Source organism: Actinotalea caeni, assembly GCF_009733795.1.
GTDB classification, from domain to species: Bacteria; Actinomycetota; Actinomycetes; order Actinomycetales; family Beutenbergiaceae; genus Pseudactinotalea; species Pseudactinotalea caeni.
This window is the reverse complement of sequence record NZ_WNXX01000003.1, coordinates 56678-283513: the sequence shown is the minus strand read 5'-3', so window position 1 is coordinate 283513 and position 226836 is coordinate 56678. Positions and strand designations below refer to the sequence as shown.

Annotated in this window: 199 protein-coding genes, 1 tRNA gene and 3 pseudogenes (1 of these 203 running past the window's edge); 147 read left to right on the top strand and 56 right to left on the bottom strand. The window is 71.6% G+C overall.

Annotated elements, in window-relative coordinates:
• The 3 genes from GPA02_RS04545 to GPA02_RS04535 form a co-directional block, all read right to left on the bottom strand.
• The coding region (locus GPA02_RS04545; protein ID WP_156198646.1) for a 2-oxoglutarate dehydrogenase E1 subunit family protein at nt 1–321 on the bottom strand (321 nt) is incomplete at its 3' end.
• 188 nt (nt 322–509) lie between these two features.
• Complete coding sequence (locus GPA02_RS04540) at nt 510–1763, bottom strand: HAMP domain-containing sensor histidine kinase (RefSeq protein WP_240133872.1); 1254 nt, start codon at nt 1761–1763, stop codon at nt 510–512.
• A 37-nt stretch (nt 1764–1800) separates the two neighbouring features.
• Nucleotides 1801–2514, bottom strand: a complete 714-nt coding sequence (locus tag GPA02_RS04535) for a response regulator transcription factor (protein ID WP_156198645.1) — start codon at nt 2512–2514, stop codon at nt 1801–1803.
• 167 nt (nt 2515–2681) lie between these two features.
• On the opposite strand from GPA02_RS04535, the gene GPA02_RS04530 reads away from it, so the two are divergent.
• The 3 genes from GPA02_RS04530 (at nt 2682) to GPA02_RS04520 (ending at nt 6418) form a co-directional block, all read left to right on the top strand.
• Nucleotides 2682–4001, top strand: coding sequence for a hemolysin family protein (locus tag GPA02_RS04530; RefSeq protein ID WP_204986495.1), 1320 nt, complete (start codon nt 2682–2684; stop codon nt 3999–4001).
• 31 nt (nt 4002–4032) lie between these two features.
• Complete coding sequence (locus tag GPA02_RS04525; protein ID WP_156198644.1) at nt 4033–5097, top strand: hemolysin family protein; 1065 nt, start codon at nt 4033–4035, stop codon at nt 5095–5097.
• Between the two features lie 268 nt (nt 5098–5365).
• A complete protein-coding gene (locus tag GPA02_RS04520) occupies nt 5366–6418 on the top strand; it encodes a M23 family metallopeptidase (RefSeq protein ID WP_156198643.1) in 1053 nt (350 codons plus the stop codon).
• An 87-nt stretch (nt 6419–6505) separates the two neighbouring features.
• Here the strand turns inward: GPA02_RS04520 and GPA02_RS04515 are convergent, their stop codons facing one another.
• Both GPA02_RS04515 and GPA02_RS04510 read right to left on the bottom strand, forming a co-directional pair.
• On the bottom strand, nt 6506–7426 hold the full coding sequence (locus tag GPA02_RS04515) for an aldose 1-epimerase family protein (protein ID WP_156198642.1): 921 nt from the start codon (nt 7424–7426) through the stop codon (nt 6506–6508).
• 907 nt (nt 7427–8333) lie between these two features.
• Nucleotides 8334–8406: transfer RNA gene (locus tag GPA02_RS04510), tRNA-Arg, on the bottom strand.
• 155 nt (nt 8407–8561) lie between these two features.
• Here GPA02_RS04510 and lysA point away from each other — a divergent pair.
• From lysA to prmC, 7 genes are all read left to right on the top strand, one after another.
• The gene (gene lysA / locus GPA02_RS04505; protein WP_156198641.1) at nt 8562–9890 is read left to right on the top strand and encodes a diaminopimelate decarboxylase; all 1329 of its coding nucleotides are present in this window, start codon (nt 8562–8564) and stop codon (nt 9888–9890) included.
• Between the two features lie 69 nt (nt 9891–9959).
• Nucleotides 9960–11255, top strand: a complete 1296-nt coding sequence (locus GPA02_RS04500) for a homoserine dehydrogenase (RefSeq protein ID WP_156198640.1) — start codon at nt 9960–9962, stop codon at nt 11253–11255.
• Nucleotides 11255–12313, top strand: coding sequence for a threonine synthase (gene thrC, locus GPA02_RS04495; protein ID WP_156198639.1), 1059 nt, complete (start codon nt 11255–11257; stop codon nt 12311–12313). Before GPA02_RS04500 ends, thrC begins: the two co-directional genes overlap by 1 nt.
• A gap of 22 nt (nt 12314–12335) precedes the next feature.
• Nucleotides 12336–13232 (top strand): homoserine kinase, encoded by an 897-nt coding sequence (gene thrB / locus GPA02_RS04490; RefSeq protein WP_156198675.1) that lies wholly within the window; start codon nt 12336–12338, stop codon nt 13230–13232.
• Nucleotides 13233–13412: 180 nt separating this feature from the next.
• Nucleotides 13413–15347, top strand: coding sequence for a transcription termination factor Rho (gene rho, locus GPA02_RS04485; RefSeq protein WP_156198638.1), 1935 nt, complete (start codon nt 13413–13415; stop codon nt 15345–15347).
• 3 nt (nt 15348–15350) lie between these two features.
• Nucleotides 15351–16436, top strand: a complete 1086-nt coding sequence (gene prfA / locus GPA02_RS04480; RefSeq protein ID WP_156198637.1) for a peptide chain release factor 1 — start codon at nt 15351–15353, stop codon at nt 16434–16436.
• A 71-nt stretch (nt 16437–16507) separates the two neighbouring features.
• A complete protein-coding gene (gene prmC, locus GPA02_RS04475) occupies nt 16508–17374 on the top strand; it encodes a peptide chain release factor N(5)-glutamine methyltransferase (RefSeq protein WP_156198674.1) in 867 nt (288 codons plus the stop codon).
• On the opposite strand, the gene GPA02_RS04470 is transcribed toward prmC, so the two are convergent.
• A complete protein-coding gene (locus tag GPA02_RS04470) occupies nt 17371–17757 on the bottom strand; it encodes a VanZ family protein (RefSeq protein WP_204986493.1) in 387 nt (128 codons plus the stop codon). The genes prmC and GPA02_RS04470 overlap by 4 nt on opposite strands.
• Before the next feature lie 480 nt (nt 17758–18237).
• Here GPA02_RS04470 and GPA02_RS19520 point away from each other — a divergent pair, with 480 nt between their 5' ends.
• The 14 genes from GPA02_RS19520 (at nt 18238) to GPA02_RS04400 (ending at nt 30512) form a co-directional block, all read left to right on the top strand.
• Nucleotides 18238–19383 (top strand): L-threonylcarbamoyladenylate synthase, encoded by a 1146-nt coding sequence (locus GPA02_RS19520; RefSeq protein WP_338027481.1) that lies wholly within the window; start codon nt 18238–18240, stop codon nt 19381–19383.
• On the top strand, nt 19380–20486 hold the full coding sequence (locus tag GPA02_RS04460; protein ID WP_156198636.1) for a glycosyltransferase family 4 protein: 1107 nt from the start codon (nt 19380–19382) through the stop codon (nt 20484–20486). The genes GPA02_RS19520 and GPA02_RS04460 overlap by 4 nt, the downstream gene beginning before the upstream one ends.
• A gap of 19 nt (nt 20487–20505) precedes the next feature.
• Nucleotides 20506–21090: a Cg1360 family ATP-synthase-associated protein gene (locus tag GPA02_RS04455; protein WP_156198635.1), complete on the top strand. Its 585-nt coding sequence runs from the start codon at nt 20506–20508 to the stop codon at nt 21088–21090.
• 309 nt (nt 21091–21399) lie between these two features.
• On the top strand, nt 21400–22083 hold the full coding sequence (atpB, locus tag GPA02_RS04450; protein ID WP_338027480.1) for a F0F1 ATP synthase subunit A: 684 nt from the start codon (nt 21400–21402) through the stop codon (nt 22081–22083).
• Nucleotides 22084–22157: 74 nt separating this feature from the next.
• Complete coding sequence (atpE, locus tag GPA02_RS04445) at nt 22158–22373, top strand: ATP synthase F0 subunit C (RefSeq protein WP_275689712.1); 216 nt, start codon at nt 22158–22160, stop codon at nt 22371–22373.
• A gap of 32 nt (nt 22374–22405) precedes the next feature.
• Nucleotides 22406–22987, top strand: coding sequence for a F0F1 ATP synthase subunit B (locus GPA02_RS04440; protein ID WP_156198633.1), 582 nt, complete (start codon nt 22406–22408; stop codon nt 22985–22987).
• Complete coding sequence (locus GPA02_RS04435; RefSeq protein ID WP_156198632.1) at nt 22987–23802, top strand: F0F1 ATP synthase subunit delta; 816 nt, start codon at nt 22987–22989, stop codon at nt 23800–23802. The genes GPA02_RS04440 and GPA02_RS04435 overlap by 1 nt, the downstream gene beginning before the upstream one ends.
• 44 nt (nt 23803–23846) lie before the next feature.
• On the top strand, nt 23847–25481 hold the full coding sequence (atpA, locus tag GPA02_RS04430; RefSeq protein ID WP_156198631.1) for a F0F1 ATP synthase subunit alpha: 1635 nt from the start codon (nt 23847–23849) through the stop codon (nt 25479–25481).
• A gap of 3 nt (nt 25482–25484) precedes the next feature.
• Nucleotides 25485–26378: a F0F1 ATP synthase subunit gamma gene (locus tag GPA02_RS04425; protein ID WP_156198630.1), complete on the top strand. Its 894-nt coding sequence runs from the start codon at nt 25485–25487 to the stop codon at nt 26376–26378.
• A gap of 30 nt (nt 26379–26408) precedes the next feature.
• Nucleotides 26409–27887 carry a F0F1 ATP synthase subunit beta gene (gene atpD / locus GPA02_RS04420; protein ID WP_156198629.1) on the top strand — a complete coding sequence of 493 codons (1479 nt, stop codon included), beginning with the start codon at nt 26409–26411 and terminating at the stop codon, nt 27885–27887.
• Between the two features lies 1 nt (nt 27888).
• Entirely contained in the window at nt 27889–28164 is a 276-nt protein-coding gene (locus tag GPA02_RS04415; RefSeq protein WP_156198628.1) for a F0F1 ATP synthase subunit epsilon, read from the top strand.
• A gap of 5 nt (nt 28165–28169) precedes the next feature.
• Nucleotides 28170–28583, top strand: coding sequence for a DUF2550 family protein (locus GPA02_RS04410; RefSeq protein ID WP_156198627.1), 414 nt, complete (start codon nt 28170–28172; stop codon nt 28581–28583).
• 31 nt (nt 28584–28614) lie between these two features.
• Nucleotides 28615–29313, top strand: a complete 699-nt coding sequence (gene nucS, locus GPA02_RS04405) for an endonuclease NucS (RefSeq protein ID WP_156198626.1) — start codon at nt 28615–28617, stop codon at nt 29311–29313.
• Complete coding sequence (locus GPA02_RS04400; RefSeq protein WP_156198625.1) at nt 29313–30512, top strand: N-acetylglucosamine-6-phosphate deacetylase; 1200 nt, start codon at nt 29313–29315, stop codon at nt 30510–30512. Before nucS ends, GPA02_RS04400 begins: the two co-directional genes overlap by 1 nt.
• On the opposite strand, the gene GPA02_RS04395 is transcribed toward GPA02_RS04400, so the two are convergent.
• A complete protein-coding gene (locus tag GPA02_RS04395) occupies nt 30503–33247 on the bottom strand; it encodes a glycoside hydrolase family 3 N-terminal domain-containing protein (RefSeq protein WP_240133871.1) in 2745 nt (914 codons plus the stop codon). The genes GPA02_RS04400 and GPA02_RS04395 overlap by 10 nt on opposite strands.
• A gap of 251 nt (nt 33248–33498) precedes the next feature.
• Between GPA02_RS04395 and GPA02_RS04390 the strand changes: the two genes are divergently transcribed.
• From GPA02_RS04390 to GPA02_RS04380, 3 genes are all read left to right on the top strand, one after another.
• Nucleotides 33499–35142: an extracellular solute-binding protein gene (locus tag GPA02_RS04390; RefSeq protein WP_156198623.1), complete on the top strand. Its 1644-nt coding sequence runs from the start codon at nt 33499–33501 to the stop codon at nt 35140–35142.
• On the top strand, nt 35139–36140 hold the full coding sequence (locus GPA02_RS04385; protein WP_420809350.1) for an ABC transporter permease: 1002 nt from the start codon (nt 35139–35141) through the stop codon (nt 36138–36140). The genes GPA02_RS04390 and GPA02_RS04385 overlap by 4 nt, the downstream gene beginning before the upstream one ends.
• A 103-nt stretch (nt 36141–36243) precedes the next feature.
• Entirely contained in the window at nt 36244–37212 is a 969-nt protein-coding gene (locus tag GPA02_RS04380) for a carbohydrate ABC transporter permease (protein WP_156198622.1), read from the top strand.
• On the opposite strand, the gene GPA02_RS04375 is transcribed toward GPA02_RS04380, so the two are convergent.
• Nucleotides 37202–38218 (bottom strand): LacI family DNA-binding transcriptional regulator, encoded by a 1017-nt coding sequence (locus GPA02_RS04375; RefSeq protein ID WP_156198621.1) that lies wholly within the window; start codon nt 38216–38218, stop codon nt 37202–37204. The two genes, GPA02_RS04380 and GPA02_RS04375, sit on opposite strands and share 11 nt — an antisense overlap.
• A gap of 137 nt (nt 38219–38355) precedes the next feature.
• On the opposite strand from GPA02_RS04375, the gene GPA02_RS04370 reads away from it, so the two are divergent.
• From GPA02_RS04370 to GPA02_RS04350, 5 genes are read left to right on the top strand one after another with little or no spacing between them, the layout of a single operon-like run.
• Nucleotides 38356–40380, top strand: coding sequence for a beta-galactosidase (locus GPA02_RS04370; RefSeq protein ID WP_204986492.1), 2025 nt, complete (start codon nt 38356–38358; stop codon nt 40378–40380).
• On the top strand, nt 40377–42662 hold the full coding sequence (yicI, locus tag GPA02_RS04365) for an alpha-xylosidase (protein ID WP_156198620.1): 2286 nt from the start codon (nt 40377–40379) through the stop codon (nt 42660–42662). The genes GPA02_RS04370 and yicI overlap by 4 nt, the downstream gene beginning before the upstream one ends.
• 52 nt (nt 42663–42714) lie before the next feature.
• On the top strand, nt 42715–44163 hold the full coding sequence (locus tag GPA02_RS04360; RefSeq protein ID WP_156198619.1) for a GH1 family beta-glucosidase: 1449 nt from the start codon (nt 42715–42717) through the stop codon (nt 44161–44163).
• Nucleotides 44160–44444 (top strand): hypothetical protein, encoded by a 285-nt coding sequence (locus GPA02_RS04355; RefSeq protein WP_156198618.1) that lies wholly within the window; start codon nt 44160–44162, stop codon nt 44442–44444. Before GPA02_RS04360 ends, GPA02_RS04355 begins: the two co-directional genes overlap by 4 nt.
• A gap of 42 nt (nt 44445–44486) precedes the next feature.
• Nucleotides 44487–45125: an ABC transporter permease gene (locus GPA02_RS04350; RefSeq protein ID WP_156198617.1), complete on the top strand. Its 639-nt coding sequence runs from the start codon at nt 44487–44489 to the stop codon at nt 45123–45125.
• A 57-nt stretch (nt 45126–45182) separates the two neighbouring features.
• Here GPA02_RS04350 and GPA02_RS04345 read toward each other — a convergent pair whose 3' ends face one another.
• Nucleotides 45183–46658, bottom strand: coding sequence for a glutamate-cysteine ligase family protein (locus GPA02_RS04345; protein WP_156198616.1), 1476 nt, complete (start codon nt 46656–46658; stop codon nt 45183–45185).
• 123 nt (nt 46659–46781) lie between these two features.
• Between GPA02_RS04345 and GPA02_RS04340 the strand changes: the two genes are divergently transcribed.
• Nucleotides 46782–47558, top strand: coding sequence for an alpha/beta fold hydrolase (locus GPA02_RS04340; RefSeq protein WP_156198615.1), 777 nt, complete (start codon nt 46782–46784; stop codon nt 47556–47558).
• A gap of 14 nt (nt 47559–47572) precedes the next feature.
• On the opposite strand, the gene GPA02_RS04335 is transcribed toward GPA02_RS04340, so the two are convergent.
• Nucleotides 47573–48112: a DNA-binding protein gene (locus GPA02_RS04335; protein WP_156198614.1), complete on the bottom strand. Its 540-nt coding sequence runs from the start codon at nt 48110–48112 to the stop codon at nt 47573–47575.
• An 82-nt stretch (nt 48113–48194) separates the two neighbouring features.
• Here GPA02_RS04335 and GPA02_RS04330 point away from each other — a divergent pair, with 82 nt between their 5' ends.
• Nucleotides 48195–50075: a vWA domain-containing protein gene (locus GPA02_RS04330; protein ID WP_156198613.1), complete on the top strand. Its 1881-nt coding sequence runs from the start codon at nt 48195–48197 to the stop codon at nt 50073–50075.
• Nucleotides 50076–50078: 3 nt separating this feature from the next.
• Here the strand turns inward: GPA02_RS04330 and GPA02_RS04325 are convergent, their stop codons facing one another.
• Genes GPA02_RS04325 through GPA02_RS04315 form a run of 3 tightly spaced genes read right to left on the bottom strand, consistent with a single transcriptional unit; the run spans nt 50079 to nt 53146 of the window.
• Nucleotides 50079–51236: a serine/threonine-protein kinase gene (locus GPA02_RS04325; RefSeq protein ID WP_204986491.1), complete on the bottom strand. Its 1158-nt coding sequence runs from the start codon at nt 51234–51236 to the stop codon at nt 50079–50081.
• 56 nt (nt 51237–51292) lie between these two features.
• Nucleotides 51293–51712 carry a hypothetical protein gene (locus GPA02_RS04320; protein ID WP_156198612.1) on the bottom strand — a complete coding sequence of 140 codons (420 nt, stop codon included), beginning with the start codon at nt 51710–51712 and terminating at the stop codon, nt 51293–51295.
• 33 nt (nt 51713–51745) lie between these two features.
• The gene (locus GPA02_RS04315) at nt 51746–53146 is read right to left on the bottom strand and encodes a coiled-coil domain-containing protein (RefSeq protein WP_156198611.1); all 1401 of its coding nucleotides are present in this window, start codon (nt 53144–53146) and stop codon (nt 51746–51748) included.
• 176 nt (nt 53147–53322) lie between these two features.
• On the opposite strand from GPA02_RS04315, the gene GPA02_RS04310 reads away from it, so the two are divergent.
• The 3 genes from GPA02_RS04310 to GPA02_RS04300 are packed head-to-tail and all read left to right on the top strand — an operon-like array spanning nt 53323 to nt 56792.
• Nucleotides 53323–54822: a hypothetical protein gene (locus tag GPA02_RS04310; protein ID WP_156198610.1), complete on the top strand. Its 1500-nt coding sequence runs from the start codon at nt 53323–53325 to the stop codon at nt 54820–54822.
• Nucleotides 54819–55850 (top strand): DUF8094 domain-containing protein, encoded by a 1032-nt coding sequence (locus tag GPA02_RS04305; protein WP_156198609.1) that lies wholly within the window; start codon nt 54819–54821, stop codon nt 55848–55850. Before GPA02_RS04310 ends, GPA02_RS04305 begins: the two co-directional genes overlap by 4 nt.
• Nucleotides 55851–55862: 12 nt before the next feature.
• Nucleotides 55863–56792: a tetratricopeptide repeat protein gene (locus GPA02_RS04300; protein WP_204986490.1), complete on the top strand. Its 930-nt coding sequence runs from the start codon at nt 55863–55865 to the stop codon at nt 56790–56792.
• A gap of 36 nt (nt 56793–56828) precedes the next feature.
• Here the strand turns inward: GPA02_RS04300 and glgB are convergent, their stop codons facing one another.
• Nucleotides 56829–59042 (bottom strand): 1,4-alpha-glucan branching protein GlgB, encoded by a 2214-nt coding sequence (gene glgB, locus GPA02_RS04295; RefSeq protein ID WP_156198608.1) that lies wholly within the window; start codon nt 59040–59042, stop codon nt 56829–56831.
• 97 nt (nt 59043–59139) lie between these two features.
• Nucleotides 59140–61161: an alpha-1,4-glucan--maltose-1-phosphate maltosyltransferase gene (locus tag GPA02_RS04290; RefSeq protein WP_156198607.1), complete on the bottom strand. Its 2022-nt coding sequence runs from the start codon at nt 61159–61161 to the stop codon at nt 59140–59142.
• 107 nt (nt 61162–61268) lie between these two features.
• Here GPA02_RS04290 and glgP point away from each other — a divergent pair, with 107 nt between their 5' ends.
• Nucleotides 61269–63866 (top strand): alpha-glucan family phosphorylase, encoded by a 2598-nt coding sequence (gene glgP / locus GPA02_RS04285; RefSeq protein ID WP_156198606.1) that lies wholly within the window; start codon nt 61269–61271, stop codon nt 63864–63866.
• Between the two features lie 23 nt (nt 63867–63889).
• Here the strand turns inward: glgP and GPA02_RS04280 are convergent, their stop codons facing one another.
• Entirely contained in the window at nt 63890–64873 is a 984-nt protein-coding gene (locus GPA02_RS04280) for a DMT family transporter (RefSeq protein ID WP_156198605.1), read from the bottom strand.
• A gap of 86 nt (nt 64874–64959) precedes the next feature.
• On the opposite strand from GPA02_RS04280, the gene GPA02_RS04275 reads away from it, so the two are divergent.
• Together GPA02_RS04275 and GPA02_RS04270 are read left to right on the top strand one after the other, a co-directional pair.
• Nucleotides 64960–65610 carry a TetR/AcrR family transcriptional regulator gene (locus tag GPA02_RS04275; RefSeq protein WP_156198604.1) on the top strand — a complete coding sequence of 217 codons (651 nt, stop codon included), beginning with the start codon at nt 64960–64962 and terminating at the stop codon, nt 65608–65610.
• Nucleotides 65611–65635: 25 nt separating this feature from the next.
• Nucleotides 65636–66253: a UdgX family uracil-DNA binding protein gene (locus GPA02_RS04270; protein WP_156198603.1), complete on the top strand. Its 618-nt coding sequence runs from the start codon at nt 65636–65638 to the stop codon at nt 66251–66253.
• Between the two features lie 6 nt (nt 66254–66259).
• Here the strand turns inward: GPA02_RS04270 and trpS are convergent, their stop codons facing one another.
• Together trpS and GPA02_RS04260 are read right to left on the bottom strand one after the other, a co-directional pair.
• Nucleotides 66260–67375 carry a tryptophan--tRNA ligase gene (gene trpS / locus GPA02_RS04265; RefSeq protein ID WP_193567833.1) on the bottom strand — a complete coding sequence of 372 codons (1116 nt, stop codon included), beginning with the start codon at nt 67373–67375 and terminating at the stop codon, nt 66260–66262.
• 9 nt (nt 67376–67384) lie between these two features.
• Nucleotides 67385–67897, bottom strand: coding sequence for a nitroreductase family deazaflavin-dependent oxidoreductase (locus GPA02_RS04260; RefSeq protein WP_156198602.1), 513 nt, complete (start codon nt 67895–67897; stop codon nt 67385–67387).
• A gap of 158 nt (nt 67898–68055) precedes the next feature.
• Between GPA02_RS04260 and GPA02_RS04255 the strand changes: the two genes are divergently transcribed.
• Nucleotides 68056–68469, top strand: coding sequence for a transferase (locus GPA02_RS04255; RefSeq protein ID WP_240133870.1), 414 nt, complete (start codon nt 68056–68058; stop codon nt 68467–68469).
• A gap of 17 nt (nt 68470–68486) precedes the next feature.
• Here GPA02_RS04255 and GPA02_RS04250 read toward each other — a convergent pair whose 3' ends face one another.
• The 3 genes from GPA02_RS04250 to glgX form a co-directional block, all read right to left on the bottom strand.
• Nucleotides 68487–70133, bottom strand: coding sequence for an FAD-binding dehydrogenase (locus tag GPA02_RS04250; RefSeq protein WP_156198601.1), 1647 nt, complete (start codon nt 70131–70133; stop codon nt 68487–68489).
• 184 nt (nt 70134–70317) lie between these two features.
• Nucleotides 70318–70494 (bottom strand): hypothetical protein, encoded by a 177-nt coding sequence (locus tag GPA02_RS18915; protein ID WP_170296829.1) that lies wholly within the window; start codon nt 70492–70494, stop codon nt 70318–70320.
• Nucleotides 70495–70582: 88 nt separating this feature from the next.
• Nucleotides 70583–72790: a glycogen debranching protein GlgX gene (glgX, locus tag GPA02_RS04245; RefSeq protein ID WP_156198600.1), complete on the bottom strand. Its 2208-nt coding sequence runs from the start codon at nt 72788–72790 to the stop codon at nt 70583–70585.
• 149 nt (nt 72791–72939) lie between these two features.
• On the opposite strand from glgX, the gene GPA02_RS04240 reads away from it, so the two are divergent.
• The 4 genes from GPA02_RS04240 to GPA02_RS04225 are packed head-to-tail and all read left to right on the top strand — an operon-like array spanning nt 72940 to nt 76341.
• Nucleotides 72940–73743, top strand: coding sequence for an electron transfer flavoprotein subunit beta/FixA family protein (locus GPA02_RS04240; RefSeq protein ID WP_156198599.1), 804 nt, complete (start codon nt 72940–72942; stop codon nt 73741–73743).
• Nucleotides 73740–74699 carry an electron transfer flavoprotein subunit alpha/FixB family protein gene (locus GPA02_RS04235; protein WP_156198598.1) on the top strand — a complete coding sequence of 320 codons (960 nt, stop codon included), beginning with the start codon at nt 73740–73742 and terminating at the stop codon, nt 74697–74699. The genes GPA02_RS04240 and GPA02_RS04235 overlap by 4 nt, the downstream gene beginning before the upstream one ends.
• Entirely contained in the window at nt 74696–75394 is a 699-nt protein-coding gene (locus GPA02_RS04230; protein WP_156198597.1) for an HAD hydrolase-like protein, read from the top strand. The genes GPA02_RS04235 and GPA02_RS04230 overlap by 4 nt, the downstream gene beginning before the upstream one ends.
• Nucleotides 75391–76341 carry a phosphotransferase family protein gene (locus GPA02_RS04225; RefSeq protein WP_156198596.1) on the top strand — a complete coding sequence of 317 codons (951 nt, stop codon included), beginning with the start codon at nt 75391–75393 and terminating at the stop codon, nt 76339–76341. Before GPA02_RS04230 ends, GPA02_RS04225 begins: the two co-directional genes overlap by 4 nt.
• Nucleotides 76342–76366: 25 nt before the next feature.
• On the opposite strand, the gene GPA02_RS04220 is transcribed toward GPA02_RS04225, so the two are convergent.
• Both GPA02_RS04220 and GPA02_RS04215 read right to left on the bottom strand, forming a co-directional pair.
• Nucleotides 76367–76771 (bottom strand): hypothetical protein, encoded by a 405-nt coding sequence (locus GPA02_RS04220; RefSeq protein ID WP_156198595.1) that lies wholly within the window; start codon nt 76769–76771, stop codon nt 76367–76369.
• 64 nt (nt 76772–76835) lie between these two features.
• Nucleotides 76836–78551 (bottom strand): outer membrane protein assembly factor BamB family protein, encoded by a 1716-nt coding sequence (locus GPA02_RS04215; RefSeq protein ID WP_156198594.1) that lies wholly within the window; start codon nt 78549–78551, stop codon nt 76836–76838.
• Between the two features lie 159 nt (nt 78552–78710).
• Here GPA02_RS04215 and GPA02_RS04210 point away from each other — a divergent pair, with 159 nt between their 5' ends.
• The 3 genes from GPA02_RS04210 to GPA02_RS04200 all read left to right on the top strand — a co-directional run bounded on the left by GPA02_RS04210 (nt 78711) and on the right by GPA02_RS04200 (nt 81938).
• Nucleotides 78711–79931, top strand: a complete 1221-nt coding sequence (locus GPA02_RS04210; RefSeq protein WP_170296828.1) for a cysteine desulfurase family protein — start codon at nt 78711–78713, stop codon at nt 79929–79931.
• A complete protein-coding gene (mnmA, locus tag GPA02_RS04205) occupies nt 79928–81070 on the top strand; it encodes a tRNA 2-thiouridine(34) synthase MnmA (RefSeq protein WP_156198593.1) in 1143 nt (380 codons plus the stop codon). Before GPA02_RS04210 ends, mnmA begins: the two co-directional genes overlap by 4 nt.
• Nucleotides 81071–81161: 91 nt before the next feature.
• The gene (locus GPA02_RS04200) at nt 81162–81938 is read left to right on the top strand and encodes a maleylpyruvate isomerase family mycothiol-dependent enzyme (RefSeq protein ID WP_156198592.1); all 777 of its coding nucleotides are present in this window, start codon (nt 81162–81164) and stop codon (nt 81936–81938) included.
• A gap of 51 nt (nt 81939–81989) precedes the next feature.
• On the opposite strand, the gene GPA02_RS04195 is transcribed toward GPA02_RS04200, so the two are convergent.
• Both GPA02_RS04195 and GPA02_RS04190 read right to left on the bottom strand, forming a co-directional pair.
• Nucleotides 81990–82442 (bottom strand): hypothetical protein, encoded by a 453-nt coding sequence (locus GPA02_RS04195; RefSeq protein ID WP_156198591.1) that lies wholly within the window; start codon nt 82440–82442, stop codon nt 81990–81992.
• Nucleotides 82439–83050 (bottom strand): hypothetical protein, encoded by a 612-nt coding sequence (locus GPA02_RS04190; RefSeq protein WP_156198590.1) that lies wholly within the window; start codon nt 83048–83050, stop codon nt 82439–82441. The genes GPA02_RS04195 and GPA02_RS04190 overlap by 4 nt, the downstream gene beginning before the upstream one ends.
• 92 nt (nt 83051–83142) lie before the next feature.
• Here GPA02_RS04190 and ligA point away from each other — a divergent pair, with 92 nt between their 5' ends.
• Complete coding sequence (gene ligA, locus GPA02_RS04185; RefSeq protein ID WP_156198589.1) at nt 83143–85392, top strand: NAD-dependent DNA ligase LigA; 2250 nt, start codon at nt 83143–83145, stop codon at nt 85390–85392.
• A gap of 493 nt (nt 85393–85885) precedes the next feature.
• On the opposite strand, the gene GPA02_RS04180 is transcribed toward ligA, so the two are convergent.
• On the bottom strand, nt 85886–87043 hold the full coding sequence (locus tag GPA02_RS04180; protein ID WP_156198588.1) for an acyl-CoA dehydrogenase family protein: 1158 nt from the start codon (nt 87041–87043) through the stop codon (nt 85886–85888).
• A gap of 62 nt (nt 87044–87105) precedes the next feature.
• Here GPA02_RS04180 and GPA02_RS04175 point away from each other — a divergent pair, with 62 nt between their 5' ends.
• The 4 genes from GPA02_RS04175 to GPA02_RS19225 are packed head-to-tail and all read left to right on the top strand — an operon-like array spanning nt 87106 to nt 89741.
• Nucleotides 87106–87516 carry a pilus assembly protein CpaE gene (locus GPA02_RS04175; RefSeq protein ID WP_156198587.1) on the top strand — a complete coding sequence of 137 codons (411 nt, stop codon included), beginning with the start codon at nt 87106–87108 and terminating at the stop codon, nt 87514–87516.
• Between the two features lie 43 nt (nt 87517–87559).
• Nucleotides 87560–88294 (top strand): LamB/YcsF family protein, encoded by a 735-nt coding sequence (locus GPA02_RS04170; RefSeq protein ID WP_156198586.1) that lies wholly within the window; start codon nt 87560–87562, stop codon nt 88292–88294.
• Nucleotides 88291–88896, top strand: a complete 606-nt coding sequence (gene pxpB, locus GPA02_RS19230) for a 5-oxoprolinase subunit PxpB (RefSeq protein ID WP_156198585.1) — start codon at nt 88291–88293, stop codon at nt 88894–88896. Before GPA02_RS04170 ends, pxpB begins: the two co-directional genes overlap by 4 nt.
• A complete protein-coding gene (locus tag GPA02_RS19225) occupies nt 88893–89741 on the top strand; it encodes a 5-oxoprolinase subunit C family protein (protein WP_156198584.1) in 849 nt (282 codons plus the stop codon). Before pxpB ends, GPA02_RS19225 begins: the two co-directional genes overlap by 4 nt.
• A 7-nt stretch (nt 89742–89748) precedes the next feature.
• Here GPA02_RS19225 and GPA02_RS04155 read toward each other — a convergent pair whose 3' ends face one another.
• The 3 genes and pseudogenes from GPA02_RS04155 to GPA02_RS19215 all read right to left on the bottom strand — a co-directional run.
• The gene (locus GPA02_RS04155; protein ID WP_156198583.1) at nt 89749–90330 is read right to left on the bottom strand and encodes a hypothetical protein; all 582 of its coding nucleotides are present in this window, start codon (nt 90328–90330) and stop codon (nt 89749–89751) included.
• Nucleotides 90331–90356: 26 nt separating this feature from the next.
• Complete coding sequence (locus GPA02_RS19220; protein ID WP_240133869.1) at nt 90357–91076, bottom strand: lipase family protein; 720 nt, start codon at nt 91074–91076, stop codon at nt 90357–90359.
• 530 nt (nt 91077–91606) lie between these two features.
• Nucleotides 91607–91906 (bottom strand): annotated as a pseudogene (locus GPA02_RS19215) (DUF308 domain-containing protein); the annotation flags it as partial.
• 376 nt (nt 91907–92282) lie between these two features.
• On the opposite strand from GPA02_RS19215, the gene gatC reads away from it, so the two are divergent.
• From gatC to GPA02_RS04130, 4 genes are all read left to right on the top strand, one after another.
• Nucleotides 92283–92582, top strand: coding sequence for an Asp-tRNA(Asn)/Glu-tRNA(Gln) amidotransferase subunit GatC (gatC, locus tag GPA02_RS04145; RefSeq protein WP_156198582.1), 300 nt, complete (start codon nt 92283–92285; stop codon nt 92580–92582).
• Nucleotides 92579–94093: an Asp-tRNA(Asn)/Glu-tRNA(Gln) amidotransferase subunit GatA gene (gatA, locus tag GPA02_RS04140; RefSeq protein ID WP_156198581.1), complete on the top strand. Its 1515-nt coding sequence runs from the start codon at nt 92579–92581 to the stop codon at nt 94091–94093. The genes gatC and gatA overlap by 4 nt, the downstream gene beginning before the upstream one ends.
• 52 nt (nt 94094–94145) lie before the next feature.
• Nucleotides 94146–95648 carry an Asp-tRNA(Asn)/Glu-tRNA(Gln) amidotransferase subunit GatB gene (gatB, locus tag GPA02_RS04135; protein WP_156198580.1) on the top strand — a complete coding sequence of 501 codons (1503 nt, stop codon included), beginning with the start codon at nt 94146–94148 and terminating at the stop codon, nt 95646–95648.
• An 82-nt stretch (nt 95649–95730) separates the two neighbouring features.
• Nucleotides 95731–95949 (top strand): hypothetical protein, encoded by a 219-nt coding sequence (locus GPA02_RS04130; protein WP_204986489.1) that lies wholly within the window; start codon nt 95731–95733, stop codon nt 95947–95949.
• A gap of 6 nt (nt 95950–95955) precedes the next feature.
• Here GPA02_RS04130 and GPA02_RS04125 read toward each other — a convergent pair whose 3' ends face one another.
• Together GPA02_RS04125 and GPA02_RS04120 are read right to left on the bottom strand one after the other, a co-directional pair.
• Nucleotides 95956–97449, bottom strand: a complete 1494-nt coding sequence (locus GPA02_RS04125) for an outer membrane protein assembly factor BamB family protein (protein ID WP_156198578.1) — start codon at nt 97447–97449, stop codon at nt 95956–95958.
• Complete coding sequence (locus GPA02_RS04120; protein WP_156198577.1) at nt 97446–97964, bottom strand: PaaI family thioesterase; 519 nt, start codon at nt 97962–97964, stop codon at nt 97446–97448. The genes GPA02_RS04125 and GPA02_RS04120 overlap by 4 nt, the downstream gene beginning before the upstream one ends.
• A gap of 147 nt (nt 97965–98111) precedes the next feature.
• Here GPA02_RS04120 and aceB point away from each other — a divergent pair, with 147 nt between their 5' ends.
• The 5 genes from aceB (at nt 98112) to GPA02_RS04095 (ending at nt 103401) form a co-directional block, all read left to right on the top strand.
• Nucleotides 98112–99698 (top strand): malate synthase A, encoded by a 1587-nt coding sequence (gene aceB / locus GPA02_RS04115; RefSeq protein WP_156198576.1) that lies wholly within the window; start codon nt 98112–98114, stop codon nt 99696–99698.
• A 256-nt stretch (nt 99699–99954) separates the two neighbouring features.
• Nucleotides 99955–100449: a 2-oxo-4-hydroxy-4-carboxy-5-ureidoimidazoline decarboxylase gene (gene uraD, locus GPA02_RS04110; RefSeq protein ID WP_156198575.1), complete on the top strand. Its 495-nt coding sequence runs from the start codon at nt 99955–99957 to the stop codon at nt 100447–100449.
• Entirely contained in the window at nt 100446–100784 is a 339-nt protein-coding gene (gene uraH / locus GPA02_RS04105; RefSeq protein WP_156198574.1) for a hydroxyisourate hydrolase, read from the top strand. The genes uraD and uraH overlap by 4 nt, the downstream gene beginning before the upstream one ends.
• 5 nt (nt 100785–100789) lie before the next feature.
• Nucleotides 100790–101734 carry a factor-independent urate hydroxylase gene (gene pucL, locus GPA02_RS04100; RefSeq protein ID WP_156198573.1) on the top strand — a complete coding sequence of 315 codons (945 nt, stop codon included), beginning with the start codon at nt 100790–100792 and terminating at the stop codon, nt 101732–101734.
• A 107-nt stretch (nt 101735–101841) separates the two neighbouring features.
• A complete protein-coding gene (locus GPA02_RS04095) occupies nt 101842–103401 on the top strand; it encodes a nucleobase:cation symporter-2 family protein (protein WP_156198572.1) in 1560 nt (519 codons plus the stop codon).
• Between the two features lie 8 nt (nt 103402–103409).
• On the opposite strand, the gene GPA02_RS04090 is transcribed toward GPA02_RS04095, so the two are convergent.
• Nucleotides 103410–104165: an IclR family transcriptional regulator gene (locus tag GPA02_RS04090; RefSeq protein WP_156198571.1), complete on the bottom strand. Its 756-nt coding sequence runs from the start codon at nt 104163–104165 to the stop codon at nt 103410–103412.
• 178 nt (nt 104166–104343) lie between these two features.
• On the opposite strand from GPA02_RS04090, the gene GPA02_RS04085 reads away from it, so the two are divergent.
• The 11 genes and pseudogenes from GPA02_RS04085 to GPA02_RS04035 all read left to right on the top strand — a co-directional run bounded on the left by GPA02_RS04085 (nt 104344) and on the right by GPA02_RS04035 (nt 116057).
• The gene (locus GPA02_RS04085; protein WP_156198570.1) at nt 104344–105795 is read left to right on the top strand and encodes an NAD-dependent malic enzyme; all 1452 of its coding nucleotides are present in this window, start codon (nt 104344–104346) and stop codon (nt 105793–105795) included.
• Nucleotides 105792–107030, top strand: a complete 1239-nt coding sequence (locus GPA02_RS04080) for a DUF6986 family protein (protein WP_156198569.1) — start codon at nt 105792–105794, stop codon at nt 107028–107030. The genes GPA02_RS04085 and GPA02_RS04080 overlap by 4 nt, the downstream gene beginning before the upstream one ends.
• A 402-nt stretch (nt 107031–107432) precedes the next feature.
• Complete coding sequence (locus GPA02_RS04075) at nt 107433–108242, top strand: hydroxypyruvate isomerase family protein (RefSeq protein WP_156198568.1); 810 nt, start codon at nt 107433–107435, stop codon at nt 108240–108242.
• A 24-nt stretch (nt 108243–108266) separates the two neighbouring features.
• Nucleotides 108267–109163 (top strand): annotated as a pseudogene (locus GPA02_RS04070) (2-hydroxy-3-oxopropionate reductase); the annotation flags it as partial.
• 110 nt (nt 109164–109273) lie between these two features.
• A complete protein-coding gene (gene gcl, locus GPA02_RS04065; RefSeq protein WP_156198566.1) occupies nt 109274–111049 on the top strand; it encodes a glyoxylate carboligase in 1776 nt (591 codons plus the stop codon).
• 26 nt (nt 111050–111075) lie between these two features.
• The gene (locus GPA02_RS04060; RefSeq protein WP_156198565.1) at nt 111076–112242 is read left to right on the top strand and encodes a glycerate kinase; all 1167 of its coding nucleotides are present in this window, start codon (nt 111076–111078) and stop codon (nt 112240–112242) included.
• A complete protein-coding gene (gene allB, locus GPA02_RS04055) occupies nt 112239–113579 on the top strand; it encodes an allantoinase AllB (RefSeq protein ID WP_156198564.1) in 1341 nt (446 codons plus the stop codon). Before GPA02_RS04060 ends, allB begins: the two co-directional genes overlap by 4 nt.
• Nucleotides 113576–114397, top strand: coding sequence for a bifunctional allantoicase/(S)-ureidoglycine aminohydrolase (locus GPA02_RS04050; RefSeq protein WP_156198563.1), 822 nt, complete (start codon nt 113576–113578; stop codon nt 114395–114397). Before allB ends, GPA02_RS04050 begins: the two co-directional genes overlap by 4 nt.
• A 126-nt stretch (nt 114398–114523) precedes the next feature.
• A complete protein-coding gene (locus tag GPA02_RS04045) occupies nt 114524–115054 on the top strand; it encodes a hypothetical protein (RefSeq protein ID WP_156198562.1) in 531 nt (176 codons plus the stop codon).
• A 26-nt stretch (nt 115055–115080) separates the two neighbouring features.
• Nucleotides 115081–115227, top strand: coding sequence for a hypothetical protein (locus tag GPA02_RS04040; RefSeq protein ID WP_156198561.1), 147 nt, complete (start codon nt 115081–115083; stop codon nt 115225–115227).
• Nucleotides 115224–116057, top strand: a complete 834-nt coding sequence (locus GPA02_RS04035; RefSeq protein ID WP_156198560.1) for a DUF4097 family beta strand repeat-containing protein — start codon at nt 115224–115226, stop codon at nt 116055–116057. The genes GPA02_RS04040 and GPA02_RS04035 overlap by 4 nt, the downstream gene beginning before the upstream one ends.
• Before the next feature lie 35 nt (nt 116058–116092).
• Here the strand turns inward: GPA02_RS04035 and GPA02_RS04030 are convergent, their stop codons facing one another.
• Nucleotides 116093–116701, bottom strand: coding sequence for an alpha/beta hydrolase family protein (locus GPA02_RS04030; RefSeq protein ID WP_156198559.1), 609 nt, complete (start codon nt 116699–116701; stop codon nt 116093–116095).
• A gap of 111 nt (nt 116702–116812) precedes the next feature.
• Nucleotides 116813–117346, bottom strand: a complete 534-nt coding sequence (locus GPA02_RS04025) for an aromatic ring-opening dioxygenase LigA (RefSeq protein WP_156198558.1) — start codon at nt 117344–117346, stop codon at nt 116813–116815.
• A gap of 167 nt (nt 117347–117513) precedes the next feature.
• On the opposite strand from GPA02_RS04025, the gene ilvD reads away from it, so the two are divergent.
• Complete coding sequence (gene ilvD, locus GPA02_RS04020) at nt 117514–119223, top strand: dihydroxy-acid dehydratase (protein WP_156198557.1); 1710 nt, start codon at nt 117514–117516, stop codon at nt 119221–119223.
• Nucleotides 119224–119248: 25 nt separating this feature from the next.
• Here the strand turns inward: ilvD and GPA02_RS04015 are convergent, their stop codons facing one another.
• From GPA02_RS04015 to GPA02_RS04000, 4 genes are all read right to left on the bottom strand, one after another.
• Entirely contained in the window at nt 119249–119755 is a 507-nt protein-coding gene (locus GPA02_RS04015; RefSeq protein WP_240133868.1) for a GNAT family N-acetyltransferase, read from the bottom strand.
• A gap of 32 nt (nt 119756–119787) precedes the next feature.
• Nucleotides 119788–120861: a glycoside hydrolase family 172 protein gene (locus GPA02_RS04010; RefSeq protein WP_156198556.1), complete on the bottom strand. Its 1074-nt coding sequence runs from the start codon at nt 120859–120861 to the stop codon at nt 119788–119790.
• Nucleotides 120862–120918: 57 nt separating this feature from the next.
• Nucleotides 120919–121134, bottom strand: coding sequence for a helix-turn-helix domain-containing protein (locus GPA02_RS19575; RefSeq protein WP_156198555.1), 216 nt, complete (start codon nt 121132–121134; stop codon nt 120919–120921).
• Nucleotides 121135–121220: 86 nt separating this feature from the next.
• Nucleotides 121221–122849, bottom strand: a complete 1629-nt coding sequence (locus tag GPA02_RS04000; RefSeq protein WP_162457698.1) for a collagen-binding domain-containing protein — start codon at nt 122847–122849, stop codon at nt 121221–121223.
• 225 nt (nt 122850–123074) lie between these two features.
• Here GPA02_RS04000 and GPA02_RS03995 point away from each other — a divergent pair, with 225 nt between their 5' ends.
• The 4 genes from GPA02_RS03995 to ilvC all read left to right on the top strand — a co-directional run bounded on the left by GPA02_RS03995 (nt 123075) and on the right by ilvC (nt 127423).
• Nucleotides 123075–123722 carry a 4a-hydroxytetrahydrobiopterin dehydratase gene (locus GPA02_RS03995; RefSeq protein ID WP_156198553.1) on the top strand — a complete coding sequence of 216 codons (648 nt, stop codon included), beginning with the start codon at nt 123075–123077 and terminating at the stop codon, nt 123720–123722.
• A gap of 253 nt (nt 123723–123975) precedes the next feature.
• Nucleotides 123976–125817, top strand: coding sequence for an acetolactate synthase large subunit (locus tag GPA02_RS03990; protein ID WP_156198552.1), 1842 nt, complete (start codon nt 123976–123978; stop codon nt 125815–125817).
• Nucleotides 125818–125819: 2 nt separating this feature from the next.
• Nucleotides 125820–126344, top strand: a complete 525-nt coding sequence (gene ilvN, locus GPA02_RS03985; protein WP_156198551.1) for an acetolactate synthase small subunit — start codon at nt 125820–125822, stop codon at nt 126342–126344.
• A gap of 50 nt (nt 126345–126394) precedes the next feature.
• Nucleotides 126395–127423, top strand: a complete 1029-nt coding sequence (gene ilvC, locus GPA02_RS03980; RefSeq protein ID WP_156198550.1) for a ketol-acid reductoisomerase — start codon at nt 126395–126397, stop codon at nt 127421–127423.
• A gap of 199 nt (nt 127424–127622) precedes the next feature.
• Here the strand turns inward: ilvC and GPA02_RS19090 are convergent, their stop codons facing one another.
• The gene (locus tag GPA02_RS19090) at nt 127623–128063 is read right to left on the bottom strand and encodes a DUF4870 domain-containing protein (RefSeq protein WP_156198549.1); all 441 of its coding nucleotides are present in this window, start codon (nt 128061–128063) and stop codon (nt 127623–127625) included.
• A 163-nt stretch (nt 128064–128226) separates the two neighbouring features.
• On the opposite strand from GPA02_RS19090, the gene GPA02_RS19085 reads away from it, so the two are divergent.
• From GPA02_RS19085 to GPA02_RS03920, 12 genes are all read left to right on the top strand, one after another.
• Complete coding sequence (locus tag GPA02_RS19085; protein WP_156198548.1) at nt 128227–128850, top strand: hypothetical protein; 624 nt, start codon at nt 128227–128229, stop codon at nt 128848–128850.
• Between the two features lie 42 nt (nt 128851–128892).
• The gene (locus GPA02_RS03965) at nt 128893–129375 is read left to right on the top strand and encodes a DUF1203 domain-containing protein (protein ID WP_156198547.1); all 483 of its coding nucleotides are present in this window, start codon (nt 128893–128895) and stop codon (nt 129373–129375) included.
• Between the two features lie 131 nt (nt 129376–129506).
• The gene (locus GPA02_RS18795; protein WP_162457697.1) at nt 129507–131762 is read left to right on the top strand and encodes a hypothetical protein; all 2256 of its coding nucleotides are present in this window, start codon (nt 129507–129509) and stop codon (nt 131760–131762) included.
• 20 nt (nt 131763–131782) lie between these two features.
• On the top strand, nt 131783–132454 hold the full coding sequence (locus tag GPA02_RS03960; RefSeq protein WP_162457696.1) for a GNAT family N-acetyltransferase: 672 nt from the start codon (nt 131783–131785) through the stop codon (nt 132452–132454).
• Nucleotides 132455–132549: 95 nt separating this feature from the next.
• Nucleotides 132550–133587 carry an FAD-dependent monooxygenase gene (locus GPA02_RS03955; RefSeq protein WP_156198545.1) on the top strand — a complete coding sequence of 346 codons (1038 nt, stop codon included), beginning with the start codon at nt 132550–132552 and terminating at the stop codon, nt 133585–133587.
• A 40-nt stretch (nt 133588–133627) separates the two neighbouring features.
• The gene (locus GPA02_RS03950) at nt 133628–134179 is read left to right on the top strand and encodes a TetR/AcrR family transcriptional regulator (protein WP_156198544.1); all 552 of its coding nucleotides are present in this window, start codon (nt 133628–133630) and stop codon (nt 134177–134179) included.
• Between the two features lie 191 nt (nt 134180–134370).
• Nucleotides 134371–135426, top strand: coding sequence for a 3-isopropylmalate dehydrogenase (locus GPA02_RS03945; protein ID WP_156198543.1), 1056 nt, complete (start codon nt 134371–134373; stop codon nt 135424–135426).
• 110 nt (nt 135427–135536) lie between these two features.
• Complete coding sequence (locus GPA02_RS03940) at nt 135537–136631, top strand: branched-chain amino acid aminotransferase (RefSeq protein WP_156198542.1); 1095 nt, start codon at nt 135537–135539, stop codon at nt 136629–136631.
• A gap of 135 nt (nt 136632–136766) precedes the next feature.
• Nucleotides 136767–137657: a cation diffusion facilitator family transporter gene (locus GPA02_RS03935; protein ID WP_240133880.1), complete on the top strand. Its 891-nt coding sequence runs from the start codon at nt 136767–136769 to the stop codon at nt 137655–137657.
• 178 nt (nt 137658–137835) lie between these two features.
• Nucleotides 137836–138045 (top strand): heavy-metal-associated domain-containing protein, encoded by a 210-nt coding sequence (locus GPA02_RS03930; RefSeq protein WP_156198540.1) that lies wholly within the window; start codon nt 137836–137838, stop codon nt 138043–138045.
• Between the two features lie 61 nt (nt 138046–138106).
• Nucleotides 138107–139066, top strand: coding sequence for a hypothetical protein (locus tag GPA02_RS03925; RefSeq protein WP_156198539.1), 960 nt, complete (start codon nt 138107–138109; stop codon nt 139064–139066).
• A 10-nt stretch (nt 139067–139076) separates the two neighbouring features.
• On the top strand, nt 139077–141365 hold the full coding sequence (locus GPA02_RS03920) for a heavy metal translocating P-type ATPase (RefSeq protein ID WP_156198538.1): 2289 nt from the start codon (nt 139077–139079) through the stop codon (nt 141363–141365).
• 18 nt (nt 141366–141383) lie between these two features.
• Here GPA02_RS03920 and GPA02_RS03915 read toward each other — a convergent pair whose 3' ends face one another.
• Nucleotides 141384–143057 carry a bifunctional 3'-5' exonuclease/DNA polymerase gene (locus tag GPA02_RS03915; protein WP_156198537.1) on the bottom strand — a complete coding sequence of 558 codons (1674 nt, stop codon included), beginning with the start codon at nt 143055–143057 and terminating at the stop codon, nt 141384–141386.
• Nucleotides 143058–143157: 100 nt separating this feature from the next.
• Here GPA02_RS03915 and GPA02_RS03910 point away from each other — a divergent pair, with 100 nt between their 5' ends.
• The 7 genes from GPA02_RS03910 (at nt 143158) to GPA02_RS03880 (ending at nt 151451) form a co-directional block, all read left to right on the top strand.
• A complete protein-coding gene (locus tag GPA02_RS03910) occupies nt 143158–144375 on the top strand; it encodes an ROK family transcriptional regulator (protein ID WP_156198536.1) in 1218 nt (405 codons plus the stop codon).
• A gap of 27 nt (nt 144376–144402) precedes the next feature.
• The gene (locus GPA02_RS03905; protein ID WP_156198535.1) at nt 144403–145308 is read left to right on the top strand and encodes a carbohydrate ABC transporter permease; all 906 of its coding nucleotides are present in this window, start codon (nt 144403–144405) and stop codon (nt 145306–145308) included.
• 12 nt (nt 145309–145320) lie between these two features.
• The gene (locus tag GPA02_RS03900) at nt 145321–146289 is read left to right on the top strand and encodes a carbohydrate ABC transporter permease (protein WP_156198534.1); all 969 of its coding nucleotides are present in this window, start codon (nt 145321–145323) and stop codon (nt 146287–146289) included.
• A 4-nt stretch (nt 146290–146293) separates the two neighbouring features.
• Nucleotides 146294–147691, top strand: a complete 1398-nt coding sequence (locus tag GPA02_RS03895) for an ABC transporter substrate-binding protein (RefSeq protein ID WP_240133867.1) — start codon at nt 146294–146296, stop codon at nt 147689–147691.
• Nucleotides 147688–148410 (top strand): M23 family metallopeptidase, encoded by a 723-nt coding sequence (locus tag GPA02_RS03890; protein WP_156198533.1) that lies wholly within the window; start codon nt 147688–147690, stop codon nt 148408–148410. The genes GPA02_RS03895 and GPA02_RS03890 overlap by 4 nt, the downstream gene beginning before the upstream one ends.
• A gap of 324 nt (nt 148411–148734) precedes the next feature.
• On the top strand, nt 148735–150351 hold the full coding sequence (gene cimA, locus GPA02_RS03885; protein WP_156198532.1) for a citramalate synthase: 1617 nt from the start codon (nt 148735–148737) through the stop codon (nt 150349–150351).
• A gap of 53 nt (nt 150352–150404) precedes the next feature.
• Nucleotides 150405–151451, top strand: coding sequence for a lipoate-protein ligase LplAB (locus tag GPA02_RS03880; RefSeq protein WP_156198531.1), 1047 nt, complete (start codon nt 150405–150407; stop codon nt 151449–151451).
• 13 nt (nt 151452–151464) lie between these two features.
• Here the strand turns inward: GPA02_RS03880 and trxA are convergent, their stop codons facing one another.
• The 3 genes from trxA to GPA02_RS19210 form a co-directional block, all read right to left on the bottom strand.
• Nucleotides 151465–151839, bottom strand: coding sequence for a thioredoxin (gene trxA, locus GPA02_RS03875; RefSeq protein WP_156198530.1), 375 nt, complete (start codon nt 151837–151839; stop codon nt 151465–151467).
• Between the two features lie 98 nt (nt 151840–151937).
• The gene (locus GPA02_RS19080) at nt 151938–152657 is read right to left on the bottom strand and encodes a YggS family pyridoxal phosphate-dependent enzyme (RefSeq protein WP_204986488.1); all 720 of its coding nucleotides are present in this window, start codon (nt 152655–152657) and stop codon (nt 151938–151940) included.
• A 44-nt stretch (nt 152658–152701) separates the two neighbouring features.
• Nucleotides 152702–153796, bottom strand: a complete 1095-nt coding sequence (locus tag GPA02_RS19210) for a DUF2510 domain-containing protein (protein ID WP_240133866.1) — start codon at nt 153794–153796, stop codon at nt 152702–152704.
• Nucleotides 153797–153932: 136 nt separating this feature from the next.
• Between GPA02_RS19210 and GPA02_RS03865 the strand changes: the two are divergent.
• The 13 genes and pseudogenes from GPA02_RS03865 to GPA02_RS03810 form a co-directional block, all read left to right on the top strand.
• Nucleotides 153933–154418, top strand: a pseudogene (locus GPA02_RS03865) (ABC transporter ATP-binding protein); the annotation flags it as partial.
• Nucleotides 154419–154579: 161 nt separating this feature from the next.
• Nucleotides 154580–156724, top strand: coding sequence for an AAA family ATPase (locus tag GPA02_RS03860; RefSeq protein WP_156198528.1), 2145 nt, complete (start codon nt 154580–154582; stop codon nt 156722–156724).
• Between the two features lie 7 nt (nt 156725–156731).
• On the top strand, nt 156732–158516 hold the full coding sequence (locus GPA02_RS03855; RefSeq protein WP_156198527.1) for an ABC-F family ATP-binding cassette domain-containing protein: 1785 nt from the start codon (nt 156732–156734) through the stop codon (nt 158514–158516).
• A gap of 267 nt (nt 158517–158783) precedes the next feature.
• Nucleotides 158784–158966: a hypothetical protein gene (locus GPA02_RS18790; RefSeq protein ID WP_162457695.1), complete on the top strand. Its 183-nt coding sequence runs from the start codon at nt 158784–158786 to the stop codon at nt 158964–158966.
• A gap of 390 nt (nt 158967–159356) precedes the next feature.
• The gene (locus GPA02_RS03850) at nt 159357–160946 is read left to right on the top strand and encodes a sensor histidine kinase (RefSeq protein ID WP_162457694.1); all 1590 of its coding nucleotides are present in this window, start codon (nt 159357–159359) and stop codon (nt 160944–160946) included.
• A 19-nt stretch (nt 160947–160965) separates the two neighbouring features.
• Nucleotides 160966–161664, top strand: a complete 699-nt coding sequence (locus tag GPA02_RS03845; RefSeq protein WP_338027458.1) for a response regulator — start codon at nt 160966–160968, stop codon at nt 161662–161664.
• Between the two features lie 58 nt (nt 161665–161722).
• Nucleotides 161723–163351 (top strand): serine hydrolase domain-containing protein, encoded by a 1629-nt coding sequence (locus GPA02_RS03840; protein ID WP_162457693.1) that lies wholly within the window; start codon nt 161723–161725, stop codon nt 163349–163351.
• Nucleotides 163352–163364: 13 nt separating this feature from the next.
• Entirely contained in the window at nt 163365–164000 is a 636-nt protein-coding gene (locus tag GPA02_RS03835; protein ID WP_156198524.1) for a hypothetical protein, read from the top strand.
• A gap of 423 nt (nt 164001–164423) precedes the next feature.
• Nucleotides 164424–165206 carry a hypothetical protein gene (locus tag GPA02_RS03830; RefSeq protein ID WP_152485628.1) on the top strand — a complete coding sequence of 261 codons (783 nt, stop codon included), beginning with the start codon at nt 164424–164426 and terminating at the stop codon, nt 165204–165206.
• Nucleotides 165193–166347: an XRE family transcriptional regulator gene (locus GPA02_RS03825; protein ID WP_240133878.1), complete on the top strand. Its 1155-nt coding sequence runs from the start codon at nt 165193–165195 to the stop codon at nt 166345–166347. Before GPA02_RS03830 ends, GPA02_RS03825 begins: the two co-directional genes overlap by 14 nt.
• A gap of 79 nt (nt 166348–166426) precedes the next feature.
• Nucleotides 166427–166936, top strand: coding sequence for a TIR domain-containing protein (locus tag GPA02_RS03820; RefSeq protein ID WP_156198523.1), 510 nt, complete (start codon nt 166427–166429; stop codon nt 166934–166936).
• Nucleotides 166937–167788: a macro domain-containing protein gene (locus tag GPA02_RS03815; protein WP_156198522.1), complete on the top strand. Its 852-nt coding sequence runs from the start codon at nt 166937–166939 to the stop codon at nt 167786–167788. It begins immediately after the preceding gene.
• Complete coding sequence (locus tag GPA02_RS03810; protein WP_338027456.1) at nt 167692–168231, top strand: HIT family protein; 540 nt, start codon at nt 167692–167694, stop codon at nt 168229–168231. Before GPA02_RS03815 ends, GPA02_RS03810 begins: the two co-directional genes overlap by 97 nt.
• A gap of 73 nt (nt 168232–168304) precedes the next feature.
• Here GPA02_RS03810 and GPA02_RS03805 read toward each other — a convergent pair whose 3' ends face one another.
• The 4 genes from GPA02_RS03805 to mobF all read right to left on the bottom strand — a co-directional run bounded on the left by GPA02_RS03805 (nt 168305) and on the right by mobF (nt 174417).
• Nucleotides 168305–168973: a hypothetical protein gene (locus GPA02_RS03805; RefSeq protein WP_156198520.1), complete on the bottom strand. Its 669-nt coding sequence runs from the start codon at nt 168971–168973 to the stop codon at nt 168305–168307.
• Nucleotides 168970–169914 (bottom strand): ATP-grasp domain-containing protein, encoded by a 945-nt coding sequence (locus tag GPA02_RS03800; protein ID WP_156198519.1) that lies wholly within the window; start codon nt 169912–169914, stop codon nt 168970–168972. The genes GPA02_RS03805 and GPA02_RS03800 overlap by 4 nt, the downstream gene beginning before the upstream one ends.
• Nucleotides 169915–170370: 456 nt before the next feature.
• Nucleotides 170371–170727: a sulfate permease gene (locus tag GPA02_RS03795; protein WP_156198518.1), complete on the bottom strand. Its 357-nt coding sequence runs from the start codon at nt 170725–170727 to the stop codon at nt 170371–170373.
• A gap of 150 nt (nt 170728–170877) precedes the next feature.
• Entirely contained in the window at nt 170878–174417 is a 3540-nt protein-coding gene (mobF, locus tag GPA02_RS03790) for a MobF family relaxase (RefSeq protein WP_156198659.1), read from the bottom strand.
• A gap of 292 nt (nt 174418–174709) precedes the next feature.
• Between mobF and GPA02_RS03785 the strand changes: the two genes are divergently transcribed.
• Nucleotides 174710–175816 carry a DNA cytosine methyltransferase gene (locus GPA02_RS03785; protein WP_156198517.1) on the top strand — a complete coding sequence of 369 codons (1107 nt, stop codon included), beginning with the start codon at nt 174710–174712 and terminating at the stop codon, nt 175814–175816.
• A gap of 264 nt (nt 175817–176080) precedes the next feature.
• The gene (locus tag GPA02_RS19515) at nt 176081–176626 is read left to right on the top strand and encodes a DUF6611 family protein (RefSeq protein WP_338027455.1); all 546 of its coding nucleotides are present in this window, start codon (nt 176081–176083) and stop codon (nt 176624–176626) included.
• A gap of 71 nt (nt 176627–176697) precedes the next feature.
• Here GPA02_RS19515 and GPA02_RS03775 read toward each other — a convergent pair whose 3' ends face one another.
• The 3 genes from GPA02_RS03775 to GPA02_RS03765 are packed head-to-tail and all read right to left on the bottom strand — an operon-like array spanning nt 176698 to nt 178372.
• A complete protein-coding gene (locus GPA02_RS03775) occupies nt 176698–177261 on the bottom strand; it encodes a hypothetical protein (protein ID WP_156198515.1) in 564 nt (187 codons plus the stop codon).
• Nucleotides 177261–177809 carry a hypothetical protein gene (locus tag GPA02_RS03770; protein ID WP_156198514.1) on the bottom strand — a complete coding sequence of 183 codons (549 nt, stop codon included), beginning with the start codon at nt 177807–177809 and terminating at the stop codon, nt 177261–177263. Before GPA02_RS03770 ends, GPA02_RS03775 begins: the two co-directional genes overlap by 1 nt.
• Nucleotides 177806–178372 carry a hypothetical protein gene (locus GPA02_RS03765; RefSeq protein ID WP_062764915.1) on the bottom strand — a complete coding sequence of 189 codons (567 nt, stop codon included), beginning with the start codon at nt 178370–178372 and terminating at the stop codon, nt 177806–177808. Before GPA02_RS03765 ends, GPA02_RS03770 begins: the two co-directional genes overlap by 4 nt.
• 219 nt (nt 178373–178591) lie before the next feature.
• Here GPA02_RS03765 and GPA02_RS03760 point away from each other — a divergent pair, with 219 nt between their 5' ends.
• From GPA02_RS03760 to GPA02_RS03680, 17 genes are all read left to right on the top strand, one after another.
• The gene (locus tag GPA02_RS03760) at nt 178592–178759 is read left to right on the top strand and encodes a hypothetical protein (RefSeq protein WP_156198513.1); all 168 of its coding nucleotides are present in this window, start codon (nt 178592–178594) and stop codon (nt 178757–178759) included.
• On the top strand, nt 178756–178845 hold the full coding sequence (locus GPA02_RS19570; protein WP_035731468.1) for a potassium-transporting ATPase subunit F: 90 nt from the start codon (nt 178756–178758) through the stop codon (nt 178843–178845). The genes GPA02_RS03760 and GPA02_RS19570 overlap by 4 nt, the downstream gene beginning before the upstream one ends.
• Nucleotides 178845–180515 (top strand): potassium-transporting ATPase subunit KdpA, encoded by a 1671-nt coding sequence (gene kdpA / locus GPA02_RS03750; RefSeq protein WP_156198512.1) that lies wholly within the window; start codon nt 178845–178847, stop codon nt 180513–180515. Before GPA02_RS19570 ends, kdpA begins: the two co-directional genes overlap by 1 nt.
• 3 nt (nt 180516–180518) lie before the next feature.
• Nucleotides 180519–182675 carry a potassium-transporting ATPase subunit KdpB gene (gene kdpB / locus GPA02_RS03745; protein ID WP_062764909.1) on the top strand — a complete coding sequence of 719 codons (2157 nt, stop codon included), beginning with the start codon at nt 180519–180521 and terminating at the stop codon, nt 182673–182675.
• A gap of 22 nt (nt 182676–182697) precedes the next feature.
• Nucleotides 182698–183312, top strand: coding sequence for a potassium-transporting ATPase subunit KdpC (gene kdpC, locus GPA02_RS03740; RefSeq protein ID WP_156198511.1), 615 nt, complete (start codon nt 182698–182700; stop codon nt 183310–183312).
• A gap of 2 nt (nt 183313–183314) precedes the next feature.
• Nucleotides 183315–185810 (top strand): ATP-binding protein, encoded by a 2496-nt coding sequence (locus tag GPA02_RS03735; RefSeq protein WP_156198510.1) that lies wholly within the window; start codon nt 183315–183317, stop codon nt 185808–185810.
• Nucleotides 185807–186499, top strand: coding sequence for a response regulator (locus tag GPA02_RS03730; protein WP_067243069.1), 693 nt, complete (start codon nt 185807–185809; stop codon nt 186497–186499). Before GPA02_RS03735 ends, GPA02_RS03730 begins: the two co-directional genes overlap by 4 nt.
• Nucleotides 186500–186518: 19 nt before the next feature.
• Nucleotides 186519–186914: a hypothetical protein gene (locus tag GPA02_RS03725; protein ID WP_156198509.1), complete on the top strand. Its 396-nt coding sequence runs from the start codon at nt 186519–186521 to the stop codon at nt 186912–186914.
• A 131-nt stretch (nt 186915–187045) separates the two neighbouring features.
• Nucleotides 187046–188020, top strand: a complete 975-nt coding sequence (locus GPA02_RS03720; RefSeq protein ID WP_240133865.1) for a helix-turn-helix transcriptional regulator — start codon at nt 187046–187048, stop codon at nt 188018–188020.
• Between the two features lie 227 nt (nt 188021–188247).
• Entirely contained in the window at nt 188248–189330 is a 1083-nt protein-coding gene (locus tag GPA02_RS03715; RefSeq protein ID WP_156198508.1) for an ArdC-like ssDNA-binding domain-containing protein, read from the top strand.
• Nucleotides 189330–190238 carry a bifunctional DNA primase/polymerase gene (locus GPA02_RS03710; protein ID WP_156198507.1) on the top strand — a complete coding sequence of 303 codons (909 nt, stop codon included), beginning with the start codon at nt 189330–189332 and terminating at the stop codon, nt 190236–190238. The genes GPA02_RS03715 and GPA02_RS03710 overlap by 1 nt, the downstream gene beginning before the upstream one ends.
• Nucleotides 190235–190927: a DUF2637 domain-containing protein gene (locus GPA02_RS03705; protein ID WP_156198506.1), complete on the top strand. Its 693-nt coding sequence runs from the start codon at nt 190235–190237 to the stop codon at nt 190925–190927. The genes GPA02_RS03710 and GPA02_RS03705 overlap by 4 nt, the downstream gene beginning before the upstream one ends.
• A 506-nt stretch (nt 190928–191433) precedes the next feature.
• Entirely contained in the window at nt 191434–192294 is an 861-nt protein-coding gene (locus tag GPA02_RS03700) for a hypothetical protein (RefSeq protein WP_156198657.1), read from the top strand.
• The gene (locus GPA02_RS03695; RefSeq protein WP_156198505.1) at nt 192291–193358 is read left to right on the top strand and encodes a ParB N-terminal domain-containing protein; all 1068 of its coding nucleotides are present in this window, start codon (nt 192291–192293) and stop codon (nt 193356–193358) included. The genes GPA02_RS03700 and GPA02_RS03695 overlap by 4 nt, the downstream gene beginning before the upstream one ends.
• A 79-nt stretch (nt 193359–193437) precedes the next feature.
• On the top strand, nt 193438–194133 hold the full coding sequence (locus tag GPA02_RS03690; RefSeq protein ID WP_156198504.1) for a hypothetical protein: 696 nt from the start codon (nt 193438–193440) through the stop codon (nt 194131–194133).
• Between the two features lie 6 nt (nt 194134–194139).
• The gene (locus GPA02_RS03685) at nt 194140–195318 is read left to right on the top strand and encodes a M23 family metallopeptidase (protein WP_156198503.1); all 1179 of its coding nucleotides are present in this window, start codon (nt 194140–194142) and stop codon (nt 195316–195318) included.
• Nucleotides 195315–195581, top strand: a complete 267-nt coding sequence (locus tag GPA02_RS03680; RefSeq protein ID WP_156198502.1) for a DUF6112 family protein — start codon at nt 195315–195317, stop codon at nt 195579–195581. Before GPA02_RS03685 ends, GPA02_RS03680 begins: the two co-directional genes overlap by 4 nt.
• Before the next feature lie 31 nt (nt 195582–195612).
• Here GPA02_RS03680 and GPA02_RS03675 read toward each other — a convergent pair whose 3' ends face one another.
• Nucleotides 195613–196722: a hypothetical protein gene (locus GPA02_RS03675; protein WP_156198501.1), complete on the bottom strand. Its 1110-nt coding sequence runs from the start codon at nt 196720–196722 to the stop codon at nt 195613–195615.
• An 85-nt stretch (nt 196723–196807) separates the two neighbouring features.
• On the opposite strand from GPA02_RS03675, the gene GPA02_RS03670 reads away from it, so the two are divergent.
• The 11 genes from GPA02_RS03670 (at nt 196808) to GPA02_RS03620 (ending at nt 210217) form a co-directional block, all read left to right on the top strand.
• Nucleotides 196808–197077: a DUF6112 family protein gene (locus GPA02_RS03670; protein WP_024355940.1), complete on the top strand. Its 270-nt coding sequence runs from the start codon at nt 196808–196810 to the stop codon at nt 197075–197077.
• A 29-nt stretch (nt 197078–197106) separates the two neighbouring features.
• Complete coding sequence (locus GPA02_RS03665) at nt 197107–198516, top strand: TrbL/VirB6 family protein (protein ID WP_156198500.1); 1410 nt, start codon at nt 197107–197109, stop codon at nt 198514–198516.
• Nucleotides 198517–198519: 3 nt separating this feature from the next.
• On the top strand, nt 198520–199983 hold the full coding sequence (locus tag GPA02_RS03660) for an SCO6880 family protein (protein ID WP_156198499.1): 1464 nt from the start codon (nt 198520–198522) through the stop codon (nt 199981–199983).
• A gap of 11 nt (nt 199984–199994) precedes the next feature.
• Nucleotides 199995–200765, top strand: a complete 771-nt coding sequence (locus tag GPA02_RS03655; RefSeq protein ID WP_156198498.1) for a hypothetical protein — start codon at nt 199995–199997, stop codon at nt 200763–200765.
• Entirely contained in the window at nt 200762–202240 is a 1479-nt protein-coding gene (locus GPA02_RS03650) for an ATP-binding protein (protein WP_156198497.1), read from the top strand. Before GPA02_RS03655 ends, GPA02_RS03650 begins: the two co-directional genes overlap by 4 nt.
• Before the next feature lie 181 nt (nt 202241–202421).
• The gene (dprA, locus tag GPA02_RS03645; protein ID WP_156198496.1) at nt 202422–203435 is read left to right on the top strand and encodes a DNA-processing protein DprA; all 1014 of its coding nucleotides are present in this window, start codon (nt 202422–202424) and stop codon (nt 203433–203435) included.
• An 82-nt stretch (nt 203436–203517) separates the two neighbouring features.
• Nucleotides 203518–206529: a hypothetical protein gene (locus tag GPA02_RS03640; RefSeq protein ID WP_156198495.1), complete on the top strand. Its 3012-nt coding sequence runs from the start codon at nt 203518–203520 to the stop codon at nt 206527–206529.
• 258 nt (nt 206530–206787) lie between these two features.
• A complete protein-coding gene (locus GPA02_RS03635; RefSeq protein WP_240133864.1) occupies nt 206788–207273 on the top strand; it encodes a hypothetical protein in 486 nt (161 codons plus the stop codon).
• Nucleotides 207270–209087, top strand: a complete 1818-nt coding sequence (locus GPA02_RS03630) for a type IV secretory system conjugative DNA transfer family protein (protein WP_156198494.1) — start codon at nt 207270–207272, stop codon at nt 209085–209087. The genes GPA02_RS03635 and GPA02_RS03630 overlap by 4 nt, the downstream gene beginning before the upstream one ends.
• Before the next feature lie 47 nt (nt 209088–209134).
• Entirely contained in the window at nt 209135–209599 is a 465-nt protein-coding gene (locus GPA02_RS03625; protein WP_156198493.1) for a single-stranded DNA-binding protein, read from the top strand.
• 9 nt (nt 209600–209608) lie between these two features.
• Nucleotides 209609–210217, top strand: coding sequence for a hypothetical protein (locus tag GPA02_RS03620; protein ID WP_204986486.1), 609 nt, complete (start codon nt 209609–209611; stop codon nt 210215–210217).
• A 114-nt stretch (nt 210218–210331) separates the two neighbouring features.
• On the opposite strand, the gene GPA02_RS03615 is transcribed toward GPA02_RS03620, so the two are convergent.
• Nucleotides 210332–211861 carry a recombinase family protein gene (locus tag GPA02_RS03615; RefSeq protein WP_156198492.1) on the bottom strand — a complete coding sequence of 510 codons (1530 nt, stop codon included), beginning with the start codon at nt 211859–211861 and terminating at the stop codon, nt 210332–210334.
• 35 nt (nt 211862–211896) lie between these two features.
• Here GPA02_RS03615 and GPA02_RS03610 point away from each other — a divergent pair, with 35 nt between their 5' ends.
• Together GPA02_RS03610 and GPA02_RS03605 are read left to right on the top strand one after the other, a co-directional pair.
• The gene (locus GPA02_RS03610; RefSeq protein ID WP_156198491.1) at nt 211897–212379 is read left to right on the top strand and encodes an ATP-binding cassette domain-containing protein; all 483 of its coding nucleotides are present in this window, start codon (nt 211897–211899) and stop codon (nt 212377–212379) included.
• Nucleotides 212376–213350 (top strand): hypothetical protein, encoded by a 975-nt coding sequence (locus tag GPA02_RS03605; protein ID WP_156198490.1) that lies wholly within the window; start codon nt 212376–212378, stop codon nt 213348–213350. Before GPA02_RS03610 ends, GPA02_RS03605 begins: the two co-directional genes overlap by 4 nt.
• Here the strand turns inward: GPA02_RS03605 and GPA02_RS03600 are convergent.
• The 3 genes from GPA02_RS03600 to GPA02_RS03590 form a co-directional block, all read right to left on the bottom strand.
• Nucleotides 213347–215875 carry a DEAD/DEAH box helicase gene (locus GPA02_RS03600; RefSeq protein ID WP_156198489.1) on the bottom strand — a complete coding sequence of 843 codons (2529 nt, stop codon included), beginning with the start codon at nt 215873–215875 and terminating at the stop codon, nt 213347–213349. The two genes, GPA02_RS03605 and GPA02_RS03600, sit on opposite strands and share 4 nt — an antisense overlap.
• A 150-nt stretch (nt 215876–216025) precedes the next feature.
• Nucleotides 216026–217804, bottom strand: coding sequence for an ABC-F family ATP-binding cassette domain-containing protein (locus GPA02_RS03595; protein WP_156198488.1), 1779 nt, complete (start codon nt 217802–217804; stop codon nt 216026–216028).
• A 40-nt stretch (nt 217805–217844) separates the two neighbouring features.
• Entirely contained in the window at nt 217845–219122 is a 1278-nt protein-coding gene (locus GPA02_RS03590; protein WP_156198487.1) for a glutamyl-tRNA reductase, read from the bottom strand.
• A gap of 143 nt (nt 219123–219265) precedes the next feature.
• Here GPA02_RS03590 and hemE point away from each other — a divergent pair, with 143 nt between their 5' ends.
• Nucleotides 219266–220306 (top strand): uroporphyrinogen decarboxylase, encoded by a 1041-nt coding sequence (gene hemE / locus GPA02_RS03585; RefSeq protein ID WP_156198486.1) that lies wholly within the window; start codon nt 219266–219268, stop codon nt 220304–220306.
• Between the two features lie 13 nt (nt 220307–220319).
• Nucleotides 220320–221657 carry a protoporphyrinogen/coproporphyrinogen oxidase gene (locus GPA02_RS03580; RefSeq protein ID WP_156198485.1) on the top strand — a complete coding sequence of 446 codons (1338 nt, stop codon included), beginning with the start codon at nt 220320–220322 and terminating at the stop codon, nt 221655–221657.
• Nucleotides 221658–222075: 418 nt separating this feature from the next.
• Here the strand turns inward: GPA02_RS03580 and GPA02_RS03575 are convergent, their stop codons facing one another.
• The gene (locus GPA02_RS03575; RefSeq protein WP_240133863.1) at nt 222076–224022 is read right to left on the bottom strand and encodes a DUF6807 family protein; all 1947 of its coding nucleotides are present in this window, start codon (nt 224020–224022) and stop codon (nt 222076–222078) included.
• Between the two features lie 157 nt (nt 224023–224179).
• Here GPA02_RS03575 and hemQ point away from each other — a divergent pair, with 157 nt between their 5' ends.
• The 3 genes in view from hemQ to hemC are tightly spaced (each overlapping or abutting the next) and all read left to right on the top strand, a layout consistent with a single transcriptional unit that may run on beyond the window.
• Nucleotides 224180–224860 (top strand): hydrogen peroxide-dependent heme synthase, encoded by a 681-nt coding sequence (hemQ, locus tag GPA02_RS03570; protein ID WP_156198484.1) that lies wholly within the window; start codon nt 224180–224182, stop codon nt 224858–224860.
• On the top strand, nt 224857–226098 hold the full coding sequence (locus GPA02_RS03565; protein ID WP_156198483.1) for a ferrochelatase: 1242 nt from the start codon (nt 224857–224859) through the stop codon (nt 226096–226098). The genes hemQ and GPA02_RS03565 overlap by 4 nt, the downstream gene beginning before the upstream one ends.
• Nucleotides 226095–226836: the 5' portion of a hydroxymethylbilane synthase gene (gene hemC, locus GPA02_RS03560; RefSeq protein WP_156198482.1), read on the top strand. 143 nt of this gene lie beyond the right edge of the window; only the first 742 of its 885 coding nucleotides appear in the window; the start codon lies at nt 226095–226097; its stop codon lies off the right edge, out of view. The genes GPA02_RS03565 and hemC overlap by 4 nt, the downstream gene beginning before the upstream one ends.

Below are 226836 nucleotides of genomic sequence, written 5' to 3'. Positions count from 1 at the left end.
CGCCCCGCTGCCGCCGCGCGGGCGGGACTCGGGCGCCGCCCGGCCGGCGGAGGTGCCGCCGTCGGGTGCGGACGTGGCGGGCTCGGCCCGCGGCGTCGGCGCCTCGTCGGCCGTCGGCTCCGACGCCGTCGCCGCGCCGTTCGAGGCGGGTGCCGCCGAGGGCGGGGTGTAGCTGGCGAAGAACTCCCGCCACGACTCACCGACCGACTCCGGGTCGCTCTTGAACGCCTCGTACTGAGACTCGATCAGCCATTCGTTGCCACCGAAGGTGGCCGCGCCGGAGTGCCCGGCTGCCCCTTCACCAGCGGTCGGTGCGGACACGCGACGTCGCCTCTTCCCTCAACCCTGCGGATGTGTGCTCCCAGGTTGTCACACACTGGCGCTCCAACCCGAACCGGCACCGTGTTTCACCCGTGTGGCACGCCGGATTCGGCGTCGCCGACGGCGTCGGGTCAAACCCCGGTCAACCGCGGGTCAGGCGTGCCTCGCCCGGGCGGGGTCGCGGCGGCTCAGACGCGGTCGGTGCCGGTGGTCGCGTCGCCGTCGGCAGGGCGGTCGTCGACCGCCCCGGCGGGCGGGCCGTCGAGGGGTCGGGCAGCCGGCTCGGCCGCCGGCGCGCCGGCCCGGTCCGTGTCCTGTCGCGCGGTGCCGACGCCGCGCGGGCCCGCGGCGGGCAGACGCACCCGGATCCGGGTCCCGACGCCGTGCGGCGGGTCGATGACGCCGATCGTGCCCTCGTGGAGCCCGACCGCCCAGCGTGCGATCGCCAGCCCGAGCCCGGTGCCCCCGGTGCTGGACCCGGTCTGCCCCGGGGTGTTGCCGCGTGCGAACCGGCCGAACACGTGGTCGCGCTCGGCCTCGGGGATGCCGCGGCCCTCGTCGATGACGTCGATGACGACGTAGCCGTGCGTCTCGTAGGCCTGCAGCGTCACCGTGCCGCCGTCGGGGGAGTGCCGCGACGCGTTGTCGAGCAGGTTCGACACGACCTGGCGCAGCCGCTCCTCGTCGCCCATGACGACCAGGTCCTCCGGCCGGGTCTCGACGCGCCACCGCAGGTCGTGGCGCGCGGACGCGCCGCGCGCCTCGGCGACGATGTTCTCGAGGAACGGCTCCACCGCCAGCGGTGCGACGTGCAGGTCGGCCGCGCCGGCCTCGACCCGCGACAGGTCGAGCAGGTAGGCGATCAGCCGGGACAGCCGCTCGATCTGCACGAGGGTGGCCTCGAGGGCCTCCGTGTCGGGCTCGATCACGCCGTCCGCCATGTTCTCGACCTGCGCACGGAGTGCCGCGACCGGGGTGCGCAGCTCGTGGCTGACGTTGGCGACCATCTCGCGCCGCTGCGCGTCCAGGTGGTCGAGGTCGGCCGCCATCGAGTTGAACGCGGCGGCCAGCTGGCCCACCTCGTCACGGCTGTTCGTGCGCACCCGGATCGAGTAGTCGCCGCGCGCCATCGCGCGGGCGGCCGCCGTCATCTCCCGCAGCGGCCTGGTCATGCCGCGCGCCAGCACCTGCGTGACGACCAGCGAGCACACGAGCGCCAGCGGGAAGGTGCGCAGCACCCCCAGCCCGAACAGCCGGTCGCCGATCCAGGTGACGAGCATGTACATCGTGGCGGTCGCCGCGATGATGACGATCAGCTTGCCCTTGAGCGAGCGCACCGGGTCGAGCGGGCGCAGGTCGAGCATCGTGTCGGGGAACGGGTTGCGCCAGGACGGCTCGTCACGCGCGTGCCGGATCCGCGACCGCTCGTTGCCGCTGCTCATCGCCGACCGCTCCGACGGCGCGGTCCCGGGGAGGTCATCAGGCGGGCTCGAGCGCGTACCCGACGCCGTGGACCGTCCGGATCAGCTCAGGGCCGAGCTTGCGCCGCAGCGCCTTGATGTGGGAGTCGACCGTGCGGGTCCCCGACGCGTCGGCCCAGTCCCACACGTCGGCGAGCAGCCGCTCGCGGGAGAGCACGGTGCGCGGCGAGGACGCCAGGCACACCAGGAGGTCGAACTCGGTCGGCGTCAGGTGCGCCTCGACGTCGTTGCGGAACACGCGGCGAGCGGCGCGGTCGATCGTGAGGTCGCCGAGCACGAGCGGGGGCTCGCCCTCGCCGGCCGGCGTCACCGTGCGGGCCCGCTCGACGCGGCGCAGCAGCACCTTGAGCCGCGCCACCAGCTCCCGCATCGAGAACGGCTTCGTCATGTAGTCGTCGGCGCCGACGCCGAGCCCGACGAGCAGGTCGGTCTCGTCGTCGCGCGCGGTGAGCATGAGCACCGGCGGCACCGGGCGGCCCTCGGCCGCGCCCTGGGCCTGGATGCGGCGGCACACCTCGAGGCCGTCGATGCCGGGAAGCATGACGTCGAGCACCACCAGGTCGGGGCGCAGCGTGGTCGCGGCCTCCACGCCCGCGGGGCCGTCACCGACGGTGTGCGCGGTCCAGCCCTCCGCCTCGAGGCGGCGCACGATCTGGGTGGCGATCTCGGGCTCGTCCTCGACGACGAGCACCACCGGTGCCGACGAGCTCATCGGCGTGCCTCGTCTCCGCCGCTGGGCGTGGCGTGGTCGGTCATGCGCACAACTGTGGCACAGCCCTGAGCAGGAACCCGGGAGGTTCCCGTGCCGCCGTCATCAACGCCCGTTAGAGTGTGCGCCACCATGGAGAGTGGCCATACCGAACCGGTCGGAGATCGTGCGTGATCACCGACTGGTTGTTCGTCCTGCTGGGTGTCGTGCTCACCGCCGGCACGTTCGTCTTCGTCGCCTCCGAGTTCTCGCTCGTGGCGCTCGACCCGGGCGCCGTCGACCGCCGCGTCGCGGCGGGTGACAAGCGCGCCGTCGGGGTCGCCAAGGCGCTGCGCGAGCTGTCGACGCAGCTCTCGGGTGCCCAGGTCGGCATCACGCTGACGACGATCCTGCTCGGCTACACGATGCAGTCCGCGATCGCGAACCTGCTGACCGCGGCGCTGTCCTCGGCCGTCGCCGAGACCGTCGCGACCGCGGTCGCCGTCGCCGCGAGCCTCGTGCTCGTCAACACCTTCTCGATGGTGTTCGGCGAGCTGATCCCCAAGAACTGGGCGATCTCCGAGCCGATGCGGGTCGCCGGGCTCATCACACCGCTGCAGCGCGGGTTCACCACCGCGCTGCGGCCGGTCATCAACGGGCTCAACGCCTCCGCGAACGGCGTGCTGCGCCGCTTCGGCGTCGAGCCGCGCGAGGAGCTCAGCGGTGCACGCTCCGGGCCCGAGCTCGCGGCGCTCGTGCGGCACTCCGCCGAGGCCGGGACGCTGGACACGAGCACCGCGACGCTGCTGACCCGCTCGATCGGGATCGGGTCGCTGACCGCCGTCGACGTCATGACGCCGCGGATGCGGCTCGCGACGCTCGCGCCGGGCGACTCCGCGGCGGACGTCGTCGCGCGGGCGCGCGCGACCGGGCACTCCCGGTTCCCGGTCATCGAGGACTCGCCGGACGAGGTCGTCGGTCTCGTGCACCTGCGCCGGGCGGTGGCGGTGCCCTTCGACCGCCGTGACAAGGTCCCGGTCGGCGCCCTCATGGACGACGCCCCGCGGGTGCCGGAGACCATCCGGCTGGCGCCGCTGCTGCTCGAGCTGCGCGAGTTCGGCCACCAGATGGCGATCGTCGTCGACGAGTACGGCGGCACCTCCGGCGCGGTGACGCTGGAGGACGTCGTCGAGGAGCTCGTGGGCGAGGTCGCCGACGAGCACGACCCCCGCCGTCGACCCGTGCGCCAGGGCGGTGCGGACACCTGGGTCGTCGCGGGCACGCTGCGCCCCGACGAGCTGTTCCACGAGACCGGTCTCCAGGTCCCCGACGAGGCCCCGTACGAGACGCTCGGCGGCCTGGTCATGACCGTGCTCGGCCGGCTGCCCGAGCCCGGGGACGAGGTGGACGTCCCGGGTGTGCGGCTGCGCGTCGAGCGCATGGACGGCCGGCGCGTGGAGTCGATCCGCGTGACCGCCCTGGAGCCCGACGACGGCGAGGACGAGTCATGACCGACGGCGGCAGACGCGACGGAGGCGTCTCATGAGCTCGGGAGCGGGGCTGCTCGTCGGGCTCGTGCTGCTCGCGGCGAACGCGTTCTTCGTCGGTGCGGAGTTCGCGATCATGTCGGCGCGGCGCTCGCAGATCGAGCCGCTGGCCGAGCAGGGCGTGCGCGGCGCCAAGACCGTGCTGTGGGCGATGGAGCACGTGTCGCTCATGCTCGCGTGCGCGCAGCTGGGGATCACGGTCTGCTCGACCGGGCTCGGTGTCGTCGCCGAGCCCGCGCTCGCGCACCTGGTCGAGGGCCCGCTGCTGGGGCTCGGCGCCCCGGCGGAGGCCGCGCACGCCGTCGGCTTCGCGCTCGCGCTCTCGCTCGTCGTCTACCTGCACGTGGTGCTGGGCGAGATGGTGCCGAAGAACCTCGCGGTGTCGACGCCGGAGCGCGCGGCTCTGTGGTTCGGGCCGCCGCTGGTGTGGATCAGCCGGGTCGCCTCGCCGGTCATCCGGCTGCTCAACTGGATCGCCAACATCGTGCTCCGCATGATCGGCGTCGAGCCCAAGGACGAGGTGGCGGCCGCGTTCACCGCCGAGGAGGTCGCCTCGATCGTCGAGCGCTCCCGCGCCGAGGGTGTCCTCGACGACGAGGTGGGACTGATCACGGGCGCGATCGAGTTCTCCGAGGCCTCCGCCGGTGACGTCATGGTCGGCCTCGAGGAGCTGACGACCGTGCCGATGGGGGCGACGCCCGAGGACGTCGAGCAGGCGGTCGCGCGGACCGGGTTCTCACGCTTCCCCGTGGTCGACGAGAACGGCCGGCCGGTGGGCTACCTGCACATCAAGGACGTGCTCTACGCCGCCACGCCCGAGCAGCGCGCCGCGCCGGTGCCGACGTGGCGGGTGCGCCCGATGTCGGTGGCGCAGCCCTCGGACGAGGTGGAGACCGTGCTCAGCAGCATGCAGGCCGACGGCGCGCACCTCGCGCTGGTGTCGGACACCCCGGGCGCCGACGGCCCCGTGGCCGGCGTCGTGTTCCTCGAGGACATCCTCGAGGAGCTGGTGGGCGAGGTCCGCGACCTCATGCAGCGCGACCAGATGCCGCGCCGGTGACCCGGGGTCGGGTGCGCGCGAGCGGGCTCCGTGGCCGACGCGCCGGCTGGGACCGGTCCCGGGACGCCGTCGGGCCGTGGCATCCTGCTCCTCGCGCCATCTCGCATGACGCGGTTCACACGTCCGGTGAAGAACCTGTGGCAATCGCTCTCCGGGCGCTTGGATCGCAGCCGGATATCCGTTACGTTTCCGTGACATCGAGTCCGCCATGGGGGACGGGCACGCACAACCGCATCCTGTTGTCCACCCTTCTGACGGAGCCTGATCGTTGACTGAGCAGATCGAGAACGCCGAGCCGGCGTTCCCGACCCGTCGTGCGCTGCGCGAGGCCGAGAGGCGCGCCGCCGCACGTGGGGCTCGGCGACCCCGCCCCGCGCAGAAGCGCACCGACGACACGCGCAGCGCCCGTGACGCCGCCCCGGCGAGCGTGCCGACTGCTGCCTCCCCGCGGCCGGTGACGCCGCCGAGCCTCCCGCCCGCGGAGGCCCGCCCGGCGGCCCGGCCCACCCCCTCGCGCCCCGCCGGTCGCACCGACGGCGCCCGCTCGCGCTCCTCGCGCCTGCTCGGCCGTGGCGCCCTGCTGGCGACGCTCGCGGCGGTGACCACCGGCATCCCGCTCAGCGGGGCCGCGCTCCCGGGCAGCAGCACCCCCTCGCCGTCGGCGTTCGTCGCGAGCAGCGCGCTGGACGTGCTGACCGCCGAGCCCAACACCGGCACCGACGCGTTCGACACCTCCTTCGCCGCGGACCCGCTCGCGACGGCGCGCACGCTGCTCACGACCGGCCGCACCGAGGGCCGCGACGTGCTCCAGTGCGGCAGCTCCGAGCTCGAGGCCAACGGCCAGGTCGCCGCCGGCGCGACGACCGAGCCGGTCCAGATCATGATGCCGCTGTCGGGCAACTACCGCATCACCTCGCGCTACGGCTACCGCTGGGGCGGCAAGCACGAGGGTCTGGACATGGCGGCCCCCGAGGGCACGCCGATCCACGCCGTCGCCGCCGGCGAGGTCACCTACACCGGGTTCGGCCTCGGCGGCCGCAGCGGCATGATCATCGTGCTCGAGCACGAGATCGACGGCGAGAAGTTCTGGACCTGGTACATCCACATGTACCCGAACGGTGTGTTCGTCGACGTCGGCCAGCGCGTGAGCGCGGGCGAGGTCATCGGCCAGGTCGGCTCCCACGGCAACTCCACCGGCCCGCACCTGCACCTCGAGGTGCACGTGAACGAGGACTTCACCACGGTCGACCCGGCGGTGTGGCTCGAGGAGCACGACGCCGCTCCGCTCACCGCCGAGAACCTGGCCTGCGCCGCCGGCTGAGGCCGCAGCACCGACCGCGACGGGGCCGTGGTGCCCTCGTGCCCTGGTACCCCGGGTTCGCGTGCGCCGCGCCGTGCAGCGAGCGGCTCAGAGCAGCCGCAGCCCCCACCGCACGGTGTGGGCGTCGCCCGGCTCGAGCGTGATCAGCCGCTCGCCGGTGCGGAAGGCATCGGCGATGCACGTCATCGGCTCGGCGGCCAGCCCGGTCCGCCGCGCGGCCTCGGCGGCCACGTGGTCGCCGGTGCACATCTGCCAGCAGCTCAGCGAGGAGTCCATCCACACCGCGGCCGTCCGCCCGTCGGTGCCGCGCAGCCGCAGCCACGACAGCCCGTCGGCGTCGCGCGTGGCGTCGACGAACGCGTCGTCGAGGTCGGTGCTGCCCAGCCGCCGCGGCTCGCGGAAGTCGAACCGCTCCGGCAGCGGCTCCACGCCGGTCGGCAGCAGCCGCTCGTCGGTCGGGACCCAGGACTCGGCGTCGAGCTGCAGCACGGCGTCGTCCAGGCTGCCCGGCCCGGGGGAGAGCCACGGGTGGAAGCCGACACCGTAGGGCGCCGCCACGTCACCGGTCGCGGTCGTGGTCAGCGTGACGTCGAGGCCGCCCGCGCCGTCGAGCGCGTAGGTGATCTCGACGTGCAGCGGGAACGGGTAGCCCGGCTGGGGGACCGTGTCGAGGGCGAGCGTGACGGCGGCGTCGTCGTGGCGGACGACGTCCCAGCGCTCCCAGCACACCAGGCCGTGCAGCGCGGTGCCGCGCGCGGGCTCGGTGATCGGGAGCTGGCGCTCGACGCCGTCCCACGTGTACCGGCCGTCGCGGACCCGGTTCGGCCACGGCACCAGCACCGCACCGTTCGAGGCGGGCGGCAGCTCGTGCTCACCGAACCCGACGACGACGTCGCGGCCGCCGACCGTGAACTCACGCAGGTTCGCACCGACCTCGGTGACGACCGCGCGGTCGTCACCGGCGACGAGGGTGAGCTGACGTCCCGTGAGCGGAGATGCTGTGGTCACGCGGCGAGGCTAGCGGGCGGCGGCGGCTGGGTGCCTCTCGCGCCCACCTGGTGGCCCCGTCGGCGGCTCGGTGCGCGGCGGGCCGGGTCGGACGAGCGCCGGCCGGCGATCGCGGGGTGGCAAGCGCCGGGTGCGGGCGGTGAGCGCCGGGTGCGGACGCGCCGTGCGCGCCGGTCGGGTCGAACGGCGAGTGCCCGGTGCGCCGACTCGTACTTGTGTGCCGAGCTCGTAGCGTGCACCGTACGAGTTCGGCACACAGGTACGAGTTCGCGGGACGGGCGTGGTGCGGAGTGCGGACGGCGAGCGCCGGGTGCGCCCGGCGGGTCGGGCGGCGAGTGCCCGGTGCGCCGACTCGTAGCTGGGTGCCGAGCTCGTAGCGCGCACCGTACGAGTTCGGCTCGCAGGTACGAGCTCGCAGGGACGGGCGTGGTGCTGGGTGCGGACGGCGAGTGCCGGGTGCGCCCGGCGGGTCGGGCGGCGAGTGCCCGGTGCGCCGACTCGTAGCTGGGTGCCGAGCTCGTAGCGCGCACCGTACGCGTTCGGCACGCAGGTACGAGTTCGCGGGGACGGGCGTGGTGCTGGGTGGGGGAGCGGGCGGCGCGGTGGGTGCGGGTGGCGTCCCCGGTTGCGGGCGTTCCTTGTGCGCAGAGGCGCTGTCGCGCCGCCCAGGCGGGCGCTCGTTCCTCGCGCCCGTGCTGGGCTCCGTGGATGTGGAGTGCTGCCCCGACTGGAGCCGCCGGATCCGCGTGCTCGTTCCTCGCACGCGGGCTCCGGCTCCCGTCATCCCGTCGGGCGGCACCTCACTACGTTCGGTGCCCCCGACTGGAGCCGCCGGATCCGCGTGCTCGTTCCTCGCACGCGGGCTCCGGCTCCCGTCATCCAGTCGGATGGCACCTCGCAAGCTCGGTGCCCCCGACTGGATTCGAACCAGCGACCTTCTGCTCCGGAGGCAGACGCTCTATCCACTGAGCTACAGGGGCGAGGTCGACGGACGGCGGGCGTCCGGACCGATCGGCGAGCCTACCAGCCCTCGGGCCCCAGATCGATCCGGCGTGAGCCCGTGGACGGCCTCGGGCACCGTGACGACGCCCACCTAGGATGGCGCACGCCGTCGCCCGTCCCGGAGGAGCCCAGCATGTCGTCACCCTGGTCGCGGACCTCGACGTGGGACGACGGCGGGCTGACCATCGGCGGTCGTCGCGCCCACGAGCTCGCCGACCGGTTCGGGACGCCCTCCTACGTCCTCGACGTCGCCGACCTCCGCTCCCGCTGCCGCGAGGTCCGCGAGGCCGCCGAGCGCGCCGGCGCCGAGCACGGCGTCCCCGTCGCGATCTACTACGCGAGCAAGGCCTTCAGCGCCACCGCGGTGCTGCGCTGGGCGCACGCCGAGGGCCTCCGTGTCGACACCGCCAGCCTCGGCGAGCTCGTCACCGCGCTCCGCGCCGGCGTGCCCGGCGAGGCGATCGGGCTGCACGGCAACAACAAGTCCGTCGAGGAGATCGACACCGCGCTCGCGCACGGCGTCGGCCGCCTCGTCATCGACTCCCTGCCCGAGATCGACCTCGTCGCCGAGCGCGCCCGTGCCGCCGGGGTCGTGGCCCCCGTCATGGTCCGCGTCACCACCGGTGTGCACGCCGGCGGCCACGAGCACATCGCGACCGCGCACGAGGACCAGAAGTTCGGCCTCTCGCTCGCCACCGGCGCCGCCCGCGAGGCGATCGACCGGATCCTCGCCACCCCGGAGCTGCACCTGCTCGGGCTGCACTCCCACATCGGCAGCCAGATCCTCGCCACCGACGGGTTCGTCACCGCCGCGCGGGCGCTGCTCCGCCTCCGCGCCCAGGTCGCGGCCGAGGGCGGTGTGCTGCTCGGCGAGCTCGACCTCGGCGGCGGCTTCGGCGTCGCCTACACGCCCGACGACGACGCCCCGCCCGTGCCCGACGTCGTCGCCGCCCTCGTCGGCGAGGTCGCCGCGGCCGCCCGCGAGCTCGGCACCCCCGTCCCCGCGCTGTCGTTCGAGCCCGGCCGTGCGCTCGTCGGACCCGCCGTCACCACCCTGTACCGGGTCGGGACCGTCAAGCCCGTCCGGCTCGACGACGGCGGCGAGCGCGTCTACGTCTCGGTCGACGGCGGCATGAGTGACAACATCCGCACGATCCTCTACGACGCCGTCTACACCGCCGCGATCGCCTCGCGCACCTCCGACGCACCGCCGCGGCTCTCGCGCGTGGTCGGCAAGCACTGCGAGAGCGGCGACATCGTCGTCCGCGACGTCATGCTGCCCGGCGACATCGGCGCCGGCGACCTGCTCGCGGTCCCGGTCACCGGCGCCTACGGGCGCAGCCTCGCGAGCAGCTACAACCAGCTGCCCCGCCCGGGCGTCGTCGCCGTCGGCGACGGCGAGCCCCGCGAGATCGTGCGACGCGAGACGATCGACGACCTCCTCGCCCTCGACCTCGGCTGACCGCGGGGCCCCGGCCGGAGGGTGGGACGGCGTCGGGCGCCCTCGCGAGGCCCCCTATCCTGGGTCCCGATGAGCGAGTCCGGGCCGCCCTCGCGGCTGCGTGTGGGGCTGCTCGGCTGCGGGACGGTCGGGACCGAGGTGGTCCGGCTGCTGCTCGCGCACGCCGAGGAGCTGAGTCAGCGTGCCGGTGTCCGGCTGGAGCTGAGCGGCATCGCCGTGCGCTCCCTGGAGACCGAGCGCGACCCCGTGGTGCCGCGTGAGCTGCTCACCACCGACGCCGAGGCGGTCGTCGCAGGCAGCGACGTCGTCGTCGAGCTGCTGGCCGGCGTGCAGCCCGCGCGCGACCTGCTCGCCCGGGCCGTCGCGGCCGGGACGACGGTCGTCAGCGGCAACAAGGCGGTGCTCGCGACCAGCGGCCCCGAGCTCTACGAGGCGGCCGAGGCCGCTGGTGCCGGCGTGTTCTTCGAGGCCGCCGTCGCCGGTGCGGTGCCGGTGGTGCGGGGCATCCGGGAGTCGCTCGCGGGCGACCGCATCACACGCGTGCTCGGCATCGTCAACGGCACCACCAACTTCATCCTCGACGAGATGACCCGCGAGGGCAGCGACTTCGCCGACGTGCTCACGCGCGCCCAGGAGCTCGGCTACGCCGAGGCCGACCCGACCGCGGACGTCGGCGGTCACGACGCCGCCGCCAAGGCCGCGATCCTCGCCTCGCTCGCGTTCCACAGCCGGGTCGCGCAGGCCGACGTGCCGGTCACCGGCATCACCGACATCACGCCCGACGACATCGAGGCCGCGGCCGCGATGGGCTACACGATCAAGCTGCTCGCGATCGCCGAGCGCGGCGACGGCGGCCTCGCGGTCCGCGTCCACCCCGCGCTCGTGGCCCACGACCACCCGCTGGCAGGCGTGCACGGCGCGTACAACGCGGTCGTCGTCGACGCCGAGGCCGCCGGCACCCTGATGTTCTACGGCGCCGGCGCCGGTGGCCGCCCGACGGCGAGCGCCGTCCTCGGCGACCTCGTCAGCGCCGCCCGGCTGCGCACCTCCGGCGCCCGCCCGCCCGTGGAGTCGCGCTACGCCGCGCTGCCGGTCGTCGACCCCGCGACCGTCAGCACCCGCTACCTCGTGCGGCTCGACGTCGCCGACCGCCCGGGGGTGCTCGCGGACATCGCCCGCGCGTTCGCCGCGCACGACGTCTCGGTCGAGAAGCTCCGCCAGGTCGTCACCCGCGAGGGTGCCGCCGGGCTGGTGCTCGTGACCCACCGACAGACCGAGGCCGCGCTCGCGGCCGCGGTCGCCGACATCGCCGAGCTCGACCCGGTGCTCCGGGTCACCTCGGTCCTGCGTGTGGAAGGAAGCTGATGGCCACCCCCTGGCGCGGCGTCGTCGCCGAGTACGCGGACAGGCTCCCGGTCTCCGACGGCGAGGAGGTCGTCACCCTCGGCGAGGGTGGCACGCCGCTGCTGTTCTCGCCCGCGCTGTCGGAGCGAACCGGCGCGCGCGTGCACGTCAAGGTCGAGGGCGCCAACCCCACCGGCTCCTTCAAGGACCGCGGCATGACGATGGCGATGACCAAGGTCCTCGCCGCCGGCACCGAGATGGTCGTGTGCGCCTCCACCGGGAACACCTCCGCCTCGGCCGCCGCCTACGCCGCCCGCGCGCGCCTCGGCTGCGCGGTCGTGCTGCCCGCCGGCAAGATCGCCGCCGGCAAGCTCGCGCAGGCGGTCGTGCACGGCGCGCGGCTCATCGCCGTCGACGGCAACTTCGACGACTGCCTGCGGATCGTGCGCGAGCTTGCCGACGCCTACCCGGTCGCGCTCGTCAACTCGGTCAACCCCTACCGGCTGCAGGGCCAGAAGACCGCCGCGTTCGAGGTCGTCGACGTGCTCGGCGACGCACCCGACATCCACGTGCTGCCGGTCGGCAACGCGGGCAACATCTCCGCCTACTGGATGGGGTACCGCGAGTACGCCGCCGACGGTCCGGCCACCCGGCTGCCCCGGATGTGGGGCGTGCAGGCCGAGGGTGCGGCGCCGTTCGTCAAGGGCGAGCCGATCGAGTTCCCCGAGACGATCGCGACCGCCATCCGCATCGGCAACCCTGCGTCGTGGGACCTCGCGGTCGCCGCGCGCGACGAGTCCGGCGGTCGCATCGACGCCGTCACCGACGCCGAGATCCTCGACGCCCAGGCGCTGCTCGCGCGCGAGCAGGGCGTGTTCGTCGAGCCCGCCTCCGCCGCCAGCGTCGCCGGGCTGCTCGCGCGCGCCGAGGCCGGCGAGGTGCCGGCGGGTGCCGTCGTCGTCTGCACCGTGACCGGCAACGGCCTCAAGGACACCGCCACCGCGCTGGGCAGCCGCGAGGTCGAGCCGGAGGTCGTCGGCACCGACGTCGCCGACACCGTCCGCGCGCTGGACCTCTAGGCGACGGCGGGGCAGCGGCATGGTGCGTCTGGTGGCCGACCACGCGGTCGTCAGGGTCCCCGCGACGAGCGCGAACCTCGGCCCGGGCTTCGACGCGTTCGGGCTCGCGCTCGCGCTGCACGACACGATCGTCGTCGACGCCGTCGCCGGCGGCACGAGCGTCCACGTCGAGGGCGAGGGTGCCGGCGAGGTGCCCGACGGCGAGGACCACCTCGTCGTCCGCGCGATCCGCGCCGGTCTGGACCACGTCGGCGCCTCCCAGGTGGGGCTGTCGCTGCGCTGCACGAACGCGATCCCGCACGGTCGCGGCCTCGGCTCCAGCGCCGCCGCGACGGTGGCGGGCCTCGTCGCGGCCCGCTCGCTCGTGAGCGAGCCCGAGGGGCTCGACGACGACACGGTGCTGCGGCTCGCCACCGAGTTCGAGGGCCACCCCGACAACGCCGCCGCGGCGCTGCTGGGCTCGGCGACGATCGCCTGGGGCGGCACCGAGGACCCGCGCGCCGTGCGCCTCGACGTCGTCGAGGGCCTCGTCGCGACCGCGCTCGTGCCGCAGGAGCGGCTCTCGACGACCCGCGCCCGGGCGACGCTGCCGCACCGGGTACCGCACGCCGAGGCGGCCGCGACGGCCGGGCGTGCCGGGCTGCTCGTGCTGGCGCTCTCACAGCGCCCGGACCTCCTGCTCGAGGCCACCGAGGACTGGCTGCACCAGCGCTACCGCGCCCCGGTCATGCCGGCGTCGGTCGCGCTGGTCGAGCGGCTGCGTGATCTCGGACACGCCGCCGTCGTCTCCGGCGCCGGGCCGACCGTGCTGGTGCTGCACACCGGCGAGGGCGGCGCCGCCGTCGCCGAGGCCGCCGGACCGGGCTGGACCGCCCACCAGCTCGCCGTCGACACCGACGGAGTCGTGCTCACCCGGTGACCCGGTCGCTCACCGCAGCCCCCGCCCGGCGTCCGCGCGCTGGTGCGGATCGGCGGGATCCCGGCTGGTAGGGTCGGACCTCGACAAGTCGTGCAGGCGTGCTCGCGCCGAGGCCGCTGTCGATTCTCGATCATCACCGACGCGTAGCCGCGTCAGCACCCAACTCCGCGAAGGACCGTCGTGACCGACACCACCGAGTCCGCGCCCGCGCAGGCGTCCCTGTCCGACCTGCGCATGCCCGAGCTGCAGCAGCTCGCGACCCGTCTGGGCATCAAGGGCATCTCGAAGATGCGCAAGCCCGAGCTGGTCGAGGCCATCCGGGAGCGACGGCGCGCCAACGGTCAGCGCCCGCGCGCCGCCGAGCCGACCGCGCAGACGCCGCCGCTCGCCCTCGGCGACGAGGAGCGTCCGGCGCGCGCCGAGCGCACGCGTTCCGCCGAGCCCGCGGGGGAGGGTCAGGGCGGTCAGGCGCGCGAGGGCCAGGCACGTGAGGGCCAGGCGCGTGAGGGCCAGGCGCGTGAGGGCCAGCGCGACGGCGACCGCCAGGGTGGCCGCAAGCAGCGCGGCGGCGACCAGCAGGGCCGCCAGCAGCGTGAGCAGGGCCAGCAGCGCGACGGCGGCCAGCGTGACCGGCAGCAGGGCCGCCAGCGTGAGCAGGCCCAGCAGCGTGAGCAGGCCCAGCAGCGCGACGAGGGTGCGGACGCCGACCAGAAGCTGGCCTCGCTCGACGAGATCATCCACTTCCCGGAGCCGACCGAGCGGCGCGAGGAGCCCGGCCGCAACGCCCGCCGCGCGACCCGCCCGCAGGGCAGCGGCAACGGCGGCAACGACCAGCGCGACGACAGCGACGACGACGGCGACGACGAGCGTCCCGGCCGCCGGCGTCGCGGGCGCGACCGCTACCGCGACCGCAAGCGCCGTCAGACCGGTCGCGAGGGTGCTGCCGGCACCGAGGACGAGGTCGAGATCCTCGAGGACGACGTGCTGGTGCCGGTCGCCGGCATCCTCGACGTGCTCGACAACTACGCGTTCGTCCGCACCAGCGGCTACCTGCCGGGCGCGAGCGACGTCTACGTCTCCCTCGGCCAGGTGAAGAAGGCCGGCCTGCGCCGCGGCGACGCCGTCACCGGCGCCGTCCGGCAGCCCCGCGAGGGCGAGAGCCAGCGCCAGAAGTTCAACGCGCTCGTGCGGCTCGACACGGTCAACGGCGCGCCGGTCGAGGAGGCGGTCAGCCGTCCCGAGTTCGGCGAGCTGACCCCGCTGCACCCGGAGGAGCGGCTGCGCCTGGAGACCGGTGCCCGCGAGACCACCGGACGTGTCGTCGACCTCGTCGCCCCGCTCGGCAAGGGCCAGCGTGCGCTCGTCGTCACCGAGCCGCGCGCGGGCGCCACCGCCACGCTGCAGCAGCTCGCGACCGCGATCACGACCAACCACCCCGAGGTGCACCTCATGGTCGTGCTGGTCGACGGCCGCCCCGAGGAGGTCACCGACTGGCAGCGCTCGGTCCAGGGCGAGGTCATCGCGTCCCCGTTCGACCGGCCCGCCGCCGACCACACCTCGGTCGCCGAGCTCGCCATCGAGCGCGCCAAGCGACTGGTCGAGCTCGGCCAGGACGTCGTCATCCTGCTCGACTCGCTGACCCGGCTGGCTCGTGCCTACAACGTGGCCGCGCCGCCGTCCGGCCGCCAGCTCGTCACCGGCGTCGACGCCGGCGCGCTCTACCCGCCGAAGCGCTTCTTCGGCGCCGCGCGCAACGTCGAGAACGGCGGCTCGCTGACGATCGTGGCGACGGCCTCGGTCGGCACCGGCTCCGCCGTCGACGAGGCGATCTTCGAGGAGCTCGGCGGCACCTGGAGCGCGGAGGTGCGGCTGGTCCGTGCGCTCGCCGACCGCCGCCTGTTCCCCGCGGTCGACCCCACGTCGTCGAGCACCGCCCACGAGGAGCTGCTGCTCACGCCCGACGAGCTCGCGGCGGTGCGCAAGCTCCGCAACGCCCTCACCGACCTGGAGCCGCGGCCCGCCCTTGAGCGGCTGCTCACCCGGGTGCGGCAGACCGGGTCGAACGCCGAGCTGCTGCTGTCGGTGAGCCGCACCGACGGCGACCCGCTGGCCTGACCCGTGAGCGAGCAGTTCGCGGCGGCGGAGCCGCTGCTCGCCGAGTTCGCCGAGATCGAGCGAGCACTCGGCGACCCGGCGGTGCACGCCGACCAGGCGCGCGCCCGGCAGCTGGGCCGCCGCTACGCCGAGCTGCGGGGCGTCGTCGCCGCCTACCGCACGTGGCGCAGCGCGGCGGACGACGCCGAGACCGCCCGCGAGCTCGCCGCCTCGGACGCCTCCTTCGCGGCCGAGCTGCCCGAGCTGGAGGCGGCCGTGGCCGCCGCCGCCGAGACGCTGCGCTCCCGGCTCGTGCCCCGCGACCCCGACGACGCGCGCGACGTCATCCTGCAGATCAAGGCGGGCGAGGGCGGCGAGGAGTCCGCGCTGTTCGCGGGCGACCTGCTGCGCATGTACCTGCGCTACGCCGAGCGGCAGGGCTGGGCGACCCAGGTGCTCGACGCCACCGAGTCCGACCTGGGCGGGTACAAGGACGTCTCGGTCGCGATCAAGTCCCGCGGCGCCGTCGAACCGGCCGAGGGCGTCTGGGCGCACCTGAAGTACGAGGGCGGCGTGCACCGCGTGCAGCGGGTACCGGTCACCGAGTCGCAGGGCCGCATCCACACCTCCGCCGCGGGCGTGCTCGTGCTGCCGGAGGCGGAGGACGAGGGCGAGATCGAGATCGACCCCAACGACCTGCGCATCGACGTCTTCCGCTCGTCGGGCCCGGGCGGGCAGAGCGTCAACACGACCGACTCCGCCGTCCGCATCACCCACGAGCCGACCGGCATCGTCGTGTCGATGCAGAACGAGAAGTCGCAGCTGCAGAACCGTGAGGCGGCGATGCGGGTGCTGCGCGCCCGGCTGCTCGCGGCCCGCAAGGAGGAGGCCGAGGCGGCCGCCGCCGAGCAGCGCCGCTCGCAGGTGCGCACGGTCGACCGCTCCGAGCGCATCCGCACCTACAACTTCCCCGAGAACCGCGTGGCCGACCACCGCACCGGCTACAAGGCCTACAACCTCGACGCCGTGCTCGACGGCGACCTCGGCCCGGTGATCGCCTCGGCGATCGCGATGGACGAGGCCGAGCGGCTCGGCGCCACCTCCGAGTGAGCGGCAGCGACGCGAGCGGCACGCGGGGCAGCGGCCCCGACGCGACGGCCGACGGCGAGCGGGCGACCCGGCTGCCGACCGCGCGCGAGCTGGTCGACGCCGCGACCGAGGTGCTCGCAGCGGCCGGGGTGTCCTCGCCCCGGCACGACGCGCTCGCGCTCGCCGCGCACGCCTTCGGCGTGCCACGGCTGGAGCTGGTCATGCCGCCGCCGGTCACGGCCGACGTCGTCGCGGCGATGGCCGAGGCGGTGCGACGCCGCCGCGCCCGCGAGCCGCTGCAGCACATCCTCGGCCGGACCACCTTCCGCTGGGTGACGCTGCGCGTCGTCCCCGGTGTGTTCGTGCCGCGGCCCGAGACCGAGGTGGTCGCCGGTGCGGCGATCGAGGAGGCGCAGCGGCTCGCCGCCGCGGGCGGCACCCCGCTCGTCGTCGACCTCTGCACGGGCAGCGGCGCCATCGCGGCCGCCGTGGCGCAGGAGACGCCGGCACGCGTGGTCGCCGTCGACGCCTCGCCCGAGGCGGTCGAGCTCACCCGCGAGAACACCGCCGGGCTCGGGGCGCACCCGGTCCGGGTCGAGGCCGGCGACGTGCGCGACCCGGCGCTGCTGGGCGACCTCGACGGCGCGGTCGACGTCGTCGTCTCCAACCCGCCCTACATCCCGCCCGACGCCGTCCCGCTCGAGGTCGAGGTGCGCGACCACGACCCCGACCTCGCGCTCTACGGCGGTGGTCCCGACGGGCTGAGCCTGCCGCGCGCCGTCGTCGAGGCCGCCGCGCGGCTGCTGCGACCCGGCGGCCTGCTCGTCATGGAGCACGCCGACGTCCAGGGCGCCGGTACCCGCGCGCTCGCCGAGGCCGAGGGCCGCTTCACCGACGTCGCCACCGAGCGCGACCTCACCGGGCGCGACCGGTACCTGCGGGCGCGCCGCGCGCGCTAGCGGCGTCGCAGCCGGCGCACGCCCCGCCAGACGAGCCACCCGAGCGCGACGCCGGCCAGGTCCGCGACGACGTCGAGCGGATCGGCCGACCGCTCGGGCAGCACCGCGCCCTGCAGCACCTCCGACACCACCGCGTGCACGACGAGCACGGCGCTCAGCGGCAGTGCCCGCACGCCCGCGACCAGGCCGGTGCCCATGACGAGCGCGAAGCTCACCAGGTGCGCGACCTTGTCCGTGCCCGGCGGCGTCGGCGGGCCCGGCTGTGCCGGCGCGTAGAGGCCGTACAGGTTGACGGCGACCGCGACGCCGAACGCGACCCACGCCAGCACGGTGACGGCCGCGCCGCGCGACTCGCGCGTGGGGGTCGTGGTCGCGGTGGGCACCCGAGGATCCTACGGGCGCCCGACGCGTCCCCGACCTCCGCGCACGCTGCGGTGCGCTCGCCGAGTTCGCACCTGTGCGCCGAGTTCGTACCGTGCACGGTGCGAACTCGGCGGGACAGTGCGAACTCGGGGCCGGTGGCGACCGGTGCGCGACGGCGGCGGCGAGGGGTGGGATGCGCGGCGAGACCCATCCGCCGTTCGTTCCTCGCGGCTCCCGCCAGGCCAGCCATCGCCGCCCGTCCCACCCCTCGCCCCGCTCGCGGGCGCGGTCGCTCGCTCGTGGGGGTGGGCCTCGCCGAGTTCGCACCGTGGTGCCGAGTTCGTACCGTGCACGGTGCGAACTCGGCGGACACGTGCGAACTCGACGGAGACGTGCGAGCTCGAGGGAGACGTGCGAGGTCGCGCCGTAGGAGTCCGGCGTGAGGGGGTGGGGCCGGTGCAGGCGACGAGCGGGGTGGCGCGCGTGGGAGGATCGCGGGCGTGACTGTGCTGCGTGACTGCACCGACGACGCCACCTGGTGGCCGCACGTCGACGAGGCGACACGGGCTTTGGCCGCGGGTGGGCTCGTCGTGCTGCCGACCGACACCGTCTACGGCATCGCCGCCGACGCGTTCAAGCGCGAGGCCGTGCAGGCCCTCCTCGACGCCAAGGGGCGCGGCCGCGACATGCCGCCGCCCGTCCTCATCGGCGACGTCCGCACGATGGACGGGCTCGCCGACGACATCCCCGACGACGCGCGCGAGCTCGCCACGAGGTTCTGGCCCGGGCCGCTCACGATCATCCTCAAGGCCCAGCCCTCGCTGCAGTGGGACCTCGGCGAGACCCGCGGCACGGTCGCGCTGCGGATGCCCGACCACGAGCTCGCGCTCGCCGTCCTCAAGCGCACCGGGCCGCTCGCCGTCTCCAGCGCCAACACCTCGGGCTCGCCTGCGGCCACGACGGCGCAGGAGGCCGCCGACATGCTCGGTTCCTCGGTGCGCGTCTACCTCGACGGCGGCCCCGCCCCCGGCGGCGTCGCCTCCACGATCGTCGACGCCACCGGACCCACCATGCGGATCGTCCGCGCCGGCGCGCTCAGCGCCGAGGAGCTCGGCCTGGCCGACGCCGACGAGCCCGAGGCCGAGGAGTCCGCGGTAGACCGGCTCGGTGCCGAGGAGGCGGGCGCCGACGGCACCGCCGGCGAGACGATCGCCGACGCGGGTACGACCGCCGCGACCGCCACCGACGACACGGCCACCGACGACGCAGCGGCGGACGCCGCGGCGGCCGCCCCGAAGGCACCCGCCCCGGCGCGCACGTCGCGCGCGAAGGCCGGTACCGCGGCCGCCACCACCAAGGAGGGCGGGGAGACCGACGCGGGGGAGCAGCCCTCGGCGAAGCCGGCTCGGGCGCCGCGCAAGCCGCGCACCACGGCCGCGGCGTCGGAGGGGTCCAGCGCCGGTGACGAGGCTGCCGCGCGGCCGGTCCGCGCGCGCAAGCCGCGCCCGCGGGCCGACGCCGTCGCCCAGGCCGCCGAGGCAGCGGAGGCCGAGGCGGCCGAGACGTCCCCGGCCCCGCGTCGTGCCCGCCGTCCCCGCACGGCCCCGGCGGCCGAGGAGACCCCCGTGGAGACGCCCGAGCCGTGAGGATCTACCTCCTGCTGATGGCGATCGCGGCAGCGGTCACCTACCTGGCGACCCCGCTCGCGCGCGTGCTCGCGCGCCGCACGCACGCGGTCACACCGGTCCGTGCGCGCGACGTGCACACGACGCCGGTGCCGCGGCTGGGCGGCGTCGCCATGCTCGCCGGGATGGCGGCGACCCTCGTCATCGCCTCCCGGATGCCGTTCCTCGAACCGGTGTTCAGCGGCGCCGACGAGTCGCTGCCGTGGTCGATCCTGGGCGCCGCGACCCTCGTGTGCGTGCTCGGCGTCGCCGACGACATCTGGGACCTCGACTGGCTGACGAAGATGGTCGGCCAGATCCTCGCCGCGGGGTTCATGGCCTGGCAGGGCGTGCAGCTCGTGCAGTTCCCGGTGTTCGGGCTGACGATCGGCTCGTCACGGCTCTCGCTCGTCGTCACGATCCTCGTCGTCGTCACGGCGATCAACGCCGTCAACTTCGTCGACGGTCTCGACGGGCTCGCCGCCGGGGTGATCGCGATCGGCGGCACGGCGTTCTTCGCCTACACCTACATCCTGACGACGCAGACGCAGACCGAGTACTCGAACATCGCGACCGTCGTCATGGCGTGCGTCGTCGGCGCGTGCCTGGGCTTCCTGCCGCACAACTTCCACCCGGCCCGGATCTTCATGGGCGACTCCGGCGCGATGTTCCTCGGCCTGACGATGGCCGCCGCGTCGATCCTCGTGACCGGCCAGATCAACCCCGGCACCGTCGAGGTGAGCATCGGGGTGCCCGCGATCCTGCTGATCCTGCTGCCCCTCGCGGTGCTGGTGCTGCCGCTGCTCGACATGGGGCTCGCCGTCGTGCGGCGCGTGCTCGCGGGCAAGTCGCCGTTCCACCCCGACCGGATGCACCTGCACCACCGGCTGCTCGACTTCGGCCACAGCCACCGCCGCGCGGTGCTCATCATGTACGTCTGGACGGCGGTGATCGCCTTCGGTGCCGTGTCGTTCGCCGTGCTCCCGGTCACCGCGGCCGTCGTCGTCTGCGCCGCGGGCGTCGCGGTCGCGGTGCTCGCGACGCTGTGGCTGCCCCGCAAGCGCATCGGCGCTCTCACCCGCTGAGCCTGGGACACTGGACCCCATGACCGGCCCCGTCATGTTCAACGACCCGCCCGTGCGCACCGAGGCGATGCTCACGCTGTTCCGCACGGTGCAGCGGCGGCTGCTGCTGCTCACCGCAGGCGCCGCCGTGCTCGGCGTGGTGGTCGGGCTGCTCGTCGCCGGCGGCCCCGGCGTCTGGGGTGCGCTGCTCGCCGCCGGCCTGGGGCTGGTGTTCACGTTCACCACGGTCGCCACGCTGCGGTTCCTCGCCGGCCGCGGCCCCGAGCTGCTGCAGATCGTGCTCGTGGGCGGATGGCTGGTCAAGATGGCGCTGGTCGTCGTCGTCATGCTGTGGCTGCGGGAGCAGACCTTCTACCACCGCGGGGTGTTCTTCGGGACCCTGGTGATCGTGCTGCTGGGCGCCGTCGCCATCGAGATGTACTCGGTCGCGACGGCCCGCATCCCCGCCGTCGAGGCCACCACGGGCGACGTGAGCAGGGTCACAACCCAGCCCGCCGAGGGCGCCGGGACCACCCCGGCCGACGGCGAACCGCGGCAGGACGCCGCCCGCGAGGCCTCCGACGGCGACAACGAGCCCCCGACAGGTCCCTCCTCGGCGGCCTGAGCGGTCCGACCTGGTGTCGGGATCCGGTAGGGTTCTAGCCAGATCCCGCCCGCCGGAGCACGGTTCGACGCGGCTACGATCGACGTAGCCCGCTGACGATCATCTCGGTGGTTGCACTCCGCGTGAGAGCGCGGGTGCGCCCGTGCCCACGACCCGCAGGAGTGCACGCTGTCCACGAGCCAGAGCACCGCCCCCGTCCTCGCTGAGGAGTCCAGCAGCGGGGCGCCTCACCTGCCGTCGATCGAGGACTTCTTCCCCTACCCCTACATCTGGGGCCAGGAGGGGGACTGGTGGGCCCTCGACCGGATCATGTTCGTCCGGCTGATCGTCACCGGCGCGCTGCTGCTGCTGCTGTGGCTCGCCGTCCGCAAGGCCAAGCTCGTCCCGGGCCGTGGCCAGAGCGCCGTCGAGATGGCGCTGGACTTCGTGCGCGTCCAGATCGTCGAGCAGACGCTCGGCAAGGAGCGCGCCAAGCCGTTCGTCGGCATGTTCACGGTCATCTTCTTCACGATCCTGGCGATGAACCTCGCCGGTGTCGTGCCGTTCCTCAACATCGCGGGCACCTCGCGGATGGGTCTGCCCGCGCTGCTGGCGATCTGGGTGTTCATCACCTACCTCGTGGTCGGCTCCCGCACGCACGGCGTCGGCCGCTACCTCAAGAACTCGCTCGTCCCGTCGGGCGTGCCGTGGCCGATGCTGATCCTGCTGATCCCGATCGAGGCGCTGCAGGTCTTCGTCATCCGCCCGGTGACGCTCGCGCTGCGGCTCGTGGCCAACATGATGGCCGGCCACATCATGCTCGTGCTGTGCTTCGTCGGCACCCACACGCTGTTCCTCTACGCGGACGCGGTGCTCAAGCCCCTCGGGGCGCTGACGTTCGCGGCCGGCATCGCGATCACGTTGTTCGAGGTGTTCGTCGCGGGCCTGCAGGCGTTCATCTTCACCCTGCTGTCCGCCGTGTACCTGAACTTCGCGCTCGACGACGGGCACTGAGCCCCGAGTCGGGTACCGACCCCCACGCCCCCGATGACGCTCAACCCGAGCGCCACCTAGGAAGAGAGAAAACTGTGGAGAACTCCATCGCTGGCAACATCGCCACCATCGGCTACGGCCTCGCCACGATCGGCCCCGGCGTCGGCATGGGCATCATGATCGGCCAGACCCAGCAGGCCATCGCGCGCCAGCCCGAGGTCGCCGGCCGTCTGTTCACCAACATGCTCATCGGTGCGGGCCTCATCGAGGTGCTCGCGCTGCTCGGCCTGGTCGCCGGCTTCCTGTTCTGAGCCACGGCAGGCAGCCCCCGGACGGAGTCCTCATGACGACTGCACACGAAACGCCCACAGGCATCGGCATCTTCATCCCGCCGGTCTACGACTGGTTCTGGTCGTTGCTGGTGACGGCGATCATCGCGGTCTTCTTCTTCAAGTACCTGCTGCCGAAGCTCAACGCGATCCTCGACGAGCGGGCCGCGAAGATCGAGGGCGGCATCGCGCTGGCCGAGAAGGTCCAGGCCGAGGCCGCCGAGGCCAAGGCGCAGACCAAGGCCGAGCTCGACGAGGCCCGGACGGTCGCTGCCGGCATCAAGGAGGAGGCGACCGCCGACGGCGCCGCCATCGTGGCCGAGGCGCGCGCCAAGGCGCAGGCCGAGGCCGCCCGCATCATCGAGACCGCGCACCGTCAGATCGAGGCCGAGCGGGCAGCGGCCGTCGTGTCGCTCCGCGAGGAGGTCGGTGGCCTCGCCACCGAGCTCGCGTCCCGGATCGTCGGTGAGTCCCTCGCCGACGAGGCGCGCCAGTCGCGGGTCATCGACCGGTTCCTCGAGGAGCTCGACGCCGGGCTCGACGGGACCCCGCAGCCCGCGGCCGCGACCGCCGACACCGAAGCGGACCAGGGCTGATGCGCGCGACCAGCCAGGCGAGCCTGCGCAACGCCAGCGAGGCCTGGGAGCAGGTCCTGCGGCAGGCAGGTGCGGACGCGGCGGGCTACGGCGGGCAGCTGTTCGCCGTCGTCGACGCGCTCGACCGTTCCGCCGGGCTGCGCCGCGCACTGACCGAGCCCACCCGCGACGGCGAGGCGAAGGCCGCGCTCGCGGCCGAGCTGCTCCGCGGCAAGGTCGCCGAGCCGGTGCTCGACCTCGTGTCGGGAATGGCCCGGTCCCGCTGGTCCGCCGACGGCGACCTCGCCGACTCCGTCGAGGAGCTCGCGATCGTCTCCTACCTCGCGGCGGCCGACGCCAAGGGCGAGCTGACGCGCGTGGAGGAGGAGGTCTTCCGGATCACCCGGCTCCTCGCCGAGAACCGCGACCTGCGGTTCGCCCTCGGCGACCGCGACGCGTCGCCCGAGCGTCGGGTCGAGCTGCTCACCTCGGTGCTGGGCGGCAAGGTGGGCGAGGAGACGCTCGCCCTCGTCACCCGGGCCGTGCGCTCGCTGCGCGCCCGCAGCCTCACCGCGGCGCTCAACCGGATCAGCGAGCTCGCCGCCGCCCGGCGCCGCCAGCTCGTCGCCGTGGTGACGGCCGCGACGCCGCTCACGCAGGCGCAGCAGGAGCGTCTCGCCGAGACGCTCGCCAAGGCCTACGGCCGTGACGTGCAGATGAACGTCGCGGTCGACCCCGCCGTGGTCGGCGGTTTCCGCATCCAGGTGGGCGACGAGGTCGTGGACGCGACCATCGCAGCCCGACTCGACCTCGCCCGCCGGCGCCTCGCAGGCTGACCCGGGCACCTCACCTCACTGCTGACGAAAGAAAGAGCACGACGATGACCGAGCTGACGATCAAGCCCGACGAGATCCGTACGGCGCTGGACAACTTCGTGAGCTCCTACGAGCCTGCGGCCAGCGCCCGCGAGGAGGTCGGCACCGTCACCCTCGCAGCCGACGGCATCGCCTACGTCGAGGGCCTCCCCGGCACGATGGCCAACGAGCTGCTGACCTTCGAGGACGGCACCCTCGGCCTCGCGCTGAACCTCGACGTCCGCCAGATCGGCGTCGTCGTGCTCGGCGAGTTCGCCGGCATCGAGGAGGGCCAGCAGGTGCGCCGCACCGGCGACGTCCTCTCGGTCCCGGTCGGCGAGGGCTACCTCGGCCGCGTGGTCGACCCGCTGGGCAACCCCGTCGACGGTCTCGGCGAGATCGAGACCGAGGGGCGCCGCGCGCTCGAGCTGCAGGCCGCCGGCGTCATGCAGCGCAAGAGCGTCCACGAGCCGCTCCAGACCGGCCTCAAGGCGATCGACGCGATGATCCCGATCGGCCGCGGCCAGCGCCAGCTGATCATCGGCGACCGCCAGACCGGCAAGACCGCGATCGCGCTCGACACGATCATCAACCAGAAGGCGAACTGGGAGAGCGGCGACCCGAGCAAGCAGGTCCGCTGCATCTACGTCGCCGTCGGCCAGAAGGGCTCGACGATTGCCTCGGTGCGCGGTGCTCTCGAGGAGGCCGGTGCGCTCGAGTACACGACGATCGTCGCCGCCCCGGCGTCCGACCCGGCCGGCTTCAAGTACATCGCGCCCTACACCGGCTCGGCCATCGGCCAGCACTGGATGTACCAGGGCAAGCACGTCCTCATCGTCTTCGACGACCTGAGCAAGCAGGCCGAGGCCTACCGCGCCGTGTCGCTGCTGCTGCGCCGCCCGCCGGGCCGCGAGGCCTACCCGGGCGACGTCTTCTACCTGCACTCCCGTCTGCTGGAGCGCTGCGCCAAGCTCTCCGACGACCTGGGCGCGGGCTCGATGACCGGTCTGCCGATCATCGAGACCAAGGCGAACGACGTGTCGGCGTACATCCCGACCAACGTCATCTCGATCACCGACGGCCAGATCTTCCTCCAGTCGGACCTGTTCAACGCGGGCCAGCGCCCCGCCGTCGACGTCGGCATCTCGGTGTCCCGCGTCGGTGGTGACGCGCAGGTCAAGGCGATGAAGTCGGTCTCCGGCACGCTGAAGATCGACCTCGCGCAGTACCGCTCGCTCGAGGCGTTCGCGATGTTCGCCTCCGACCTCGACCCGGCGTCGCGCCAGCAGCTGACCCGTGGTGCGCGGCTCATGGAGCTGCTCAAGCAGCCGCAGTACTCGCCGTACCCGGTCGAGGAGCAGGTCGTCTCGATCTGGGCGGGCACCAAGGGTTACTTCGACGACGTCGAGATCGCCGACGTGCGCCGCTTCGAGTCGGGTCTGATCGACCACCTGCGCCGCCACAGCGACGTGCTCACCACGATCCGCGAGACGGGCAAGCTGGACGACGAGACGCTCGCCGAGCTCGAGAAGGGTGTCGACGCGTTCCGCCAGACCTTCCGCGCCTCCGACGGCCAGAGCCTGGTCGGCGACGAGGTGCCCGAGGAGCCGGAGGACGTCGACATCGACCAGGAGCAGATCGTCCGGCAGAAGCGGGGCTGAGCCATGGCAGGCCAGCAGCGCGTCTACAACCAGCGGATCAAGTCCACCGAGACGCTGAAGAAGATGTTCCGCGCGATGGAGCTCATCGCCGCGTCCCGGATCAGCAAGGCGCGCGAGCGCGCCGGTCAGGCTGCTCCGTACGCGCGAGCGATCACGCGGGCGGTCTCCGCGGTTGCGACACACAGCAACGTCGAGCACCGGCTCACGACCGAGCGGTCCGACACCAACCGGGTCGCGATGCTGGTCGTGACGGCCGACCGTGGCATGGCGGGCGCCTACTCGGCGACGCTGCTGCGCGAGGCCGAGCGGCTGCGCGGCTCGCTGCGGGCCGAGGGCAAGGAGGTCGTCCTCTACGTCGCCGGCCGCCGCGGCGTGAGCTACTACACGTTCCGGAACGTCCCGATCGAGAAGAGCTGGACGGGCGACTCGGACAACCCCAAGGCGGAGGTCGCCGAGGAGATCGCGGACACCCTGCTGGAGGCGTTCAGCGCGCCGGCCGAGGAGGGTGGCGTCGCCGAGCTCCACGTCGTCTACACCCGCTTCCGCACGATGGTCTCCCAGGAGCCCCGCGTGGTGCGGATGCTCCCGCTGGAGGTCGTCGAGGGCGTCGCCGAGCCAGGCGAGGGGCTGCCCCCGCTGTACGAGTTCGAGCCCGGCGAGGGCGAGGTGCTCGACGCGCTGCTGCCCCGCTACATCCGGAGCCGGATCTTCAACGCGCTGCTGCAGGCGGCCGCCTCGGAGCTCGCTGCCAGGCAGCGTGCGATGCGGACCGCGGTGGACAACGCCGAGGACCTCATCCGGACCTACACACGACTGAAGAACACCGCCCGCCAGGCCGAGATCACCCAGGAGATCAGCGAGATCGTCTCCGGAGCCGACGCCCTGGCCGCCAGCTGAGCGCCTTTCGAACGAACGAGGACAGGACACATGACCGCCACTGCCACTGAGACCCCGACGGAGGCCGGCAAGGCCCCCGGCGTCGGCCGCATCGCCCGCGTCATCGGGCCGGTCGTCGACATCGAGTTCCCGCCCGAGGAGCTCCCCGAGATCTACAACGCGCTCAAGACGACGGTCCGGCTGTCGTCGGAGGGCAGCGACGAGACCGTCACCGAGATGACGCTCGAGGTCGAGCAGCACCTGGGCGACAACATCGTCCGTGCGATCGCCCTCAAGCCGACCGACGGCCTGGTCCGTGGCGCCGAGGTGCGCGACACCGGCGCGCCGATCACGGTGCCCGTCGGCGACATCACCAAGGGCAAGGTCTTCAACGTCATCGGCGAGCCGCTCAACCTCGCCGAGGGCGAGACCTTCGAGGTCAACGAGCGCTGGTCGATCCACCGCAAGGCCCCGGCGTTCGACCAGCTCGAGTCCAAGACCGAGATGTTCGAGACCGGCATCAAGGTCATCGACCTGCTCACCCCGTACGTGCAGGGCGGCAAGATCGGCCTGTTCGGCGGCGCCGGCGTCGGCAAGACCGTCCTCATCCAGGAGATGATTCAGCGCGTCGCGCAGGACCACGGCGGTGTGTCGGTGTTCGCCGGTGTCGGCGAGCGCACCCGTGAGGGCAACGACCTCATCGGCGAGATGGAGGAGGCCGGCGTCTTCGACAAGACCGCGCTGGTCTTCGGCCAGATGGACGAGCCGCCGGGCACGCGTCTGCGCGTGGCGCTGTCGGCGCTGACGATGGCGGAGTACTTCCGCGACGTCCAGAAGCAGGACGTGCTGCTGTTCATCGACAACATCTTCCGCTTCACGCAGGCGGGCTCCGAGGTGTCGACGCTGCTCGGCCGCATGCCGTCGGCGGTGGGCTACCAGCCCAACCTGGCCGACGAGATGGGTCAGCTGCAGGAGCGCATCACCTCCACGCGCGGTCACTCGATCACGTCGCTGCAGGCGATCTACGTCCCCGCGGACGACTACACCGACCCGGCGCCGGCGACGACGTTCGCCCACCTCGACGCGACGACCAACCTGTCGCGCGAGATCGCCTCGCGCGGTCTGTACCCCGCGGTGGACCCGCTGGCCTCGACCTCCCGCATCCTCGACCCGCGCTACGTCGGCGAGGACCACTACCGGGTGGCCAACCAGGTCAAGTCGATCCTGCAGAAGAACAAGGAGCTGCAGGACATCATCGCGATCCTCGGTGTCGACGAGCTGTCCGAGGAGGACAAGATCACCGTCAACCGGGCGCGTCGCATCGAGCAGTTCCTCTCGCAGAACACCTACATGGCCGAGAAGTTCACCGGCGTCGCCGGCTCGACCGTGCCGCTGGCCGACACGATCGAGGCGTTCGACAAGATCGCCAACGGCGAGTACGACCACGTCGCCGAGCGTGCGTTCTTCAACATCGGTGGCCTGGACGACCTCGAGCGGAACTGGGACCGGATCCAGAAGGAGCTGCGCTGACGTGGCGCTGAACGTCGAGGTCGTCTCGCCCGCCCGGGTGCTGTGGTCGGGTGAGGCCTCCATGGTGAGCGCCCCGGCGGCCGACGGCTCGATGGGTGTGCTGCCCGGGCACCAGCCCGTGCTGGCCGTGCTCCGCAACGGGGTCGTCCAGGTGACGCCGGTGCAGGGCGAGGCGGTCGAGATCGAGGTCGACGGCGGGTTCTTCTCCGTCGACTCCGACCAGGTCACGATCGTCCTCGACGCCTCGGCCGCCGCTCACGTGGACTCCATCGGCTGACCGCCATGCGGGTCGCGTTGGTCATCGTCGCGGTGATCGCGCTGCTCACGCTCGCGCTGGCAGCCCTGCTGGTGCTGCGCCTGCGGGCCCTGTCGGGCCGCGTCGGGTCCTTCCAGTGCGCCCTGCGCACGGGGTCCCGCTGGATCGCCGGTGTCGCGTCCTACACGGTGCACGAGCTCGTCTGGTACGAGTCGCTGTCGCTCTCGCGCCGGCCGCGGCACCGCTGGGGCCGTGACGACCTCGTCATCGTGGACCGCACGTTGCGGCCGCACGACGCACAGGGGCGCCCGGTCATCGAGGCACGCTGCCGCCACCGTGAGCACCCCGTCGAGATCGCCGCGGAGCCCGCGGCGTTCGAGGGGCTCGTGTCGTGGCTCGAGGCCTCGCCCCCCGGCGCCCGCAGCCACCGTGTGATCTGACACCCCGGACCACGAAGTAGCCTGACGTCTGATGCGTATCGTCGTCGCGGACTGCTCGGTCGACTACTCCGGCCGGCTCAGCGCCCACCTCCCGCTGGCCCGCCGGGTCCTCCTCGTCAAGGCGGACGGCTCGGTGCTCGTCCACTCCGACGGCGGCTCCTACAAACCGCTGAACTGGATGTCGCCGCCCTGCCGGATGACCGAGTCCGCGCCGGACCCGGAGCAGGCCGAGGCGGGCGTGACGGCGGTATGGACCGTGCAGCACACCAAGACCGACGACCGGCTGGTCGTGCAGCTGCACGCCGTGCACGCCGACACCAGCCACGACCTCGGCATCGACCCGGGCCTGGTGAAGGACGGCGTCGAGGCGCACCTGCAGAAGCTGCTCGCCGAGCAGGTGGACCTGCTGGGCGCCGGGCACACGCTGGTGCGCCGGGAGTACCCGACCGCGATCGGCCCCGTCGACATCCTCGCCCGACCTCCCGGCTCGCCCGGCCACGTCGCCGTCGAGATCAAGCGGCGCGGCGACATCGACGGCGTCGAGCAGCTCACCCGGTACCTGGAGCTGCTCAACCGGGACCCGCTGCTGGCCCCCGTCACCGGCGTCTTCGCGGCGCAGGAGATCAAGCCGCAGGCACGCGTGCTCGCCACCGACCGGGGCATCCGCTGCCTGGTCCTGGACTACGACGCCATGCGCGGCGTCGACGACCCCGAGTCGAGGTTGTTCTGATGAGAGATGTCGTACGCGGTGCCCTCGTCACGCCCGAGGGCGTGGTCGACGACGGCGCGGTCGTGGTCGACGACGGCGTGATCACCTGGGTCGGTGACGTCGCCGAGGCGGGCGCCGCCGGTGTCGCCGAGGCCGTGCAGGCCGTGCCGGCCGCGCCGGACCGCTACGTGCTGCCGGGTCTGGTCGACCTGCACGACCACGGCGGCGGTGGCGCGTCCTTCCCCGACGCGACCTCGGTGGAGGTCGTGCGCACCGGGGTGGCCGAGCACCGCGCGCACGGCACGCACCACCTGCTCGGCTCGCTCGTGACCGCGTCGCCGGAGACGCTGCGGGAGCGGGTCACGGTGCTGGCCGACGCGGCCGACGAGGGCCTGGTCGCCGGCATCCACCTCGAGGGACCGTTCCTGTCGACCACGCGGTGCGGCGCCCAGGACCCGGACCTCATCATCGACGGCGACGCCGACCTGACCCGCGAGCTGCTCGCCCTGGGTCGCGGGCACGTCGTCACCATGACCGTCGCGCCCGAGACGCCGAACCTGCTCGGCCCGGGCGGCGTGCTCGAGGCTCTCGTCGAGGGCGGCGCGCTGCCCTCCTGGGGCCACACGGACGCCGACGCCGTCACGATGCGCACGGCCGCCGAGGCGGCCGCGGCCGCGCTCGCGGCACGCGGTGAGGACGCACGCTCCCGACGGGCGACCGTCACGCACCTGTGCAACGGCATGCGGCCGATGCACCACCGCGACCCCGGTCCGATCCCGACCGCGCTCGCGATGGCGGCACGCGGCGAGCTCGTCGTCGAGCTGGTCGCCGACGGCACCCACCTGGCGCCGGAGCTCGTGCGCGAGGTGTTCGAGATGGTCGGGGCGGCGAACATCGCGCTGGTCACCGATGCGATGGCCGCCACGGGCATGGCCGACGGCGTGTACCAGCTCGGCACGCAGCGCGTCAGCGTGGCCGACGGCGTGGCGCGCCTCGCGGACGGTGGCTCGATCGCCGGTGGCACCGCGCACCTGCTCGACGTCGTCCGCACCACCGTCGCGCACGGGGTGCCGCTGGCGGACGCCGTGCTGTCGGCGTCGCTGGTGCCGGCCGAGGTGATCGGCCACCGGGGCGTGGGCCGCGCGTTCGGCGCGCTGCGTCCCGGCTACCAGGCCGACCTGCTGGTCACCGACCGCGAGCTGCGACCCGTTCAGGTCTGAGGCCGCGGCCGCACCTCGGCGAGGCGGACCGGGCCGCGCAGGACGGTTCGCAGCCGCCCGCGGCGCGGCGGCGCCGGCCCGAGGGGCGCCGCGTCCACGTCGACCCAGTCGTAGCGACCGATCCCCTCGGGCACGCGGGCGCGCGCGAACGGGTGCGTGACGCCGTCGTCGTCCTCGGTGCCGAGGACGACCTCCGCCGGCCCGGGGCCCGACCTGGCGACCCGCACCGCGAGCGGGCGGTCGAGGCCGTCGACGTCGTCGTGCAGCAGCGTGCCGGGCCCGGCCACCGCGGCGCCGTGCTCGGGCGTCTCGTCGGTCAGCGTCACGCCGTCGAGGTCGTCGAGCGCGGCGGCGCGCAGCGGGAGGCTGTGCGGCAGCGGGGGCGGCCCGTCGAGGTCGACGTCGGCGTGCACGGGCAGGTGCGCGGCGTCCGGGCCGGCGCCGACGCGGTAGCGCCCCGGGTCGACGACGAGCGCGCCGCGCGCGGTGTCCCACACGGCGAAGCGCTCGCGCGGCACCTCGATGCGCACGCTCCGCTCCTCGCCGGGCTCGAGCGGCACACGCGCGTAACCGCCGAGGCGGTGCGGGAACGGCCGTCGGTGCCCCACGGCGTCGGTGTAGACCTGCACGACCTCGGTCGCGTGCTGCGAGCCGTCGTTGGCGACGCTCACCTCGACGGTGACGCCTGCGTCGTCGACGGCGACGACCCGCAGGCCCCGGTAGCCGACCGCGGACCCCGTGAGACCGTGCCCGAACGCGAACAGCAGTGCGGCGGGGGAGTACCAGTACGTCGAGCGCCCGGCGACGATGTCGTAGTCGGTGAGGTCGCCGGCGTCGGTGCCGTCACGCCACCACGTCTGGGCGAGCCTGCCGCTCGGGGCGACGTCGCCGGCCACGACGTCGACGACGCCGTGCCCGACGGCCTGGGAGTGCGCGGTCCAGAGCATCGTGCGCGCCGGCAGGTCGGTGGCGTAGGGGTAGCTCGAGACCAGCGCGAGCACCGCGTCGGGTGCGACGAGGTGCACCGCCTCCCACAGCGACCCCTGGCTCGGCGGCAGCTCGAGGGAGGGGCGGTCCTCGGTCTCCCGGCCGAGCAGGTGGGGGTCGTTGCCGAGCGCGCACAGCACGAGGTCCGCTCCGTCGGCGGCCTCGACGACCGCGGCGCTGCCCGACCGGAGGGTGTGCACCGCCAGCGGCGTGGCGTCGGCCTCCTCCGCCGTCGCCACCAACCGACCGGAGGCGTCGAGCCGCAGCCAGCGGCCGGTCCCCACGTGCCGCACCGTCGTCGAGCCGTCGTCGAGCGCGCGGAACCGGAAGGTCTCCTGCACGACCCAGCCGTGCGGCCGGCCGGCGGTCGCACGGACGGCGCCCCGGCGGTCGGGCGCCCACAGCAGCCCGGTGCCGGCGTCGGCGACCGTGAGCAGGCCCCAGCCCCAGTCGGTCACGCGGAACCGGCCTGCGGTGGCCAGGTCGCCCGCGGGCCGCAGCGCGCCCGCGTCGTCGGGCGCGAGGTAGCGCCCGTCGGGGAGCCGGAGCGCCACCTCGTCCGCGCCGTCCTCCACGCGTACCTCGGCCCGCGGCCAGCGCTGCGCCGCCGCCGCGGCGATCGACGTGGGGTAGCGGGGCACACCCGCGTACCAGTCGGGCAGCACGCGCTCGGCGAGCGGTCCCACGACGGCCACGACCCCGGGGTCGGCGGGTCGCGCCGGGCCGTCGTCGCGCAGCAGCACGACGGCGCGGCGAGCAGCCTCGCGGGCGAGCTCGGCGTGCTCGCGCAGCAGGTCGGGGAGGGGGCGTGACGGCGTAGGGGCGCGGCCTGCCCGGTCGGTCAGGCGGAACCGGGTCAGCAACGCCCGTCGCACCGCGCGGTCGACGTCGGCCTCGGTGACCAGGCCCTGGGCGAGTGCGCTGCGCACCGCCGCCACCGTGGGAACCGGGTCGGTGTCGTTGTCGGTGAAGGAGTCGATCCCGGCGCGCAGCGCCGCGGCGTGCGCGTGGGCCGCGTCGGGGTAGCGGCCCTGGCTGGCGACGAGGTTGGTCGGCGCGCCCGCGTCGGAGACGACGAGGATCTCCTCCGCAGCCGCCGCCCGGACCGCGTCGAGGAGCTCGCCGCTGGTGTGGGCGGGGCGGTCGTTGACGAGGTTGTAGCCCGGCATCACGGCGCCGACCGCACCGGCGCGCAGCGGGCCGAGGAACGCGGGCAGCTCGTACTCGTGCAGCACGCGGTCGCGCACCTGCATCGAGCGGACGTCGCGGTCGTGCTCGACGTTGTAGGCCAGCAGGTGCTTGAGGGTCGGCACCGTCAGCCAGACCTCCGGATCGGCCCCGCGCAGCCCCCGCGCGTAGGCGGTCGCGAGATCGGCCGTGAGGTGCGGGTCCTCCGAGAACCCCTCCTCGTTGCGGCCCCACGACGGGTGCCGCAGCGGGTCGACGACGGGCGCCCAGACGTTGCGCGAGACGTTCGGGTCCTCGGCGTGCTTGGCGAGCAGCTCGTCGGCCACCGCGGCGCCGATGCGCTCCACGAGCTCGGGGTCCCACGTCGCCGCCATCCCGACCGGCTGCGGGAACACGGTCGCCTCGCCCAGCCAGGCGACGCCGTGGAGCGCCTCCGAGCCGGTGCGAAAGGCCGGCAGACCGAGCCGGTCGATCGCGGGCGCCCACTGGTGCAGCAGCGCCAGCTTCTCCTCGAGGGAGAGCCGGTGGAGCACCTGCTCGGCCCGGGCGGCCGGTGACATGACAACCTCCATCGGTCGGGGCGCGGCGTATGGTCGAACCGGTTCGATCACTCCGGCGCCAGTGTCGGCCAAGCCTAGAGCCTGCGCGCCGACTGCGTCGAGCCCCCGTACGCGCAGCGTCGCAGCGATCCGAGCGCAGCTGACGCCTGGCGGGCACGACGAACCCTTGTCCGGTTGCGGCGTCCGTGGCTATAGTCCCGTCGAACCGCTTCGACAACGTGCGGTCGCTGTCACAAAGGAGTTGCAGAGCGATGACACCTTCCCGGGCACCCGTCGGCGGTCACAGCCGACGCACCTTCCTCACCCTCGTCGGCGCAGGTGTCGTCGGCTCCGCCGCGCTCGCGGGCTGCCGCACCGGTGGCAGCGGCTCCGACGCGCCGTCGAGCTCGGCGGGCGTCGCGTCCGACGACGTGCTGCCGGCCTACCTGCCGCTGGACTACGTCGAGCCCGACTTCCCGAGCGTCAACGGCTCGACCGCGGGCTTCGCGACGATCCCGTCGGAGCTCGTGCAGGCCTATGAGACGCCGCCCGGCTCGGGCTCGACCTTCACGGCGATGACGCCGCTCTGGGGCGCGATCCCGCCCACGGTCGGCAACCAGTACTACGACGCCGTCAACGCCGCGATCGGCTCGACGATCGAGTTCCAGATCAGCGACGGCAACACCTACGGCGACAAGCTCGCGGCGGTGCTCGCCAGCGCCGACGACGTGCCGGACTGGGTGTGCATCCCGACCTGGAACATCCCGCCCCGGTTCGACCAGGCGGTCGAGTCGCTCTTCGAGGACCTCACGCCGTTCCTCGCGGGCGACGCCGTGCGCTCCTACCCGCACCTCGCCAACATCCCCACCGACGTCTGGCGGTTCTGCGTCTTCGACGGCAAGCTCAAGGCGCTGCCGTTCCCGGGCGAGATCATCACCGACGCGATCTTCTACCGCGACGACGTCTTCGAGGAGGAGGGCATCACCGAGCTCCCGACGACCGCCGAGGAGCTGCTCGAGCTGTGCGCGGAGCTGACGAACGGCCGGCGCTGGGCGGCCAACGACCTCTGGAACGCGGCGACCCTCATCCACGGCGTCGTCCCGAAGTGGCGCATCGAGGACGACGGCACGCTCACCCACCGGATCGAGACCGAGGAGTACCGCGCGGCGCTGGAGTGGAACGCGAGGCTGTTCGCGCAGGGCTCGGTGCACCCCGACGCGGTCGCCGACAACTCCGGCGACGCCAAGGCGCGGTTCGAGTCCGGGCAGGTGCTGATCTCCTCCGACGGCGTCGGCGGCTGGCACGAGGCGCTCGCGCGCCAGCTCGGCAGCAACCCCACCTACTCGCAGCGACCGTTCCCGCCGGTCGCCGCCGACGGCGGCACCCCGGTGCTGTGGAAGGGCAACCCCGCGAACATCCTGTCGTTCATCAAGGCGACCGACGACAAGGACAAGGTCGCCGAGATGCTCGCGGTCGCCGACTTCCTTGCCGCGCCCTTCGGCACCACCGAGTACGCGCTGATCAACTACGGCGTCGAGGGCGTGCACTACGAGACCGACGACCAGGGGCTGCCGGTCCCGACCGAGCTCGCCGCGACCGAGCTGCAGCCCACCTACGTCTTCCTCGCCGACCCGCCGGTCGTCAACGCCAAGGTGCAGTACCCCGGGTTCGTCGAGGCGTTCTGCACCTGGATGGCCGACGCCGCCCAGTACGTGCAGGACCCGGCCTTCTTCGGCATGCAGATCACCGAGCCCAACCGGTTCGGCTCGCTCAACCAGCCGATCGAGGACCTCGAGAAGGACATCTCGCGCGGGCGCCGGTCGATCGACGACCTCGACGCGGCGATCGAGACCTGGCGCAGCTCCGGCGGCGAGGAGCTGCGGCAGTTCTACCAGGACGTGCTGGACGCGCAGTGACGTCTTCGACCACGACGGTGGCGACCGCCCCCGAGGCGGTCGCCACCGCGCCGCGCCCGCAGCGCAGCACGCCGCCGCTGCGCCGCACGGTGCCGCTGCGCACCCGCTGGCAGCGCGACCGCTCGCTCGTGGTCATGACGCTGCCGGCGCTGCTGCTGCTCGGCGTCTTCGCCTACGTGCCGATGGCGGGCAACATCGTCGCCTGGCAGGACTACTCGCCCTACGTCGGGATCGCCGAGTCGCCGTTCGTCGCGTGGGACAACTTCGCGCGGGTGCTCGGCAGCCCGGCGTTCCTGCACGCCGTCCGCAACACGCTGGTGATCACCGGGTTCCAGCTGGTCTTCTACTTCCCGATCCCGATCGCGCTGGCGCTGCTGCTCAACAGCGTGCTCACGCCCGCGATCCGCACGACGATCCAGTCGATCGTCTACCTGCCGCACTTCTTCTCGTGGGTGCTGGTCGTGACGATCTTCCAGCAGATGTTCGGCGGCGCCGGTCTGGTCAACCAGATCCTCACCCGCAACGGCTGGGGCTCCTTCGACCTGATGACCAACCCCGACACCTTCCTGCTGCTCATCACGAGCCAGGCGATCTGGAAGGACGCGGGCTGGGGCATCATCATCTTCCTCGCCGCGCTCTCGACCGTCGACCCGGCGCTGTACGAGGCCTCGGTGGTCGACGGCGCCAACCGGTGGCGGCGGATGTGGCACATCACGCTGCCCGCGCTGCGGCCGGTCGTGGTGCTGCTGCTCATCCTGCGGCTGGGTGACGCGCTGACGGTCGGTTTCGAGCAGCTGATCCTCCAGCGCGGCGCCGTCGGTGCCCAGGTGTCGGAGGTGATCGACACCTTCGTCTACTACCAGGGCGTCATCAACGGCGACTGGGGCTTCGCGACCGCCGCAGGCCTCATGAAGGGCGTCATCAGCCTGCTGCTCGTGCTCGGCGCCAACAAGCTCGCGCACGCCTTCGGCGAGGCAGGGGTGTACCAGCGGGCATGACCACGACCCAGCCTCCGGCCGCACGGCCCCGAGCAGGCGCGCCCGCGCCGGCGGCCGCAACCACCCACCGTCCTGCCCGACCCCACCGCTGCGGAGTCCTGCGATGACGACCGTCTCGACACCGACCGGGCCCCAGACGCCTGCGCTCCCGGTGGCGCCGCGCCGTCGGCCGCGCAACCGGCACCGACCCGTCTGGCAGGAGCAGCCGAGCCTGCCCGGCGCCGTCGCCAAGGGCCTGGTGCTCACGCTCATCTGCCTGGCCGTGCTGTTCCCGCTCTACACCGTCGTGCTCACCAGCATCTCGACGCAGGCGACGATCACCGAGGCCGGCGGGCTGGTCACCGTGCCCGGCGAGATCACGCTCGCGGCCTACCGGCAGATCCTGGCGGGCGGCATCGTCACGCGCGCCACCATGGTGTCGATCGGCGTCACCACGGTCGGCACGCTGCTCTCGACGACCGTGTCGGTGCTGTGCGCCTACGGGCTGTCGCGGCCGTCGTCGCTGTGGCACCGGCCGATCCTGTTCGTCCTGGTCATCACGATGTTCTTCAGCGCCGGCATGATCCCGACCTACCTGCTGGTCTCGGGGCTGGGCCTGATCGACACCTACTGGGCGCTGATCCTGCCGGGCGCCGTGTCGGCGTTCAACGTGCTGATCCTGCGCAACTTCTTCATGGGGCTCGACCCCGCCATCACCGAGGCGGCGCGGATCGACGGCGCGGGCGACTGGCGCATCCTCGGCAGGATCGTGCTGCCGATGTCGAAGGCGGTGGTGGCCGTCGTCGCGCTGTTCTACGGCGTCGGCTACTGGAACGCGTTCTTCAACGCGATGCTCTACATCAACGACAACGCGAAGTGGCCGCTCCAGCTGGTGCTGCGCTCCTACGTGCTGCAGGGCGTCACGCTGCCCGGCTCGGGCGTGGGCCAGGTCGACGTCGCGACCGGCGCGGTGACAGGGCTGCCGGTGAAGATGGCGGTGATGGTGCTCGCCGTCGTGCCGATCCTCGTCGTCTACCCGTTCGTGCAGCGGCACTTCACCAAGGGCGTCATCTTCGGCGCGGTCAAGGGCTGACGTGGGGCGGGGGAGCGGTCGACCCCTGGTCGACCAGCACCGGGCCGAGCAGGCGGGTCTCCGCGGCGCCGCCCTGCTCCTCGAGCCGGTCCATCGCCATCTCGACGGCGACGGCGCCGATCGTGGTCGCGGGGAGGTCGATGAAGGAGACCGGGCGGGACTGGCTCTGCGCCACGGCCGCGGGGCAGATCGCGACCAGCGACACGTCCGTGGGGATGCCCGCGCCGTGCATCTGCAGCGCGTCGACGACCCACGGCAGCGCGGCCTCGTTGTGGACGACCAACGCGGTGGGCGGCTCGCTCGCGCCACGCAGCGCCTCGACGGCGGCCAGCGCGCCCGCGTGGGTCGGCGGCGTCAGCTCGACGAGCCCGGTCACGCCGGAGCGCTCGACCTGCTCGCGGAAGCCGTGCAGCAGCCGCTCGGCGAAGCTGGTGTGCCGCTCGAGCACCGCGGGCGGCGGACCCACGAGCCCGATCGAGGTGTGCCCGAGGTCGGCGAGGTGGCGCACCGCCAGCCGCGCAGCGGCGTCGAAGTCGAAGTCGACGCAGTGCAGGCCCTGCGGGTCGTCGGGGAGCCCGATGAGGATCGTGGGCTGCGCCAGCCGGGCGGCCCGGCCGACGCGCGGGTCGGCGGCCTCGACGTCCATGAGGATGAGCGCGTCGACCATGCGGCCGCCCGTGAGGCGCTCGAGCCCGGCGTCCTCGTCCTGGGTGACGAGCAGGACGTCGTGGTCGAACTCCCGTGCCCGGGTGACGATGCCGAGCACGAACTGCATCATCACGTTGACGTCGACGCCCTGCCGCAGCGGGATCATCAGCCCCAGCGTGCTGGTGCGCGCCGAGGCCAGCGCACGGGCGCCTGCGTGCGGCCGGTAGCCGAGCTCCGCGACCGCCCGTTCGACGCGCTCGCGCGTGCGCTCGGAGATCGAGCGCTTGCCGCTGAGTGCGTACGACACGGTCGACGGCGCCACACCCGCCCGTCGCGCGACGTCCTCGATCGTCACCATGGCCACCCCTCCTCGTCCGCGCCCACGGTAGCGCTGGTTTCGACGTCGTTCGACGCGATCTCCGGTGTCAGCGCGTCGCGCCCGCACCCGTCCAGCCGAAGCGCTTCGACGGAACGGCGGCGCGCGGGGCGGGCCTCGTGACGGGCGCGCGACGCGCGCTGCCGGCGCGCGGGCTGCGCTACGGCGGCGACTACAACCCCGAGCAGTGGGACCGCGCGACGTGGCGCGAGGACGTCGCCGCCATGCGAGCCGCGGGGGTGACGACCGTGACGGTCGGCGTGTTCTCGTGGGCGCTGCTGGAGCCCGAGCCGGACCGTGTCGAGACCGCCTGGCTGGACGAGGTGCTCGACCTGCTGCACGGCGCCGGCATCGAGGTCGACCTCGCGACGCCGACCGCGAGCCCGCCGCCGTGGCTCGCCCGGCTCGACCCCGAGACGCTCCCGGTCGACGCCTCGGGGCACCGGCTGCACCACGGCTCCCGGACCCACTTCTGCCCCAGCTCGCCCACCTACCGCGAGCGGGCGCTCGCGATCACGCGTGCCGTCGCACGGCGCTGGGCCGCCCACCCGGCGGTCGTCATGTGGCACGTCAACAACGAGCTGGGCACCACCTGCTGGTGCCCGCGCTGCGGCGAGGCGTTCCGGGGCTGGCTGCGGGCCCGGTACGGCTCGGTCGAGGCGCTCGACGCCGCGTGGGGGACCGCGGTGTGGTCCCAGCGGTACGCGCGCTGGGAGGAGGTCGCGCCACCGTTGCGGGCGCCGTACCTGCTGCACCCGGCCCACACGCTCGACTACCGCCGGTTCGCCTCCGACGCGCTGCTCGCGCTGTACCGGGCCGAGCGTGACGCGATCCGCGAGGTCGACGCCGTCCGGCCGGTGACGACGAATCTCATGGGCTTCTTCGGCGGCGCCGACTACCGCAGCTGGGCGGGCGATCTCGACGTGATCAGTGACGACAGCTACCCCGACCCGGCCGACCCCGGCTCACCGGTGCGCGCGGCGCTCACGCACGACCTGATGCGGTCGCTGGCCGACGGGCCGTGGCTGCTCATGGAGCAGGCGGTGGGCGCGGTGAGCTGGCGGCCCCACAACGTGCCGAAGACGACGGCGGTGATGCGCCAGGACGCGCTGCGGGCCGTCGCGCACGGCGCGGACGGCGTGCTGTCCTTCCAGTGGCGCGCCTCGCCGGCCGGGCCCGAGCGCTTCCACTCGGCGATGGTGCCGCACGCCGGCACCGGGACCCGGCTGCACCGCGCGGTCCAGCAGCTGGGTCGGGACCTGGCGGCGCTGGCCGACGTCGCGGGCACGCACGAGAGGGCCGAGGTCGCGCTGCTGCACGACTGGCCGAGCCGCTGGGCGGCCGAGGAGCCCGCCACCCCGAGCGAGCACCTCCGGGTGCTGCCGCAGCTCGAGGCCTGGTACCGGCCGTTCTGGGAGACCGGCGTCGGCGTCGACGTGCGGCACCCGGGCGACGACCTCGAGGGCTACCGGCTCGTGCTCGCGCCGCAGCTGTACCTGCTCACCGACGACGACGCCGCGCGCCTGCGCCGCTACGTCACCGACGGCGGCTGCCTCGCGCTCGGGCCGTTCTCGGCGGTCGCCGACGGGAACGCCCGCGTGCGCACCGGGCCGTTCCCGGCGCCGTTCACCGACCTGCTGGGTGCCGAGGGCGAGGAGTGGTGGCCGCTGCCCGGTGGCGGCGGGGACGACGACACCGTGGGGCTCGTGCCCGACCCGGCGAGCCCCGAGGACGTCGGCTCCGGGACCGCGCGCACGTGGGCCGAGGTGCTGCGCCCGACCCACGGCGTCGTCGTCGCGCGGTTCGACGGCGGCGACGTCGACGGCCTGCCCGCGCTCGTGCGCTCCCGCGACGACCGGCTGCACTACCTGGCGACGATCCCCGACGACGTGCTGCTGCGGCGCTGGTTGCTCGGTCTCGCGGAGCGTCGCGGCGTCGCCCCCCGCCTCCCGGTCGCGGCCGTACCCGCGGGCGTCGAGGTCGCCCGCCGCGGACCCGTCACGTTCGTGCTCAACCACCGACGCACCGCGGTCGAGGTGCCGGTGCGCACACCCTGCCTGGACCTGCTCGACGGCGTCGAGCACCAGGCCCGTGTCCCCGTGCCGCCCGGCGGCACCGTCGTGCTCAGAGAGGCGCTCACATGAAGTTCACCGACGGCTACTGGCTCACGCTCCCCGGGGTGGAGGTGCTGCGGCCGCGTCACGTCGAGACCGTCGAGGTGCACGACGACACCCTGGTGGCCTACGCGGCGACCGCGCCGCTCACGGAGCGGCGGCACTCTCTCAACCTGCCGCAGCTGACCGTGCGGGTGGACTCGCCGATGGACGGTGTCATCGGCGTGCAGGTCGAGCACTTCCGCGGCACGGTGGACCGCGGTCCCGCGTTCGAGGTCCGCACCAGCCCGGACCCCGTGGTCGTCAAGGGTGCGGAGGCGCCGGGTGAGCACGCGACGCTGACGGCCGGCCCGCTGACGGCGCGGCTGCGCACGGACGCGCCCTGGCAGCTGGACTTCCTCGCCTCCGACCGGGTGCTCACCAGCTCGGGCGAGCGCGGTCTCGCCGCGCTGCAGACGCCGGACGGGCCGTTCGTGCGCGAGCAGCTCGCGCTCGGCGTCGGGCACCACGTGTTCGGGCTCGGCGAGCGGTTCGGGCCGTTCGTCAAGAACGGCCAGTCGGTCGACATCTGGAACGCCGACGGCGGGACCGCGTCCGAGCAGGCGTACAAGAACGTGCCGTTCTACCTCACCGACGCCGGTTACGGGGTCTTCGTCGACCACCCGGAGCGGGTCTCGTTCGAGGTCGGCACCGAGGTCGTCTCGCGCACGCAGTTCTCGGTCGCCGGCCAGCGGCTGCGCTACTACGTCGTCTACGGGCCCACGCCCAAGGAGATCCTGCGGCGCTACACCGCGCTGACCGGGCGACCGGCCCGCGTGCCGACCTGGTCCTACGGGCTGTGGCTGTCGACGTCGTTCACCACCGACTACGACGAGGCGACCGTGCTGTCGTTCGTCGACGGCATGGCCGAGCGCGAGCTGCCGCTGTCGGTGTTCCACTTCGACTGCTTCTGGATGCGGCAGTTCCACTGGTGCGACTTCGTGTGGGACCCCGCCACCTTCCCCGACCCGGAGGGGACGCTCGCACGCCTGCACGAGCGCGGCCTCAAGGTCTCGGCGTGGATCAACCCCTACATCGCCCAGCGCTCGCACCTCTTCGAGGAGGGGGCGCGGCTCGGCTACCTGGTGCGGCGGCCGAACGGCGACGTGTGGCAGTGGGACATGTGGCAGGCCGGCATGGCGCTGGTCGACTTCACGAACCCCGACGCGTGGCGATGGTTCCAGGACAAGCTCGAGGTGCTGCTCGACCAGGGCGTCGACACCCTCAAGACCGACTTCGGCGAGCGCGTCCCCACCGACGTCGTGTGGCACGACGGCTCGGACCCCGAGCGGATGCACAACTACTACGCGCAGCTGTACAACCGCTGCGTCTTCGAGCTGCTCGAGCGGCGTCGCGGCCGCGGCGAGGCCGTGCTGTTCGCGCGCGCGGCGACCGCGGGTGGTCAGCAGTTCCCGGTGCACTGGGGCGGCGACTGCGAGTCGACGTTCGTGGCGATGGCCGAGTCGCTGCGGGGCGGGCTGTCGCTCGCGCTGTCCGGCTTCGGGTTCTGGTCGCACGACATCGGCGGCTTCGAGGGCACGCCCGACGCCGAGGTGTTCAAGCGCTGGCTCGCGTTCGGGCTGCTGTCCTCGCACAGCCGCCTGCACGGGTCGAACTCCTACCGGGTGCCGTGGGCGTTCGACGAGGAGGCGGTCTCGGTCACACGCACGTTCGCGCGTCTGAAGAACACCCTGATGCCCTACCTGGCGGCGGCCGGCCTGGAGGCGAGCCGCGACGGCGTCCCGGTGATGCGCCCGATGCTGCTGGAGTTCCCCGACGACCGCGGCGCCGCCACGGTCGACACCCAGTACATGCTGGGGCCGTCGCTGCTGGTGGCCCCGGTGTTCGACGCCGGCGGCGAGGTCGAGTACTACCTGCCTGCCGGGCGCTGGACGCGGCTGCTCACGGGGGAGGTCGTCGAGGGCGGCGGATGGCGCCGGGAGCGTCACGACGCGCACTCGCTGCCGCTGCTCGTGCGGCCGGGGAGCGTGATCGCGCGCGGCGCCCGCAGCGACCGGCCCGACTACGACTACGGCGAGGGTCTGGTCCTCGAGGTCTACGAGCCGCACGAGGGTCTGGTGCAGCAGGTCGACGTGCCGACGTCGGACGGTGCCGGTTCTGCGGGTACCGTCGACCTCCGGGTCACGGGTGGGATCCTGCGCGCACGCGCGCACGGTCTCGGCGGGCAGTGGTCGGTGCGTGTCGGTGGCAGGCTTGTCCACGCCGAGGCGGGTGAGGTCACGATCGCGCTGGACGAGCCGCCCGAGGCGTGATCATGGACGACAGGCGCGCGAGCGGGTGGCCGCGAGCGCAGGAGGAGACGAGATGACGAGGACCTTCCCGAGCGACTTCCTGTGGGGCTCGGCCACCGCGGCCTACCAGATCGAGGGGGCCGCGGCCGAGGGCGGCCGGACGCCGTCGATCTGGGACACCTACTCCCACACGCCGGGGCGCACGCTCAACGGCGACACCGGCGACGTGGCCGCCGACCACTACCACCGGTGGCGCACCGACCTGGAGATCATGTCCGAGCTCGGGCTGCAGGCCTACCGCTTCTCGATCTCGTGGTCGCGCGTGCAGCCGGGCGGCCGCGGCCCGCTCAACCCCGAGGGGGTGGCGTTCTACCGCACCCTCGTCGAGGCGCTCGTCGAGGCCGGCATCCGCCCGGTCGTGACCCTCTACCACTGGGACCTGCCGCAGGAGCTCGAGGACGAGGGCGGCTGGGCCAACCGCGACACCGCCTATGCGTTCGCCGAGTACGCGCGGCTGATGGCCCGCGAGCTCGGTGACGCGATCACCGTGTGGACCACGCTCAACGAGCCGTGGTGCTCGGCGTACCTCGGCTACGCCTCGGGCGTGCACGCCCCGGGCCGCACCGAGCCCGCGGCCGCGCTCGCCGCGGTGCACCACCTCAACCTCGCGCACGGCCTCGCGGCCGCTGCGATCCGCGAGGAGCTCGGCGACCGTGCCCAGCTGTCGATCACGCTCAACCTGCACGTGATCCGTCCCGACGACCCCGACAGCGAGGCAGACCAGGACGCGGTGCGCCGGATCGACGGGCTCGCCAACCGCGTGTTCCTCGGACCGCTGCTCGGCCAGGGCTACCCGCAGGACGTGATCGACGACGTCGCGCACGTCAGCGACTTCTCGTTCGTGCGCGACGGCGACACCGACCTGATCGCGCAGCGCCTCGACCTGCTCGGCGTCAACTACTACTCGACCACCCGGGTGCGGGCCTTCGACGGCGAGGGCGAGCCCCAGCAGGCCGACGGGCACGGCAACAGCAGCGCGACGCCGTGGGTCGGCACCGACGGCCAGGTCGAGTTCGTGCAGCAGCCGGGGCCGTACACCGCCATGGGGTGGAACATCGACCCGCATGGCATGCACGACCTGCTGATGCGGCTGCACCGGGAGCACCCCGGCGTCCCGATGATGATCACCGAGAACGGCGCGGCCTTCCACGACGTCGTCAGCCCCGACGGGCGGGTGCACGACATCGAGCGCGAGAGGTACCTGCACGACCACATCGACGCCGTCGGCCGCGCCCGCGAGGACGGCGCCGACGTGCGCGGGTACTTCGTGTGGTCGCTGCTGGACAACTTCGAGTGGGGCTACGGCTACGACCGGCGCTTCGGCATCGTGCGGGTGGACTACGAGACCCAGGAGCGCACGATCAAGGACTCCGGCCGGTGGTACGCACGGCTCATCGCGACCCGGACGCTGCCCCCGGTGGGCTCCGGCGCCGACGAGCCGGCGGTCGGCCCGGTCCCGTGAGCCGGCGCGGTCGCAAGCGGCCGTACGGCGAGGAGCACCAGCCGCTCGACGTCGACCGCCTCACGCGCGGGTTCGCCCGCACCGAGGTCGACCGGCAGGGGCGCAGCTGGACGGTCCGCGACGTCCGGGGCAGCGAGAAGACGTACCGCTGCCCCGGCTGCGGCGGCGACATCCCGCCAGGGGTGCCGCACGTGGTCGCCTGGACGGAGGAGCACCTGTTCGGGGCGGCCGCCGGGCTCGCGGAGCGGCGCCACTGGCACCGGCAGTGCTGGGGCCGCTGACGGCGCTCGCCCGCGTGCGGCGCGCCGGTCCTGCTGCTCGTCATGAACGGCCTGTCGCTGGACGCCCCCGACGAGGAGGTCCGGCCCGGTGTGACCGTGCTGGACGCCTACGCCGTGCCGGTCGTGCTCAGCCTCGTGGTGACGATGGTCGCGGTGATGAACTTCCCGGGCTACCTCGCCACCTACCGCAAGACCCGGGTGCTGCGCCGGCTGGCCGTCACGCCGGCCTCGCCCGCGATGGTGCTGGTCGCGCAGATGGTGGTCAGCTTCGCGCAGATGCTCCTCGGCATCGCGGTCGCGTGCGGCGTCGCGGTGACGATGTTCGACGCGCACCTGCCGCGCGACGTGCCCATGGCCGTGGCCGTGCTGCTCGGGCTGAGCCTCGCGATGTACGCGGTGGGCATGACGGTCGCCTCGGTCGCGCCCACGCCCAACGCCGCGGTGGCCCTGGGGCTCGTCGCCTTCTTCGGCATGGCGGCGCTCGGCGGCATGTTCGGTCCGACCGAGAACCTGCCCGAGCAGCTCGCCGAGATCGGCTCCTGGCTGCCGTTCGGCGCCGCGGCCGAGGCGTTCCGCGCCACCTGGTTCGGCGACCCGGTGGCCTGGCAGAGCTGGGCGAGCCTCGGCGTGACGACGGTGCTCGGCACCGCGGTGGCCGCGGCCCTCTTCCGCTGGGAGTAGACCGGCGGGCCCCTCGGCCGCGGGTGCGTCGCCGTGGCCGGGGAGCGCAGCCCTCGGCTAGGGCAGCTCCCAGGTGTGCACCGGCTCGTTGCTGTGCATGCCGTCGGCGTAGCGGCGGGTCATCTCCACGAGCGCGTCGGCCCGGGAGTACCCGCGGCGCTGCAGCCGCTCGACGACCTCGGTCTGCCACCAGGCGCCGTTGCGGCGCAGCTTGCAGCGCGCCTCGACGATGCCGAGGTAACGGTTCGCGACGTCGTCGCTGACACCGAACCGCTGCAGCCCGGTGCGCGCCAGCGGCAGCAGCTCGCGCAGGATCAGCTCGTCCCACGGCACCTCGCCGTAGCCCGGCCAGTAGAACGTGGCGTCGACGCCGTGCCGCGCGCCGGCGGCGAAGTTCGCCTCCGCGGCGGCGAACGACATACGGCTCCACAGCGGCCGCTCGTCGTCGGCGAGCATCGTCAGGCAGCCGTAGTAGAACGCCGCGTTGGCGACGATGTCGACGACCGTGGGGCCTGCGGGCAGCACCCGGTTCTCGACGCGGCAGTGGGGGATCCCGCCCACCGTGTCGTAGACCGGCCGGTTCCACCGCCACACGGTGCCGTTGTGCAGCCGCAGCTCCTGCAGCCTCGGCACCCCGCCGGCGGCGAGCACCGCCTCCGGGTCCTCGTCGGTGGTCTCCGGCAGCAGCGCGGGGAAGTACCGGACGTTCTCCTCGAACAGGTCGAAGATCGAGGTGATCCAGCGGTCGCCGAACCACACGGTCGGCCGCACGCCCTGGTTGCGCAGCTCGGGCGAGCGGGTGTCGGTCGCCTGCATGAACAGCTCGGTGCGGGTCTCCGCCCACAGCCGGGTGCCGAACAGGTACGGCGAGTTCGCGCCGAGCGCGAGCTGCGGGCCGGCCAGCAGCTGAGCGGCGTTCCAGTGGTCGGCGAAGTCGCGCGGCGCCACCTGCAGGTGCAGCTGCACCGACGTGCACGCCGACTCCGGTGCGATCGACCCGATCGTCATCCGCAGCGACTCCGGCCCCGAGATGTCGAGCTCGATGTCCTCCCGCCGTGCCCCCAGCACGGCGTCCTCCAGCGCCTCGTAACGAGGGTTCTCGCTCATCCAGTCACCCGAGAGGTGCTCGGGGTACAGCGTCGGCAGGATGCCGACCATGAGGATGTGGGCGCCCGCCTCCGACGCGAGGTCCTCGGCACGGTTCAGCGACTCGCGCAGCGCGCTCTCCAGCGCGGCGAGGGAGTCGCCCGCGAGCGTGGTCGGCGGCGCGTTGAGCTCGATGTTGTAGCGGCCGAGCTCGGTCTGGAAGGCCGGGTCGGCGATGCGCTCCAGCACCGCGGCGTTCGCCATCGCCGGCTGGAACGACCCCGAGACGAGGTTGAGCTCGATCTCCAGCCCGGTGACGCCGGCGGTGGCGTCGAAGTGGTCGTCGGCGAGCATGCGCTCGAACACGTCGAGGCAGCGTCGCACCTTCTCGCGGTACCGCGTGCGCTGCTCGCGCGTGAACGAGGTGCCAGCGATCTCGTCGCCCATCGCCACAGCAAAGCAGATCGACCCCGCCGCCGCGGGTGAAGCCGGGGGCGTGGTGGCGGTCGTGTCCCGTGCCTAGGCTGGTGCCGACCCTCGCAGGCCCCCGACCCGACCACGGAGGCGCCCATGAGCACGCTCGCCGTCCACGCCGAGCAGCCGGTCACGGGAGTCCCGCTCGTGCTGCTGCACGCGTTCCCGCTCGACTCGGGCATGTGGGACGAGGTGGCGCGCCGCCTCGACGGCGTGCCGGTCGTCCGGATCGACGCGCCCGGCTTCGGGAGCACCCCGCCCCGCAGCGAGGCCGGGCTCGAGGCGTTCGCGCTCGACGTCGTGGCCGCGATCCGCGAGCTCGGTGCCGAGCAGGCCGTCCTCGCCGGCCTGTCGATGGGCGGGTACGTCGCGATGGCGGTCGCGGAGGAGGCGCCCGGCGCGCTCGCGGGCCTCGCGCTGCTCAGCACGAAGGCGTCGGCCGACCCCGAGCCCGCGCGTGCGGCGCGGCTCGAGATGGTCGCCGCGGTCGAGCGCGGCGAGCCCGAGCCCGCCGCGGGCATGCTGGAGAAGCTGCTCGGCGCCACGACGCTGCGGGAGCGCCCCGACGTCGTCGACCGGGTCCGCCGGGCGCTGGCCGCGGCGCCGGGGGAGGGGCTGGTGTGGGCGCAGCGCTCGATGGCGCAGCGTCCGGACCGGCTCGCCGCCCTCGCGGCGCTGCCGGAGGAGCTGCCGGCGCTCGTCGCGCGTGGCGCCGAGGACGGCCTGATGTCGCCCGAGGACGCGGACGCGATGGCGGACGCGCTCGGCACCGACGTCGTCGAGGTGGCCCGTGCCGGGCACCTGCTGGCACTCGAGGACCCGGCGACCGTCGCCGCCGCGCTCGCCGACCTGCATCGCCGCGCCACCGCCTGAGGCGCGGCGCGCGCTCAGAACAGCTCGCGGTGCCGCCGCAGGTGCGCGGCGGCCTCCTCGGGGCTGCCGAGGCCGTAGGTGCGCACCAGCTCGGCCAGGCCGGGGACGTCGTCGTGCAGCAGGTCGGCCGCGCGCCGCAGGTCGGCGCCCGAGGCGACCGCGCGCAGCAGCTGCCGCACGGTCGTCGCCTCGACGACGTCCCGGTCGGTCCCGGCTGCGGGCGTCGCCGCGAGGTCGAGCCGCGAGGTGGACCAGGTCCGGCTGGAGTCGCGGACCGCCTCGATGCGGGCCGGCAGCTCGTCCTCGCCGACCCGGCCGGCCTCGACCTCCTCCAGCAGCGCCTGCAGCGCCTCCAGCCGGTGCAGCACGGCCGGGTTGCCGATCTTGACGCGGTGGGCAGAGCCCAGCTGGGAGAGCATGGGGGGAGACATGCCGATCGCGCGCGCCAGGCCGGCCTGGCTCAGGTGCAGCCCGGCGGTCAGGCGTGCGAAGACGTCGGCGAGCGGCTCGCCGTACAGCTCCACCTGCTCGGCGCGGTTGCGCTCGACGGTCATGCGCGCTCCCAGTTGACTTTGCGAATGCAAACGGTCTACGTTTGCTATCAGAAATCCTACCCGACCACCGAGGGGACCCCTCATGCGGCTGTGGCCCACCCGACTCGCGGCGCTCGTCGGCGTCGCCCTCGTGCTCGCGCCGGCTGCCGCGGCGACCGCGGACACGGCGGACCCGACCGACACGGCGCCGACCGACGCCGAGCTGCTGCTCGTGCTCGACGCGTCCTCCTCGATGGCGGAGCCGGACGCCGACGGCGCCCCCCGCATCGACGCGGCGCGTACGGCGCTGCACGCGATGATCGAGGAGCTGGCGCCCGAGCAGGCCGTCGGGCTGCGGGTGTTCGGCGGCGCGGTGCACGAGGACCGCCCGGACGCACAGACGTGCGTGGACAGCGAGCTGGTCGTGCCGGTCGGGACCGGCAACGCCGATGCGCTGTCGCAGGCCGTCGAGGCCTACGCACCGCTCGGTGACACCCCGATCGCGTACGCGCTGCAGCAAGCGGCCGGCGACCTCTCGGAGACGGGCGAGCGCACGATCGTGCTCGTCTCCGACGGCGTCGAGACGTGCGACCCCGACCCGTGCGAGGTCGCCCGCGAGCTGCGCGCCGGTGGGTTGGACCTCGTCATCCATACCGTCGGTCTCGGCGCCGACGACCGCACCCGCAGCCAGCTGCAGTGCATCGCCGCGGCAGGCGGCGGCGAGTACTTCGGGGCCTCCGACGCCGAGACGCTGACGACCGCGCTCGGGCGGCTGGCGACACGGGCGTTCCGTCCTTTCGTCTACAGCGGCACCCCCGTGGTGGGCACCCCGGCGCCCGAGGGCGCTCCCGAGCTCGCCGTCGGCGAGTACACCGACACGATCGCCGAGACCGAGGGCGAGCCGAAGCACTACACGGTGCTGCGGTCGGAGCCCGGGTCGCGGCTGCTCGTCGGCGTGACGATGAAGAACCCCAGCCCCAGCGGGGTGTCCGCGGTCGACGTGCGGCTCCGCACGACCGACGACAGGCTGTGCGGGTCGGCCACCATGCCGGTCACCAGCATCGGCGGTCAGAGCTCCTTCGGCAGCGCCGGCGTGGCGACACCGGTCGACGGGCCTGCGGCATGCACCGACGACGACGGCCTGGTGCTCTCGCTCGGGGCGGGCGCCGGCTCCCAGCAGATCCTCGGTGAGACGGTCCAGATCGTCGTCGAGGAGATCCCGCCGGTGGTCGACGCCGACAGCCTGCCCGGCCCGGCGGCGAGCCCCGAGTGGTCCGGCCTCACCGCGGGCACGCCTGCCGGAGAGGTCGTCGGTGGTGTGTCACCGTCCGCGGCGACCCCGGTCGAGGCGGGGACCACGGTCGCGTTCGACCTGGTGCCCGGCGAGATCGCGTTCTTCTCGGTGCCGGTCGACTACGGGCAGGGCCTGGAAGCGCTCGTCGACTTCGCGGGCGCGGACGGCCCGCTGGCCGAGGAGATGCGCCCGACGTCCAACGCCCTCGACGTCGCGATCATCGCGCCCCACCGCGCGCAGGTGCACGACGCGCTCGCCGACGCCGGGGGCGCCAGGCCCCGGGCGGTGCTGGGGAGCACCGAGCCGGCGCAGGCGGCCGCCGTCATGCGCGAGGTGCGCTGGGCCAACGACGGCGAGACCGACCCCGTGCTGGCCGGCGACCACGTGATCATGGTCTCGCTGACCTCGACGCGCGAGCGGCTGGTGCCGCTGCCGCTCACCCTGACGACGAACGTCGTCGGCGAGGTCAGCGGCGTGCCCGAGCACGCCGCCCCGGAGCAGGTCGAGGAGGCGCCGGAGGCCACCGACTCGCAGGCGTCCAGCGCGCCCGCGGAGCAGCCCTCGGCGGCCGACGGCCCGTCCGACGACGAACCGGCCGCGTCGTGGCTGGTGTGGCTGCTCGCCGCGGCCGGGGTGCTGGTCGCGGGCGTCGGCGTGGTGCTGCTGCGACGCGGCCGCAGCGTGGGCTGAGCCTCAGCGGGTCAGCAGCACCGCCGCCACGACGACCATGAGCGTGCCGAGCGTCACGAGCGCGAGGCCGAGCCGCGGCATCGGGCGCGCCGGTCGTCGGGGCGGTGCGGCAGGCGGGTCCACGGCGGCCGGCGCCCCGCCGGCGCCCCGGGTCGAACGCGGCTCCTCGCGCGTCGCAGGCCCGATCTCGGTCCGGGTGGCGTCCGTGCCGGGGTCCGCCTCGGGCGAGCCCGCGGCGGGCGCGTCCGGCACCTGGCCCGTCGCGTCGGGCGCGGTGCGGTGCGGTCCCGCGGGCTCGGGCCCTCCGGAGCCCCAGCCCCGCGGCAGCGGCGGCAGCTGGTCGAAGACCTCGACGCCGTGCGCGCCGAGGTCGTCGTCGGCACGCGCCACCAGACCGGTGCTCGCGAGCGCGGCGCGCGCGGCCGCGGCCGAGTCGGGCCGGTCCTTCGGGTCCGCCGCGGTGAGGTCGAGCAGCAGCCGCGCCAGGTCGACGGGCACCTCGGCGCGGACGAGCTCGGCGGCGACATCGGTCGCGTCGGACGGTCGCCGCGCCGTCAGCAGCTCGACGGCGGTCAGCCCGGCGCCGTAGAGGTCGGCCCGAGGGTCGGGGTCCCAACCGGCCGTCAGCGCCTCCGGCGCGGCGTAGCCGAGCGTGCCGACGGCGTGCGTCACGTGGGTCAGCCGCGGCTGGTCGACCGCGGCGGCGACGCCGAAGTCGGCGAGGCGCACGCGCGGCAGCCCGCCACCGGTCGCATCGAGGAGGAGGTTGGCGGGCTTGACGTCGCGGTGCACGAGCCCGGCGGCGTGGATGACCTCGAGCGCCGCGAGCAGCTGGTCGAGGAGGGTCGCGACCCAGACCGGCGGCAGCGCGCCGTGGTCGCCCACCAGCGTCGCCGCCGAGCCGCCGCTCACGATCGGCATCGTCAGCAGCACGCGGTCGTCCTCGCCCGCCCAGCCGAGCGGCGTCAGCACGTGCGGGTGCTCGATCCGGACGGCCTGCTCGCGGACGAACCGGAGCAGCGACCCCGCGTCGGACTGCCGCATCACCTTGGCGGCGACGTAGCGGCGGGTGCGGTGGTCCCAGGCGCGCCAGACGACACCGGCGCCGCCCTCGCCCAGCGGGTCGACGAGCTCGTACCGCCCGGCCAAGGTCTCACCCACGGCCCAACCCTATGCAGCGACGCAGCCGCGGACCTCGTGCACGGGTCGTGCCGGACTCAGCGCCAGCCCGGCAGCAGCCTGTCGAGCGCCGCGACGAGCTCGATCGAGTCGCCGTCCTTGCCGCCCGCGCCGATGACGAGCGGGGGAGGGGTGGGGCGCAGCGTGACGCCGCGCACACGGTCCAGCAGGCCGAGGGGAGCGGTGAGCACGTAGAACTCCCCGTCGGTGCCCAGCCCGACGGTCTTGTCGAGGCGCAGGTACCAGCCCTCGACATCGCTGGTCGCGCGGCCGCGGCCGCCGTAGCCCTGCACGACGAGCCGCTCAGCGGGCAGCCGCTCGCGCGCGACCTTGGTGAACTCGGCGAGGATCGCGCGCGCCTTGCGGTGCTCCACCTCCTGGCGCTCGCGCAGCCGTCGCTCCTGCTCGCGTGCAGCCTCGGTGCGGCGCGCCACCCAGTCGTCGGTCGGCTCCGTCACCGGACGTGCACCGCCGGCCCGTTCACCGGCGGGTCACTCCGTGGGCCGCGCCTGCAGCGCGGCGGCCTCGCCGGGGCGGTCGTCCTCGGCCGGCTCCGCGGCCTCGAGCCCCGCCGTGTCCTGCGCGTCGTCGGTCCCGACGGCGCGGTCGTCCGACGTCGTGCTCTCGGCGACGCCGTCCTCGGCGGCCGGGGCTGCCGAGGAGGGCTCGCGTCCGCCCTCGGCGGCGTCGGCCCGGGGCACCGGGACGGAGCCGCCCGCGAACATCGCGCTCACGTCGCGCGTGACCGAGCCGAGCATCGAGCGCAGCTCGTCGAGGTAGGCGGAGATCTCCTCGCGCTGCCGGTTGAGGTCGTCGAGCTGGCGCTGCGCGGTCGCGCGCTCCTCCTCGGCGCGCGCCGCGTGCTCGGCACGCTCGCGCTCGGCGCGGGCCCGGGCCTCGTCGACGAGCGCGGCCGCCTTGGCCCGCGCCTCCTCCAGCAGCCCGTCGGCCTCCCGCTCGGCGTCCTGCCGGACCTTCTCGGCCGCCCCGAGGGCGCTCGCGAGCCGGCTCTCGGCCTCCTGCGCGTGCTCGGTGGTGCTGGCGAGCACGGACTCGACCTCCGCCTTGGCGAGCGCGTGCCGCTCGGCGGCCTCGCGCTCGGCCTCCTCGCGCAGCCGGGCCAGCTCGAGCTCGGTGTCCTCGCGCAGCCGGGTCGCGGCCGCGCGGATCTCGTCGGACTCCACCGTCGCGTTGCGCACGAGCTCGGTCGCGCTCGCACGGGCGTCCTCGACGATGCGCTCGGCCTCCGCCTTGGCGTCGGCGAGAAGGGTGCGGGTCTCGCGCTCGGCCTCGACGCGGTGCGCGGTGATCTCGCGCTCGGTCGAGGCGCGCAGCCCGCCCAGCAGCCGCTCGAGCTCGGCGAGGCGCTCGGCGCGGGTCGCGGACTCGGCGCTGTGGATGCGGGCGGCCTCGCGCTCGGCGGAGCCGACGAGCTCCTCGGCGCGGCGGCGGGCGTCGGCGAGCACGCCGTCGGCGTCGCGCTTGGCGGCGGCGGCGACGTCGTCGGCCTGGGCGCGGGCGCGGCGCAGGATCTCGCCGGCGTCGCGCTCGGCGGACTCGGTGAGGGCGGCGGCGTCCTCGCGCGCCGACCCCATGATTGCGCCGGCCTGCGCGTTGGCCTGGGCGACGACGTCGGCCGACTGCTCCTCGGCCGAGCGCAGCAGCTGCTCGACGCGCACACCGAGCCCGGAGTAGCTGGGGGAGTCGATCTCGCGCAGCCGCTCCTGCGCCTCCGCGAGGTCCGCGGAGACCCGCTCGGACTCGGCCCGAGCGGCTGCCAGCTCCGTCTCGAGAGCCTCCTGACGCCGCTGCAGCTCGTGCAGCCGCTGGTCCACCTGGGCACGGTCGTACCCACGCATCACCACCGGGAAGGGTGAGCTCTCATCAGCCACGTCGTGCCCCTGTGCCTCTCGTCGGATCGATGCCAGAGCGACCTCAGAGTAGCCGGGGTCACAGGTGCGAGTGCCCCGAGGGGGTTCGCTCGGGCCGAAGATCACAGAACGGTCACGTACCCTGGTCCGCGGTCGGTGCGGCTCTGGCACCAGGAAGACAAGGACGAATCAGGCTCGTGGCGAGACGGATCTTCGCGATCGTCCTCGTCGTGCTCGGGCTGGGCACGATCGGGGCGGCGATCGCCTCCGGCACCATCTGGCGCCCCGACGACCGGGTGACGCTGGCGCTCGCCGCTGCCCCCGACGTCCCGGTCGTCATCACCGCGCCGGGCGTGCTCGACGCCGTCGACGACACCGTCGACGTGCGGGTCGTCGCCGCCGACCCGTCCTCGCCCGTCGTCATCGCGATGGGCCGGGAGTCCGACGTGCGCGCCTGGGTCGCGGACGCCCCGCACTGGGAGATCACCGGCCTCGCCGACTGGGAGACCCTCGCGCACACCGAGGCGACCGAGGGCGCGGCACCGGGCGATCCCACCGACGACCCCACCGACGCGACCGAGACCACCGACGGCGGCGCGGCGAGCGAGAGCCCCAGCGACGACGCCGAGGAGACCGAGACCCCGAGCGACGACGCCGAGACCGAGGCACCCGGCGACGACGCCGAGGCCGAGCCGCTGCCGGACCCGGCGGGCTCCGACCTGTGGGTCGAGGAGGTCACCGGGACCGGCGAGGCCACCTACACCTGGACCTCCGTGCCGGGCCGCTGGGTGATGCTGGTGGCGACCGACGGCACCCAGCCCGCGCCGCAGGTCGAGCTGACCTGGGACCGCGAGGTCGAGACGCCCTTCGTGCAGCCCGGCATCATCCTCGGCAGCGCCGTCACGCTGCTCGGGCTGGCGCTGCTCGTCGTGCAGCTGCTCGCCGACCTCGAGCGCCGCCGTGCGCGGCGCGCCGCGGCACGGACCGCCCCGGAGCCCGTCGTCACCACGACGGTCGAGGGCGACCGGCCGCTCACGCGGCGCGAGATCCGGCTCGCCGCCGAGGCCGCACGCCGTGGCCGCAAGGGCCGCAGCGGCGGCCCGGCGACCACGACCGACGAGATGACGGCGGTCGGCGCGGAGAGCCCGAGCACGGTCGAGGCGTCCGACGACGGCACGGCCGCACCCGAGACCCCGCCGACCGCGAGCACGCCCGCCGAGGCCGGCGGCGACGAGCTCGCCGCCTGGGTCCGCAGCGGCGCCGCCAGCCCGCTCATGCACGAGGGCGAGCGCACCACGCCCGCAGACCTGGAGCTCGGCGACGAGGAGCCGACGCCCGCCGCCGCGCCCGCCCCGGCCGACGCCGCCGGACCCGACGAGGGCGACGACGCCCCACGCCGCACCCGCGCGGGTGCCGACCGGCCGCAGGGGCGGGACCGCTGGTGGCGACGCCGTCGCGACGACGCCGCCGCGCCCGCGGAGACCGAGCAGGCCGAGCCGTCCGGCAGCGACCAGCCCGACGCCGGCGGCAGCGTGCCCGAGCAGGCGTCGCCCGGACCGGCGACCGGCTCGGGCGACACCGAGCAGATCCCGGTCGTGCGCCCCGACGACGAGCCGAACCCGCAGACCTCCGGCGCCTCGTGGCGCGAGACCTGGGGCTTCGGCGGCACCGACCACGAGCGGGAGGAGGAGCGATGAGCACCGGACAGCCTCTGCGCGCCCGCGTCGCCCGCCTCGGCGCCGTGCTGGCCGCCGCCGCCCTGCTGGTCGCCGGCTGCGCCGTCCCGTTGCCGACCGTCGAGGCCGACCCGCCGCCCGACGGCCCCCAGCCCGCGCTCGACGAGCCCCGCCTCGAGCGCGTGCTCGCCGCCGTCTCCGACGCTCTCGCGGCCGGCGACGAGACCGGTGACGTCACCGACTTCGGCACCCGGGTCCAGGGACCCGCGATGCACAGCCGGCGCGCCGAGTACCGCCTCGCGGCCAGGACCGCCGACACCGACGAGGCCGTCGAGCCGCAGGTGCTGACGACCGAGCCGCAGGTCGTCGCGATCAGCAACGAGGACGAGTGGCCCAAGCGCGTGCTCGTCATCACGACGATCGCCGAGGGCATGAACACCCCGCTGCTGCTCGGCATGGAGCAGGACGACCCGCGCGGCGACTACCACCTGTACGCGTGGGTGCGGCTGCTGCCCGAGACGACGACGCCGCCCATGGCGGCGCCCGTCGAGGGCAGCCCCGACGTCCCGCCGGACGCCGAGGGGCTGGTGCTGTCGCCCGCCGACACCCTGGACGCCTACGCGGACCTGCTCGAGAACGACGCCGACAGCGAGTTCGCCGACACCTTCGCCGAGGACCGGTTCCGCTCCCTCGTCGTCGAGGACCGGGAGGCGATCGCCGAGTCGGTCGAGGACGCCGGCGAGTACACCGAGGAGTACTCGATCCGCCAGTTCGAGCCGGTCGGCATGCAGACCGCCGACGGCGGAGCGGTCGTCATCGGCGCGCTCCGCGCCGACCACGTCTACGAGCGCACCATCGACGACTCCGAGCTGACGGTCGCCGGTCAGATCGCCGCGTTCGCGGGCAGCGAGAGCATCGACGTCGAGACCTCGCTGACCGCGAGGTACTACGTGACCGTGGCGTTCTACGTGCCGCCGGCCGACGCCGACGACACCACGATCCAGGTCCTCGGCGCCGAGCGTGTGCTCGAGAGCGTCGACACCGAGTAACCTCGGGTTGCGATGACTCAGCCACCCACCGGTATCAACCTCCGAGGCGCCGTCGACCTCTCGGCGCTCTCCCAGCCGCAGCCTCCCGCGGGCGCGAGCGAGGGCGCCGGCAGCGGCGGTCTCGTCGTCGAGGTGACCGCGCAGACCTTCCAGGACGCGGTCACGACCTCGATGACCGTCCCGGTCGTCGTCGACCTGTACTCGGCCCGCTCGGCCGCGAGCACCGAGCTGTCGCAGACGCTGCGGCAGGTCGCCACCGCCTACGGCGGCCGGTTCCAGCTCGCCCGTGTGGACGCCGACACCAACCCCCAGATCGCCCAGGCGGTCGGGGCGCAGGCGCTGCCGACGGTGTTCGCGCTCGTCAAGGGCCAGCCGATCCCGCTGTTCCAGGGCTCGTACCCGGCCGAGCAGGTGCAGGCCGTCATCGACCAGGTGCTGCGGGTCGCCGCCGAGAACGGCGTGACCGGCACGGTCAGCGCCGGCGAGCCCGACGCCGCCGAGGCCGAGGAGCCGCAGGAGCCGCCGATCCCGGAGCACCTGCGCCCCGCCTACGACGCGCTGGAGAACGGCTCGCTCGACGACGCCGCCGCGGCGCTCGACGTCGCGATCCGCCAGAACCCCGGCGACCCCGAGGCGAAGGCGATGCTCGCGCAGGTCGAGCTGCTCCGCCGCCTGGAGGGCATCGACCCGGCCGCCGCGCTGGCGGCCGCGCGCGACGCCGCCCCGGGCGACGTCGAGACCCAGCTGCGGGCCGCCGACGTCGAGGTGAGCGCCGGGCAGCCGGCCGCCGCCTACGCCCGGCTGCTGGCCGCCGTCCGCGCGACGACGGGCGACGACCGTGAGACCGTGCGGGCGCGTCTCGTCGAGCTGTTCCTGCTGGCCGAGCCCGACGACCCGGCGGTGCTCAAGGCGCGGCGCGACCTGGCGATCGCGCTGTACTGACCCGGCTCGGCAGCCGCGCCCGCCGGGCAGGTCCGCTCAGGCCTCGGCGTCGTCCGCGGGCACGAGCAGCACCGCGCCGAGCGGCGGCACCCGCAGCACCGCGGAGTGGCTGCGACCCGCCCACGGCACCGGCTCGGCGCGCACCCGGCCGAGGTTGCCGACGCCGGAGCCGCCGTAGTCGGCCGCATCGGTGTTGAGGGCCTCCAGCCAGTCGCCGCCGTGCGGCAGCGCCACCCGGTAGTCCTCGTGCGGCACGCCCGCGAAGTTGACGACGACCGCCACGGTCTCGCCGCCGCCCAGGCGCAGGTAGGAGATCGTGTTGTGGTCGCCGTCGCCGGCCTCGAGCCACTGGAAGCCCGCGTGGCTGAAGTCGTCGGCCCACAGCGCGGGGTGCTCGACGTAGAAGCGGTTGAGGTCGCGCACCAGTCGGCGGACCCCGGCGTGCTCCGGGCTGTCGCCCTGCTCCCACTCCAGCGAGCGCGACTCCGCCCACTCGGTCTCCTGGCCGAACTCGTCGCCCATGAAGATCAGGTTCTTGCCCGGGTGGGTCCACATGTAGGCGAAGAGCGCGCGCAGCCCCGCCAGCTGCTGCCAGCGGTCGCCGGGCATCTTCCGCAGCAGCGACCCCTTGCCGTGCACCACCTCGTCGTGCGACAGCGGCAGCACGTACTGCTCCGAGAACGCGTACACGAGCGAGAACGTCAGCTCGCCGTGGTGGTAGCGCCGGTTGATCGGCTCCTCCGCGAGGTAGCGAAGGGTGTCGTTCATCCAGCCCATGTTCCACTTCAGGCCGAACCCGAGGCCGCCCGCGTCGGTCGGCGCCGTGACGCCCGGCCACGCCGTCGACTCCTCGGCGATCATGACGATGCCGGGCGCGCTGCGGTAGGCGGTCGCGTTCGCCTCCTGCAGGAACTGGATCGCCTCGAGGTTCTCGCGGCCGCCGCGCACGTTCGGCCGCCACTGGCCGGGCTGGCGCGAGTAGTCGAGGTAGAGCATCGAGGCGACGGCGTCCACCCGCAGGCCGTCGACGTGGAACTCCGTCAGCCAGTACACGGCGTTCGCGACGAGGAAGTTGCGCACCTCGTTGCGGCCGAAGTTGAAGACGTAGGTGCCCCAGTCCAGCTGCTCGCCGCGCAGCGGGTCGGGGTCCTCGTACAGGGGTGTGCCGTCGAACCGGGCGAGCGCCCAGTCGTCCTTCGGGAAGTGCGCCGGCACCCAGTCGAGGATGACGCCGATGCCGGCACCGTGCAGCCGGTCGACGAGGTACCGGAAGTCGTCCGGGTCGCCGAACCGCGACGTCGGCGCGTAGTAGGAGCTGACCTGGTAGCCCCAAGAGCCGCCGAACGGGTGCTCGGAGACCGGCATCAGCTCGACGTGGGTGAACCCCATCCAGGTGACGTACTCCGTGAGCTGGTCGGCCAGCTCGCGGTAGCCGAGACCCTGCCGCCAGGAGCCGAGGTGCACCTCGTAGATGCTCATCGGGCCGGTGTGCGGGTCGCGCTGCGCCCGCTGCTGCATCCACTCGTCGTCGGACCAGGAGTACTCCGACTCCGTCACGACCGAGGCCGTCGCGGGCGGCACCTCGGCCGCGCGCGCGAGCGGGTCGGCCTTCGCCAGCGCGGTGCCGTCGGGCGTGATGATCTCGAACTTGTACCGGGTGCCCTTGCCGACGTGCGGCACGAACAGCTCCCAGACGCCGCTGTCGCCGAGCGAGCGCATCGACGTCGCGCGCCCGTCCCAGCCGTTGAAGTCGCCGATGACACGGACCGCCCGGGCGTTCGGGGCCCAGACCGCGAAGGAGGTGCCGACGACCTCCCCGAACCCGGTCGGGTAGCGGCGCACGTGCGCGCCGAGCGCGCCCCACAGCCGCTCGTGCCGCCCCTCGCGGACGAGGTGGAGGTCGACGTCGCCCAGCGTCGGCAGGTACCGGTAGCCGTCGTCGACCTCGTCGACCCGGTCGCCGTAGGCGACCCGCAGCCGGTACTCGGGCACCTCCGCGGCCGGGAAGGCCGCGGCCCAGACGCCGTCCTGCTCGTGCTGCGCGGGGTGCTCGCCCTCGGGCGTGAGCACGGTGACCGCGTCGGCGCCGTGCCGCACCACGCGCACGGTCACGACGCCGTCGTGCAGGTGCGGCCCGAGCACCTCGTGAGGCGCGAAGTGCAGACCCTGCGCCACCGAGGTGAGCAGCGCCGCCGGCACCGGGACGGGGGCGGCGGCGCGGGCAGGGTCAGAGCTGGGCGTCTCCGTCACGACTTCCTCCTCGCTCGACGGCGGTTCCAGCCTACGGTCGCGGCGCTGCTCGCGCGGGCCGACCCGAGGGGGGTCGGGGCGAGCCCGAGCCCGTGCGTCAGCGGCCCCCGACGACCACGACGTGCGCGCACGACCCGTGCGGGTCGAGCCGCACGAACGGGTGGGCGTCCCAGGCGAAGGTCTGGCCGGACAGCACGTCGTGGGCGACGAAGCCGGCGTCGTCGGCCAGGCCGAGCGCGGCCATGTCGAGCTGCAGGTGCCCCTGCCGGGTCGCGTAGGGGTCGGTGGTGACGCACACGATCACGGTGTCGCCGACGCCGTCGGGCGCGTGCTCGGGCGCCAGTCTCTTGGAGAAGCACAGGATCGCGTCGTCGGTGCAGCCGTGCACCGTGAGGTTGCGCAGCTGCTGCAGCGCCGGGTGCTCGCGCCGGATCTGGTTGAGCCGCGTGAGCAGGTCGGTGAGCCCGTTGCGGCGCGCGGCCTCCTCCCAGTCGCGCGGCTTGTACTCGTACTTCTCGTTGTCGATCTGCTCCTCGGCGCCCGGGCGCGCCACCGACTCGGCGAGCTCGTAGCCGGAGTAGATGCCCCACGTCGGCGACGCGGTCGCGGCGATGACGGCACGGATCGCGAACGCGGGGACGCCGCCCTGCTGCATGTAGGGCGTGAGGATGTCGTGCGTCGTCGGCCAGAAGCTGGGCCGCATGACGGCACCGAGGTCGCCGGAGACCTCCCGCAGGTACTCGGCGAGCTCCCCGGCGGTGTTGCGCCACGCGTAGTAGGTGTACGACTGGTGGAAGCCGATCGTCGCGAGCGTGCGCATCATCGCCGGCTTGGTGAACGCCTCCGACAGGAACACGATGTCGGGGTAGCGCTCGTCGAACTCGCGCAGCAGCCGCTCCCAGAACGGCAGCGGCTTGGTGTGCGGGTTGTCGACCCGGAACGCGGTCACACCGTGCTCGGCCCAGTGCACGAGCATGTCGCGGATCGCGACGTAGATGCCCTCGGGGTCGTTGTCGAAGTTGAGCGGGTAGATGTCCTGGTACTTCTTCGGCGGGTTCTCCGCATAGGCGATCGAGCCGTCGGCGCGTGTCGTGAACCACTCGGGGTGCTCGGTGACCCACGGGTGGTCGGGGGAGGCCTGCAGCGCGATGTCGAGCGCGACCTCGAGCCCGAGCTCGCGGGCGCGCGCGACGAAGGCGTCGAAGTCGGCGATCGTGCCGAGGTCCGGGTGGATCGCGTCGTGCCCGCCCTCGGGCGAGCCGATGCCGTACGGCGACCCGGGGTCGCCCGGCAGCGCGGTCAGCGTGTTGTTGCGGCCCTTGCGGTTCGTCGTGCCGATCGGGTGGATCGGGGTGAGGTAGACGACGTCGAACCCCATCTGAGCGATCGCGGGCAGCCGCCGCGCCGCGGTGCGCAGCGTGCCGGACCGCCAGCGACCGGTCTCCGGGTCCTGCACCGCACCCTCCGAGCGCGGGAACATCTCGTACCAGGAGCCGTAGAGCGCGCGCTGCCGATGGACCCGCAGCGGGTAGGTGGCGCTGCTGGAGACGTGGTCGCGCAGCGGCACGGCGTCGAGCACCTCGCGCACCTCGGGAGCGGTGCCGGCCGCCAGCCGGGCCTCCGCCGGGCGGCGGGCGTCGCGCAGCGCCGTCACGGCGTCGAGCAGGACGGAGCGCTGCTGCGTGGTGAGCGCGGGCTGGGCGGCCGCGCGCTCGAGGACGAGTGCGCCCTCGGTGAGCATGAGCTCGACGTCGACGCCGGCGTGCACCTTGATCGTGGCGTCGTGCTCCCAGGTGCCGTACGGGTCCGACCAGCCCTCGACGCGGAACCCCCACAGCCCCTCGGCGTCCGGGACGACGTGCGCGAGCATCAGGTCCAGCCCGGGCGCCACGTCGCGCATCCGCACGCTCGTGTGGTCGGTGCCGTCGGGCGCCACCAGCACCGCGGTCGCGGCGACGGCGTCGTGGCCCTCCCGGAACACGGTCGCACGGACCGGCACGACCTCACCGACCACCGCCTTCGTGGGCCAGCGCCCGCCCTCGACGATCGGTCCGACCTCGACGACGGGGATGCGTCCGATCGGGGCGTAGGGCGTGGGGAGAGGGGTGTCGGTCGTCACAGATCGAACCTACCGAGAACCATCGGCGCAGGCCGCGCGGTTGGGACCGTCCGGCGTCCCGGTGGCCCGTGACGGCCGCGACAGCTTCCCTGGTTACACTCCCCGCCGTGAGAGCCATCCGCCGATTCACCGTCCGGACCGTCCTGCCCGAGGCGCTCGGCGCTCTCGACGAGCTCGCGCTCAACCTGCGCTGGTCCTGGCACGCGCCCACGCGCGAGCTGTTCGCGTCGTTCGACCCGCGGCGCTGGGAGGCGGTGCACGGCGACCCGGTGCGGCTGCTCGGCACGCTGACCCCGGAGCGGCTCGCGGCGCTCGCGGCCGACGGCGACGTCGTCGCGCGGGTGCAGGGTCTGGCCGCCGACCTGAAGACCTACCTCAGCGAGCCCCGCTGGTACCAGCGCGAGGCGGAGCGGCGCGCGGCCGCCGGCGAGGCCGAGCTGCCGCGCTCGATCGCCTACTTCTCGGCGGAGTTCGGCATCACCGCGGCGCTGCCGCAGTACTCGGGCGGTCTCGGCATCCTCGCCGGCGACCACCTCAAGAGCGCCTCGGACCTCGGCGTCCCGATCGTCGGCGTCGGGCTGCTGTACGGCGCCGGCTACTTCCGGCAGTCGCTCACGCGCGACGGCTGGCAGTCCGAGACCTACCCGCTGCTCGACCCCGACAACCTGCCGCTGACGCTGCTGCGCGAGCCCGACGGCACCCCGGCCCGCGTGACGCTCGGTCTCCCCGGCGGCGCGCAGCTGCACGCCCAGGTGTGGCGGGCCGACGTCGGCCGGGTGCCGCTGCTGCTGCTCGACTCCAACGTGCCCGAGAACGACGACGCGATGCGTCGTGTCACCGACCGGCTCTACGGCGGCACGAGCGAGCACCGCCTGCAGCAGGAGCTGCTGCTGGGCATGGGCGGTGTCAAGGCGCTGCGTCTGCACGCCCGCCTCACCGACGGCGTGGCGCCCGAGGTGTACCACTGCAACGAGGGTCACGCCGGCTTCCTCGGCATCGAGCGGGTCCGCGAGCTGGTCGAGGCCGAGGGCCTCACGTTCGACGCCGCGGTCGAGGCGGTCCGCGCCGGCACGGTCTTCACGACCCACACCCCGGTGCCCGCGGGCATCGACCGGTTCGACGCCGGCCTCGTCGCGCAGTACTTCGGCGGCGCCGCCGAGCTGCCGGGCGTGCCGGTCGACCGCGTGCTCGCGCTCGGCGCCGAGGACTACGAGGGCGGCAGCGAGGGCATCTTCAACATGGCGGTCATGGGGCTGCGCATGGCGAAGCGCGCCAACGGCGTCGCCCAGCTGCACGGCAAGGTCTCGCGCGAGATGTTCAAGGCGCTGTGGCCGGGCTTCGACACCTCCGAGGTGCCGATCGGCTCGATCACCAACGGCGTGCACTCGCCGACCTGGGTCGACCCGCTGTTCGCCGAGGCGCAGGCCGAGCACTTCTCGCTGGAGGAGATCGCCGACGGCTCCGGCTGGCTCAAGACCGAGCACGGCATGCCCAACGACACGCTGTGGCGGCTGCGCTCGATCATGCGCTCGCGGCTGGTCGAGGACGCGCGCCGTCGCGTCCGGGCCTCCTGGCTGGCCCGCGGCGCCTCGCCCGCCGAGCTCGGCTGGGTCGACGACGTCCTCGACCCCGACGTGCTCACGATCGGGTTCGCGCGCCGCGTGCCCACCTACAAGCGGCTGACGCTGATGCTGCGCGACACCGACCGGCTCAAGAAGCTGCTGACGCACCCGGAGCGGCCGATCCAGATCGTCGTCGCCGGCAAGTCGCACCCGGCTGACGAGCAGGGCATCCGGCTGATCCAGCGCCTCGTCCAGTTCGCCGACGACCCCGAGGTCCGCACCCGGATCGTGTTCCTGCCCAACTACGACATCGAGATGGCGCAGACGCTCTACCCGGGCACCGACGTCTGGCTCAACAACCCGCTGCGGCCGCTCGAGGCGTGCGGCACGTCCGGCATGAAGGCCGCGCTCAACGGCTCGCTGAACCTGTCGATCCTCGACGGCTGGTGGGACGAGATGTTCGACGGCCAGAACGGCTGGGCGATCCCGACCGCCGACGGCGTCGACGACCCCGACCGCCGCGACGACCTCGAGGCCGCCGCGCTGTACGACCTCATCGAGAACACGGTCGCGCCGCGGTTCTACGACCGCGACCCCGAGACCGGGCTGCCGACGCACTGGCTGGAGAACGTCCGGCACACGCTGGCGACGCTCGGCCCCAAGGTGCAGGCGACCCGCATGGTCCGCGACTACGTCGAGCAGCTCTACGCCCCGACGGCGCTCTCGTTCCGCGAGATGGACGGCCCCGGCCACACCGGCGCCGTCGAGCTCGCGGACTGGAAGGCACGCGTGCGCGCCGCCTGGCCGTCGGTGCGCGTGGACCACGTGGAGTCCGAGGGCCTGCACGAGGCCGTCAAGGTGGGCGATCGCGTGACCGTGAAGGCGTTCGTGTCGCTGGGCGACCTCGCGCCGTCCGACGTCGAGGTGCAGGTCAACCACGGCCTCGTCGGCGACGACGACGAGATCGCGGACTTCTCGACGGCGCCGCTCGACCTCGTGGAGACCTACGAGGGCGGCCGCTACCAGTTCGCGCGCGAGCTCACGCTCGAGCGTGCGGGCGCGTTCGGCTACGCGGTGCGCGTCGTGCCCCGGCACCCGGCGCTGGCGGCGGTCACCGAGCTCGGTCTGGTCGCCACCGCCTGACGCCTCGCGCCGGGCGCGCGGGCTCACGCGAGCTGGACGAGCGCCGAGCCGGCCAGCAGGAGAGCGAGCCCGAGCACGCGTGACGGCGTGAGCGGGCGGCGCGGCATGCCGAACCAGCCGAAGCGGTCGACGGCGGCCGACGCGAGCTGCTGCCCCGACACCGTCAGCGCGACCGTGACGGCGGCGCCGATCACCGGCAGCAGCAGGAACGTGCCGGTGACGTAGGTCGCCGCGCAGATGCCGCCGAGCCAGCCCCACCAGGGCATGCTCGGCAGCGCCCGCAGCCGCGGTGCGGGCGTGCGGCGCAGCGCGAGCAGCGCCAGCAGCACGGCCGCGATCGCGAGCGTGGCGACCGTGAAGCTGATCGTGCCGACCGCGAGCGGCGCCCCGACCTGCTCGCGGAGCCGGGCGTTGACCGCGCCCTGCACCGGGAGTCCGGCGCCGGCCAGCAGGCCGAGCGTCACCCAGCCGGCACGGTGGCGCGGGGCGTCGAGCTCGGTGGCCGGCGCGATGGTCTCGCGCGCGCCGACCAGCACCGGTGCGCGTCGGTACAGGCCCGCGCGCTGGGAGCGGACCACCGTCGCGATCCCGGCGACCACGGTCGCCGCGCCGAGCACGCGTCCGGCGCTCAGCTGCTGCACCGGCACCGCCAGCCAGCCGGCGGTGTCGAGGACGAGCGACATCAGCACCTGACCGGCGACGAACAGGCCGACGGCGCTGAGCGCGCCGAGCCGTGGCAGCAGCAGGATGCCCGCCGTGATGTAGAGCGGGCTGGCGAGACCGCCGAGGAGGAGCCAGCCGGGCTGCACGTGCGGTACGGCCGAGACCGCTCCGATCGCGCCGGTCGCCGCGGCCACCGCCGCGAGTGACAGCGCTGCGACGGCGAGCTGCACCGTCGAGGCGCCGAAGGGGGTGCCGACGGTGGCGCTGAGTCGTTGGTTGACCGAGGCCTGCACGGCGAGCAGGCCGCCGACCAGCAGGGCCGAGAGCGCCAGCAGCAGAGTCATGGGGACACCTCCGGGAGCAAGAACTGGACACGTTGTCCAGATGATCAATCGGACATGGTGTCCGGTTATTCCCGTACCCTGGGGGGATGCGCGACAGGCATCGGCCACGAAGGTCCGGCGTCGTCCTTCTCGACACGCCGGCGCTGCGTCGGGACGGGACCGTGCACGAGCGCGCCGACGCGGCCCGGAACCGGCAGCGCGTGCTCGAGGCGGCGCGCAGGCTGTTCGCGGAGCGCGACCCCGCCACCGTGACGATGGGCGACATCGCCGAGGCCGCAGGGGTCGGGCGCGCGACGGTGTACCGGCGGTTCCCGACGACCGCCGCGGTCGCCGTCGCGCTGCTCGACGAGCACGAGAGGACGCTGCAGGAGGCGATGGTCGGCGGCCCGCCACCGCTCGGTCCGGGGGCCCCGCCGGCCGACCGGCTCGCGGCCTTCTACGAGGCGATGGTCACGCTCCTCGAGGAGCACCTGCCGCTCGCGCTCGGTGCCGAGACCGGCGCGAGCAGGTTCGCCACGGGCGCCTACGGCTCCTGGCGGCTGCACGTGCGCGGGCTGCTCGCCGCCGCGGGCGTGCCCGACCCCGACGCCGAGGTCGACCTCGTGCTCGCGCCGCTGGCTCCCGAGGTGTTCCGGCACCAGCGGCACGACCTGGGGCTGAGCGCCGAACGGATCGCGACCGCGCTGCGCCGTCAGGCGCATGCGCTGCTCGGCGAGGTGACGGCGTCGCCGGGCTGAGCGGCGGCAGGCGTACCGTCGGGGGATGACCGACGCCGGGCCCTGGGTGCCCGCGCGGCGCGTGCTGCCGGCGCTGGCGGAGGCGGCGACCGCCTGCCGCGGCTGCGAGCTGTGGCAGGACGCCACCCAGGTGGTCTTCGGCGCCGGCCCGGCCTCGGCTCGGCTGCTGCTCGTGGGCGAGCAGCCCGGCGACCACGAGGACGTCGAGGGCGAGCCGTTCGTGGGCCCGGCGGGCCGTGTGCTGGAACAGGCGCTCGCGGCCGCGGGCGTCACGCGCGAGCAGGCCTACCTGACCAACGCCGTCAAGCACTTCAGGTTCGACCAGCGCGGTCCGCGGCGGATCCACAAGAAGCCGGGCGTCGCGCACGTGACGGCGTGCCACCCGTGGCTGGTCGCCGAGCTGGAGGCGGTACGCCCCGCGGTCGTCGTCGCGCTCGGCGCGACCGCCGGGCGTGCGGTCCTCGGCCGACCCGTGCGCGTGACGGCGGAGCGCGGCCGCGTGCTCGACGGCCCCGAGGCGGTCGGCGCTGTCGTGCTCACCACGCACCCCTCGGCGCTGCTGCGGCTGCGGGGGCGCGGCGGCTACGACGAGGCGTTCGCGGCACTGGTCGCCGACCTGCGGACCGCGGCGGCCGCCGGCTGAGGCGCCTCAGGAGGCGGAGTAGACCATCCCCATCGCCTCGCGCACCTCGGCGAGCGTCGCGTCGGCGATCTCGTTGGCGCGGGCGTTGCCCTCGGCGAGCACGCTCGCGACGTAGCCCGGATCGGCCTCGAGCTCGCGCCGGCGCTGCCGGATCGGGCGCAGGTGCTCGTTGACCACCTCGGTGACGAGGCGCTTGAGGCCACCACCGCCGCCGTCGCCGATCTCGTCGGCGATCGCGACCGGGTCGCGGTCGGACAGCGTCGCGGCCATCCGCAGCAGGCTCGCGACCTCGGGGCGGTTGTCGAGGTCGTAGGTGATCGTGCGGTTGGAGTCGGTGACGGCGCGCTTGATCTGCTTCGCGGTCTCGTCCTCGGTCATCGCGAGGTCGATCGTGTTGCCCTTGGACTTGCTCATCTTGGTGCCGTCGACGCCGAGCACGTTGACCGACTCCGCGAGCAGCGCGTCGGGGGAGGGGAACACCTGGCGGCCGCCCGCGTAGCGGTCGTTGAAGCGGCGCGCGACGACGCGCGTCTGCTCGAGGTGCGGCAGCTGGTCCTTGCCGACCGGCACGAGGTTGGCCTTGCAGAACAGGATGTCCGCCGCCTGGTGCACCGGGTAGGTGAGCAGCAGCCCGCTCATCGGGCGACCGCCCGTGGCGTCGTGCTCGGCCTTGACCGTCGGATTGCGCCGCAGCTCGGAGTCGGTCACCAGGCTGAGGAACGGCAGCATCAGCTGGTTGAGCGCCGGGACCGCGGAGTGCGCGAACACCGTCGAGCGGGCCGGGTCGATGCCGACCGCGAGGTAGTCGGTGACGACGTCGCGCACGCGGTCGGCGATCGACCCGATCTCGTCGCGGTCGGTGATCACCTGGTAGTCCGCGACGAGGATCATCGTCTCGACGCCGAGGTCCTGCAGCCGCACCCGGTTGCGCAGCGTCGCGAGGTAGTGGCCCATGTGCAGCCGGCCGGTCGGCCGGTCACCGGTGAGCACGCGGAACTGCGAGGGGTCGACCTCGAGCTGCGCCTCGATCTGCGCGCTGCGCGTCTGCGCGGTCAGCAACGACCGGTCGGAGATCTCGTCGGGCTCGAAGTCGGGGGCGTCGTCGAACGGCTCGGTGGTCACCGGAAGAGGTTACTGAGGTCCGGCGGGTGCCTCGGCACCACCGCCGTCGGCCAGGTCGATCGCGACGACCGGAAGCAGGTCCTGCGCGGTCCCGAGGCCCTCGGACATCGCCGACGACAGCACGCTCCACGCGACCGGGTGCGCCTCGGCGTAGCGCGCGAGCACGGCCACCGCGGCCTCGTGCGGCAGCTCGTGCGCGGTCGCCGGCACGGACCCCAGCGCGCCGCTGCTCACCCGCACGCCGGGGTGGGCGCGCACGTTGCGGAGCCAGTCCGCGCGCTCGCCGGTGCCGGACACGACGACGAAGCGCCCTGGGGAGGGGCGCTCGACCACCTCCAGGACGACCCGGCGCACCAGCCCCGACCGGCGGCCACGGTGCTCCAGCATCAGCAGCCGGTCGCCCAACCAGCGGCCCAGACCGCGGCGGTACAGCGCGATCGGGGAGCGGACGAACCAGCGGGTGCGCAGCAGCGCGGCGACCGCTCGGGTGACCAGGGCGGGCACGGGGCGGCGAGCGGTCATGGCGTCGACGGTAGCCCTCCCGGGCGGGACGGTTCCACGCGCCGGGCACGGGGTACCGGACGGAGGCGGCACGCCCGCCGGAGGCCGCCGGATCGGGAATCCTTCGGGCATCTCCTTCGTTATGTCAAGCAGAGAACACCACCGACCGAGAGGGACATGTGAGGAAGCGCAAGTACGAGGAGCTTGAGCTCGACGACGGCACCGTCGTGCGCTACCGGCGTCACGACAACGGCGGCGGCATGGTCGCGATGCGCGCCCAGGCGGACCCGAGCGCACGCATCGAGGAGACCGCGTGGGTCGACCCCGACGCCACGGTGTGCGCCGATGCCCGGCTGGGCCCGGGGTGCTGGGTGGAGCCCGGTGCCCGCGTCGAGAAGGGGGCCTACCTCGCCACCGCCGTCCACGTCGGCCCCGACGCGGTCGTGGGCCCGTACGCGCGGATCGGCAGCCGCACCCGCCTGGGGGCGGGCGCGCACGTGCTCGCCCGCGTCACCGTCGGCACCGACCTCGAGATCCCGGCCGGTGCACGGGTGACGTCCGCGGGCGTGGAGCAGGAGGCCCGGGCCGCCTGAGGCCGGTGGGCCGCCGCTCAGATCGCGCGGCCCACCACCCGGCCGGTGAGCAGGCAGCCGCCGAGGAACGTGCCCTCGAGCGAGCGGCTGCCGTGGATGCCGCCGCCGCCGAACCCGGCGGCCTCGCCGACCGCCCAGAGCCCCGGCAGCACCTCGCCGTCGGGGCACAGCACCCGGCCGGTGACGTCGGTGTGCAGGCCGCCGAGCGTCTTGCGGGTGAGTGCGCGCAGCCGCACGGCGAGCAACGGCCCGTCCTCGGGCCGCGTGAGCGGCGCCGGCTCGGCCACCCGCATCCGCCTGTCGACGACGTAGCTGCGCGCCCGTCGGATCTCCTCGATCTGCGGGTCGCCCCCCGCGGTGACCGCGGCGTCGCGCGCCGCGACCACCTCCGCGAGCGCGCTCGCGGAGATCTGCGAGGTCCCGGTGAGGGCGTTCATGCCCGCCGCGAGCCCGGCGACGTCGTCGGCCCACACGAAGTCGGGCGAGGTCTTCGCGAACTCGACGACCGGGGTGGCGCCGCTCGTCACCCGCTTGAGCAGCTGCCGCACGCTCTTGCCGGTGAGGTCGGGGTTCATGTCGGAGCCGGAGAACGCGAACTCCTTGACCATGACCGCCTTGTTGAGCACGAACCACGAGTGCTCGTGGCCGTGCTCGGTCAGGTGCATGAGCGCACCGAGGGCGTCGAAGCCGGGGAACAGCGGCGCGGGCAGCCGGTGGCCGTCGGCGTCGAGCCACAGCGCGCTCGGACCGGGCAGGATCCGCACCCCGTGGCGGCTCCATACCGGCGGCTGCATCGGCAGCCCCTCCGGGTAGTGCCACATCCGGTCGGTGTGCACGATCGCGGCGCCCGCGGCGGCGGCGCGGTCGAGCACCACGCCGTCGGTCGAGTCGGGCACGCCAGAGAGCAGGTCCTGCGGCAGCCGGCCCGCGGCGCGCGGCCACAGCGAGCGCACCAGCTCGTGGTTGGCGCCGATGCCACCGGTCGCGACGACGACCGCCTCCGCCGTCACCTGCTCCTCGCCGACGACCTCGCGCGAGCTGGGGCGTCCACGCCCGGGCGCGTCGTCGGCGAGCACGTCCGCCCGCACGCCGACGACGGCACCGCCGACGGTGAGGAGGTCGGTGACGCGGCGCCGGAACCGGACGTCGAGGGTGCCGGCCGCGCGGGCATCGCGCGCCGCGCGCACGAACGGCTCCAGGATCGCCGGACCGGTGCCCCACGTGACGTGGAAGCGCGGCACGGTGTTGCCGCGACCGTGCGTGGCGTGCCCGCCCCGCTCCGCCCACTGCACGAGCGGGAACCACCGCACGCCCTTGGCGCGCAGCCAGGGCCGCAGCTCGCCCGCGGCGAGCTCGACGTAGGCCTGCGCCCACGCGTAGCCGTTGCGGTCCGGGCCTTCACCGCGATCGGCGCCCTCGGCGAAGTCGGCGGAGGCGAGCCAGTCGGCGAGCGCGAGGTCGGGGGAGTCGCGCACGCCCAGACGCCGTTGCTCGGGGGAGTCGACGAGCAGCAGCCCGCCGAAGGACCACCAGGCCTGCCCGCCCAGCGCGCCGGCCGGCTCGGCGTCGAGCAGCGTCACGCGCCTGCCCCGCGCCACCAGCTCGGTGGCGGTGACCAGCCCGGAGAGACCGGCTCCCACGACGACGACGTCGGTGTCTGTCATGACCCGCACCCTAGCGAGACCCCCCGCAGCAGGTTTCAACCCACTTCTGCCCCTCGACAGGTTTCAACCCACTCCTGCCGCGCGAGCCGCTCTCGACCTGCTCGGGATGGCAGGCGCCGGTCGAGACCCTGGGGGCAGAAGTGGGTTGACTCCGGGAGAGGGGGCAGAAGTGGGTCGACAGCGGCTAGGCGTCCTCGCCGATCTCGCCCTCGGTGGCGGCGCGGCGGTCGGCCTCGGCGCTGTCGACGGCGTCGTCGTCGAGGTCGGTGTCGAGCGGGCGCTCGTCCTCGCCGAGCAGCGTCGTGTCGTCGCCCTCGTCGTCGGGCAGCGGGACCACGGGCGGGGTGGGGGTGCTGGTCATGACGCTCTCCTTCGAGTCGGTGGTCCGTCCACGCTACGTCGCAGCCGTCGCGCGCGCCCTGCCGACCCGGGGGGTCGGTGGATCTCGCTCAGGCGCCGAGGTAGAGCCGCACGCTGAGCCCGGGCACCGTCGTGACGGTGCCGCCGTGCACCGTGACCGGCTCGTGCCCCGTGGGGCGCTCCCACACCGAGTCCCACACGAGCTCGAACCCCCGGCCGACATCGGGCACGGTCACCTGCACGTCGTTCGCCGCTCCGTTGACCACCAGCAGCATGTCGCGGCCGTGCTCCTCGGGGCTGACCCGGTACTTCTGCAGCACGCGCCGGTGCGGGTCGTGCCACAGGTCGATCGTCAGGGCCTCGCCGTGCTCGTCGAACCACACGAGCGTGGGCCGGCCCGAGCGCGCCTCGTCCGGGCGGCGGAACCGCCACGGCCGCAGCACGACGTGCTCGCGCCGCAGCGCCGTCAGGTGCGCGACAGTGGCCAGCAGGTCGCGCTGGTGCTCGTCGAGGTCCCAGTCGAGGGCGAGCCAGGAGTCGTCGCCGTCGATCGGCGCGCAGTAGGCGTTGTTGTTGCCGTGCTGGGTGCGGGCGATCTCGTCACCAGCGGTGAGCATCGGCGTGCCCGCCGACAGCAGCAGCGTCCCGAGCAGGTTGCGGCGGCTGCGGCGGCGGGCGGCAAGCACCTCGGGGTCGTCGGTCGGGCCCTCGACGCCGTGGTTCCACGAGCGGTTGTCGTCGCTGCCGTCGCGGTTGTCCTCGCCGTTCGCCTCGTTGTGCTTGACGTCGTAGGAGGTGAGGTCGGCGAGCGTGAAGCCGTCGTGCGCCGTCACGAAGTTGACCGAGGCGACCGGCCCGCGCCCGCCGGGCACGCCCGTGTGGGCGAACATGTCGGCCGAGCCCGCCAGCCGGGTGGCGAGGTCGCGCAGGTCGTGGCCGTGGCCACCGCCGGCGATCGTGGCCGCGTCGCGCAGCCAGAAGGTGCGCAGGCAGTCGCGGTAGCGGTCGTTCCACTCGGCGATCGGGGCGGGGAAGCGCCCGGTCTGCCAGCCGTGCGGCCCGACGTCCCACGGCTCGGCGATCAGCTTGACGCCGGACAGCACCGGGTCGGACGCGAGGGCCACGAGGAACGGGTGCCCCATGTCGACCTGCGCGCCGCGCCGGGCGAGCGTCGTCATGAGGTCGAACCGGAAGCCGTCGACGCCGACCTGCTCCACCCAGTACCGCAGCGAGTCCAGCGTCATCTGCACGGTGCGCTGGTGGCGGAAGTCCAGCGAGTTGCCGCAGCCGGTGACGTCGAGGTAGCGCGCCGCGGCGGAGCCGTCGTGGAGGTAGTAGCCGAGGTCGTCGAGACCACGCCACGACAGCGTGGGGCCGTCGACGCCGCCCTCGCACGTGTGGTTGTGAACGACGTCGAGCAGCACCTCGATGCCCGCCTCGTGCAGCAGCTGCACCATGCCCTTGACCTCGTCGAGGACGGCGGCCGGCCCGGCCTCCTGGGCGGCGCGGGTCGCGTAGCCGGGCTCGGGGGCGAAGTACGCGAGCGTGTTGTAGCCCCAGTGGTTGACGACGCCGCGCCGCGTGAGGGCGGGCTCGGTCATCTTCGCGTGGATCGGGAGCAGCTCGACGGCGGTCGCCCCGACCTGCCGCAGGTGCGCGATCGTCGCCGGGTGGGCCAGCCCGGCGTAGGTGCCGCGCAGGTGCTCGGGGACGTCCGGCAGCCGCAGCGTCAGCCCGCGCACGTGGGCCTCGTAGACGACCGTGCGGCTCCACGTCGTGCCCGGGCGGTTGGCGACGCCGCCGCCGGGCCGGTCCTCGAGCACGACGCCGTGCGCGACGAACGGGGCGGAGTCGCGCTCGTCGGGGTGGTCGACGGGCAGCGGCCGCAGGTCGTCGCCGACCGGGTGCCCGTAGATCTCGGGTCGCAGCTCGACCTGCCCGGCGAGGCCCCGTGCGTAGGGGTCCAGCAGGAGCTTCGCGGGGTTGTGCCGCAGCCCGTGGACCGGCTCCCACGGGCCCGCGACACGGAAGCCGTAGCGCTGCCCGGCCGCGACGCCCGGCACGTGCGCGTGCCAGCACCCGTGCAGCCGCGGCAGGAGCTCGACGCGCCTCTCGGTGCGCGCCTCGTCGTCGCCGTCGAGCAGGCACAGCCAGACGGCGTCGGCGAACGGGGCGCTGACGACGACGTCGACGCCGTCGCCCTCGAGGTGCACCCCGAACCGCTCGGGTCGCACCGCGGGCGTCGTCGCTCGCGTGACCTCGACGAGCGTCACGGCCTTCTCGGCGGTCTGGGTCATCTCTCATGCCTTCGACGGGACCGTCCCACGGTAGTGGGCCCGACGGCGTCCGGCGCCGCGCCACGGCCCGCCGGCGGGTGCGCGTGGCGTGATGCGGACAACGCCCGCCGGCAGCGGGTTGCGGCCCCGTGGCGTGGCAGGCTGAGGGCATGCGCGTCGCAGTCCTCGTCAAGCACGTCCCGGAGCTGTTGAGCGACCGTGGTCTCGACGACGCCGGGCGCACCCTGCGCACGGCGGACGACTCGACCCTCAACGAGGTCGACGAGAACGCCGTCGAGGCCGCCCTGCAGCTCGTCGCCGACACCGGCGGCGAGGTGGTCGCGGTCACCCTCGGCCCGGCGATCGCCGTCGACGCCCTGCGCCGGGCGCTCGCGATGGGTGCTCACCGCGCGGTGCACCTCACCGGCCCCGAGCTCGCAGGCGGCGACGTCGTCGCCACGGCGCGCGTGCTCGCCGCGGCCGTGCGCCACCTCGCCGCCGAGGCCCCGGTCGACGTCGTGCTCACCGGTCTCGCCGCGCTCGACGGCCTGGGCTCGGTGGTCCCGTCGCTCGTCGCCGCCGACCTCGGCTGGCCACAGCTGACCGTCGTCGAGGAGCTCGGCGTCGACGGCGACGTCCTCGTCGCCCGCCGCGAGCTCGACGGCGTGACCGAGCGCTGGCGGGCGACCACGCCCGCGGTCGTGTCGGTCATCGACACCGCGAACGAGCCGCGGCTGCCTCGCATGAAGGACCTGATGGCGGCGCGCTCCGCCGAGGTGACCACGCTCGGCGCGGAGGACCTCGGGCTGGCCCCCGACGCCGTCGGCGCGGCCGGCTCGCGCACCCGGGTCGTGCGGGCCGAGCGCCGGCCCCCGCACCCCGGGCCCGAGATCGTGACCGACGACGACGGCGAGGGCGGCCGCCGGCTGGCCGAGTTCCTCGTCTCGCGCGACCTGGTGGGAGGCACCCGATGACCGCTGCGACCGTGCTCGTCGTCGCCCTCGGCGAGGTGCGCTCGCCCGTCCTGGAGTCGGTGACGCTCGCGCGCACCCTCGGCACCCCGGTGCTGCTGTCGCTGCAGCCGCTGTCGGAGGCCGACACCGACGCGCTCGGCCGTGCCGGCGTCGCCCGCGCACTGGTCGCCGACCTGGGCGAGGCCCGGCACGCGCCCGCCGTGGCCGGCCGCGCGGTCGCGACCGCGGCGGAGGCCACCGGCGCGACGGTCGTGCTGCTGCCGACCTCGTTCGTGGCCAAGGAGGCCGCGGCGCACGCCGCGTTCCTGCTCGACGCCGGTCTGCTGGTCGACGTCGCCACGCTGCGCCTGGAGTCCGGCGAGCTCGTCGGCGGCAAGCGCGTCTTCGCCGGCACCTGGGAGACCGAGTGCGCGGTGACCAGCCCGGTCGCCGTTGCGACCGTGCGCGCCAACGCGATCGTCGCGGCGGACGCCCCCGAGGCCGTGACCACCGCCGTCGAGCCGCTGTCGGTGGACGCGACCCTGCCGCGCGGGCTCGTGCTCGACGAGCACGAGGAGCACCCGCGCGCCGAGGGCCGCCCGGCCCTGGCCGAGGCCGCGGTCGTCGTCGCCGGCGGGCGGGGGACCGAGGGCGACTTCGCCGCCGTCGAGGAGCTCGCGGACGCGCTCGGCGCCGCGATCGGCACGACGCGCGACTGCGTCGACGAGGGGTGGCAGCCGCACGACGCCCAGATCGGCCAGACCGGCGTGACCATCGCGCCGCGCCTCTACATCGGCGCCGGCATCTCGGGTGCACCGCACCACCACGGCGGCATGCAGGCCTCGGGCACGATCGTGGCGGTCAACGTCGACCCCGACGCGCCGCTGGTGCAGATCGCCGACCTCGCGGTGATCGGCGACCTGCAGGAGATCCTGCCGGCCGCGGCGCAGGCGATCCGGGAGCACCGCGAGTCATGACGGCACCGCTCGTCCTCCTCGACCTCGACGGCACCCTCAGCGACTCCGCGCCCGGCATCGTGCGCTCGGCCCGGCACGCGCTGACGACGCTCGGGCTGCCGGTGCCCTCCGACGCGCAGCTGCGCGCCTTCGTGGGCCCGCCGCTCCCGGTGGCGCTGCGCGCGCACGGCGTGCCCGAGGACCGGCTGCTCGACGGCGTCGCGGCCTACCGCGAGGCGTTCGAGGCGGGCGGCATGTGGGAGTCGGAGCTCTTCGACGGCATCCCCGAGCAGCTGCGGCTGCTGCGCGAGGCGGGTTGCACGCTCGCGGTGGCGACGTCGAAGCCCGAGGTGTACGCCCGTCCGATCTGCGAGCGTCGCGGTGTCGACGTGCTGGTCGACGGCGTCTACGGCGCACCGCTGGACCACGTGCCCTCGACCAAGGCGAGCGTGATCACGCACGCGCTCGCCGAGCTGGGGCCGCAGCGGGTGCCCGGCACCGAGCGCATCCTCATGGTCGGCGACCGCCACCACGACGTCGAGGGCGCCGCCGAGCACGGCATCGCCTGCCTGGGCGTCGGGTGGGGCTACGGCGAGCCGGGCGAGCTCGACGGCGCGGTCGGCGTGGTCCCCGACGTCGCCTCGCTCGCCGCGGCTGTGCTCGACCACCTCGCGGGCGTCTCGGACGCCGCGCTGCCGGCGGGGAGCCACCGGTGACCTCGCCGACGCCGGCGCGCACCCGGCTGGCCTGGGCACAGCTGCCCGCGCACGTGCAGCAGGCGGTCGTCGAGCAGGTCGGCGCCGAGGTCGTCGAGGCGACGAGCCACGAGGGCGGCTACTCGCCCGGCATGGCGGCGACGCTGCGCACCGCCGCGGGGGAGCGCGTGTTCGTCAAGGCCGTCTCGAGCGGTTTCCACGAGCGCAGCGCCGAGCTCTACCGGGACGAGGCCCGCGTCAACGGGCTGCTCCCCGACGGCGTGCCGGCGCCACGGATGCGGTGGGTCGTCGACGACGGCGAGTGGGTCGCGATGGGGTTCGACGCGGCCGACTCCTCGCTCGAGGTGCCGTGGCGACCCGACGACCTCGCGGCCGCGCTCGAGCTGTTCACGGCCATGGCCGCCGTGCCGGCACCCGCCGGTCTGGGCTCGGCGGCGGACTTCTTCGGCGGCATGCCGTCGTGGGCCGATGCGGCGCGCGAGGGTGCCGACCTCGGCTCGTGGGACCCGTGGGTCGCCGAGCACCTCGACCTCCTCGTCGAGCTCAGCATCGACTGGGCGCAGGCGTCCGTCGGCGACCGTCTCGGGCACTGCGACGCGCGCGCCGACAACATGGTGCGGCTCGGCGACCGCGTGCTGCTCACCGACTGGCCCTACGCGGCCGCCGCCGCGCCCTGGGTCGACCTGCTGTGCTTCCTGCCCAGCGCAGAGCTCGAGGGCGCGGGGCGGGCAGCCGAGATCTGGGCGTCGCACCCGCTCGGGCGGGCCGCCGACCAGGCCCGCGCCACCGCGCTGCTCGCCGGCATCACCGGGTTCTTCGTGCACGGCAGCGTCCAGCCGCCGCCGCCCGGGATCCCGCACCTGCGCGCCTACCAGCGTGCCCAGGGCGAGGTGGCGCTGGCCTGGCTGCGGCAGCGGCTGGCGGACGGCCTGGCCGGCCCCGTGTGACGCCGTCCCGCGACCGGACGACCCCTCAGACGGCGGAGGCGACCGCCGAGATCGCCGCGCCCGGCCACAGCAGGAACCAGATCAGTGAGCGTCCCGCGAGACAGCGGCCACGGTGCTTCGCGGAGGCCGCGAGCGCGATCAGCGCCACGAGGTAGAACAGCAGCAGCAGCCCCAGCACGACCGCCGTCGCACCCGGCACCTGCCGCACCCCGGGCGTGAACGCCACGCCGACCACGAGCGCGTAGAGCGCGAGCGTGAGCAGGGGCGAGACGACGCCCAGCCAGATCGCGTGCCCGACACCCTGGCCGCGGAACCAGGGGCGCACCGGGCGCCCGCAGGGGCAGCGTTGGAACCCCGGCGTCAGCGGCGGCTCGGCGGGGTCGGGTGCGCCGACGGTGCCGTAGGGCTGGTGCGAGGGCTGCGTGCTCATCGCCGCCACGTTAGCCGGGCTTGGGGACGTCACCGGGCCACGTGGGCGGGCAGGACTGCCCGCGTCACGGCAGCTCGAGCCGCGCGACCTCGTCGAACCCGATCGCGATCATCGCGTCGTCGTGGACCGAGGTGTAGATGCCGTAGCGGTTGCGGCGCTGCCACAGCTCCTCGCCGGTGTCGGCGTCCAGCCCGACCATCGTGTACGCGTCGAGCACCGTGGTGCCGCCGACGGTCAGCACCTCGTCGACGTAGTCGCCGTCCTCGCCCACGTCGTGGACCCACAGGACCTCGTCGACGTCGTCCGCGAGCCGCACGACGACGCGGCCGTCCTGCTCGAGGTACGCGGCCTGGGCGTCGCCGGCGGCGCTCGGGCCCATCGCCGTGCCGGTGAAGCTGTTCGTGCGCGGCCGGAACCGGTGGATCGCCGGACCCGTCACCTCGCCGGTCTCCCAGTCGATCGGCATCACCTCGAACCTCTGGGTGACCGCGGCCGGGCGCGCGTCGGAGGTGTCGGTGACGTAGGCGAGCTGCAGGTCCGGCAGCGACCACACCACCTGGCCGTCGAGGTCGCGCCGGTTGATCCCGGCCTCGTCCTGGCAGAAGTACCGGTCGTGCGCCGGGGTGGCGCGCAGGCACTCGTGGGCGACGACGGTGCCCGCCACCGGGTCGATGATCGCCACGCCGGGCGTCACCCAGAGCATCATCAGCCCGTCGTCGAGATCGCGCCACCGGGGCCGCTCCATCGTCGCGTCGGCGGCGTCGGACCTGCCCATGTCGCTCGCGAGCAGGTCGTCGAAGAGGTGCTCGGCGCCGTCGACGGTCGCGAGGTCGGTCGTCCAGAGCAGCTCGCCGTCGAGGCCGAGCGCCGTCAGGTCGGCGTGCGGGGCCGGGTTCGCCGGCCCGACGACGACCAGCGCGTCGGGGCCGGCGTGCACGGTGACCACGTCGCGCACCGGGGCCTCGGCCGTGGCGAGGTCCTCGCCGGTCGTGATGTCGACCCGGTGGTAGACCCAGCCGCCGTCCTCGGGCGCGAGGCACGCGACGGCGCCGTCGAACGCCTGGTCGCCGCACAGCACGCCGGGCAGGTCGCGCGTCCAGCGGACCGTGCCGTCGGCGGGGTCGATGCCCGCGAGCGCGTCGGGCTCGTGGTTGCGGCCGTACCCGACGACGAGCATCTCGGGGTCGCTGACGAAGGACAGCCCGGTGAAGGCGCCGTCGACGCCGATCGCGATCTCGACGTCGTCGGCTGCGGCGGGGTCGAGGTCGGCCACGGTCACGACCCATGCGGTGTCGATGTCCGGCGGGGTGGTCGGGGTGGGGTCGGAGGAGGAGTCCGTGCCCGTGACGTCGTCGAGGATGCCTGCCACCATGCCGGCGAGCGCCGCTGCGGCCAGCACCAGCAGGACGGCCTTCGGGCTGCACCCGGCCCGACCGCTCGCCGGTGTGACGGGTCCCGGGGCGGGCGCGGGTGCGCCGGGTGGCACGGTGCTCGGACCGGTCCGGGTCGCCGCGGGCGCACGGCCCGACCGGACGTCTCGCCGGGCCGGTGTCGGCTGCGCCGCGTCCTCGACCGCGCCGTACGGGAGGTTGCGGCGGCGACCCCGACGCCTGCTGCGCCGCGGGGTGGCCCGCCGCGGCTCGAGCGGTGTGCCGAGGTCGACCGGGGCGGCGGCCGCCGCACCGCCGGGCGGCGGAGCGGGCTCGTAGTCCTCGCCGACCTCGTAGTCGTCCGGCTGGTCGTCGTCGGGTCGGAAGCGTGAGTCGTCTCGGTCGGTCATGGGGTGCGGTGCTCGTGCGGGGACGGGGACGGCGCGTCGGACATCGCGGGCCACGCTACCCAGACGCACCCAGCGCACTCGCGGGCAGGTCTCCCCGTGCGCGGCGGCCCGGCAGCGGCCGCCGGTCGCGGTGCGGCCGGCCACCTACACTCGATCGTCGTGACCGCCACCTACCTCGACCACGCGGCGACCACGGTCGTGCGCGAGGAGGTGGCGCGCGCCTACGCCGAGGACCTGCAGCGGCTGGGGAACCCGTCGTCGACCCATGCGTTCGGCCGCGAGGCGCGCCGCGTCCTGGAGGAGTCGCGCGAGTCGATCGCCGCCGACCTGGGTGCGCACCCGACGGAGGTCGTCCTCACCGCGGGCGGGACCGAGGCCGACAACCTGGGTGTGGTCGGCGCGTTCCACGGCGCCAGCGAGGGCCGCCGCGCGGTCGCGGTCACCGCGGTCGAGCACCCGGCGGTGCTCGATGCCGCACGCTGGCTCGGCACGGCGCAGGGTGCGGAGGTCACCGAGCTGGCCGTCGACGCCGAGGGCGTGCTCGACCTCGACGGTCTGGCCGCCCACCTGGCGCGGGTGGGGGAGCGGACCGCCGTCGTCGCCGTCATGTGGGCCAACAACGAGACCGGTGCGGTGCAGCCCGTGGCCGAGGTGGTCGCGGCCTGCGCGGCGGCCGGGGTCCCGGTCCACACCGACGCGGTCCAGGCGGTCGGGCAGCTGCCCGTGGACTTCGCGGCCAGCGGCGCCACGACGCTCGCGCTCTCCGGGCACAAGATCGGCGCACCGGTCGGCGTCGGGGCGCTGCTGGCGCGCCGCGACGCCGCCCTGGCCCCGGTGCTGCACGGCGGCGGGCAGGAGCGCGGCGTGCGCTCGGGCACCCTCGACGCGGCGGGCGCCCGCGCGCTCGCGACCGCGCTGCGGCTGGCGGTCGCCGAGCGCGAGGAGGAGACGTCCCGGCTCGCCGCGCTGCGCGACCGTCTGCAGGACGGCCTGCTCGCGCTGGTGCCCGACGCCCGGGTGCGCTCCGCCGGCGCGCCGCGCCTGCCCGGGCACCTGTTCGTGACCATCCCCGGCACCGACGCCGACGCCGTGCTCTTCGGCCTCGACGCCGCGGGCGTGGCCGCCTCGGCCGGGTCGGCCTGCACCGCCGGTGTCACCCAGCCCTCGCACGTGCTGCTCGCGATGGGCGACGACGAGGCGACGGCTCGGTCCGCCGTCCGGTTCACGCTCGGGCGCCCGACGACCGAGCGCGACGTCGAGCACGTGCTCGCGGTGCTGCCCGAGGTCGTCGCGCGGGCGCGCGCGGCCCACGCGCCGCGCCGGGCCACGGCCGCCGCAGCCACGCGTCTCGCGTCGGCGGCAGGGGCGGGTGCGCGATGAGGGTGCTGGCGGCTCTCTCGGGCGGCGTCGACTCCGCGGTCGCGGCCGCGCGTGCGGTCGACGCCGGCCACGACGTCGTCGGGGTGCACATGGCTCTGTCGCGCAGTCGCGCGCAGCACCGCACCGGCTCGCGCGGCTGCTGCTCGATCGAGGACGCCTCCGACGCCCGCCGCGCCGCCGACGTGCTCGGCATCCCGTACTACGTGTGGGACCTGTCGGAGGAGTTCGAGGAGACCGTCGTCGCCGACTTCCTCTCCGAGTACGAGGCCGGCCGCACGCCCAACCCGTGCGTGCGGTGCAACGAGCACATCAAGTTCGCCGCGCTGCTCGACCGGGCGCTCGCGCTCGGCTTCGACGCGGTGTGCACCGGGCACTACGCGCGCATCGTCGACGGGGCGGCGGGCCGGGAGCTGCACCGCGCCGTCGACCACGCCAAGGACCAGAGCTACGTGCTCGCCGTCATGGGGGCCGAGCGGCTGGAGCGCTCGCTGTTCCCGCTCGGCGACGTGCCGTCGAAGGACGTGGTGCGCGCAGAGGCGGCCGCCCGCGGGCTGTCGGTGTCGGCGAAGCCGGACTCCTACGACATCTGCTTCGTCGCCGACGGCGACACCCGCGGCTTCCTGCGGTCCCGGCTGGGCGAGAGGCCGGGTGAGATCGTCGACGAGACCGGGGCGGTCGTCGGCAGCCACCAGGGCGCGTACGGGTTCACGGTCGGGCAGCGCAAGGGCCTGGGGCTGCGCCGCCCGGCGCCCGACGGCGCGCCGCGCTACGTCGTCGCGACCGACCCGGCCGCGAACCGGGTCGTCGTGGGGCCGGCGGCGCTGCTCAGCGTCGACGAGGTCGTCGGCCGCGACGTCGTCTGGCTCGCCGAGCGGTCCGGCCGCCGGACCGACGTCACGGTGCAGGTGCGCGCGCACGGCGAGGCGGTGCCCGCGTCGGTCGAGCTCGACGGGGACCGGCTGGTCGCACGGCTGTCGGAACCGCTGCGAGGCGTCGCCGCGGGGCAGTCGCTCGTCGTCTACGACGGCACCCGCGTGCTCGGTCAGGCGAGCGTCGAGAGCGCCCGTCGCGCCGGCGCACCCGGCGCCGGCCGACGGCGTGACGGCGTGGCCGCCGCGGGCGCCGCGCCGCGCGGCTGACCTGCGGTCAGGCTGCCGGCGAGCCGTGCGGCCGCCGCTGGCCACTACAAGGGCAGTTGCGGCGCCGGCGCGACACGCCAACGGTCGCTAGATGAAGACACCGGAGTACCTCGATGCCGTCGTCGACCAGACAGCCACGCTGGCGGCGTGGGTGGGCGGCCAGGACCCCGCCGCACCCGTCCCGACCTGCCCGGACTGGGCGCTCGCCGACCTCGTCGACCACGTGGGCGCGGTGCAGCGGATGACGACGATGCTCGTGGGGGAGCGCCTCACCGACCCGACGAGCGCCTTCGAGCGGCAGGCGGCGGCCCCGGACGACCCCGCGCTCTGGTCCGACTGGCTGGTCGCGGGCGCGGCCGAGGCGCAGCAGGCCTTCGCCGCAGCCCACGACGAGACGCCGGTGTGGGAGCCCTCGGGCGCACAGGCGGGCGTGCCGTTCTGGTCGCGTCGTCTGTTCGGGGAGATCTCCGTGCACCGGGCCGATGCCGCGGTCGCGCTCGACCGCCGCTACGAGCTGCACCCGGACCACGCCGCCGCGGCCCTGGAGGACTGGCTCGACACGCTCACCTCGCCCGGCTACTGGGAGAACCGGCCCGGGTTCGCCGAGGCGATGCGCGGCCACGGCGAGACGCTGCACCTCCACGCGACCGACGCCGACGGCGAGTGGCTCGCACGCCGCGAGCAGGACGAGGTGGTGCTCGTGCGCACGCACGCCGATGCCGACGTCGTGGCGTCGGGCCCGGCGACCGAGCTGCTGCTCGCGATCAGCCGACGGCGTCCGCTCGCCGAGTGCCGAGGCATCGACGTCAAGGGCGACCGGGCGCTGCTCGAGCACTGGATCGACCACATGGACTGGGTCACGGGCTGACTCTCGCGCGCGGCGCGGGGCTGCCGGCGCGAGTGCGGCTGCTCGGGCCGCTCAGGGGAACGGCAGCCCGAGCAGGGTGCCGCGGAACCAGTCGAGGACGAGGTAGACGACCGCGACCCCGATCGCGAGCGCGACCACCGAGCCGAGAGCGCGACGACGCTTCGCGAGGCTGCCGGCGATCGCCGCCAGCACCACCCCGGCCAGCAGCACGGCGGCCGGTGCCAGCACCAGCTGCGCGGGCTCGGTCGTGCACGCCGGGGCGTCGAGCCGACCCTCGCCGCACATGAGCCGCGCGACACCCGCGGCCAGGCCCGTCGCCGTCGCCAGCACCACCGAGACCCAGCCGAGGAACGGTGCGAGCGCGCTGAGCAGACCCGAGCGGTAGCGGCCCGGTGCCGGCCCGTCGGTCGGCACCGGCGCCATCGTGGAGACGTCCGTCGGGCCGCCGGTGTTCAGCCCCGGGTGCGTCGGCTGGTTGCTCGTGTAGGGGTCGAAGATCGTCACAGCGCCGCTCCCGTCGACCACGCCAGCGCGAGCACGGCGAGGCCCAGCAGTGCGTGCACGAAGCCGATCGCCCGGCCCTGGCGGCGCTCGACGCCCGCGCCGCGGGCGAGGCAGAGGGCGCCGAGGACCGCGACCACGGGCAGCAGCACCCGCCGCCGCGAGGTGTCGTTGACGACGCACTCCCACGCGCCACCGCCGTCCAGGCAGCCGTCGAGGCCGAGCGCCCAGTCGGTCACCCAGGTGCTCGCCACGAACCACGCGAACCCGAGGGCGGCGACGACCAGCAGGAACACGAGCAGGCCAAGCCCCGGGACGGTGCGAGCGGGCGCAGGCGCCATCGCCCCCGACGACGTCGGGCCACCGGCCGCCTCGCGCCGCTCGACGACCGGCCGGCCCTGCGGGAGCTGCGCCGTCGCACCGCTCGTCGTCACCGCGGGCGCCGCCCAGGGCGAGGCGGGCATCGGGACGGTGGCACCCGCGGGGTGGCCCTGCGCCGGCGTCGTCGCCCCGCGGGAGCCGTGCGGCGGCTGCTGCGGCTGCTGCCAGGCGTGCGCCGGTGGCGAGCCCGCAGGGTTCTCCGGCGTGCCCGGCCACCACGGCTGAGTCATGAGGTCATCCCACCACACACCGGCCGCCGCCAGGGCGCGCCGACCGCCGCAGGACCAGGTGCGCTGTCGGTGCCTGGGGCCAGAATGGGCGGGTGAGCGAGACGACCGACTCCACCTCCGACGTCGCGAGCGCCGTCCCCGAGGCCCCCGACGTCGATGCCGCCGCGGAGTGGCAGCGGCTGGCCGACGAGGTGCGCGAGCACCAGTTCGCCTACTACGTCAAGGACGCGCCGACGATCTCCGACGCCGAGTTCGACCGGCTGCTCAAGCGGTTGGAGAAGCTCGAGGAGGAGCACCCCGAGCTCCGGACACCCGACTCGCCCACGCAGCGCGTCGGCGGCACCTTCTCGACCGAGTTCCGCGCCGTCGACCACATCGAGCGGATGCTCTCGCTCGACAACGCGTTCAGCGCCGAGGAGGTGCAGGCGTGGGCGCAGCGCGTCGAGCGCGAGGTCGGCACGGGCACCCACTTCCTGTGCGAGCTGAAGATCGACGGGCTCGCGATCTCGCTCGTCTACGAGAACGGTCGGCTGGTCCGGGGGGTCACCCGCGGCGACGGCCGCACCGGCGAGGACGTCACGCTCAACGTGCGCACGATCTCGACGATCCCGCAGCGGCTCACGGGCGACGAGGTGCCCGAGCTGCTCGAGGTGCGGGGCGAGGTGTTCTTCCCGGTCGCCGACTTCGAGGCGCTCAACGCCTCGCTCGTCGAGCAGGGGAAGGCACCCTTCGCCAACCCCCGCAACACCGCGGCGGGGTCGCTGCGGCAGAAGGACCCGCGCGTGACGGCGTCGCGCAACCTGCGCATGTACGCCCACGGCATCGGCGCGGTGCGGTGGCCGGGCGGCCGCGCGCCCGAGAGCGCGACGATCACGCGGCAGTCGGAGGTCTACGAGCTGCTCGCGTCGTGGGGCATCCCGACCTCGCCGTACAACCGCGTCGTCGACGACCTCGACGGCGTGACCGAGATGATCGCCTACTACGGCGAGCACCGGCACGACCCCGAGCACGAGATCGACGGCATCGTCATCAAGGTCGACGAGGTCGCCGCGCAGCGCCAGCTCGGCTCGACCTCCCGCGCACCCCGGTGGGCGCTGGCGTACAAGTACCCGCCGGAGGAGGTCAACACCAAGCTCCTCGACATCCGGGTCAACGTCGGGCGCACCGGCCGCGTGACGCCCTACGGCGTGATGACGCCGGTCGTCGTGTCCGGGTCGACGGTCGAGAACGCCACCCTGCACAACGCCAGCGAGGTCAAGCGCAAGGGCGTGCTCATCGGCGACACCGTGGTGCTGCGCAAGGCCGGCGACGTCATCCCCGAGATCGTCGGGCCCGTCGTCGAGCTGCGTGACGGCACCGAGCGCGAGTTCGTCATGCCGACCGAGTGCCCGTCCTGCGGCACCCCGCTCGCGCCCGCCAAGGAGGGCGACGTCGACATCCGCTGCCCGAACGCCCGCGCCTGCCCGGCGCAGCTGCGCGAGCGCGTGTTCGCGCTCGCGGGCCGGGGCGCGTTCGACATCGAGGCGCTCGGCTGGGAGGCCGCGATCGCGCTGACCGACCCCGAGCACGGCCGGCCCGACGACGCCACCACCGAGCCGCAGACCCCGGTGCTGCGCGACGAGGGCGGCCTGTTCGACCTCACCGCCGAGGCGCTGCGCGACGTCAAGGTGTGGCGCCGCAAGCGCGGCAAGGACGCCGGCGACGGCGAGCTCGAGCTGCAGCCCTACTTCTGGACCACCGGCGGCAAGGGCAAGAACGGCGAGCCGCGCCCCACCGCCGCCACCGAGGCGCTGCTCCGCGAGCTCGAGAAGGCGAAGACGCAGCCGCTGTGGCGGGTGCTCGTCGCGCTCTCGATCCGCCACGTCGGTCCCACCGCCGCCCGCGCCCTCGCCAGCCACTTCGGCTCGATGGACGCCATCCGCTCCGCCTCCGTCGAGGAGCTCAGCGCCGTCGACGGCGTCGGCCCCACGATCGCCGAGGCCGTCGTCGAGTGGTTCGCCGTCGACTGGCACGCCGAGATCGTCCGCCGCTGGGCGGCCGCGGGCGTCCGCATGGAGGACGAGCGCGACGAGTCCGTCGAGCGCACCCTCGAGGGCCTGACGATCGTCGTCACCGGCTCGCTCGAGAACTTCTCCCGCGACGGCGCCAAGGAGGCCATCCTCGCCCGTGGCGGCAAGGCCTCCGGCTCGGTCTCCAAGAAGACCGACTACGTCGTCGTCGGCCCCGGCGCCGGCTCCAAGGAGGCCAAGGCCCGCGAGCTCGGCCTCCGGATCCTCGACGAGGCCCAGTTCGAGGCGCTCCTCACCGGCGGCCCCGCCGCCGTGGGAGACGCGGGGGAGTAGGGGAGGCCGGCGCCACCGGCCCCACCGGCGAGTGTCGTCGACGCCGCGACCGGTCAGCGGTCGTGTGCGCGCGAGGTGACCGGCCGCTCGGCTGTGCCGGCGCCTCCGTTTTTCACCGCACTGTGCAACAGCGTCCGGTTTCACCGCACTTTGCAACAACAGCGTCCGATTTCACCGCACTGTGGAACATGGCTCCCGTGGGCCGTTGGCCTGGGTGTTGGCGGAGGGCGCGCTCGGGTCGGCTTTCACCGCGGCTCTGCCGCGGACCGGTTTCACCGCCGAGGGTGTCGACGGCGTGACGGTGCCGCGCGAGACAGGCGGGCCGTGCGGTCGGGCCGTTCGGCAGGAGGTGGTGGCGCACAGCGGGCGCTCGACGGGTCCCGACGGGTGGTGCAACCGGTTGTCGTGGCATCGAGCGACGGGTTTCCGCCGCGCCTGGTGTGAGCAGGTTGGCGGTGGGTGCTGCCAGAGCCCCAGCGATCGCGTCGGCTCGTCAGCCGCGGAAGGCGGGGTGGCCGGTGATCGCCTGGCCGAGGACGAGGGTGTGGATCTCGTCGGTGCCCTCGTAGGTGCGGACGCTCTCGAGGTTCGCGGCGTGCCGCATCGCGGAGTGGTCGAGGGTGACGCCGTTGCCGCCGAGCAGGGCGCGCACGTCGCGGCAGATCTCGATCGCCGTGCGGCACGAGACCAGCTTGCCCATCGAGATCTCGTGCGGCTGCAGGGTGCCGGCGTCCTTGCGGCGCCCCAGGTGGATCGCCAGCAGCTGCGCCTGCTGCAGCGCCACCACCGACTCCGCGAGCCGCTGCTGGGTCAGCTGCATCTGCCCGAGCGGGCGACCGAACACGGTGCGCGTGCCCGCGTAGGCGATCGCGTCCTCGAGCGCGTCGCGCGCGGCGCCCAGGGCGCCCCACACGATCCCGTAGCGCGCCTCGTTCAGACAGGCGAGCGCCGCCTTCAGACCGCGCGCCCCCGGCAGCCGCACCGACTCCGGCACCCGCACGCCGTCGAGCACGACGTCGCACTGCACCGACGCCCGCATCGACAGCTTGGGCTGGATCGGCGTCGCCGTGAATCCTGGCCGCGACGTCTCCACGAGGAACCCCGCGACGCCCTGCTCGGTGCGCGCCCACACGACGGCGACGTCCGCGATCGAGGCCAGCCCGATCCACCGCTTCGCACCGGTGATCACCCAGTCGTCGCCGTCGCGCACGGCGGTGGTCGTCATCGCTGCCGGGTCGCTGCCGCCGTCCGGCTCGGTGAGCGCGAAGCAGCCGATCCGCTCGCCGCGCGCCATCGCCGGCAGCCACTCCTGCCGCTGCTCGTCGCTGCCGTGCTTGGCGATCGCGCTCATCGCCAACGAGCCCTGCACGCTGACGAACGTGCGGATGCCGCTGTCACCGGCCTCGAGCTCCTGCATCGCGACGCCGTACTCCACCGCGCTCGCGCCCGCGCACCCGTACCCGTGCAGGTGCATGCCGAGCAGACCTGCGCGTGCGAGCTCCGGCACCAGCTCCACCGGGAACCGCGCCTCCTCGAACCAGGTCGCCACGTGCGGCCGCACGTGCTCGTCCACCAGCGCGCGCACCCGCGACCGCACGGCCCGCTCGTCGTCGGTCAGCAGCGACTCGGTGTCGATGAGGTCCCACGTCATGTGCCCATCCTCGCGCTCGCACGGCTGGCCCCTTCGCGCCACGCCCGGGCGATACTGGGTGGATGATCTCCGACGAGCTCGCCCGAGCCCTGCGCGACGCCGGGGTGCGGTGGCACCCGGCGTCCGGCGACCGCTTCCGCATCGAGAAGCAGGCGCTGACGGAGGAGGTCTTCACCGTCTCCGACATGGTCGTCGAGGAGCACCAGCACGAGCACGGCAGCTTCTTCGGCTTCAACGGCACGACCGAGTGGGCGCTGGACTCCGTGCCCACCTCCGACACGCTCTGGCTGCCCCGCGAGGACCAGCTGCGCGACCTCCTGGGAGGCGCCTTCGTGTCGCTCGTGCGGGCCGACGGCGAGTACGTCGTCACCGCGCAGGTCGCCGGCCACGAGCCGATCGTCGGGCGTGCGGCCGATCCAGCCGACGCCTACGCGCTCGCCCTGCTCGATCTCGTCGGTCTCGCGGTGGGCTGAGACGCCGCCGCCCGGCAGGCGCGCGTCGTCGCACAATGGGTCCGTGCGGATCGACCTCAACGCCGACCTCGGCGAAGGGATGGGCGACGACCGCGCGATGCTCGACGTCGTCAGCAGCGCCAACGTCGCCTGCGGCGGCCACGCGGGCGACGCCGACTCGATGCGCGTCGTGTGCCGCGAGGCCGTCGCGCGCGGTGTCCGCGTCGGCGCCCACGTCTCCTACCCCGACGTCGCCGGGTTCGGTCGCGTCGAGATGGACCTCGACGGCGGGGCCCTCCTCGCCGAGCTGCGTCGCCAGCTCGACGCGCTCGTGACCGCCGCCGGTGCCGCGGGCACCGAGGTCGCCTACCTCAAGCCCCACGGCGCCCTGTACCACCGGGTCGTGCGCGACGCCGAGCACGCCGAGGCGGTGGTGGCGCTGGCGCGTGAGGCGAGGCTCGCCGTCGTCGGGCTCCCGGGCGGGCTGGTGCTCGACCTCGCGCGGGTGGCGGGGCTGCCGACGCTGGGGGAGGCGTTCGCCGACCGCGGCTACCGTGCCGACGGCAGCCTCGTGCCGCGCACGGAGCCGGGCGCGGTGCTCCACGACCCGATCGCCGTCGCGCAGCGGATGCTCGGGCTCGTCCGCGACGGCACGGTCACCGCCTCCGACGGCTCCTCGGTCCGGGTCGCGGCCGGCACGATCTGCGTGCACTCCGACACCCCCGGCGCGGTCGCGATCGCCCGCGCGCTGCGAGAAGACCTCGTGGCGGCCGGCGTCGAGATCGCGGCACCGGCATGAGCGTGCGGGTGCTGCCGAGCGGGGAGCGGGCGATCCTCGTCGAGCTCGACGACGCCGCCACCGCACGCGCCCTCGCCGAGCGGCTGCGCGAGCGACCCGACACCGAGGACGTCGTGCCCGGCGCCCGCACCGTGCTCGTCGTCGCCGCGGACCCGGCGGCACTGCCCGGCCTGCGCGAGCTCGTGGAGACGGCCGCAGCGACCGACCCCGTGCCGCTGCCCACGGAGGAGGTCGTCGTCGAGGTCGACTACGACGGCGAGGACCTGGCCGAGGTCGCCGACCTCACCGGGCTGAGCCCCGAGGAGATCGTGCGGCGGCACAGCGCCGCCCGCTACCGGGTGGAGTTCGTCGGCTTTGCGCCCGGGTTCGCCTACCTCACCGGGCTCGACCCGGTGCTGCACCTGCCCCGGCTCAGCACGCCGAGGCCGAGCGTGCCCGCCGGGTCGGTCGCGATCGCCGGTGCCTACGCCGCCGTGTACCCGCGCTCGTCGCCGGGCGGCTGGCGGCTGCTCGGCCGCACCTCCGCGACCCTGTTCGACGTCGCTGCCGACCCGCCGACCCGCCTCGCCGCGGGCACCGAGGTGAGGTTCGTGCCGCGATGATCGAGGTCGTCGAGCTGATCGGGTCCGCTCTCGTGCAGGACCTCGGCCGGCCCGGGCTGAGCCACCTCGGGGTGTCGCCCTCGGGCGCGGCTGACCGGGCGGCGCTGCGCGCCGGCAACACCGCGCTCGGGAACCCCGCCACCGCTGCGGGTCTGGAGGTCATGGGCGCGATCTCGGTGCGCGTCCACGACGACCTGCTGCTCGCCGTCACCGGCGCACCGGGCGCCGTCACGGTCGACGGCGTGCCCGACGACGGCCGCGTCGTCCCCGCCCCGGCCGGTTCCCTCGTGGCGCTCGCGGCGCCCCGCTGGGGGCTGCGCAGCTACCTGACCGTCCGCGGCGGGCTCGACGTCGAGCCGGTGCTCGGGTCGCGCGCGACCGACACGCTCTCGGGGCTCGGGCCACCACCGGTGCAGGTGGGGGACCGGCTCGCGGTGCTGCCGCCGGCCGGCGAGGTGCCGACCAGCGACCCGACGCCCGCACCGCCGCCTCCCGGGACGCTCGCGATGCTCGACGCCGCAGCCGGCCCGCGCGCCGACTGGCTCGCCGACCCCGAGCAGCTCTACGCGCGGCCCTGGCGTGTCTCGGCGCTCGCGGACCGCGTCGGCACCCGGCTGGAGGGGGAGCCGCTGCTGCGGTCGGTGACGGCGGAGCTGCCGTCGGAGGGCGTCGTGGCGGGATCGGTCCAGGTACCGCCGAGCGGCGAGCCGGTGGTCCTCGGACCGGACCACCCGACGACCGGCGGCTACCCGGTGGTCGCGGTGCTGACCGCGGCGGCGTGCGACGTGCTCGCGCAGCTGCGTGCCGGCACCACGGTGCGGTTCCGGCACGCCGGCCCGCGGTGACCTCGGCTCAGATGCCGGCGACCAGCATCACGACGTAGGCCGCCACCCCGGCGAGCGCGCACATGTTGACGACCCGGCGCGGCGCCGCCAGCGCCCACGCGACGCCGACCGCGGCCACGCACACCCACACCGCCACGCCGGCGACGTTCGCGACGACGGCGCCGGTGCCCTCGCCCGCGCGCGGACGCAGCGCGAACACGACCGCGAGCGCGCCGCCCAGCAGCGCGACGATCACCCCGATCGGCACCCGGAACCGGCGCGCGAGCCGGCTGAGCGGGCGCGGGTCGGTCTCGTCGTCGTCGCTCGTGGCGTGCGGGATCCGGAACGGGTCGACGGCGTCGGTCCGGTCGGTGTCGGTCGGCTCCGGTGCGCCCGGCTCGGCGGTGGTCGGCTCCGACCCGCCCGGCTCGGCGGTGGTCGGCTCCGACCCGCCCGGCTCGGCGGTGGTCGGCTCCGACCCGCCCGGCTCGGCGGTGGTCGGCTCCGACCCGCCCGGCTCGGTGCTTGCCTCCGACCCGCCCGGCTCCGACCGACCCACCAGGTCGGCGGCCGCGTCGTCGGGGCGAGGGTTGTCGTCCTGCTCGGGCATGCTGCCCATGCTAGGTGCGGGCTCGCTCAGGGCCGTTCCCCGAAGCGGAGGCAGCCGGGCTCGACCGGCACGTCGGCGAACCGGTCGTGCGTCCAGGCGATCAGATCGGGCACCAGCGGCGAGTCCGGCTGCACGAGGCCCACGTGGTCCCGCCGCTCGTAGGTGCGGTAGTCGAGCTGCTGGCCGGCATCGCACACCGCGTCGACGAACTCTTCCTGGATCTCGGTGGTGATCAGGGTGTCGTCGGCGCCCTGCGCGAGCAGCAGCGGCGCCTCGGTCGTCAGCGGCGGCACGTTCTCGGCGAGCCGGGTGCCGAGCGGCCCGGTGCCAGGGTCGCTCGCGGTGATCACCGGGTCGCGGCTGAGCGCGAGCAGCTCGAGCACCGAGACGAGCACGCCCGGCTCGGACAGGCAGCGCGAGGCGATGGCGCGCACGGTCGTCTGCGCGCCGGGGCGCACGTAGTCGCGCCACGTCACGTCGGGGTACACGCCGGCGTAGCCGGAGAGGACGAACGAGGCGAACACGCTGCCGCCGGTCACGTCCGGCAGCGTGGCGACGAGGCCCGGCAGGTTCGCCGCGGGGGCGAGGGCCGCGACGCCGTCGAGCGGGACGTCGGGGGCGTAGTAGGAGGCGACGCCGCCGGTCCACAGCGCGGCGCCGCCGCCCTGCGAGTGACCCCAGACGACGCTGCGCAGGCCGAGGTCGGCGCCGTCGAGCTCGCGCGCCGCTCGCGCGGCGTCGAGCACGGCGTACGCGGAGTCGGCACCCACGAGGTAGGGGTGGGGCCCTCGGTGCCGAGCCCCACGTAGTCGGTCGCGACCAGCCCCCAGCCCTGCGCGAGGACCTCGGGCAGCAGGAACATCGCGCCCGAGGCGAACGGCTCCTCCAGCAGCGACGGCGCGCACTGGCGCGCGAACCCGGTGGTGCCGTGCGCCCACTGGACGACGGGCCAGCTGCCTGCGCCGTCCCGGGGGACGACCACGAGCGCGCTCGCGACGGCGGGGGAGCCGTCGCCGTGCGAGGTCGTGTACAGGATGCGCCAGGCCCGGGCCTGGGGCGGGACGTCGCGCGTGAACGGCTCCGACCGGATCAGCCGCCCGGGCTCGCCGGGCAGCAGCCGCGGCGCGGCGTAGAAGTCGTCGACGACGGGTGCGGCGCCGCGCAGGTAGAGGCTGACGCCGCCCGCGGCGAGCGCGAGCAGCACCGCGGCGGCGGCCGTGGCGGTCCGGGCCCAGCGCCGGGCGGGTCGTGGTGCGCGCGGCGCGCCGGCGCGCCGGCTGCGCCCGGTCATGGCCGACCACCCGTGGACGACGCCCAGGACGACGAGCCGCACCCCGAGCACCACGGACGTCACCAGCAGCGTGACGTCGGGCCACACGAGCGCCAGCACGCCGAGGACGACGCCCGCGAGCCCGAGCATGATCGCCGCCGCACGCTCGTCGCGGGGGCGGCTGCCGCGGACGGCGTCGAGCGCCTGGCCCGCCCCGTGCACGACGAGCGCCATCCCGACCACCAGCGCCGCCAGCCGCACCGTCAGGCCGAGGAAGACCAGCAGGAAGAGCCCCGCGGCGACCATGACTACCCCGGTCGCCACACGGGCGGTCCCGCCTCGCGTCGAGCGCACCTCGCCGGCGACGGTCAGCACACCCAGCACCGCGAGCCCGGACCCGAGCAGCACAGCGAGCACCCCGAGCGACGTCGTCGGGCGCGTGACGAGCACCACCCCCAGGCCCACCGCCGCGAGCGACAGCAGCAGCCGCGCCCAGCGCGGCAGCCGACCGAGCAGCGCGTCGATCCGCGAGGGCGCCGACCATGACGTGACCACGGCTCGAGCCTAGGGTCGAGCCGCCTGCCCGCGGACCTGATCGCCGCCGGTGCGCCGCGACCGTCGGCCGACCCGCCCCACCGCCCGGTGGGAACCGGCACCCTGGAAGCCTCATAGACTCGCCACCATGTCCACGATCGACTCTGCCGAGGTGGTCCGGCTGGCCGGGCTGGCCCGGATCGACCTCACCGAGGACGAGGTGACGCGGCTGGCCGGCGAGCTGGACGTCATCGTCCAGGCCGTCGCGACCGTCAGCGAGGTCGCCGGTCCCGGCGTGCCCGCGACCAGCCACCCGATCCCGCTGACCAACGTGTTCCGCGACGACGTGCCGGGCGAGACGCTCGACCGCGACGAGGTGCTGTCGCAGGCCCCCGAGGCGGAGGACGGCAAGTTCGCCGTGCCGCAGATCCTGGGCGAGGACGCATGAGCGACCTGACCCGGCTCACCGCCGCCGAGCTGGCCACCGCGCTCACCGCGGGCGAGGTCAGCAGCGTCGAGGTCACCCAGGCCCACCTCGACCGGATCGCCGCCGTCGACGGCGACGTGCACGCCTTCCTCAACGTCGACGCCGAGGGGGCGCTCGGCGAGGCCGCCGCGGTCGACGCCGCGCGCGCCGCCGGCGAGAAGCTCCACCCGCTCGCGGGGGTGCCGGTCGCCGTCAAGGACGTCGTCGTCACCAAGGGGCAGGTGACCACCGCGGGGTCGAAGATCCTCGAGGGCTGGGTGCCGCCGTACGACGCCACGCTCGTCACCCGGCTGCGGCAGGCCCGCATGCCGATCCTGGGCAAGACCAACATGGACGAGTTCGCGATGGGCTCCTCCACCGAGCACTCGGCGTACGGGCCCACCCGCAACCCGTGGGACCTCGACCGCATCCCGGGCGGCTCGGGCGGCGGCTCCGCGGCCGCCGTGGCGGCCTACGAGGCCCCGCTCGCCATCGGCACCGACACCGGCGGCTCGATCCGCCAGCCCGCCGCGGTCACCGGCACGGTCGGCGTCAAGCCGACCTACGGCTCGGTCTCCCGCTACGGCCTCATCGCGCTCGCCTCGAGCCTCGACCAGGCGGGCCCGTGCACGCGCACGGTGCTCGACGCCGGTCTGCTGCACGACGTCATCGGTGGCCACGACCCCCGCGACTCGACCTCGCTGCCCGAGCCCGCGCCGTCGTACGCCGACGCGGCCCGGCAGGGGGCCGCCGGCGACCTGCAGGGTCTGCGCGTCGGCGTCGTCAACGAGCTCGGCGGCGAGGGCTACGACCCGGGTGTGCGCGACGCCTTCCAGAAGGCGCTCGACACGATGGTCGCCGCCGGCGCCGACGTCGTCGAGGTCTCCTGCCCGAGCTTCTCCGCGGCGCTCGCGGCCTACTACCTGATCCTGCCGTCGGAGGCGTCGAGCAACCTCGCCAAGTTCGACGGCATGCGCTACGGCCTGCGCGTCGAGCCCTCCGAGGGCCCCGTGACGGCGGAGCGCGTCATGGCGGCGACCCGCGGCGCGGGCTTCGGCGACGAGGTCAAGCGCCGCATCATCCTCGGCACCTACGCGCTCTCGGCCGGCTACTACGACGCCTACTACGGCAGCGCGCAGAAGGTCCGCACGCTGATCCAGCGGGACTTCGCGGCGGCGTTCGAGCAGGCCGACGTGCTGGTCTCGCCCACGACGCCGACCACGGCGTTCCCGCTCGGCTCCAAGCTCGAGGACCCGCTCGCGATGTACCTCAACGACGTCGCGACGATCCCCGCGAACCTCGCGGGCGTGCCCGGGCTGTCGCTGCCCAGCGGGCTCTCGGACGACGGCCTGCCGGCCGGCATCCAGATCCTCGCCCCGGCGCGGCAGGACGCGCGGCTCTACGCCGTCGGCGCCGCGCTGGAGGCGCTGCTGCTGCAGCAGTGGGGCGGCCCGCTGCTCGCCCACGCGCCCGAGCTGGCGGTGGCCCGGTGAGCACCACCTCCGCCGCCCCGCACACGCCCCGCACGACCCCTGAGGACCTCTCATGACCGTCACCTTCGAGGACGCGATCACGCGCTACGACCCGGTGCTGGGCATCGAGGTCCACGTCGAGCTCGGCACCCGCACGAAGATGTTCGACGACGCCCCCTCGCCCGCGGGCGGGACCGAGCCGGAGGGTGCCAACGAGCTGGTCACGCCGGTGTCGCTCGGCCTGCCCGGTGCGCTGCCGGTCGTCAACGGTGCCGCCGTCGAGCACGCGATCAGGATCGGGCTCGCGCTCGGCTGCCAGATCGCCGAGACCTGCCGGTTCGCGCGGAAGAACTACTTCTACCCGGACATCCCGAAGAACTTCCAGACCTCCCAGTACGACGAGCCGATCGCCTTCGACGGCCACCTCGACGTCGAGCTCTCCGACGGAACCGTGGTCCGCGTCGAGATCGAGCGCGCGCACATGGAGGAGGACGCCGGCAAGAACACCCACGTCGGCGGCGCGGACGGCCGCATCCACGGTGCCTCGCACTCGCTCGTCGACTACAACCGCGCGGGCGTGCCGCTGGTGGAGATCGTCACCAAGCCGATCACCGGCGTGGGGGAGCGGGCGCCCGAGGTCGCGCGGGCCTACGTGCAGACGCTGCGTGACATCTTCCGCGCGCTGGGGGTCTCCGAGGCCCGCATGGAGCGCGGCAACGTGCGCGCCGACATCAACGTCTCGCTGCGCCCCTCGCCGGACGCACCGCTGGGCACGCGTACCGAGACGAAGAACGTCAACTCGTTCCGCTCGATCGAGCGTGCCGTCCGTTTCGAGGTCGCCCGGCAGGCCGAGGTGCTCGACGGCGGTGGCACGGTCGTGCAGGAGACGCGCCACTTCCACGAGGACACCGGCACGACGTCGCCCGGTCGGGTGAAGTCCGACGCCGAGGACTACCGGTACTTCCCGGAGCCGGACCTCGTGCCGATCGCGCCCTCGCGCGAGTGGGTCGAGGAGATCCGCGCGAGCCTGCCCGAGCTGCCGGCGGCCCGCCGGCGCCGGCTGCAGGCCGAGTGGGGCTACGCCGACGCCGAGATGCGCGACGTCGTCAACGCGGGCGCGCTCGACCTCATCGAGGCCACGGTCGCCGCGGGCGCGAGCCCGGCGGCGGCGCGCAAGTGGTGGATGGGTGAGCTGGCCCGCACCGCGAAGGCCCAGGAGGTCGCGCTCGAGGAGCTGCCGGTGACGCCGGCGGCGATCGGTGAGCTGCAGGCGCTGGTCGACTCCGGTCGCATCAACGACAAGCTGGCCCGGCAGGTGCTCGAGGGCGTGCTGGCCGGCGAGGGCAGCCCGGAGGAGGTCGTCACCGCCCGCGGGCTGGAGATCGTCTCCGACGACGGCCCGCTGCTGGAGGTCATCGACGCCACGCTCGCCGCGCAGCCCGACATCGCGGAGAAGATCCGCGGCGGCAACCTGGGCCCGATGGGCGTCATCATCGGCGCGGTCATGAAGGCGACGCGCGGCCAGGCGGACGCCGGGCGCGTGCGCGAGCTCGTCATGGAGCGCGTGCAGGGCTGACGCCTCCGCGAGTCCCCTGGGCGATCGCGAGGTCGTCGCAGCGGCGATGTCATGATCCGGCCCGTCCGGACATGTACAGGGTATGAGCGTGCGCGAGGCGGCCACCGGTCCCGGGCGGAGCCCTGCGTTCGTCGTGTCCTGGCTGGCGCTCGCCGTCGTCGTGGTGGTCGCCGCGGCCGGGCTGCTCGTCGCGGCGCTCATGTCGACCGGTGAGGTGGGCCCCGCCGTCGACCCGGGCGAGCAGGCGCCCACGGCGCAGTCGGTACCGGTCGTGCCGCGCCCCGACGGCGGTCGGGGCTAGCCGGCGCTAGACCTCGAACCGGCGCAGCTCGTGGGACTGCAGCACGATCCACGCGTCCTCGACGACGGCCGCGTCACCGCCGAGGAAGTCGCGCTCCCACCGCACGTCCCCGGTGCCGACGTCCAGGCCGTAGGAGTGCTCGCCGTCGACGACGATCGTGTCGCCCACGAGGCCGCCGTTGGCGATGTTGAGGTACTCGTCGGTGATGGCGGTCTGCCAGCGGAGCCCGGTGAGATCGGGCTCCAGCAGCGCGACGGCGTCGTCGGTCGCCACGAGCGGGTGCTCGGCGTCCCCGAAGAAGGCGAGGTTGTCCCTGCCGTCGCCGACCTGCACGGGGTCGCCCTTCTCGCCCGTGGTCGGGTCCACGGCCGAGACCGACCCGTCCCAGTTGTCGGCGATGGCGACCGGCGTGATCCGGTTGTACTGGTCGACGAGGTAGTAGTCGGACCAGTCGCCGCTCCATAGCATCTCGCCGTCGGGCGCGTAGCCGGCCGTCTCGTCGTCGTCGTTGCTCTCGCACACCCACGCCTCGGCGGTGACGACGAGCGCGCGGCAGGTGCGGACCGTGAAGCCGTCGACGGTCGCGTGCACCGTGCCGCGGTACCAGCCGAGGTGGAGGAGGACGGCGTCGTCGTAGCGGCCGAGGTCGGCCTCCAGGTAGGAGGTGTCGAGGTCGGCGATGCCGACCGGCTCGTGCCACAGCACGGTGCCGTCCGCGTCGAGCGCGGTGAGCGAGCCGGCGGCCGACAGCGCGAGCAGACCGTCCGCGAGCGGCGCGAGGAGGACCGGGACCTCGGTGAGCGTCGTCGCGAGGGGGTCGCCGACACGGTCGCCGGTGACCGGGTCGATCGAGACGACCTGGAACGGGTCGCCCGGGTCGTCCCGGGTGAGGCAGGTCAGCGGCGCGGCGGGGTCGTCGCCGGTGCGGGTGCACCGGCTCTCCGGCAGCTCGATCGACCAGCGGACGCTGCCGTCGTCGGGGTCGATCGCGCCGAGCACGGCGTCGACCGTCGAGGCGTCGACCATCGCCACCCAGCCGCCGGCGGTCGGCAGCAGCCCGGGCTGGGCGCCGTCGACCGACTCGAAGTAGCCCCAGTCGTCGGCGAGGGCGCGGGGCTCCACCGACCAGCGGACCTCCAGGTCCGAGCCGCCGCTGCCACCAGCACCACTGCTGCTGCCGCCACCGGCGACCAGCCGGGCGAGGACGCCGACCACCGCCACGAGCACGACCACGACCGCCACCACGACGACGCAGCCGGCCCCCGCCCCTGCTCGCCGGGCCGGCGCGCCGGACGGGCTCCAGGTCGTCGGCGGGCCGGACGGCACCAGGTAGGGCGAGGGCGCGGTCGCGACCGGGGGAGCGTGGCTCGGTGAGACGGGTGCGTCCGTGACCGGCGCCCCCCGCCTGTCCGCGCTCCTCGGTGCGGTGGAGCGGTCGGTGCCGTCGAACCCGACGTAGGGGTCGGGTGCCCTGTGGTAGCCGCCGGTCGGTGAGGTCATGCGGTGCGGGGCTCGATGACCAGCAGGCTGCTCGACGCCGTCGCCACGAGCGTCCCGTCCTCGGTCGTCAGCTGCGCCTCCGCGAACGCGACGCGCGAGCCGGACCTCGTGACCGTGCCGGTCGCCACCAGCCGGGCACCCGCCTGCACCGGGCGCAGGTAGCTGACCTTGATCTCGATCGTGCTGTAGGCGGTGCCGGCCGGGAGCGTGCTGTGCACCGCGCAGCCGCAGACCGTGTCGAGCAGCGTGGCCGCGAAGCCGCCGTGCACCATCCCGATCGGGTTGTGGTGCGAGGCGTCGGGCACCGCACCGAAGACCACGTGACCCGGCTCGACCGAGACGATGTCCATCGACATCAGCACCGCGATCGGCGGGGGCGGCACGGTGCCGTCGGCCATGCCGCGCAGGAACTCCAGGCCGCTCATCGAGCGGCCGACCTGCGCGGTCGCCGCCGGGTCGACGTAGGTCACGGTCCGGCTGCGGGTGTGCTCCGTGCCGGAGCCGCTGGTGTCCATGGCCCCATGATCGACCATGTCCGCCCGAGGGCGCCGCCAGGTGGTCCGAAGCCCGCTCGTCGGCGATAGGATGCGGAAGGTCGATACCGCATCGCGAAAGTCACGCGAGCGGGCCGCCGACGCCGTCGTCGCACCCGAGGAGCCCTGATGGACCTGCCTGCCGGACTCAGCATCACCGCACCGCTGCCCGAGCGTGCCGAGGAGGTGCTGACGCCGGCCGCGCTGGAGCTGCTCGTCCGGCTGCACCGCGAGCTCGGTGCGCGCCGTCGCGAGCGCCTGGAGGCGCGCGCGCAGGTCGTCGCCTCGCTGGCCGCGGGCGGCACCCTCGACTTCCTGCCGGAGACCGCGCACGTGCGCGACGACGACGGCTGGCGCGTCGCCGACCCGGCGCCGGGGCTGGTCGACCGACGGGTCGAGATCACCGGCCCGACCGATCGCAAGATGACGATCAACGCGCTCAACTCCGGCGCCAAGGTGTGGCTCGCCGATCTCGAGGACGCGAACACGCCGCACTGGGAGTCGGTCATCGGTGGCCAGCTCAACCTCCTCGACGCGGTCGAGCGCCGCATCGACTTCACCGCCGACACCGGCAAGAGCTACGCGCTCAAGCAGGACGAGGAGCTCGCGACGATCGTCGTGCGGCCGCGCGGCTGGCACATGACCGAGAAGCACGTGCTCGTCGACGGCGAACCGGTCTCCGGATCGCTCCTCGACTTCGCGCTGTACGTCTCGACGGCGGGCGTGCGGCAGATCGAGAAGGGTCTCGGCCCGTACTTCTACCTGCCGAAGATGGAGCACCACCTCGAGGCGCGGCTGTGGAACGACGCCTTCGTCATCGCCTCCGAGCACCTCGGCTTCCCGCGTGGGACCATCCGGGCGACCTGCCTCGTCGAGACGATCCCGGCGGCGTTCCAGATGGAGGAGATCCTCTACGAGCTGCGCGAGCACTCCGCGGGCCTCAACGCAGGGCGCTGGGACTACCTGTTCTCGATCGTCAAGAGCTTCCGCAGCCGCGGCACCGAGTTCCTGCTGCCGGACCGCAACGCGATCACGATGACGGCGCCTTTCATGCGCGCCTACACCGAGCTGCTCGTGCGCACCTGCCACCGGCGCGGCGCGCACGCGATCGGGGGCATGGCCGCGTTCATCCCGAGCCGCGACGAGGAGATCAACGCGGCGGCGTTCGAGAAGGTCCGCGCGGACAAGCGGCGCGAGGCCGGCGACGGGTTCGACGGCTCCTGGGTGGCGCACCCGGGCATGGTCGAGACCTGCCGGGAGGTCTTCGACGAGGTGCTGGGCGAGCGGCCGAACCAGATCGACAACACCCGCGACGACGTGCACGTGACCGCGGAGCAGCTGCTCGACATCGCCTCCGCGGGCGGCCAGGTCACCGAGGCCGGGCTGCGCTCGAACATCGACGTCGCGCTGCAGTACCTGCGCGCGTGGCTCGGCGGCCAGGGTGCGGTCGCCATCCACAACCTCATGGAGGACGCGGCGACCGCCGAGATCTCGCGCTCGCAGATCTGGCAGTGGCTGCACAACGACATCGAGCTGAGCGACACCGGCCGTCGGGTCACCAGGCAGCTCGTGGAGCAGCTGGTCGACGAGGCCGTGCAGACGCTGCCGGGGGAGCCGTCCGACTACGACGAGGCCCGTCAGCTCTTCCTCGAGGTCGCGGTCTCCGACGACTACGCCGACTTCCTCACCACGCCCGCGTACGAGCGGATGCCCTGACGTCGGGGCCGCCGGGACGGACGACGTCGCCCGTCCCGGCGTGGTCCGGCCGTCGCCGGCGGGCTCCTGACCTCCCGGCGATCGTCGCGATCTCGTCCCCCGGAGGGGTTGACAGCCGCAGTGACCCGGCGTAGCGTCTTGCATCGTAGAAGTTGTTTTCCATCTGACGGAAACTCTTCGGCCTGGCCGTTGTAGCACGATTCAGGGGGACGTGATCGGCGTCCTTCCGTGAGGCCGCCAGGACGAGGAAGCAGCGATGCAGCTGAAGGACTTCAACACCGTCGGTGCCGACGAGGCGGCCGCGCTCGTGAGGGCGTGCGCCGATGTCGAGCGCTGGGTGGACGAGATCGTGGCCGGCAGGCCGTATGCGAGCGTCGCTGACGTCGTCGCCGCGGCCCGCACGGCCGCGGACCCATGGACCGACGCGGAGATCGACGCCGCCCTGGCCCGTCACCCGCGCATCGGCGACCGCGCCCGCGGCGCGGGCACCGACGCCGCGCTGTCGCGCACGGAGCAGGCGCAGGTCGCCGACGCCGACGCCGAGGTGCGCGCCCGCATCGCCGAGGGGAACCGCGCCTACGAGGAGCGCTTCGGGCACGTGTTCCTCATCCGCGCCGCCGGGCGCAGCGCCGAGGAGATCCTCGCCCAGCTGCAGCAGCGGCTGCGCAACACCTCCGAGCAGGAGCGCGCCAACGCCGCCGCCAACCTCCGTGAGATCGCCGCGCTGCGGCTGGAAGGGCTGCTGTCATGACCTCGTTCGTCACCACCCACGTGCTCGACGCCGCCCGCGGCGTCCCCGCCGCGGGCGTCGCCGTCACCCTCGAGCGCCTGGAGGACGACGGCTGGCACGCCGTCGGCACCGGTGTCACCGACGACGACGGCCGCATCCGCGACCTCGGCCCCGATGCGTTGCCGAGCGGCACCTACCGGCTGACCTTCGCCGTCGGCGACTACTTCGCCGCTGCCGGCACCGAGACGTTCTACCCGGAGGTCGCCGTGACCTGCCGGATCGACGGCGAGCAGGAGCATTACCACGTGCCGATCCTGCTCAGCCCGTTCGCCTACTCCACCTACCGAGGGAGCTGACACCGATGAGTGCGACAACGCCGTCCACCGAGCCCTACGAGATCGCCAGCGAGGTCGCCGAGCTGGGCTTCAACCAGTACGGCAAGGCCGAGAACCACCTCGTGCACGTCCGGCGTGACGGGGACGTCCACGAGATCACCGACTTCACCGTCTCCTCGCAGCTGCGCGGCGACTTCGCCCGCGTGCACACGCACGGCGACAACGCGCACTGCGTCGCCACCGACAGCCAGAAGAACACGATCTTCTCGCTCGCCCGCGACGGCGTCTCGACCCCTGAGGAGTTCGCGATCCGGCTCTCGGACCACTTCACGTCGACCTACGCGTGGGTGACCGGCGGCCGCTGGCAGGTCGACCAGCGCAGCTGGGAGCGCATCGTCACCGACGACGGGCCGCACGACCACTCGTTCGTGCGGGGCGGCGAGGAGGTGCGACGCACCGTCGTGCAGCGCGACGGCGACGAGCTGTTCGTCGTCTCCGGCGTCGTCGACCTCACGGTGCTGAAGTCCTCGGGGTCGGCCTTCGTCGGGTTCGTCACCGACAAGTACCGCACGCTCGCCGACGCGACCGACCGGATCATGTCGACCGACGTCACCGCGTGGTGGCACTACGACCCCGCGCGGGTCCGCGACGTCGACCACGACGCCGTCTACGCCTCCGTGCGGCGCATCATCCTCACCGAGTTCGCCGAGCTGCACTCGCTGGCGCTGCAGCAGACGCTGTGGGCGATGGCCGTGCGCGTCATCGAGGAGCACGAGGAGATCAACGAGATCCGGTTCTCCTGCCCGAACAACCACCACTTCGTGGTCGACCTGAGCCCGTTCGGCCAGGACAACCCCAACGTCGTCTTCTACGCGGCGGACCGCCCCTACGGGCTCATCGAGGCCAGCATCGTGCGCAAGGGCGTGCCGAGCGAGCCGCGAGCCTGGGACAGCGTGCCCGCCTTCATCTGACCGATCCGGGCCCCGCGCCCGCGCCCGACGGTGGGCGCGGGCGCCGGCCCCGAGACTCCTCGCCCGACAGCGTCGTCGCTGCCGAGCCCTGCGCTCCGGAGGACTCCATGGCCACCACCGCCCGGCTCCGACCCGAGGACGAACGGCTGCCGTTCGGCTCCTACCTCGCGTTCGGGCTCCAGCACGTGCTCACGATGTACGGCGGCATCATCGCCGTCCCGCTCATCATGGGCGGCGCCGCCGGCCTGCCGCCGTCGGAGATCGCGATCCTCGTCGCGTCCTGCCTGTTCATCGGCGGCCTCTCGACGATCCTGCAGTCGGTCGGCGTGCCGTTCTTCGGCTCCCAGCTACCGCTCGTGCAGGGGGTCTCGTTCGCGAGCGTCGCGACGATGGGCGCGATCGCCTCCGGCGGCGGGCTCCCGGCCGTCTTCGGCTCGGTGATCGGCGCCGCCGTGCTCGGCCTGCTCGTCGCGCCGTTCTTCGCCCGCATCGTGCGGTTCTTCCCGCCGGTCGTCACCGGCGTCATCATCACGACGATCGGGCTCAGCCTGCTCCCGGTCGCGGCGCGCTGGGCCGGCGGCAACAAGCAGTTCGACGACCCCACCTTCGGGCAGCCCGCAGACATCGGGCTGGCCGCGTTCACGCTGCTGGTCGTCGTCGTGCTCTCGAAGGTCGGCGTCGGGTTCCTCTCCCGGCTCTCGATCCTCCTCGCGATCGTCGTGGGCACCGCGGTCGCGGCCGCGCTGGGGATGGCGGACTTCTCCCAGGTGGGCTCCGGCCCGGTCGTCGCGCTGCCGACGCCGTTCCACTTCGGCGCGCCGACCTTCGGCGTCGCCGCGATCGTCTCGATGTTCATCGTGATCCTCGTGATCATGACCGAGACGACGGCGGACATCATCGCCGTCGGCGAGGTGATCGGCACCAAGGTCGACTCCCGCCGGATCGCCGACGGGCTGCGGGCCGACATGCTCTCGTCGGCGGTCGCGCCGGTGTTCAGCTCGTTCCCGCAGTCGGCCTTCGCCCAGAACGTCGGCCTGGTGGCGATCAGCGGGGTCCGGTCACGGTTCGTCGTCACGGCCGGCGGCGCGATCCTGCTGGTGCTCGGGCTGTTCCCGGTCGTCGGGCGGGTGATCGCGGCGGTGCCGTACCCGGTGCTGGGCGGCGCGGGGATCGTGCTGTTCGGCACGGTGGCGGCTGCCGGCATCCGCACCCTGTCGACCGTGCGCTACGAGGGCACGATGAACCTCGTGCTCGTCGCGGTCGCGCTGAGCTTCGGGATGCTGCCCGTCGTCGCGCCGCCGATCTACGACCACTTCCCGGAGTGGTTCGCCACGATCTTCCACTCGGGCATCAGCTCGGCGGCCGTGATGGCGGTGCTGCTCAACCTCGTCTTCAACGTCTGGACGACGGGGACGCCGGAGAAGCCGTCGGTGTTCGTCGAGGGCACCACACGCGTGCTCGCCTCGGAGCAGGTGCGGGACCTGCGCGAGGGCGACACCGTGCGCGGCGGTCGGGTCCTCGACGCCGACGGCGAGGAGGTCCCGGTCGCGCCGCCGGAGGTCGTCGAGCGCGTGCGCGAGGCGATCCAGCGCGGCGAGTGCGCCTCGTGCGAGGACGTCCGGCGGCTGGTCGCCGACGCGGGCGGTGCCGCCCACGGTGCCGACTGATGCGGCGCTCAGTCGTGCAGCAGTGCCGCGCTGATCTCGGCGGCGCGCCGCTGCAGCAGCGGCACGGCGCGCTCGCCGAAGGCGTCGGTGACGCGCGAGTCCGGCCCGGAGACCGACAGCGCGGTCGGCGTGGGCGCCTCGGGCACCGGGACCGCGTAGCAGCGCACCCCGATCTCCTGCTCGCCCTCGTCGATCGCGTAGCCGCGCTCGCGGATCGTCGCGAGCTCGGCGAGCAGGGTCTCGACGTCGGTGATCGAGTGCTCGGTCATCGCCGGCATGCCGACGCGGCGCACGATCTCGCGGACCGTGCCGTCGTCGAGCTGGGCCAGCACGGCCTTCCCGACGCCGGTGCAGTGGGTGTACACGCGGCGGCCCACCTCGGTGAACATCCGCATCGACTGGCCGGAGGAGGCCTGCGCGACGTAGACCGCCATGTCCCGGTCGATCATCGCGAGGTTGGCGCTCTCGCCGAGCTCGGCCGCGATCTGGGCGAGGTAGGGTCGCGCGGCGTTGCCGAGCTGGCGGCCGGCGCTCTCGCCGAGGCGGATGAGGCGCGGGCCGAGCGCGTAGCGGCGGCTGGGCAGCTGCCGTACGTAGCCGAGCGCGAGCAGCGTCCGCATCAGCCGGTGGATCGTGGGCAGCGGGAGCCCCGTGGTGGCCGCCAGCTCGCTGAGCGCGGCCTCGCCGCCGGCGTCGGCCAGCAGCTCCAGCAGCTCCGCGGCCCGCTCGACCGACTGCACCGACCCGGTGCGTGCCTCTGCCATCGCCACCCTTCCCGTGTTCCGACTCGCGGAAACACTACTCCGTGTCACGGAAGAATGGCAGGATCGGCGTCGCGCGCGCGGCACGCCGTCCGCGAGGGGAGGACGTCGGTGCCGTGGCGTGATACCAACGATCAGCACCCTTCCCCGAGCGCGCAGCTCAGACCTTAGGCGGAACCTGATGGCGATCCCCAGCCCCAGCTACTCGATCACGATCCGTGTCGAGTCCCCGTCCGGCCCCCGCACGACGACCGCCCTCGTCGCGGCGGTCGGCGACACCGGCGCCGCCGTCACCGGCATCGACGTCGTCGAGTCGACCGGCGACGGCATGGTCGTCGACGTCTCGGCCAACGCGCGCGACGAGGCGCACGTGGAGGAGATGCGCGCGCGGATCTCCTCGATGGACGGCTTCAGCGTCCGCAACATCTCCGACGCCACCTTCCTCATGCACCTGGGCGGCAAGCTCGAGGTCCGGCCCAAGGTCAACCTCCGGCACCGCGACGACCTGTCGCGCGCCTACACCCCGGGCGTCGCACGGGTGTGCCTGGCGATCGCGGCCCGGCCCGAGGACGCGCGCCGCCTGACGATCAAGCGCAACACGGTCGCCGTCGTCACCGACGGCACCGCGGTGCTCGGGCTCGGCGACATCGGCGCGGCCGCCGCGATGCCGGTCATGGAGGGCAAGGCGGCGCTCTTCAAGCAGTTCGGCGACGTCGACGCGTGGCCGGTCGTGCTCGACACCAAGGACACCGAGGAGATCATCCGGATCGTCAAGGCGATCGCGCCGGCGTACGGCGGCGTCAACCTCGAGGACATCTCGGCGCCCCGCTGCTTCGAGATCGAGCGGCGGCTGCGCGAGGAGCTCGACATCCCGGTCTTCCACGACGACCAGCACGGCACCGCCATCGTCGTGCTGGCCGCGCTCGTCAACGCCCTGAAGGTCGTCGGCAAGCGCATGGCCGACGTCCGCATCGTCGTCTCCGGCGTCGGCGCCGCCGGGTCGGCGATCATCCGGCTGCTGCTCAAGCAGGGTGCGCGGCACATCGTGGGCTACGACATCAACGGCGCGGTCTGCCGCGCCAAGCCCGCGCCCGACGAGAACTGGGCGTGGATCGCCGAGCACACCAACGACGAGGCGGTCGACAACACGCTGCGCGAGGGGCTGGCCGGCGCCGACGTGTTCATCGGGGTCTCGGCCGCCGACATCCTCACCGGTGCGGACATCGCCACGATGGCCGACGACGCGATCGTGTTCGCGCTCGCGAACCCGACCCCGGAGGTCGACCCGCTCGAGGCCGCCGAGCACGCCGCCGTGGTGGCGACCGGGCGCAGCGACTACCCGAACCAGATCAACAACGTGCTCGCGTTCCCCGGCATCTTCCGCGGGCTGCTGGACGCGCGCGCCGTCAGCATCTCCGACGACGTCATGCGCGCGGCCGCGATCGCGATCGCCGACGTCGTCAGCGACGCCGAGCGCAACGCCAACTTCATCGTGCCGAGCGTGTTCGACCCCGAGGTCGCCGAGTCGGTGGCGCGCGCCGTCGTCGACGTCGTGCGCACCGAGCGGCAGGAGCGCGGCGAGGAGATGCCGGCCACCGGGGCCATCCCGCTCGGCCTCGGCGGTCACGGGTGAGCGCCGGGGAGGCAGCGCTCGCGCGCGTCGAGGCGCTGCTGGCCGGCCCGGACGCGCAGCTCGCCGAGCGCTACCCGGGGGCGCCGGCGACGCGGCAGCCGGTGCACTCGGTCTACGTACCCGCGCACCGGTTCGACGCTGCCACGATCACCGACTGGGGCAGCGCCGCCCTCGACGCGCTCGACCGGGCCGGTGGCGCGGCCCACCTGCTCGAGGTGCACGGCCTGGTGCCGCCGGGGGAGGAGCGTGACCGCATCGGCGAGCTCGTCGTGGCGAAGCTGCGTCGCGAGCCGATCGAGGACCTGCGCGTCGACCTCGAGGACGGCTTCGGCGACGTGGGGGACGAGGCGGAGGACGCCGCCGTCGACGCGGCGGTGGCCGCGCTCGCCGACCTCGACGGCGACGGTGCGCTGCCACCGTTCGTCGGCATCCGGTTCAAGTGCTTCGAGCCGCCCACGCGGGCGCGCGGCATCCGGACGCTGCAGCGGTTCGTCACCGGTCTCCACGACCGCGCCCGGCTGCCCGAGGGGCTGGTGCTGACGCTGCCCAAGGTGACGTCGGTCGCGCAGGTCGAGGCGATGGTGCTGCTGCTCGAGGCGCTCGAGAGCGACCTCGCGCTCGAGCCGGGGCGGCTGGGGTTCGAGATCCAGGTCGAGACACCGCAGTCGGTGCTCGGACCCGACGGCACCTCGCTGCTGCCCGCGATGATCACCGCCGGGCGCGGCCGCGTCACCGGGATGCCCTACGGGACCTACGACTACTCGGCCTCGCTCGGCATCGCCGCGGGGGACCAGAGCATGGAGCACCCGGCCGCCGACCACGCCAAGGCGGTCATGCAGGTCGCCGCGGCAGGCACCGGAGTGCGGCTGTCCGACGGCTCGACCAACGTGCTCCCGGTGGGGGAGCCGGCCGCCGTCGACGCGGCCTGGGCGCTGCACGGCCGGCTCGTCACCCGCTCGTTGCGTCGCGGCTTCTACCAGGGCTGGGACCTGCACCCCGCACAGCTGCCCAGCCGCTTCGCCGCCACCTACGCGTACTTCCGCACCGGCCTGGGCGACGTCGTCCGGCGTCTCGAGGCCTATCTGGAGCGGCGCGACGGCGACGTCATGGACGAGCCCGCGACCGCGCGCGCGATGGCGTCCTTCCTCGTGCGCGGCCTCGACTGCGGCGCCGTGCACGACGACGAGATCCCGTTCGACGCCGCCCGTCTGCGCTCCCTCCTCACCGCCCGCTGAGGTCTCAACCCACGTCTGCTCCCTCGTGGGGTTTCAACCCACTTTCGCCCCCTCGTGGGGTTTCAACCCACTTCTGCCCCCTCCTGGGGTTTCAACCCACTTTCGCCCCTCCCGGATCCGAACCCACTGTCGCCTTGTGCGCTCGCGACGACACGCACCGAACGCGCGCCCGGGCATCAGTGGGTTGCAACTGCTCCGGGGCAGAAGTGGGTTGAAACCGTTCCTGGGGGCAGAAGTGGGTTGAAACCGGTCTTCGGGCGGAAGTGGGTTGAAAGTGTCGGGGCGGGAGTGCGACGGCGGCCGTGGGTGGGTGTTGACGTCCTGACGGCCGTTCCCTACACTTCCACTATCGGGAAGAACGCTTCCACGATATGGAATCAATGGAGATGGCGGGAGAGCGTGATGAGGTTCACGGTCAACGGGTCGATCCTGCTGACGGAGCTGCCGCTGCTCGAGCGACCGGCGGCGGTCCGGGCGGCGGGGTTCGAGGCCGTCGAGCTGTGGTGGCCCTTCGCCACCGCGACCCCGGAGGCCGACGACGTCGACGCGCTGGTCGGGGCTCTGCAGGACGCGGGCGTGCAGCTCACCGGGCTGAACTTCGCGGCCGGCGACATGCCCGCCGGTGACCGCGGGCTGGTGTCGTGGCCCGGGCGCGAGGCCGACTTCCTCGCCAACCTCGACGTCGTCACCGCGATCGGGGAGCGCACCGGCTGCCGCGCGTTCAACGCCCTCTACGGCAACCGTCGGCCCGACGCCGACCCCGCCGCGCAGGACGACCTGGCGGCCCGCAACCTCGCGGCGGCCGCCCGGGCCGTGGCGCGCATCGGTGGCACCGTGCTCGTCGAGCCGGTCAGCGGCGTCGACGCCTACCCGCTCAGGACCGCCGACGACGCGGTCGCGGTCCTCGACCGGGTCGCGAGCGAGCACGGTCCCACCAACGTCGGGCTGCTGCTCGACGTCTACCACCTCGCCGTCAACGGCGACGACGTCGAGGCCGCCATCACGCACCACCGCGACCGCGTCGCGCACGTGCAGATCGCCGACGCGCCCGGCCGCGACCAGCCCGGTACCGGCGAGCTGCCGATCGGCGTCTGGCTCGACGACCTCGAGGCCGGCGGCTACGACGGCTGGGTCGGGCTCGAGTACAAGCCTGCGAGCCCCGCGTCCCAGGCCGACCCCTTCGGCTGGCTGCCGCGCGACCGTCGCGCCTGACCCACCCCGACCCGCACCACCGGAAGGACCACGGACATGACCACCATCGCGTTCATCGGCCTCGGCATCATGGGCTCCCCGATGGCCGTCCACCTGCAGCAGGCGGGGTTCGACGTCGTCGGCTACAACCCGACGCCGTCGCGCACCGAGGCGCTCGTCGCCGCCGGCGGTCGCGCCGCCGGGTCGACGGCGGAGGCCGTCGAGGGCGCCGACGTCGTCGCGATCATGGTCCCGGACTCGCCCGACGTCGCGCAGGTGCTGCGCGAGGACGGCGTGTTCGAGAAGGCCGCTCCGGGGACCCTGGTCATCGACTTCTCCTCGATCCGCCCCGACGTCAGCGCCGAGCTCGCCGCCGAGGCGCGCGAGCGCGGGCTGCGCATGCTCGACGCGCCGGTCTCCGGCGGCGAGCCGGGCGCCGTCGACGCCACGCTGTCCATCATGGTCGGCGGCGACGCCGAGGACGTCGAGGCGGCCCGCGGCATCTTCGAGGCGGTCGGCAGGACGATCGTCCACGTCGGCCCGCACGGCGCCGGCCAGACCGTCAAGGCCGCGAACCAGCTGATCGTCGCCGTCAACATCGAGGCGCTCGCCGAGGCGATCGTGTTCCTGCAGGCCTACGGGGTCGACCTCGACGCCGCCGTCGAGGTCCTCGGCGGCGGCCTGGCGGGATCCGCCGTGCTCGACCAGAAGGCCCGCAAGATGCTCGACCACGACTTCGACCCCGGGTTCCGCATCGACCTGCACCACAAGGATCTGGGGATCGTCACCTCGGCGGCCCGCGAGGCCGGCGTCGCGATCCCGGCCGCAGCGGTCGTCGCCCAGCTGATGGGCTCCGCCCGTGCCAACGGCGACGGCGGGCTCGACCACTCCGCCCTCTACCGGGGTGTCGCCCGGCTCTCCGGGATCCACCACCAGCGCTGACGCGCCCCCCCGTCCCACCCGCTGCGCGCCCACCCACCGCGCGCCGCTCGGGTCGTCGACGCCGACGACCCCCAGAAACTCACGTCCCTGAACCTCAGAAGGAGGCCGCCATGCCTCGCATGCGTGCCGTCGACGCCGCCGTGGCCATCCTGGCCAAGGAGGGCGCCACCCAGGCCTTCGGCCTGCCGGGAGCCGCCATCAACCCGTTCTACTCCGCGATGCGCGACCACGGCGGCATCCGCCACGTGCTCGCCCGGCACGTCGAGGGCGCCTCGCACATGGCGGACGGCTACTCCCGCACCCGGCCGGGCAACATCGGGATCTGCATCGGCAACTCCGGCCCCGCCGGCACCGACATGATCACGGGTCTGTACACCGCGTGGGCCGACTCCGTGCCGATGCTCTGCATCACCGGCCAGGCGCCGGTGGCCAAGCTCGACAAGGAGGACTTCCAGGCGGTCGACATCGCCTCGATCGCCGCACCGGTCACGAAGATGGCCAAGACCGTGCTCGAGGCGGGCCAGGTGCCGCAGGTCTTCCAGCAGGCGTTCCACCTCATGCGCTCGGGACGCCCGGGGCCGGTGCTGATCGACCTGCCGATCGACGTCCAGACGGCCGAGATCGACTTCGACCCCGACACCTACGAGCCGCTGCCGGTCCACCGCCCCACGGCGACGCGCGCGCAGGCGGAGCGGGCGATCGACATGCTGCTCGCCGCCGAGCGGCCGCTGCTCGTCGCGGGCGGCGGCGTGCTGAGTGCCTCCGCCGAGGCCGAGCTGCGGGAGCTCGCGGAGACCCTCCGCGTCCCGGTGGTGCCGACGCTGATGGCGTGGGGCGTGATCCCGGACGACCACCCGCTGATGGCGGGGATGGTGGGGCTGCAGACCTCCCACCGGTACGGCAACGCGACGCTGCTGGCGTCGGACTTCGTGCTGGGTGTCGGCAACCGGTGGGCCAACCGGCACACCGGGTCGGTCGCGGCCTACACCGAGGGCCGCACGTTCGTGCACGTCGACATCGAGCCGACCCAGATCGGTCGCGTGTTCGCCCCCGACTACGGGATCGTCTCCGACGCACGCGCCGCGCTGACGCTGTTCACCGAGGTCGCGCGCGAGCGGCTGGCCGCCGGCGCGGTCCCCGACTGGTCCGGCTGGGCGGCGGAGTGCGCCGAGCGCAAGCGCACGATGCTCCGCAAGACGCACTTCACCGATGTCCCGATCAAGCCGCAGCGCGTCTACGAGGAGATGAACAAGGCGTTCGACCGGGACACGCGCTACGTCACCACGATCGGTCTGTCGCAGATCGCCGGTGCGCAGTTCCTGCACGTCTACGAGCCGCGCCACTGGATCAACGCCGGCCAGGCCGGGCCGCTGGGCTGGACCGGGCCCGCCGCGCTCGGCGTCGCGACCGCGGCTCCCGACGAGCAGGTCGTGGCGCTCTCGGGGGACTACGACTTCCAGTTCATGATCGAGGAGCTCGCGGTCGGCGCGCAGTTCAACATCCCCTACGTGCACGTCGCCGTGAACAACTCCTACCTCGGCCTCATCCGGCAGTCCCAGCGGGCGTTCGACATGGACTTTCACGTGCAGCTGGGCTTCGAGAACCTGAACTCGCCCGACATGGGCGGCTACGGCGTCGACCACGTCAAGGTCGCCGAGGGGCTGGGGTGCAAGGCGCTGCGCGTGCGCGACCCCGAGGAGCTGGCGACCACGTTCGCGAAGGCGCAGGCGCTCGCGGCCGAGCACCGGGTGCCGGTCGTCGTCGAGGTGATCCTCGAGCGCGTCACCAACATCGCGATGGGGGCCGAGCTCGCCGGCGTGAACGAGTTCGAGGACCTCGCGATCTCCGCCGCGGACGCGCCGACGGCGATCGCCGCCCTCGACTGAGCGCCGGACCCGGGAGACTGTGCGCCATGAGTCACGTGGTCGTCGCCGCCGACAAGTTCAAGGGCTCGCTCACCGCCGCCGAGGTCGCCGCGCACGTCGCCGCCGGGCTGCGGCGCGCGCGCCCCGGGCTGCGGGTGCTCGAGGTCCCGATGGCCGATGGCGGGGAGGGCACGGTCGACGCGGCGCTCGCGGCCGGCGGTCGCGAGCGCCGCGTCGCCGTCACCGGCCCGCTGGGCGAGCCCGTGACGGCGCGGTACGCGCTCCTCGACGATGCCGACCACGGGCCGACGGCGGTGCTCGAGATGGCGCTGGCCTCCGGGCTCGCCCTCACCCCGGCGGACGACGGTGCGGCGCGAGACTCCTCCTCGATCGGGACCGGGCAGCTGGTCGCCGACGCGCTCGACGCCGGTGCGCGCCGGGTCGTGCTCGGTGTCGGCGGCAGCGCCTCGACCGACGGCGGCGCGGGCATGCTCGCGGCGCTCGGCGTGCGGCTGCTCGACGACGCGGGCGCACCGCTGCCCGGCGGCGGCGACGCGCTGCGCCGGCTGGCCCGGGTCGACCTCTCCGGGCTCGACCCGCGGCTCGCCGACACCGAGCTGGTCCTCGCGGCCGACGTCGAGAACCCGCTGCTCGGACCGGACGGCGCCGCGGCCGTCTACGGCCCGCAGAAGGGCGCGGACGAGGCGGCCGTCGCCGATCTCGAGGCCGGGCTGGCCCGCTGGGTGGAGGCGTTGGTCGAGGCCGGCGCCGCCACGGCCCGCGAGATCGCGGCCGCACGCGGGGCGGGCGCCGCCGGTGGCGTCGGCTTCGGCGCGCTGCTGCTGGGCGCCACCCGCCGCCGCGGCGTCGACGTCGTGCTGGACCTGACCGGCTTCGACGACGCCGTCGCGGGCGCCGCGCTCGTCGTCACCGGCGAGGGCTCGCTCGACGAGCAGAGCCTGTTCGGCAAGACGCCCGTCGGGGTGGCCGCGGCCGCCGCCCGCGCCGGCGTGCCGACCGTCGCGGTCGCCGGCCGCAGCCCGCTGCCGGCGGAGGAGCTGGCACGCCACGGCATCGCCGGGCGCTACGTGCTGAGCGACATCGAGCCCGACGTGGCGGTGTCGATCGCGGAGGCCGGGCGGCTGCTGGAGACGCTCGCAGAGGCGATCGCCGAGGACCACCTGCAGCCCGACCGGCAGGACGCGCTGCGATGACCGAGCGCTACGACCTGGTCGTCCGCGGCGAGCGGGTGCTCACGACCGCGGGCTTCCAGCCGCGCGAGGTCGGTGTGCGCGACGGCCGCGTCGAGGCGCTCGTGCCGCTGGGCAGCGGCCTGAGCGCCGACCGCGAGCTCGACCTGGCCCCGGACGAGGTGCTGCTGCCGGGGCTCGTCGACACCCACGTCCACGTCAACGAGCCCGGCCGCACCGAGTGGGAGGGCTTCGAGACCGCGACGCGCGCCGCCGCGCGCGGCGGCGTCACCACGATCGTCGACATGCCGCTGAACTCGATCCCGCCCACCACGTCGGTCGAGGCGCTGCAGCGCAAGGTCGAGGCGACCGAGGGCAAGCGTCACGTCGACGTCGGCTTCTGGGGCGGGGCGGTGCCCGGCAACAAGGACGAGCTGCGCGCCCTCCACGACGCGGGCGTGCTCGGCTTCAAGTGCTTCCTGCTGCACTCGGGCGTCGAGGAGTTCGGGCACCTGGAGCCCGACGAGCTCGAGGACTACCTGCGCGAGCTCGCGACCTTCGACGGCCTCATGCTGGTGCACGCCGAGGACTCCCGCGCGATCGACCGCGCGCCGCACGCCGAGGGCGACCGCTACGAGCGCTTCCTCGGCTCCCGGCCTCGTGGCGCGGAGAACCTCGCGATCGCCGAGGTGATCGAGCGGGCCCGGTGGACCGGGGCGCGCGCGCACGTGCTGCACCTGTCCTCCTCCGACGCGCTCCCGATGATCGCGACCGCCAAGCGCGACGGCGTCCGGATCACCGTCGAGACCTGCCCCCACTACCTCGCGCTCGCCGCCGAGGACGTCCCCGACGGCGCCACCGTCTTCAAGTGCTGCCCGCCGATCCGCGAGGCCGGCAACCGCGACCTGCTCTGGCAGGGTCTGCTCGACGGCACGATCGACTGCGTGGTCACCGACCACTCGCCGTCGACGCCGGACCTCAAGAACCTCGACACCGGCGACTTCGGCACCGCGTGGGGCGGGGTCGCGTCGCTGCAGCTCGGCCTGTCGGTGGTCTGGACCGCCGCCCGCACGCGCGGCGTCCCGCTCGAGCAGGTGGTGCGCTGGATGTCCGAGCGACCGGCCGCGCTCGCGGGTCTGCGCGACAAGGGCACGATCGCCGTCGGCCGCGCCGCGGACCTCGTGGTGTTCGCCCCCGACGACGCGTTCGTCGTGCGCCCGGAGGAGCTGGAGCACCGCAACGCGATCACCGCCTACGCGGACCGCACCCTCTCCGGCGTCGTGCGCCGTACCGTGCTGGCGGGCGTCGACGTCGACCTGGACCAGCCGGCCGGCAGGCTCCTGTGGAGGGGAAGGTCATGAGCTACTACGTCCCACGCGGCGGGCTGCCGCCCCAGACCGAGCTGACCACCGAGCGCGCGGTGTTCACCGAGGCCTATGCGGTGCTGCCGAGACGCACGATGAGCGACATCACCACGAGCGTGCTGCCGCACTGGGACCACACCCGCGCCTGGGTGCTCGCCCGCCCGCTCAGCGGCTTCGCCGAGACGTTCGCCCAGTACGTGGTCGAGGTCGGCCCGGGCGGCGGCAGCAACCGCCCGGAGCCGGACCGGGGCGCCGAGGGCGTGCTGTTCGTGGTCGACGGCGAGGTCGAGCTCGTGCTGCACGGCACGACGCACACGCTGGTCGCGGGCAGCTACGCCTACCTCGCGCCCGCGGTGGGGTGGACGCTGCGCAACCGCTCCGAGGCCACCGCGACGTTCCACTGGATCCGCAAGGCCTACGAGCCGGTCGAGGGCTACGCGCCGCCGCCGTCCTTCGTCACGCACGAGCGCGAGGTCGACGCGGTCGAGATGCCCGACACCGACGGGGCGTGGCGCACGCAGCGGTTCGTCGACCCGGCCGACGTCCGGCACGACATGCACGTCAACATCGTCACCTTCCAGCCCGGGGGAGCGATCACGTTCCCCGAGACCCACGTGATGGAGCACGGCCTGTACGTGCTCGAGGGCAAGGCCGTCTACCTGCTCAACACCGACTGGGTCGAGGTGCAGGAGGGCGACTTCATGTGGCTGCGGGCGTTCTGCCCGCAGGCCTGCTACGCGGGCGGTCCCGGGCCGTTCCGCTACCTGCTCTACAAGGACGTCAACCGCCACGCGCCGCTGCGTCTGCGGGCGTAGGACGCGTTCTCGGCGTCACCGTGACGTCAATGGTGCGACGGCATGATGTCGCCACGGCGCCACCGTGGCACAAAGTGACGTCGTGATGGTGTTGACGTGACATCACAGTGATGCCATCATGGCGTCATGGACCTCAACCCGTATGTCGCGAACCTCAGCTCCGCGCTCGTCGCGACCGCGCAGACCTCCACCCCGGAGGTCCGCGAGGCCGCCGAGCGGCTGGCCCAGGGCATGGAGCCCGCCGTCCGTCTCACGTTCATGGAGATGGCGTCGGACATGGCCGCCGAGGTGACCGCCCGCCTCGACGGCGACGTCGTCGACGTCAGGCTCCGGGGCGGCAACCCCGAGATCGTCGTCGACCGGCACAGCCGCGCCGACGAGGAGCCCACCCCGCCGTTCCCGCCGGAGCCGCCGGCACCGCCGGTGCCGCCGCAGCCCCCGGTCGACGACGACGGCGGCATGTCGCGCATCTCGCTGCGACTGCCCGACTACCTGAAGAGCCAGGTCGACGACTCCGCCGCCGCCGAGGGCGTCTCGGTGAACACCTGGCTCATCCGCGCCGTGCAGCAGGCGCTCACGCCGCAGTCCGGCATCGACATCTCCACCCCCGGCGGTCGCGTGCGCATCGGGCGCTCGGTGACCGGCTGGGTCCGCTGACCACGCACGACCAGAGAGGACGCACCATGTACAGCACCGCCAGCGAGGCCATCCGCGCGCAGCGCATGAGCTCCCCGCTCGACGACGAGATCTCGCGGGTCACCCGCCCGCGGCGCCGTCGCTCCCTCAGCACCACGTTCCGCCCCTCGGTCAACCGGGGAGGCCAGCTGTGAGGCACGAGCTCGAGACGACCGGCCCGGTCACCGTGGCCGCGAAGATGCGCTCCAGCGCGCTCGTGGTCTCCGTGAGCCAGGAGGAGGCGTCCCAGGTGGTCGTCGACGTCCACCCCCAGCGAGGCGGTGAGGACATCGCGGCCCAGACCCGGGTCGAGCTCGTCGGCGACCGCCTGGAGATCGTCGTGCCGAAGTCGAGCGCGTCGATCTTCCGTCCGTCCGGCTCTGTGCTCGTCACCGCGACCGTGCCGCTCGGCAGCTCCCTCGAGGTCGACACCGGCTCGGGCGCGCTGCGCACCCACGGCCCGCTGGCGCGGGCCGAGGTGAAGAGCGGCTCGGGCGACGTCGCGATCGACCAGGCCGAGGAGGTGCGGGTCTCGGCCGGCTCGGGCGACCTGGTCGTCGAGCACGGCGCCACCGTGCGGGCAGGATCGGGCTCCGGCGACGTCCGCGTCGGCCGAGCCACCGTCTCCGCCGAGGTGCGGACCGGTTCCGGCGACATCTCCCTCGGGCAGGCGGCCGACCTCTCCGCCGTCACCGGCTCCGGGGACGTCGTCGTCGACGACGCCGACGGCCAGGTGACGATCACCACCGGCTCGGGCGACGTGCTGCTGCGCCGCGTCGCGCAGGGCGAGGTCCAGGCCAAGGCGGCCTCGGGCGACGTCGTCGTCGGTGTCGCCGCGGGCACCGCCGCGCTGCTGGACTGCAGCTCGGTGAGCGGTCGGGTCACCACCGACCTCGCCTCGGGCGACGCGCCCACCGAGGACGAGAAGCACGTCGTGCTGCGGTTGCGCAGCGTGTCCGGCGACGTCCGGGTGCAGCGCGGCTGACCCGGGCCCGGGGCGGTGGCCGCGCCGTCGTCCCCTCAGCCGGCCGCCAGGTCGGTGAGCCACCGCTCGACGGCGGTGCGCAGGCCCGGCATGTCCGACCGCAGCGCGTGGTTCCCGCGCAGCCGCACCACCTCTCGGCCCGGCCCGTCCGGGGGCATGCCGAACGGGTCGGAGACGCCCTGCACGACCAGCGCCGGCACCGTGACGCCGGCGAGCTCCGGCAGCCGCGACCTCGTCGGGTCGTCGGCCTTGCCCGGCGGGTGCAGCGGGAAGGCGAGGCACAGCACGCCGTCCGCCCCGCCGGCGGCGGCCGTGCGGCACGCCACCCGGGCCCCCGAGGACCGGCCGCCGACGACCAGCGGTCCGGCGCCGACGACGCCGGAGCCGCGCAGGTGCGCCAGCACCGCCAGCCACGCCGCGTCGAGCTGCGGCGCGGGGGCGGGGGCCCGCCGGCCCGCCACCCGGTAGGGCTGCTCGACGAGCACGGCACCCCAGCCCAGGGAGGTCGCGACGGCGGCGGCGGCCCGCAGGTCGGGCGCGTGGGTGCCGCCGCCGGCGCCGTGCCCGAGCACCACGGTGCCCACGGCGCCGGCGGCGACCTCGACCGACGCAGGGCCGTGCGGGGTGTCGACGAGGTCGGGCACGCGGGTCTCCTGGATCGGTCCGTGTCTCGGTGGCTGCGACCAGGCTAGGCCCGGCACGCAGAGAGCCGGCCACCCCTCGGGGTGGCCGGCCCTGATCTCGGTGGGAGGTCCCTACTCGAGATCGGTCTCCTTCGCGGCGCGCGGCTCGGCTCCGACGGCCGCGGCGACCTGCCGCAGACCCAGCCCGCCCAGGATGAGCAGGACGCCGAGGACGACGGCCATGGCGGCGACGCCGTAGGAGACGACCGAGGTGAACAGCGAGGCCCGGAGGAACGACGCGTTCATGACCGTGGTGCGCTGCGCCTGCAGCTCGGCGGCGAGGTCCTCGTCGCCCGCCTCCTGCGCCTCGGACACCAGCGCGCCGAGCTCGGCGTAGGTGTTGCCGCCCGCGATCGCGGAGGCGTGCATGTCGATGATCTCGGCCTGCGCGTAGGCGGTGAACGGGTCGGCGACGGTGCGGCCCTCGGTCCACGAGAGAGCGGGGACGGCCTCGCCGACGTCCTCGCCGACGGTGATGCGCTGCGCGGAGAGCTGGGTGCTCACGAGCACCCAGACGGCGATGCCGGCGATGGCGAAGACGATGCCTGCGATGACGGCGATGACGCCGGCGGAGCTGGCGAGACGAGGACGGGCTGAGGTGGACACGGTGTCCCTCCTGGACTGGGTCGTTGCTGGGAAGTTCTGAGCGGGTCTTGCGGGATCAGTCTTGCGGCCCGCGACCGCCGCGTCCTGGGTCCGAGGTCCCGGATCGGGGTCGTGTCGCGGGCGCGATGCGTCGGCTGCGTCACAGCGGCGCGGCCTAGACTCCGGCCATGACGGTCAGCGACGGCGCCAGGCACGACATCAAGCCCCGCAGCCGGGTGGTGACGGACGGGTTGGAGGCCACCGCGGCGCGCGGCATGCTGCGCGCCGTCGGCATGGGCGACGAGGACTTCGCCAAGCCCCAGATCGGCGTTGCGAGCTCCTGGAACGAGATCACGCCGTGCAACCTCTCGCTGGACCGGCTCGCGCAGGCGGTCAAGCAGGGCGTGCACGCGGCGGGCGGCTACCCGCTGGAGTTCGGCACCATCTCGGTCTCCGACGGCATCTCGATGGGGCACGAGGGCATGCACTTCTCGCTGGTCTCGCGGGACGTCATCGCCGACTCGGTCGAGACGGTGATGCAGGCCGAGCGGCTCGACGGCTCGGTGCTGCTCGCCGGGTGCGACAAGTCCCTGCCCGGCATGCTGATGGCGGCCGCGCGGCTCGACCTCGCCTCGGTGTTCCTCTACGCGGGCTCGATCATGCCCGGCTGGGTCCGGCTGAGCGACGGCACGGAGAAGGACGTCACGATCATCGACGCCTTCGAGGCCGTCGGCGCGTGCGCCCGGGGGCTGATGAGCCGTGAGGACGTCGACGCGATCGAGCGTGCGATCTGCCCGGGCGAGGGCGCCTGCGGCGGCATGTACACCGCGAACACGATGGCCTCGGTCGCCGAGGCGATCGGGATGTCGGTCCCGGGGTCGGCGGCTCCGCCGTCCGCCGACCGGCGTCGCGACACCTTCGCGCACCGATCCGGCGAGGCGGTCGTGGAGCTGCTGCGGCGGGGCATCACCGCCCGCGACATCATGACGAAGGAGGCGTTCGAGAACGCGATCGCCGTCGTGATGGCCTTCGGCGGCTCGACCAACGCCGTCCTGCACCTGCTCGCGATCGCCCACGAGGCGGAGGTCGACCTCACGCTCGACGACTTCTCCCGGATCGCGGACCGTGTGCCGCACCTGGGCGACCTCAAGCCGTTCGGCGCCTACGTGATGAACGACGTCGACCGCATCGGCGGCGTCCCGGTCGTCATGAAGGCCCTGCTCGACGCCGGGCTGCTGCACGGCGACTGCCTCACGGTCACCGGGCGGACGCTCGCGGAGAACCTGGCCGACATCGACCCGCCCGACCCGGACGGCAAGATCCTGCGGGCGCTGTCGGACCCGATCCACCCGACCGGCGGCATCACGATCCTGCACGGGTCGCTCGCGCCCGAGGGCGCGGTCGTGAAGTCGGCAGGGTTCGACTCCTCCACCTTCGAGGGCACCGCCCGTGTGTTCGACCGGGAGCGCGCTGCGATGGACGCGCTCGAGGACGGCACGATCACCGACGGCGACGTCGTCGTCATCCGGTACGAGGGCCCGAAGGGTGGGCCGGGGATGCGGGAGATGCTCGCGATCACCGGCGCGATCAAGGGCGCGGGGCTCGGCAAGTCGGTGCTGCTGCTCACCGACGGCCGGTTCTCGGGCGGCACCACCGGCCTGTGCGTCGGGCACGTCGCGCCCGAGGCGGTCGACGGCGGCCCGATCGCGCTCGTGCGCGACGGCGACCGGATCCGGCTCGACGTCGCCCGCAAGACCCTCGACCTGCTGGTCGAGCCGGAGGAGCTGGCGCGCCGCCGCGAGGGCTGGCAGCCGCTGCCGCCGGTCTACACGCGCGGGGTGCTCGCGAAGTACACCAAGCTCGTGCAGTCGGCCAGCAAGGGCGCCGTGCTCGTCTGACCGGCGGGCGGCCGCCAGCGGCGGCTCAGCCCCTGACCATCCGGATCTCCGGGACGCCGTCGTCGACCTGCGTCACGCCGTCGGGGACGAACCCGTGCTTGCGGTAGAGGGCCTGCGCCCGGGGGTTGGGGTCGGCGACCCACAGGTAGGCCGGGACGCCCGCCGGGACGACGGCGTCGAGCAGCCCGGCGCCGGCTCCCGAGCCGTGGTGCTCGGCCAGCACGTAGAGCACGTAGAGCTGCAGCGGCGCCGGGGGCGCGTCGTCCAGCGGTGGGCCCGACATGGCGACACCGACGACCTCGCGGTCACCGCCGGGTGTCGCCGCCTCGGCCACGGCGACACGGTTCGCGGCATAGCGCGGCTCGGTGAGCGCCGCCGTCCAGAACCGTTCTCGCCAAGCCAGCATGCCGGGGTCGTCGAGGACGTCGTCACGCATGAGGCCGCGGTAGGTCTCGCGCCACGAGGTGACGACGACCCGTGCCATCGCCGGGACGTCCGCCTGCGACGGGGCGCGCACGGCGATCGCGGTCACCCGCCGATGCTAGGCGTCGGGGGAGCGCGGGGTCAGAGGATCTCGAGGTCGTCGAGCGAGGGGGTCGCGGGGCGGTTGGTGCTTGGGGCGTCGAGGTAGAAGAACGCCGTCGAGGCGATGTCGTCGTGCAGCGGGAGGTAACGGTGGCCGCTGCGCCAGCCCAGCGCCTGGATGTCGACCGTGAGATCGGTGCGGAACCTGATCGGGTCGGGCACGTGCCAGCGGTACATCCCGAACCGCTGCTGCGAGGCGTACAGACCGTCGGGCCGGATCACCTGGTGCATCCCGAGGTAGGGGGTCGAGTAGGTGGTGTAGCCCTGGCCGGGAACGTCGAAGTTCCACGCGCCGCCGACGTAGTCCTCGGTGCCGGTGCCCGCGATCGTCGGGAACCGCTCGGCGGCGTGGGCGTCGCCGTCCATGTAGAACTTGATCTCGCCCTCGCCCCACCAGCCGGTGGAGTTGACGCCCCACGCGAGGTAGGTGCCGACGTACTGGCCGCTGCCGCGGACGTCGTCGAGCAGCACGTGCGTGGTGCCGGCCTGCAGCGGGTTGCTGCGGCGCCACTGGGCGTGCAGCCGACCGGTGCCGACGGCGGCGTCCGGGCCGGTCTCATAGGTCACCTGGTAGTAGACGACGACGGGTTCGGGGGCCAGGTTCTCGATCGTGAGCCGGGCGCCGTCGGAGAACGGCATCGGCCAGTAGGAGTTGAACCCGCCGTGCGGGTTGACGGCGACCATGGCCGAGCTCAGCTGGGCGAAGCGGCCCCAGCCCTGCCCGAAGAAGTCGCCGACCGGCACCTCGACCGCGGGCTCGGCGGCGCCGTCCCAGTAGGCGCGCAGCAGCAGCCGGCGCCAGTTGTCGGTGTGGGTCGTCAGCCAGACGTGGGTGATCCGGCCGGAGCCCTCGATGCTCGCGAGGTCGAAGGTCTCGCCGGCCGCGATCTCGACGCTGGGGGAGATCTTCCAGCCCTGGCCCAGGTCGCGCGCCGGTCCGGCGCCGGTGCCCTCGGTGGCGCGGCCTCCGCCGCCCTTGGCGCCGGTGAAGTTCTCCGGGCTGATCGATCGGGTCTCGATGTCGCGCAGCGTGGCGATGTCGTGGTGCGGCATGGATCGCGTCCTCGGGATCGTGGGAGGGGCCGGTGACGACCGGCAGCAAACGATTACTCAGCCTAGGGGACCTGACGCCGAGCCGCGGTCGTCGGGTCGCGGGGGTGTCGGGGACGTACCGGAGCAGGTCGCTGGCGGGCAGTCGAACACCTGACAGACCGCCGCGAGCGTGGAGAACCGGATCGACCGCGCCGTGCCGGTCGTGACGTTGTTGAGGTTGGCCACGGTGATCCCGACCTGCTCGCAGAGCTCGTTCAGGCGCAGCAGCGCCACGGTGGTGGACGACGAGACCCATCGCCCCGGTGATGCGCGGACGGGCCGCCCGGATCGCTCCGGACGGCCCGTCGTGGGCGGTCGGCTCAGCGCATCGCTCGGCGGCGGCGCACCGCGAGGAGCGCCGCACCGGTCAGCAGCAGGGCGACCGCCAGCAGCGCCGCGGCTGCTGGCGCGTCGAGCCCGGTGCCGGCCAGCAGCGTGCCCGCCACGCCGGTGCCCACCGGAGCGCGCTCGTGCTCCGCCGACGGCCCGTGCGTCGCACCGCCCACAGCGCCGTCGATCTCCGACGTGGAGGTCTCCTCCGCAGGGGTCTGGACCTCGTCACCGGGGTCGACCGAGTCGGTGTCCTCGCCCGGGTGTGTGGCGTCACCGGGGTCGGTCCCGTCGCCGGGTTCGGTGGTCTCGCCGGGGTCGGTCCCGTCGCCGGGTTCGGTGGTCTCGCCGGGGTCGGTGCCGTCGCCGGGGTCGGTGGTCTCGCCGGGGTCGGTGCCGTCGCCGGGGTCGGTGGTCTCGCCGGGGTCGGTGCCGTCGCCGGGGTCGGTGCTCTCGCCGGGGTCGGTCCCGTCGCCGGGGTCGGTGCTCTCGCCGGGGTCGGTGCTCTCCTCGACGCCGCACAGCAGCCGGCCCGCGAAGGTGTGGTGGTGGATCTCGCCGGCGCCCGAGGTCGTCACGTTCTGAGCGATCCACTGGCCGTTCGTCGTGATGTTCGAGCTGAAGGCGAGATCGGCGTGAGGTGCCCAGACGCCGCCCATCTCGAAGCCGTCGATCGTCAGCGTCCCGGTGACCTGCGAGGCGTCGAGCAGGATCGAGCGGGCGTAGGCCTGCTGCTGCCCGGCGCCCGCCGACCAGCCCTCGAAGCCGAGGCGACCCACCGTCGTCGTGCCCGGTGCCACCCGCACGACCAGGGGTGCCTGAGCGGTCGGGACGTAGCCGCCCGCGCGGTCGAGCTTGATCGTGCGGTTGGCGAGCTCGGAGTAGTCGACGACGTTGGGCATCGTGGTCGAGAAGCCGCTGACGAACACCATCTCGCCCTGCGTCTGGACGGTCACCCGGTTCGCGAGCGTGGCGTCGCCAGCCATCGCGTCGAGGCACGTGTCGGTGCGCGCCACGGCCGACGCCAGGTCCGGCAGGTAGCTCGCGACCGACGGCTGCGCCGTCGCGAGGTCGGCCACCGACGACGTGGCGTAGGGGTACGCCTTGAGGTCGAGCACGCCCCCGGCGGGGTTGGTCACCCGCAGGAAGTCCTTGCCAGCGGCCGCGCCGACCCCGCCGCCACGGGCCGAGCCCACGAGTCCCGTGACGTCGACCAGCTTGACGCCGGCGTTGAGATCGGCGTCGGTGCGCGCCGCGCGGTTCGAGACGTCGAAGGCGCCCGGCCCGACGAACGAGCCGGCCAGGATCCGGACGGCGCGACCGTCGACCGTCGGGAGCGTGTAGTCACCGACGCCGGCGACCTCGTGCACCATCGGGAAACCGTTCTGGTTGCCGCTGCGCACGCTGCCGAAGACGGCGATCGAGCCCTCGATCTCCGAGCTGTTGAGCACGGCGTCGCCCTGCGCGAGGACCGTGAACCCGCCGAGCGCGTCGAACGGGTTGATGCTGACCGGCTCGGCGGCAGCGCCGCCGGCCGGTGCGGCGAGCACCGCGGCGGCGACGAGCAGCGCGGTGCCGCTGCCGGCCAGCCGCGCGCGGGCGCGACTGTAGAAACGCATGACCATGCGCGTGAATCCCCTTGTACGGATGTGAGAAGGCGCACCGAGACGGCGCGCCGCACGACAGCCCCTGCGTGCACCTCGAACGTACAGAAACCGAACGCGATTCGGTAAGCCAGGACGGTGTGATGTCGCGCACTTCCCGACGCACTGTCGACAAAGATGCAGGGGGGCTGACGCGACGGTTCCGCCCGCCGTCGGACCGCGCGGGCCTACCGTGGGTCCATGGAGACGCTGACCGCTGCACAGATCGCCGGGCAGGCCGGGCTCGAGGACTGGCGGGTCGTCCGCGGGGCGCTGCGCACCTCCTTCGCCACGCCCGACATGAGCGCGGGCGCGGAGCTCGTCCGCAGGGTCGTCGAGGCCGCGAACGAGGCGAACCACCACCCCGACCTCGGGGTCCGCTACAGCCGGGTGCTGGTCGACCTCGTCACCCACGACGCGGGCGGACTGACCCTCAAGGACGTCGAGATGGCCCGCACGATCTCCGACATCGCAGCCGGACTCGGCCTCCGTGCCGAGCCCGAGGTGCGTCAGGTCCTCGAGGTCTGCGTCGACGCCCTCGACATCGACGCCGTCCGGCCGTTCTGGGAGGCGGTCACCGGTTTCGACGTCGACGAGGCCGGGAACCTGGTCGACACCACCACCGGCTCGGGGTCGCTGTGGTTCCAGCAGATGGACGCGCCGCGCCCGCAGCGCAACCGGCTGCACGTCGACATCGACGTGCCGCTCGAGGTGGTCGAGGGTCGGCTCGCCGCGGCGCTCGACGCCGGTGGCGTGCTGGTGAGCGCGAGCAGCGCCCCGGCCTTCTGGGTGCTCGCCGACCCGGAGGGCAACGAGGCGTGCCTGTCGACCTCGGCGGGACGCGACTAGCGTCCGCTATCCGGGACGGTGATCCACGATGCGAGACGCGCAGGTCGGGAAGTTGGCGCGAGCGCGCGGCAGGTCTACAGTGACGATCGTGCACAGCACCCTGATCGTCGTCGTACTTACCGAGCGCGCCAGCGCGACGGTCTGACCGACGTCCCCTCGCTGAGCGCGCGCCCCTCGATCGCCCACCCCGGGCCGAGGGGTTTTCCATGTCCGACAACGTCTCGAGCACCGCTCGGGCCCAGGAGGAGGAGCGATGACGACCCCGGTCCCGCACCCGGCGCCGCCGCGGCCCACGCCGCCGGCGCAGACGCGGCCCGTCGCCGCGACCAGAGAGCCGGCCACGGCCGGCGAGCCCATGTCGGGCGCGGCGTCGGTCGTACGCGCCCTCGAGGCGGTCGGCACCGACGTCATCTTCGGCATCCCCGGCGGCGCGATCCTCCCGGTCTACGACCCGCTCTTCGACTCCTCGATGCGGCACATCCTCGTGCGGCACGAGCAGGGCGCCGGTCACGCCGCCACCGGCTACGCCGCGGCGTCGGGCCGGGTCGGCGTCTGCATGGCGACGTCGGGCCCGGGTGCCACCAACCTGGTCACGCCGCTGGCCGACGCGCACATGGACTCCGTGCCGGTGGTCGCGATCACCGGCCAGGTCTCGCAGTCGATGATCGGGACCGACGCCTTCCAGGAGGCGGACATCGTCGGCATCACGATGCCGATCACCAAGCACAGCTTCCTCGTCACCGACGCCGACGAGATCCCCGCGCGCATCGCCGAGGCGTTCCACATCGCCTCCACCGGTCGCCCGGGGCCCGTGCTCGTGGACATCGCCAAGAGCGCCATGCAGGCCGAGACCCGGTTCACGTGGCCTGCCGAGCCCGACATCCCCGGCTACCGGCCGATCACCAAGCCGCACGTCAAGCAGGTGCGGGAGGCGGCCCGGCTGCTGGCGACGTCGCGCAAGCCCGTCCTGCTCGTCGGCGGCGGCGCGATCCGCGCCAACGCCGCAGCCGAGCTGCGCGCGCTGGTCGACCTGTCCGGCTCGCCGGTCGTCACGACCCTGATGGCACGCGGTGCGCTGCCCGACAGCCACCCGCAGCACCTGGGCATGCCCGGCATGCACGGCAGCGTGGCCGCGGTCGCGGCCCTCCAGAAGGCCGACCTCATCGTGGCGCTCGGTGCGCGGTTCGACGACCGCGTGACCGGACGGCTGGACTCGTTCGCGCCGAACGCGACGATCGTGCACGCCGACATCGACCCCGCCGAGATCGGCAAGAACCGCCTCGCCGACGTGCCGATCGTGGGCGACCTGCGCGAGGTGCTGCGCGACCTGGCCGGCGAGCTCAAGCGTGAGCACACCCAGCACGGGACGCCGGACCTGCAGGGCTGGTGGACGCAGCTGGACGACCTGCGCGAGCGCTACCCGCTCGGCTGGACGCCCACCGCCGACGGCCTGCTGGCCCCGCAGCACGTGATCTCGCGGCTCGGCGAGCTGGCCGGCCCGGACGCGATCTACGCGGCCGGGGTGGGGCAGCACCAGATGTGGGCGGCGCAGTTCATCCGCTACGAGCGGCCGCGCACCTGGCTGAACTCGGGCGGCCTCGGCACGATGGGGTACGCGATCCCGGCGGCGATGGGCGCCAAGGTCGCCGAGCCCGACCGCGAGGTCTGGGCGATCGACGGCGACGGCTGCTTCCAGATGACCAACCAGGAGCTCGCGACCTGCGCGCTCGAGGGCATCCCGATCAAGACCGCCCTCATCAACAACTCCTCGCTGGGCATGGTGCGCCAGTGGCAGACGCTGTTCTACGGCGAGCGCTACTCCAACACCGACCTCAACACCGGTCACCAGACCGCGCGGATCCCGGACTTCGTCAGGCTGGCGGAGGCCTACGGCTGCGTGGGGCTGCGGTGCGAGTCCGCGAAGGACGTCGACGCGACGATCAAGAAGGCGCAGGAGATCGACGACCGCCCGGTCGTCATCGACTTCGTCGTGAGCCGGGACGCGATGGTGTGGCCGATGGTCGCCGCCGGTGTGTCCAACGACGAGATCAAGTACGCCCGGGACATCACCCCGGACTTCGAGCGGGACGAGTGAGCATGAGCCGACACACACTCTCGGTGCTGGTCGAGAACAAGCCGGGTGTCCTCACCCGGGTCGCCGCGCTGTTCGCGCGCCGCGCGTTCAACATCCACTCGCTCGCCGTCGGCCCGACCGAGCACCCGGAGATCTCCCGGATCACCGTGGTGGTCGACGTCGACACCAACCCGCTCGAGCAGGTGACGAAGCAGCTCAACAAGCTGGTCAACGTCATCAAGATCGTCGAGCTGACGCCGTCCGCCTCGGTGCAGCGCGAGCTGCTGCTGGTCAAGGTCAAGGCCGACGACGCCTCCCGCACCGCGGTGCTGCAGGTCGTCGAGCTGTTCCGCGCGCACGTCGTCGACGTGTCGCCGGAGGCCGTGACGATCGAGGCGACCGGCGGCGAGGACAAGCTGCAGGCCCTGCTCACCGCGCTGCAGCCCTACGGGATCCGCGAGATCGTGCAGTCCGGTGCCGTCGCCATCGCGCGCGGCAGCCGCTCCATGACCGACCGGGCCCTGGAGCGGATCTCCCGCTCCGCCTGACCCCAGACCGCACCACCGCAAGCAACCGCAAGCACGAAGGAGATTGATCCGTGGCCGAGCTGTTCTACGACGACGACGCCGACCTGTCCCTCATCGCAGCCAAGAAGGTGGCGGTGATCGGGTACGGCAGCCAGGGTCACGCGCACGCGCTGAACCTGCGCGACTCGGGCGTCGACGTCCGCGTCGGGCTGCGTGAGGGCAGCTCCTCGCGCGAGAAGGCCGAGAACGAGGGGCTGCGGGTCCTCAGCGTGGCCGACGCGACCAAGGAGGCCGACGTCGTCGTGATCCTCGCGCCCGACCAGGTGCAGCGCCTGGTCTACGCCGAGGAGATCGAGCCGAACCTGGCCGAGAACGCCACGCTGGTGTTCGGCCACGGCTTCAACATCCGGTTCGGCTACATCAAGCCCAAGGCCGGCAACGACGTCATCATGGTCGCCCCCAAGGGTCCGGGCCACCTCGTGCGCCGCGAGTACGTCGACGGTCGCGGGGTGCCGGTGATCGTCGCCGTCGAGCAGGACGTCTCGGGTGGCGCGTGGCCGCTCGCGCTCTCCTACGCGAAGGCGATCGGCGGTCTGCGCGCCGCGGGCATCAAGACGACCTTCACCGAGGAGACCGAGACCGACCTGTTCGGCGAGCAGGCCGTGCTGTGCGGCGGCGCGTCGCAGCTGGTGCAGTACGGCTTCGAGGTGCTGACCGAGGCGGGCTACCAGCCCGAGGTCGCGTACTTCGAGGTGCTGCACGAGCTCAAGCTGATCGTCGACCTCATGTACGAGGGCGGCATCGCCAAGCAGCGCTGGAGCGTCTCCGACACCGCCGAGTACGGCGACTACGTCTCCGGCCCGCGCGTCATCGACCCGCACGTCAAGGAGAACATGAAGGCCGTCCTCGCCGACGTGCAGAACGGCTCGTTCGCCAAGCGGTTCATCGACGACCAGGACGCCGGCGCGCCGGAGTTCAAGGAGCTGCGCGCCAAGGGCGAGGCGCACCCGATCGAGGCGACCGGCCGCGAGCTGCGCAAGCTGTTCGCGTGGGTGAAGCCCACCGACGCCGACTACCGGGAGGGTTCCGCCGCCCGCTGACGGAGGTGGGAGCACGACGGGCCCGGGTGCGATGCACCCGGGCCCTCGTCGTGCGCCCGCCGGAGGAGGCGGGCGGCGAGATCCCTTCCCACGGGCGTCGTGCGCCGAGTTCGCACCCTCCCGCCCGATTCGCACCGCGCACGGTGCGACCTCGGCCGGACGGTGCGAGCTCGCGGCTGCGAGCAGGTCGTGCGGGGCGTCAGGTCCGCAGGATCGGGATCTGGAAGGGGTAGCTGTAGATCTCGCCGTTCCACGCTCGCAGAGCCCCGATGATCGAGAGCACGACCTGGGCGATCGCGGGCACGACCCACAGCAGGATCGCGATCGGGATGCCGATGAGCGTGATGAAGAAGACCCACGCCAGCATCCAGGCGATCCAGATCGTGATGTGGAAGTTGAAGGAGCTGGCCGCGGCGTTGCGCACGAGCGCGTTGCGGTCCTTGTAGATGAACCAGATGACCAGCGGGCCGACGAAGCTGAGCCAGCCGGCGCTGACGATCGCGGCGATGACGGGGGAGAGGTGCGCCACCACGGCGAGCGCGCGGTCGTCGCCGCCCGCGCTCGGGTCGACGCGTCGCTGCCCGCTCGGCTCCTGGGGGGTCCCCCACTCGGGCTGGGATTCGTTCGGTGGGTACGTCACGTGGGCGTCCTCTGTCGTGCGTGGTGCCCGGCGGCTGCCGGATGCCGCCAGTCTCGCGGTCGTGGGCACGCGTTGTCGAGCGGGCTGGCCGGGGGCGGGCAGCCCCCGGTGAGAACTCCCCACCGAGGTCACCCGGTCGCCGTCGAGCAGCGATGATGTGGCCGTGACGCACAGCTCCGAGACGATCGACGACGGCGAGGACCAGCCCGGTGCGCTGCGCAGGTGGCGCCCCGAGGCACGCACGGTGGCGGCCGGGCTGCGCACCGCCACGACCGCGCTGGCGGTGCCGGCCACGCTCGTGGCGGCGGGAGCGGCGGTCGCGTTCCTCGTGGTCGCGGTGCTGGCGGCCACGGCGCTCGCCGGCGGGAGCACCGTCGTGCGGTGGCTCGTGCTGGCGGTGGCCGTCGTCGGCCTGGTCGCCACGGTGCTGCTCGCGCTGCGCGTGCGCAGCACGTGGCGAGCGAGCCGCGACGCCGACGCGCTCGCCGACGAGCTGCTCGGCCTCGTCGACCTCCAGGCGGTGACGACGGCGGCGCTCGCCGACCTGTCGGAGGTCACCGCCCGGGAGGGCGGGCTGCGCGCCGCCTCCCGCGCCCGCGCGCTGTGGCGGCTGCTGCGGCGTCTCGACGTCACCGAGCACGTGGGCTCGTTCGAGCGCGCCCGCTGGTTCGTGCCGCCGGAGGTCGGCACCACCTGGCTGCTGGCCCAGGTCGTCACGTGGGGCGGTCTCGTCGGCTGGGTGCTGGTCCCGGCCGTGGCCGGCGCGAGGCTCGCCGGCTGGTTCTGACGCCTGACCTCACACCCGTGCCGCCGCCCGCGTCTGCGGGGCATGAGCACACGTTGGTCCGGAGTCTCCCGTCCTCACCTGAGCGTCGTCCTGCGCGACGGCGTCGACGACCTCGGCAACGCCGTCGACCCGTTCGTCGATGCCGAGGGCGGGTGGTGGCTGCGGTGCTGCCTCGCCCACTCGCGCCCGGGCGACACCCTCGCGATCATCGGCTTCTCGGCCTTCCCGTGGCACGGCCCGTTCCGTGAGAGCGGGCCGGTCGTCGTGCACGCCGACCTCGACGGCTGCCCGGGGCACGACGGCGGGTTCCCGGTAGGGCTGGCGGGCCGACCCCGCGTGCTGCGCGCCTACGGCGACGACGCCGGGCGCACGCGCACCCAGGTCTACGACCTCAACCGGGTCGTCGGTGCCGAGGAGGACCTGGCGGCGCACGTCGAGCGCGTGCTCGCCGACCCTCGGGTGCGCCGGGTGCACCTGCACCACCCGGTGGCGGGGTGTTTCACGGCGGCGGCGGAGCGCGTCTGAGCCCGACCGGCCGCGAGGCCGGTGGTGCGCCTCCGTCCCGCTCCTCATCCGCCCGCGCCCGAGCCGTCGCTGCGCGATGATGTCCCTGCCCGGCACCGCACCGACGCGGACAGGGCGCGAGGAGGTCGGCCGTGCCGCTCACCACCGACTGGCTCACGCCGCTGCGCGAGGAGCGCGTCGATCTCGTCGGTCGCGCGCTCGACGAGCTGCTCGCGCAGCGCGGCCTCGACCGGCCGACCCGGCTCGTGCTGCGCGAGCTGATCGAAGGCGTCTGGTGGAGCTCGCGGACCGACGGCGGGACCGAGACCTCCGCCGCCGTCGTGGAGCGGGCAGTCGGGGTGGCGGCGGGGACGGACGCGGCTGCACCGCTCGCGCTCTACGTGCGTCTCGTGTGCGAGGCCGCCTGGGACCTGACGTGGGACCACGGCCCTCTGCTCCACCTGCTGGCGGTGGCGGAGCGGACGTGGTCGAGGACCGTCACCGCCCTCGGGGACGAGGAGCGCCTCGCGGTGGGTGTGATGCTCGCCCTGCGGGGCGAGCTCGGTCTCGAGTCGGCGTGCAGCACCGGTGACCTCGAGGTGGTCGTGGCGCACGCACGCGGCCTCGCCGACGTCCTGTCCGGGCTCGCCGTCGACGCCGCCGCGCTCGAGGAGTCGGAGGTGGCGGCACACCTCGCGAGCCTGATCGAGGCCCGACGTCGCTACGCCGCCGCGGTCGAGCTCGCGGCGTCCGTCGGGCTGGCGACGGGACGCACCGGGGTCCTGGCCGCCGAGCACGACGGCGTCCTGGCGGAGCTCCTCGCGACCGAGAGGTTCTTCGTCACCGAGGTCGACGACCACGCGTCCGCCAGCGAGATCCGTGCCCACCGGGCAGCTGCGCAGGAGCTGCTGGCGTCGACCGACCGGGAGTGGCTGCGGGTCGACGAGGGGGCGATCGTCTGCGTGTTCCCGTTCGGGTTGCGCCACGCCGAGCAGACCGCGATCGTCCAGGCGGTCAAGGCGCACGCCGCCGGGTGGAGCCTCGGCGGCCGCACGCTCGACAACCGACCCACCAGCCTGCTTCTCGTCGACGACTGCTGGCGCGGCGACGACCCGCTGCAGCGACGCTACGACGGGACGCAGCTCGACCTGCCCGAGCTGCAGCTGCCCGATCTCGGAGAGCAGGCGACGGCGGCGCGCGTGACGCTCCTGATCTCGCAGCTCGGCAACCACTGCCTGCGCGTCGAGATCCCGCTCGCCTCCGCACTGCCGCACGACGTCGCGGCCCGCGTCTGGTCGGCCGCACCCGAGCACGGGCACCTGGGCGAGCTCGGTCGCCCGCTGCGCTACGTCGACGGGGGCGGGCCGCCCGACGGGTGGCCGCGGCTGACGGCCTTCGCCAAGGACGTGCTCGAGGACCTCGCGGCGCGCCTCGCGACGACCGAGGTGGGGCGGGTCGAGCTCAGCTGGCGTCCCGGCATGTTCCACGTGGTCACGACGGTCCGGCGGGCCTCGGCGCTGCCGGGTGGCAGGCCCGAGCTCGCCCGACCGGTCGAGAACGCCCGCGAGCTCCCCGGCCTGTTCGGTGCACAACCGCTGTGCCACCCGCTGCCGGCCGGTCTGGGCTCGGTCGCTCCGTGGGCGCGCTACCACGCCCCGAGCGGGACGCTGCTGCACTGCGAGGGCCTCACGGACGACGTCGTGCTGGTCACCGAGAACCACACGCTGCTGGCCTCGTTCGCCTCGGCGGACTACATGGTCGCGACCGTCGCCCAGGCGGTGGAGTTCGTCGTCAGCCTCGAGGGCATGTTCGCCGCCTGGCAGGACGAGCTGAGCGACTTCTACCTCGGGCTGCGCCCGCACCTGCAACGGCTCGACGCGGCGGACGACGACCCGGACCTCGAGGCGCTCCAGGGCATCCTGTCCGACCTCCAGCAGCGACAGCTGCGCCTGCGGCAGTTCCTGACGTCGGCGCGCGTCAACCTGCTCTTCATCGCTGCTCCGGCGCTCGTGACGTCGCCGGTGATGCGACGCACGGTCACCGACCTGCTCGCGCTCAGCGCCGTCTGGCAGCAGCGCGCGGAGTTCACCGACAACGCGGGACAGGCCCTCACCGACCGCGTGACCGACCTCATCGAGAGCTGGTCGCGGCGCAAGGAGGAGCGGTTGGAGAAGCGCAACCGCCTGCTCGTCAACACGCTGCTCGCGGTGCTGGCGGGGATCGGGATCTCCGGCGTGCTCGCGATGGTGCAGGACGGGTTCGCCGTCACCGGGTGGGGGTCGGCCTCGCTGGTCGCGCTGGTGCTGGTGGTCGCGGCCGCGGTCGGCGTCGTCAGCTACCGCAGCGAGGTCGGGCGTCGCGAGCGGCGGCGGTCGGGACGTGGGGCAGAGGGCGGCGGGTCCGGGTGACCGCCGGGTTGCGTCAGGTCGTGGACGACGCCGAGCTGCGGCGGATCTACGACGGTCTCCTCGTCCCGAGCTTCCCGGCCTCGGAGCTCGTCGGCCTCTCCTGGTTGCTGGACGGCGTGGCGCGCGGGCGCGCGCACGTCGTCTCCGCGGTCGCCGACGGCAGACCGGTGGGCGCGGCGGTGACCGAGGAGCTGGTCCCCGGTGCCCGGCTGCTCAGCTACCTGGCGGTGGCCCCCGACCAGCGGGGGACCGGCGTGGGGTCACGGCTGCTCGACAGCGTCCTCGAGGAGGCGCGTGGCGACGGCACGCGGTTGCTGCTGGCCGAGGTCGAGCGGCCGGACCGGCACGCCGGGTCGGCGCAGCACGGCGACCCGGCGGCGCGGGTGCGGTTCTACGCGCGCCGCGGCGCGCGGGTGCTCGACCTCCCGTACGTGCAGGCCCCGATCCGCGCGGGCGCCGAGCCGGTCCCGGGGATGCTGCTGCTCGTCCTGCACGCCGAGCCGGGCGTGCTGCGCGAGGGTGGCGCGGCGGTCGACGGCCCGCTGGTCGCGGCCGCGGTCGAGGAGCTGGTCGGGACCGAGCTGGACGACCCGTGGCTGACGGACCTGCGGCGTGCCGCCCGGCGGCGCGTGGTCGCGGCACCGCCCGCGTCCGACTGGCGCACGGTCGCCGCGTCGGTCGAGCGCTGGTGACCGCCGGTCGTCGTGGCGGGCACCTCCTGCCGTGCCTCGACAGCGCCACTGGTTCGATAGTCGACAGCCACTAGAAACATAGTTATCATGGCGGCATGCGAGGAGAAGCGGTCGTCGTCGGAGCAGGGATCGGTGGGCTCGCCGTGGGGCGGGCGCTGCGCCAGGACGGGTGGCGAGTGCGCCTCCTGGAGCGTGAGCCGGGGCTGCCGAGGACCGGCACGGCGCTCGGCATGTGGCCGGAGGCGATGGCAGCCCTGGCGCGGCTGGGTGTCGCGGACCTCGTGCGCGAGCGCGGTGTGCGCCAGCACGGGGCGACGTTCCTGCGGCCCGACGGCACCCCGTTCGGCCGCGTGGTGCCCGACGAGCCTGCGCACCTCGTGTCGCGGCCCGCCCTCCACGAGCTGCTCTACCGCGACGCGCTGGAGGACGTCGTCGAGTGGGGGAGCCGTGTGGACGACCTCGCCGACCTGCCGCAGGCGGACCTGGTCGTCGGGGCCGACGGCCTGCGCAGCCGTGTGCGCGAGCGCGTCACCGGAGGTCCGAACGTCCCGCGGCCGCTCGGCACGGTCGCCTTCCGCGGCGTCGTGCCCGGCGGTGTCGACGCCGTCACCGAGACCTGGGGCCGCGGGCGGCTGTTCGGGATCACGCCGCAGGATGCGCGCACCACCAACTGGTTCGCGTGCGTGCGCGAGGACCTGCTCGCCGAGCGCGCGGGAGCCACCTCCGATGTCGAGACCTTGCACGACCTGTTCGGCGACTGGCACGACGGCGTCGCCGAGGTCGTGCGCGCGGTCGCGCGGGAGGGCGGCGTCGACCGTCGCACGCTCTACGACGCCGCGCCGCTGAGCTCGATGGTGCGCGGCAACGCCGCCGTCATCGGCGACGCGGCGCACGCGATGGCTCCCAACGCCGGTCGCGGTGCCTGCGAGGCCCTGATCGACGCGGTCGCGCTCGCGGACGCGCTCCGCCACGCGCGGTCCGTCCCGGAAGGGCTGCGCGCCTTCGACCGCGCCCGTCTCGCGGCCGGTCGCCGCACCGCCCGGCTGTCGCGCGCCCTCAACAGGCTCTCGACCGGACGGCGTCTCGACGGCGCCCGGCGGCGCGTCATGGGTGCGCTGGCCCGCGCCGCCTGAGACGGTACGAGCCGACGGGTCGACCAGTGGGAGGTGCGCCATGGCACGCGCCGGTGGGAACCGGGAGCGCGCGCTGCGCGCCGCGCTCGAGATCGCGGGGGAGCAGGGGATCCGTGCGCTCACGCACGGGCGCGTGGACGCCGTTGCCGGCCTCCCCGCGGGCTCGACCTCCAACCACTTCCGCACGCGGTCCGCGCTGCTGCACGCGACCGTCGACCAGCTCGCGCAGGAGGAGCGCCGTGCCTTCGCGCCCGCCGGCGCGCCGGCGACCTCGGAGGAGCTGGTCGAGGCGCTGGCCGGCGTCGTCGCGGCTGCCTCGGGGCCGCACCGCGGGCTCGCCGCGGCCCGGTACGCGTTCTTCGCCGAGGGTGTGCACGACCCGCACGTGCGCGCGACGCTCGCCCGGGCGCGCGAGGGCATCGAGATGTGGACGGCCCAGACCCTGGAGGGCATCGGCGTGCCCCGGCCGTTCGCGGCCGCGCGCCGCGTCCTCACCTACCTCGACGGCGCGATCCTGCACCGGCTGGTCTTCGGCGACACGGGCGACCTGCGCGACGACCTGGGCGCGCTCGTCCGCTCGTGCGCCGAGTGAGGCGGTCGGGAGCGGGTCGAGGCCGGCCGCGCAGGCCGACGGTGAGGACGGGCTCGGGCGTGCGGGACCTTCTGCACGCCGTCGTCGGGGCGTGTCGCAGGGGCGCGACCGCGGTCCCGGTCGACCTCTCGGCCTAGTCAAGATGTGAGACACGAATCCCACGCACTGGGATGCGTCGTAGGGTGGCGCGCATGGCACGGACGATCAGGCTCGCAGTGATCCCGGGTGACGGTATCGGCACCGAGGTCGTGGCCGAGGGCCTCAAGGTCCTCGACGCCGCCCTCGCCGGGAGCGACGTCACGGTCGAGCAGACGCGCTTCGACCTGGGCGCCGCACGGTGGCACCGCACGGGGGAGACCCTCACCGACGCCGATCTCGAGGCGATCAAAGAGCACGACGCGATCCTGCTGGGCGCCGTCGGCGACCCGAGCGTGCCGTCCGGCGTGCTGGAGCGCGGGCTGCTCCTCAAGCTGCGGTTCGCCCTGGACCACTACGTCAACCTGCGGCCGTCGAAGCTCTACCCGGGCGTGCCGAGCCCGCTCGCGAACCCGGGCGACGTCGACTTCGTCGTCGTGCGCGAGGGCACCGAGGGCCCCTACGTGGGCAACGGTGGCGCGCTGCGCGTCGGCACCCCGCACGAGATCGCCACCGAGGTCAGCGTCAACACCGCGCACGGCGTCGAGCGGGTCGTCCGCGACGCGTTCGCGCGCGCGCAGGCACGACCCCGCAAGAAGCTCACGCTCGTGCACAAGCACAACGTCCTCGTGCACGCCGGCCACCTCTGGCGCCGCACGGTCGAGGCCGTCGCGGCCGAGTACCCCGACGTCGAGGTCGGCTACCAGCACGTCGACGCCGCGACGATCTACCTGACGACGAACCCCTCGCAGTACGACGTCATCGTCACCGACAACCTGTTCGGCGACATCCTCACCGACCTCGCCGCCGCGATCACCGGCGGCATCGGGCTCGCCGCGTCCGGCAACGTCAACCCCACCGGTGAGCACCCCTCGATGTTCGAGCCGGTCCACGGCTCCGCGCCCGACATCGCCGGCCAGGGCAAGGCCGACCCCACGGCGGCGATCCTGTCGGTCTCGCTGCTGCTGGACCACCTCGGCCTGGCCGAGGAGGCCGCCCGGGTGAGCGACGCCGTCGAGAAGGACATCGCCGACCGCGCCGACCGGCGCGCGGCCGCCTCGCGCACGACCACCGAGATCGGCGACGAGATCGCGGCACGAGTAGCGGGCTGAGCGGGTCTCGCGGCCGCCCCGAGGGCGGCCCGGGCTCGCTCGCACCCGTTCCCGCCTCGCGCGGGAACGGGCACCATGTCCTCGTCAGCGACATTACGGTGGAGCCCATCATGACCAGCACAGACGCCACGACCTTCGAGGTGCGGCCCAGCTCGCACCCGCGCAGCCTCGCGGAGCGCACCGCCGCGCTCGCCGACCTCAAGTTCGGGGTCGTCTTCACCGACCACATGGCACGCGCCACGTGGACCGACGACGAGGGCTGGCACGACCGCCGCATCGAGGCCTACGCACCGCTCAGCCTCGACCCGGCCGCCGCCGTCCTGCACTACGCGCAGGAGATCTTCGAGGGCCTCAAGGCCTACCGGCACGCCGACGGCTCGATCTGGGCGTTCCGCCCCGACCGCAACGCGCAGCGGCTCGCCCGCTCCGCCGAGCGGCTCGCGCTGCCGGTGCTGAGCGAGGCCGACTTCCACGCCTCGATCCAGGCCCTGGTCGCCACCGACGCCGAGTGGGTGCCCTCGGTGCCCGGCTCCTCGCTGTACCTGCGGCCGTTCATGTTCGCCTCCGAGGCGTTCCTGGGTGTCCGGCCCGCCCGTCGGGTCGACTACCTGGTGATCGCCTCGCCCGTCGGCCCGTACTTCACCAACGGCTTCCAGCCGCTGTCGATCTGGGTCGACGCCGAGTACAACCGCGCCGGGCCCGGCGGGACCGGCGCGGCCAAGTGCGGCGGCAACTACGCCGCGAGCCTGCTGCCGCAGGCGCAGGCGTACAAGGAGGGCTGCGACCAGGTCTGCTTCCTCGACGCCGCGACCGGCACCTACCTCGAGGAGCTGGGCGGCATGAACGTCTTCCTCGTCATGAAGGACGGGTCGGTGCGCACGCCCGCGCTCGGCACGATCCTCGAGGGCGTCACCCGCGACTCGATCCTGCAGCTGTGCCGCGAGGGCGGGCGTCCGGTCGAGGAGTCCCGGATCGCGCTGACCGAGCTGCTCGAGGGCATCCGGGCCGGCGAGGTCACCGAGGTGTTCGCGTGCGGCACCGCCGCCGTCATCACCCCGATCGGGCGGCTCAAGGGCACCGACTTCGACGTCACGATCGGCGACGGCCAGGCCGGCCCCGTGACGACCGAGCTCTACGAGACGATCACCGACATCCAGTACGGGCGTCGCGAGGACGCCCACGGCTGGATGAGCCGGCTGGTCTGAACCGGGTGCTCCGGTGAGCGGCGCGCCGGCGCTGGTGGCACCGTGACCACCCCCGAGGACCCGGCCGGAGCCGGCGAGCCGGAGGAGCGAGGCGCCGGGCGCGGGCCGCGGCGTCCGCACGACCACGGGCACGGGCTGACGGCGGCCGGTCGGCACCGGTCGACCCTCGTGGTGGTGCTGTGCATCACCGCATCGGTGATGGTGCTGCAGGTGGTGGGCGCGCTGCTGTCGGGGTCGCTGGCCCTGCTCGCCGACGCGGGGCACATGCTGACCGACGCGACCGGCCTGCTCATCGCGCTGCTGGCGGTCAACCTCGCCGCCCGGCCCGCCACGGACCGGCGCACCTTCGGCTGGCAGCGGGCCGAGATCCTGGCCGCGCTGGTCAACGCGACCGTGCTCGCCGCCGTCGGTGTGCTGGTCGTCCGGGAGGCGTTCCTGCGGTGGGACGCGCAGCCCGAGATCGAGGACGGCCTCATGCTCGGCGTCGCGATCGCCGGCGGGCTCGCAAACGCCGTGTGCCTCGTCCTGCTCGCGCGCGCGGCGGGGGAGAGCCTCAACATGCGCGGCGCCTACCTCGAGGTGCTCGGTGACCTGCTGGGGTCGGTGGCGGTCGTCGTCGCGGCGGTGGTGGTGATGACCACCGGGTGGGTGCGCGCCGACGCCGTGGCCTCGCTGGTGATCGGGCTGCTGATCGTGCCCCGCGCGGTGATGCTGCTGCGCGACGTCGCCGACGTGCTCATGGAGGCGACCCCGCGCGACGTCGATCTCGCGCGCGTGCGCGAGCACATCAGGTCGGTGCCCGGCGTCGTCGACGTCCACGACCTGCACGCCTGGACGATCACCAGCGGCGTGCCCGTGCTGTCGGCGCACGTGGTGCTCGCCGCGGACCGGCTCGACCACGAGCTGGAGTGCACGACGCTCGATGCTCTCGCGGCGTGCCTGCGCGGGCACTTCGACGTCGACCACTGCACGTTCCAGCTCGAGCCGGTGGGGCACGAGCACCACGAGGGATCGGTGCACCGCTGAGCGCATCGAGCACGGGTCGTGACCCGGTCGGCGAGGATGCCACGCCGCCGAACGCTCCCGGGCGCGATGCCGTGCGCGGCCGTCTTGCACGGGATACCCCCTGGGGGTAATGTCGCACTCGACCGATACCCCCCGGCGGTATCCAGAGCGAACCGACGGGCCCGTGAGAGGAGCGACGATGAGCACAGCCACCTACGAGGTCACGGGCATGACCTGCAGCCACTGCGTCGGCTCGGTGACGTCCGAGGTCCAGAAGGTGCCGGGCGTCACCGCGGTGAGCGTCGACCTCGACACCGGCCGCCTCGAGGTCGGCAGCGAGCAGGGCATCGACGACGCCGCCGTGCTCGGCGCCGTCGAGGAGGCAGGCTACGCGGCGAGCCGCGTCTGAGCCCCGTCGCCGCGCGGCACGTCCGCGGGGCGACGCCGATCCGCACCGCTGAGGGAGAGTCATGAAGCCACCCGCCAGGCTGAGCCTGTTCGTCGTCGCGCTCGCCGCGCTGTTCGGCGTCGCGTTCGCGATCGGCTCCGCGAGCGGGCTGGACCTGACGCCCGCACCGACGCCGACCCACGAGGCAGAGGGCGGCCACGGCGACGGCGCGACCGACGACGACGCCACCGGGACCGGTCACGACGACGCCGAGACCGGTCACGACGACGGCGGCTCCCACGGCAACGGCTCGCACGGCGGTGAGCTGCCCGCGGGTGTGGTGGTCTCGGCGGACGGCTACACGCTGAGCGACCTGGCGGTGCCGCAGGCCGCGGGCGAGCGCGGCGCGATCACCTTCCGGATCCTCGGCCCGGACGGGCACGCCGTCACCGACTACGAGACGCAGCACGAGAAGGACCTGCACCTGGTGGTCGTGTCGCAGGACACGACCGAGTTCTTCCACGAGCACCCGGTCATGGCCGCCGACGGGACGTGGAGCGTCGACTGGACGTGGCCGCGCGCGGGCTCCTACCGCGTCTACGCCGACGTCCTCCCCGCGGGCGCCGAGCAGGGCCTGACGCTCGCGCAGGACGTCACGGTTCCCGGCGACGTCGTCGTCGAGGCGCTGCCGGAGGAGTCCCGCGTCGCGGAGGTGGACGGCTACAGGGTCTCCCTCGCCGGCGACCTGACCACCTCCGGCGGCGTGGTGACGCTGAGCGTCGCGCACGACGGCGCGGACGTCACGGACCTCGACCCCTACCTGGGGGCGTACGGCCACCTGGTGGCGATCCGGGTCGGCGACCTCGCCTACCTGCACGTGCACCCCGAGGGCGAGGTGGGGACGGTGCCCGCCGGCCCGGACATCGAGTTCTCGGTGGCGGCGCCGAGCCCCGGCACCTACCGGCTGTTCCTGGACTTCTCGCACGGCGGCGAGGTGCGCACGGCCGCCTTCACCGTCGTCGTCGGCGCGCACGAGCACTGAGGAGCGAGCGATGATCGCCCCGACCACCGACAGCACCGGCCTCGCGGACGACCGCGCCCGCGTGGAGCTGGCCATCTCCGGCATGACCTGTGCCTCCTGCGCCGCCCGCATCGAGAAGCGGCTCAACAAGGTCGACGGCGTGACCGCCTCGGTCAACTACGCGACCGAGAAGGCGCGCGTGCTGTTCCCGGCCGCGACGCTCTCGACGGCCGACCTCATCGAGCAGGTCGTCGCCGCGGGATACGCGGCCACCGAGATCCGGCCCGAGCCCGCACCGACCGACGCGTCGCAGCCTGACGCCCTGGAGGCCGAGCGCGACCGCGAGCTGCGTGCGCTGCGCGACCGGGTCGTCGTCTCGGCGGTGCTGGCGGTCCCGGTCGTCGCGATGGCGATGATCCCGGCGCTGCAGATCACCTACTGGCAGTGGCTGTCGCTGGCGCTCGCCGCACCCGTCGTCGTGTGGGGCGCGCTGCCGTTCCATCGCGCCGCGTGGTCGAACCTGCGCCACGGCGCCGCGACCATGGACACGCTGATCTCGGTCGGGGTCGGCGCGGCGTTCCTGTGGTCGCTCTACGCGCTCTTCCTCGGCACCGCAGGCGTGCCCGGGATGACCCACCCGTTCGAGCTGACGATCGCGCGCGGCGACGCCTCGGCCGACATCTACCTCGAGGTCGCGGCCGGCGTCACGACGTTCGTGCTCATGGGCCGCTTCTTCGAGCTCCGCGCCCGCCGTCGCGCGGGTGCCGCGATCCGCGCCATGCTCGACCTCGGCGCCAAGGACGTCGCGGTGCTGCGCGACGGCGCCGAGGTGCGGGTGCCGATCGCCGAGCTGGGGGTCGGGCAGGAGTTCGTGGTGCGGCCGGGGGAGAAGGTCGCGACCGACGGCGTCGTCATCTCGGGTACCTCCGCCGTCGACGAGAGCATGCTGACCGGAGAGTCGGTGCCGGTCGAGGTCGGGCCGGGCAGCGCCGTCGTCGGTGCGACGCTCAACGCGGGCGGGCGGCTGGTGGTGCGGGCCACGCGCGTCGGCTCCCAGACCCAGCTCGCGCAGATGGCGGCGCTGGTCGAGGAGGCGCAGAACGGCAAGGCCGAGGTGCAGCGCCTCGCCGACCGCATCTCGGGCGTGTTCGTCCCGGTTGCGATCGGCATCGCGGTGGCCGCGTTCGGCTTCTGGCTCGGCACCGGCAGCCCCGCGTCGGCGGCCTTCACCGCCGCGGTCGCGGTGCTGATCATCGCCTGCCCGTGCGCGCTCGGGCTGGCGACGCCCACCGCGCTGCTCGTCGGCACGGGGCGTGGCGCCCAGCTGGGCATCCTCATCAAGGGCCCCGAGGTGCTCGAGTCGACCCGCCGGGTCGACACGATCGTGCTCGACAAGACCGGCACCGTGACGACGGGGGCGATGACCCTGCTCGACGTCGTGCCCGCCGACGGCGAGGACGCGGCGGAGGTGCTGCGCGTCGCGGGCGCGGTCGAGCACGCGTCCGAGCACCCGATCGCGCGTGCGGTCGCGACCGCCGCCGAGGAGCGGACCGGGGCGCTGCCGGCGGTCGTGGACTTCGCGAACCTGGAGGGCCGCGGCGTGCGAGGTCGCGTCGAGGGTCGTGACGTGCTGCTCGGGCGGGGGTCGCTGCTCGCCGCCGAGGGCGTGTCGCTCGGCCCGGATCTCGAGGCCGCGGTGGAGGCCGCGGAAGGTGCGGGCCGCACCGCGGTCGCGCTGGCCTGGGACGGTCGTGCGCGTGGCGTGCTGGCGGTCGGCGACAGCCTGAAGGACACCAGCGCCGAGGCGGTCCGGATGCTGCGCGACCTCGGTCTCACCCCGGTGCTGCTCACGGGCGACAACCAGCGGGCCGCGGACGCGATCGCCGCCGAGGTGGGGATCGACCGCGTCGTCGCCGAGGTGCTCCCGAAGGACAAGGTCGACGTCGTCACCCGGCTGCGGCACGAGGGCAAGGTCGTCGCGATGGTGGGCGACGGAGTCAACGACGCGGCGGCGCTCGCGGCCGCCGACCTCGGGCTGTCGATGGGCACGGGGACCGACGCCGCGATCGCGGCCAGCGACATCACGCTCGTGCGGGGCGACCTGCGGTCCGCCGCGGACGCCATCCGCCTCGCCCGCCGCACGCTCGGCACGATCAAGGGCAACCTGTTCTGGGCGTTCGCCTACAACGTCGCCGCGATCCCGCTGGCCGCGGCCGGGTTGCTCAACCCGATGCTCGCCGGCGCTGCGATGGCGTTCTCGTCGGTGTTCGTCGTGAGCAACAGCCTCCGGCTACGCACTTTCCGCTCGGCGGTGCGCTGAGCACACGGCTCGCACGGCTCACGCCGCGGCGTCGTAGGTCTCGACGACGGAGACCTCCAGCGGGAACGTGATCGGGAAGTCCCCGAACAGCAGCCGGCCGGCCGCGGCGGCGGCGTCCCGGATCGCGTCGGCGACCTGCTCGGCCCGGTCGGCAGGGCTGTGCACCACCACCTCGTCGTGCAGGAAGAACACCAGGTGCGGGCGGCCCTCCCCGGGAGCCGGTGCGCCTTCGGCACCCGCCGTGGCCTCCGGCGGCATCGCGCGCAGCCGGCGGCGCAGCTCCGCCATCCAGCACAGCGCCCACTCCGCGGCCGTGCCCTGCACGACGAAGTTGCGGGTGAACCGACCCCAGTCGCGCGCCTGCGAGCGTGCCCGGCGCTCGTCGACGGCGCTCGCCTCGACCGTGGCGGCCCGGTGCTGCACGTCGCGCCAGCCCTCGCCCGGCGGCGGCGAGGTGCGGCCCAGCCAGGTGCGCACGGTGCCGCCCCGCTCGCCCGTCCGCGCGGCGTCGTCGACCAGTCCGAGCGCGCGCGGGTACGCCTGCCGCAGCCGGGGGAGGACCAGCCCCGACTCCCCGGTCGTGCCGCCGTAGAGCGCGCCCAGCATCCCGACCTTGGCGCGCTGCCGGCTGTCGACGACGCCCGCGTCCACGAGCCCCGCGTAGAGGTCGCGGTCGCGGCCCGCCTCGGCGAGGTCGGTGTCGCGCGCCATCGCGGCAAGCACGCGCGGCTCGATCTGCGACGCGTCCGCCACCACGAGCCGCCAGCCGGGGTCGGCGACGACCGCGCCGCGCACCGCCTTCGGGATCTGCAGCGCACCGCCGCCGCTGGTCGCCCAGCGCCCGGTGACGACGCCACCCGGCACGTAGTCGGTGCGGAAGCGATCGGCGCGGCCCGCGACCCCGGGCTCGACCCAGGTGTCGAGCCACGCCCAGCCGTTGGCCGCGAGCAGCCGCGCGAGCCGCTTGTACTCCAGCAGCGGTGCGACGACAGGGTGGTCCGAGCGGGCGAGCTCCCACTTCGACGTCGACGTGACGTCGAGGCCGGCGGCGCGCAGCGCCCGCAGCAGCTCGACCTGCGAGTCCGGGTTGAGGCGTGGCGCCCCCAGCAGGCCGGCGATCTCACCGGCCAGGCGCTCGAGGACGACGGGCCGGAACCCCGCGGGCGGGCGCGGCCCCAGCGCCTGCTCGAGGAGCGCCTCGTGCCGTGCGCGCGACCACGGCAGCCCGTCGGCGTGCATCTCGGCGGCGACGAGGGCACCCGCCGACTCCGCCGCCAGCAGCAGCCGCAGCCGGCCGGGCTCCGGCGCCTCGGCGACCGCACGCTGCTGCCGCTCGTGCTCGGCCACGACCTTGTCGAGGTCCGGCGCGGGGGCGAGCTCGGCGAGCAGCGTGTCCTCGGTGCCGACGGAGGTGCCGGCCTCGAGCCACGCCGGCGCGGGCCCGGCCTCCGGTCGCGCCAGGCGCAGGATCCGTGCGGCGAGGCGCAGGTCGTGGCACCGCGCCGGTCGCGCACCGGCCGCCAGGAGCCTCGGGTAGCACGACGCCGTGCTCGGCCACACCCAGCGCAGGTCGGGGCGCTCCCGCACGAGGCGGGCGGCGTCGTCCCAGGTCAGGGTCTCGCGCGCGGCGCCGCCGGCGTCCGGGAGGGCGACGACGAGGTCGGCGGACCGGGGCACCGCGACGACGTCCACGGCCCCACGCTAGGGCCGACCACCGTCACGGCCCGCCGCGTCACGACCGGCCGGCGGACAGGTATTGACGCGGTGAACAAAGTCCGGCAACACTGGCACGGTGCAGAGCCGCACCGAGATCCGACCTCTCGCGGCCCACGGCCACTCCGGCCGGGCCGTGGTGAGGGACCTGCTCGTGCACGGGCCGAGGCCGCGCGCCGAGCTCGCGCGCCGGCTGCGGCTCTCGCCCGCCGCGCTCACCAAGGTGACCCGGGAGCTGCTCGAGAGCGGCGCCATTCGGCCGTCCGAGCAGGGTGCAACCGACACCGGCGGGCGCCCGGGGGTCCCGCTGGAGGTCGCGGTCGCCGACCACCAGATGGTGGGCGTGAAGGTGACCGGCGACGGCGTGTACGCCGTGCGCACCGACGCCCTCGGGTGCGTCATGCGGACCGCGCGCGCCGAGCTGACGACGACCGACGTCGACCCCGTCGTGGCCCAGATCATTGAGATGGTGAAGGAAGTGGCCGAGGACGCGCCCGTCGAGGCCGTCGGCATCGGTCTCGCCGGCGCGATGGCACGCTTCGACGACCGGGTGCGGCTCAGCCTCTACCTGGGCTGGGACGACGTGCCGCTGGCGGACGCCGTCGAGCGCGCGTGCGGCCTGCCGACGGTCGTGAGCAACGACGTCCGCGCCCTCACCGCGGGCGTGCACTGGTCGGGCCCGGGCCGTGGCCACGACGACCTCGCCGTCGTCACGACCGGGGTCGGCCTCGGGCTCGGGCTGGTCGTCGAGGGGCGCACGCACGCGGGCGTCGGCGGCCGCGCGGGCATGATCGGCCACCACCGCGTCGACCCCGGCGGTCCGGTCTGCGACCAGGGGCACCGGGGCTGCGCCAGCAGCTACCTCACCACCGCGGCCATCACCGGCGCGGTCGCCGTCGCGCACGGCGAGCCGGGGATGACGCTGGAGCGGGTGTGCGAGCTCGCCGACGCGGGCGACGGCGTCGCACGCCGCGTGCTCGACGACGCCGGACACGCGCTCGGCGTCGTCGTCGCGTCGCTGGTCGACCTCCTCGAGCTGCCGCTCGTCATCCTCGCCGGCGACGGCATCCCCGCCGTCGTGCGGACCCGCGACGCGCTCGAGCGCTCGCTCGCCGAGCACCTCGACGCCGGTGCGCAGCCGCCCGAGGTCCGCTTCCTCATGTCCGACTTCGACGAGTGGGCGCGCGGCGCCGCCGTCGTCGCCAGCCAGTGGGTGCTGCTGGAACCGGCGCGCGCACGGCGGGTGTGGGCCCGTCGCCACCAGCACGAGCCGAGCCGCAGGGGCGCGGGAGCCTGACCCCGTGCCACGACGCAAGGAGGATCGATGACGACCACCGCCCCACCGACCGGAGCCCGCCGGCGACGGCGCGACGACACGCGACTCGCGCTCGCGTTCATCGCACCGGCCACGCTCGGGCTGCTGGTCTTCTACTTCTGGCCGCTGCTGCGCGGCGTCTGGCTGAGCTTCACGTCCTGGGACGTGCTGACGCCGGCGCGGTTCGTCGGCGTGGAGAACTACGTCGAGATGATCGGCGACCCGGTGTTCTGGAACGCCGTCCGCGTGACCGCGCTCTACGTCGTCATCAACATCGGCGTGCAGACCGTCGTCGCCCTGCTCATCGCGGTGCTCATGCAGCGGCTCAGCCGCTCGATCCTGCTGCGCTCGCTCATCCTCACGCCGTACCTGGTGTCGAACGTCGTCGCCGCGCTCGTGTTCCTCTGGATCCTGGACTTCCAGCTCGGCATCGGCAACAACGCGCTGGAGTGGCTGGGGCTGGACCGGATCGGGTTCTTCACCAGCGAGACCTGGGTGATCCCGACGATCGCGCTCGTCAACGTGTGGCGCCACATGGGCTACACGGCGCTGCTGATCTTCGCGGGGCTGCTGACGATCCCGCCCACCATGTACGAGGCGGCCCGGGTGGACGGCGCCTCGGAGGTGCGGTCCTTCTTCTCGATCACGATGCCGCTGCTGCGGCCGATCCTCGGCCTGGTGCTCATCGTCTCGGTGATCGGCTCGTTCCAGGTGTTCGACACCGTCGCCGTGACGACCAACGGCGGGCCGGTCGACGCGAGCCGGGTGCTGCAGCTCTACATCTACGAGAAGGCCTTCGCGCAGTTCGACTTCGGCTACGCCTCGGCGCTGAGCGTCGCGCTGCTGCTGATGCTCATGGTCGTCACGTTCCTGCAGTACCGCATCACGCGGGCCGGCCAGACGGACCTGAGCTAGGAGGTGGCACAGATGGCACAGACCGCACGGAGCACGCAGGCCGCACAGGGCGTCGGGGCGGCACGGGCGAGCGGCGCGACCGGCGCCAAGGCCGGCCGTCGCCGGCGGCCGCTGAGCCCCGGACGGGTGCTGGCCTGGGTGGCGATGGTCGTCATCCTGCTCGTCACGCTGTTCCCCTTCTACTGGATCCTGCGCACCGCGCTCTCGAGCAACGCCGCGCTGTACGTCGACCCCACCTCGCCCGGCCCCGTCGGGTTCGGGTGGGGCGCGTTCGCCCGCGTCTTCGGGATGCAGTCGGTCGAGGAGGCGATCGCCGAGGGCGGCTCGGGCGCCTCGATCGACTTCTGGCTGTACCTGCGCAACTCGGTCGTCGTCGCGACCGTCGTCACCGTCTGCCAGGTGTTCTTCTCGGCGATGGCTGCCTACGCGTTCTCGCGGCTGCGCTGGCGCGGCCGGGACGCCGTCTTCAGCCTGTTCCTGCTGTCGCTGATGGTGCCGACGATCTTCACGCTGCTGCCGAACTTCCTGCTGGTGCGGCAGCTCGGGCTGATCGACACCCTGCTCGGCATCATGCTCCCTGGGCTGTTCATGACGCCGTTCGCGATCTTCTTCCTGCGCCAGTTCCTCGCGAACATCGCGACCGAGGTCGAGGAGGCGGCGCTCATCGACGGGGCCAGCAAGGTCCGCGTCTTCTTCAACCTCGCGCTGCCGATGACGGTGGGCCCGATCGCGACGATCTCGATCCTCACCTACATCGGCTCGTGGAACGACTACTTCTGGCCGCTGATGGTGTCCTACACCGACGAGTCGCGCGTGCTCACGGTCGCGCTCGGCAACTTCAACGCCCAGACGCCGCAGACCGGGCCGGACTGGGCGGGTCTCATGGCCGCGACGCTCGTGGCCGCGCTCCCGATGCTCGTGCTGTTCATGGCGTTCGCGCGCCGCGTGGTCAGCTCGATCGGCTTCAGCGGGATCAAGTGAGGGGATGACGACCATGCACCGCACCACCACCTCCCGCCGCCGCACGACCGGACGCCGGCTGGCGGCGACCACCGTCCTGGCCGGCGCCGCCGGGCTCGTCGCCGCGTGCGGCGCCGGCCCGGGCAGCGGCGGCGGCGTCGCGCTCGACTACTGGCTCTGGGACGCCAACCAGCTGCCCGCGTACCAGGCGTGCGTCGAGGCGTTCGAGGCCGAGAACCCCGACATCCAGGTCCGGATCAGCCAGTACGGCTGGGACGACTACTGGCAGAAGCTCACCGCGGGGTTCGTCGCCGGCGCCGGGCCGGACGTGTTCACCGACCACCTCACCAGGTACCCGGAGTACGCCGCGCGCGGCCTGCTGCTCGACCTCGACGGCCTCGAGGCGACGGCCGCCGTCGACCCCGACGACTACCAGCCGGGTCTGGCCGATCTGTGGGTCACGCCCGACGGCGCCCGGTACGGGCTCCCGAAGGACTTCGACACGATCGCGCTGTTCTACGACGTCAACGCGCTCGCCGAGGCCGGGATGACGCCCGAGGACCTCGAGGGCCTGACGTGGAACCCCGAGGACGGCGGCACCTTCGAGGAGGTGATCGCCCACCTGAGCGTCGACGCGAACGGCGTCCGCGGCGACGAGGAGGGCTTCGACCCCGACAACGTCGTCACGTACGGGCTCGCGTCGAACGGCTCCGGCGGCGCCGAGGGGCAGACGCAGTGGTCGTGGCTGGCCGCCTCGACAGGCTGGACGTTCACCGACCAACCGGTCTGGGGCACGCACTACAACCTCGACGACCCGAACCTCCACGCGAGCCTCGCGTGGTACTTCGGGCTCGTCGACAAGGGCTTCCTCGCCCCGTACGAGGAGGTCGGGAGCAGCCCGAACCCCACCCAGGCGCTCGGCTCCGGGCGTGCCGTGCTCTCCTCGAACGGGTCCTGGATGATCCGTAGCTACACCTCGCTGGAGGGCATCGACCTCGGCGTCGCGCCGCTGCCCGCCGGGCCGGTCGGCCACCCGATGTCGATGTACAACGGGCTCGCCGACTCGATCAGCGCCCAGACCGAGCACCCCGAGGAGGCCGCCCGGCTGGTGGCGTTCCTGGGCTCGGCGGACTGCCAGGTGATCGTGGGCGAGCACGGGGTCGTGTTCCCTGCCGTGCCCGCCGGCACCGACGCGGCCGTCGAGGCGTTCGCGGAGCAGGGCGTCGACGTGCAGCCGTTCACCGACCTCGTCGACGACGGGTACACGTTCTTCTTCCCGGTGACCGACGGCTACGGCGCGATCTCGGCGCTGCTCACCCCGGTCATGGACGAGATCTACATCGGCAGCCGTGACCCGGCCACCCTCGCCGACCTCAACGACCAGGTCGACGAGATCGTCGCGAGCGGCTCCACGGGCGGGTGACCGGGCGCGCCGCGCGCACCGGTGCGGGCGGCGCGGGCGGCGCTCCGGTCCCGCTCGCGCTCCCGCTCCCGGGCCCGGTGCGCGTCGTCAACAGCCCCGCGGACCGGGTGCCGAGCCACGGCACCGAGCTGTTCGGGCTCGGCCACGCCGTCGACCTCGTGCCGGTGGACGCTCGGGGCCGGTCGGCACGTCGCGACCTGCGCTCGTGGCTGCGCGAGGAGCCGCCCGACCGGTTCGTCGGCCTCGGGCAGCCCGTGCGTGCCCCCGCCGCCGGGACCGTCGTCGCCGCGCACGACGGCGAGCCGGACGGTCCCGCCCGGCGTGCGCCGCTGGCGCGGCTGCGCTACGCCGCGACGCAGGTGCAGCGGGTCCGGGCGCGCATCGAGGCGGTCGCGGGCAACCACGTCGTCGTCGAGCTCGCCGGCGGCCGCGGCTACCTGTGGCTCGTGCACCTGCGCCGCGGCTCGGTGCGGGCTGTGGTGGGCGATCGCGTGGTCGCAGGTGACCTGCTGGGGGAGTGCGGCAGCTCGGGCAACGCGACCGAGCCGCACGTCCACCTCCACGTCGCCGACGTCCTCGACCCCGACCGTGCCCGCGGCGTCCCGATCGTCCTCACCGGCTACCGCGTGCGGCACCCCGCCGGCGGCGGGCCGGTCGCCGCGGGGATGCCCCGCACGGGCGAGGTCGTCGAGCCGGTCGCGGACGGCTCGACGCCATGACGCCGTCACGCGCGCCGCTCAGGTGCCGGCACCGGTCGGCGTGTGCCCGCAGCGTGAGACGCGCCGTCCGCGGCTCGGGACGCCGTCGCCGTGCGCCTGTGGCATGATGTGCGCGTGGCACACCACTGGCACACGCAGCTCATTATCTGCTAGCGCGCCCGGGACACCCCGAGCGCGCAGACCTCCCCATCCCGGGAGGTCTTTTTGTTGCCGGGGCCACCCCTCCCGGCGGCAGCGGATGATGGACGCGGGCGGCACCCCACCCGCGGAGCAGGACAACGGCAGACCGGCACGGGCGGCGCAGCCGCCCGGAAGAAGGCAGCGATGAGCACGACCCCCGTCCCAGCGACCGGCGCGGACCTCGACGTCCACGTCTACGACACCACCCTCCGCGACGGCGCGCAGCAGGAGGGCATGAACCTCTCGGTCGGCGACAAGCTCGCGATCGCTGCGCTCCTCGACGAGCTCGGGGTGGGGTTCATCGAGGGCGGCTGGCCCGGCGCGATCCCGAAGGACACCGAGTTCTTCCAGCGGGTCGAGAAGGAGATGGAGCTGCGGCACGCGGTGCTCGCCGCCTTCGGCGCCACCCGCAAGCCCGGCACCCGGCCGCACGACGACCCGCAGGTGCGGGCGCTGGTCGACTCCCAGGCGCCGGTCGTCACGCTGGTCGCCAAGAGCGACATCCGGCACGTCGAGCGCGCGCTGCGCACGACGGCGGAGGAGAACCTCGCGATGATCGCCGACACGGTCGGCTACCTGCGTGACGCCGGCCGCCGGGTCTTCGTCGACGCCGAGCACTTCTTCGACGGCTACCGGTTCGACCCCTCCTACGCCGTGCGCGCCGTCACGACGGCGTTCGAGGCCGGGGCCGAGGTCGTCGCGCTGTGCGACACCAACGGCGGCATGCTGCCGAGCTGGGTGCACGAGATCGTCGCCGCTGTCCGCGCCGAGACCGACGGCCGGCTCGGGATCCACGCCCACAACGACTCCGGCTGCGCCGTCGCGAACTCGATCGCCGCCGTCGAGGCCGGCGCCGCCCACGTCCAGGGCTGCGTCAACGGCTACGGCGAGCGGACCGGCAACGCCGAGCTGCTCTCGGTCGTCGCGAACCTCGAGCTCAAGACCGGCCGGGAGCTGCTGCCCGGTCAGGGCCTCAGCGAGATCACCCGGATCGCGCACGCGATCAGCGAGCTGACGAACATCGCCCCGTTCGCGCGGCAGCCCTACATCGGTGCGAGCGCGTTCGCGCACAAGGCGGGTCTGCACGCCTCGGCGATCCGCATCGACCCCGACCTCTACCAGCACGTCGACCCCCGCGCGGTCGGCAACGACATGCGGATGCTGGTCTCCGACATGGCCGGCCGGGCCTCGATCGAGCTCAAGGGTCGCGAGCTCGGGTTCGACCTCAGCGGTCGCGGCGACCTGCTCGCCCGCGTCACCAACCGGGTCAAGGACGCCGAGGCGAACGGCTACACCTACGACGCGGCCGACGCGAGCTTCGAGCTGCTGCTCCGCGAGGAGATGGACGGCAGCCGACCGCGCTACTTCGAGGTGGAGTCCTGGCGGGCGATCGTGGAGCACACCGCGCACCGGGGCGAGGTCAACTCCGAGGCGACGGTCAAGCTCCGCACCGGCGACCGGCGCACGGTCAGCACGGGGGAGGGCAACGGCCCCGTCAACGCGCTCGACCACGCGCTGCGCCAGGCGCTGGCGGTCACCTACCCCGAGATCGAGGACTTCGAGCTCATCGACTACAAGGTCCGGCTGCTCGACAGCTCGCACGGCACCGACGCGATCACGCGCGTGCTCATCGAGATGACCGACGGCGAGCACACCTGGAACACGGTCGGCGTCGGGCCGAACATCCTCGAGGCGTCCTGGGAGGCCCTCGTCGACTCGATCACCTACGGGCTGCTGCACCGCGGCGTCGAACCCGCCTGAGACGACGCCGCCACCGGGGCGGTGACGACCCGGCGCACGCCTAGGCTGGTCACGTGCGTGGCGAGTACAAGGTCCCCGGCGGCAAGCTGGTCGCGGCCGAGGTCGAGGTGTCCGACGGCGTGATGCGCGACGTGCGCATCAGCGGCGACTTCTTCCTCGAGCCGGACGACGCGCTGGAACGGCTCGACCGGGCGCTCTCCGCGCTGCCGGCCGACGCCGACGTGGCGACGATGACGCAGGTGGTGACCGACGCCGTCGGCGACGCCCAGATGATCGGCTTCACGCCCGAGGCCGTGGCGATCGCGGTGCGGCGCGCCCAGGGCCGGGCCACGGCCTGGCACGACCACACCTTCGAGGTCGTGCACCCGGAGCCGCTGAAGCCGCTGACGCACCTCGCGCTCGACCAGGTGCTGCTGGAGGAGGTCGGCGCCGGCCGTCGCCGCCCGACGCTGCGGATCTGGGAGTGGGCCGGCCCGGCGGTGATCATCGGGAGCTTCCAGTCGCTGCGCAACGAGGTGGACCTCGAGGCCGCCGAGCGGTACGGCATCGAGGTCGTGCGCCGGATCTCCGGGGGCGGCGCGATGTTCGTCGAGCCCGGCAACTCGATCACGTACTCGCTCTACGTCCCCGGCTCGCTCGTGGACGGCCTGTCGTTCGAGCGGTCCTACTCGTTCCTCGACGACTGGGTGCTCGGCGCCCTGCGGGAGCTGGGCGTCGACGCGACGTACCAGCCGCTCAACGACATCGCCTCGCCGCAGGGCAAGATCGGCGGCGCCGCGCAGAAGCGGCTCGCGGGCGGCGCCGTGCTGCACCACGCGACGATGTCCTACGACATCGACGCGGACAAGATGCTGCAGGTGCTGCGGATCGGGCGCGAGAAGCTCTCCGACAAGGGCACCCGGTCGGCGCAGAAGCGTGTCGACCCGATGCGGCGGCAGACCGGCATGAGCCGGGCCGCCGTCATCGAGGCGATGGTCGACCACTTCCGGCGTCGCTACGACACCGTCGACGGCGAGCTCACCGCGGCCGAGCTCGCGCGCGCCGAGCAGCTCGTCGCCGAGAAGTTCTCGACGCCGGAGTGGCTGACGCGCGTGCCGTAGCCCCCGCGGCGGGTCAGCCCGCCTGCTCGGCCTTCTGCTTGGCGACCTCGGCGTGCACCTGGGCCATGTCGAGACCGCGCACGCCCTCGACGAGCTTGACCAGCTGCGCACGAGGGAGGGCGCCGGCCTGGTTGAAGACGAGCACGCCCTCGCGGAACGCCATCAGCGTCGGGATCGAGGTGATCCCGGCCTGACCGGCGAGCTCGGTCTCGGCGTCGGTGTCGACCTTCGCGAACGTGATGTCCGGGTTGGCCTCGGAGACCTCCTCGAACACCGGGCCGAAGGCGCGGCACGGCGGGCACCAGGTGGCCCAGAAGTCGACGAGCACGATGTCGTTCTTCTCGATCGTGTCGGCGAAGGTCTCGGTGGTGATGTCGACGGTGGCCACGTGTCTCCTCGGTCGGTGCGGGTGTCCACGGTGTTCAACGACCGCCGTGGGGGTGCTATTCCAGCGGTGAGACGCGGCTCACGGGGCCGATCGGCGCGTCACGCCGGCGGGCGGGCGCCGAAGACCGCGGACCCGACGCGCACCATGGTCGCGCCCGCGGCGACCGCGATCTCCAGGTCGTTGCTCATCCCCATCGACAGCTCGCGCGCGTCCTCGGTGCCCGGCGTGCCGGAGGCGAGGACCTCCTCCCGCACCGCCGCCAGCCGGTCGTAGGACGCCCGCACGACGCCGGGGTCGGGGTCGTTGGCGCCGATCGTCATGAAGCCGCGCAGCCGCAGGTGCGGCAGCGCCGCGACCTCCCCGGCCAGGTCCGCGGCCGCGTCGGGCGCGACCCCCGACTTCGTCGGCTCGTCGGAGGTGTTCACCTGCACCATGACGTCGAGCGGCCCGGCCTCGGTCTCGCCCGCCTGGCGGCCCCGTGCGGCGTCGAGGCGGCGCGCGAGCGACGGCGCGTGGACGCTCTGCACGCAGCTCGCCCAGCGCAGCACCTGGTTGACCTTGTTGGACTGCAGGTGGCCGATGAAGTGGGTGCTGTGCGGCAGGTCGGCGAGGTCGGGCTCGACGGCGACGAGCTCCTGCGCGCGGTTCTGGCCGAGCAGGGTCGCGCCGGCCTCGATCGCCTGCCGCACGCGGGCCGCGGGCACGGTCTTGATCGCGAGCAGCAGCGCCACCTCGCCGGGGTCGCGGCCCGCCGCGACGGCGGCGTCGGACACCCGCTGCCGCACCCTGCTCAACGCCTCGCGCACGTCCTCGCCCACGCTCGCGAGACTAGCGGCCGGCGCGGGTGCGGGCGTGCCGCGGGTCAGGCGGTGGTGACCTCGACGGTCAGGTCGAGCTCGCGCCCGAAGTAGTCGCTGACGAGCAGCACCCACGTGCCCTCGGCGAGGCCGTCCTCGAGCAGCGGGTCGCGCTCGTCCTGCGAGCGGTCGTCCTGGATCAGCTGCCGCTCGTCGGGGCCGAACGCGACCAGCAGCGGGTCGGGGTCGCTGCTGCCGTCGACGCCGGTCCCGGTCACGTCGATGCGGTAGTCGCCCGCGGTCTCGACCTCGAGCACGGCGGCCCAGACGCCGTCCGACGGCGCCGTGCCGTCGACCGGGGTTCCCAGCTCGAGCGTGGTCGTCACGCGTGCGGCGGCGAGGTCGAACGCCGTCGCCACGCCGCTGCGGTCGGTGATCGAGACGTCGTAGCTGCCCGCGTCCAGGGTCGCGACGAGGAGCGGGTTGAGGGCGTTGCCGCCCAGCGCCGAGAGCGCGCCGCCGCGGTCGTCGTTGCCGGCGACCTGCTGGCCGCCGGCATCCGAGACCGTGATCCACAGGTCCGCGAGGTCGTCGCCGGCGCGCGCGTCCAGCAGGAGCGTGGTCGTGGCGTCGAGGTCCAGGCTGCCGACCCACGCGCCACCGGCGGGGAGGTCGGCCGTGGTCGTGCCGTCGATGGCGACGTCGCCGGTCACCGTCTCGCCGTCGGTCGGCGCGGCGGTGCTCGACGTCGTCGGGCCGGTCGTCGGTGTCCCGCCCGGGCTGCCGAAGGCCCACCACCCCAGCGCGGCGACGAGCCCGACGACCAGCACGCTCGCGGCCACCATCGCCCAGCGTCCGGCGCTCGAGCGCGACCCCGCGCCGCTGAACTCCAGGGTCTCGCCCGGGGCGCCGGTGGGCGCGGCGGCGGGCCAGCCGCCGGCGGGCGCGCCCCTGCCCGGGCCGGCCATCGGAGCGTGGTGCGAGCCCGTGCGCGCCGAGGCGAGGTAGGGGTAGTCGGTGGTCGCGGTGGCGGCGCCGTGGATCTCGGCCTTCTCGGGAGCGAGCGGCGTGTAGTACTCGGTCCATCCGTCGCCGTCCCAGTACCGCTGGCGGTTCTCGCCGTCGGGGTCCGGGTACCAGCCGGCTGGTCTGTCGCTCACCCGGCCATGGTAGGTGCCGGGCGGGTCGCCGCCGCCGGGCCGACCGGGGGAGAGGTCCCCGAGATCATCCTGCGGACGGACCCGCCGGAGCGTGCCGCGCCGCTAGTGTCGGCGCAACCGAGGGGCGAGGAGCGGCATGGCGGACGGCGACTGGGCGGTCGTGACGCGCGACCTGCGCAAGACCTATCGGGGACGACCGGCCGTCGACGGCCTGGACCTACGGGTGCCCGCCCGCGGCGTGCACGGCTTCCTGGGGCCGAACGGGTCCGGGAAGACGACGACGATCCGGATGCTGCTCGGGCTGGTCCGCGCGGACTCCGGCAGGATGCGCATCTTCGGGAGGTCGGTGCCGCGCTCGCTGCCGGAGGTCGTCGACCGGGTCGGGGCGATCGTCGAGTCCCCGAAGTTCCTGCCGTCGTTCAGCGGCCGCCGCAACCTCGACCTGCTCGCCCAGGCGATCGACGCGCCGCGCGGCAGCGTCGACGACGTGCTCGAGCGCACCGCGATGCGGGAGCGGGCGGGCGAGCCGTATCGCGGCTACTCGCTCGGCATGAAGCAGCGGCTGGCGATCGCCGCGACGCTGCTGAAGAACCCGGACCTGCTGATCTTCGACGAACCGAGCATGTCCAAGGCGGGTTGGGCTTGTTCCTTGATTCTACGGGGTTCTCGGTCTAGAAGTAAGCCTCGGAGCCGGTGTGCCTCGACCCCGGTAGCGGTGCGTCGTACATCTTCCCTGCCACGGAGGACCGTGGCGCGCCGGACGACACAGAACAGGAGTGTGCGATGACGCTCACCGACCAGCAGGCCGTAACGGGGTCTGCATCGCCAGACCTTAGCATCACGATCCGCGACTGCAACAGCATCGAGGAAGGGGTCATCACCCTGCGGGAAGGATCGCTCAACATCAAGTACGGGCCCAACGGCATCGGCAAGAGCACCATCGCTCGCGCGCTCACGCTGCGCACGGAAGGCGATGGAAGCCTTGACGAGCTCACCCCCTTCAAGTACAAGACGGTGAAGGACGGCCCCAGGCCCGCGGTCGAGGGCGCGGACAGCATTCAGAGCGTCATGACATTCAACGACGACTACGTTTCACAGTTCGTCTTTCAGCGTGACGAGGTGCTGAAGAACAGCTTCGAGATCTTCATCAACACGGAGGAGTTCCGAGAGGGACTCGTGCAGATCGAGTCTAAGTTCGAGGCGTTGAAGCAGACTTTTGCGGATGAGCCAGAGTTCAGCGAAGCTATCGCAGGATTCACGGAGCTCCGCGATGCGTTCAACGTCACCAAGACTGGCGCAATCGCGAAGACCAGCAAAGGGTTCAAGGGACTCAGCGTTGGGGGGAAGCTCGCGCATATCCCCGAACAGTTGCAGCGCTATGAAGGATTCCTACACAGTGACGACCCGGCTGGTTGGATCACCTGGCAAGCGAAGGGTAAAGCGTACCTGGAGCTTTCAGACAACTGCCCCTTCTGCTCGACTCCTAGCGTAGACAAGGTGACTGCTGCGAAGGTCTCGGAGGAGTATGACTCCGCTGCCGTCCGAAACATGAGCCAACTCCGAAACGTCATCGATCGGCTGGGGCGGTACATCGCCGAGCGTGATCTCGAGACCCTTGAGGAGCTGACTACTTCGATCACGGGGCTCGCTCCTGAACAGGAGTCTTTCGTCGTCACTCTTCGCAGTCAGATTGAGACATTGCTGACCAAACTCTCGGCTGTCAAGAGTCTTTCGTTCCATGCCCTCAAAGACGAAGAGAATATCGCCGAAATACTCAACGGCCTAAAAATCGAGCTCAAGTATCTTCCGGCGCTGAGCTCCGAAGCAACGCGGTCCGTCGTGCGACTCATCAACGGGAAGTTGGACGACGTAGCATCTCAGATCAATGACATTCGGCGGCGCATCGGTGAGCAGAAGTCACGTGTAGGAAAGCTGATTCGGGTAAACCAGAACGCGATCAACACATTCCTGAAATCAGCAGGTTATCGGTACACAGTTCGGATCGAGCCCAGCGACGACACATACCGGATGCTTCTCGAACACCAAGATGCTCCAGGTCATTTGGAGACCGCAGCTACCCATCTCAGTTACGGCGAGAAGAACGCTTTCGCGATGGTTCTATTCATGCACGATGTTCAGCATAAGCAGCCCGGATTGGTCGTTCTGGACGATCCCGTCTCCAGCTTCGACAAGACAAAGAAGTTTGCGATCCTGCATCAGCTCTTCCATGGGAAGAACAGCCTCCGAGGGATCACATCCCTCCTCCTCACTCACGATATTGAGCCTGCCGTGGACATCGTGCGGACCACTGGTCAGTTCGTCGCTACGAAGCCTGTGGTTCACTTTCTGAGCGGGCGTTCGGGCGTCTTGTCGGAGAAAGTCATTCGACCGGCCGACATTCAGACCTTCTCACAGGTATGCGACGACAACATCCGATCCGCCACGGATCAGGTCGTTCAGTGCATCTACTTACGCCGGCGTTTCGAGGTGCACGGGGCACGCGGCGAAGCATATGAGTTGTTGTCGAGTGCGCTTCATGCTCGCGACCTACCGACCCGAAAGCTCGACACTGGAGAGCAGGTGCCGCTCCGTGCTGAAGAGGTCGAGGAGGCGCTGAAACAAGTCAAGGAGCATATTGCAGACTTTGATTATGACCAGTTGGTTGCCGATCTAAAGGAGACTGGCGCTCTCCGCGCTCGTTTCGATGCGACGACCATCGGATATGAAAAGGTGCAACTCTTCAGAATCATGCTTACATTGAGTCCGGACTCGTTGGGTGGAGACGACGTCTTCACGAAGTTCGTGAACGAGACCTACCACATTGAGAACGAGTATGTGATGCAACTCAACCCTCGCGAGTTCGATGCGGTGCCAGAGTTCGTCATCGCAGCGTGCGCTGAGCTGGTCGCAGGGTCAGAGGCGGCGTAAGCAACGTATGGCGCATCTGCTGGGGGCCGAAGCCCTGCACTTGGAATATCCGACCCGCGTCGTGTTCGACTCGGTGACGATCGGCGTGAACGAGGGCGATCGTATCGGGATCGTTGGTCGCAACGGCGACGGAAAGTCCAGTCTGCTCGGGATGCTGTCAGGTCGCATCGAACCCGACTCGGGCCGCGTTACCCGACGCGGCGGGGTGACGATGGGCGTGCTGGATCAGGCCGACACACTAGATGACTCGGCAACGGTCGGACACGCTATCGTCGGCGATCGGCCGGAGCACGAGTGGGCCAGCGACGCGAAGGTGCGTGACGTGATCGCTGGCCTCGTGTCGGACCTGCCCTGGGATGCGCAGATCGGAACACTTTCCGGCGGCCAGCGCCGCCGGGTCGCCCTCGCGTCGCTACTGACTGGCGAATGGGATGTTGTTGCGCTTGACGAGCCGACGAACCACCTCGACGTGGAGGGCATCACCTGGCTTGCCGGGCATCTACGCTCGCGGTGGGCAAGGAACGCGGGCGGTCTGTTGATCGTGACTCACGACCGCTGGTTCCTCGATGAGGTCGCCACCGTGACATGGGAGGTGCACGATCGAATTGTGGAGCCGTTTGAAGGCGGGTATGCCGCCTATGTGCTCCAGCGGGTCGAGCGTGATCGGCAGGCCGCGGCGGTCGAGGCCAAGAGGCAAAACCTGATGAAGAAGGAACTGGCTTGGTTGCGTCGTGGGGCGCCGGCACGCACGTCCAAGCCGAAGTTCCGCATCGAGGCGGCGAACCAGCTCATTGAGGATGTGCCGCCGCTTCGCGACCGGATCGAGCTGAACCGGCTTGCCGTTGCCCGGCTCGGCAAGGACGTGATCGACTTGCTTGACGCGGGTGTCTCGTTCGATGGTCGCGAGGTGCTACGCGACATCGAGTGGCGCATCGCACCCGGTGAGCGGGCGGCGATCCTTGGGGCTAATGGTGCGGGAAAGTCCACGCTGCTGGGTCTTATTGCGGGAACGGTCGAGGCTACGACAGGGCGGGTCAAGCGAGGCAAGACCGTCAAGCTTGGTGTGCTCGATCAGCAGTTCCAAGAGCTCGAGGAGATCGCAGACGACCGGGTGAGGGATGTCCTTGCCCGAGCTAAGACGAGCTACGTCATCGACGGCAAAGAACTCAGCCCCGCACAGCTCCTCGAACGTCTCGGCTTCTCGCGTGAGCACCTATCAGCTCGTGTCGGGGAGCTGTCCGGTGGGCAGAAGAGGCGGCTGCAACTGCTTCTCGTGCTGCTCTCGGAACCTAACCTGATCGTTCTAGACGAGCCTTCGAATGACGTGGATACGGACATGCTCGCCGCAATGGAGGACCTGTTCGACTCCTGGCCTGGCACGCTCATCGTCGTCAGCCATGACCGCTACCTTGTGGAGCGAATTACGGATCAGCAGTACGCGATTCTCGACGGCCGGCTGCGTCATCTTCCGGGAGGGATGGACGAGTATCTGCGACTGCGTGAGATGCAGTCCAGCTCGCCGTCCGTTGCCGTGGCTCCTGCCGTGTCCGACGCATCGGAGCAGGTGCTATCGGGTGCGGAGGAACGCGCCATGCGCAAGGAACTCAGCGCTACTGAGCGCAAGCTGGAACGGTTGGGTGAGCGGGTCGTGAGCATCCACGAGCGCATGGCTAAGCACGATCAGGGTGATTATGCAGGCCTAGGCCAGCTGAATGATGAGTTGCGTGAGGCACAGGAAGAAACCGCGGTGCTGGAGGAACGATGGTTCGAGCTTACTGAACGCCTCGGCTGAGCGATGTGAGCTGGGTACCCGAGTGGGTTCCACATCTCAATCGGCGCTCTCTCCGATCACGTCGCGGGTTTGAGCATCGTCGCTTGGGTGGGCCTTCCCAAGCGATTCTCAAACAAGCGCCCGGCGCTGAGACCGTTGATTTCCTGTGTGCTCAGGGGTTCCGAGCGGCGCGTACCGAGGGGACGAAGCCCTAAGAGGCACGATTCGCGAGGCGCGGTCGCGAAAAATCCGGCGAAGTCTCAAACACGATTGATCATCGAGCAGCGCATGGAACTGGTCGCGGACTATGAGGCTGGGATGCCCGTCCGAACCATCGCCGTGAAGTACGGCGTGCATCGCGGAACGATTCCGGCCTTCGTTCTACGGTCTGGTGGAGAGTTGCGGTCAACAGGACTGAACAACGAGCGCCGTGCGAGCGCGGCCATCCTTTACCGCGACGGGCTCCCCTGAACCCACGATAAGAGCAGGCTCTAATCTGCTTGCCGGATTTAGCAAAAGTGGCGAAAAGATCGCCAACAAGGCCCGAAAGTCCAGCCATCGCCATTAGTGACCCACAAAGTGCACTTCTCCACCCGGGTTGCGGATGCAACCACTCACCTTGGCGACCCAGGTCCTCATCTCCGAGTGAACCATTTTCAGCAAGCAACAGGCTGTGTTTAGCTGGGTGCGATGAGTCGCACAGTGAAGATTCCGCGAAATGCGCGTCGAGCGCCGCTCCGCCGTGCACTGCAGAGGTCACTCGTGGGCCAGTTCTGCGGCGCACTTCTCATCATTGGGATGATGCTCATCGCGGTCCCACCAGACGGCCCGAGCGGAGCCGGGGTGCTCATTTTCCCCGCAATGGTGCTGATCTACGTGACGGTTGGACTCGTCGCGTGGGACCGACGGCCCTCGAGCCTGATGGGCCCCCTTCTCCTGGGCGCTGCCGCAGCCCTGGTACTCGCGAGCCTCGGAAACTCCGCGAACGCCACCATCGCGACGGTCGGTGCGATCTGTGCCACCTTGCCATTAGCGACTCTGATCCATCTGCTTCTGGCGTTCCCCACCGGGAGACTATCCTCGAGGGCCGAACGCGCTGTAGTGCTCACCGGATACCTCACCTCGACAATCCTTCAGATCCCGGTCGTGATCTGGGGTCCGGGCGGCGGGTTCGGGGTCGCTCCGAACCGGGAGTGGGCCGAGCTCGGAGAGCTTGTGCAGTCGATCGTCGGCGCAGTCGCCTTTGCCGCAACGGTCGTTGTGCTCACCGCGCGGATCCGCCGTGCGTCAAGTTCCGAACGTCGCGTGCTCGCCCCGCTCTTTGTTTTCGGCGTCGCCTCGATCGCAACTCTCCTCATCGGCGCGGAGGTTCTTCCGTCAGTTTTCGGCTGGACGCAGGCAGCAGTCGGGTATCTGCAGCTCTCTGTACTCGCGCTCGTTCCGGTCGCGATCGCTCTCGCCGCGCTCCGGGGTGGAATCGCCCGCGCTTCCGAACTTGAGGAACTCGGCGTTTGGCTCACCCACCTCTCGACCGAACGAGAGACTCTCGCAGCAGTCCTTTCGGAAGCACTGGGTGACCCCTCACTTGAGTTGTGGTTCTGGGATCCGCACACACAACACTACGTAGACTCGGCTGGCCAACCCGTCGAGCCCCAAACCGCGCACCCGCAACGATCCCTGATACCTGTGGATCTCGATGAAGAACCGGTCGGAGCCCTGGTGTACCAACGCTCGCTCATTTCGGATCCCGAATCGGTGCGAATGGCAAGTCGCATGTTAGGGATCGTGCTGGATCGCGAGCGGCTCACGGTTCTTCTTCGAGCGAGTCGGGTCGACCTGCAGCGATCCAGAGAACGTCTCGTAGGAGTTGCCGACACCGAACGGAGGCGGATCGCTCAGAACCTGCATGACGGTTTACAGGCCGAGCTCGTGCTCCTCGGAATCGAGGCTCAGCAGTTGGCGCACGCGGCGGCAGACCAACATCATATTCAAGAGCGGGCACAAGAACTTCGTCGAAGTATCGACCGTTCGGCAGCCGGCCTCCGCGCTCTGGTGCACGACGTTATGCCACCTTCGCTCATGCAGCGCGGTCTCCTCGCTGCTGCGGAAGATCTCGTCGATCGCATGCCGATTCCAATCAAGGTTGAACTCCAGGTCCAGGACCGAGCGTTTCCGTCCGCGGTCGAGAGCACTCTGTATTTCGTGCTCGCAGAAGCCATCACCAATGTCGTCAAGCATGCTGAGGCAAAGGAGGGTGCGGTGAGCGTTGCCCATCGCGGCTCGATTGTGACGCTCGAGATTACGGATGATGGAAAAGGGGGTGCCGCACTCGGCGCCGGCTCAGGTTTGACCGGCATGGCAGAGCGCATTGACGTGCTCGGCGGCGTACTCACGATCGATAGCCTCCGAGGAATTGGCACCCGCATTCGAGCGGAGGTACCACTTGCGTGACGCAGAACCGCTGCGGGTAATGATCGCTGAAGACGAGGTGCTGCTTCGTCACGGACTCTCACTCATGCTGCGTGGCGCTGGGATGGAAATCCTCGCTACAGTAGCCGATTTCGATGCGCTCATGTCCGCCGTCGACCGCACCCCACCGGACATCGTCATTACCGATATCCGGATGCCTCCCACGTTCTCGGACGAGGGTCTCGTCGCCGCAACCTCGATCCGCTCTGCCTACCCTCAGACCGCGGTCATGGTGCTCTCGCAACATGTGCAACGCCGATACGCTCTGGAGCTTCTCGGCATCGACCCGTCGGAGACACCCCCGACCTCCGCCAGGGCTCCCGGCCGCGTGGGATACCTTCTCAAGCAGCGAATCGCCGATGTAGACGCCTTCATCAGCGACCTCCGGGCGGTCGCGTCAGGCGGCACCGCCATCGACCCCGAAGTGATTGCGATCATGGTCACTCGAGCTGCTCGAGCGGACACGGCCGTTGCGCAGTTGACCCCTCGCCAACTCGAAGTGCTCGCACTGCTCGCGCAGGGCCGTAGCAATGCAGCCATCGCCGCAGCAATATTCATCACAGAAAAGGCCGTCGTTCAGCATGTCTCCCGGATTTATACCACTCTCGGGCTGCCTCCTGCCGCCGACGCGCATCGACGCGTGCAGGCGGTACTCCGCTATCTCAGTTTGGGAACCGGGAGTGTTTCTCCAAACGAATGACCCGATTGACGACCTACGTCTCTCGTGCCCGGGTGATCATGCTGACACACTCGAGAACATGATGAATAGACGTGCAGCCGTTACGGGCCTCTCTCTTGCGCTTGCCGGGATCGTTCTCCTGACGGCATGCACCGGAAGCGGCTCCTCCCGCAGCTCAGGAGTGATGCTTGGAGCGGTACCGAACCAAGACGTGATTGCTCTTCCGGAAGACGAGTCGATAGACACCGCCGTCGCAGCAGCTCTCGAACGGCTTCCCGACCTCATTGAAGAGACGATAGAAAGCACCCAGGTGCCAGGCATGGCCGTCTCGGTCGTGCACGGCGACGAGATTGTCTTCGCCGAAGGATACGGCACTCGAGAGGTGGGGGCGGATCTCGCGGTAACCCCTGACACCGTGTTCCAGATCGCTTCGCTTTCCAAACCCCTGTCGGCAACCGGAGTAGCAGCAGCGATCGGGCAGTCAGGGGGTTCACTTGACTGGAACACCCCGATCACGAAACTGCTGCCCGACTTCGAATTCTCGGATCCGTTCGTCACGCAGCGGGCAACCGTCGGTGATGCGTTCAGCCATCGCACGGGACTGCGCACCGGCGCCGGCGACGATCTCGAGGATCTCGGTTACGAGCAGACCGAGATCCTCGATCGATTGAGGATGCAGCCGCTCGACGAGTTCCGGAGTACCTACCATTACTCGAACTTCGGGTTAACGCTCGGAGCAGTAGCGGTGGCCGCGTCTCGCGATCAACAGTGGGAGGAACTCATGAACGAGCTCGTCTTCTCCCCCATTGGAATGGACTCGACATCGACGGAACACGCCGCATATCTCGCAAGCGAGAACCGAGCCGTGCTGCACGCCCTGATCGACGGACAGTTCACCCCTCGCTTTGATCGCAATCCCGATCCGCAGGCACCGGCAGGTGGAGTCTCCTCCACCGTCGAAGATCTGGCCCAATGGATGATCGTGCTGCTCAACGAAGGCCGTGCGCCCGGGGAGGATGCTTCCGAGATCATCGACACCGCAGCACTTCGCGAGGCTATGGTCGCGCAAGTTGTGTCAGGAGGCGGCGAAGATCTGGCGAACCGTCCCTCACACTATGGCCACGGATTCGGCGCGTCCCCTTTGGTCTCCGGGCGGATGTCCTATTCACACTCGGGCGCATTCGTCCTCGGGTCCGGAACCGCATTCCAAATCGTTCCGGAACTCGACCTGGGAATGGTTGTGCTGACGAACGGTGCGCCGGTCGGAGCTGCAGAATCGGTCATTGCTCAGTTCTTCGATCTGGTGCAGTTCGGCACGATCACGCGAGATTGGACCAGCGACTTCGGTGTCTTTCTGGGGCAGCAGCTCGCGCCGGTCGGCGACCTCGTGGGCCAGGAACCGCCGACTGACGCGGCTCTTCCTCCAGACATGCGCTCGCTACTGGGGCGATACGAGAACCCCTACTTCGGCGAACTGATGCTCGAAGAACGCGCCGATGGTCTTGTAGCCCGACTTGGCCCGGACGGGATGGCCGAGCTCACGCTGCTTCCCTGGGACGATACTCGGCTCGCCTATGCTCCGCGCGGCGAGAATGCGCCCGAGGGATCTCTTGCCAGCGCCCTCATCAGTCGAAGCGCCTCAGGGATTGAACTCACCCTGGAGTCCTTCGATGCTCAGGGTCTCGGCACATGGGCACAATCGCGATAGGTACGGTCGGAAGGTGCGAATTGCCATTTCCGGAACCCATGCCAGCGGAAAAACCCGACTCATCGACGACTACTGCGCCCTTCGGCCGGACACCTTGAAGCTTGGCGACCCGTTCGAGTTTCTCGAGACCGCGTCCGACCCGCCAGGTCCTTCAGAGTACCTCGCTCAACTGCAAATCGCCGAGCGCAGGCTGCACGGGCTATCTCCGGATACCGATTGGATCATCGAACGCACCCCCCTCGATTTCCTTGCGTATCTCGACGCCCTGGAAGCTCTCGGTCGCACTCCCACATCTCCGGGTCCGCCGTCTCCGGAGGCATACCTTTCCACGATCCGATCGCAGGTCGACTTTCTCGTGCTACTTCCCCTCGAGTATCGCGACGATGTTGTGGTTGCAGCAGATGAAGACCCAGAGCTGCGGATCGCGATGAACGACGCGCTATTTACACTGGTCGACTCCTTCTCGCTCGCTAATACTGATCGTGTCGTCGAGATCACCGGTCCGCCTGAGACTCGTCTGGCACGACTCCTTGCCGAGGTTGAGGGGCGTCGCGGGGAGGCCCCCGCGTTCGCACCCGAGGTGGGGAACGTCACACCTGTCCAGACCGCAGAGGACCGCTTCAGCGAACAGCGCCTGCAGGGCAGTTAGCATAAGCTTCGCTGCGAATGAGCACAACGCATATTCTGATGTCGATACTGGGGCACGACGGGGAGCAGCCGCGCACCAGGTGCTGGATGATAGTCTCAAACGTTTCGACTTCAGCGAAGCGATCGCATTCGCGAAATCTGTAGACATCCTTATGTCTAGTCAGCGCTCCCGGCGCTACCTCCATTGGGCACACGTTGCAGGAGGTCGCCGACCGTCTCGGCATCGACCCGAAGACCGTACGCAACGCCGTAGTTGCTGAAGGCGTAACCCTTCGTCCCCGAGGAAGAAGACCAACAACCTGAGACCAAGGGCAACAGGTTTGGATGCTGGGCTCGACACGCCGAAAGTCACAGTGACCGATTTCTGCGCAGTTCTAAAGCCCCAGTGCTAGGATTGAGGCGTCACCTAGCGTCAGGAGCGTCGATGAACGAGTTGCCCGAACCTTCTCCGTGGTTCAACCGTCACTTCGGAGAGCACAGTCAGAGTGTGATGCTTGCGCTCGCTAAGGCCGGTCGTGCAGCTCACGAGCGCTCCCTCGACGCCAAGACCGGAAGCCAACTGGCCTCGAACGAGGCATACGGCTCGTTTTGGGTGATCTTGCCTGAGGAGGTATCGGCTCACCTTGCGTTCCTGCCTGGGCGCGAGGTGATCCGGCCGACAGGCAGCCGTTACGACCTGGTGGTTTTCGATGGCACCTTGATCTTTCCGGCCAAGTGTGGACGTGGATCGTCCGGCGCTGACCGAATTAGGCTAGGCCGCTCGGATTTCCGTCGCCGAGTTTTCTCCCTTGAAGACGACGCTAGCCGCAACATGCAGGAACAGTTGGAGTTCGAACTAGAACTAGGTGGCGACCTAGACGCCTCTGTCAAGGATGGTTCCTTCGGCTCCGCTACGCGGGCCTCCCTCGTTGCCTACGACGTGTCCGCTCGTGGCGGGCTCCAGCACGTCTATGTCGGCGAGGCGACTCTTGAATCATCCGGGCTCGTCACCTGGCACTATCGCGAGGAGTTGATGCTGCACCTGCTCGATGGAGAAGGAGTTGCCCTGGTTGGCCTTGGCGAGCCTTCCTCGGCACGATTCGATGACGCACCTCTCCCTGAGAGTGACCTAACGCTTCTGAAGCCGGGCGAACTGCCGAGTACCAACGTGGAGACCGAGGGCGTCCCTGACACGGGAACTGGGGGTGCATCAGATGATCTCCCGTGATTCGAGCAGACCGGTCGCGCCCCCCACTGATCTCGACATCGCAAAGACCTTCGATGGTGACCGTCTGCGGCAAGCTCGACAACTCGCGTTGCGCACGAAGCAGAGTCTCGCAGAACCACTTGGCGTATCGGCAGCCGCTATTGGGCAATATGAATCCGGCGCCACGCCACCCCGCGCGGAACTCATCCCGCTTCTAGCCCGAGAACTTGACGTTCCGCGAGAGTTCTTCGCCGCGGGTCGGCCGCTCGCTCGGCTTGAGACAGCCGATGCCTTCTTCCGGAGCCTTCGAGCCACGACGGCGAAACAGCGCGCCAAGGCAGTGTCCTATACGGAGCAACTGTGGGAGTTGGTTCATGCAGTCGAGAAGCACGTCCGCTTGCCACCCGTGAACCTGCCCGGTTTCGTTGGCGGTGAGGTAGAACCTGGTGTATTCCCAAACGACCCAATAGCGGCCGCGCGGGCACTACGCAAGGCATGGAGGCTAGGCGCGGAACCGATCCCGCATCTCGTGCGCACCATCGAGAATCAGGGCATCGTCGCAGTCTTGGTTCCCTTCGCTGAAGACGAAGTTGCCCGCATCGACGCGTTCTCCACGCTTTCGCTGTCGCGACCGATCATTGTCCTGTCACCTGACCGTGCGAACGATATCTACCGACACCGCTTCACCGCTGCACACGAACTCGGACACCTCGTCATGCATGGCGAACTCGCCGGCGGTGACCCCGCATTGGAACGAGAAGCGGACCGATTCGCCGCCGAGTTCCTGACACCAAGTTTGGTGATCCAAGACCTACTCCCTCGGCGGATCGACTTTCGAAAGCTGAACCAGCTGAGCGAACAATGGGGGGTATCCATCAAGTCCCTCATCTACAGGAGCAGAGAGGTCGGCCTGCTATCCGACGCCACCGCTCGGCGCGCATACATTCAGCTGAACCAGCTCTCAGAGCAAGGTGTGATCGCAACCCAGCCCGTTTACCAGTTTCCCGGTGAGGTTCCTTCGCTCCTTCGCCGCGCCGTCGAGATGGCCGAAGCAAACGGCGTCACCATCGCATCCTTGGCTCAGGAACTCGCCTGGAAACCAGCCCAAGTCCGCCGCATGCTCGGCGACGCAGACGAGCGGCCAACTCTAAGACTTGTTTGATTCAGCTCATCGACCCAGGACCGTCGATCTATCTACATCTTTCCGCAGCCCTACCCAGTTCCAGATTAAAGAGGAAACAATGAGTTACCGCAATAAAACCTATGTCGCTTTCGCCAGCGAGGACATCGGCAAGTACCGTCTGATGGAAGCATGGAAAGCAAATCCCAACTTCGACTTCAATTTCTATGATGCTCACACCCTCTACGTTTCGCGCGATACGAGCCAGCCTGAAACGATCAAGCGTAATCTGCGCGAACGAATGAAGAACGCCAAACAGGTGGTTCTTCTCGGCAGTGGTGACGCTAGACGAAAAGGCGGAGACGGTGTCTCATTTCTCGCACATGAGATTAAGGTGACGATGGAGTTCAATCTTCCGGTGGTCATCGCGAATCTTGACAGTGGTCGTACCGTCAACAGGAACTTCATACCGGCACCACTATTGAACGCAAACTATTACACGGTGTCAGTGTCGTTCCAGCCTAAGATCATCAAGCATGCGCTTGACGACTACGCAGTCCAGTTTGGAACCAGCAATAATTCGGGACCGCACCAGTATCCGTCCGGAACTTACGCGACGCTCGGCCTATAGATGAGAGACCTTGCACACGATCTGCGCACGTGGCGCTTCTGGCGTTGGTTCCTCATCCAAACGTTCTCCGCAGTCGGAGTTCTTGCGGTTCTGCTCGAACTAACCAACTTCATCTTCGGGAGTCTTCCGATCGAGGGGTGGCCGCTCGCCATCATCATTGCTTTCGTTTCGATCGGGTACGGACTTGTCCGTGCTTGGCCGCGCCCCATCCGGCAGGACTACAACTCACCGAACACGATGATTGAGATTGTGAAGGGCGATTTGTTCGCGCAGGACAGCAACATCGTGGTGGGTACCTGCGACACGTTCGATACGTCCGTTCCTAACATTATCGCGAAGAACAGCGTTCAAGGTCAGGCGCTCGAACGCCTCTACGGTGGCGATACGGATCAACTGGACCGCGAACTCGCCGCGGCGCTGCAGGGCAAGACGGTAACGGCGACGATCCAGAAGCACGGGAAGACTAAGAAGTACGGCGTTGGGGCCGTGGCCACGCTTCGAAACGGTTCTCACCGCCTCTACTTCTTGGCGTACAGCGAGATGAACGAGGCTAACGAAGCACAGAGCACGCCGGATGGTATCTGGCGAAGCCTTGCGTCGTTGTGGGAAGAGGTCTCGCGGACCGCGAACGGAACTGCGGTAGCTGTCCCCGTCATCGGCGGAGGACAGTCCCGGTTGTCACAGGTCATGCCGGCGCAAGACTCGATCCGCTTTATCGTGATGTCCTTCATGTTCGCGTCGCGAACGAAGAAGGTGTGCGATCAGCTGCGAATAGTGGTGCATCCGAGGGATTTCGATCGCCTGGACAGGCTCGAACTCCAAGCGTTCCTGTCATCGATGAGGCCGTCGTGAGTGAGTCAGCTATTCGGCTTCCTGACGCGCAGCCGTGCGCGTTCTGCGCCTACCTCAAAGGAAGTCGACCGTTCACCTTCGTGATAAGGAACACGTTGACAGCGGTTATGGTTACGCAGGAACAGCGTGGGAAACCGCACCTTCTCGTCATCCCTACCAGGCACAGAGAGACCATTCTCGACTTGACAGATGATGAGTGTGCGGCGCTGATGGTCGAGGTAAGGAACGCAGCGACGGCTATCGACGCCGCATACCAGCGTTCAGGTATCTCCGTCTGGCAGAACAACGGTGAGGCCGCAAGCCAGTCGATCAGGCACGTTCACTTCCACGTCGCAGGAACCCTGGACTCTGGCGGCACCGAATGGGGTCCCGTTGAAGAGCTCCCGCTCGCCAAGACAGAACTCATTGCCAAGCAAGTTCAAGCCCACTGGCCGTCTTCGTAGACGTCACGTTGACCGGACGAGATCGTTGTTCTCTAACGTCTGGCAGTGGGGTGTTTCGTGTCGCCGCTCAAAGCTATGGTGCGGGCGAAGGACTTATGATGTTGACATCCACAGGCGTTGGAGCATCGTCCAGGGGAACCGCCCAAGATACGGTGTGAGCGATCGCGAGCAGCGTTAGTCCGACTAGCGCGATTAAGAAGCCGTCACGGAAGACCGTGACCATCGCTCGGCGAGTCCTCGACGTCGTATGCACTGCCATAACGTACTGTCGAAGCTCCTCTCGGCGGGGATCACGAAGGTGAACGAAACTTTCTACCTGGACTGCTCCAAGGACTTTGTTCGACACGGCAACACCGGCAAAAACCAGAACTGCCATGACGACAATGAGAACGCCGACCAACCAGATGACGAGCAAGCTGGTGGAGCTCGTGGCAACGGCCCAGAGCCGCTCGAAGGCGGCAGTGCTCAGTCCGATGGCCGCAATGATTGCTGTGAGTGCGAACTCTGCACGGCGCCGAACCGCCTCGATGCCCGCTGATTCGCTTTTCAGACGCTCGTCATAGGACGAACGCGCCAAGGCAAGGTTCCGTTTTGGGCACTCGTCTACCCACTCTGTTTCCGGTGCCGCTTCGTCCGGCATCCACACTTTCCTGCCGGCGAAGAGGCCCAGCGCCGTACTCACAACCATGCGAACTTCGGTGAACGCAAGTCTTGTCTTTTCGCGAAAAGTCTTCTTTCTCATGTGCCCGCCACGAGTAGACCTGCGAGGGCGTCAGTAATCGCCATACCCATTTGCTTGGGAAGAAAGAGCCACTGGCCCGAGGGGTTTACGTCGAGGAGGAACACCTCACCATCAGGCGTTTGAATCCAATCTTGGCTCGAGTATCCGAGACCGAGATGACTCGCAATTGTCAGCGCGCCTGTAGGCGCTATCAAGCTCGCGTCAGGGGCTTCTATGAATGCAGAATGATTGCGTGAACGCCGCCGCCAGTCAGCGGGAGCAGTTAGGTCAACATCTAGCGTTGCCACCCAGCTACGATCGCCGACGGTGACAACGCGAAGATGCTTAGCAGCCGGTATCCGTTCCTGGACAATGAATGGCGCTGCGGTCAGAGCGTTAAGTCGAATGTCTGTAGGCAACATCGACTCGGCGTAGACAGTCATTGTTTCACCGTCCTGGATGAACTGGCCCGTACCGAGAGGCTTAACAATGACCTCGTTCGAGAAGGATGTCGCGACTGCCTCACTACTCGTCGTCACTAGGGTTCTCGGGTATGGAATACCAAGCCTGACGGCCGCCTTCCATTGCCAGAGTTTCGATTCAGCTCTGCGCAGTGCCACTGGGCTTGTTATCCAACTTACTTTGGAGTCGTCCAGAAGCCATGAGTACGCCGAATACCAAGTGCCAAGCTCCAAAGCTCTCAGTGACCCTGCTTCGATGCCAAGCCCCCAGTCTGCCCGGTGAAGACGTCGTAACCACCCAAATCGCGCATCGGTGAGGTCGCGCCAAGCGCCGTCAATTTTCACGGCGTAACCTTCATCGCTTAACGAAAGACCATCGCTCATGACTGACTCAAGGTCGAAGATCAGTGGGCGATTTCCGCATCTTATGAGGGCATCCTCGACAGCTGCGATATGAGGATCATCACGTTCACCGATGAGGATGGGTGCTCTGGAACTCAACGAGGCCCGACGTAGCTTAGGAGGAGCTGCGTGACTGCCTCATCGGTATCGGACGATTCAATCGTCTCTGTGATCGTTGCTGTCCCGCGAACACCATCGACAACGCTTTGCGGGTAGCTTGCTAACTCGGCAAACATGGAGGTGGAGGCTTCTCTTGCCTGCATTAGCTCTCCATCAGAGACATCCCCAGCGGGGAAAACCCGAACCCGTGATCAGATGTCTCGATTGTGTGCGTGAGCGTTGAAGGCTGCGGACGGGGCCTAGGTTCGGGGTCATTACGCTGCATGTCCACTGCCAGCAGTCCGAACAACGACGTGGATGTGTTCATTGGACTCCAATGGCGGTTTACGACAGGGAACTCTTGAATCTTACCGTGGATGTCGACAACAGTGCAGTGGAGATGGAGGTCTTTGGGATCACAGCGATGTCTCTGGGACACGAAGCGAGTCGAGCCGGTCAGGTCGCTTGCTCGGCCGACTCGGCCATTGTTCTTCGTTCGGCGCGTACGGCGGCTCTTTCCCGCAGGCGCGCGCGACCCAGCAGGATCAGGCTGACCGGCCCCATGATGATGAACTTCATCGTGTTCCACAGGCAGAGGAGAACGAGGAGGTTGAGCCATCCGGGTCCGCCGTCTGTGATGAGGGTGGTGATGGTGCTCGCGGCCAGGAGGTAGGGCACGGCGAGGAGCATTGCGGGTACGCCCCACTTCAAGCCTCGTCGGGTGCGGATGGCGTCGAGGAGGATGTTGGTGGGCATGTAGCGGCGCAGGAATGCGCGGGTGTGGACGCTGAGAGTCCAGAGCTGGCGGATCATGACGGGGTTCCTCTCACAAGCACGACGGATCGTCGGAGGCGGTGCGTGTGTGAGTGGCCTTGCGGCCTGCCCCGTAGAGCGTCATATCAAGGAGAAATCCGCCTCACCCCAAGAGTACGACGCACCAGCGACATTCGGAAGGGCAACCGGTCACAGGCCCCGGCTCGCACCTTCACGGCGCACCATCCGTGCCGGGTCGTCGTGTCCTTCGGCGCCATCGAAGTCGCGGAGCCTTGCAAGGGCGGCTCTCGCTCGTGCGGCGTCGATCTTCTGCGCGTCACTGTCAGGTGCTGGGCCGAGCGGCGTGCGCGTGGTGATGCCGTAGCGGTCACGATACGCGGCCACGGTTCTCGCCTGCTGTTTCCAGGTCGTCGCGGCTCTCGCCTCAGCCGGCGTGCTTCCGAGCACGAGCGCCCATTCCTGTCGCTCGGTGAGAGCCTGGTCGAGAACAGCCACGGCGCGTTCTTCGATCAGCTCGCGCCGTTCGGTGAGTGCTTTCCGCATCTCGGCACTCATAGGCCCGGCGGCTTCGGGGATGAGGCCGGCGATCAGGCGGGGCGCCTTGCGGGTGCGCCCAGAACCCGCCGGCTTCGCAGTGGCGCGGGCGAGGCGGTGGTGCAGGACAGAGGCGATGTCGTCGGCGTCACCGAAGCCGCGTGCTGCGACCAGGCGCGGCATGAGGGCATCGATGTTGTGGTGGTTCGCTTCCGCCCGTCGTAGTTCAGCCGTGAGTGCTCCGAAGGCGTCAGAGTGGATCGTGTCTTCTGCTTCCTCCCGAGTGAGGCCGGATTCGCGGATGAGGGTGGCGAAGCGGTCGTGTTGGGCTGCTTGCGCGATCGTCTCGTACTCGGCCGCAAGCTGTCCCACCGACCCCCACATCTCTTGCTCGGTGGTGATCGTCTCGTGCGCGGACAGCTCGGCACCGACGTGCTGCAGCACCCCGTAGAGCACGCTCCGCGCGCTCGCATCCGGGTCGTCGGCCGGGTGCGGGGTGGTGTGGTTGTCGTCGGGGCGGTCGGTGGCGACGTAGACGAGGTTCGCGTGCCGGCCGCGGGTCATCGCGACATACAGGTTCTCCCTCGTCGTAGACGAATCAACAAGAACATGCGAGGTGTCGGTCGTGATGCCTTGCGCCCTATGCGCCGTCACTGCGTACCCCAGATCGACGTGATCCGAGACGTATCCGGCCGGGAGGATCACAGTGCCGCGGCTGTTTGCGCGGCGTGCGGTGAGTGATCCATCGTCTCGGATGTCGATGACCGTCCAGCGGTCGCCGTTGCGTACCCATCCCCGTGGGGTGCGGAGGCGTCGGTCGTTCTTGCGGGTGATGATCGTGTCACCGACCCCGGCACGCGCGTCGCCTTGGAGGGCGACTTCGCGGCGGGCATCCACGGTGCCGTCGAGGATGAGATCGGCGCGGGCGCGCTGGTTCAGCGCGTGGACGGAGTCGTTGGAGTCCGCGATCAACACCGTCGAAGCACCGTTGAGGGTGTCGTTGCGCCAGGCGGTGTAGGCGGCGTCGATCATCGCCTCGGTGTCGCCACCGGTGACGCGGTCATGTTCGGCGTACGTGTCGATGGCCTCGGTGCGCCCATGTCGGAGATCCAGCGAGGCCGTCTTCTCCGACTCGTTGACGAAGCGGTGCACGTCGACCAGTTCCGGGGCATCGGCGCGGTCGTGGACGAGGAGAGAGAACGCGCCGCCGGCGGTCACGGATTGCAGTTGCGCCCAATCACCCACAAGCAACACCTTTGCCCCGATCTCTGTTGCGTGCTCGGTGATGCGATCCAGGGAGAGAGTGCCGGCGAGGGAGGCTTCGTCCACGATCACCAGTTGCCCCTTGCGGAACGATGCGCCCGTGTTCTGGTGGTCTTGCCACCACTTCGCGGTGTTCTCCGTTCGGATGCCGAGATCATCTGCGAGGACTTGCGCGGCGACCGCGGACGGTGCGAGGCCGACGACGCTGCCACGCCCATGCTCCCGCTCCCACGCAGTACGCAGGGCGCGCATCGCTGTCGTCTTTCCCGCGCCGGCAGGGCCAACTAGCACATCGACTGCACGGCCTGAGATCGCAACAGCAGTGAGGGCTGAGGTTTGGTCGGCGGCGAGGAATCGGCCGTCGCGATCTGGGCGGCGGGTGACCTTCTCGATAACCTCGACCGGCACGATGGGTGCGGTCATGGTGCGGGCGCGCTCGAGGAGTCGATCTTCTGCCGCGAGGATGTCCGGTGACGAGTACACCGTCGACGCGATCGGCCGGAACCTGCTGCTGTCATCAGAGCGGCGGAACACGGCCGGGCTCGATGCGAGCTCGGGCGGAGTCAGCTGGAGGGAGGCGCGCTCTGCGGCATCGACGACCATTCCGACTACGGCTTCGCGATCCCTCGTGGTGGCGAACCGGTAGGGCATCGTTTGGCGGGCGGCTTCGGCGGTGAGGTTCCACCTACGCCAGGTCGACCGCTTCTCACCGACCGCCTCAACCACACTGCGGCCCAGAGCGTCGATCACATCCAGGGGCACGTCATCAGCGCGCAACAGTAGCGGCGTATCGTTCGTCACGGTGACGGTGCGGGACCAACTGGTGGCGTCTTCACCGAGAAGGTGCGACACCCGCTCCCGCCACTCACCGGTGAGGTCCGCGAGCGAACGCACTTGCTTCTCCGGCCTGGTCGCCAGCGTCGCTTGTGCGCGGAGCTTGATGACCGTCGCAAGCGATGGTTGTCTGCCGTGTGGGGCAACGTACTCGGCGATGAGACGGTTCTTCTCCTGATCAATCTGCCGCGCCCTGGACGAGAAATGCGCCACTAGGCTCTCCGGCACCGTGCTGATTGCCCAGGCGGGGTTGCGGTCGTGCCCCATGTCGCGGGCTTCCCATTCGACACCGAAGGCGCGGGTGAGGTGGTCAGCGAACACGGCTTCGTGGAGTTCTGAGAGCGCGACGGTGGCGGCGTGCAAGGGGCGTCCGTCGAGGGAGCGCCATTTTCCGTCGTGCACGGTTTGAACCTTGTTCGAGATCACCACATGCGTATGCAGATGCGGGTCACCCGCCCGTGAATCGTAGTGATCGAACGCGGTTGCGATCACGCCGGAGACATCGGCTTGCGCAACCGCCCCGTTGCGTCCTGCGACGCCGACGCGGGTTGCCGCAACCTCGCGTTCGATGAACGCAACCATCTCCGCAACCGCCGCATGATGAGCCTCCGCAATCAGCGATTGCGTCCCCGCATCCGATACCGCCCACAGCACCGATGCCGACTTCGGAATCGAGAACGTGAAATCGAACCCCGCAACCGCTTTCCGCGCGCCGCGTGTTCTCTCCTCAGCCTCGATTGCAGCGACTGCTTCCGCCCGCTCGGTCACGGGGAGATCGGCGTCGAGACGTGCGGTGCGATGCTCGATGCGCTCGGCAACCGTCGGGTACTTCCGGTACGGGCTGCCGAGCGCTTCGCCTGTCACGGGGTCGCGGCCCTGCCCGATCAGACGTTGAAGATGCTCCTCGGAAAGCTCATCATCGACAGCGATGCTTCTCCTGCCGAGTGCGGTGACGGCTGACCCGATCCACCTGCCGGGTGGGGTTCCTTCTTCCGTGTAGTACCTCGTCAGCGGGGTCGAGAGAGCACGGTCGCCGTCACCCGAGGCGACGGTGCGCAGGAGGTACTTGTAGCCGTCGCCGGCGGACATCACCCGCATCGAAACCGTCACCAGCCGCCGCCTCTCCTCACCCCGAAGGTGAGCTCCGCAGTCCGCGGCGCGGCGACTTCGGGGGTCACTTTCGGATGGTGGCGCTCCTCGCTTGCAAGACGCGTGACAACCCGTTCAAGCGAACCGCGAAGGGATCAGACGAGCTGCCCTGCGGGAGCGGCACGAGGAGTCGTGTGGAGCAGCCTGGGCGTTGGCCGGTGGGGTCGGCAGTGCACCTGGTTGGTGACCATCTCGGAGCAGCATCACGCCTCCGAGGATCACCGACTCAGGAGGCTCGCCGATGGCAGATACGACTCCCATCGCCCACGCCGAACCGCTGCGCGTCGGGTCGCTGTTCTCCGGCTACGGCGGGCTCGACCTCGCCGTCGAGGAAATCTTCGACGCCCGCACCATCTGGTTCTCCGAAATCAACCAGCCCATCGCCCGCGTCTTCTCCCACCACTGGCCCGACGCCCCCAATCTCGGCGACATCACCACCATCAACTGGAATACCGTCCCGCCGGTGGACATCCTCTGCGGCGGCTTTCCTTGCCAGGACGTGTCGACGGTCGGGAAGATGGCCGGCCTCAAGCCCGGCACTCGCTCCGGACTCTGGTCTCACATGGCCGCAGCAATCGATGCTCTGCAACCGGAGTGGGTCGTGATCGAGAACGTCCGCGGGCTGCTATCTGCACCCGCGATCCGCACGATCCCCGAAGGAGACAACGATGAGCAACGCAACCCCAGAGGTGCAACTCCCAGCGGCGCAACCCCTCGCGGTGTGGAATCCGACTCGTGGCATTTGGGAGAAACCGCAGCTCGACCTCTTCGGGCAGCAGGAGCAGTTCTGGGAGACCTGGCCGACCTCCGGTATGACGCGCAATGGATCGGTCTACCCGCTTCCCACGTCGGCGCACCCCATCCCCGATACCGGGTCTTCATCCTCGCCCACCGCACTCTTCCGAACCCCACTGGCGTCGGACGCTTCACGCGGCGGGGAGAGCTTGCAGCAGGTGAAAGCGCGCCGTGGCACGATTGCACTGAGCCATCAGATCATCGACCTCGCCCTCCACGGGCCGAACGGCTACCCGCGCCCGGAAGAGTCCGAGAGCCTGTGGTCGTTGATCGGGCAGCTCTTCGACGCTGGGGACGATACGCCGAAGCTGTGACCCGCTGGGAGCAGATCAGTCGCCGCGCTGCTCCGTCACCGGCGATTCTGAGCGACGAGACCGGCCCGCGTCCAGCACCCCTATTCGTCGAATGGCTTATGGGGCTACCGTCCGGATGGGTGACCGATGCGTGTCATGCGCTGACCACCAACCAACAACTTGCTTCGCTCGGGAATGGTGTTCTCCCGAGGCAAGCTGTCGCGGCTTTGAGAACGGCCTGGGAGATGCTCAATTCCTGACAGACTCCAGCACTGCAAGGACCCGCTCGTTGCCCGCATGCTCACCAAGGCTGAGCGCGGCTAAGCTGCTCCCGGTGCCGCATTCGATCGAGACGCGACAGTCAATGGATGGAAACAAGTAGTGGCTCCTGCTGCCTCCGGCGGCGCGGTGCTCGGGCTTTGGTGTTGGGAATGCGTTAGGAACCCGCGACGATCTGCGGGCTTGCTGCATGAGCTCCGTATGGCGCTCTCGCGGTGGCCTCGTGATCGGGTGAGCATCAGTGCATGTCTCTTGTAAGTTCCACACCCGGCCGGGCGCCACAGCCCAGCGGCTCTCGGCTGCCACGACCCGTGCGCTGGGGCTCCATATATCACGCTGTTGCGCGTCACGGGGTAGGAACGTCCCGGCTCATCGTTTATTCGCCGGTGTCGTCGGAGCATGAACGGTTCTGGGCACGGTCGGCGAGTGCTTTCGCGCCGATGTCCCTGAGCGTGGGTCTGCTGCTGTGGCTTCTGCTTGTCGCGATTGGCGCGTCTCCTGAGGCGTCGGCGGTCGGGATCGTGCTGGTGGGGGTGTCGACCGGAGCGTTCCTGTGGTGGAAGGCACGTCCCCTTCGTGGACGCGTGGCAACGGCGTGGTCGAGCCGGTTCGTGCTCTGGCCTCATCGTGATGATGAGGATCGTGAAGAGATGATCACCACGCTGTCGTTGCTGATGGAGCGCGCAACACAGGATCTTCGCCACGGGAGAATCACGCGAAGCGTGTACGACCGCGTGTGGATGGCCGTCTACGAGGAGACGCATGCACTGTCTCCCGGGCGAGATAAGTAAGCACCCGGATTCGCGCTGGGAGCCCCCACCCGTGACCATCGATGGCTCCACGGGTAGGGGCTTCCACGACGCTAAAGAAGTGCTTCTGCGGCGGCGGCGGCAATGGATCTGTGTGCGATCTGATCCCAGGAGGTCGCGTAGTGGCTCTCGAGAGGTGTGGTGGTAACCCTCTGGTGTACGCGTTCGGCGAGTGCTGCGGGGTCGGTGCGGCAGGTGGTGACGATTCCGGTAATGCAGATGTCGCGACCGTGGCGCATTTCGATCTCGGCGTGGTGTGCGCAGATTGCTGCGGACAATGCGTTGACGGCGCGGTCAGGGGTCGGTGAGTCAGACGGGACTTCGACGATGTAGAAGATGTGCCGCACCAGGGGGTGAGTGCGCAGCGGTTTCGCGAGGATGTCATGCGCTGCCCGGAGTTGAGTCCGGAGCGCTTGCCGAGGGTGGTTCGTGTCGGGCACGCGGACTCCCACAATCATGGTTCGCGCCCTCCGATCGTCGAGTGCGCCGTGATTGTGAGGAGCGGCCGCGGCAAGATACGCGAGGCTGTCGAGCGAGTCGCCGTAAAGGAGCAAACGAGCCTGCCCAGGCTGCGGGCCTACCGGAGACGAGCGGATGGTGTGTCGGGTGGTGTCCATTATTTGAGGCACCTGCCTTGCCACTGCTCGCCGTCACTGCCGGGGTGGATACGGGTGGGGTGGCTGGTGATCTGCCCGAGTGTGATCGTGCCATCGCAGGTGAGGGCGAGGAGGTCGCCGGGGGCGCAGGTCTGCGGAAGCAGCACCCTGATGGCGGTCTGCGTGTGCGGGGAGCGCAGCAGGGTCGTCTTACGGCGCCGCGCGTTCGGGCACTGCACGGGCAGGACGTCATGGACGCGGGAATCGAGGGCGGACAGGTCGCAGTCGACCGTCAGTTCCATGGGGTGTCGGAGCCCGCGGCGCGGTGTGCGGGCGAGGATTGCCGTAATGACGACGCTGCGGTAATCCTCTCCTCGCGCCGACGCGTTGCTGGGCGCGATCAGGAGGCAGGGGGTGCCGCGTTGTGCGGCGAGGGTGGAGAGTGATTGCGCGCCGATGCTGATGTCGCGGTCGGCGAACGTCGTGTCTGCGGGCCAGGGTGGGCAGTCCTCGTACAGGGCAGCAAGCGCCATCGCACGGGAAGAGATCAAGGTGTGCATGATGCTCATCTGGCCACCGCGAGTTCCCGTGCCTGTTCTGCGGGTACGAAGGCTTCCTGCGGACGCGGGCGCACATCGCTGAGTGTGACCGCTCCGGCGCAGGGGACGGTGAGAAGGTCGCCTTGGTGGATGTCTGCGGGAAGGGTGACGATCGGGTACGGCCAGGGCGCAGACCCGGTTTCGCCCGGGATGAGTTCTATGGTGGTGTTCTTCGCCGTCGAGGTGCGGCCGATGAGTCGGCACTCGTCCCAGTACGGTGTTACCCGGTCAAATCCGCAGTCGGTGAGGGCAACGCGTTTATCGCTGTCAGTGTCGATGCGGAGGGTGACCTGGAAGACGAGGACGGTGACATCGTTGCCGATCCCCTGGGCGCGCGCCTGGGCCGGTTTCGGGTGCGGCAGGTCCCCGGTGAGGAGCGCCGGCGTGCCGCTGATCTCCACCAGTCGCCTCAGGGACACTCCGCCGATCACGACATCCGAGACCGTGGGGACGGTGTGCTCGGGCCAATGCCGGGGTTGGAGAGGGTCGGGGATGCTGCGTCTGAGGGTGGGGAGAATGGCGGTGAGGGTCATGCCTCCACTTCTACGCGGCAACCACCGGGCAGGGAACAGCCCCTCACGGAACTCATGCGCCTTCCCGGCCTGCCGCTAACAGCACCACGCAGAGGAGGGTAGCGACCCGCGTCCGTGCCCGCGGCGCGCTTTGCGGGCCCGTCGTGTTAGCGGCGCGTCAGAGTCCGCCCGATCCTCGTATGGGTTCTGTTAGGACGCCTGTTTCGGTGGTGTGGGTGGGTGTTTGATCGTGAGTTGCGCCCGCTGTTTCGGGTTGCGCGGCTAGTGGTCCTGCTGTCGCTTGTTATCCGAATGGAGCTTGTTGTGCTTGACATCGTCTACGTGCTCGGCGTGATCGCCTTGTTCGTCGTCGTCGGGCTGCTGGGGAAGGCGGTGGAGAAGCTGTGATCGTTTTTGAACTTCTCGCCGCCGGTCTCGGGGTCGCGGCGATCGTGTATCTCGTGTTCGCTCTCGTGAAGCCGGAGCGTTTCTGATGGAGTGGTGGATGCTGATCGCGAGCGTCGCAACGCTCGCCCTCGCCCTGGGTCTGCTGTACCGGCCCGTCGGCGATTACATGGCCTGGGTGTTCACGACCCGGAAGAACTGGAAGGTCGAACGCGGGATCTATAAGGTCATCGGCGTTGACCCGTCGAAGGAGCAGTCCTGGCAGGTCTATCTGCGGTCGGTGCTGTACTTCTCGGTCGTCGGCGTGCTGCTGCTGTTCCTGTTGCAGCGCACGCAGCAGTGGTTGCCGTATTCCCTGGGGAACGAGAACATCGACTCGGGGGTGGCTTTCAACACGGCTATCTCGTTCGTCACCAACACCAACTGGCAGGCGTACTCCGGTGAGGACCTGTCGTACACCGTGCAGTTCGCCGGCCTGGCGGTGCAGAACTTCGTCTCTGCGGCGACGGGTATCGCCGTGGCCGTGGCACTGGTGCGCGGGTTTGCGTACCGCCGCTCGGGCACCATCGGCAACTTCTGGGTCGACCTGGTCCGTGGCACGTTCCGTATTCTTCTTCCGCTCTCGATCGTCGGGGCGATCGTCCTGATCGCCGGCGGCGTCGTGCAGAACTTCAACGGCTACGTCGATGTCACCACCATCACCGGGGGCACGCAGACGATTCCGGGTGGGCCGGTAGCGTCCCAGGAAGTCATCAAGGAGCTCGGCACGAACGGCGGTGGCTTCTACAACGCGAACGCGTCACACCCGTTTGAGAACCCGACCGGGTGGATCAGCCTCTTCCAGTGCTTCTTGATCCTGCTGATTCCGTTCTCGCTGCCACGTACCTTCGGCAAGATGGTCGGCGATAACCGGCAGGGGTACGCCATCCTCGCTGCGATGGGCACGCTTTACCTGGCCTCGGTCGCGGCGCTTGCGGCGTTCGAGTTCGCCGGCGACGGCACCGCCCCGCAGTTGGCGGGCGCCGCCATGGAAGGCAAGGAGGCCCGTTTCGGGCTCGCGCAGTCCGTGATCTACGCCGGCACGACCACCCTCACCTCCACCGGGTCGGTGAATTCCATGCACGACTCGTACACGGCTCTGGGCGGGATGATGCCCATGGTCAACATGCTGTTGGGCGAGATCGCTCCAGGTGGTGTCGGTGCGGGTCTGTACGGGATGCTGATCATCGCGGTAATCGCCGTGTTCGTCGCGGGACTGCTCGTGGGACGCACTCCCGAGTACCTGGGCAAGAAGATCGGCCCGCGGGAGATGAAGCTGGCGAGCCTGTACATCCTGGTGATGCCGCTGCTCGTCCTCGGTGGTGTCGCGCTCAGCTTCGCGATCCCCGCGCTGCGAGACAGTATCGTCAACGAGTCGCTCACGAACACCGGATCGCACGGCCTGTCCGAGGTGATCTACGCGTTCGCGTCGGGCGCGAACAACAACGGGTCCGCGTTCGCGGGACTGACCGCCAGTACCCCGTGGCTGACGGCCGCGATCGGTGTCGCGATGTTGTTCGGCCGGTTCATCTCGATCGCGCTGGTCCTCGCCCTGGCAGGCTCCCTCGCCGCGCAGGACAAGATCCCCGCGACCGCAGGAACCTTGCCCACGCACCGGCCGCTGTTCGTCGGGCTCACTGTCGGCACCGCAGTCCTGGTGACCGCACTCGTTTTCTTCCCCGTTCTCACGCTGGGTCCCCTGGCGGAAGGGCTGCTGTAAACCATGTCAACTCTCACACACACCCCTGTTCCCGAGGCGCCGAAATCGTCGGCGCCCGCACGGCGCAAGACCCTGACCTGGGCGCAGATCCAGGCCGCGCTCCCCGGTGCGCTCCGCAAGCTCGACCCTCGCGCCCAGTGGCGCAACCCGGTGATGTTCATCGTGTGGGTCGGCGCCGCGCTCACCACGCTGCTCGCCGTCGTCGAGCCCTTCCTCGGCGGCCCCGCGGAGTCGGGTGGCACGAGCGTGCCCTGGTCATTCACCTGGATCATCGCCGTTTGGCTGTGGTTGACGGTGCTGTTCGCGAACCTCGCCGAGTCGATCGCCGAAGGCCGCGGCAAGGCGCAAGCCGACACGCTGCGTAAGACCCGCACCAGCACCACCGCGCACCGGGTGGTCAGCTACCACCCCGGCACCGATCCGGCAGCGGAGCAGACCCCGGCGGCGGACGTGTCCTCGGCGGATCTGCGGCTGGGCGACATCGTCGTGGTGTCCGCCGGGGAGCTCATCCCCGGCGATGGGGACATCGTATGGGGCATTGCGAGCGTGGACGAGTCCGCGATCACCGGTGAGTCGGCCCCTGTGGTGCGTGAGTCCGGCGGTGACCGGTCCGCCGTCACCGGCGGCACCCGGGTGCTCTCGGACCGGATCGTCGTGCGGATCACGTCCAAGCCGGGCGAGACGTTCGTGGACCGGATGATCGCGCTCGTGGAAGGCGCGGCCCGCCAGCGCACCCCGAACGAGATCGCGCTGAACATCCTCCTCGCGTCGCTGTCGATCGTGTTCGTCGTCGTCGCGCTGACGCTGAACCCGATCGCCTCCTACCCGGCGAGCCCGGCGAGTATCACCGTTCTGGTGGCGCTGCTGGTCTGCCTCATCCCCACCACGATCGGAGCGTTGCTGTCTGCGATCGGCATCGCGGGCATGGACCGTCTCGTGCAACGCAACGTCCTGGCCATGTCCGGGCGGGCGGTGGAAGCGGCCGGAGATGTGACCACGCTGCTGCTGGACAAGACCGGTACCATCACCTACGGCAACCGCCGCGCGACCGCGTTCGTCCGGTTGGACGGCGTCCGCGAGCGGGAGCTCATCGAGGCCGCCGCACTCTCGTCCCTGGCCGACCCGACCCCGGAGGGCAAGTCGATCGTCGATCTTGCCCACGTAGAGGGAGTCGACGCGGAAGCCGCAGGGAACGGGGAGATCGTGCCGTTCACCGCGCAGACCCGCATGTCCGGGCTGGACATGCCCGACGGGTCTCAGATCCGAAAGGGCGCCGGCTCGGCGATCACCGCCTGGCTGGAAGAGGACGGCACGCGCCTTCCCAGCAGTGTGCTCGCCGAGTTGGATGAGCACGTCGAGCACATCTCCTCCTCCGGCGGCACCCCGCTGGTGGTGGCGGTCAAGACCGGGACAGGACAGCGACGGGTGCTTGGAGTGGTCCACCTCAAAGACATCGTCAAGGAGGGCCTGACCGCGCGGTTCGCGGAACTGCGCGCCATGGGCATCCGCACCGTGATGGTCACCGGCGACAACCCGCTCACCGCAGCGGCGATCGCGAAGGAGGCCGGCGTGGACGACTTCCTCGCCGAGGCCACCCCCGAGCAGAAGCTCGCCTACATCCGCAAGGAGCAGGAGGGCGGCAGCCTGGTCGCGATGACCGGTGACGGCACCAACGACGCGCCCGCGCTCGCGCAGGCCGACGTGGGCGTCGCGATGAACACCGGCACGTCGGCGGCGAAAGAGGCCGGAAACATGGTCGACCTGGACTCCGACCCGACCAAGCTCATCGACATCGTCGCGATCGGCAAGCAGTTGCTGATCACCCGCGGCGCGCTGACCACGTTCTCGATTGCGAACGATATCGCGAAGTACTTCGCGATCATCCCGGCGATCTTCATGGGCGTGTTCCCGGGCCTGTCGGTGCTGAACGTCATGGGGTTGCACTCGCCCGCATCGGCGGTGCTGTCGGCGGTGATCTTCAACGCGATCGTGATCGTGTTCCTCGTGCCCCTCGCCCTGCGCGGCGTGAAGTACCGGCCGATGAACGCGTCGAAGATCCTCGGCCGCAACCTCGCCGTCTACGGCCTGGGCGGCATCATCACCCCCTTCATCGGCATCTGGCTCATCGATCTCCTCGTGCGCCTGATCCCCGGATTCTGACCTGCGAAAAGGAACACACCCCATGAACACTGCAACACGCAGCAGCGGACGGACCCTGTGGGTCGCTACCCGTGCGCTGCTGATGTTCACCGTCGTCCTCGGCATCGGCTACACCCTGCTGATCACCGGGATCGGACAACTCGCCTTCCCCGCCCAGGCCAACGGATCATCCCTCACGAACAATGAGGGCGACGTCGTCGGGTCTTCGCTCATCGGCCAGTCCTTCACCGACTCCGACGGCAACCCGTTGCCGGAGTACTTCCAGAGCAGGCCCTCCGCTGCCGGAGACGGCTACGACGGGCGCTCCTCGTCGGGAACGAACTGGGGCCCGGAGAACGAAGACCTGATCGCGGCGATCACCGAGCGTAAGGCTCAGGTCGCGGAGTTCAACGGCGTCACCGAGGCCGACGTGCCCGCGGACGCGGTGACCGCGTCGTCGTCGGGACTGGACCCGCACATCAGCCCCGCCTACGCGCAGATCCAGATCGACCGGGTCGCCGACGTGCGCGGGATCCCCGCCGAGCAGGTGCGGGAACTCGTCGCGGCACACACCCAGGGCCCCGACGCCGGGTATTTGGGAGAATCGAGGGTGAACGTTCTGGAACTGAACCTCGCCCTGGACGAGTTGGAGGACTGATCATGCCGAAACGGGGGCAGCTTCGGGTGTTGCTCGGCGCTGCCCCCGGCGTCGGCAAGACCTTCACCATGCTGGAAGAAGGGCGACGCCTCCTCGGGAACGGGAAAGATGTCGTCGTCGGGATCGTGGAAACCCACGGCCGCGCAGCAACAGCGGCGATGACCGCGGGAATCCCGGCCGTACCGCGCACACGCATCGAACATCGCGGGGTTGCCCTCGAGGAGATGGACCTGCAGGCGGTGCTGGACCGTGGCCCCGAGATCGCGCTCGTCGACGAGCTCGCGCACACCAACGCGCCCGGCTCGAAGAACGACAAACGCTGGCAAGACGTCGAAGAACTCCTCGCCGCAGGCATCGACGTCATCTCCACCCTCAACATCCAGCACATCGAATCCCTCAACGACGTCGTCGAACAGATCACCGGCGTCCCGCAACGAGAGACCGTCCCCGACAGCTTCCTCCGCGGTGCGGAACAGATCGAGGTCGTCGACCTCGCCCCGCAAGCGCTCCGCGACCGGCTCAGCGGCGGATTCGTGTACCCGGCCGAACGCATCGACGCGGCCCTGTCGAACTACTTCCGCCTCGGGAACCTCACCGCGCTACGCGAGCTCGCCCTCATTTGGCTCGCGGACGAGGTCGACCAGGCGCTGAAGGGATACCGCAAAGACCACGGCATCGACAGCACCTGGGAAGCCCGCGAACGCGTCGTCGTCGCCCTCACCGGCGGCCCCGAAGGCGAGACGCTGCTGCGCCGCGGCGCGCGGATCGCGGCCCGCTCCGCCGGCGGCGAGCTCATCGCCGTGCACATCACCAGCCAAGACGGGCTCCGCACCGGGAACCCGGCGACCCTTGCCGAACAGCGTGCGCTCGTCGAAAAACTCAACGGCACCTACCATCAGGTCATCGGGGAAGACATCCCCACCGCCCTGGTCGAGTTCGCCCGCTCCGTCAACGCCACCCAGCTCGTCCTCGGCGCCAGCCGCCGCGGACGCGTCACCGCCGCGTTCACCGGACCCGGAATCGGCGCCACCGTCGTCCGCGAATCCGGCGACATCGACGTGCACATGGTCAACCACGCCGCCGCCGGCAAACGCTTCACCCTGCCCCCTCTGACCGGAGCGCTCACCCGCAAACGACGCATCCTCGGCTTCGTCGTCGCGCTCCTGGGCGGGCCCGCGCTTACCGCACTGCTAAGCCTGTTCCGCAGCGAAGACTCGATCACCACCGACGTCCTCAGCTACCAGCTCCTCGTCGTCATCGTCGCGCTCGTCGGCGGCCTCTGGCCAGCCCTGTTCGCCGCCGTCCTGTCGGGCATCACACTCGACTTCCTATTCATCGAACCGCTGTACACGATCCACATCCACCAGCCGCATCATCTGCTGTCCCTGATCCTGTACGTCCTCATCGCGAGCCTGGTGAGCTTCGTCGTCGACCGGGCCGCCCGTTACACCCGAGCTGCCCGACGCTCCGCCGCCGAATCCGAACTCATCCAGACCATCGCCGGCAGCGTCCTGCGCGGAGACAACGCGATCCAAGCACTCATCGACCGCACCCGCGAAGCCTTCCAACTCCCCGGCGTGCGGCTAATGCGCGGCGAAGACGTCCTCGCCCGGTCCGGGGAACCGCTGCCCGACAACCATCACGCCAGCCTCCGGATCACCGACGACACCACCCTGGAACTGCACGGCCCCGACCTCGCCGCATCCGAGCAACGCCTCCTTGCCGTCGTCACCGCACAACTCGCCGCAACCCTCGAACACGAGCACCTCACCGAGATAGCGAAACAGATCGAACCGATCGCGGCATCGGACCGGGTGCGCGGTGCGCTCCTGTCCGCGCTCAGCCATGATCTGCGTCGCCCGCTTGCGGCCGCCTCTGCCGCGGTCGGGGGGCTCAAAGCGGCAGGACCCGACCTGGAGCCCGCGCAGAAGCGGGAACTGCTCGACACCGCCGAGGAGAGCCTGGGCGCACTCGCAACCCTGGTCACCGACCTCCTCGACGTCAGCCGACTGCAAGCCGGGGTTCTCACCATCGCGGAGATCCCGACCGATCCCGCCGAGACCATCGCGCCCGCCCTCGACGAACTCCACCTCGGCCCCACCGACGTCACCCTCTCGCTCAATCACGGTGACGCGGTGGCGCACGCCGACCCGGTCCTGCTCCAACGCGTGCTCGTCAACCTCCTCACCAACGCGCACCGCTACACCCCGGCCGGCACCTCCATCCACGTCAGCACCAGCACCTTCGCCGACCGGCTCGAAATCCGCATCATCGACCGCGGCCCCGGCATCCCACCCGAAAAACTCGACGACATCTTCCTACCCTTCCAACGCCTCGGCGACACCGACAACACGACCGGCCTCGGACTCGGCCTCGCCCTCTCGCGCGGATTCATCGAAGCCATGCACGGCACCCTCACCCCCGAGGACACCCCCGGCGGCGGACTCACCATGGTCATCTCCCTTCCCACGATCTCCACGAGCCAGGAGCCGTCATGAAAATCCTCATCGCCGACGACGACCCCCAGATCCTCCGTGCCCTGCGCATCACCCTCACCGCCAAGGGGTACGAGATCTTCACCGCGGCCGACGGCGCCCAGGCGATCACCGCGGCCATAGACCACCACCCCGACATCTTCCTCATCGACCTCGGCATGCCCGAACTCGACGGCATCGAAGTCATCCACGGCATCCGCGGCTGGTCCCAGGCACCCATCCTCGTCGTCTCCGGGCGTGCCGGCGCCGCCGACAAAGTCGAAGCCCTTGATGCGGGCGCCGACGACTACATCACCAAACCCTTTGCTGTCGAAGAACTCCTCGCGCGCATCCGCGCCCTTACACGGCGTGTTCCCCAAGAAGACGCCACGCCCGTGGTGCACCTCGGCAACGTCACCATCGACCTCGCCGCCCACAGCGTTACCCGCGAAACTGCCGACGGGCAGAAACAGATTCGACTCACCCCCACTGAATGGCAGTTCATCGATATCCTCATCCGCAACGCCGGGAAACTCGTCACTCGCCAAACCATCCTCACCACCATCTGGGGCACTGAACACGCCGAAGACACCGGCTACCTCCGCCTCTATGTCTCCCAACTCCGCCGCAAACTAGAAGAAGACCCGAGCAATCCGACATATCTGCTCACCGAACCCGGCATGGGCTATCGGCTCGATGGCATGACCACCTGACGCTCAGCACCCCCGGGCGATGAACATTCTCGACACCATCGGCATCATCGGCGAGATGCTGTCCTGGATCGGTGCAGTCATCGGCATCCCCTTCCTGATCGCAGCGCTAATCATCGCCGCCATCGATGGTCAGCGCACTCCAACGAACGTCACCATCGTCGAGGACCTCGATCAGCAGCGGATCGCGATATGGAGCGTGAAGGAACGCATATGTACGCGCACCCTCACACCCCGCGATGATCTTCGTGACCACGATTCGGCCACCGTCATCGGATACGTTTCCGAACGTCGGCCCGAGAGGCTTCACCTACACAGACGCTCCCACGCGGAGCGTCTCTGCCGCACCCTCGCATTCACTATGCTCAGCACCGCATCAATCGGATTCCTCGCATCCCTCCTCCCCATGTTCTGGTGACCTTTCCCCCTCAGCACAACCTGCACGCGGTCAGCGCTGTGTGAGGTAGCCGTTAGAGTTCGGGCAACCCTCGTATGGGTACCGTTAGGGGTACTCGGTTCTCGGTCGCCTGTGGCCTTCGATTGTCATCTATGACCAGTGGTTTTCGGGGGGAAGAGCTTGCGCCGCCCGTTGGCATGCAGGCTGCGTCGGCGTCCGCGTTCTCGCCGTTGCTCGCCCGAACCCAAGTCGCTCACGACCCGATTGATCCAATTGCTTTCGATTGCGTCAAGTTCATTGTTATTCGGGCGGGCCGAGCTCGACTCTTTAGTGAGTTTGGCGCGCACTTTGTCAGCGTCGGTGATGTTGCTGTCCTGGCGGCGAACACTCTGTGTGGCGCCGAACCAGATGGATGGGTAGCGACCACAACGCTCTATCTCGACCGAGACTACGTCATCGATCAAGTGTTCTGGCAGTACGCTTCACAGTTCCAGGAGCGGCCTGACGCGAGCCAGTTTCTTGATACGCACTATGCGGAGCCCACTCAAGTCCTCCGCATCGGTAAACACCGGGCCGGGCTTATGATGCCATGGCTTGACGAACTCGCTGCGTTGAGCGCCGAAGGAGTTCCTCCTGACCGGTTCTATAGGGCGCAATCGCTAGTCTCCGCCGTCTTCGATGTCTTGGTTCCGTTTATCGTGGTCACCAACGAAGGAACAGGAGTCGCGCGGCGAAACTCGTCGGTTCCCACCGCGCCACGTCATCGCCCCTTCCGCCCTGTACGACCTGAGGTGCTGGATATTGCACAATCCTTGCGCGTGGAACTGGATCGCCACTGGACCGTGGGCGAGCTCGCCTCAAGAGCGCATCTCTCTGTGTCTCAACTGCGCCGAGTATTCGTCGATGCGTTTGGCAAGTCACCGATCTCGTACCTGACGATGCTGCGTGCCGAACGGATGGCTCACCTCCTGCGCGTGGAGGACGCACCTATCTCGGAGATCGCCGCCAGGGTGGGTTGGAACGATCCTGACTTCGCTGCACGTCAGTTCCGCAGGAGCATCGGCGTGTCCCCGTCGGAGTATCGCAGAATCAGCAGTGGTGCTCCGGCAGGCTCTAACCCTGAGTGAACGCGCGTATGGCCGGGCGAAACGCTCATGTTTGGCGCGCAGATCCTCGGGGCGTTAGCGAAATGATGTAGACCGAGTTTGACCACGTCGGGTTCAGTGATGCACCTGACGGTCGCTCACTCTTCTGTCCGTCGTCCGTCTCGATTGCGTTCCCTGACTCCCTTCGCGCACCTTCTGGTCGCAGAGGTCACCCGCCGTGTGCAGGTGCCTGCGGAAGGAGGACGACGATGGCAACCACGGAGGACGCGCGGGCGGCGAGGGATGCGAAGCTCGACGCTTTGCATGAACAGCTCACCGGCGCGGTGGAGTCTTTGGTATCGGGTGAAGACTGGAAACGAGCGTTGGAGTTCGCGGCACGGTTCCGTGCCCGCTCGTTCAACAACACGCTGCTGATCTTCGTCCAGCATCAGGCGGCGTTCGAGGCCGGGCGGGTCGCGGAGCCTGTGCCGACGTATGTGGCGGGGTTCAAGCAGTGGCAGGCACTTGGCCGGCAGGTGGAGAAGGGCCAGTCGGGGTACATGATCCTCGCTCCGGTCACGGGCAGGTTCGCGTCGTTTACGCCGAAGGTCGCGGAGTCGTGGCGTCGGCTCGGACGGTTCGAGAAGCCGAAGCCGGGTGAGGCTGTGCGGTCGCGCATGGTCGGTGTCCGTCCCGCTTATGTCTGGGATGTCTCCCAAACCGCGGGCGATCCGATCCCCGCCCCGCCGTCGCCGCGACTCCTGGAAGGTGAAGCGCCCGATGGGCTCTGGGTGGGCATCGCCCGGCTGGTGGAGGCGGAGGGATTCGCGGTGTTGCGGGTGCCACATGAGGGCATGATCCACGGCGCGAACGGCCTCACCGACTTCGGCGCGAGAACGGTCGCGGTGCGGGAGAACATGCCCGAGGCGGCACAGGTGAAGACCCTCGTTCACGAACTCGCACACGTCCTCCTCCACGGGCCGGAGAACCCGGATACATCGGGGCATCGTGGGATCGGTGAAGTCGAGGCGGACTCTGTCGCGTTGATGGTCGCCGCCGCTCACGGCATGGACACCTCCGATTACACGATCCCGTATGTGTCGGGGTGGGCCGCGACGGTGCCGGAGAAGTCCCCGGTCGAGGTCGTCCAAGCCACCGGCGAACGCGTGAGAAAGACCGCCGCGTCGATCCTCGACCAACTCCCCACCGAGCTGATCAGCAACGGCGATCCTCCCGGTCTGAACCGCGATGCGCCGCCCAAGAAGCCTGGAGTGTCTGAGCAAGCGCCCGATGCTGATCCGCTCGCTGAGGAGCCGCGCCGAGCAGCGGCCAGCTCGGTGAGGAGCCTGTGATGCGCGCGATCAATGTGTTCGCTGAGGTGAACGGGATGCCGCTCGCTGATGCCGCCGCGCGCTTCGCGGCTGCCGGGGTGCCGGTGTTCCCGTGCGTGCAGGGCGAGAAGCGCCCGCTCGTACGCCGAGGGTTCCATGACGCGAGCACCGACGCTCAGCAGGTTGCGGCGTGGTGGTCGAGGTGGCCGTCCGCGAACATCGGCATCCCCACCGGTGCTGCTTCCGGGGTCGAGGTCGTCGATGTCGACGTGCACCAGGCCGGCACCGGATTCCCCGCCTTCCGAGACGCGCACCGTGACGGGTATGCGGCGGGGTGGGCGGCGCTCGTGCGCACCCCCTCCGGTGGTCTGCACGCCTACTACCCAACGAACCCAGGCCATGTGCAGTCGTCGTGGCAGGCGGCGCGGGCGCATGTCGATTTCCGTGGCGACGGCGGCTACATCATCGCCCCACCCTCCCAAGTGCTCCGCCCCAGTGGCGTCCGGGCACCGTATCGGCTGATCGTCATCTCCGGCGGCACACCGACCCCGGTGGATGCGGCGCGGCTGCGCGAGTTCCTGGACCCCCGCACCCCGATCCCCATTGACCGTGCTCGTGCGGTTCGGGGTGGCCAGCGGGGTTCGGATGCGAAGGTGCTCGCCGGGTGGGTGGCTGGTCGTGGTGAGGGCGAGCGGAACCGTGGTCTGTTCTGGGCCGCGTGCCGCCTCGCCGAAGCCGGCACCCCGCCCGATGCAACCCTTGAAGCGTTGGGGCCTGCCGCGGAGCATGCGGGGCTCGGGTCGCGGGAGATCATGGCGACGATCCGCTCCGCCTACCGCACCACCCACCCTGCACCTCGAACCACAGCCGAGCTGGCGGTGGATGAGCGTCGTCTGGTGCGCGGATCACCGGGACGGGTGCTGTCATGAGCGCTATCGAAACTGCTTCGCCGAGGGGTCGCCGCCTGGCGGTCGTGACGGCGATCACGGGGACGGTGTTCATCGCCGCCGGGGCGTTCTGGTTGTCGTTCACCGCCCTCGCCGATCTCGCACGCAGGTCTGGGATAGATGCAGGACAGGCGTGGGCGTGGCCACTGATCGTGGATGGCATCATCGTGGTCGCGACCGTCGCCGTCGTCGCGCTCGCCAGTCAGCGCCGCCCCACCTGGTATCCGTGGACGCTGCTCGCCGCGGGTGCGGTGGTGTCGGTGACGGCGAACGCGATCCACGCGATCATTGCCGCCGACACCGATGTCCCCAGCGTGCTTGCCGCGTCGGTCGCCGCGATCCCGCCGCTCGTGCTGCTCGCGATCACTCACCTCACCGTCATCCTCACCCGCCCCATCACACCGATCACGAAAGCAAACGAGACCGTGCCGGACCTGGTGCCGGTCGAGCCCACTGAGGCGACAACGGATGATGCTGCGCCGGGGCTGGAAGACGCACCGACGCCCACGCCAACGGTCGCGGTGGTGTCGGTGAGTGCGCGGCGGGCGGAGGCGGCGCAACTGCGGGAGGTGGACGGGTGGTCGAACAAGCAGATCGCCCGATACCTGGGCGTACACCCCTCGACCGTGGGCCGCTGGTTCGGCACTGAAACGAAGGAAGAGACATCATGATTGACGCTGCAGAGACCAACCGGGCCGAGGTACCCGAGGCGAGACCCGAGCCGACTGAGGCAGCGGAGGCAGAGCGTTCGGCGTTCGCTGTGTATCGCGACCCCTCACTCGCCACGACTGCTGCTGCTCCTGGTTCGCGTGTGGGGCGGGGGATCGCGTGGGTGCGGCCGACTGATCTGATCGCGTCGAGCACCGCCCGAATCGCAGGCCGCGGCATCAACCTCCAGGCCGAGCTCGTGCATCGAGCCCGCCGCGCACCTGGGCAGGCATACCGTGCGACCCGCGATGGTGTCCGTGACATCCGAGATCGCCACGCGCAACGAACGACGCCCGGAGAGTCGTCGGTGTTCGAGTCGTTCGATGTGTTCGAGCCGCAGGATCAGCGCCGTTCGTCATCATGGGTGCGTCCGTCTGGGATCGGGCTGGGGTGAACGGCCATGTACCGGGATCGGTGGCGAGATATCGGCGGGATGCCGGTGCGCACCTTCCTGTCAGGAGGTGCCACCATGCCACAACACCACAATCACGATCGGCGCGATCGGCGGCGAGGATTCGAGAACTCTGAACGACTCCGAGAACTCCTCACCCGCCTCGACAACAACGGGCCGGGCGCATGGCGCAGCGACCCGGAAGCCGCGGCGCTCATGCAGCACTCCGCCCAGAAATACGCAGCCCTCGCCCGAAAGCACGGCCTCGACCCGTGGGAGGCAGCGACCGCGGCGTTCGAGGCGATGCGCACCGCCGCTGTCCGCCGAGCCGATGACCCCTGGGCGGTCATTACCCGGGCCGTGCAGATCACGTGTATCGCGGAGAACCGTGCGAACGGGCTGCTGTGCTCGGTGCATCAAGCACGCCGCCCCAAATACTCCAGTTTCCACGACGCCGAGCGCTTCTCCGACCGCGAGAACCCCCTCACCGACTATCACCCCGCGTTCCACGCCGACCCCTTCACCGAGGACGACGCTGACTACGAGACCGAAGACACTGGGTCAACGAGTGTCAAGTCCGCGGTCGAGGACGCCATCGCACTGTTGTGCTGGCATGGGTGGGAGCCGGAGGTGGCGCGGGCTGCGGTGGAGTGCATCTGCGCCCGCCTGGCCGAGTCCGTCTCCCGCGCTGGCGCCTACGAGTCGTTGCGGCGGGATCGTCATGCCCGCGCGCTCCTCGACATTCCCGCCCCGTCTTGGTATCGGTTGCTGCGCATCATCCTCGGTTCACCCGACCCACATCTTTCGGGTACGAATGCGGGCCGCGGGGTGCTGCTGCGGCTGCTGATCGGTGAATCCCTCCGCCATCTCATCGCAGATGTCGAGTTGGAGACCTCGATCAAGGTCGCCGCTCCCGGCACGATGCGGGGCCGGCCATGAGCGAGCCGGGGCATATCGAGTTGGAGCGGTCGGTCGATTCGATCTGGGCCGGCCGCCGCCACCGCGAAGACTACGGCGACATCGACTCGCTCGTGGCGTCGATCATGCGGGATGGGCTGTTGCAGCCGATCACGATCACACCGGACGGAATGCTGATCTGCGGCGCCAGACGCCTCGCCGCGATCCGCCGGCTCGGGTGGAAGACCGTGAACGTATGGGTGCGCTCCAGCATCTCCACCACCCTCGGGCAGCTCCTCGCCGAACAAGACGACAACCTGCTCCACAAGCCCCTCACTCGCACCGAAGAAGCCACCCTCTACGCCGAACTGAAAGCCCTCATGGCCGAGGACGCGGCAGGCCGACAGGAAGCGTCACGGTTCACCTCAAAACAAGAAAACCCCAGGTCACACGGTGCCGCCACCGTGGCGGCACCGCAAAAGGGCGAAACCCGGCAGCAGGCCGCACTCATGGTCACTGGCCGCAACTCCTACACCTCGCTGGAACGCATCAACGAGTTGCAACAGATCGCCACTGACCGCTCCCAGACCGAAGAGGTGCGGAGCCGAGCGCGGGACGAGCTTGATCGGATTGATGCGGGCGAGTCGATCACCGGGGCACAGCATCGCATCCGAGCCGCGCAAGCCCTCGCCGAACTCGATGCCCTCGCCGAAGACTCTGCACAACCCGCAGGCATCCGCGACACCGCCGCAGCTGGTGCCGCACGCCTGCGGGAGCTCGAAGACACCGCACGGCCGGCGGATTTGCAGCGATTGGCGGAGATCGCGGTGGAGCGGGCGAGGACTGCGACGAAGAAGCGCTCCAACCAGCTCGCATCCGCGCGCCTGCGCGCTGTCGAGGAACCGGTGCGTGAGTTTCTGCCGGTGCGGTCGTTCGTCTACCTCTGGGATGAACTCTCCACCTGGGCTGAACGCTACGACCCCGGCACCATCGGGCCCGCCCTCTCGAACGAGCAATGGGTCATGTTCGAGCAAGCCGTCACTGCAACGATCGCATTCCTGGATGCCGCTCGCACGGCACGGAACGCGCGCCGCGACACCGCCTGACCCCTCCTTCCGCCGTTCCCCTCTGGGTGTGCGGGTGCACCTGTCTGGTGATCCGCACACTGCCCGGAAGGACACCAGGATGGACCCCACCGCTCGCCGCCGCCGCGCCATACTCATCGCCGCCATCACCGGCGGGCTCATCCTGCTCATTCTCGTCGGCGTCGGTGTCTACGGCCTCATCCGCGGACCCCAGAACGCACAGCCCACAGACGTCGCCGCGACGGAGAGCCCAGCGGCGACGCACCCCGACGACACCTCGCCGTCGGGGCCGGAGCCGGTGATCGCGAGTGGCGAACCTGAGGAGTTCGCGGTCGCGGTGGCGGAGGCGCTGTTCACCTGGGATACCACCAGCGGCTACGGGCCCGCAGACTATGCACAGATGCTCGCCGATGTCACGGCCGATGAGGAAGCCGGCGCCACAGCCTCCGATGTCCGCGCCTATCTGCCGACCCAGGAAGCGTGGGCGCAGTTGCGCACGCATCAGACGAGGCAGTGGCTCACCATCGACACGATCGAGATCCCGACCGTGTGGGAGGACGCGGTCGCACAGGCGGCGCCGGGGCAACTGCCCGACGGTGCGATCGCGTACACGATCACCGGCACCCGTCACCGCACCGGCTACTGGGGCACCGACCCCATCGCCACCACGCACGCGGTGGCGTTCACCGTGTTCCTCACCTGCACACCCGAACACGACACCGCACAGTCTGCCGATCCGATCACCAAGACGTGCGCGCTCTTGCGACTGTCGCAGCTCGACAACCCCCTGCGGTGACCGATCATGCTCAAGAAGCTCCTCGTATCTCTTGCCGTTGCCGCGGTGTGCTTCGGCCCCGCCACCGCGCTCCTGTCCGTCACTGTCCTCGCGAACCCGGCGATAGCTGCCTGTGCGCCGGGGTCGTTGATCGTGGGGCCGATCCCGGACTCGCTCACCGCGACCACGAAGAACGGCGAGACCGTGACGCTGAACCGGCAGCAGCTCACCCATGCGGCCACGATCATCACTGTCGGCGGGCAAACCGATGGGATTGGGCGTCCGGGTATGGTGATCGCGTTGATGGCTGCGCTCACGGAATCGCATCTGCGGATGCTCGCGAACACCGGCACCTACCCTGAGTCCGCGAACTACCCCAACGATGGGGATGCCTCCGACCACGACTCCCTCGGCTTGTTTCAGATGCGCCCGCAAGCCGGATGGGGAACCGTGCCTGAGCTCATGGACCCGAACTACCAAGCGAGAGCGTTCTACGGCGGACCCACCGGACCCAACTACCCCTCACCACGCGGCTTGCTGGACATTCCGGGGTGGCAGCAGCTCGACCCCGGCGAAGCAGCGCAGGCCGTCGAGGTGTCGGCCTACCCGGACAGGTATCAGAACTATCAGCCCGTCGCCGAAGCGATCCTCACCGCCCTCACCAAGCCCGCACCGTCAACCGGCGGCGGCGGTGGTGAGGTGGTGGTGCCGGAGACCACGCGGGTCGTGTTCCCGTTGCCGGAGGGCACATGGGTGCGGACGAGTCCGTTCGGGTGGCGCACCGACCCGATCACCTTCGAGCAGGCATTCCACTCCGGCAGCGACTTCGCCGCCGCAGACGGCACCCCGATCTACGCCGTCGCCGACGGGATCGTCACCCACGCCGGATACACCGGCTCCTGGGGCGGGCTCATCATCGTCGAGCACACCGTCGGCGGGGAACGGATCGCGTCGTACTACGCACATATGTGGGAGTACGGCATCCACGTCACCGAAGGGATGACCGTCACCGCCGGGCAACACATCGGCGATGTTGGCTCGTCAGGGAAATCCACTGGCCCCCACCTCCACCTCGAAATCCGCCCCGGCGGCACCGGGCAGCCCGCGATCGACGCCGACCAATGGCTCACCGATAAGGGCGCGGAAGGCATCACCGGCGGCACTACCTCTCGCGCGTCCTGCACGTTGGGCGGGGGTGGGAGCTGATGGTGTTCCCTGACTTCGGCGGCGTCGGCGCAGCCGATGACCTCCGCAGCATTGTGGGGGCGTTGCTGATGTTCGTGCTCATCATCGCGGTACTCATGCTGATCGTCTCCGCGATCATCTGGGCAATCGCCTCATCCACCGGCAACGCCCACACCACTACCAAAGCCAGGATCGGTGCCTGGGTCGCCCTGGGCGCGGCCGCCCTCGCAGGTGCCGGGGTCGCGTGGGTGAACTTCCTCCTTGGCCTCGGCGAGAGGCTATAGGCGCGGGTCTTTCCTTACGACTTCCGCTGGTTCAGAGGGAACGTGAGTCTCGCCAGGGCTGATGAGCGACTTCGCTGATCACTTCCGAGCTGTTTTCGAGGAGTGCGGCCATAGTCCGGTATCTCGAAATGAAGGTCGCGGAATTCACGGAGGGGTTCGCGCTCTTCCAACTTCCCATCGCTTCGTTGAAGTCACGGCGGATCGGTCGCGAGGCGCTCGGCAGACAGGCCTCCGCTAACTGGTCTTCGAGTTGATTCCATAGATCGATGTAACGATGTTCGAGGTCGCCAGCCTTCTTTGCGAGACCGTCTGGGTCGTCGTAGACGCCGAAGTACATCATCCGGCGACGACCATGCGGGACGGACTCAACCCTCGCTTGCGCAGCTTCCATCTCATCTTGCGCGTGCGCCAGCGCAGTGATCTCTCGGTCTAGAAAGCCAGGCATGGGAGGCAGAGCGAGCTCTGGCAGTGGAATCGGCATGCGCTGCACAGCTGTGATGACCTCAGGGCGAATCGCGAGTGACAGAACGCCTGTCCCTTCGTGGACATTGAGGTAGCGGACGGCATCGAGGCTGTCTCTGTCGAGCTCGCTGATGCTGAGCTGTGCTGCGCCGTCGTGGTTTTCGTCTCGATAGCCCGGGTTGATGCGGCCAGGACGAAGGTCAATCGCCACTCGGTAGAGGTAGAACTGGGAACCGCCGTCGTGCTCGTCATGCATCCGTCGCAGCATGTTCTCGACCGCCGTCTCGTAGGTGCCAAGGTGGAGCGCCTTCGTCGTGTGCATCGAGACGTAGTGATCCCGGTTTACTGGCCGGTGATCGTTTTGCTCCAAGTCCTCGATAAACCGGCGGGCGTAGTCCGACGACGGCCAGTCTGGTTCAGTGCTCGTGTGGTACCAGGCGAAACGGGTTACTGCTTCGTCATCGAGCGCAGGATCGTCTTGATTACGAAGCGCGGCAACGGCGACACCGAAGTGGATGCTGGCTCCGCAGTGCGCGCACTTCATGTGAGCACCGTCGGCCTCGACGTAGTAGTCCTCCGCTGACAGAACCGAAACCCTCCCGCAGGTGCAGTTCATCGCATAGCCGTAGTTGAAGCCGTCGCTCCGCTCCACAAGAGCCGATCTCTCACGATTCCCCATCCCACACAGAGTACCGAGGGGGCAAGGGTGCACCTGGCTGACAAGTCCGCCTCCTTGCTGGCGGTGTGAGCTGAAGGAGCACCCTGTGATTGATATTGACCCGAACGGTACCGGGCTTCCCGGTATCGAGCAGTTGCGCATCATCGTCGGCGCGGTGATGACCGTCGGCCTGATCCTGTCCGTCCTCGCCCTGATCGTCTCCGCGATCGTATGGGGCTTCGGCGCGAACTCCTCCAACCCGCATCTCGCGTCGCGCGGGAAGGTCGGGGTGCTCGTGTCCTGTGGGGCGGCGATCATCTGCGGCGCGTCCGTGACGCTCATCAACTTCTTCTGGGGCGTCGGCCAAGCCGTCTAACCCCACCGCGCAGAGGGAAGGAGTGAGCGATGAGTGTGTGTGATGTGCCGGTGATCTCGGCCGTGTGTGACACCGTCGGCCAAGGCGCCGCCACGTTGATCGCGGCCCCGTTCGACTGGCTCGCCCAAGCCATGGGAGGCGCCGCCGCCTGGCTCTTCGAAGCCGTGTGGGCGGTGTTCGACACCACCACCCTCGTTGATGTCACCGACGAGGGCTACATCGGGGTCTACAACATCCTGTTCGGGGTGGCGGTGTTCGTGGTGCTGATCTTCTTCTGCCTGCAACTGATCACCGGCCTCATCCACCGCGACCCCACCGCCCTCACCCGCGCAGCTACGGGGGCCGCGAAAAGCATCCTCGGTTCCTTCGTCGCCATCGGCCTCACAGGGCTTTTGTTGGAGATCACGGATCAGCTCGCGATCGGGATCGTGCAAGCCACCGGGAACACGATGGAATCCATCGGCGACCGCATCACCCTCCTTGCCGCAGGGTTCGCAGGCATCAATATCGCCGCGCCCGGTGTGGGCGCGATCGTCACGATCTTCCTCGCAGGCCTCGCCATCAGCGCTGCTGCGATCGTGTGGTTCTCGCTCCTGATCCGCAAAGCCCTCCTGCTCGTCGCGATAGTGTTCGCACCCATCGCCCTCGCAGGGTTCTCCTGGGATGCCACCAAGGGGTGGTTCGGGAAGTGGGCGACGTTCGTGATCGCCCTGATCCTGTCCAAGCTCGTCCTCGTAGTGATCTTCCTCGTCGCCATCACCCAAGTCTCGGCGCCGATCGAACTGGATCTCGCATCGATCAGTGACCCCATCGCTGGAGTCGTGCTGATGTTCATTGCCGCGTTCGCCCCGTACATGACGTACAAGTTCGTCACGTTCGTCGGGTTCGATATGTACCACTCGATGAGCGCCGAGCAAGAAGCCAAATCCGCGCTCAACCGCCCCGTACCTGTGCCCTCCGCTCCGAAGACTGATGGCGCGAAGAAAGTTCTCGACGGTGCCGGCGACAAGGGAGGCAGTGCGGCACCATCCGGTGGAGGCACGCCACCCGCCACGCCAACCGCATCCTCCGGTGGTGGCGGGGCTGCGGCTGCCGGTGGTTCTGGTGCTGCGGCTGGCGCAGGAAGCGCGAGCGGTGGTGCTGGTGCTGGCGCGGCCGGCGCCGGGGCCGGGGCGGGTGCCGCTGTGGCGGGGCCTGCGGCTGCGGTCGTGATCGGTGCGCAAGTCGCGAAAGCCGCAGCCACCGCCGGGCCGAAACTCGGTGGCGCTGTTGGTGGGGCTGCGGAAGGTCACGCGGCAGGTGCCGGAGAGACGGTGCAGCCGTCACCTCCGCCGCCCGCACCCAGCCACACCCCGACTGCACCGCCCGCGTCACCTCCGGTGCCGCCTGCGAAGCAGACGCCGCCGCCGGCTCCGAAACCGACGGCCGGGAAGGAGTGACCGATGTCGAATCAGCAGAGCACGGTGGAGTTTGGGTTGCGGGCGGTGCAGTTTTCCCGCCTCACCCGCCGCGGCATCCTCCTTGGTCTCTCCCTCCCGCAACTCATCGTCCTCACAATCGGTGTGCTTTCCATCGTTGGCGCCCTCTACGCCGGCGGCGGGATGCTGCTGGCCTGGACCGCGCCCATCTGGCTCCTCTCCGCAGCACTCGCATGGACGCCAGTCGGGGGCAGGAAGCTCATCGAGTGGGTACCCGTCTCCTTCCGCTGGGTCGCCCGCACGCAGGCCCGGCAGACCGTGTTTCGGCGCAGGATCGTGAAACCCCGCCCCGCTGGCACCCTCGCACTCCCAGGCGACGCCGCGGCGCTCCGGGAGTGGGAAGACCCGGACACGGGGGCGGCAATGATCCACGACCCCCATGCCCAGACGCTCACGGCGATCATCGCGGTGTCGCATCCCGCGTTTGTGCTCCTCGACCCTGGCGAGCAAGAACGCCGCGTCGCCACCTGGGGTCGGGTACTCGCCACCGCCTGCCGCTCCGGCAGGATCGCCCGCCTCCAAGTCTGCGAACGCACCCTCCCCGACGGTGGCTCCGGCCTCGTCGAGTGGTGGCGCAGTCACGGCACCGACGACGGGTCGTGGACTTCGACTGTGTACCGGGAACTCATCGACCGTGCAGGCCCCGCAGGGGAGCGTCACGCGACGACGATCAGTCTCGCCCTCGACCTCCGCGCCGCAGCACGTCAGGTGCGCACGAACGGTGGTGGGATCAAGGGGGCGGCGGCGGTGCTGCGGCAGGAGATGACGACGCTCGTGACCGCGCTGCGCGCCGCGGAACTCACCGTCGGTGCTTGGCTCACCCCCAGCGAGGTCGCCGTGATCCTCCGATCCGCCTACGACCCTGCCTCCGCGGCGCTCCTTGATCGTCACGGCGACATCGGTAGGAGCCTTGCGACGGCGGGGCCAGTTGCGGTGATGGAGTCGTGGGATCGGCTGCGGTCAGACTCCGCCCATCACGCGGTGCTGTGGATCAGCGAGTGGCCCAGGTCGCAGGTGTATCCGGGGTTCCTCGCCCCGGTGCTGCTGTCGTCGGGGATTCAGCGGGCGTTCTCGCTGGTGTGTACGCCGATTCGTTCGGATCAGGCGGCGAGGGATATTCGGAAGAAGAAGACTGAGTTGATCTCGGATGCGGCGCAGCGCTCCAAGATGGGGCAGATCGAGGACGCCTCCCAAACCGCCGAATACGGCGATGTCCTCCAACAGGAAGCCGACCTTACCGCAGGCCACGGCGTCCTCCGCTACACCGGCCTCATCTCCATTAGCGCACCGACGCCGGAAGAGCTCGACACTGCGGTCGCGGCGATCGAACAGGCCGCGATCCAAGCCTCTTGCGAAACCCGGCGTCTTGTCGGGCAGCAAGCCCAAGCCTTCACTGTTGCAGCCCTGCCGCTGTGCCGCACCGTCTGAGGAGTACACCGATGCCGACATTTCAGAATCCGACCGCGGATGCGGCGGAAGTGTCCGAAGCGCTCCGTGGCCTTGCGCACGCCACTCGCGTGTTCGAGGACCCTGCCGACACGTATGCGGTGCTCGGTGATCTCCTCGCCGGGGTGCGATCACTTCGCCTGGTGTTTGATCAGCTCGCGACCGTGCACGCCAGGAACCACGTGCGTGCATACGATGACGCCGGGAACCAGGGCGCCGGCGCAAGCCACGCACTCATCGCAGCCGCCCAACTTCGACAGGCAGCGGCACTGCTGGATGGGGTGCACGAGCATGCAGATGCGGCGATGAGCGCATCGGGGCGCATCGCCTGGCGCCCCGCACCCTCAGATTCGGCCCCTTCTTCCCGCTGGGTGGGGATCGTGTTCCTGCAAGGGCAGGATGCCAACGAGGTGCTGGCGATCATCGACCGCGACGGGGCCGATGCGGCGATCGAGCATCTGGCCCGGTTCGACATGGGAGAGGAAACCACCCAGGCGGCACTCGTCAACGGATACGTCTACGACACCATCCCCACCGGCCACCTCGACCGCACAGCTACACACGGCATCTACACGTTGACGTACAACCACGACCACGGACACATCTCACTGCTGCGCACGCACCCCGAACGACAGGAAGGCGCTGCTGAGACTGCGGCAGTCGAGCGAACGCCACTACGTCAGCCAGCCCGAGTGACCGAGGCCGAGGATGACCCGTTCGCGCCATCCCGCTCATCGTCACCGTCGCGGGGGCGAGCACTATGAGCGACCGGCAGAAACTCCACACCGCCGCCCTTGTCGCACCCGCCGGGGAACCCCGCAAGCACCGGAAAGCCCGCAAACACGCCGCAGCGAAGATCGAGGCCGATGCCCGTCAACACGAGCAGGCGATCGAGCGTGAGCGGGTCGCGGCGGAACGTGCCGAACGCCGCAACACCAGCTACCTCCCCGCAACAGGCGAACCCGGGCCGGCGGCGCTGCAGACTCCGGGCAAGTTGCGCCTGCCCCGCCACCAGGACACGTCCGCGACACTCGCGGGCGCGTACCCGTTTCTTGCCGAAGGTGGTCTCGGTGCTGACGGGGTGTTCATCGGGCAGGACCTCTACTCCGGTGGCTCGTTCGTCTACGACCCGTGGACGCTCTATGCACGCGGCATCATCACCGCGCCGAACATCGTCCTCGCAGGGATCGTCGGCTCCGGCAAATCTTCCCTCGCCAAGTCCCTCTACACGAGGTCAATTCCGTTCGGTCGCCGCGTCTACGTCCCCGGTGACCCGAAGGGCGAGCACACCGCTGTTGCGGAAGCCGTCGGCGGGCGGGCGATCGTCCTCGGCCACGGGCTGCGGAATCGTCTCAACCCGCTCGATGAAGGCCACCGCCCCGGCGGCCTCTCAGATGCAGAGTGGGCGGCGCAGGTTGCTTCCCGCCGCCGTGAGCTGATTGGTGCGTTGGCGGAGACGGTGCTGGACCGGGTGCTCTCACCGTTAGAACACACGGCAATCGACCTCGCCCTCCAAGACGCTGTCCGATCCTCCGAGGTGCCGATCCTGCCGATGGTTGTCGACCGCATCCTCACACCCGACCCCCAGGCCGACACCGACGGGCGGCTCGCAGAAGATGGGCGCCTCGTCGGACACGCGCTCCGCCGTCTCGTCGCAGGCGACCTCGCAGGGCTCTTTGATGGGCCGTCGACGGTGCGGTTTGACCCGTCACTGCCGATGGTCAGCCTGGACCTGTCGCGGGTGGCAGAGAACAGCACGCTGATCTCGGTGCTGATGACCTGCTCGTCCGCGTGGATGGAGTCAGCGTTGATGGACCCGAATGGTGGGCACCGGTGGGTGATCTACGACGAAGCCTGGCGACTCATGGCCTACCCAGCGTTGCTCCGTCGGATGGATGCGCAATGGCGGCTCGCCAGGCATTACGGGATCGCGAACATGCTGATCTTCCACAAACTCACCGACCTCGACAACGTCGGCGACCAAGGTTCCGCCATGCGCGCCCTCGCCAACTCGCTGCTGGCGAATGCGGAGACGCGGATCATCTACCGGCAAGAACCCGACCAACTCGGAGCCACCGCCGCAGCCCTCGGCCTCACCGGCACCGAACAGAAACTCCTCCCAGGCCTCGGCACCGGGCAAGGGCTCTGGCGGATCAAGGAACGATCCTTCGTCGTGCAGCACCAACTCCACCCGGCAGAACTCGCCGCGTTCGACACGACCGCGCGGATGAAGGGGTAAAGGCTCAGGTTCAGGATTCCTGAAGCCTGTTTCCGCGTGATTCCGCCAGTTTTCGGCGATCTGTGGGGTGCTGTGAGGTTGTAAGTTCCCGCTACGACTGGCTTGCTCTCGGTGACCCGTTTGGCGTGCAGGTTCGTACCTATCTCTCGATTGATTCGCCACAACCGAGGGAGCAGAACCGATGGACACGATCACCGAGCTGGCAGCCGACGAACGCACCGCAAGAATCATCCTCGCGACCGTCTCCGAACCCGGTGATGTGGTCACAGGGCGGATGATCCGCACCGTCGGCGCTACGGAGACTGTCGCTCGTGCCGTCGCCGATGAGGTGCCGGTCGGGCCGGATGGTGATACCTGGCAGCGGCGTCTCGCGCCCCGCATCGACGCGGCCCAGCTGCGGCGGGTGCTCGCGGAGACTGAGCGCCACGGCATGCGGGTGCTGATCCCCGGCGATTCGGACTGGCCGGCATCGGTCAACGCTCTCGGAGATCATGCCCCCTTCGCACTGTGGGCGAAGGGCGACACCAGCCTACTCGCAGGCCCGGTGTGGGATCGACTCACCATCACGGGGGCGAGGGCGTCCACCGGGTACGGGGAGCACATCACTACGGATTTGGTGCAGTCGGCGGTCTCCGATGCTCGGACGGTGCTCTCCGGTGGGGCTTACGGGATTGACGGCGCCGCGCACCGTGCTGCGCTCACTTTTGGTGGTTCCACGGTCGCGGTGCTCGCGGGCGGTCTGGACCGCCCGTATCCGGCAGGGCACACCGAACTCCTGGGCCGAGTTGCAGACAACGGGCTGCTGTTGAGTGAGGTGCCGCCAGGTGCTGCGCCGACGAAGTGGCGATTCCCGCAACGCGGCAGACTCCTCGCCGCCCTCTCCGGCACCATCGTCATCGCCGAGGCCGGATACCGCTCCGGCTCGCTTCACACCGCGGCCCGTGCGATGGAGCTGGGTCGTCCGGTCGGTGCGATTCCTGGGCCGTTGACGAGTGCGGCGTCTGCGGGGTGTCACCGGTTGTTGCGTGACGGGCTCGGGTCGATCATCACCGGCTACGACGACATCCGCGAACTCCTCCACGGAGTACGTGATGGTGTGCATCGTGCTGTGCGGGAACGGGCAGGACTCGAGACTGATCCTCTCGATCAAGAGAAGCCCGGCCCGGGCCGGAGGCCGCAGGGTCCTGGGTTGTGAGGTCGAGGGCCAGGTTGGTGCACCTGCTGTGAAGGCGACCCGATATCGGGTTGCTGCTCACCAGAACGTCAGGAGGCATCTCGTGTCAGGATCACTCGTCCACATTCCGCAGCCGGTGGCTGCGCCGCCACCGACCAGGCTCCGGCGATGGCTGTCGGTGTTGCTGGCCCTGTTCTTGCTCGCGGGGTCGTTCGCGCTGAGTGCTCAGCCCGCGCATGCGGCGAGTGAGGGCGTCGGCTATTGGTCTGACGGTGCGTTCCTCGGCGCGTACAACACCGGTGTCGATGGCCGGCAGGCGTACTGCGCTGACCTTCACGCTGATCCTCCGTATGGGAATACGGCGGGGCCGGAGCGGATCACGTCGCTGGATTCGTTGTCTCGTCAGCAGCTTGCTGAGATGAACTATGTGCTGGATCGGTGGGGGCAGTCCGGTGATGCGAACGTGACGGCTGCGGTGGCGCTGTATGTGTGGTCGGTCGCGAGCCCTGGCATGTACAACTCGCACGGTATGTCCGGTGACGACTACTACGTCGCCCGCGCCCCCGCGTCCGAGCGCGGCACGATCCTCGCGAACCTCTCGACCATGCGGCATGAGGCTACGGTGAACGCGGTCACGGACCCGTCGTTGTCGCTCGCACTGGACATGACGGATCAGTACAACGGCACCCTCACCGTCACCGCCCATCCGGCAGCTCTCACCGGGAGCGCTTCGCTGACGAATGCGGTGTTCGCGGACGGGGCCTCGACGCGGAATCTCGCCGTCGGTACGCATCCGATCACCGGCACCCCGGCCGACGGTGTGCCGTCCTACAAGATCGGCGCATCCATGTCGGTGCCTGCCGCCGGGTACGGGGCCGCGCTCGACCTGTATGCGACACCGGGGCAGCAGCGCCTGATCGCCGCTGTCGCGGGCTCTTCCACGGGGTTGTCTGCGTCGGTGGAGTCGCCGGTGATCGAGCTGGATTTCCAGCCGGAGATCACCACCCAGGTCGCCTCCCGTTTCGTCGCCGAGGGCGATGCGTTCGTGGATGGACTCACGGTGTCGGTGTCGAAGGGCACCTGGATTCACCTCGACGGGAACCCGGTCGAGGTGACCGCGACCGGCACGCTGTATGGGCCGTTCGATGAGCAGCCCACCGAATCTGACACCCCACCCGCCGGAGCCCCCATCGCGGGCAGCGAGACGGTGACGCTGACGGGGGCTGGGTCGTACACCTCGCCTGGCACGATCACAGCCCCGGAATCGGGGTTCTACACCTGGGTGTGGGCGATCGACAAGGCCGCGCAAGGCAAGCATGCGAAGTACCTCACCGATTCGTTCACCGACCGGTTCGGACAGGTCGCTGAGACCTCGGTGGTGCCGTTCCAGCCCGTCGCGGTCTCCGAAGCCGACCAGCGCCTCGCCGTCCCCGGTGATGCGCTGACGGACACGATCACCGTGTCCAGCTCGAATGGTGTGTGGTTGAAGAAGGACGGCGCACCCATTCCGGTGGTGTTCGAGGGCACCGCCTACCAAGTCCCCGGCACCCTACCCCCAGCACAGACCACGGCGATCGACGGCAACGCGGTGCCGCTCGGGACCGTCACCGTCACGGCGGACGGCCCCGGCGTCTACACGTCTCCGTCGGTGGTGGCGCCGTCGGGTGGGTTCGTGACCTGGGTGTGGGAGGTGAAGAAGGTCTCGCAGCCGGAGTGGGTACGCGACTACCTCGCCGCCGACTGGCAGGACGATTACGGCATCAACGTCGAGACGACATCCGTGCGATGGCCGATCACGGTGACCTCCATGATGCGGGAATACAACGTCCACCCCGGCGGCCGTGCATTCGATGTCGTCACCGTGTCGGGGTTCCCCGCGAACCACGGTGACTTCACCGGCGACGGCTACTGGAACCCCGACCTCGACGAACTCCGTCACACCGTCTACGGCCCCTTCGCCACCGATAGCGAACTCACCGATGACCTTGACCTGACCACGGCACCGGTGCTCGCGGAGCTCACGACACCGGCCAGGAATGGGGTCTACAAGCTCGGCTACACCGATCACGACAAGATCGTTCCCACCGAGCCCGGCTTCTACGTCCTCGTGACGACGTTCGAGGGTGACGACCGGGTCCAGCCCTACGCATCGTCGCCGGCTGATGTGCTGGAACGCTTCTACGTCCCACCTACCGACACGGAGGTGCCGGTCACGGTGATCACGCAGGCGACACCGGAAGCGCTCGTTGGGGAACCGTTCTCGGACACCGCACTGGTTCAGGGCACGACGATTCCCGACGGCGCGTACCTAGTGTTCCGCGCCTATGGTCCGCACCCGGCGGAGGCCGGGGCGGTGTGCGAGTCGCCGTTCTACGTCAGCGACGAGATCCCCGTCACACAAGCCGGCATCTACCACTCCGGCACCACCACCGTCACCGAGCCCGGGAACGTGTACTGGGTCGAAACCCTCTACGGCGCCGACGGCGACGTGATCGCCGAAGGGAAGTGTGGTGCGCCGGGCGAGACGACCGTTGTCACTGAGCAGCCAGACGAGCTGCGGGTGAAGACGAACGCGACGCCCACGGTCGTGTTGGGTGAGCCTGCGCATGATGTCGCAACCGTCACCGGCGCGGTACCGGAGGGGGCACGGCTCGTGTTCGAGGCCTACCGGCAGCACACCAATGAGGCACTGTGCACGGCGGAAGAGCTCGTATTCACCTCCGCCGTGATCGAACTCGACGGTCCCGGCGAGTACACCTCGGACGAGGTGATCTTCGACGAGATCGGCACCTACTACTGGGTGGAGACCGTAATCGACAAAGAAGGCCTCATCCTGCACCGCGGACTCTGCGGCGCACCCGACGAGACCACCACCGTCACCCCCGTCCCGGAGGAGCCCGGAAAGCCGGGAACGCCTGGTGAGTTGGCGCAGACCGGCGGTGGTGATTGGTGGCCGCTTGGCCTTGCCGGTGGACTGATCGCCGCCGCGACCGGTGGGGTGCTGCTGTTCGGTCGCCGTCTCGCGATCGCCCGCGAACGCTCCGGGTACGTCCGCGAAGAGGACGAGGCGTTCGAGGAGTTCAAAGCTCAGTTCGAGGGAGCAAAGGAGGACTAACCACAGGCTGCTGACCCGCTGGCACCCCCACTATGGCGGGTCAGCACGGGAGGGCACGAACCACCCCCAGGTTCGTGCCCTCCCACCTTTCTGCCCTCTGCACCCGAGGCGGCGCGGGTGCACCTGCATGGCGACTGCTGTTCGACTTGGAAGGACCCACCTGTGACCCCGAAGCCCCGCTACCGCCGCACCAACCCCGACGCTCAGCCCCCGACGACGCCGGTGCCTCCGAGTGTTGGGCCGGTCGTGGTGCCGGTGGTGGAGTTCACCATCAGCGCGGACGGCGCGATGAGTGTCACTGTCGATGGAGCGCCGTATCTTCCGGAACCGTTCGCACCGGGTTGGCGGCGCGAATCATTCCCCGCGATTCTCGACGCTCTTGCTGCTCGCAATCGCACGCCGTTGCGGGTGCAGGTTCGGGAGGCGGACGGGTCGACGTTCACCGACATCATCACCCCGCCCCGAGAACGCCCCACAGCGAGGCCTTGGGAGGCACCGCTGCCACCGGAGGCGACGACGCCTCCGGTGGCAGCGGTGCAGCCGGTGCTGCATCAGGTCGCAGGTGCGGGGTTCGTCCCGGGTGAGGATGTCGCGGTCGCGATCATCCACGCACATTCGGATGCCAGTCCCGACGGCACTGCCCGAGCCCTCCTCACCGCAGAGCAAGCCGCAACCGCGGTGACAGGTGAAGTGATCCTCCTCGGTCGCATCTCCGGCACCCTCGTCGTCAGCAGGCTCCCATGAGCACCCCCAGGCCTGGCGGGGCGCTCGGGGATGAACTCGCGAACCTCGGCATCATCGCCCTCATCGCCGCCGCAGTTCTCGCCGTCATCCTCCGCGTGGCCGGTTCGATCACCGCCTGGGTGACAGGGGCCGCGCAGCCGACCGGTGGCGTCGAAGCAGGCCTCGGAGTCCTCCTGCACCCCGCCGACCCAGGGAGTCCGCTCGGTGCTGACGGGCTCAACGCCGTCGTCTACTGGATCGCCGCGGGGCTGCTGATCCTCGGTGGTGGCGCGGCGGGCTGGTGGGTGTGGCGCACGTTCCGGGAACACAACCGGCGCACGAAGATCGACCCGTATCGGATCGTCGGAATCGCAACCCGCACCGACGTTGCTACCGCCGCATCGGAGAAGGCGCTGTTGCGCCGCGGCAAGCAACTCCGCCCCTCACTGCCAAACCCCGAAGCGCAAGACGTGGGCTATCTCCTCGGTGCCTCGCGAGGCGTGAACGTGTGGGCGAGCGTGGAGGACTCGATCCTGCTGATCGGGCCACCCCGCTCCGGCAAAGGCCTCCACATCGTCATCAACGCGATCCTCGATGCTCCGGGCGCGGTCGTCACGACTTCCACCCGCCCGGACAACCTCACCGCCACTCTCACTGCCCGCAGCGCTGAGGGACGGCCGGTGGCGGTATTCGACCCGCAACACCTCGCCGAAGGCGTCCCGGCAGGGCTACGGTGGTCGCCGATTCGGGGGTGTGAGGACCCGTTGACGGCGATGATCCGCGCCACGGGCCTCGCAGCCGGCACCGGCCTCTCCGCAGGTGGTGTCGAGGGCGGTGACTTCTGGGAAGGGAAAACCCGCACCGCGCTCCAAGCCCTCCTTCATGCCGCAGCCCTCGATCACCGCACCCCGGCTGAGTTGTTCCGGTGGACCCTCGATCCAGCTGCGGCGTCCGATGCGGTTGCGATCCTGACCGCGAACCCGCATGCTGCGACGGGGTGGGCGGACTCGTTGCAGGCGATGATCGACTCCGACCCCCGCACCCGTGACTCGATCTGGCAAGGCGTCTCCCTCTCGCTCGCTGCCCTTGCCGATCCGCGTGTGCTCGACGCCGTGAGCCCCGGGCCAGAGGAGAAGTTCGATCCCGAAGAGTTCCTCCGCAACCGCGGCACGGTTTATCTCTTGGCGACGGGGGCTGGGGCGAATAACAGTGCGGCGTTGGTGTCGGCGTTCGTGGAAGACCTCGTCGAAGCCGCCCGCCGCCTCGCCGCCAAATCAACCGGAGCCCGCCTCGACCCGCCCCTGCTCCTCGCGCTCGATGAGATCGGCAACCTCGCACCGTTGCCATCACTGCCGACGCTTATGGCGGAGGGTGGGGGCACGGGGATCACAACGATGCCGGTGCTACAGTCGCTCGCCCAGGCGCGGGAGAAGTGGTCGGATAACGCGGCTGGGGCTATCTGGGATGCCTCGATCGTGAAGATCATCCTCGGCGGGGCATCCAACTCCCGCGACCTCCAAGACCTCACCACGTTGATCGGGGAACGTGACGAGATCACCGACTCCACCACCATCGGCGACCACGGCTCCCGCTCCGCACAACGCTCCATCCGTCGGGTAGCGATCATGCCGCCCGATGTGATCCGCACGCTCCCATTCGGCACCGGTCTCATCCTGCTGCGCGCCGCCCCGCCCATCGTCTCGAAACTCCGCGCCTGGACCCATCGGAGGAACGCGGGCGAGCTGCAGGCGCAGCGCCGTGAGGTCGAGGGGCTGCTGCAACACGGCACGCCTGCGTCGGCTGGCGAGCAGGGGGCTGTGGGCGCACCTGAGTGACAGAGCACCCCGAACGGTGGGGTGCCGACTGTCACGAGGAGTGTCCAATGGCCATCCACACGCAAGAGTCTCTGTCCGGGTTCATCGCATCCGAACCCCATCTGTCGTTCACCGAGAAGGGTGACGCGCGCCTGTTCGTGAAGATCGGGCAGGAACACTACCGCCGCGAAAGCGACGGATCGTTCACGCAGACCGAGACCACCTTCCACGACCTCGTCGCGTTCCGGAAGACCGCCGAACGCGCACACCAGCGCTTCGCGAAAGGCGACAAGTTCGTCGCCGAGGGCTACACCCACCACTACGACCGCACCGACGACAACGGACAGACCGTCAAAGTCGAGGAGTTCGTCGCAAAGAAACTCGGCCACGACCTCGCCCGCACCCGCTACACCGTCGACCGACCCCGCCGCACCCCAGAACCCGACTCACTCGACGCCGGACTCGAAGACACGGCACTGTCACCCAACGCCCCACGTCGCACCTCTGCTGCTGCCGCTGCGATCGGAAGGTGAGAGAGCATCATGGTCGATGAACTGCCCGACACGAGCGATGTCGATCCGGGTGAGGCGGCGGAGGACGAGTTCGATGAAAGCTACGATCCCGACACTGACACCCCTGGTGCGCAGGGAGAGGATGAGTCGGGGCCTCCGGGGCCGGTGAACTGGAACCTCCTCACCGCCGACGCCGCAGAAGAAGAATGGCTCGCGCTCAACGAATGGGTGCACTGGCTCCGACACACCTACGGCCTCCCCGTCGCCGTGGTCCCGCCGTTCTGGCACCGCCACCCGGAACTGGTGTGGGAGCTGTCCGCGCTGCACATCCACTGGCTGTGCGCGATCCACCCCGAAGCCAAAGGCTCCGCCATGCTCGTCTGGCACCGCGACTTCACCGAAGCCCAAGAACGACTCCGACACTGGACCGCCGCCTGCGGTACCCGGCTGACCACCGACCGGCCGACACGTCGCATCGCCTGGCCCGGCGAACCCGACACAGACCCCATCGAAGACACCGTCATCCCGAACCGCGAGGAAGACTTCGTGGAATACATGCACGCCGACGTGGAAGCACGACGCCGTGCTGAGGATCAATTCATCGCAGGCCTTGCGCTGGGTAGGGGAGAAATGCCATGAGTGGCCTCCCGAGTGATGAGGAAAGCCCCGAATTCACTGCGCTGCGCGAGGCAGGCCGTGAACTCGGGGCTTCGTTCCTTCCGATCACAAAAGAACAGGGTGTGGTCGTGCGAGCTATGCTACGCGCCGCCAGTGATAGGTCTCGGGAGCCACGAATCTCGGCGCGATCTTAATCCGCGAGTAATCGAAGATGCCCCCTGTGAGCTGCGACTTCTCGATGCGGATATCCAAGAGCATCTTGAGTAGCCGACGCTTTTCTAGTAGATCAAGAAGCTCCCACGCGGCCCGGATGTCATCGGCGTTGATGAGATCAAGAACCGCCGTATCTGCCACCGGAGGCACGGCTTCCCTCGCAGCTTGCTCGATCTGCGGAGTCAGTCGCTGCTCCACGTTAGCCAGCATCGCCAGACTGATCTTGCCTTCGGCGTACTGCTCGGCGGCCTCGTCCAACCGGTCGCGGAGAGTAGTCGCTTGCTCCTCAGCCTCACGAACGCGGTCGTTCCAGTCATCGTCTGGGCCCGCCAACACGGCCAAGCTCTCCGGGGTGGAGAGCCAGCTCAGCAGGGCTTCGAGTACGTAAGCGTCTGTACGTTCGACGTCGATACTGACGCGACGGCATCCGATGTGCTGACACACATAGTTGTTGCGGGGCTTTCCGTTCTTGCGCGGGACCACATTGAGAACCCTGGCGAGGAACCGGCCGCAGAACCCGCACCTGGCGACGAAAGACAGCAGCCACTTGGGGTGACTGTGGTTGTCCTCCTCGACATACCGAGTTCGGCGAGCTTTATCGGCCAGGACCCTATTGACCTTCTCCCAGGTCTCGACAGGAATGATGGCCGGCCAGTCCGCCTCTCCGATCACCTCCCCCTGATATTTGCGCAAACCTGCAACCGTCGGACTGCGAATGATCTGCACCAGGGTTGCGTTCATCCAGCCACGAGACATACCACTCAGCGGCTTCATTGGAGTCGGAACGCCTTCGCGGTTCAGACGAGTGATGATCCGATTCACCGGCACCCCTTGAAGAATCTCGTCCACCGCTCTGGTAATGATTGCCGCCTTTTCGGGGTCGATCTCCTGACGCAGCAGAGCACCCGTGCTCTCGTCGTAGACCCGACGGTATCCGTAGGGGAGCCTCCCATGGGGCCTACCTTTTTGCGCGTTCAAACGGACCGTGCGGAGCTGCCGCTCCCGGATGACTGCGGCGTCCTTCTCCGCAGTCAGGAATTCAAGTCCCATCATGAACGCGTCATCACTGCGCGCGAAGTCGTAAACTCTGCCCTTGGTCATGTAGAGGACGCCTGCAGCTTGGCATGCCGCGCGGAGTTGGATGTAGGCCGCGAGCTCTCGGCCTGCGCGCGACGGCTCCCATGTGACGAAAGCGGCGTACTGCCGGGACGCGATGAGTTGCAGGGCTTCTTCGAAACCTTCTCGTTCTCGGGTTCGCCATTGTGAGGCTGAGCGGTTTGCATCGGTAATGACCCTGGCGACCCTCCACCCCTGCTGCTCGCACCAGGAACGGCAGTCCGTCTCCTGGTCACTCGTGGACCGCATCAAATAGTGACGATCCATCGAGGCGCGGGTGTAGATCAGCGCGTCGGTCCCTGATTCGGATGGGCGGGTGATTGCGTTGGCGTCCATAGTGGGCAGGTACTCCTTCTATATCTGCCTCTGAAATGCTGGGTGAGCCCACCAACGGTCTCGACCCCGCCGGCATCCACGAGATCCGCACGACGATGCGCCGGCTGGCCGACGAGGGGCGGGCGGTGCTCGTGAGCAGCCACATCCTCGCGGAGGTCGAGCAGGTCGCCGACACGGTCTCGATCATCGGCCGTGGCCGGCTGCTGGCCTCCGGCACGGTCGCCGAGGTGATCGGCGAGCGAGCCGGCGTCGTCAAGGTCGGGATCGACGACCCCGACGGCGCCGCCGAGGTCCTGCTCGACGCCGGGCTGCGGGTGCGTCGCGAGGGCGACGCGATCCTCGTCGACGACGAGCACGACCCTGCGCGGATCACCTACCTGCTCGCGCAGCAGGGCAGGTACGTGCGCAGCCTGACCGCGTCCGGCGCAGGGCTGGAGTCGGTGTTCCTCGAGCTCACCGCGGGGCAGGGCCTCGGCGCGCCCGAACCTGTCGGCGTCGGCGAGGGGAGCGGGTCGTGAGGCTGCTCGGCGTGGAGCTGCGGCGGCTGCGCGCCCGCGCGGCGGTGCTCGTGGTGATGGCGATCGGGCTGGCCGGGACGCTGCTGCTGGGCTGGGCGGCCCACCAGGCGGCACAGCCGATGCCGGAGGAGGACATCGCCCAGGCGGAGCGCTTCTACCAGGAGGAGGTCGAGCGCTGGGAGAGCGACGGCGAGCGGATGGTCGCCGAGTGCCTCGAGGCCGAGGCGGCCGAGTCCGAGGCGAGCGGCGAGCAGCTCGACTTCGGGTGCGACGAGATGGGGCCGCCGCAGCGGGAGTGGTACGTGTGGGAGCCGCCCGCCTTCGCCGAGTTCGCGACGGCTGCGCTGCCGAGCGCGATGCTGCTGCTCGCCTTCGTCAGCCTGCTGGCCGGCGTGACGTTCGTCGCGGCGGAGTTCGCCACGGGCTCGATCGGGACGTGGTTGACCTTCGTGCCGCGGCGCGGCCGGGTGTTCGCCTCCAAGACCGGTGCCGCCGCCGTCGGCGGCCTGGTGTTCGCAGCGGTGTGGTCGGCGGCGTACCTCGGCGCGACCGCGCTGGGCTACGCGCTCGCCGGCAGCGAGGTGGCCGTGACGGCGACGCAGGTGCACGCGCTGCTCAAGGTCGCGGTGCTCGGCACGGCCGTGACCGTCGTGGGCACCGCGCTCGGGTTCCTGCTCCGCCACACCGCCGCGGCGCTGGGGGTCGCGCTCGGCTACGTCATCGCCGTCGACGGCATCGTGCTGTCGGCGTTGCGCGGGGGCGGCCGCTGGAGCCTGCTCACGAACATGCAGGCCTGGGTGACGGGCAGCGCGTCGTACTACCAGGACGAGTGCACCACGACCGCCACCGGCACGATGTGCGACTGGGTGGAGCACACGGTCTCGATGACGCAGGGTGGCCTCGTGCTCCTGGGCGTCGTGGTCGTCCTCGGTGCGGCGGCGCTGCTGACGTTCCGCCGTCGGGACGTCTAGGCGGGCCCGAGCGTGGTGACCCGCACGACCGGCTCGCCCTCGGCGGCGCTCGCCGCGAGGTCGACGACGGCGACCAGCCGCCAGTCCCGGTCGCCGGCGGGGTCGTCGAGGACCTGGGTGACCACCCAGGCGTCGGCACGCTCCTCGATCGTCACCATGCCCGCGGCGCGGGCGTCGGGCCCGATCCCGATGTCGTCGTACTCCAGCCAGTAGCCCTCGGCCGCGCGCTCCCAGGCCGCGGCGTCCCAGCCGGTCTCGCCGTCGAGCGACCCCAGGTCGCCGTAGGCGCGGCGGGACAGCAGCTCGACGCGCCGGAACATCGCGTTGCGGACCATGACGCGGAACGCGCGGACGTTCTCGGTGACCGGCCGCGTCGGGGGAGCGGGTGCGTGCTCCTCGGCGGTGGCGCCGTCGGCGCCGCGGCGGGCCGTGCCGCCGCCGGCGCTGAGCGTCTCCCACTCGTCGAGGAGGGAGGAGTCGACGCCGCGGACCGTCGCCCCGAGCCACTCGACGAGGTCCTCCAGCTCGGGCGTGCGCAGGTGCGGCGGCACCAGCCGGCCGAGCGCGCGGTAGGCGTCGGTGAGGTAGCGCAGCAGCACCCCCTCGCTGCGCGCGAGGCCGTACGCGGCCACCAGCTCGCCGAAGGTCATCGCACGCTCGACCATCTCGCGCACGACCGACTTCGGCTTGAGCTCGTGGTCGCGCACCCACGGGTGGGCGGTCGCGTACTCGGCGAGCGCGGCGCTCAGCAGCTCCTCGAGCGGCCGCGGGTAGGTGATCTCGTCGAGCGCGTTCATGCGGTCGATGTACTCGACGCCCTCGGCCTTCATCGCCGCGACCGCCTCGCTGCGCGCCGCCTTCTCCTGGGCGACCAGGAGCGGTCGCGGGTCCTCCAGGGTCGCCTCGACGACCGAGACCACGTCGAGCACGTACGTCGGCGACTCGGGGTCGAGGAGCTCCAGCGCGGCGAGCGCGAACGGCGACAGCGGGGCGTCGAGCGCGACGTCGAGTGGCACCTCGGTCGCGAGCCGCACGCGGCGGCCCTGCGCGTCGGGCTCGGGCAGCCGCTCGACGATCCCGGCCGCGCGCAGCGACCGGTAGATCCCGACGGCGTCGCGCACCAGCCGGTTGCGCGGGGTCGGCGGCTCGTGGTTGTCGGTGAGCAGCCGGGCCATCGCCTCGACCGGGTCGCCCCAGCGCGAGAGCACGTTGAGCACCATCGCGTGCGTCACCCGCATCTGCGACGTCAGCGGCTCCGGCGGCGAGTCCCGCAGCCGCTCGAAGGTCTTGTCGGTCCAGTTGACCTGGCCGGACGGCGCCTGCTTGCGGACGATCTTGCGGCGCTTGCGCTCGTCGTCACCGGCCTTGGCGAGCGCCCGGGCGTTCTCGATGACGTGCTCGGGCGCCTGCACGATCACCTCGCCGACGGTGTCGTAGCCGGCCCGGCCCGCGCGGCCGGCGACCTGATGGAACTCGCGCGCGGTCAGGTGGCGCTGCCGGACGCCGTCGAACTTCACGAGCGAGGTCATGACGACCGTGCGGATCGGCACGTTGATGCCGACGCCGAGGGTGTCGGTGCCGCAGACGACGGGGAGCAGGCCTTCCTGGGTGAGCCGCTCCACGAGCCGCCGGTAGCGCGGCAGCATGCCGGCGTGGTGGACGCCGATGCCGTGCCGCAGCAGCCGCGACAGGGTGGTGCCGAACCCGCGCGAGAAGCGGGCGCCGTAGGCGTCCAGCGCCTCGGCCACCGCGTCGCGCTGGGCACGGGTGGCGACCTGGGCGGAGGTGAGCGACTGCGCCGTCGTGACGGCGGTGGCCTGGCTGGTGTGCACGACGTAGACCGGTGCGCGGTGGGTCTGCACCAGCTCGGTCAGCAGGTCGGGGAGCGGCTCGACCGCGTAGGAGAACGTCAGCGGGACCGGCCGCACCGCGTCGTCGAGCACCGCGGTGGGGCGGCCGGTGCGGCGCGTGAGGTCGTCGGCGATGTCCGTCATGTCGCCGAGGGTCGCCGAGAGGAGCACGAACTGCGCCTGGCTGAGCTCGAGCAGCGGCACCTGCCACGCCCAGCCCCGCTGCGGGTCGGCGTAGTAGTGGAACTCGTCGGCGACGACCTGCCCGGCGTCGGCGAGCTCGCCCTCGCGCAGCGCGAGGTTGGCGAGGATCTCGGCCGTGCAGCAGATGATCGGCGCGTCGGCGTTGATCGCGACGTCGCCGGTGACCATGCCGACCAGGTCCGGTCCGAAGGTGTCGACGAGGTCGAAGAACTTCTCGCTCACCAGCGCCTTGAGCGGCGCCGTGTAGTAGCTGCGGCGCCCCTCGGACAGCGCGACGGCGTGGGCCGACAGCGCGATGAGCGACTTGCCCGACCCGGTCGGCGTCGAGCAGATGACGTTCGAGCCCGACGCGACCTCGAGCAGCGCGCTCTCCTGGTGCGGGTAGAGCTCGAACCCGCGGCCGGCGGCCCACGCGGTGACCGCCTCGACCGCGGCCTCCGCGCCACGGCCGCGGACGTCGGCGAGGCTCATCGGGCGGCGGGGTGACGCCGTCGTGCGATCCGGGCGGGGCCCGGTCCTGTCGGTGCGACGGCGGCGCGCACGCGCGCAGGGTGGTCGGTCATCCTTGTCAGTCTAGGAACCGCGGCACCGATCGGGCGCGGCCCCGACGTCCTCCACCGCTCAGCCCACCAGCTCCGAGAGCTCGATCCAGCGCTCCTCGAGCGAGGCGACCTCGTCCTCGACCTCGCGCAGGCGTTCGGTGAGCGCCTGCAGCCCCTCGTAGTCGCTCTGGTCGTGCTCGGCCATGCGCCGGTGCAGGTCATCCACCTCGGCGCCCAGCCGGTCGAGGCGGCGCTCGATCGAGGCGACCTCCTTCTGGGCCGCGCGGCGCTCGGCGCCGGAGGGCCCCGCCGGGCGCGGCGCCGGGTCGGCGGTCGGGGTGGCCGGGCGGGTCTGCTGCTCGCGGCGCAGCCGCAGGTACTCCTCGACCCCGCCGGGGAGGTGCCGCAGCCGCCCGTCGAGGATCGCGTACTGCTGGTCGGTGACCCGCTCGAGCAGGTAGCGGTCGTGCGACACCACGACGAGCGTGCCCGGCCAGGAGTCCAGCAGGTCCTCCATCGCCGCGAGCATGTCGGCGTCGACGTCGTTGGTCGGCTCGTCGAGCGCGATGACGTTCGGCTCGTCGAGCAGCAGCAGCAACAGCTGCAGCCGTCGCTTCTGCCCGCCCGAGAGCTCGCGGACCCGCGTCGAGAGGTGCTCGCGCGCGAACCCGAGCCGCTCGAGCAGCTGCGCCGGCGTGAGGTCCTTGCCGTCGACGGCGAACGTCGTCCTCGTCCTCGCCAGCACCTCCCGCACGCGGTCGTCGCCGATGTCGGCGAGCTGCGAGAACTGCTGGTCGAGCAGCCCGAGCCGCACGGTCTTGCCGCGCTTGACCCGCCCCGACGTGGGTGGCACGGTGCCCGCGAGCAGGCCGAGCAGCGTCGACTTGCCGCTGCCGTTGGCGCCCACGATCCCGGTGCGCTCGCCCGGGGCGAGCCGCCAGGTGACGTCCCGCAGCACCTCGGTGTCGCCGTAGGCCACGCCGGCGGACTCGAGGTCGATGACGTCCTTGCCCAGCCGGGCGACCGCGAGCCGCTGCAGCTCCAGCGGGTTGCGGACCGGGGGCACGTCCTCGATCAGCTGGTTGGCGGCGTCGATCCGGAACTTCGGCTTGCTCGTGCGGGCGGGCGCGCCGCGGCGCAGCCACGCCAGCTCCTTGCGCATGAGGTTCTGCCGTTTGCTCTCGGTCGCGGCGGCGATCCGGTCTCGCTCGACCCGCTGCAGCACGTACGCGGCGTACCCGCCCTCGAACGGCTCGACGACGCCGTCGTGCACCTCCCAGGTGGCGGTGCAGACCTCGTCGAGGAACCAGCGGTCGTGCGTGATCACCAGCAGCCCGCCCGCGCCGCGGGGCCAGCGACCCTTGACGTGCTCGGCGAGCCACGCGATGCCCTCGACGTCGAGGTGGTTGGTGGGCTCGTCGAGCGCGACGACGTCCCACTCGCCCACGAGCAGCGCGGCCAGCGCGACCCGCCGCCGCTGGCCACCGCTGAGGTCGCCGATCCTGGCGTCCCAGGGCAGGTCGGCCACGAGACCACCGATGACGTCGCGCACACGGGCGTCACCGGCCCACTCGTGCTCGGGGCGGTCGCCGACGATCGTGCGGCCCACGGTCGCCCCGGCGTCGAGGCCGTCGTCCTGGGGGAGCACGCCCACGCGGGTGCCGCCGCGCCGGGTGACCCGGCCGCCGTCGGGCTCGAGCCGCCCGGCCAGCAGGTTGAGCAGGCTCGACTTGCCGTCGCCGTTGCGGCCGACGATCCCGATCCGGTCACCCTCCTCGACGCCGATGGTGACGGAGTCGAGGACGACCGTGGTCGGGTACTCCAGGTGCAGGGCCTCGGCCCCCAGAAGATGCGCCATGTCCGGTCAAGGCTACGTGCGCGCGGGTCCGCCCGGCGACTCAGGCGGTCGCGGACCGTGCCTGCCGGGCCGACGCCAGCCGCGCGGCGTCGTCGTCCTCGTCGGCGTCGTTCGCGGGTTCCCCGACCCGCAGACCGAACAGGGTCTCGACGGCGGCGACCACCTCGTCGAGACGCCCCTCGGCGGCGAGCGTGTGCGCCCGCGTCGTCGGGCCGTGCACGAGCACGCCCGCGAAGTGCCGCAGCGCGCGCTCGGTCGCCTCGGCCGTCTCGCTCGAGGTGCCGGGCCGCGCCTGCATCCGTGCGAGCTCGCTGTCCAGCAGCCGCATGACGTGCTGGCGCAGCTCGGTGATCACCGGGCCTGCCGCGGCGCTCGCCTCGAAGGCGCCGGCCGCCGACTCCACCAGGTCGTGCGCCCGCGCGCTCGCCTGCAGCTCCGGCACCGGCGCGTGCAGCCCGATCGTCGGCAGGTCGAGCAGCTCGACGCCGGGCAGCTCGGCCACCGCGGGGTCGACGTTCGCCGGCATGCCGAGGTCGACGACGAGCGTCGTGCCCGCGGTGGTGCCGCGCGCGAGGGCGAGCCGCGTCGTCGTCAGGGCCTGGCCGTTGGTCGAGGTGATGATGAGGTCGGCGGCGCCGAGCTCGCGGTCGAGGTCGGCGTCGGCGACCATCCGTACGGCGGGGTGGGGCAGTATCCGTCCCGAGGGCGACCACGCGGTCATCGACGGCACGCCGCGCTCGACGAGCGCGCCGCACAGCGCCCGCGCGTGGCTGCCGGACCCGATGACGAGCACGCGCGCGCTGCGCCAGTCGCCCACCCGGTTCGAGGCCAGGTCGAGCGCGAGCTGCACGATCGACTGCCCGCCCTCGGAGATGCCGCTGATCGCGCGTACCTCGCGCGAGGTCGCCGTCGCGCCCTGGAACAGCCGCTCGAGCGGCGGCGTCGCCGTCCGGGTGCGCTGGGCGTCCGCCAGCGCGCGCCGCACCTGCCCGGTGATCTCGCGCTCGCCGAACACCATCGAGTCGAGCCCGGAGGCGACCGCGAACAGGTGCGCGCTCACGCGGCTGCCGGTGATGACCCGCATGCCGTGGCGCAGCTCCTCGACATCGACACCGGCCGCGTCGGCGACGTCCTCGAGCAGGCTCGCCGGGTCGGTCGCGTCGTCGACGTCGAGGTAGAGCTCGTAGCGGTTGCACGTCGCCAACGTCACCCGACCGCGAGCAGCGGCGGGTGCGACGGCGTTCTCGAGCCCCGTGGCGAGTCGTTCGAGCAGCTCGAACGTCGCCGTGCGGTGGCTCGCTCCCAGGCACACGAGCACCCGACCAGGGTAGGCGGCCCCGCGAGCGGAGGTGGTGACGGGTCGTCACGTCCACCCGGCGAGATCACTGCCGAGCGGGCCGCTCGCGGCGACGGGACACCGCGTCAGCACCACCCGGTGCGCGACGGTGGCAGGATCGAGACGTGACCCTGCCGACCACCACGACCGCGCCGTTGCTGCACGCCCTCCGTGGCGAGCGGCCTCCGCGGCTGCCCGTGTGGTTCATGCGGCAGGCCGGCCGGTCGCTGCCGGAGTACCGCGAGCTGCGGGTCGGCACCCGCATGCTCGAGGCGTGCCTCGACCCCGCGATGGCGGCGGAGATCACACTCCAGCCGGTGCGCCGTCACGGCGTCGACGCCGCGATCCTCTTCAGCGACATCGTCGTGCCGCTGCGGCTCGTCGGCGTCGACGTCGACATCGTGCCCGGTCGCGGCCCGGTCCTCGGCCGGCCCGTGCGCACCGCGGCCGACGTCGACGACCTCGTCGCGCACGCGCCCGACGGCGCCGGTCCCGAGGTGTTCGACGCCGTCGCCCAGGCGGTGCGTCTCGTGGTGGCCGAGCTGCCTGAGGGCACGCCGCTCATCGGGTTCGCGGGTGCACCGTTCACACTGGCCGCGTACCTGGTCGAGGGCGGGCCGAGCAAGGACCAGCTCGCGGCGCGCACGCTCATGCACGCCGACCCCGACGCCTGGCAGCGGCTGATGGCGTGGACGGCGCAGCTGTCGTCGGCGTTCCTGCAGGCGCAGGTGCGCGCGGGCGCCTCCGCGGTGCAGCTGTTCGACTCCTGGGCGGGCGCGCTCTCGCTCGCCGACTACGAGCGGGCCGTGCTGCCGGCGTCGACGGCGGCGCTCGCGGCCGTGCGGACCCAGGTGCCCACGATCCACTTCGGCACGGGCACCGGCCACCTGCTGCCGGCGATGGCACGTGCGGCCGACGCGGTCGGCGTCGACCACCGCACGCCGCTGGACGAGGCCGCGGCTGCGCTGCCCGGCGTCCCGCTGCAGGGCAACATCGACCCCGCGCTGCTCGGCGCACCCTGGCCGGTGCTCGAGGCGCACGTGCGCGACGTCGTCGAGCGCGGTCGCGCCGCACCGGGCCACGTCGTCAACCTCGGCCACGGCGTGCCGCCGACAGCGGACCCCGACGTGCTCACCAGGATCGTCGACCTGGTGCACCAGCTCTAGGGAGCGATCGGTCGTGGTGCGCAGGTCCGGGCTCTCGGGCGTCAAGGTCGTCGTCGGCGGCGGCGTCGCCGGGCTCACCGCGGCGCGCGACCTCGCTCGCGCGGGCTACCCGGTCGTCGTCCTCGAGGGCGGCTCGACCGGTGGCTCGGTCAGCTCCCGCACGCTCGACGGGCTGGCGGTCGATGTCGGGGCGGAGGGGTTCGCCACACGCGGCGGCGCCGTCGTGTCGCTGCTCGAGGAGCTGGGGCTGGCCGACCGGGTGACCTCGCCGCGACCGACCGGCACGTGGGTCCACCGGCCCGACGGCGCGACCCGCATCCCCGACGGTGCCGTCCTCGGTATCCCGACCCGTCTGGACGACCCCGCGCTCGACGCGCTGGGGGAGGAGGCCGCCGCCCGCGCGCGGCAGGACGAGACGCTGCCCGGCACGGTCGGGGCGGACGCCCAGACGCTCGGCACCCTCGTGCGCACCCGGATGGGTGAGGGGGTGATGCGCGCGTGGCCAGCGCCGCTGGTGGCCGGCGTGCACCGGCTCGACATCGACGCCGTCGACCCGGAGGTGCTGCTGCCCGGGGTGCGCGCGCGGCTGGCCGAGAAGGGCTCGCTCGCCGCGGCGCTGCGCGGCGGCAACGGCGAGCTGGCCGGGCTGCGGGGAGGCATCTTCCAGGTCGTGCACGCGCTGGTCGGCGAGGTCACCACGCTGGGCGGGCAGATCGTCGAGGGCGGTGCGGTCGCCGTCGAGCCGGACCTGCAGGGGTGGCGCGTGCGCACCACCGACGACGCGGTGGTGCACGGCGACGGGCTGCTGCTCGCGTGCCCGCCGTGGTGGTGGCCGAGCGGTGTCCCGGAGGCGATCGGCGCGATCGCGCGGGCGTGGCCGCAGCCGCGACCGGTCGACGTCGTCACCCTCGTCGTCGCGCACGACGGCGGCGGTCGCCGCGCGGGTGTGATCGTCGCCGACGGCGGTGGTCGGGTGCGGGCGCGTGCGCTCACCTACTCGACCGCGAAGTGGGACTGGCTGGCGGAGGACGCGCGCGGCCGCGAGGTGCTACGGCTCACCTACGACGCGCTCGACGACCCGGACGACGTCGTCACCCGGCAGGCCCTGGCCGACGCCGCCGCGCTGACCGGCGCCACCTGGACCGACGACGACGTCCTCGCCGCCGACCGCACCCGCTGGCTGATGCCGCGCTCGGCGATCGAGTCCGGCATGACGGAGCAGCGCGCCGCCATGCGCGAAGCGGTCACCGACCGCACCGACCTCGCCCTCACGGGTGGCTGGCTCGCCGGCACCGGCCTCGCGTGGACGATCGCCGACGCCCGCGCCGCCGCCGCCCGCCTCCTCGCCTGACCACTGTCACCGCACTGTGCAACACCCTCCACTTTCACCGCACTGTGCAACACCCCCCGCTTTCACCGCACTTTGCAACACCTCTCACTCTCACCGCACTTTCTGCCTCGGCCCACTTTCACCGCACTTCTTGCCGCCCCGCTCTCACCGCACCGTCGAACACTGGGCAGCCTCGCCGCTCAGTGGAGCGCCCAGCTGTTGGGGCTGAGACGCAACGGATCCTGCGGACTCGGGCTGCTGCCCTGCACCCCGCCCGATGCGCCGATCGTCGAAGCATCGCGGCAACAAGTGCGGTGAAACGGGATCGTGGCAAGAAGTGCGGTGAGTATGTGCGGTGTTGCAAAGTGCGGTGAAAGCGGGGGGTGTTGCAAAGTGCGGTGAAAGCGAGGGGTGTTGCAAAGTGCGGTGAAAGTGGGGGCTACCAGAGGCGGGGGGTGGTGGTGGCGGCCTGCTCGGGGGTGAGGGCGGTGTCGGTGAGGAGGGCCGCGAGCTCGGTGGTGGCGGTCTCGCCGCGGGCGATCGTCAGCGGGGTGTCCCACGCCAGCGCGGGGCCGGCCCCGACGTAGTCCGACGCGCGCAGGAACCATGGCAGGACGTGGTCCGGGCGCTGCGCGAGCAGCAGCGTGCTCACCCGGGGGCCTCGGTGCTGCACGAACGCGACCCACGGCGAGATCGAGCCGTGCACCGCCTCCTCGCCCTCGCCGTGGGCGGCGAGGACCGCGGTCCTCGACGCCGGGCCGAGCCGCCAGAAGACGCCGCCGTAGCCGGCGCCGCGCCGGCCCGCCGTCGCGGGCGACTCGACGACGGCGTCCGCGTGCGGCGCGTGCAGGTCCGAGCGCCACCGCAGTCGCCACCCCAGCTCGTCGGGCGCGACCGTGATCGTGCGGTCCTCGCGCAGCAGCTCCTCGCCGGTGGGGCTCGTCCAGGAGATGCGCTGCCGGAGCCGCTCGCCCTCGACCTCGCTCGCCAGCAGCACCTGGGTGCCGTGGTTGGCGAGCAGCGTCGGGCCCTCGCCGCGCACCCAGGTGCGGCCGCCCCAGAACGAGGTGCCGTTGACGAGCGCCACCGCCATCGAGACCCCGTAGTGGTGCCGGTGGTCGGCCGGCGTGCGGTCCGTGAGCTCCGCCCCGCCCGCCGTGCGCACCGGGTGCAGGTAGGGCCGCGGGGAGTGCACCGGCGGGATCGCGGCGCCGTCGACGGCGTGGCACAGGTCGACCGTCCGGCCGCCCGGCAGCGCGCCCAGCAGCACGTGCTCGGCCCCGTCGGAGGACTCGCGCACCGTCCAGGACACCGACGCGAGCCGGGGCGGCGGGTCGGCCGGCTCGGGTCGGCGGTCGCGCTCGGGCGAGCGCACGGTCGCGGGCACGACGCCGGTGCTCGCGCGCGGCCGCAGCGTGGGCACCCGCGGCGGCGGGTCGGTGCGGTCGGCGCCGTCGAGCAGCGCGGCCAGCTGACGCCACGCCGTCGCGCCGAGCTCGGCGTGGGAGACCCCGACCGTGGTCAGCGGCGGCACCGCGAACCGTGCGAGCGGGACGTCGTCGAACCCGGCCACGGAGATGTCGGCCGGCACCGCGACCCCGAGCTCGTTGAGCCGTGCGAGCAGGCCGAAGGCGACGAGGTCGTTGTAGGCGACGACGGCGGTCGCGCGCGTCGCCAGGACCGCCTCGCCCGCGCGGTAGCCGGACTCGATCGTCGCGCCCGCCCCGATCTCGCTGAGCCGCACGTCCGCGTGGCGTTCCGCCGCCCGCCGCATGGTGGCGACCCGCGTGCGGTTCGACTCGCTGAGCGGGGGCCCCGCGAGGTAGGCGAGGTGGCGGTGCCCGAGCCCGAGCAGGTGCTCGACGAGCAGGTCGGTGCCGGCCGCGTAGTCGACGCCGACCGTCGGTGTCACGCCGTCGGGGAGCCGGTTGACGACCACGACAGGGGCGAGCGAACCCAGCAGCTCGCGCAGCGCCGGCTCCGGCAGCCGCGGTGCCACGAGCACCAGCGCGTCGCAGCGGCGCCGGGCGTCGGTGCTGCTCGCGCGCTCCGTCTCCGGGTCGCCGCCGGTGTCGGCGACGAGCACCCGGTAGCCGCGCTCCTGCGCGGCGTCGCTCACCCCCTGCAGCACCTCCTGGACCATCGGGTTCGAGAGCTCGGGGACGACGACGGCGACCGTGTGCGTGCGGCCCAGCGACAGGCTGCGGGCGGTCGTGGACGGCTGGTACCGCAGCGCCGCCGCGGCCTCCTGCACGCGGCTCGCGAGCGCGGCGTCGACCGATGCGTTGCCGTTCATCACCCGCGAGACGGTCGCACGCGAGACGCCGGCCGATCGGGCGACGTCGTCGATCGTGGCGGGCCGTGCGGCGTGGGGCGGGCGTCGCACCGGTGCGTACTCCTTCGCAGCGTGGCTGAGCGGTTCACGGTAGCCGCACGGGGGCCGGATCGAACCGGCGCCAGGCCGCTCGCGTCGCGCCGTCGCACCGACCGTACCTGACGCCTCGTCGCGAACTGTCACCTCGTATCCGACCTAGGGTGGAGGGGTGACCGATGTTCCCGATCCCAGCAGCGCGCCGCGCACCGAGTACACCGTGTGGGCCACGTTCGTGGGCCACTCCGAGCCCGTCCAGGGCGACGCCACCGACCTCGACGAGGTGACGGCGGAGCTCGCGGAGCGGGGTGTCACCACGCGCGGGTTCTACGACGTATCCGGGCTGCGGGCCGACGCCGACGTGCTCGTGTGGTTGCACGGTCCCGACCTCGCCGACGTCCAGGCCGCGTTGCGCCGACTGCGTCGCACCGAGGTCTTCGCCACCATGCGGCCGGTCTGGAACGTCGCCGGCGTGCACCGCGACGCCGAGTTCAACGCCTCCCACGTGCCCGCCTTCATGCGTGGCCTGGAGCCCAAGGCGTGGCTGTGCGTGTACCCGTTCGTGCGCTCCTACGAGTGGTACCTGCTGCCCGAGGAGGAGCGCCGGGCGATGCTGGCCGAGCACGGCCGCAAGGGCGCCGCGCACCGCGGCGTGCTCACCAACACCGTGGCCGCGTTCGCGCTCGGCGACTACGAGTGGGTGCTGCCGCTCGAGGCCGACGACCCGATCGAGCTCGTCGACCTCATGCGCGACCTGCGCTACACCGAGGCGCGCCGTCACGTGCGCGAGGAGGTCCCGTTCTACACAGGTCGGCGCGTCAGCGCCGCCGAGCTCGTCGAGGTGCTGTCATGACCGCCGACCCCACGACCGTCCGCGCCGGCAGCGGTGGCAAGCCGCCCAAGGCGACCAGCGCACCGCTCGCTCCGGGCGCCGTCGTGCCCGCCGCGACCCCCGCCGCGCGCGGCGGCGAGCCCCACGTCACGCGGCCGCAGGACTACGACGCCGTGCTGCTGCTCGGCTTCGGCGGCCCCGAGGGCCCCGACGACGTCATGCCGTTCCTCCGCAACGTCACCGCGGGCCGCGGCATCCCCGACGAGCGGCTCGCCGAGGTAGCCGAGCACTACCACCACTTCGACGGCGTCAGCCCGATCAACGCCCAGAACCGCGCGCTGCGCGAGGCGCTCGCCGCCGAGCTCCAGCGCACCGGACCAGCGCTGCCGGTGCTGTGGGGCAACCGCAACTTCGCGCCCTACCTCACCGACACGCTGCACGAGGCGCACGAGGCCGGTCACCGGCGGCTGCTCGTGCTCGCGACCAGCGCCTACTCCTGCTACTCCTCCTGCCGGCAGTACCGCGAGGACCTCGCCGACGCGCTGCAGGCGACCGGGCTGGGCGAGCACCTGGAGATCGACAAGATCCGCGTGTTCTTCGACCACCCCGGGTTCGTGACGCCGTTCGTCGAGGCGGTCGACGCCGCCCTCGTCGAGCTCGCCGGTCGGGGGCGCACCCGGGTGCAGGTGCTGTTCGCCACCCACTCGATCCCCGTCGGCGACGCCGAGCGCTCCGGCCCGCCCGAGCTCGACCTCGGACCGGGTGGCGCCTACGAGGCCCAGCACCTCGCCGTCGGGGAGGCCGTGATGAGCCGGGTGAGCGTGCCGCAGGGCCTCGTCGTCGGCTCGCAGCTGGTCTACCAGTCGCGCTCCGGCCCGCCGAGCCAGCCGTGGCTGGAGCCGGACATCAACGACGCGATCGCCGCGCTCGCGGCCGCCGACGACCGGCCCGACGCGGTCGTCATCGCCCCCATCGGCTTCGTCTCCGACCACCTCGAGGTGCTCTGGGACCTCGACAACGAGGCGATCGAGACCGCGACCGACCACGGCATCGACGCCGTCCGGGTCCCGACCCCCGGGGTCGACCCGACGTTCGTCGCCGGCCTCGCCGACCTCGTGCGCGAGCGCGTCGAGGGTCGCGCCGTCGAGGAGCGCGCCGCGCTCACCGACCTCGGGCCCTGGAACGACGTCTGCCGCCCGGGGTGCTGCGCCAACGCTCGCCGACCGTTCTCGCCCGTGCTGGCGGGCGTCGCGCCGTGACCGCGCTGCGGCTGGGGACCCGTGCGAGCCTGCTCGCCCGCACGCAGGCCGGGGACGTCGCCGACGCGCTGACCGCCGCGGGCGTCGCCACCGAGCTGGTGCCGATGACCAGCCACGGCGACACCACCCGCGCCTCGCTGGCCTCCCTCGGCGGCACCGGCGTGTTCGCGGCGGCCCTGCGCGAGGCGCTGCTCGCGGGCGAGTGCGACGCGGTCGTGCACTCCTACAAGGACCTCCCGACCGCGCCGCACCCGGGTCTGCGTGTGGCCGCCACACCGGCGCGCGCCGACCACCGCGACGTGCTGTGCGCCGCGAGCCCGCTCGCCGAGCTGCGCGAGGGCGCCCGCGTGGGCACCGGGTCGCCGCGCCGTCGTGCGCAGCTGCTCGCGGCCCGACCGGACCTCGAGGTCGTCGACATCCGCGGCAACGTCGACACCCGGCTGGCGATGGTGACCGACGGCGAGCTCGACGGCGTCGTGCTCGCGATGGCAGGGCTGTCGCGCATCGGGCGCGAGGAGCACGTCGCCGAGACGTTCGAGTGGCCAACCGCGCCGGCGCAAGGCGCGCTCGCGGTCGAGGTGCGCGCCGACGACGAGCGGACCGCCGAGCTCGTCGCCGCCGTGCACGACGAGCGCACCCACCTCGCGGTGACGATCGAGCGCGCCTTCCTCGCCGAGCTCGAGGCCGGCTGCGCCGCGCCGGTGGCCGCGACGGCGACCGTGCGGTTCCAGCGGGTGA

Excerpts from the sequence above, each read along its gene's own strand:
- GPA02_RS04260 (WP_156198602.1), bottom strand. The coding sequence starts at position 67,897 with ATGACCGCTCGCCGCCCCGTGCCCGCCCTGGTCACCCGAGCGGTCGCC.
- GPA02_RS04390 (WP_156198623.1), top strand. The coding sequence starts at position 33,499 with ATGACACCTTCCCGGGCACCCGTCGGCGGTCACAGCCGACGCACCTTC.
- mnmA (WP_156198593.1), top strand. The coding sequence starts at position 79,928 with ATGAGGGTGCTGGCGGCTCTCTCGGGCGGCGTCGACTCCGCGGTCGCG.
- GPA02_RS03650 (WP_156198497.1), top strand. The coding sequence starts at position 200,762 with ATGAGCGACCGGCAGAAACTCCACACCGCCGCCCTTGTCGCACCCGCC.
- ilvN (WP_156198551.1), top strand. The coding sequence starts at position 125,820 with ATGAGCCGACACACACTCTCGGTGCTGGTCGAGAACAAGCCGGGTGTC.
- GPA02_RS03695 (WP_156198505.1), top strand. The coding sequence starts at position 192,291 with ATGAGCGAGCCGGGGCATATCGAGTTGGAGCGGTCGGTCGATTCGATC.
- GPA02_RS03715 (WP_156198508.1), top strand. The coding sequence starts at position 188,248 with ATGGCAACCACGGAGGACGCGCGGGCGGCGAGGGATGCGAAGCTCGAC.
- GPA02_RS03845 (WP_338027458.1), top strand. The coding sequence starts at position 160,966 with ATGATCGCTGAAGACGAGGTGCTGCTTCGTCACGGACTCTCACTCATG.
- GPA02_RS03830 (WP_152485628.1), top strand. The coding sequence starts at position 164,424 with ATGAACGAGTTGCCCGAACCTTCTCCGTGGTTCAACCGTCACTTCGGA.
- GPA02_RS03840 (WP_162457693.1), top strand. The coding sequence starts at position 161,723 with ATGATGAATAGACGTGCAGCCGTTACGGGCCTCTCTCTTGCGCTTGCC.
- lysA (WP_156198641.1), top strand. The coding sequence starts at position 8,562 with ATGTCGTCACCCTGGTCGCGGACCTCGACGTGGGACGACGGCGGGCTG.
- GPA02_RS04350 (WP_156198617.1), top strand. The coding sequence starts at position 44,487 with ATGAACGGCCTGTCGCTGGACGCCCCCGACGAGGAGGTCCGGCCCGGT.
- GPA02_RS04280 (WP_156198605.1), bottom strand. The coding sequence starts at position 64,873 with ATGACTCTGCTGCTGGCGCTCTCGGCCCTGCTGGTCGGCGGCCTGCTC.
- GPA02_RS04010 (WP_156198556.1), bottom strand. The coding sequence starts at position 120,861 with ATGCCGCACCACGACATCGCCACGCTGCGCGACATCGAGACCCGATCG.
- GPA02_RS03775 (WP_156198515.1), bottom strand. The coding sequence starts at position 177,261 with ATGGACACCACCCGACACACCATCCGCTCGTCTCCGGTAGGCCCGCAG.
- gatA (WP_156198581.1), top strand. The coding sequence starts at position 92,579 with ATGAGCGACCTGACCCGGCTCACCGCCGCCGAGCTGGCCACCGCGCTC.
- GPA02_RS04220 (WP_156198595.1), bottom strand. The coding sequence starts at position 76,771 with ATGAGCACGCAGCCCTCGCACCAGCCCTACGGCACCGTCGGCGCACCC.
- GPA02_RS03930 (WP_156198540.1), top strand. The coding sequence starts at position 137,836 with ATGAGCACAGCCACCTACGAGGTCACGGGCATGACCTGCAGCCACTGC.
- GPA02_RS04060 (WP_156198565.1), top strand. The coding sequence starts at position 111,076 with ATGAGTCACGTGGTCGTCGCCGCCGACAAGTTCAAGGGCTCGCTCACC.
- kdpC (WP_156198511.1), top strand. The coding sequence starts at position 182,698 with ATGAACACTGCAACACGCAGCAGCGGACGGACCCTGTGGGTCGCTACC.
- GPA02_RS03925 (WP_156198539.1), top strand. The coding sequence starts at position 138,107 with ATGAAGCCACCCGCCAGGCTGAGCCTGTTCGTCGTCGCGCTCGCCGCG.
- GPA02_RS04250 (WP_156198601.1), bottom strand. The coding sequence starts at position 70,133 with ATGACAGACACCGACGTCGTCGTCGTGGGAGCCGGTCTCTCCGGGCTG.
- GPA02_RS04125 (WP_156198578.1), bottom strand. The coding sequence starts at position 97,449 with ATGACCTCACCGACCGGCGGCTACCACAGGGCACCCGACCCCTACGTC.
- GPA02_RS04130 (WP_204986489.1), top strand. The coding sequence starts at position 95,731 with ATGAGCGTGCGCGAGGCGGCCACCGGTCCCGGGCGGAGCCCTGCGTTC.
- GPA02_RS03940 (WP_156198542.1), top strand. The coding sequence starts at position 135,537 with ATGACCAGCACAGACGCCACGACCTTCGAGGTGCGGCCCAGCTCGCAC.
- cimA (WP_156198532.1), top strand. The coding sequence starts at position 148,735 with ATGAGCACGACCCCCGTCCCAGCGACCGGCGCGGACCTCGACGTCCAC.
- yicI (WP_156198620.1), top strand. The coding sequence starts at position 40,377 with ATGAAGTTCACCGACGGCTACTGGCTCACGCTCCCCGGGGTGGAGGTG.
- kdpA (WP_156198512.1), top strand. The coding sequence starts at position 178,845 with ATGGAGTGGTGGATGCTGATCGCGAGCGTCGCAACGCTCGCCCTCGCC.
- GPA02_RS03785 (WP_156198517.1), top strand. The coding sequence starts at position 174,710 with ATGGCAGATACGACTCCCATCGCCCACGCCGAACCGCTGCGCGTCGGG.
- GPA02_RS03655 (WP_156198498.1), top strand. The coding sequence starts at position 199,995 with ATGCCGACATTTCAGAATCCGACCGCGGATGCGGCGGAAGTGTCCGAA.
- GPA02_RS03660 (WP_156198499.1), top strand. The coding sequence starts at position 198,520 with ATGTCGAATCAGCAGAGCACGGTGGAGTTTGGGTTGCGGGCGGTGCAG.
- GPA02_RS04500 (WP_156198640.1), top strand. The coding sequence starts at position 9,960 with ATGAGCGAGTCCGGGCCGCCCTCGCGGCTGCGTGTGGGGCTGCTCGGC.
- GPA02_RS03850 (WP_162457694.1), top strand. The coding sequence starts at position 159,357 with ATGGTGCTGATCTACGTGACGGTTGGACTCGTCGCGTGGGACCGACGG.
- GPA02_RS03955 (WP_156198545.1), top strand. The coding sequence starts at position 132,550 with ATGCGAGGAGAAGCGGTCGTCGTCGGAGCAGGGATCGGTGGGCTCGCC.
- GPA02_RS03900 (WP_156198534.1), top strand. The coding sequence starts at position 145,321 with ATGGCACAGACCGCACGGAGCACGCAGGCCGCACAGGGCGTCGGGGCG.
- GPA02_RS04050 (WP_156198563.1), top strand. The coding sequence starts at position 113,576 with ATGAGCTACTACGTCCCACGCGGCGGGCTGCCGCCCCAGACCGAGCTG.
- mobF (WP_156198659.1), bottom strand. The coding sequence starts at position 174,417 with ATGCGGGTGATGTCCGCCGGCGACGGCTACAAGTACCTCCTGCGCACC.
- uraD (WP_156198575.1), top strand. The coding sequence starts at position 99,955 with ATGCAGCTGAAGGACTTCAACACCGTCGGTGCCGACGAGGCGGCCGCG.
- GPA02_RS04335 (WP_156198614.1), bottom strand. The coding sequence starts at position 48,112 with ATGACCGTCGAGCGCAACCGCGCCGAGCAGGTGGAGCTGTACGGCGAG.
- kdpB (WP_062764909.1), top strand. The coding sequence starts at position 180,519 with ATGTCAACTCTCACACACACCCCTGTTCCCGAGGCGCCGAAATCGTCG.
- GPA02_RS03825 (WP_240133878.1), top strand. The coding sequence starts at position 165,193 with ATGATCTCCCGTGATTCGAGCAGACCGGTCGCGCCCCCCACTGATCTC.
- gatB (WP_156198580.1), top strand. The coding sequence starts at position 94,146 with ATGACCGTCACCTTCGAGGACGCGATCACGCGCTACGACCCGGTGCTG.
- GPA02_RS03855 (WP_156198527.1), top strand. The coding sequence starts at position 156,732 with ATGGCGCATCTGCTGGGGGCCGAAGCCCTGCACTTGGAATATCCGACC.
- GPA02_RS03625 (WP_156198493.1), top strand. The coding sequence starts at position 209,135 with ATGGCCATCCACACGCAAGAGTCTCTGTCCGGGTTCATCGCATCCGAA.
- glgX (WP_156198600.1), bottom strand. The coding sequence starts at position 72,790 with ATGACCCAGACCGCCGAGAAGGCCGTGACGCTCGTCGAGGTCACGCGA.
- GPA02_RS04240 (WP_156198599.1), top strand. The coding sequence starts at position 72,940 with ATGCGCGTCGCAGTCCTCGTCAAGCACGTCCCGGAGCTGTTGAGCGAC.
- GPA02_RS04085 (WP_156198570.1), top strand. The coding sequence starts at position 104,344 with ATGGCGATCCCCAGCCCCAGCTACTCGATCACGATCCGTGTCGAGTCC.
- GPA02_RS04000 (WP_162457698.1), bottom strand. The coding sequence starts at position 122,849 with ATGCGTTTCTACAGTCGCGCCCGCGCGCGGCTGGCCGGCAGCGGCACC.
- GPA02_RS03610 (WP_156198491.1), top strand. The coding sequence starts at position 211,897 with ATGCTGGGTGAGCCCACCAACGGTCTCGACCCCGCCGGCATCCACGAG.
- GPA02_RS04440 (WP_156198633.1), top strand. The coding sequence starts at position 22,406 with ATGACGACTGCACACGAAACGCCCACAGGCATCGGCATCTTCATCCCG.
- uraH (WP_156198574.1), top strand. The coding sequence starts at position 100,446 with ATGACCTCGTTCGTCACCACCCACGTGCTCGACGCCGCCCGCGGCGTC.
- GPA02_RS04455 (WP_156198635.1), top strand. The coding sequence starts at position 20,506 with ATGACCGGCCCCGTCATGTTCAACGACCCGCCCGTGCGCACCGAGGCG.
- pxpB (WP_156198585.1), top strand. The coding sequence starts at position 88,291 with ATGAGCGTGCGGGTGCTGCCGAGCGGGGAGCGGGCGATCCTCGTCGAG.
- atpB (WP_338027480.1), top strand. The coding sequence starts at position 21,400 with ATGTTCGTCCGGCTGATCGTCACCGGCGCGCTGCTGCTGCTGCTGTGG.
- GPA02_RS04040 (WP_156198561.1), top strand. The coding sequence starts at position 115,081 with ATGTACAGCACCGCCAGCGAGGCCATCCGCGCGCAGCGCATGAGCTCC.
- GPA02_RS04525 (WP_156198644.1), top strand. The coding sequence starts at position 4,033 with ATGAGCTCGGGAGCGGGGCTGCTCGTCGGGCTCGTGCTGCTCGCGGCG.
- GPA02_RS04180 (WP_156198588.1), bottom strand. The coding sequence starts at position 87,043 with ATGACGTGGGACCTCATCGACACCGAGTCGCTGCTGACCGACGACGAG.
- GPA02_RS04275 (WP_156198604.1), top strand. The coding sequence starts at position 64,960 with ATGCGCGACAGGCATCGGCCACGAAGGTCCGGCGTCGTCCTTCTCGAC.
- GPA02_RS04095 (WP_156198572.1), top strand. The coding sequence starts at position 101,842 with ATGGCCACCACCGCCCGGCTCCGACCCGAGGACGAACGGCTGCCGTTC.
- GPA02_RS03615 (WP_156198492.1), bottom strand. The coding sequence starts at position 211,861 with ATGGACGCCAACGCAATCACCCGCCCATCCGAATCAGGGACCGACGCG.
- GPA02_RS03820 (WP_156198523.1), top strand. The coding sequence starts at position 166,427 with ATGAGTTACCGCAATAAAACCTATGTCGCTTTCGCCAGCGAGGACATC.
- GPA02_RS03620 (WP_204986486.1), top strand. The coding sequence starts at position 209,609 with ATGGTCGATGAACTGCCCGACACGAGCGATGTCGATCCGGGTGAGGCG.
- GPA02_RS03920 (WP_156198538.1), top strand. The coding sequence starts at position 139,077 with ATGATCGCCCCGACCACCGACAGCACCGGCCTCGCGGACGACCGCGCC.
- GPA02_RS03730 (WP_067243069.1), top strand. The coding sequence starts at position 185,807 with ATGAAAATCCTCATCGCCGACGACGACCCCCAGATCCTCCGTGCCCTG.
- GPA02_RS03710 (WP_156198507.1), top strand. The coding sequence starts at position 189,330 with ATGCGCGCGATCAATGTGTTCGCTGAGGTGAACGGGATGCCGCTCGCT.
- GPA02_RS04230 (WP_156198597.1), top strand. The coding sequence starts at position 74,696 with ATGACGGCACCGCTCGTCCTCCTCGACCTCGACGGCACCCTCAGCGAC.
- GPA02_RS03630 (WP_156198494.1), top strand. The coding sequence starts at position 207,270 with ATGAGCACCCCCAGGCCTGGCGGGGCGCTCGGGGATGAACTCGCGAAC.
- GPA02_RS03720 (WP_240133865.1), top strand. The coding sequence starts at position 187,046 with ATGACCAGTGGTTTTCGGGGGGAAGAGCTTGCGCCGCCCGTTGGCATG.
- GPA02_RS04300 (WP_204986490.1), top strand. The coding sequence starts at position 55,863 with ATGACTCAGCCACCCACCGGTATCAACCTCCGAGGCGCCGTCGACCTC.
- GPA02_RS04075 (WP_156198568.1), top strand. The coding sequence starts at position 107,433 with ATGAGGTTCACGGTCAACGGGTCGATCCTGCTGACGGAGCTGCCGCTG.
- GPA02_RS03995 (WP_156198553.1), top strand. The coding sequence starts at position 123,075 with ATGGAGACGCTGACCGCTGCACAGATCGCCGGGCAGGCCGGGCTCGAG.
- atpA (WP_156198631.1), top strand. The coding sequence starts at position 23,847 with ATGACCGAGCTGACGATCAAGCCCGACGAGATCCGTACGGCGCTGGAC.
- GPA02_RS03765 (WP_062764915.1), bottom strand. The coding sequence starts at position 178,372 with ATGACCCTCACCGCCATTCTCCCCACCCTCAGACGCAGCATCCCCGAC.
- atpD (WP_156198629.1), top strand. The coding sequence starts at position 26,409 with ATGACCGCCACTGCCACTGAGACCCCGACGGAGGCCGGCAAGGCCCCC.
- GPA02_RS04090 (WP_156198571.1), bottom strand. The coding sequence starts at position 104,165 with ATGGCAGAGGCACGCACCGGGTCGGTGCAGTCGGTCGAGCGGGCCGCG.
- GPA02_RS04175 (WP_156198587.1), top strand. The coding sequence starts at position 87,106 with ATGATCTCCGACGAGCTCGCCCGAGCCCTGCGCGACGCCGGGGTGCGG.
- GPA02_RS04395 (WP_240133871.1), bottom strand. The coding sequence starts at position 33,247 with ATGTCACCGGCCGCCCGGGCCGAGCAGGTGCTCCACCGGCTCTCCCTC.
- GPA02_RS04375 (WP_156198621.1), bottom strand. The coding sequence starts at position 38,218 with ATGGTGACGATCGAGGACGTCGCGCGACGGGCGGGTGTGGCGCCGTCG.
- ilvD (WP_156198557.1), top strand. The coding sequence starts at position 117,514 with ATGACGGTCAGCGACGGCGCCAGGCACGACATCAAGCCCCGCAGCCGG.
- allB (WP_156198564.1), top strand. The coding sequence starts at position 112,239 with ATGACCGAGCGCTACGACCTGGTCGTCCGCGGCGAGCGGGTGCTCACG.
- aceB (WP_156198576.1), top strand. The coding sequence starts at position 98,112 with ATGGACCTGCCTGCCGGACTCAGCATCACCGCACCGCTGCCCGAGCGT.
- GPA02_RS04540 (WP_240133872.1), bottom strand. The coding sequence starts at position 1,763 with ATGAGCAGCGGCAACGAGCGGTCGCGGATCCGGCACGCGCGTGACGAG.
- GPA02_RS03965 (WP_156198547.1), top strand. The coding sequence starts at position 128,893 with ATGAGCACACGTTGGTCCGGAGTCTCCCGTCCTCACCTGAGCGTCGTC.
- GPA02_RS03950 (WP_156198544.1), top strand. The coding sequence starts at position 133,628 with ATGGCACGCGCCGGTGGGAACCGGGAGCGCGCGCTGCGCGCCGCGCTC.
- GPA02_RS19225 (WP_156198584.1), top strand. The coding sequence starts at position 88,893 with ATGATCGAGGTCGTCGAGCTGATCGGGTCCGCTCTCGTGCAGGACCTC.
- GPA02_RS19515 (WP_338027455.1), top strand. The coding sequence starts at position 176,081 with ATGTCTCTTGTAAGTTCCACACCCGGCCGGGCGCCACAGCCCAGCGGC.
- GPA02_RS03705 (WP_156198506.1), top strand. The coding sequence starts at position 190,235 with ATGAGCGCTATCGAAACTGCTTCGCCGAGGGGTCGCCGCCTGGCGGTC.
- GPA02_RS03945 (WP_156198543.1), top strand. The coding sequence starts at position 134,371 with ATGGCACGGACGATCAGGCTCGCAGTGATCCCGGGTGACGGTATCGGC.
- GPA02_RS03905 (WP_156198535.1), top strand. The coding sequence starts at position 144,403 with ATGACGACCACCGCCCCACCGACCGGAGCCCGCCGGCGACGGCGCGAC.
- GPA02_RS03770 (WP_156198514.1), bottom strand. The coding sequence starts at position 177,809 with ATGAGCATCATGCACACCTTGATCTCTTCCCGTGCGATGGCGCTTGCT.
- GPA02_RS04425 (WP_156198630.1), top strand. The coding sequence starts at position 25,485 with ATGGCAGGCCAGCAGCGCGTCTACAACCAGCGGATCAAGTCCACCGAG.
- GPA02_RS04340 (WP_156198615.1), top strand. The coding sequence starts at position 46,782 with ATGAGCACGCTCGCCGTCCACGCCGAGCAGCCGGTCACGGGAGTCCCG.
- nucS (WP_156198626.1), top strand. The coding sequence starts at position 28,615 with ATGCGTATCGTCGTCGCGGACTGCTCGGTCGACTACTCCGGCCGGCTC.
- dprA (WP_156198496.1), top strand. The coding sequence starts at position 202,422 with ATGGACACGATCACCGAGCTGGCAGCCGACGAACGCACCGCAAGAATC.
- GPA02_RS03595 (WP_156198488.1), bottom strand. The coding sequence starts at position 217,804 with ATGGCGCATCTTCTGGGGGCCGAGGCCCTGCACCTGGAGTACCCGACC.
- GPA02_RS03805 (WP_156198520.1), bottom strand. The coding sequence starts at position 168,973 with ATGAGAAAGAAGACTTTTCGCGAAAAGACAAGACTTGCGTTCACCGAA.
- GPA02_RS03815 (WP_156198522.1), top strand. The coding sequence starts at position 166,937 with ATGAGAGACCTTGCACACGATCTGCGCACGTGGCGCTTCTGGCGTTGG.
- thrC (WP_156198639.1), top strand. The coding sequence starts at position 11,255 with ATGGCCACCCCCTGGCGCGGCGTCGTCGCCGAGTACGCGGACAGGCTC.
- GPA02_RS03700 (WP_156198657.1), top strand. The coding sequence starts at position 191,434 with ATGCCACAACACCACAATCACGATCGGCGCGATCGGCGGCGAGGATTC.
- GPA02_RS18790 (WP_162457695.1), top strand. The coding sequence starts at position 158,784 with ATGGAACTGGTCGCGGACTATGAGGCTGGGATGCCCGTCCGAACCATC.
- GPA02_RS04155 (WP_156198583.1), bottom strand. The coding sequence starts at position 90,330 with ATGCCCGAGCAGGACGACAACCCTCGCCCCGACGACGCGGCCGCCGAC.
- GPA02_RS03675 (WP_156198501.1), bottom strand. The coding sequence starts at position 196,722 with ATGGGGAATCGTGAGAGATCGGCTCTTGTGGAGCGGAGCGACGGCTTC.
- GPA02_RS03795 (WP_156198518.1), bottom strand. The coding sequence starts at position 170,727 with ATGATCCGCCAGCTCTGGACTCTCAGCGTCCACACCCGCGCATTCCTG.
- GPA02_RS04435 (WP_156198632.1), top strand. The coding sequence starts at position 22,987 with ATGCGCGCGACCAGCCAGGCGAGCCTGCGCAACGCCAGCGAGGCCTGG.
- GPA02_RS04400 (WP_156198625.1), top strand. The coding sequence starts at position 29,313 with ATGAGAGATGTCGTACGCGGTGCCCTCGTCACGCCCGAGGGCGTGGTC.
- GPA02_RS03685 (WP_156198503.1), top strand. The coding sequence starts at position 194,140 with ATGCTCAAGAAGCTCCTCGTATCTCTTGCCGTTGCCGCGGTGTGCTTC.
- GPA02_RS03735 (WP_156198510.1), top strand. The coding sequence starts at position 183,315 with ATGCCGAAACGGGGGCAGCTTCGGGTGTTGCTCGGCGCTGCCCCCGGC.
- GPA02_RS04215 (WP_156198594.1), bottom strand. The coding sequence starts at position 78,551 with ATGACCGACCGAGACGACTCACGCTTCCGACCCGACGACGACCAGCCG.
- GPA02_RS03600 (WP_156198489.1), bottom strand. The coding sequence starts at position 215,875 with ATGAGCCTCGCCGACGTCCGCGGCCGTGGCGCGGAGGCCGCGGTCGAG.
- GPA02_RS03665 (WP_156198500.1), top strand. The coding sequence starts at position 197,107 with ATGAGTGTGTGTGATGTGCCGGTGATCTCGGCCGTGTGTGACACCGTC.
- GPA02_RS18915 (WP_170296829.1), bottom strand. The coding sequence starts at position 70,494 with ATGACCAGCACCCCCACCCCGCCCGTGGTCCCGCTGCCCGACGACGAG.
- GPA02_RS03725 (WP_156198509.1), top strand. The coding sequence starts at position 186,519 with ATGAACATTCTCGACACCATCGGCATCATCGGCGAGATGCTGTCCTGG.
- GPA02_RS04360 (WP_156198619.1), top strand. The coding sequence starts at position 42,715 with ATGACGAGGACCTTCCCGAGCGACTTCCTGTGGGGCTCGGCCACCGCG.
- GPA02_RS04330 (WP_156198613.1), top strand. The coding sequence starts at position 48,195 with ATGCGGCTGTGGCCCACCCGACTCGCGGCGCTCGTCGGCGTCGCCCTC.
- GPA02_RS03990 (WP_156198552.1), top strand. The coding sequence starts at position 123,976 with ATGACGACCCCGGTCCCGCACCCGGCGCCGCCGCGGCCCACGCCGCCG.
- GPA02_RS04200 (WP_156198592.1), top strand. The coding sequence starts at position 81,162 with ATGAAGACACCGGAGTACCTCGATGCCGTCGTCGACCAGACAGCCACG.
- GPA02_RS04345 (WP_156198616.1), bottom strand. The coding sequence starts at position 46,658 with ATGGGCGACGAGATCGCTGGCACCTCGTTCACGCGCGAGCAGCGCACG.
- pucL (WP_156198573.1), top strand. The coding sequence starts at position 100,790 with ATGAGTGCGACAACGCCGTCCACCGAGCCCTACGAGATCGCCAGCGAG.
- GPA02_RS04410 (WP_156198627.1), top strand. The coding sequence starts at position 28,170 with ATGCGGGTCGCGTTGGTCATCGTCGCGGTGATCGCGCTGCTCACGCTC.
- GPA02_RS04535 (WP_156198645.1), bottom strand. The coding sequence starts at position 2,514 with ATGAGCTCGTCGGCACCGGTGGTGCTCGTCGTCGAGGACGAGCCCGAG.
- GPA02_RS04190 (WP_156198590.1), bottom strand. The coding sequence starts at position 83,050 with ATGACTCAGCCGTGGTGGCCGGGCACGCCGGAGAACCCTGCGGGCTCG.
- GPA02_RS03565 (WP_156198483.1), top strand. The coding sequence starts at position 224,857 with ATGACCGCCGACCCCACGACCGTCCGCGCCGGCAGCGGTGGCAAGCCG.
- GPA02_RS03895 (WP_240133867.1), top strand. The coding sequence starts at position 146,294 with ATGACGACCATGCACCGCACCACCACCTCCCGCCGCCGCACGACCGGA.
- GPA02_RS04305 (WP_156198609.1), top strand. The coding sequence starts at position 54,819 with ATGAGCACCGGACAGCCTCTGCGCGCCCGCGTCGCCCGCCTCGGCGCC.
- gatC (WP_156198582.1), top strand. The coding sequence starts at position 92,283 with ATGTCCACGATCGACTCTGCCGAGGTGGTCCGGCTGGCCGGGCTGGCC.
- GPA02_RS03860 (WP_156198528.1), top strand. The coding sequence starts at position 154,580 with ATGACGCTCACCGACCAGCAGGCCGTAACGGGGTCTGCATCGCCAGAC.
- GPA02_RS04045 (WP_156198562.1), top strand. The coding sequence starts at position 114,524 with ATGGACCTCAACCCGTATGTCGCGAACCTCAGCTCCGCGCTCGTCGCG.
- GPA02_RS03690 (WP_156198504.1), top strand. The coding sequence starts at position 193,438 with ATGGACCCCACCGCTCGCCGCCGCCGCGCCATACTCATCGCCGCCATC.
- GPA02_RS04380 (WP_156198622.1), top strand. The coding sequence starts at position 36,244 with ATGACGACCGTCTCGACACCGACCGGGCCCCAGACGCCTGCGCTCCCG.
- GPA02_RS04235 (WP_156198598.1), top strand. The coding sequence starts at position 73,740 with ATGACCGCTGCGACCGTGCTCGTCGTCGCCCTCGGCGAGGTGCGCTCG.
- gcl (WP_156198566.1), top strand. The coding sequence starts at position 109,274 with ATGCCTCGCATGCGTGCCGTCGACGCCGCCGTGGCCATCCTGGCCAAG.
- GPA02_RS04120 (WP_156198577.1), bottom strand. The coding sequence starts at position 97,964 with ATGGACACCAGCGGCTCCGGCACGGAGCACACCCGCAGCCGGACCGTG.
- GPA02_RS04270 (WP_156198603.1), top strand. The coding sequence starts at position 65,636 with ATGACCGACGCCGGGCCCTGGGTGCCCGCGCGGCGCGTGCTGCCGGCG.